Origin of the sequence: Micromonospora sp. A3M-1-15 (assembly GCF_024213425.1) — a bacterium.
In the GTDB taxonomy this organism is placed as follows: domain Bacteria; phylum Actinomycetota; class Actinomycetes; order Mycobacteriales; family Micromonosporaceae; genus Micromonospora; species Micromonospora chersina.
In genome coordinates, this window is sequence record NZ_JANAVK010000003.1 from 1 (window position 1) to 223,902 (window position 223,902).

221 protein-coding genes, 1 tRNA gene and 1 riboswitch (1 of these 223 only partly in view) are annotated in these 223,902 nt (G+C 74.1%); of the genes, 113 read left to right on the forward strand and 109 right to left on the reverse strand.

Features of this window, described 5'->3' with window-relative positions; all coding sequences use genetic code 11:
• Positions 1-239: 239 nt before the first annotated feature.
• The 10 genes from fdh to NLX85_RS15225 all read left to right on the forward strand — a co-directional run bounded on the left by fdh (position 240) and on the right by NLX85_RS15225 (position 12,352).
• Positions 240-3,563 (forward strand): formate dehydrogenase, encoded by a 3,324-nt coding sequence (fdh, locus tag NLX85_RS15180; protein ID WP_254335592.1) that lies wholly within the window; start codon positions 240-242, stop codon positions 3,561-3,563.
• Entirely contained in the window at positions 3,556-4,599 is a 1,044-nt protein-coding gene (locus NLX85_RS15185) for a 4Fe-4S dicluster domain-containing protein (protein ID WP_254335593.1), read from the forward strand. The genes fdh and NLX85_RS15185 overlap by 8 nt, the downstream gene beginning before the upstream one ends.
• Positions 4,596-5,918 carry an NrfD/PsrC family molybdoenzyme membrane anchor subunit gene (gene nrfD, locus NLX85_RS15190; RefSeq protein ID WP_308210733.1) on the forward strand — a complete coding sequence of 441 codons (1,323 nt, stop codon included), beginning with the start codon at positions 4,596-4,598 and terminating at the stop codon, positions 5,916-5,918. Before NLX85_RS15185 ends, nrfD begins: the two co-directional genes overlap by 4 nt.
• Before the next feature lie 120 nt (positions 5,919-6,038).
• Complete coding sequence (locus NLX85_RS15195) at positions 6,039-7,253, forward strand: OFA family MFS transporter (protein ID WP_254335595.1); 1,215 nt, start codon at positions 6,039-6,041, stop codon at positions 7,251-7,253.
• 48 nt (positions 7,254-7,301) lie between these two features.
• Positions 7,302-7,397 (forward strand) — tRNA-Sec (locus tag NLX85_RS15200).
• A 16-nt stretch (positions 7,398-7,413) separates the two neighbouring features.
• Positions 7,414-8,706, forward strand: a complete 1,293-nt coding sequence (gene selA, locus NLX85_RS15205; RefSeq protein ID WP_254335596.1) for an L-seryl-tRNA(Sec) selenium transferase — start codon at positions 7,414-7,416, stop codon at positions 8,704-8,706.
• 2 nt (positions 8,707-8,708) lie between these two features.
• Positions 8,709-10,484, forward strand: a complete 1,776-nt coding sequence (selB, locus tag NLX85_RS15210; protein WP_254335597.1) for a selenocysteine-specific translation elongation factor — start codon at positions 8,709-8,711, stop codon at positions 10,482-10,484.
• A 138-nt stretch (positions 10,485-10,622) separates the two neighbouring features.
• The gene (locus NLX85_RS15215; RefSeq protein WP_091306848.1) at positions 10,623-10,820 is read left to right on the forward strand and encodes a hypothetical protein; all 198 of its coding nucleotides are present in this window, start codon (positions 10,623-10,625) and stop codon (positions 10,818-10,820) included.
• On the forward strand, positions 10,820-12,097 hold the full coding sequence (locus NLX85_RS15220) for a hemolysin family protein (protein WP_254335598.1): 1,278 nt from the start codon (positions 10,820-10,822) through the stop codon (positions 12,095-12,097). Before NLX85_RS15215 ends, NLX85_RS15220 begins: the two co-directional genes overlap by 1 nt.
• Positions 12,098-12,166: 69 nt before the next feature.
• A complete protein-coding gene (locus NLX85_RS15225) occupies positions 12,167-12,352 on the forward strand; it encodes a hypothetical protein (protein ID WP_091306855.1) in 186 nt (61 codons plus the stop codon).
• A gap of 18 nt (positions 12,353-12,370) precedes the next feature.
• Here NLX85_RS15225 and NLX85_RS15230 read toward each other — a convergent pair whose 3' ends face one another.
• Positions 12,371-13,027: a hypothetical protein gene (locus tag NLX85_RS15230; protein WP_254335599.1), complete on the reverse strand. Its 657-nt coding sequence runs from the start codon at positions 13,025-13,027 to the stop codon at positions 12,371-12,373.
• 127 nt (positions 13,028-13,154) lie between these two features.
• On the opposite strand from NLX85_RS15230, the gene NLX85_RS15235 reads away from it, so the two are divergent.
• The gene (locus NLX85_RS15235) at positions 13,155-13,373 is read left to right on the forward strand and encodes a hypothetical protein (RefSeq protein ID WP_254335600.1); all 219 of its coding nucleotides are present in this window, start codon (positions 13,155-13,157) and stop codon (positions 13,371-13,373) included.
• Position 13,374: 1 nt separating this feature from the next.
• On the opposite strand, the gene NLX85_RS15240 is transcribed toward NLX85_RS15235, so the two are convergent.
• The 3 genes from NLX85_RS15240 to NLX85_RS15250 form a co-directional block, all read right to left on the reverse strand.
• On the reverse strand, positions 13,375-13,848 hold the full coding sequence (locus NLX85_RS15240; RefSeq protein WP_254335601.1) for a hypothetical protein: 474 nt from the start codon (positions 13,846-13,848) through the stop codon (positions 13,375-13,377).
• A complete protein-coding gene (locus NLX85_RS15245) occupies positions 13,845-14,054 on the reverse strand; it encodes a phosphatidylethanolamine-binding protein (RefSeq protein ID WP_091306867.1) in 210 nt (69 codons plus the stop codon). Before NLX85_RS15245 ends, NLX85_RS15240 begins: the two co-directional genes overlap by 4 nt.
• A gap of 64 nt (positions 14,055-14,118) precedes the next feature.
• On the reverse strand, positions 14,119-15,000 hold the full coding sequence (locus NLX85_RS15250; RefSeq protein WP_254335603.1) for a universal stress protein: 882 nt from the start codon (positions 14,998-15,000) through the stop codon (positions 14,119-14,121).
• 127 nt (positions 15,001-15,127) lie between these two features.
• Here NLX85_RS15250 and NLX85_RS15255 point away from each other — a divergent pair, with 127 nt between their 5' ends.
• The 15 genes from NLX85_RS15255 to NLX85_RS15325 all read left to right on the forward strand — a co-directional run bounded on the left by NLX85_RS15255 (position 15,128) and on the right by NLX85_RS15325 (position 26,892).
• Entirely contained in the window at positions 15,128-15,874 is a 747-nt protein-coding gene (locus NLX85_RS15255) for an SAM-dependent methyltransferase (RefSeq protein WP_254335605.1), read from the forward strand.
• 121 nt (positions 15,875-15,995) lie between these two features.
• The gene (locus tag NLX85_RS15260) at positions 15,996-17,183 is read left to right on the forward strand and encodes a PP2C family protein-serine/threonine phosphatase (protein WP_254335606.1); all 1,188 of its coding nucleotides are present in this window, start codon (positions 15,996-15,998) and stop codon (positions 17,181-17,183) included.
• Between the two features lie 47 nt (positions 17,184-17,230).
• Positions 17,231-17,701 (forward strand): MarR family transcriptional regulator, encoded by a 471-nt coding sequence (locus NLX85_RS15265; RefSeq protein ID WP_254335607.1) that lies wholly within the window; start codon positions 17,231-17,233, stop codon positions 17,699-17,701.
• 298 nt (positions 17,702-17,999) lie between these two features.
• Positions 18,000-18,638 (forward strand): CDP-alcohol phosphatidyltransferase family protein, encoded by a 639-nt coding sequence (locus tag NLX85_RS15270; RefSeq protein ID WP_374628092.1) that lies wholly within the window; start codon positions 18,000-18,002, stop codon positions 18,636-18,638.
• Positions 18,635-19,585: a DUF881 domain-containing protein gene (locus NLX85_RS15275; RefSeq protein ID WP_254335608.1), complete on the forward strand. Its 951-nt coding sequence runs from the start codon at positions 18,635-18,637 to the stop codon at positions 19,583-19,585. The genes NLX85_RS15270 and NLX85_RS15275 overlap by 4 nt, the downstream gene beginning before the upstream one ends.
• Positions 19,582-19,914 carry a small basic family protein gene (locus tag NLX85_RS15280; RefSeq protein WP_007071104.1) on the forward strand — a complete coding sequence of 111 codons (333 nt, stop codon included), beginning with the start codon at positions 19,582-19,584 and terminating at the stop codon, positions 19,912-19,914. Before NLX85_RS15275 ends, NLX85_RS15280 begins: the two co-directional genes overlap by 4 nt.
• A gap of 10 nt (positions 19,915-19,924) precedes the next feature.
• Positions 19,925-20,851 carry a DUF881 domain-containing protein gene (locus NLX85_RS15285; protein WP_254337446.1) on the forward strand — a complete coding sequence of 309 codons (927 nt, stop codon included), beginning with the start codon at positions 19,925-19,927 and terminating at the stop codon, positions 20,849-20,851.
• A 58-nt stretch (positions 20,852-20,909) separates the two neighbouring features.
• Positions 20,910-21,290 (forward strand): glycine cleavage system protein GcvH, encoded by a 381-nt coding sequence (gene gcvH, locus NLX85_RS15290; protein WP_148425731.1) that lies wholly within the window; start codon positions 20,910-20,912, stop codon positions 21,288-21,290.
• Positions 21,291-21,507: 217 nt separating this feature from the next.
• Positions 21,508-21,960 carry an FHA domain-containing protein gene (locus tag NLX85_RS15295; protein WP_007071101.1) on the forward strand — a complete coding sequence of 151 codons (453 nt, stop codon included), beginning with the start codon at positions 21,508-21,510 and terminating at the stop codon, positions 21,958-21,960.
• 50 nt (positions 21,961-22,010) lie between these two features.
• On the forward strand, positions 22,011-22,715 hold the full coding sequence (locus tag NLX85_RS15300) for a MerR family transcriptional regulator (RefSeq protein WP_254335609.1): 705 nt from the start codon (positions 22,011-22,013) through the stop codon (positions 22,713-22,715).
• A gap of 227 nt (positions 22,716-22,942) precedes the next feature.
• On the forward strand, positions 22,943-23,407 hold the full coding sequence (locus NLX85_RS15305) for a bifunctional nuclease family protein (protein ID WP_073833177.1): 465 nt from the start codon (positions 22,943-22,945) through the stop codon (positions 23,405-23,407).
• A 210-nt stretch (positions 23,408-23,617) separates the two neighbouring features.
• A complete protein-coding gene (locus tag NLX85_RS15310; RefSeq protein ID WP_148425732.1) occupies positions 23,618-24,196 on the forward strand; it encodes a MerR family transcriptional regulator in 579 nt (192 codons plus the stop codon).
• 469 nt (positions 24,197-24,665) lie between these two features.
• Positions 24,666-25,055, forward strand: coding sequence for a group 1 truncated hemoglobin (locus tag NLX85_RS15315; RefSeq protein ID WP_254335610.1), 390 nt, complete (start codon positions 24,666-24,668; stop codon positions 25,053-25,055).
• 2 nt (positions 25,056-25,057) lie between these two features.
• Complete coding sequence (locus NLX85_RS15320; RefSeq protein WP_254335611.1) at positions 25,058-26,209, forward strand: globin domain-containing protein; 1,152 nt, start codon at positions 25,058-25,060, stop codon at positions 26,207-26,209.
• The gene (locus NLX85_RS15325) at positions 26,206-26,892 is read left to right on the forward strand and encodes a DivIVA domain-containing protein (protein ID WP_254335612.1); all 687 of its coding nucleotides are present in this window, start codon (positions 26,206-26,208) and stop codon (positions 26,890-26,892) included. The genes NLX85_RS15320 and NLX85_RS15325 overlap by 4 nt, the downstream gene beginning before the upstream one ends.
• Before the next feature lie 79 nt (positions 26,893-26,971).
• Here NLX85_RS15325 and NLX85_RS15330 read toward each other — a convergent pair whose 3' ends face one another.
• A complete protein-coding gene (locus NLX85_RS15330; protein WP_254335614.1) occupies positions 26,972-27,781 on the reverse strand; it encodes an MBL fold metallo-hydrolase in 810 nt (269 codons plus the stop codon).
• Between the two features lie 77 nt (positions 27,782-27,858).
• Here NLX85_RS15330 and NLX85_RS15335 point away from each other — a divergent pair, with 77 nt between their 5' ends.
• Positions 27,859-28,212: a helix-turn-helix domain-containing protein gene (locus NLX85_RS15335; protein ID WP_254335616.1), complete on the forward strand. Its 354-nt coding sequence runs from the start codon at positions 27,859-27,861 to the stop codon at positions 28,210-28,212.
• Positions 28,213-28,215: 3 nt separating this feature from the next.
• On the opposite strand, the gene NLX85_RS15340 is transcribed toward NLX85_RS15335, so the two are convergent.
• The gene (locus tag NLX85_RS15340) at positions 28,216-28,872 is read right to left on the reverse strand and encodes an NAD(P)H-binding protein (protein ID WP_254335618.1); all 657 of its coding nucleotides are present in this window, start codon (positions 28,870-28,872) and stop codon (positions 28,216-28,218) included.
• A gap of 117 nt (positions 28,873-28,989) precedes the next feature.
• Between NLX85_RS15340 and NLX85_RS15345 the strand changes: the two genes are divergently transcribed.
• The gene (locus tag NLX85_RS15345) at positions 28,990-29,850 is read left to right on the forward strand and encodes an NAD-dependent protein deacetylase (protein WP_254335620.1); all 861 of its coding nucleotides are present in this window, start codon (positions 28,990-28,992) and stop codon (positions 29,848-29,850) included.
• Positions 29,851-29,916: 66 nt separating this feature from the next.
• A riboswitch (glycine riboswitch) is annotated at positions 29,917-30,015 on the forward strand.
• Between the two features lie 73 nt (positions 30,016-30,088).
• Positions 30,089-32,911: an aminomethyl-transferring glycine dehydrogenase gene (gene gcvP / locus NLX85_RS15350; protein WP_254335622.1), complete on the forward strand. Its 2,823-nt coding sequence runs from the start codon at positions 30,089-30,091 to the stop codon at positions 32,909-32,911.
• A gap of 80 nt (positions 32,912-32,991) precedes the next feature.
• On the opposite strand, the gene NLX85_RS15355 is transcribed toward gcvP, so the two are convergent.
• Positions 32,992-33,192 (reverse strand): DUF5999 family protein, encoded by a 201-nt coding sequence (locus NLX85_RS15355; protein WP_091306916.1) that lies wholly within the window; start codon positions 33,190-33,192, stop codon positions 32,992-32,994.
• A gap of 90 nt (positions 33,193-33,282) precedes the next feature.
• On the opposite strand from NLX85_RS15355, the gene NLX85_RS15360 reads away from it, so the two are divergent.
• The gene (locus NLX85_RS15360) at positions 33,283-34,512 is read left to right on the forward strand and encodes a chorismate-binding protein (RefSeq protein WP_374628093.1); all 1,230 of its coding nucleotides are present in this window, start codon (positions 33,283-33,285) and stop codon (positions 34,510-34,512) included.
• Positions 34,513-34,667: 155 nt separating this feature from the next.
• Here the strand turns inward: NLX85_RS15360 and pip are convergent, their stop codons facing one another.
• On the reverse strand, positions 34,668-35,615 hold the full coding sequence (gene pip, locus NLX85_RS15365) for a prolyl aminopeptidase (RefSeq protein WP_254335631.1): 948 nt from the start codon (positions 35,613-35,615) through the stop codon (positions 34,668-34,670).
• A gap of 50 nt (positions 35,616-35,665) precedes the next feature.
• Here pip and NLX85_RS15370 point away from each other — a divergent pair, with 50 nt between their 5' ends.
• Positions 35,666-36,154: a MarR family winged helix-turn-helix transcriptional regulator gene (locus NLX85_RS15370; RefSeq protein ID WP_254335634.1), complete on the forward strand. Its 489-nt coding sequence runs from the start codon at positions 35,666-35,668 to the stop codon at positions 36,152-36,154.
• A 141-nt stretch (positions 36,155-36,295) separates the two neighbouring features.
• Here the strand turns inward: NLX85_RS15370 and NLX85_RS15375 are convergent, their stop codons facing one another.
• Both NLX85_RS15375 and NLX85_RS15380 read right to left on the reverse strand, forming a co-directional pair.
• On the reverse strand, positions 36,296-37,102 hold the full coding sequence (locus NLX85_RS15375; RefSeq protein WP_254335635.1) for an ABC transporter permease: 807 nt from the start codon (positions 37,100-37,102) through the stop codon (positions 36,296-36,298).
• Entirely contained in the window at positions 37,099-38,058 is a 960-nt protein-coding gene (locus NLX85_RS15380; RefSeq protein WP_254335637.1) for an ATP-binding cassette domain-containing protein, read from the reverse strand. Before NLX85_RS15380 ends, NLX85_RS15375 begins: the two co-directional genes overlap by 4 nt.
• Before the next feature lie 72 nt (positions 38,059-38,130).
• On the opposite strand from NLX85_RS15380, the gene NLX85_RS15385 reads away from it, so the two are divergent.
• Together NLX85_RS15385 and def are read left to right on the forward strand one after the other, a co-directional pair.
• Positions 38,131-38,907, forward strand: coding sequence for a TetR/AcrR family transcriptional regulator (locus tag NLX85_RS15385; RefSeq protein ID WP_254335639.1), 777 nt, complete (start codon positions 38,131-38,133; stop codon positions 38,905-38,907).
• A gap of 21 nt (positions 38,908-38,928) precedes the next feature.
• Positions 38,929-39,438, forward strand: coding sequence for a peptide deformylase (def, locus tag NLX85_RS15390; protein ID WP_254335641.1), 510 nt, complete (start codon positions 38,929-38,931; stop codon positions 39,436-39,438).
• Between the two features lie 56 nt (positions 39,439-39,494).
• Here the strand turns inward: def and NLX85_RS15395 are convergent, their stop codons facing one another.
• The 3 genes from NLX85_RS15395 to NLX85_RS15405 form a co-directional block, all read right to left on the reverse strand.
• Positions 39,495-41,069: a VWA domain-containing protein gene (locus NLX85_RS15395; protein ID WP_254335643.1), complete on the reverse strand. Its 1,575-nt coding sequence runs from the start codon at positions 41,067-41,069 to the stop codon at positions 39,495-39,497.
• 159 nt (positions 41,070-41,228) lie between these two features.
• A complete protein-coding gene (locus NLX85_RS15400; protein WP_254335644.1) occupies positions 41,229-42,002 on the reverse strand; it encodes a GNAT family N-acetyltransferase in 774 nt (257 codons plus the stop codon).
• Positions 42,003-42,034: 32 nt separating this feature from the next.
• Positions 42,035-42,808 (reverse strand): TSUP family transporter, encoded by a 774-nt coding sequence (locus NLX85_RS15405; protein ID WP_308210737.1) that lies wholly within the window; start codon positions 42,806-42,808, stop codon positions 42,035-42,037.
• 185 nt (positions 42,809-42,993) lie between these two features.
• On the opposite strand from NLX85_RS15405, the gene NLX85_RS15410 reads away from it, so the two are divergent.
• Positions 42,994-43,773, forward strand: a complete 780-nt coding sequence (locus NLX85_RS15410; protein WP_091321476.1) for an endonuclease/exonuclease/phosphatase family protein — start codon at positions 42,994-42,996, stop codon at positions 43,771-43,773.
• A 13-nt stretch (positions 43,774-43,786) separates the two neighbouring features.
• On the opposite strand, the gene NLX85_RS15415 is transcribed toward NLX85_RS15410, so the two are convergent.
• Positions 43,787-44,668 carry a bifunctional 5,10-methylenetetrahydrofolate dehydrogenase/5,10-methenyltetrahydrofolate cyclohydrolase gene (locus NLX85_RS15415; RefSeq protein WP_189196128.1) on the reverse strand — a complete coding sequence of 294 codons (882 nt, stop codon included), beginning with the start codon at positions 44,666-44,668 and terminating at the stop codon, positions 43,787-43,789.
• Between the two features lie 94 nt (positions 44,669-44,762).
• Entirely contained in the window at positions 44,763-45,788 is a 1,026-nt protein-coding gene (locus NLX85_RS15420) for a hypothetical protein (RefSeq protein WP_254335645.1), read from the reverse strand.
• Between the two features lie 145 nt (positions 45,789-45,933).
• Here NLX85_RS15420 and NLX85_RS15425 point away from each other — a divergent pair, with 145 nt between their 5' ends.
• Positions 45,934-46,965 (forward strand): beta family protein, encoded by a 1,032-nt coding sequence (locus NLX85_RS15425; RefSeq protein ID WP_254335646.1) that lies wholly within the window; start codon positions 45,934-45,936, stop codon positions 46,963-46,965.
• Positions 46,966-47,005: 40 nt separating this feature from the next.
• On the opposite strand, the gene NLX85_RS15430 is transcribed toward NLX85_RS15425, so the two are convergent.
• On the reverse strand, positions 47,006-48,010 hold the full coding sequence (locus NLX85_RS15430; protein WP_254335647.1) for a tyrosine-type recombinase/integrase: 1,005 nt from the start codon (positions 48,008-48,010) through the stop codon (positions 47,006-47,008).
• Between the two features lie 94 nt (positions 48,011-48,104).
• Here NLX85_RS15430 and NLX85_RS15435 point away from each other — a divergent pair, with 94 nt between their 5' ends.
• Complete coding sequence (locus tag NLX85_RS15435) at positions 48,105-48,971, forward strand: phosphotransferase (RefSeq protein ID WP_254335648.1); 867 nt, start codon at positions 48,105-48,107, stop codon at positions 48,969-48,971.
• 70 nt (positions 48,972-49,041) lie between these two features.
• On the opposite strand, the gene NLX85_RS15440 is transcribed toward NLX85_RS15435, so the two are convergent.
• Positions 49,042-49,482, reverse strand: a complete 441-nt coding sequence (locus NLX85_RS15440) for a nuclear transport factor 2 family protein (RefSeq protein WP_254335652.1) — start codon at positions 49,480-49,482, stop codon at positions 49,042-49,044.
• 61 nt (positions 49,483-49,543) lie between these two features.
• Positions 49,544-50,458 (reverse strand): RNA polymerase sigma-70 factor, encoded by a 915-nt coding sequence (locus tag NLX85_RS15445; protein ID WP_254335653.1) that lies wholly within the window; start codon positions 50,456-50,458, stop codon positions 49,544-49,546.
• 179 nt (positions 50,459-50,637) lie between these two features.
• On the opposite strand from NLX85_RS15445, the gene NLX85_RS15450 reads away from it, so the two are divergent.
• A complete protein-coding gene (locus NLX85_RS15450) occupies positions 50,638-51,123 on the forward strand; it encodes a carboxymuconolactone decarboxylase family protein (protein ID WP_254335655.1) in 486 nt (161 codons plus the stop codon).
• An 81-nt stretch (positions 51,124-51,204) separates the two neighbouring features.
• Here the strand turns inward: NLX85_RS15450 and NLX85_RS15455 are convergent, their stop codons facing one another.
• The 5 genes from NLX85_RS15455 to NLX85_RS15475 all read right to left on the reverse strand — a co-directional run bounded on the left by NLX85_RS15455 (position 51,205) and on the right by NLX85_RS15475 (position 56,737).
• Complete coding sequence (locus NLX85_RS15455) at positions 51,205-53,583, reverse strand: excinuclease ABC subunit UvrA (protein ID WP_254337450.1); 2,379 nt, start codon at positions 53,581-53,583, stop codon at positions 51,205-51,207.
• 56 nt (positions 53,584-53,639) lie between these two features.
• Positions 53,640-54,089, reverse strand: coding sequence for a helix-turn-helix transcriptional regulator (locus NLX85_RS15460; RefSeq protein WP_254335657.1), 450 nt, complete (start codon positions 54,087-54,089; stop codon positions 53,640-53,642).
• Between the two features lie 83 nt (positions 54,090-54,172).
• Positions 54,173-55,117 carry a TerC family protein gene (locus NLX85_RS15465; RefSeq protein ID WP_254335658.1) on the reverse strand — a complete coding sequence of 315 codons (945 nt, stop codon included), beginning with the start codon at positions 55,115-55,117 and terminating at the stop codon, positions 54,173-54,175.
• A gap of 161 nt (positions 55,118-55,278) precedes the next feature.
• Complete coding sequence (gene pdxY, locus NLX85_RS15470; RefSeq protein WP_148425757.1) at positions 55,279-56,130, reverse strand: pyridoxal kinase PdxY; 852 nt, start codon at positions 56,128-56,130, stop codon at positions 55,279-55,281.
• Positions 56,131-56,164: 34 nt separating this feature from the next.
• On the reverse strand, positions 56,165-56,737 hold the full coding sequence (locus NLX85_RS15475) for a GNAT family N-acetyltransferase (RefSeq protein ID WP_254335659.1): 573 nt from the start codon (positions 56,735-56,737) through the stop codon (positions 56,165-56,167).
• A gap of 179 nt (positions 56,738-56,916) precedes the next feature.
• Here NLX85_RS15475 and NLX85_RS15480 point away from each other — a divergent pair, with 179 nt between their 5' ends.
• Together NLX85_RS15480 and NLX85_RS33000 are read left to right on the forward strand one after the other, a co-directional pair.
• On the forward strand, positions 56,917-58,335 hold the full coding sequence (locus tag NLX85_RS15480; protein WP_254335660.1) for an OFA family MFS transporter: 1,419 nt from the start codon (positions 56,917-56,919) through the stop codon (positions 58,333-58,335).
• Positions 58,332-58,457, forward strand: a complete 126-nt coding sequence (locus NLX85_RS33000; RefSeq protein WP_255509868.1) for a hypothetical protein — start codon at positions 58,332-58,334, stop codon at positions 58,455-58,457. Before NLX85_RS15480 ends, NLX85_RS33000 begins: the two co-directional genes overlap by 4 nt.
• 42 nt (positions 58,458-58,499) lie before the next feature.
• Here the strand turns inward: NLX85_RS33000 and NLX85_RS15485 are convergent, their stop codons facing one another.
• On the reverse strand, positions 58,500-59,228 hold the full coding sequence (locus NLX85_RS15485; RefSeq protein WP_254335661.1) for an SDR family NAD(P)-dependent oxidoreductase: 729 nt from the start codon (positions 59,226-59,228) through the stop codon (positions 58,500-58,502).
• Between the two features lie 78 nt (positions 59,229-59,306).
• Here NLX85_RS15485 and NLX85_RS15490 point away from each other — a divergent pair, with 78 nt between their 5' ends.
• The 4 genes from NLX85_RS15490 (at position 59,307) to NLX85_RS33420 (ending at position 61,980) form a co-directional block, all read left to right on the forward strand.
• Complete coding sequence (locus NLX85_RS15490) at positions 59,307-60,149, forward strand: patatin-like phospholipase family protein (RefSeq protein ID WP_254335662.1); 843 nt, start codon at positions 59,307-59,309, stop codon at positions 60,147-60,149.
• A 67-nt stretch (positions 60,150-60,216) separates the two neighbouring features.
• Entirely contained in the window at positions 60,217-60,897 is a 681-nt protein-coding gene (locus NLX85_RS15495; RefSeq protein WP_254335663.1) for a hypothetical protein, read from the forward strand.
• Positions 60,898-61,089: 192 nt separating this feature from the next.
• Positions 61,090-61,401 (forward strand): hypothetical protein, encoded by a 312-nt coding sequence (locus NLX85_RS15500; RefSeq protein WP_254335664.1) that lies wholly within the window; start codon positions 61,090-61,092, stop codon positions 61,399-61,401.
• 15 nt (positions 61,402-61,416) lie between these two features.
• Positions 61,417-61,980 (forward strand): GNAT family N-acetyltransferase, encoded by a 564-nt coding sequence (locus NLX85_RS33420; RefSeq protein ID WP_308210738.1) that lies wholly within the window; start codon positions 61,417-61,419, stop codon positions 61,978-61,980.
• A 64-nt stretch (positions 61,981-62,044) separates the two neighbouring features.
• Here the strand turns inward: NLX85_RS33420 and cydB are convergent, their stop codons facing one another.
• Positions 62,045-63,043 carry a cytochrome d ubiquinol oxidase subunit II gene (gene cydB, locus NLX85_RS15510; protein WP_254335665.1) on the reverse strand — a complete coding sequence of 333 codons (999 nt, stop codon included), beginning with the start codon at positions 63,041-63,043 and terminating at the stop codon, positions 62,045-62,047.
• Positions 63,044-63,057: 14 nt separating this feature from the next.
• On the reverse strand, positions 63,058-64,470 hold the full coding sequence (locus NLX85_RS15515) for a cytochrome ubiquinol oxidase subunit I (RefSeq protein WP_254335667.1): 1,413 nt from the start codon (positions 64,468-64,470) through the stop codon (positions 63,058-63,060).
• A 178-nt stretch (positions 64,471-64,648) separates the two neighbouring features.
• On the opposite strand from NLX85_RS15515, the gene NLX85_RS15520 reads away from it, so the two are divergent.
• The 3 genes from NLX85_RS15520 to NLX85_RS15530 all read left to right on the forward strand — a co-directional run bounded on the left by NLX85_RS15520 (position 64,649) and on the right by NLX85_RS15530 (position 67,075).
• The gene (locus NLX85_RS15520; protein WP_254335669.1) at positions 64,649-65,425 is read left to right on the forward strand and encodes a 1-acyl-sn-glycerol-3-phosphate acyltransferase; all 777 of its coding nucleotides are present in this window, start codon (positions 64,649-64,651) and stop codon (positions 65,423-65,425) included.
• A 67-nt stretch (positions 65,426-65,492) separates the two neighbouring features.
• Positions 65,493-66,143, forward strand: coding sequence for an NAD(P)H-dependent oxidoreductase (locus NLX85_RS15525; protein ID WP_254335670.1), 651 nt, complete (start codon positions 65,493-65,495; stop codon positions 66,141-66,143).
• 89 nt (positions 66,144-66,232) lie between these two features.
• Positions 66,233-67,075, forward strand: coding sequence for an SDR family NAD(P)-dependent oxidoreductase (locus tag NLX85_RS15530; protein ID WP_254335671.1), 843 nt, complete (start codon positions 66,233-66,235; stop codon positions 67,073-67,075).
• A 3-nt stretch (positions 67,076-67,078) separates the two neighbouring features.
• On the opposite strand, the gene NLX85_RS15535 is transcribed toward NLX85_RS15530, so the two are convergent.
• Together NLX85_RS15535 and NLX85_RS15540 are read right to left on the reverse strand one after the other, a co-directional pair.
• On the reverse strand, positions 67,079-67,447 hold the full coding sequence (locus NLX85_RS15535) for a DUF4180 domain-containing protein (RefSeq protein WP_254335672.1): 369 nt from the start codon (positions 67,445-67,447) through the stop codon (positions 67,079-67,081).
• A complete protein-coding gene (locus NLX85_RS15540; protein ID WP_254335673.1) occupies positions 67,440-67,892 on the reverse strand; it encodes a helix-turn-helix domain-containing protein in 453 nt (150 codons plus the stop codon). Before NLX85_RS15540 ends, NLX85_RS15535 begins: the two co-directional genes overlap by 8 nt.
• 99 nt (positions 67,893-67,991) lie before the next feature.
• Between NLX85_RS15540 and NLX85_RS15545 the strand changes: the two genes are divergently transcribed.
• The 3 genes from NLX85_RS15545 to NLX85_RS15555 all read left to right on the forward strand — a co-directional run bounded on the left by NLX85_RS15545 (position 67,992) and on the right by NLX85_RS15555 (position 70,946).
• The gene (locus NLX85_RS15545; RefSeq protein WP_254335674.1) at positions 67,992-68,759 is read left to right on the forward strand and encodes a glycerophosphodiester phosphodiesterase family protein; all 768 of its coding nucleotides are present in this window, start codon (positions 67,992-67,994) and stop codon (positions 68,757-68,759) included.
• Between the two features lie 16 nt (positions 68,760-68,775).
• On the forward strand, positions 68,776-70,167 hold the full coding sequence (locus NLX85_RS15550) for an MFS transporter (RefSeq protein WP_254335676.1): 1,392 nt from the start codon (positions 68,776-68,778) through the stop codon (positions 70,165-70,167).
• Positions 70,168-70,232: 65 nt separating this feature from the next.
• Positions 70,233-70,946 carry a thymidine kinase gene (locus NLX85_RS15555; RefSeq protein ID WP_374628094.1) on the forward strand — a complete coding sequence of 238 codons (714 nt, stop codon included), beginning with the start codon at positions 70,233-70,235 and terminating at the stop codon, positions 70,944-70,946.
• Between the two features lie 16 nt (positions 70,947-70,962).
• On the opposite strand, the gene NLX85_RS15560 is transcribed toward NLX85_RS15555, so the two are convergent.
• On the reverse strand, positions 70,963-71,424 hold the full coding sequence (locus NLX85_RS15560; protein WP_254335678.1) for a hypothetical protein: 462 nt from the start codon (positions 71,422-71,424) through the stop codon (positions 70,963-70,965).
• A gap of 108 nt (positions 71,425-71,532) precedes the next feature.
• Between NLX85_RS15560 and NLX85_RS15565 the strand changes: the two genes are divergently transcribed.
• Complete coding sequence (locus tag NLX85_RS15565; protein ID WP_254335680.1) at positions 71,533-71,904, forward strand: VOC family protein; 372 nt, start codon at positions 71,533-71,535, stop codon at positions 71,902-71,904.
• 48 nt (positions 71,905-71,952) lie between these two features.
• Here the strand turns inward: NLX85_RS15565 and NLX85_RS15570 are convergent, their stop codons facing one another.
• Positions 71,953-72,780, reverse strand: a complete 828-nt coding sequence (locus NLX85_RS15570; protein WP_254335681.1) for an SDR family oxidoreductase — start codon at positions 72,778-72,780, stop codon at positions 71,953-71,955.
• 96 nt (positions 72,781-72,876) lie between these two features.
• Between NLX85_RS15570 and NLX85_RS15575 the strand changes: the two genes are divergently transcribed.
• Positions 72,877-73,278, forward strand: a complete 402-nt coding sequence (locus NLX85_RS15575) for a helix-turn-helix domain-containing protein (protein WP_254335682.1) — start codon at positions 72,877-72,879, stop codon at positions 73,276-73,278.
• A 4-nt stretch (positions 73,279-73,282) separates the two neighbouring features.
• Here NLX85_RS15575 and NLX85_RS15580 read toward each other — a convergent pair whose 3' ends face one another.
• Genes NLX85_RS15580 through abc-f form a run of 3 tightly spaced genes read right to left on the reverse strand, consistent with a single transcriptional unit; the run spans position 73,283 to position 76,836 of the window.
• The gene (locus NLX85_RS15580) at positions 73,283-74,128 is read right to left on the reverse strand and encodes an LLM class flavin-dependent oxidoreductase (protein WP_254335683.1); all 846 of its coding nucleotides are present in this window, start codon (positions 74,126-74,128) and stop codon (positions 73,283-73,285) included.
• A 35-nt stretch (positions 74,129-74,163) separates the two neighbouring features.
• Positions 74,164-75,156, reverse strand: coding sequence for a tyrosine-type recombinase/integrase (locus NLX85_RS15585; protein ID WP_254335685.1), 993 nt, complete (start codon positions 75,154-75,156; stop codon positions 74,164-74,166).
• Between the two features lie 57 nt (positions 75,157-75,213).
• Entirely contained in the window at positions 75,214-76,836 is a 1,623-nt protein-coding gene (gene abc-f / locus NLX85_RS15590; RefSeq protein WP_254335687.1) for a ribosomal protection-like ABC-F family protein, read from the reverse strand.
• 212 nt (positions 76,837-77,048) lie between these two features.
• Here abc-f and NLX85_RS15595 point away from each other — a divergent pair, with 212 nt between their 5' ends.
• Entirely contained in the window at positions 77,049-78,083 is a 1,035-nt protein-coding gene (locus NLX85_RS15595) for a YafY family protein (protein WP_254335689.1), read from the forward strand.
• Positions 78,084-78,089: 6 nt separating this feature from the next.
• Here NLX85_RS15595 and NLX85_RS15600 read toward each other — a convergent pair whose 3' ends face one another.
• From NLX85_RS15600 to NLX85_RS15620, 5 genes are all read right to left on the reverse strand, one after another.
• Complete coding sequence (locus NLX85_RS15600) at positions 78,090-78,515, reverse strand: Hsp20/alpha crystallin family protein (RefSeq protein ID WP_254335692.1); 426 nt, start codon at positions 78,513-78,515, stop codon at positions 78,090-78,092.
• 74 nt (positions 78,516-78,589) lie between these two features.
• Positions 78,590-79,099, reverse strand: a complete 510-nt coding sequence (locus NLX85_RS15605; protein ID WP_254335693.1) for a GNAT family N-acetyltransferase — start codon at positions 79,097-79,099, stop codon at positions 78,590-78,592.
• A gap of 40 nt (positions 79,100-79,139) precedes the next feature.
• A complete protein-coding gene (locus NLX85_RS15610) occupies positions 79,140-79,661 on the reverse strand; it encodes a DUF2087 domain-containing protein (protein ID WP_254335695.1) in 522 nt (173 codons plus the stop codon).
• 119 nt (positions 79,662-79,780) lie between these two features.
• On the reverse strand, positions 79,781-80,347 hold the full coding sequence (locus NLX85_RS15615) for an isochorismatase family protein (protein WP_254335697.1): 567 nt from the start codon (positions 80,345-80,347) through the stop codon (positions 79,781-79,783).
• 71 nt (positions 80,348-80,418) lie between these two features.
• A complete protein-coding gene (locus NLX85_RS15620) occupies positions 80,419-80,922 on the reverse strand; it encodes a MarR family winged helix-turn-helix transcriptional regulator (protein WP_254335698.1) in 504 nt (167 codons plus the stop codon).
• A 69-nt stretch (positions 80,923-80,991) separates the two neighbouring features.
• On the opposite strand from NLX85_RS15620, the gene NLX85_RS15625 reads away from it, so the two are divergent.
• Positions 80,992-82,227 (forward strand): MFS transporter, encoded by a 1,236-nt coding sequence (locus NLX85_RS15625; protein WP_254335699.1) that lies wholly within the window; start codon positions 80,992-80,994, stop codon positions 82,225-82,227.
• A gap of 11 nt (positions 82,228-82,238) precedes the next feature.
• Here the strand turns inward: NLX85_RS15625 and NLX85_RS15630 are convergent, their stop codons facing one another.
• Both NLX85_RS15630 and NLX85_RS15635 read right to left on the reverse strand, forming a co-directional pair.
• On the reverse strand, positions 82,239-82,634 hold the full coding sequence (locus NLX85_RS15630) for a cupin domain-containing protein (protein WP_254335700.1): 396 nt from the start codon (positions 82,632-82,634) through the stop codon (positions 82,239-82,241).
• A 27-nt stretch (positions 82,635-82,661) separates the two neighbouring features.
• Positions 82,662-83,147, reverse strand: a complete 486-nt coding sequence (locus NLX85_RS15635; RefSeq protein WP_254335701.1) for a GNAT family N-acetyltransferase — start codon at positions 83,145-83,147, stop codon at positions 82,662-82,664.
• A 97-nt stretch (positions 83,148-83,244) separates the two neighbouring features.
• On the opposite strand from NLX85_RS15635, the gene NLX85_RS15640 reads away from it, so the two are divergent.
• Positions 83,245-84,792, forward strand: a complete 1,548-nt coding sequence (locus NLX85_RS15640) for a glycosyltransferase family 39 protein (RefSeq protein WP_254335702.1) — start codon at positions 83,245-83,247, stop codon at positions 84,790-84,792.
• 54 nt (positions 84,793-84,846) lie between these two features.
• Positions 84,847-85,665 carry a TIGR04222 domain-containing membrane protein gene (locus tag NLX85_RS15645; RefSeq protein ID WP_254335703.1) on the forward strand — a complete coding sequence of 273 codons (819 nt, stop codon included), beginning with the start codon at positions 84,847-84,849 and terminating at the stop codon, positions 85,663-85,665.
• Positions 85,666-85,758: 93 nt separating this feature from the next.
• Here NLX85_RS15645 and NLX85_RS15650 read toward each other — a convergent pair whose 3' ends face one another.
• A complete protein-coding gene (locus NLX85_RS15650; protein ID WP_254335705.1) occupies positions 85,759-87,237 on the reverse strand; it encodes a von Willebrand factor type A domain-containing protein in 1,479 nt (492 codons plus the stop codon).
• A 228-nt stretch (positions 87,238-87,465) separates the two neighbouring features.
• Here NLX85_RS15650 and NLX85_RS15655 point away from each other — a divergent pair, with 228 nt between their 5' ends.
• From NLX85_RS15655 to rox, 6 genes are all read left to right on the forward strand, one after another.
• Positions 87,466-88,932 (forward strand): hypothetical protein, encoded by a 1,467-nt coding sequence (locus NLX85_RS15655; protein WP_254335707.1) that lies wholly within the window; start codon positions 87,466-87,468, stop codon positions 88,930-88,932.
• Positions 88,933-88,972: 40 nt separating this feature from the next.
• Positions 88,973-89,551: a hypothetical protein gene (locus NLX85_RS33670; protein WP_374628123.1), complete on the forward strand. Its 579-nt coding sequence runs from the start codon at positions 88,973-88,975 to the stop codon at positions 89,549-89,551.
• A 205-nt stretch (positions 89,552-89,756) separates the two neighbouring features.
• Positions 89,757-90,326, forward strand: coding sequence for a hypothetical protein (locus NLX85_RS15665; protein WP_254335709.1), 570 nt, complete (start codon positions 89,757-89,759; stop codon positions 90,324-90,326).
• The gene (locus tag NLX85_RS15670; protein WP_308210740.1) at positions 90,323-93,538 is read left to right on the forward strand and encodes a glycosyltransferase; all 3,216 of its coding nucleotides are present in this window, start codon (positions 90,323-90,325) and stop codon (positions 93,536-93,538) included. The genes NLX85_RS15665 and NLX85_RS15670 overlap by 4 nt, the downstream gene beginning before the upstream one ends.
• Before the next feature lie 262 nt (positions 93,539-93,800).
• Positions 93,801-94,286, forward strand: a complete 486-nt coding sequence (locus tag NLX85_RS15680) for a hypothetical protein (RefSeq protein ID WP_254335711.1) — start codon at positions 93,801-93,803, stop codon at positions 94,284-94,286.
• Between the two features lie 391 nt (positions 94,287-94,677).
• Positions 94,678-96,102 (forward strand): rifampin monooxygenase, encoded by a 1,425-nt coding sequence (gene rox, locus NLX85_RS15685; RefSeq protein ID WP_254335713.1) that lies wholly within the window; start codon positions 94,678-94,680, stop codon positions 96,100-96,102.
• A gap of 104 nt (positions 96,103-96,206) precedes the next feature.
• On the opposite strand, the gene NLX85_RS15690 is transcribed toward rox, so the two are convergent.
• Positions 96,207-97,409, reverse strand: coding sequence for an erythromycin esterase family protein (locus NLX85_RS15690; protein ID WP_254335721.1), 1,203 nt, complete (start codon positions 97,407-97,409; stop codon positions 96,207-96,209).
• 59 nt (positions 97,410-97,468) lie between these two features.
• On the opposite strand from NLX85_RS15690, the gene NLX85_RS15695 reads away from it, so the two are divergent.
• From NLX85_RS15695 to NLX85_RS15705, 3 genes are all read left to right on the forward strand, one after another.
• Entirely contained in the window at positions 97,469-98,194 is a 726-nt protein-coding gene (locus NLX85_RS15695) for a TioE family transcriptional regulator (protein WP_254335722.1), read from the forward strand.
• Between the two features lie 54 nt (positions 98,195-98,248).
• On the forward strand, positions 98,249-98,833 hold the full coding sequence (locus NLX85_RS15700; RefSeq protein WP_254335724.1) for a TetR/AcrR family transcriptional regulator: 585 nt from the start codon (positions 98,249-98,251) through the stop codon (positions 98,831-98,833).
• Between the two features lie 75 nt (positions 98,834-98,908).
• Positions 98,909-100,333, forward strand: a complete 1,425-nt coding sequence (locus NLX85_RS15705) for a DHA2 family efflux MFS transporter permease subunit (protein WP_254335726.1) — start codon at positions 98,909-98,911, stop codon at positions 100,331-100,333.
• 57 nt (positions 100,334-100,390) lie between these two features.
• Here NLX85_RS15705 and NLX85_RS15710 read toward each other — a convergent pair whose 3' ends face one another.
• Positions 100,391-100,750 (reverse strand): hypothetical protein, encoded by a 360-nt coding sequence (locus tag NLX85_RS15710; protein ID WP_254335728.1) that lies wholly within the window; start codon positions 100,748-100,750, stop codon positions 100,391-100,393.
• Positions 100,698-100,865, reverse strand: coding sequence for a DUF1992 domain-containing protein (locus tag NLX85_RS33425; RefSeq protein ID WP_254335730.1), 168 nt, complete (start codon positions 100,863-100,865; stop codon positions 100,698-100,700). The genes NLX85_RS15710 and NLX85_RS33425 overlap by 53 nt, the downstream gene beginning before the upstream one ends.
• Before the next feature lie 160 nt (positions 100,866-101,025).
• Between NLX85_RS33425 and NLX85_RS15720 the strand changes: the two genes are divergently transcribed.
• Both NLX85_RS15720 and NLX85_RS15725 read left to right on the forward strand, forming a co-directional pair.
• Positions 101,026-101,451: a YkvA family protein gene (locus NLX85_RS15720; protein WP_148425799.1), complete on the forward strand. Its 426-nt coding sequence runs from the start codon at positions 101,026-101,028 to the stop codon at positions 101,449-101,451.
• 32 nt (positions 101,452-101,483) lie between these two features.
• Positions 101,484-102,164 carry a sulfite exporter TauE/SafE family protein gene (locus NLX85_RS15725; RefSeq protein WP_256567020.1) on the forward strand — a complete coding sequence of 227 codons (681 nt, stop codon included), beginning with the start codon at positions 101,484-101,486 and terminating at the stop codon, positions 102,162-102,164.
• A 62-nt stretch (positions 102,165-102,226) separates the two neighbouring features.
• Here the strand turns inward: NLX85_RS15725 and NLX85_RS15730 are convergent, their stop codons facing one another.
• On the reverse strand, positions 102,227-102,775 hold the full coding sequence (locus NLX85_RS15730; RefSeq protein ID WP_254335734.1) for a GNAT family N-acetyltransferase: 549 nt from the start codon (positions 102,773-102,775) through the stop codon (positions 102,227-102,229).
• Between the two features lie 102 nt (positions 102,776-102,877).
• On the opposite strand from NLX85_RS15730, the gene NLX85_RS15735 reads away from it, so the two are divergent.
• Complete coding sequence (locus tag NLX85_RS15735) at positions 102,878-103,528, forward strand: LysE family translocator (RefSeq protein WP_254335736.1); 651 nt, start codon at positions 102,878-102,880, stop codon at positions 103,526-103,528.
• Between the two features lie 18 nt (positions 103,529-103,546).
• Here the strand turns inward: NLX85_RS15735 and NLX85_RS15740 are convergent, their stop codons facing one another.
• Genes NLX85_RS15740 through NLX85_RS15755 form a run of 4 tightly spaced genes read right to left on the reverse strand, consistent with a single transcriptional unit; the run spans position 103,547 to position 106,898 of the window.
• On the reverse strand, positions 103,547-104,056 hold the full coding sequence (locus NLX85_RS15740) for an NUDIX domain-containing protein (protein ID WP_254335738.1): 510 nt from the start codon (positions 104,054-104,056) through the stop codon (positions 103,547-103,549).
• Positions 104,057-104,065: 9 nt separating this feature from the next.
• Entirely contained in the window at positions 104,066-104,890 is an 825-nt protein-coding gene (locus NLX85_RS15745) for an SDR family oxidoreductase (RefSeq protein ID WP_254335740.1), read from the reverse strand.
• A complete protein-coding gene (locus tag NLX85_RS15750) occupies positions 104,887-106,200 on the reverse strand; it encodes an NAD(P)/FAD-dependent oxidoreductase (protein WP_254335742.1) in 1,314 nt (437 codons plus the stop codon). Before NLX85_RS15750 ends, NLX85_RS15745 begins: the two co-directional genes overlap by 4 nt.
• Before the next feature lie 53 nt (positions 106,201-106,253).
• Positions 106,254-106,898 carry a TetR family transcriptional regulator gene (locus NLX85_RS15755; RefSeq protein WP_308210766.1) on the reverse strand — a complete coding sequence of 215 codons (645 nt, stop codon included), beginning with the start codon at positions 106,896-106,898 and terminating at the stop codon, positions 106,254-106,256.
• Positions 106,899-106,975: 77 nt separating this feature from the next.
• Between NLX85_RS15755 and NLX85_RS15760 the strand changes: the two genes are divergently transcribed.
• On the forward strand, positions 106,976-108,337 hold the full coding sequence (locus tag NLX85_RS15760; RefSeq protein WP_254335746.1) for an MFS transporter: 1,362 nt from the start codon (positions 106,976-106,978) through the stop codon (positions 108,335-108,337).
• Here the strand turns inward: NLX85_RS15760 and NLX85_RS15765 are convergent.
• A complete protein-coding gene (locus NLX85_RS15765; protein ID WP_254335748.1) occupies positions 108,283-109,710 on the reverse strand; it encodes an MFS transporter in 1,428 nt (475 codons plus the stop codon). The genes NLX85_RS15760 and NLX85_RS15765 overlap by 55 nt on opposite strands.
• A 95-nt stretch (positions 109,711-109,805) precedes the next feature.
• Here NLX85_RS15765 and NLX85_RS15770 point away from each other — a divergent pair, with 95 nt between their 5' ends.
• From NLX85_RS15770 to NLX85_RS15780, 3 genes are all read left to right on the forward strand, one after another.
• Positions 109,806-110,384 carry an XRE family transcriptional regulator gene (locus NLX85_RS15770; protein WP_254335750.1) on the forward strand — a complete coding sequence of 193 codons (579 nt, stop codon included), beginning with the start codon at positions 109,806-109,808 and terminating at the stop codon, positions 110,382-110,384.
• A 26-nt stretch (positions 110,385-110,410) separates the two neighbouring features.
• Positions 110,411-111,550 (forward strand): hypothetical protein, encoded by a 1,140-nt coding sequence (locus tag NLX85_RS15775; protein WP_254335753.1) that lies wholly within the window; start codon positions 110,411-110,413, stop codon positions 111,548-111,550.
• A 74-nt stretch (positions 111,551-111,624) separates the two neighbouring features.
• Positions 111,625-112,215 carry a pyridoxamine 5'-phosphate oxidase family protein gene (locus tag NLX85_RS15780; RefSeq protein WP_254335755.1) on the forward strand — a complete coding sequence of 197 codons (591 nt, stop codon included), beginning with the start codon at positions 111,625-111,627 and terminating at the stop codon, positions 112,213-112,215.
• Between the two features lie 11 nt (positions 112,216-112,226).
• Here NLX85_RS15780 and NLX85_RS15785 read toward each other — a convergent pair whose 3' ends face one another.
• Positions 112,227-113,708 carry a peptide MFS transporter gene (locus NLX85_RS15785; RefSeq protein WP_254335757.1) on the reverse strand — a complete coding sequence of 494 codons (1,482 nt, stop codon included), beginning with the start codon at positions 113,706-113,708 and terminating at the stop codon, positions 112,227-112,229.
• A 221-nt stretch (positions 113,709-113,929) separates the two neighbouring features.
• On the opposite strand from NLX85_RS15785, the gene NLX85_RS15790 reads away from it, so the two are divergent.
• Entirely contained in the window at positions 113,930-114,271 is a 342-nt protein-coding gene (locus tag NLX85_RS15790) for an RNA polymerase-binding protein RbpA (RefSeq protein ID WP_046564157.1), read from the forward strand.
• A gap of 64 nt (positions 114,272-114,335) precedes the next feature.
• On the opposite strand, the gene NLX85_RS15795 is transcribed toward NLX85_RS15790, so the two are convergent.
• The 5 genes from NLX85_RS15795 to NLX85_RS15815 all read right to left on the reverse strand — a co-directional run bounded on the left by NLX85_RS15795 (position 114,336) and on the right by NLX85_RS15815 (position 118,100).
• The gene (locus tag NLX85_RS15795) at positions 114,336-114,851 is read right to left on the reverse strand and encodes an FxsA family protein (protein ID WP_254335759.1); all 516 of its coding nucleotides are present in this window, start codon (positions 114,849-114,851) and stop codon (positions 114,336-114,338) included.
• A gap of 56 nt (positions 114,852-114,907) precedes the next feature.
• Positions 114,908-115,696, reverse strand: a complete 789-nt coding sequence (locus tag NLX85_RS15800; RefSeq protein WP_254335760.1) for a polyprenol monophosphomannose synthase — start codon at positions 115,694-115,696, stop codon at positions 114,908-114,910.
• A 26-nt stretch (positions 115,697-115,722) separates the two neighbouring features.
• On the reverse strand, positions 115,723-117,327 hold the full coding sequence (lnt, locus tag NLX85_RS15805; RefSeq protein ID WP_254337458.1) for an apolipoprotein N-acyltransferase: 1,605 nt from the start codon (positions 117,325-117,327) through the stop codon (positions 115,723-115,725).
• 69 nt (positions 117,328-117,396) lie between these two features.
• A complete protein-coding gene (locus tag NLX85_RS15810) occupies positions 117,397-117,795 on the reverse strand; it encodes a hypothetical protein (protein WP_254335762.1) in 399 nt (132 codons plus the stop codon).
• Positions 117,792-118,100, reverse strand: coding sequence for a hypothetical protein (locus tag NLX85_RS15815; RefSeq protein ID WP_254335764.1), 309 nt, complete (start codon positions 118,098-118,100; stop codon positions 117,792-117,794). The genes NLX85_RS15810 and NLX85_RS15815 overlap by 4 nt, the downstream gene beginning before the upstream one ends.
• Positions 118,101-118,234: 134 nt before the next feature.
• On the opposite strand from NLX85_RS15815, the gene NLX85_RS15820 reads away from it, so the two are divergent.
• Positions 118,235-119,002: a hypothetical protein gene (locus NLX85_RS15820; RefSeq protein ID WP_254335765.1), complete on the forward strand. Its 768-nt coding sequence runs from the start codon at positions 118,235-118,237 to the stop codon at positions 119,000-119,002.
• A 435-nt stretch (positions 119,003-119,437) separates the two neighbouring features.
• On the opposite strand, the gene NLX85_RS15825 is transcribed toward NLX85_RS15820, so the two are convergent.
• From NLX85_RS15825 to NLX85_RS15850, 6 genes are read right to left on the reverse strand one after another with little or no spacing between them, the layout of a single operon-like run.
• Positions 119,438-120,772 carry a glutamate mutase L gene (locus tag NLX85_RS15825; protein WP_254335767.1) on the reverse strand — a complete coding sequence of 445 codons (1,335 nt, stop codon included), beginning with the start codon at positions 120,770-120,772 and terminating at the stop codon, positions 119,438-119,440.
• Between the two features lie 34 nt (positions 120,773-120,806).
• Entirely contained in the window at positions 120,807-121,199 is a 393-nt protein-coding gene (locus NLX85_RS15830) for a hotdog domain-containing protein (RefSeq protein WP_091307206.1), read from the reverse strand.
• A 53-nt stretch (positions 121,200-121,252) separates the two neighbouring features.
• Positions 121,253-122,005, reverse strand: a complete 753-nt coding sequence (locus NLX85_RS15835; RefSeq protein WP_254337460.1) for an OAM dimerization domain-containing protein — start codon at positions 122,003-122,005, stop codon at positions 121,253-121,255.
• A gap of 53 nt (positions 122,006-122,058) precedes the next feature.
• Entirely contained in the window at positions 122,059-123,618 is a 1,560-nt protein-coding gene (locus NLX85_RS15840) for a lysine 5,6-aminomutase subunit alpha (RefSeq protein WP_254335769.1), read from the reverse strand.
• Between the two features lie 37 nt (positions 123,619-123,655).
• A complete protein-coding gene (locus tag NLX85_RS15845; RefSeq protein WP_254335770.1) occupies positions 123,656-125,227 on the reverse strand; it encodes an amidohydrolase in 1,572 nt (523 codons plus the stop codon).
• Between the two features lie 5 nt (positions 125,228-125,232).
• Positions 125,233-126,282, reverse strand: a complete 1,050-nt coding sequence (locus NLX85_RS15850; protein WP_254337462.1) for a zinc-binding alcohol dehydrogenase — start codon at positions 126,280-126,282, stop codon at positions 125,233-125,235.
• A 155-nt stretch (positions 126,283-126,437) separates the two neighbouring features.
• Between NLX85_RS15850 and NLX85_RS15855 the strand changes: the two genes are divergently transcribed.
• Positions 126,438-127,844, forward strand: coding sequence for a KamA family radical SAM protein (locus tag NLX85_RS15855; protein ID WP_254335771.1), 1,407 nt, complete (start codon positions 126,438-126,440; stop codon positions 127,842-127,844).
• 147 nt (positions 127,845-127,991) lie between these two features.
• Here NLX85_RS15855 and NLX85_RS15860 read toward each other — a convergent pair whose 3' ends face one another.
• Together NLX85_RS15860 and NLX85_RS15865 are read right to left on the reverse strand one after the other, a co-directional pair.
• The gene (locus NLX85_RS15860) at positions 127,992-128,186 is read right to left on the reverse strand and encodes a CsbD family protein (RefSeq protein WP_107076192.1); all 195 of its coding nucleotides are present in this window, start codon (positions 128,184-128,186) and stop codon (positions 127,992-127,994) included.
• 114 nt (positions 128,187-128,300) lie between these two features.
• Positions 128,301-129,008, reverse strand: coding sequence for an SDR family oxidoreductase (locus NLX85_RS15865; RefSeq protein ID WP_254335772.1), 708 nt, complete (start codon positions 129,006-129,008; stop codon positions 128,301-128,303).
• 102 nt (positions 129,009-129,110) lie between these two features.
• On the opposite strand from NLX85_RS15865, the gene NLX85_RS15870 reads away from it, so the two are divergent.
• Together NLX85_RS15870 and NLX85_RS15875 are read left to right on the forward strand one after the other, a co-directional pair.
• Positions 129,111-129,950, forward strand: a complete 840-nt coding sequence (locus NLX85_RS15870) for a helix-turn-helix transcriptional regulator (RefSeq protein ID WP_254335773.1) — start codon at positions 129,111-129,113, stop codon at positions 129,948-129,950.
• Between the two features lie 48 nt (positions 129,951-129,998).
• On the forward strand, positions 129,999-130,610 hold the full coding sequence (locus NLX85_RS15875; RefSeq protein WP_254335774.1) for a histidine phosphatase family protein: 612 nt from the start codon (positions 129,999-130,001) through the stop codon (positions 130,608-130,610).
• 66 nt (positions 130,611-130,676) lie between these two features.
• Here the strand turns inward: NLX85_RS15875 and NLX85_RS15880 are convergent, their stop codons facing one another.
• The 7 genes from NLX85_RS15880 to NLX85_RS15910 all read right to left on the reverse strand — a co-directional run bounded on the left by NLX85_RS15880 (position 130,677) and on the right by NLX85_RS15910 (position 138,623).
• A complete protein-coding gene (locus NLX85_RS15880) occupies positions 130,677-132,389 on the reverse strand; it encodes a CDP-glycerol glycerophosphotransferase family protein (protein ID WP_254335775.1) in 1,713 nt (570 codons plus the stop codon).
• A gap of 277 nt (positions 132,390-132,666) precedes the next feature.
• Positions 132,667-133,176 carry an Lrp/AsnC family transcriptional regulator gene (locus tag NLX85_RS15885; RefSeq protein ID WP_107076195.1) on the reverse strand — a complete coding sequence of 170 codons (510 nt, stop codon included), beginning with the start codon at positions 133,174-133,176 and terminating at the stop codon, positions 132,667-132,669.
• A 91-nt stretch (positions 133,177-133,267) separates the two neighbouring features.
• Positions 133,268-134,410, reverse strand: coding sequence for an acyl-CoA dehydrogenase family protein (locus tag NLX85_RS15890; protein ID WP_189196047.1), 1,143 nt, complete (start codon positions 134,408-134,410; stop codon positions 133,268-133,270).
• On the reverse strand, positions 134,407-135,522 hold the full coding sequence (locus NLX85_RS15895; RefSeq protein ID WP_254337463.1) for a Xaa-Pro peptidase family protein: 1,116 nt from the start codon (positions 135,520-135,522) through the stop codon (positions 134,407-134,409). Before NLX85_RS15895 ends, NLX85_RS15890 begins: the two co-directional genes overlap by 4 nt.
• Positions 135,523-135,565: 43 nt before the next feature.
• Positions 135,566-136,642: an aromatic acid exporter family protein gene (locus NLX85_RS15900; RefSeq protein WP_254337465.1), complete on the reverse strand. Its 1,077-nt coding sequence runs from the start codon at positions 136,640-136,642 to the stop codon at positions 135,566-135,568.
• Positions 136,643-136,752: 110 nt separating this feature from the next.
• Positions 136,753-137,589: a siderophore-interacting protein gene (locus NLX85_RS15905; protein WP_254335776.1), complete on the reverse strand. Its 837-nt coding sequence runs from the start codon at positions 137,587-137,589 to the stop codon at positions 136,753-136,755.
• On the reverse strand, positions 137,586-138,623 hold the full coding sequence (locus NLX85_RS15910; protein ID WP_254335777.1) for an ABC transporter substrate-binding protein: 1,038 nt from the start codon (positions 138,621-138,623) through the stop codon (positions 137,586-137,588). Before NLX85_RS15910 ends, NLX85_RS15905 begins: the two co-directional genes overlap by 4 nt.
• 70 nt (positions 138,624-138,693) lie before the next feature.
• On the opposite strand from NLX85_RS15910, the gene NLX85_RS15915 reads away from it, so the two are divergent.
• From NLX85_RS15915 to NLX85_RS15925, 3 genes are read left to right on the forward strand one after another with little or no spacing between them, the layout of a single operon-like run.
• Entirely contained in the window at positions 138,694-139,770 is a 1,077-nt protein-coding gene (locus NLX85_RS15915) for a FecCD family ABC transporter permease (RefSeq protein WP_374628114.1), read from the forward strand.
• Positions 139,767-140,792 (forward strand): iron chelate uptake ABC transporter family permease subunit, encoded by a 1,026-nt coding sequence (locus NLX85_RS15920; RefSeq protein ID WP_254335779.1) that lies wholly within the window; start codon positions 139,767-139,769, stop codon positions 140,790-140,792. Before NLX85_RS15915 ends, NLX85_RS15920 begins: the two co-directional genes overlap by 4 nt.
• 26 nt (positions 140,793-140,818) lie before the next feature.
• On the forward strand, positions 140,819-141,685 hold the full coding sequence (locus NLX85_RS15925) for an ABC transporter ATP-binding protein (protein WP_254337467.1): 867 nt from the start codon (positions 140,819-140,821) through the stop codon (positions 141,683-141,685).
• A 9-nt stretch (positions 141,686-141,694) separates the two neighbouring features.
• Here NLX85_RS15925 and NLX85_RS33280 read toward each other — a convergent pair whose 3' ends face one another.
• Genes NLX85_RS33280 through coxB form a run of 9 tightly spaced genes read right to left on the reverse strand, consistent with a single transcriptional unit; the run spans position 141,695 to position 150,369 of the window.
• A complete protein-coding gene (locus NLX85_RS33280) occupies positions 141,695-143,452 on the reverse strand; it encodes a ubiquinol-cytochrome c reductase cytochrome b subunit (protein ID WP_305885044.1) in 1,758 nt (585 codons plus the stop codon).
• Positions 143,449-144,312: a ubiquinol-cytochrome c reductase iron-sulfur subunit gene (locus tag NLX85_RS33430; protein WP_254335780.1), complete on the reverse strand. Its 864-nt coding sequence runs from the start codon at positions 144,310-144,312 to the stop codon at positions 143,449-143,451. The genes NLX85_RS33280 and NLX85_RS33430 overlap by 4 nt, the downstream gene beginning before the upstream one ends.
• Positions 144,309-145,094, reverse strand: a complete 786-nt coding sequence (locus tag NLX85_RS15940; RefSeq protein WP_254335781.1) for a c-type cytochrome — start codon at positions 145,092-145,094, stop codon at positions 144,309-144,311. Before NLX85_RS15940 ends, NLX85_RS33430 begins: the two co-directional genes overlap by 4 nt.
• Before the next feature lie 3 nt (positions 145,095-145,097).
• Positions 145,098-145,484: a cytochrome c family protein gene (locus NLX85_RS15945; protein ID WP_254335783.1), complete on the reverse strand. Its 387-nt coding sequence runs from the start codon at positions 145,482-145,484 to the stop codon at positions 145,098-145,100.
• Complete coding sequence (locus tag NLX85_RS15950; RefSeq protein WP_254335785.1) at positions 145,481-146,389, reverse strand: cytochrome c oxidase assembly protein; 909 nt, start codon at positions 146,387-146,389, stop codon at positions 145,481-145,483. Before NLX85_RS15950 ends, NLX85_RS15945 begins: the two co-directional genes overlap by 4 nt.
• On the reverse strand, positions 146,377-146,778 hold the full coding sequence (locus NLX85_RS15955) for a hypothetical protein (RefSeq protein WP_254335786.1): 402 nt from the start codon (positions 146,776-146,778) through the stop codon (positions 146,377-146,379). The genes NLX85_RS15950 and NLX85_RS15955 overlap by 13 nt, the downstream gene beginning before the upstream one ends.
• The gene (locus NLX85_RS15960; RefSeq protein ID WP_254335788.1) at positions 146,778-147,407 is read right to left on the reverse strand and encodes a heme-copper oxidase subunit III; all 630 of its coding nucleotides are present in this window, start codon (positions 147,405-147,407) and stop codon (positions 146,778-146,780) included. Before NLX85_RS15960 ends, NLX85_RS15955 begins: the two co-directional genes overlap by 1 nt.
• Entirely contained in the window at positions 147,404-149,332 is a 1,929-nt protein-coding gene (gene ctaD, locus NLX85_RS15965; protein ID WP_254335790.1) for a cytochrome c oxidase subunit I, read from the reverse strand. The genes NLX85_RS15960 and ctaD overlap by 4 nt, the downstream gene beginning before the upstream one ends.
• A gap of 8 nt (positions 149,333-149,340) precedes the next feature.
• Positions 149,341-150,369 (reverse strand): cytochrome c oxidase subunit II, encoded by a 1,029-nt coding sequence (gene coxB / locus NLX85_RS15970; RefSeq protein ID WP_254335791.1) that lies wholly within the window; start codon positions 150,367-150,369, stop codon positions 149,341-149,343.
• A gap of 155 nt (positions 150,370-150,524) precedes the next feature.
• Here coxB and ccsA point away from each other — a divergent pair, with 155 nt between their 5' ends.
• From ccsA to NLX85_RS15995, 5 genes are read left to right on the forward strand one after another with little or no spacing between them, the layout of a single operon-like run.
• Entirely contained in the window at positions 150,525-151,268 is a 744-nt protein-coding gene (gene ccsA / locus NLX85_RS15975) for a cytochrome c biogenesis protein CcsA (RefSeq protein ID WP_254335793.1), read from the forward strand.
• Complete coding sequence (locus tag NLX85_RS15980) at positions 151,268-151,675, forward strand: cytochrome c maturation protein CcmE (RefSeq protein ID WP_254335795.1); 408 nt, start codon at positions 151,268-151,270, stop codon at positions 151,673-151,675. Before ccsA ends, NLX85_RS15980 begins: the two co-directional genes overlap by 1 nt.
• Positions 151,665-153,608, forward strand: a complete 1,944-nt coding sequence (locus NLX85_RS15985; RefSeq protein WP_254335797.1) for a heme lyase CcmF/NrfE family subunit — start codon at positions 151,665-151,667, stop codon at positions 153,606-153,608. Before NLX85_RS15980 ends, NLX85_RS15985 begins: the two co-directional genes overlap by 11 nt.
• Complete coding sequence (locus tag NLX85_RS15990; protein ID WP_254335799.1) at positions 153,605-154,156, forward strand: redoxin domain-containing protein; 552 nt, start codon at positions 153,605-153,607, stop codon at positions 154,154-154,156. Before NLX85_RS15985 ends, NLX85_RS15990 begins: the two co-directional genes overlap by 4 nt.
• Positions 154,153-155,055, forward strand: coding sequence for a cytochrome c-type biogenesis protein CcmH (locus NLX85_RS15995; protein WP_254335800.1), 903 nt, complete (start codon positions 154,153-154,155; stop codon positions 155,053-155,055). The genes NLX85_RS15990 and NLX85_RS15995 overlap by 4 nt, the downstream gene beginning before the upstream one ends.
• 43 nt (positions 155,056-155,098) lie before the next feature.
• On the opposite strand, the gene NLX85_RS16000 is transcribed toward NLX85_RS15995, so the two are convergent.
• Entirely contained in the window at positions 155,099-156,757 is a 1,659-nt protein-coding gene (locus tag NLX85_RS16000; RefSeq protein WP_254335801.1) for an FAD-binding dehydrogenase, read from the reverse strand.
• A gap of 96 nt (positions 156,758-156,853) precedes the next feature.
• Here NLX85_RS16000 and NLX85_RS16005 point away from each other — a divergent pair, with 96 nt between their 5' ends.
• A complete protein-coding gene (locus NLX85_RS16005; RefSeq protein ID WP_254335802.1) occupies positions 156,854-158,059 on the forward strand; it encodes a CdaR family transcriptional regulator in 1,206 nt (401 codons plus the stop codon).
• A gap of 28 nt (positions 158,060-158,087) precedes the next feature.
• Complete coding sequence (locus NLX85_RS16010) at positions 158,088-158,468, forward strand: YccF domain-containing protein (RefSeq protein ID WP_254335803.1); 381 nt, start codon at positions 158,088-158,090, stop codon at positions 158,466-158,468.
• Between the two features lie 13 nt (positions 158,469-158,481).
• On the opposite strand, the gene NLX85_RS16015 is transcribed toward NLX85_RS16010, so the two are convergent.
• On the reverse strand, positions 158,482-159,627 hold the full coding sequence (locus NLX85_RS16015; protein WP_254335804.1) for an RNA polymerase sigma factor: 1,146 nt from the start codon (positions 159,625-159,627) through the stop codon (positions 158,482-158,484).
• 6 nt (positions 159,628-159,633) lie between these two features.
• On the reverse strand, positions 159,634-160,041 hold the full coding sequence (locus NLX85_RS16020; protein WP_254337469.1) for a YciI family protein: 408 nt from the start codon (positions 160,039-160,041) through the stop codon (positions 159,634-159,636).
• Between the two features lie 283 nt (positions 160,042-160,324).
• On the opposite strand from NLX85_RS16020, the gene NLX85_RS16025 reads away from it, so the two are divergent.
• Positions 160,325-161,056, forward strand: a complete 732-nt coding sequence (locus NLX85_RS16025) for an FkbM family methyltransferase (protein WP_254337471.1) — start codon at positions 160,325-160,327, stop codon at positions 161,054-161,056.
• A gap of 29 nt (positions 161,057-161,085) precedes the next feature.
• Here the strand turns inward: NLX85_RS16025 and NLX85_RS16030 are convergent, their stop codons facing one another.
• Positions 161,086-161,589 (reverse strand): hypothetical protein, encoded by a 504-nt coding sequence (locus NLX85_RS16030; protein WP_254335805.1) that lies wholly within the window; start codon positions 161,587-161,589, stop codon positions 161,086-161,088.
• A gap of 240 nt (positions 161,590-161,829) precedes the next feature.
• Between NLX85_RS16030 and NLX85_RS16035 the strand changes: the two genes are divergently transcribed.
• The 8 genes from NLX85_RS16035 to NLX85_RS16070 all read left to right on the forward strand — a co-directional run bounded on the left by NLX85_RS16035 (position 161,830) and on the right by NLX85_RS16070 (position 172,439).
• On the forward strand, positions 161,830-162,831 hold the full coding sequence (locus tag NLX85_RS16035; RefSeq protein WP_254335806.1) for a LacI family DNA-binding transcriptional regulator: 1,002 nt from the start codon (positions 161,830-161,832) through the stop codon (positions 162,829-162,831).
• Positions 162,832-162,952: 121 nt separating this feature from the next.
• Positions 162,953-164,629 carry an ABC transporter substrate-binding protein gene (locus NLX85_RS16040; protein WP_254335807.1) on the forward strand — a complete coding sequence of 559 codons (1,677 nt, stop codon included), beginning with the start codon at positions 162,953-162,955 and terminating at the stop codon, positions 164,627-164,629.
• A gap of 74 nt (positions 164,630-164,703) precedes the next feature.
• Positions 164,704-165,870 (forward strand): ABC transporter ATP-binding protein, encoded by a 1,167-nt coding sequence (locus NLX85_RS16045; RefSeq protein ID WP_254335808.1) that lies wholly within the window; start codon positions 164,704-164,706, stop codon positions 165,868-165,870.
• Complete coding sequence (locus NLX85_RS16050) at positions 165,867-166,844, forward strand: ABC transporter permease (protein ID WP_254335809.1); 978 nt, start codon at positions 165,867-165,869, stop codon at positions 166,842-166,844. Before NLX85_RS16045 ends, NLX85_RS16050 begins: the two co-directional genes overlap by 4 nt.
• Positions 166,845-166,847: 3 nt before the next feature.
• On the forward strand, positions 166,848-167,885 hold the full coding sequence (locus tag NLX85_RS16055; RefSeq protein WP_254335810.1) for an ABC transporter permease: 1,038 nt from the start codon (positions 166,848-166,850) through the stop codon (positions 167,883-167,885).
• Positions 167,886-167,940: 55 nt separating this feature from the next.
• Positions 167,941-168,933 (forward strand): ABC transporter ATP-binding protein, encoded by a 993-nt coding sequence (locus NLX85_RS16060; protein ID WP_254335815.1) that lies wholly within the window; start codon positions 167,941-167,943, stop codon positions 168,931-168,933.
• 47 nt (positions 168,934-168,980) lie between these two features.
• Positions 168,981-170,396, forward strand: a complete 1,416-nt coding sequence (locus NLX85_RS16065) for a GH1 family beta-glucosidase (RefSeq protein ID WP_254335817.1) — start codon at positions 168,981-168,983, stop codon at positions 170,394-170,396.
• A 153-nt stretch (positions 170,397-170,549) separates the two neighbouring features.
• Positions 170,550-172,439: a ricin-type beta-trefoil lectin domain protein gene (locus tag NLX85_RS16070; RefSeq protein ID WP_308210741.1), complete on the forward strand. Its 1,890-nt coding sequence runs from the start codon at positions 170,550-170,552 to the stop codon at positions 172,437-172,439.
• 59 nt (positions 172,440-172,498) lie between these two features.
• Here NLX85_RS16070 and NLX85_RS16075 read toward each other — a convergent pair whose 3' ends face one another.
• The gene (locus tag NLX85_RS16075; RefSeq protein ID WP_254335819.1) at positions 172,499-173,731 is read right to left on the reverse strand and encodes an ROK family transcriptional regulator; all 1,233 of its coding nucleotides are present in this window, start codon (positions 173,729-173,731) and stop codon (positions 172,499-172,501) included.
• A 164-nt stretch (positions 173,732-173,895) separates the two neighbouring features.
• Here NLX85_RS16075 and NLX85_RS16080 point away from each other — a divergent pair, with 164 nt between their 5' ends.
• Positions 173,896-175,260, forward strand: a complete 1,365-nt coding sequence (locus tag NLX85_RS16080; RefSeq protein ID WP_254335821.1) for a glycosyl hydrolase family 18 protein — start codon at positions 173,896-173,898, stop codon at positions 175,258-175,260.
• A gap of 37 nt (positions 175,261-175,297) precedes the next feature.
• On the opposite strand, the gene NLX85_RS16085 is transcribed toward NLX85_RS16080, so the two are convergent.
• Both NLX85_RS16085 and NLX85_RS16090 read right to left on the reverse strand, forming a co-directional pair.
• Positions 175,298-175,762, reverse strand: coding sequence for an HAD domain-containing protein (locus NLX85_RS16085; RefSeq protein WP_254335823.1), 465 nt, complete (start codon positions 175,760-175,762; stop codon positions 175,298-175,300).
• A 63-nt stretch (positions 175,763-175,825) separates the two neighbouring features.
• Positions 175,826-176,920 carry a nucleotide disphospho-sugar-binding domain-containing protein gene (locus NLX85_RS16090; protein ID WP_254335825.1) on the reverse strand — a complete coding sequence of 365 codons (1,095 nt, stop codon included), beginning with the start codon at positions 176,918-176,920 and terminating at the stop codon, positions 175,826-175,828.
• A 156-nt stretch (positions 176,921-177,076) separates the two neighbouring features.
• On the opposite strand from NLX85_RS16090, the gene NLX85_RS16095 reads away from it, so the two are divergent.
• Complete coding sequence (locus NLX85_RS16095) at positions 177,077-180,412, forward strand: S8 family serine peptidase (RefSeq protein WP_254335827.1); 3,336 nt, start codon at positions 177,077-177,079, stop codon at positions 180,410-180,412.
• Positions 180,413-180,486: 74 nt separating this feature from the next.
• Here NLX85_RS16095 and NLX85_RS16100 read toward each other — a convergent pair whose 3' ends face one another.
• The 4 genes from NLX85_RS16100 to NLX85_RS16115 all read right to left on the reverse strand — a co-directional run bounded on the left by NLX85_RS16100 (position 180,487) and on the right by NLX85_RS16115 (position 186,818).
• Positions 180,487-182,412, reverse strand: coding sequence for a BTAD domain-containing putative transcriptional regulator (locus NLX85_RS16100; RefSeq protein ID WP_254335829.1), 1,926 nt, complete (start codon positions 182,410-182,412; stop codon positions 180,487-180,489).
• A gap of 122 nt (positions 182,413-182,534) precedes the next feature.
• Entirely contained in the window at positions 182,535-183,059 is a 525-nt protein-coding gene (locus NLX85_RS16105; RefSeq protein ID WP_254335831.1) for a sigma-70 family RNA polymerase sigma factor, read from the reverse strand.
• A gap of 113 nt (positions 183,060-183,172) precedes the next feature.
• Positions 183,173-185,986 (reverse strand): BTAD domain-containing putative transcriptional regulator, encoded by a 2,814-nt coding sequence (locus NLX85_RS16110; protein ID WP_254335833.1) that lies wholly within the window; start codon positions 185,984-185,986, stop codon positions 183,173-183,175.
• 64 nt (positions 185,987-186,050) lie between these two features.
• Positions 186,051-186,818 (reverse strand): trans-aconitate 2-methyltransferase, encoded by a 768-nt coding sequence (locus tag NLX85_RS16115; protein ID WP_254335835.1) that lies wholly within the window; start codon positions 186,816-186,818, stop codon positions 186,051-186,053.
• Between the two features lie 65 nt (positions 186,819-186,883).
• Here NLX85_RS16115 and NLX85_RS16120 point away from each other — a divergent pair, with 65 nt between their 5' ends.
• A complete protein-coding gene (locus NLX85_RS16120) occupies positions 186,884-187,294 on the forward strand; it encodes a hypothetical protein (RefSeq protein ID WP_254335837.1) in 411 nt (136 codons plus the stop codon).
• Between the two features lie 63 nt (positions 187,295-187,357).
• The gene (locus tag NLX85_RS16125) at positions 187,358-188,080 is read left to right on the forward strand and encodes a VOC family protein (RefSeq protein ID WP_254335839.1); all 723 of its coding nucleotides are present in this window, start codon (positions 187,358-187,360) and stop codon (positions 188,078-188,080) included.
• Positions 188,081-188,102: 22 nt separating this feature from the next.
• On the opposite strand, the gene NLX85_RS16130 is transcribed toward NLX85_RS16125, so the two are convergent.
• Complete coding sequence (locus NLX85_RS16130; RefSeq protein ID WP_374628095.1) at positions 188,103-189,437, reverse strand: protein kinase; 1,335 nt, start codon at positions 189,435-189,437, stop codon at positions 188,103-188,105.
• 180 nt (positions 189,438-189,617) lie between these two features.
• Here NLX85_RS16130 and NLX85_RS16135 point away from each other — a divergent pair, with 180 nt between their 5' ends.
• From NLX85_RS16135 to NLX85_RS16145, 3 genes are all read left to right on the forward strand, one after another.
• Positions 189,618-189,935 (forward strand): hypothetical protein, encoded by a 318-nt coding sequence (locus NLX85_RS16135; protein WP_254335843.1) that lies wholly within the window; start codon positions 189,618-189,620, stop codon positions 189,933-189,935.
• On the forward strand, positions 189,935-192,124 hold the full coding sequence (locus NLX85_RS16140) for a bifunctional polysaccharide deacetylase/glycosyltransferase family 2 protein (protein WP_254335845.1): 2,190 nt from the start codon (positions 189,935-189,937) through the stop codon (positions 192,122-192,124). Before NLX85_RS16135 ends, NLX85_RS16140 begins: the two co-directional genes overlap by 1 nt.
• Before the next feature lie 123 nt (positions 192,125-192,247).
• Positions 192,248-193,489: an MFS transporter gene (locus tag NLX85_RS16145; protein WP_254335847.1), complete on the forward strand. Its 1,242-nt coding sequence runs from the start codon at positions 192,248-192,250 to the stop codon at positions 193,487-193,489.
• Between the two features lie 69 nt (positions 193,490-193,558).
• Here NLX85_RS16145 and katG read toward each other — a convergent pair whose 3' ends face one another.
• Together katG and NLX85_RS16155 are read right to left on the reverse strand one after the other, a co-directional pair.
• On the reverse strand, positions 193,559-195,835 hold the full coding sequence (gene katG / locus NLX85_RS16150; protein WP_254335849.1) for a catalase/peroxidase HPI: 2,277 nt from the start codon (positions 195,833-195,835) through the stop codon (positions 193,559-193,561).
• Positions 195,836-195,858: 23 nt separating this feature from the next.
• Positions 195,859-196,287: a Fur family transcriptional regulator gene (locus tag NLX85_RS16155; RefSeq protein WP_254335851.1), complete on the reverse strand. Its 429-nt coding sequence runs from the start codon at positions 196,285-196,287 to the stop codon at positions 195,859-195,861.
• A gap of 179 nt (positions 196,288-196,466) precedes the next feature.
• Between NLX85_RS16155 and NLX85_RS16160 the strand changes: the two genes are divergently transcribed.
• Positions 196,467-196,934 carry a hypothetical protein gene (locus NLX85_RS16160; RefSeq protein ID WP_254335853.1) on the forward strand — a complete coding sequence of 156 codons (468 nt, stop codon included), beginning with the start codon at positions 196,467-196,469 and terminating at the stop codon, positions 196,932-196,934.
• Positions 196,935-196,940: 6 nt separating this feature from the next.
• On the opposite strand, the gene NLX85_RS16165 is transcribed toward NLX85_RS16160, so the two are convergent.
• From NLX85_RS16165 to NLX85_RS16175, 3 genes are read right to left on the reverse strand one after another with little or no spacing between them, the layout of a single operon-like run.
• Positions 196,941-198,683: a multicopper oxidase family protein gene (locus NLX85_RS16165; RefSeq protein WP_254335855.1), complete on the reverse strand. Its 1,743-nt coding sequence runs from the start codon at positions 198,681-198,683 to the stop codon at positions 196,941-196,943.
• The gene (locus NLX85_RS16170) at positions 198,680-199,132 is read right to left on the reverse strand and encodes a DUF6220 domain-containing protein (protein ID WP_254335857.1); all 453 of its coding nucleotides are present in this window, start codon (positions 199,130-199,132) and stop codon (positions 198,680-198,682) included. Before NLX85_RS16170 ends, NLX85_RS16165 begins: the two co-directional genes overlap by 4 nt.
• Before the next feature lie 9 nt (positions 199,133-199,141).
• A complete protein-coding gene (locus NLX85_RS16175) occupies positions 199,142-200,131 on the reverse strand; it encodes a carboxymuconolactone decarboxylase family protein (protein WP_254335858.1) in 990 nt (329 codons plus the stop codon).
• Positions 200,132-200,274: 143 nt separating this feature from the next.
• Between NLX85_RS16175 and NLX85_RS16180 the strand changes: the two genes are divergently transcribed.
• Genes NLX85_RS16180 through NLX85_RS16190 form a run of 3 tightly spaced genes read left to right on the forward strand, consistent with a single transcriptional unit; the run spans position 200,275 to position 202,846 of the window.
• Positions 200,275-201,450: a sensor histidine kinase gene (locus NLX85_RS16180; RefSeq protein ID WP_254335860.1), complete on the forward strand. Its 1,176-nt coding sequence runs from the start codon at positions 200,275-200,277 to the stop codon at positions 201,448-201,450.
• Between the two features lies 1 nt (position 201,451).
• Positions 201,452-202,114, forward strand: coding sequence for a response regulator transcription factor (locus tag NLX85_RS16185; RefSeq protein ID WP_254335862.1), 663 nt, complete (start codon positions 201,452-201,454; stop codon positions 202,112-202,114).
• A 21-nt stretch (positions 202,115-202,135) separates the two neighbouring features.
• The gene (locus tag NLX85_RS16190) at positions 202,136-202,846 is read left to right on the forward strand and encodes a DNA alkylation repair protein (RefSeq protein WP_254335864.1); all 711 of its coding nucleotides are present in this window, start codon (positions 202,136-202,138) and stop codon (positions 202,844-202,846) included.
• Here NLX85_RS16190 and map read toward each other — a convergent pair.
• Positions 202,843-203,607: a type I methionyl aminopeptidase gene (gene map / locus NLX85_RS16195; RefSeq protein WP_254335876.1), complete on the reverse strand. Its 765-nt coding sequence runs from the start codon at positions 203,605-203,607 to the stop codon at positions 202,843-202,845. The genes NLX85_RS16190 and map overlap by 4 nt on opposite strands.
• 66 nt (positions 203,608-203,673) lie before the next feature.
• On the opposite strand from map, the gene NLX85_RS16200 reads away from it, so the two are divergent.
• The 3 genes from NLX85_RS16200 (at position 203,674) to NLX85_RS16210 (ending at position 208,294) form a co-directional block, all read left to right on the forward strand.
• Positions 203,674-203,976: a helix-turn-helix transcriptional regulator gene (locus tag NLX85_RS16200; protein WP_254335884.1), complete on the forward strand. Its 303-nt coding sequence runs from the start codon at positions 203,674-203,676 to the stop codon at positions 203,974-203,976.
• 140 nt (positions 203,977-204,116) lie between these two features.
• Complete coding sequence (locus NLX85_RS16205) at positions 204,117-205,397, forward strand: D-alanyl-D-alanine carboxypeptidase (RefSeq protein ID WP_254335886.1); 1,281 nt, start codon at positions 204,117-204,119, stop codon at positions 205,395-205,397.
• 134 nt (positions 205,398-205,531) lie between these two features.
• Entirely contained in the window at positions 205,532-208,294 is a 2,763-nt protein-coding gene (locus tag NLX85_RS16210; RefSeq protein WP_254335887.1) for a cation-translocating P-type ATPase, read from the forward strand.
• A gap of 12 nt (positions 208,295-208,306) precedes the next feature.
• Here the strand turns inward: NLX85_RS16210 and NLX85_RS33435 are convergent, their stop codons facing one another.
• Together NLX85_RS33435 and NLX85_RS16220 are read right to left on the reverse strand one after the other, a co-directional pair.
• Positions 208,307-209,200: a universal stress protein gene (locus NLX85_RS33435; protein ID WP_254335889.1), complete on the reverse strand. Its 894-nt coding sequence runs from the start codon at positions 209,198-209,200 to the stop codon at positions 208,307-208,309.
• Between the two features lie 192 nt (positions 209,201-209,392).
• Positions 209,393-209,920, reverse strand: a complete 528-nt coding sequence (locus NLX85_RS16220) for a hypothetical protein (RefSeq protein ID WP_254335891.1) — start codon at positions 209,918-209,920, stop codon at positions 209,393-209,395.
• Positions 209,921-210,100: 180 nt separating this feature from the next.
• Between NLX85_RS16220 and NLX85_RS16225 the strand changes: the two genes are divergently transcribed.
• Together NLX85_RS16225 and rph are read left to right on the forward strand one after the other, a co-directional pair.
• Positions 210,101-210,745: a DNA alkylation repair protein gene (locus tag NLX85_RS16225; protein WP_256567044.1), complete on the forward strand. Its 645-nt coding sequence runs from the start codon at positions 210,101-210,103 to the stop codon at positions 210,743-210,745.
• Positions 210,746-210,987: 242 nt separating this feature from the next.
• On the forward strand, positions 210,988-213,582 hold the full coding sequence (rph, locus tag NLX85_RS16230; RefSeq protein WP_254335900.1) for a rifamycin-inactivating phosphotransferase: 2,595 nt from the start codon (positions 210,988-210,990) through the stop codon (positions 213,580-213,582).
• 136 nt (positions 213,583-213,718) lie between these two features.
• Here rph and NLX85_RS16235 read toward each other — a convergent pair whose 3' ends face one another.
• Positions 213,719-214,162, reverse strand: a complete 444-nt coding sequence (locus tag NLX85_RS16235; RefSeq protein ID WP_254335908.1) for an OsmC family protein — start codon at positions 214,160-214,162, stop codon at positions 213,719-213,721.
• An 89-nt stretch (positions 214,163-214,251) separates the two neighbouring features.
• Entirely contained in the window at positions 214,252-214,830 is a 579-nt protein-coding gene (locus tag NLX85_RS16240; protein ID WP_374628115.1) for a TetR/AcrR family transcriptional regulator, read from the reverse strand.
• Positions 214,831-214,987: 157 nt separating this feature from the next.
• Between NLX85_RS16240 and NLX85_RS16245 the strand changes: the two genes are divergently transcribed.
• Positions 214,988-216,007: an aldo/keto reductase gene (locus tag NLX85_RS16245; protein WP_254335912.1), complete on the forward strand. Its 1,020-nt coding sequence runs from the start codon at positions 214,988-214,990 to the stop codon at positions 216,005-216,007.
• A gap of 79 nt (positions 216,008-216,086) precedes the next feature.
• On the opposite strand, the gene NLX85_RS16250 is transcribed toward NLX85_RS16245, so the two are convergent.
• The 5 genes from NLX85_RS16250 to NLX85_RS16270 form a co-directional block, all read right to left on the reverse strand.
• Positions 216,087-218,078, reverse strand: coding sequence for a hypothetical protein (locus tag NLX85_RS16250; protein WP_254335914.1), 1,992 nt, complete (start codon positions 218,076-218,078; stop codon positions 216,087-216,089).
• Complete coding sequence (locus tag NLX85_RS16255) at positions 218,078-219,232, reverse strand: 5'-methylthioadenosine/S-adenosylhomocysteine nucleosidase (protein WP_254335916.1); 1,155 nt, start codon at positions 219,230-219,232, stop codon at positions 218,078-218,080. The genes NLX85_RS16250 and NLX85_RS16255 overlap by 1 nt, the downstream gene beginning before the upstream one ends.
• Positions 219,229-219,957, reverse strand: a complete 729-nt coding sequence (locus tag NLX85_RS16260; protein WP_254335918.1) for an NUDIX domain-containing protein — start codon at positions 219,955-219,957, stop codon at positions 219,229-219,231. Before NLX85_RS16260 ends, NLX85_RS16255 begins: the two co-directional genes overlap by 4 nt.
• 430 nt (positions 219,958-220,387) lie before the next feature.
• Positions 220,388-220,882 carry a hypothetical protein gene (locus tag NLX85_RS16265; protein ID WP_254335920.1) on the reverse strand — a complete coding sequence of 165 codons (495 nt, stop codon included), beginning with the start codon at positions 220,880-220,882 and terminating at the stop codon, positions 220,388-220,390.
• 35 nt (positions 220,883-220,917) lie between these two features.
• Positions 220,918-221,919: a YafY family protein gene (locus NLX85_RS16270; protein ID WP_254335922.1), complete on the reverse strand. Its 1,002-nt coding sequence runs from the start codon at positions 221,917-221,919 to the stop codon at positions 220,918-220,920.
• 91 nt (positions 221,920-222,010) lie between these two features.
• Here NLX85_RS16270 and NLX85_RS16275 point away from each other — a divergent pair, with 91 nt between their 5' ends.
• A complete protein-coding gene (locus tag NLX85_RS16275; protein ID WP_254335924.1) occupies positions 222,011-222,529 on the forward strand; it encodes a VOC family protein in 519 nt (172 codons plus the stop codon).
• A gap of 48 nt (positions 222,530-222,577) precedes the next feature.
• Here the strand turns inward: NLX85_RS16275 and NLX85_RS16280 are convergent, their stop codons facing one another.
• Both NLX85_RS16280 and NLX85_RS16285 read right to left on the reverse strand, forming a co-directional pair.
• Positions 222,578-223,447, reverse strand: a complete 870-nt coding sequence (locus NLX85_RS16280; protein WP_254335926.1) for a hypothetical protein — start codon at positions 223,445-223,447, stop codon at positions 222,578-222,580.
• On the reverse strand, positions 223,440-223,902 hold the 3' portion of the coding sequence (locus tag NLX85_RS16285) for a SigE family RNA polymerase sigma factor (RefSeq protein ID WP_254335929.1). 50 nt of this gene lie beyond the right edge of the window; only the last 463 of its 513 coding nucleotides appear in the window; the start codon falls outside the window, past its right edge; the stop codon is at positions 223,440-223,442. Before NLX85_RS16285 ends, NLX85_RS16280 begins: the two co-directional genes overlap by 8 nt.

The window sequence follows — 223,902 nt, forward strand, 5'->3', positions numbered from 1 at the left end:
CGGCCGGGGCGCCGCTGTTATGCGCCCCGGGCTGTGAGCCCCCGACCGGCCGGGGCGCCGCTGTTATGCGCCCCGGGCTGTGAGCCCCCGACCGGCCGGGGCGCCGCTGTTATGCGCCCCGGGTCATGAGCCCTCACCGGACGGGGCGCCGCTGTTTTGCGGCTCGGGTCGCGGGCGCTCGGCGGCTGGCCTAATGTTCAGAAGGTCAGTCCGCCGCCGGCCGGGAGGGGGTGCCCGCGATGGGTCTCAAGACCTTCATCCAGGGTTGGCCGGTCTACCGGCAGCTCACCGGCACCGACCCGCTGGGCCGGGGCGCCGCCGCGCAGTCGGCCCGCTCGGCCGCGCTGACCGCGCGCACCGAGACCGCCGACAGCATGGCCCGGTCGGTCTGCCCCTACTGCGCGGTGGGCTGCGGGCAGCGGGTGTTCGTGAAGGACGGGCAGGTCACCCAGATCGAGGGCGACCCGGACAGCCCCATCTCCCGCGGCCGGCTCTGCCCGAAGGGCTCGGCCAGCAAGAGCCTGGTGATGAGCCCGCTGCGGCAGACCAAGGTCCGCTACCGCCGGCCGTACGGCACGGAGTGGGAGGACCTGGACCTCGACGTCGCGCTCGACATGATCGCCGACCGGATCCTCGCCGCCCGCGACGAGACCTGGGAGGACGTCGACGACCAGGGCCGCCCGCTCAACCGGACGCTGGGCATCTCCAGCCTGGGCGGGGCGACGCTGGACAACGAGGAGAACTACCTCATCAAGAAGCTGTTCACGGCGATGGGGGCGCTCCAGATCGAGAACCAGGCCCGTATTTGACACTCCGCCACCGTCCCCGGTCTGGGGACCAGCTTCGGTCGCGGCGGCGCGACGGACTTCCAGCAGGACCTGGTCAACGCTGACGTCATCGTCATCCAGGGCTCCAACATGGCCGAGGCCCACCCGGTGGGCTTCCAGTGGGTGATGGAGGCCAAGAAGCGCGGCGCCAAGGTCTTCCACGTGGATCCCCGGTTCACCCGGACCAGCGCGCTCGCCGACACCTACCTGCCGATCCGGGCAGGCACCGACATCGCGCTGCTCGGCGGCGTGGTGCGGTACATCCTGGACAACGAGCTGGACTTCCGGGAGTACGTGCTGGCGTACACCAACGCGGCCACGATCGTCAGCGAGCAGTTCGCCGACACCGAGGACCTCGACGGGCTCTTCTCCGGCTACAACCCGGAGACCGCCTCGTACGACCAGACCACCTGGCAGTACGAGGGGCACGAGGGCGAGTCCGCGGAGCGGGGCACCGGCAAGGAGCGCGACAGCGCGGCCGGCCTGCGGCACGAGTCGCACGGCATGCCCGTGGCGGCGCAGAGCCTGCGGGACGAGACGTTGCAGCACCCGCACTGCGTCTACCAGATCCTCAAGCGGCACTTCGCCCGCTACACCCCGGAGATGGTGGCCCGGGTGTGCGGCATCCCCGAGGAGAGGTTCCTGGAGCTGGCCCGCGCCTGGACGGAGAACTCGGGCCGGGAGCGGACCGGCGCGCTTGTCTACTCGGTGGGCTGGACCCAGCACAGCGTCGGCGTGCAGTACATCCGCACCGGCGCGATCATCCAGACCCTGCTGGGCAACATGGGCCGGCCTGGCGGCGGTGTCCTGGCGCTGCGCGGGCACGCCAGCATCCAGGGCTCGACCGACATTCCGACCCTGTTCAACCTGCTGCCCGGTTACCTGCCGATGCCGCACCACGCCGACCACCCGACCTTCGACGCGTGGGTGGACAGCATCCGGCACCCCGGCCAGAAGGGGTTCTGGGGCAACTCCCGGGCCTTCGCGGCGAGCCTGCTCAAGGCGTACTGGGGGGACGCGGCGACGCCGGAGAACGACTTCTGTTACGGCTACCTGCCCCGGATGACCGGCGACCACGGCACGTACCAGCAGGTGCTGAACATGATCGACGGCAAGGTGAAGGGCTACTTCCTGCTCGGCCAGAACCCGGCCGTCGGCTCGGCGCACGGGCGGGCCCAGCGGCTGGGCATGGCCAACCTGGACTGGCTGGTCGTCCGCGACCTGTTCATGATCGAGAGCGCCACGTTCTGGCGGAACAGCCCGGAGATCGCCACCGGCGAGATCGTGCCGGAGGAGTGCCGCACCGAGGTGTTCTTCCTGCCGGCCGCGTCGCACGTGGAGAAGGAGGGCACCTTCACCCAGACCCAGCGGCTGCTCCAGTGGCGGGAGAAGGCCGTCGATCCGCCGGGCGACTGCCGCTCCGAGCTGTGGTTCTTCTACCACCTCGGCCGGGTGCTGCGGCAGAAGCTGGCCGACTCCACCAAGCCGCGCGACCGGGCGCTGCTCGACCTTGCCTGGGACTACCCGACGCACGGCCCGGACGCCGAGCCGAGCGCCGAGGCGGTGCTCAAGGAGATCAACGGCTACGAGGTGGCCACCGGCCGCCCGCTGTCGGCGTTCGCCGAGGCCAAGCCGGACGGCTCCACGGCGGTCGGCTGCTGGATCTACTCCGGCGTCTACGCCGACGGGGTCAACCAGGCCGCGCGCCGCAAGTCCCGGCACGAGCAGGACTGGGTGGCGGCCGAGTGGGGCTGGGCGTGGCCGGCGAACCGGCGCATCCTCTACAACCGCGCCTCCGCCGACCCGGACGGCCGGCCGTGGAGCGAGCGCAAGAAGTACGTCTGGTGGGACGCGGACCGGGCCGAGTGGACCGGCTACGACGTGCCGGACTTCGAGAAGACCAAACCGCCGACCTACCGGCCGCCCGAGGGCGCCTCGGGTCCGGAGGCCCTCGCCGGCGACGACCCGTTCGTCATGCAGGGCGACGGCAAGGCCTGGCTGTACGCGCCCACCGGGGTGCTCGACGGGCCGCTGCCGACGCACTACGAACCGGCCGAGTCGCCGATGCGCAACCCGCTCTACGGGCAGCAGGCCAACCCGACACGCAAGGTCTACGACCACCCGGTGAACCGGATGAACCCGAGCCCGCCGGAGCCGCACAGCCAGGTCTTCCCGTACGTGTTCACGGTCAGCCGGCTCACCGAGCACCACACGGCCGGCGGGATGAGCCGGACCGTGCCGCGCCTGGCCGAGCTGCAACCGGAGATGTTCGTCGAGGTGTCCCCGGAGCTGGCCGGCGAGGTGGGACTGGTGAACCTCGGCTGGGCGCACCTGGTCAGCGGCCGCGCGGTGATCGAGGCGCGGGTGCTGGTCACCGACCGGCTCACGCCGCTGCGGATCGACGGCCGCGTGATCCACCAGGTCTGGATGCCGTACCACTTCGGCAGCGAGGGACTGGTCACCGGCGACTCGGCCAACGACCTGTTCGGCATCACCCTGGACCCGAACGTGCTCATTCAGGAGAGCAAGGTGGGCACCTGCGACGTGCGGCCGGGCCGGCGGCCCACCGGGCCGGCCCTGCTCGACCTGGTGGGCGACTACCAGCGCCGGGCCGGGATGACGCCGGACCGGCGGGTGCCTCTGGTCACCACGGGGGCGGCCGGTGGGGGCGGCGCCGCCGGCGGCACCGACGAGCGGTCCGCCGACGCGGCGCGGGACGGGGGCGGGGATGCCTGACGCCAACAGCCTCTACGGCCCGCTGGACCCGGCCCCGGACGCCGGCTGGGTCGAGGCCGGCCCGCGGGTGGGCTTCTTCACCGACACCAGCGTCTGCATCGGCTGCAAGGCCTGCGAGGTGGCCTGCAAGGAGTGGAACGGCGTCCCGGACTCGGGCTTCGACCTGCTCGGCATGTCGTACGACAACACCGGCGCGCTGACCGCCAACTCCTGGCGGCACGTCGCCTTCATCGAGCAGCCCCGCCCGGCCGGGCACCGGCCCCCGCCCTTCGCGGACACCCCGACCGGCCCGTCGGCCAGCCCGCAGAGCGCGGCGACCGCCGCCGGCACGGTCACCGACACCGGCACCGACCCGGGAGTGCCCCCGGGCCGGGCGGAGGCGGCGGCGCGGATGGCTGCCGGCCCCGAGTTCCTCGGCATGCCCGGCGCCCAGCCGCCCGGGCGGGCCACCGGCGCCGACACCCGGACCGACTTCCGCTGGCTGATGATGTCGGACGTCTGCAAGCACTGCACCCACGCCGCCTGCCTGGACGTCTGCCCCACCGGGTCGCTGTTCCGCACCGAGTTCGGCACGGTCGTGGTGCAGGAGGACATCTGCAACGGCTGCGGCTACTGCATCTCCGCCTGCCCGTACGGCGTGATCGACCAGCGCAAGGACGACGGGCGGGCGTGGAAGTGCACGCTCTGCTACGACCGGCTGGGCGCCGGGAAGACGCCGGCCTGCGCGCAGGCCTGCCCGACCGAGTCGATCCAGTTCGGGCCCCTGGACGAGCTGCGGGAACGCGCCGCCCAGCGGGTGGCGCAGCTGCACGACCGCGGCGTGCCGGAGGCCCGCCTCTACGGCCACGACCCCACCGACGGCGTCGGCGGCGACGGGGCGTTCTTCCTGCTCCTCGACGAGCCGGAGGTCTACGGCCTGCCGCCGGACCCGGTGGTCACCACCCGGGACCTGCCGAAGATGTGGAAGCGGGCCGGGCTGGCCGCCCTGGCCATGGCGGCGGCTGCCGTCGCCGCGTTCGTCGGAGGTTCATCGTGAGTCCGGAGCGCCCGGTGGGCGACCTGTTCCGCCGCTTCCGCGACCGGCTCGCCGTCGAGGGCCCGCACCGCCTCGGCGGCCCGGGCGGGCACACCGGTCACGGCGCGAAGGTGACGCCCACGCCCGACCCGGCGGGCGGCGCCGGCGGCGCGTGGCCGGGCGCGAACGGCGGCCCGGTGCCGGCCGGCCGGGAGCGCGGCAGCCGGGCCACCGCGGGCGACCCGGGTCCGGCCCGGACCGACGCCGGGGCCCGGGAGGCCGGCCTCGCCCCGTATCCGCCGCGCGACGTCGAGCCCGCCGGGCGACCGCGCCGACGCGGCGGCCGGGGCGGCGAGCAGCTCACCGTGCCGCCGGCGACGTTCACCTCGTACTACGGGCGGCCGATCCTCAAGGCGCCGGTGTGGAAGTGGGACATCGCCGCGTACCTGTTCACCGGCGGGCTCGCGGCCGGCTCGTCGCTGCTGGCCGCCGGCGGGCAGCTCACCGGGCGGCCCGCGCTGCGCCGCGCCGGGCGGGTCACCTCCCTGGCGGCGGTCAGCGCCAGCGCGTACTTCCTCGTCAACGACCTGGGCAAGCCCAGCCGGTTCCACCACATGCTGCGGGTGGCGAAGCTGACCTCGCCGATGTCGATGGGCACCTGGATCCTCACCGCCTTCGGGCCGGCCGCCGGCGTGGCCGCGGTCGCCGAGGCCGCGTCCTGGCTACCGGAGCGGGGGCTGCTCGGGTTCGGCCGGAGGCTGCTGCCGCCGGCCGGCGACGCCGCCGGTCTGGTCGCCGCGGTCACCGCGCCCGCCCTGGCCACGTACACCGGCGTGCTGCTCGCCGACACGGCGGTGCCGGCGTGGCACGAGGCGTACCCGGAACTGCCGACCATCTTCGCGGGCAGCGCGCTGGCCAGCGGCGCCGGCGTCGGGCTGCTCGCCGCGCCGCCGGCCCAGGCCGGCCCGGCGCGACGCTTCGCGGTCGCCGGCGCCGCGCTGGAGCTGTGGGGTTCGCACCGGGTGGAGAACCGGCTCGGCCTGCTCAGCGAGCCCTACGCGACGGGCACCGCCGGCCGGCTGCTGCGCGCCGGCCGCGCGCTGACCGCCGCCGGGGTGGCCGGCGCCCTGGTCGGGCGCCGCAGCCGGGTGCTGTCCGCGCTGTCCGGCGGCGCGCTGCTCGCCGCCTCCGTCTGCACCCGGTTCGGCATCTTCCACGGTGGGGTCGCCTCGGCGAAGGACCCGAAGTACACCGTGGTGCCGCAGCGGGAACGGGCCGGGCGGCGGGAGAGCCGGGGACCAGAAGTCAGCGGGCCGGGCGCCGGCCCGAACGGGGGATAGGCAGGACAGGCGCCGGGCCCATGAGCCGATACGGGGGTACCGCTCATGGCCACATCAACCGCGCAACCGCGGGGGAATCCACCACCGACACGGGGCCGGTGGGGTCTCGTCGTCGCGGCCGTGCTCGTTCAGCTCGCGCTGGGCGCCGTCTACGCGTGGAGCGTGTTCAACAAGCCGCTCCAGGCCGAGTTCGGGTGGAGCAAGGCCGAGGTGGTGCTGCCGTTCGAGGTGGCCATCGGGACCATCTTCATCGGCAGCCTGGTGGGCGGGCGCATCCAGGACCGGCGCGGGCCACGCCCGGTGGCGCTGGGCGGCGGCATCCTCTACGCCGTCGGGACCATGCTCGCGTCGCTGGTGTCGTCGAGCGACCAGCTGTGGCTGCTGCTGCTCACCTACGGCGTGCTGGGCGGCATCGGGCTGGGGGCCGCGTACATCACGCCGATCGCCATGCTCAGCAAGTGGTTCCCGGACAAGCGCGGGCTGATCACCGGCATCGCCGTCGCCGGCTTCGGCTTCGGCGCGGTGGTCACCGCACCGGTGGCGAAGGCGCTGCTGGCCGGCACCGACCACAAGACCAGCGTCTTCCTGCCGCTGGGCATCGCCTACCTGGTCGCGGTGCTGCTGGGGGCGTCCTTCTTCCGCGATCCACCGGCCGGCTACCAGGTGCCGGGCTTCACGCCGGCGGTCGGCGGCCGGGCCGTCGCCGGCACCCGCGTCTACACCCTCGGCGAGGCGCTGCGCACCCGGCAGTGGTACCTGCTCACGCTGATCCTCACGCTCAACGTGACCTGCGGCATCGCGCTGATCTCCCAGGCCGCGGACGCCGCGCAGGCGGTCGCCGGGGTCGGCGCCGCGACCGCCGCCGGCCTGGTCGGCGTCCTCGGCCTGTTCAACGGCGGCGGACGGGTGGCCTGGGCGTGGCTGTCGGACCGGATCGGCCGGATGCCGGCGTTCATCGGCATGCTCGCCCTGCAGGGCGTCTGCTTCCTGATCCTGCCGCACGCCTCCGCGTTCTGGCTCTTCGCGGCCCTCGCCGCCCTGGTCTACCTCGCCTACGGCGGTGGCTTCGGCACCATGCCGGCGACCGCCGCCGACTACTTCGGCACGCCGAACGCCGGCGCCGTCTACGGGGCGATGATCGTGGCGTGGAGCATCGGCGGAGTGGTGGGCCCGCTGCTCACGGCCCTGCTCTACGACGCCAGCGGCAAGAGCTACACCCTGCCCTTCACGGTGATCGGCATCCTCGCCTTCGTCGCGCTGGTGCTCCCGCCGATCACCCGCCTGCCCGCCGCACCCGGCGAGCCACGACCCCACTTCCAGACGCCCGGGCCCTGATCCGGTCCTCCGCGGGCGGCCCGAGATCAGGTGTGGTTAAGTGCTCGTGGAGGCGTTCAGGCGGCTGGTGCCCCTCCCGGTCTTCAAAACCGGTGTGGTCCGGGACCCGGGCCAGGCGGGTTCGATTCCCGTCCGTCTCCGCCAAGCCCTGGGAGACCCGATGCGTGACGTCGACCCGCGGCGGCGGGTGCCGCGCACCGACGCGCTGCTCGCCGACCCGGCGCTGGCCGCCGCGGCCGGCACGCTCGGCCGCGACCGGGTGAAGGCCGCGATCGTGCGGGCCCAGCGGCGGGCCCGCGCCGGCGAGCTCACCCCCGAGCAGGTACGCGACGCCGCGCTGGCCGAGCTGCCCGCGCCGACCCCGCGGGCGGTGCTCAACGCCACCGGCGTCGTGCTGCACACCAACCTGGGCCGGGCCCCGCTCGCGGCCGCCGCGGTCGACGCGCTGGTGGCGGCCGCCGGGCACACCGACGTGGAACTGGACCTGCGCACCGGTCGGCGGGCCCGGCGCGGCCGGGAGGCGCTCGACGCGCTCGCCGCCGCCGTGCCCGACGCGCCGGCTGTGCACGTGGTCAACAACGGCGCCGCCGCCCTGGTGCTCGCCGCCACCGCCCTCGCCGCGGACCGGGAGATCGTGGTGAGCCGCGGCGAACTCGTCGAGATCGGCGACGGGTTCCGCCTGCCCGACCTGCTGGAGAGCACCGGCGCCCGGCTTCGCGAGGTGGGCACCACCAATCGCACCGCCCTCGCCGACTACGCCGCCGCCGTCGGCCCGCGCACCGGGTTCGTGCTCAAGGTGCACCCGTCGAACTTCCGGGTCAGCGGCTTCACCTCGGCCGTGCCCGTCGCCGACCTGGCCACCCTCGGCGTGCCGGTGGTCGCCGACATCGGCTCGGGGCTGCTCGCCCCCGACCCGCTGCTGCCCGACGAGCCGGACGCCGCCACCACGCTGCGCGCCGGCGCGCACCTGGTGACCGCCAGCGGCGACAAGCTGCTCGGCGGGCCGCAGGCCGGCCTGCTGCTCGGCGCGGCCGACCTGGTCGAGCGGCTGCGCCGGCACCCCCTGGCCCGGGCGCTGCGGGTGGACAAGCTGACCCTGGCCGCGCTCGCCGCGACCCTGCACGCGCCGACCACCCCGACCCGGGACGCGCTGCACGCCGAGCCGAGCGCCCTGCGCGCCCGCACCGAACGGCTCCGCGACCGGCTCGGCGAGGACGGCTGCAAGGCCGAGGTGGTGCCCAGCGCCGCGGTGGTCGGCGGCGGTGGCGCCCCCGGGGTCGAACTCGACTCCTGGGCGCTGAGCCTGCCCGAGCGGTACGCCGAGCCCCTGCGCACCGGCGCACCGCCGATCCTCGGGCGGGTGCTGCACGGCCGGCTCCTGCTCGACCTGCGGTGCGTGCCCGCCGACGCGGACCCGGACGTGCGGGCCGCGATCCTGCGGGTCGGGGCCTGACCGTGTGGGTGGTGGCCACCGCCGGGCACGTCGACCACGGCAAGTCCACCCTGGTCCGGGCGCTGACCGGGATGGAACCGGACCGGTGGGCGGAGGAACGCCGCCGGGGCATGACCATCGACCTGGGCTTCGCCTGGACCACCCTGCCCTCCGGCGGCACCGTCGCGTTCGTCGACGTGCCCGGGCACGAGCGGTTCGTGCCGAACATGCTCGCCGGCGTCGGGCCGGTCCCGGCCGCGCTCGTCGTGGTCGGCGCCGACGAGGGCTGGATGCCGCAGTCCGCGGAGCACCTGGCCGCCCTGGACGCGCTGGGTGTGTCGTACGGGCTGCTGGCGGTCACCCGTGCCGACCTGGCCGACCCGGGGCCGGCGCTGGCCCGGGCGCGGGCGGAGCTCGCGGCCACCTCGCTCGGCGCGGTGGAGGCGGTGCCGGTCAGCGCCGTCACCGGTGCCGGCCTGCCCGAGCTGCGGGCCGCGCTCGGCCGGCTGGTCGCCCGGCTGCCCGACCCGGCCCGCGACGCCCCGGTGCGGCTCTGGGTGGACCGCTCGTTCACCATCCGGGGCAGCGGCACGGTGGTCACCGGCACCCTCGGCGGCGGCCGGCTGCGCGTCGGCGACCAGCTCGAACTCGCCGCCACCGGAGAGCCGGTGCGGGTCCGCGGCCTGCACGCGCTGAACGCCGCCCACGACGAGGTCGACGCGGTCGCCCGGGTGGCGGTGAACCTGCGCGGGGTGTCCCGGGACCGGGTGGCCCGCGGCGACGCGCTGCTCAGCCCGGGCCGGTTCCACCGCACCGACCTGCTCGACGTGCGGCTCGCCGGTGACCCGGCCGCCGACCTGCCGGCCGCCCTCACCCTGCACGTCGGCTCGGCCGCGGTGCCGGCCCGGGTCCGCCCGCTGGGCCCGGACACGGTCCGGCTGCGGCTGGCCCGCCCGCTGCCGCTGCTGATCGGCGACCGGGCGTTGCTGCGCGACCCCGGCCGGCACCACGTGGCCGGCGGGGTGACCGTGCTGGACGTGGACCCGCCGCCGCTGCGCCGCCGGGGCGCGGCCGCCGCCCGGGCCGTCGTCCTGGCGGGGTTGGACGGCCGGCCCGACCTGGCCGGGGAGCTGCGCCGGCGGCGCCTGGCCCGGGCCGGCGAGCTGACCCGGATGGGCGTGCCGGTCACCGCCGCCCCGGTCGCGGGGGACTGGCTGGCCGACCCCGACCACTGGGGGGACCTGGGCCGCCGGCTCGCCGAGGAGGTCGCCCGGCACGCCCGCGAGCACCCGCTGGAGGCGGGTGCGCCGGTCGACGTGCTGCGCCACCGCCTCGACCTGCCCGACCGGGCGCTGGTGGAGGCGCTGCTGCGCCCGCCGCTGCGGCTGCGCGCCGGCCGGGTCACCGCCGCGCCGGCCGACACGCTGCCCGAACCGGTGGCCCGGGCGGTGGCCCGGGCGGTGGCCCGGGTCCGCGCCGAGTACGGCGAACGCCCGTTCCAGGCCCCCGAGGCCCACCGTCTCGCCGACCTCGGCCTCGGCCCCCGGGAGATCGGGGCGGCCGTGCGCGCCGGCGCCCTGCTCAAGCTCGCCGACAACGTGGTGCTGCTGCCCGGCGCTCTGGACGACGCGGTGCGGGTCCTCGCCGGGCTGCCCCAGCCGTTCACGCTCAGCGCCGCCCGGCAGGCGCTGGACACCACCCGCCGGGTGGCGGTGCCGCTGCTGGAGCTGCTCGACCGGCGGGGCGCCACCCGGCGGCTGCCCGACGACGCCCGCGAGGTGGTCCTCCCGCCCGGCTGAGCGTCGCGCCGCCGACGAGGCGGAGCGGGAGCGTGACCTCCCGGTGACCGTCCTCGCCGCCGGTTCGGCGGGTACGTGGTCCCCGGCGGCTGGGCCAAGCGGCACCGGGAGCCGCACCCGGTCACCTACGGTGACGCCATGGACCCTTCCGCGGTCTGGCGCGACCGGAACCACCGGTGGCGGATCGAGGCGTACCGGGCACCGGACCTGCGGTTCGCCATCTTCGCGACGAACGGCACCACCGAGTCGGCGCCGCTGTGGCTGTTCGGGATGGCCGCGCTGGCCCGGTGGCTGATGACCCACGCGATCTCCCTCGACGACCTGGAGACCGACTGATGGCCGGCCAGCTCGTCCTGGTGGCGGTGCTGGTGCTGATCAACGCGGCGTTGTCGGGCAGCGAGATGGCCATCGTGACCCTGCGCGAGGGACAGCTGCGGCGGCTGGGCCGGTCGGGGCGGACGGGGGCGCGGCTGATCCGGCTGGCCCGGGAGCCGAACCGCTACCTGGCCACCATCCAGCTCGGCATCACCCTGGCCGGGTTCCTCGCCTCGGCGGCCACCGCCGTGTCGCTGTCCGAACCGCTGGTCGGCCCGCTGGGTTTCCTCGGCCGGGCCGCCCGCCCGGTGGCCGTGGTGCTGGTGACCGTGGTGCTGACCTTCGTGACGCTGGTCGTCGGCGAGCTGGCCCCGAAGCGGCTGGCCATGCAGTCGGCGGAACGCTGGGCGCTGCTCAGCGCCGCGCCGCTGGACCTGCTCGCCCGGGTGTCCCGGCCCGCGGTGTGGCTGCTCGGCCGGGCCACCGACCTGCTGGTCCGGCTGGCCGGCGGCGACCCGCGGGCCAACCGGCAGGAGGTGACCGAGGAGGAGCTGCGCGAGATGCTGGTCAGCCAGCGGGGGCTGTCCGCGCAGCAGCGGGAGATCCTGGCCGGGGCGTTCGACATCGCCGGCCGTACCCTGCGGGAGATCCTGGTGGCCCGCCGGGACGTGACGTTCCTGTCGACGGAGCTGACCGCCGCGGAGGCCATGCGCCGGCTGGCCGCCACGGGCCGCTCCCGGGCGCCGGTGACCGGCCCCGGCGGGCTGGACGACGTGTGCGGGGTGGTGCACATCCGCGACCTGGTCGACGCCGACGGGCAGAGCGTCGGGCAGCGCGCCCGCCCGCCGGTGCTGCTGCCCGGCACGCTGCCGGTCGCCGACGCCATGCGGCAGCTGCGCCAGCGCCACGAGCAGCTCGCCCTCGTGATCGACGAGTACGGCGGCGTGGACGGCCTGGTCACCATGGAGGACCTGCTCGAGGAGGTCGTCGGGGAGCTGTACGACGAGACCGACCGGGACGTGCGGGAGGCGGTCCGGGAGCCGGACGGCGCGCTGCTGCTCCCGGGTGACTTCCCGCTGCACGACCTGCCCGACGCCGGCGTGCAGCTGACCTTCCCGCTGACCCGGGAGTACACCACGGTCGCCGGGCTGGTCCTGGCCGGGCTGGGCCGGCTGCCCACCGGCCCGGGCGAGCGGATCCGGTTGCCCGGGCTCACCGTCGAGGTGGTCGAGGTCGCGGACCGGGCGATCCGCCGGGTACGGCTGCGCGGTCCGGCCGCCGGCTGCCGGGCCGAGTGACCCCCCGTCCGGGGGACAAGCGTGCGGAACGGGCCCTTCGCGGCGCCCGGCGGCCGTACCGTCCGGACTGTGAAGGACCGAGGACTGCGGACGTTCGTCACCGTGCTCGCCGGGCTGGCCGTGATCTACTTCGGCGCAACCGGGCATCGCAGCAGCGGCGGGGAGGGCGAGGGCATCTCCGGCGGCGTGGTGCTGCTGGCCCTGCTCGCCTCCGCGCTGGCCTGGAACCTGACCAAGCCCGGCCCGGCCAAGTGACGCCCCGCCAGGGCCGGTTCAGCGGACCGCCGCGGCGGTGCGGCTGACCTCGCCGGCAGACTCCTCGCCGAGCGCCACCCGCACCAGCGCCGACGCCAGCCGCCCGAAGTCGGCCTCGCCCACCAGCCCGGCCAGGCCGCCCGGGTTCGCGGGCAGGCCCAACCGGCGGGCCCCGGCCAGGGTCCGGCGGTCGGCGTACGGGCGCACGTCCGGCCAGACCGCCTGCACCTCGCGCAGGAAGATGTCCGCCCCGGTCGGGCCGATGCCGGGAAACTCGGTGAGCAGCCGGCGCAGCACGGTGCGGTCGCCGTCGGCCTCCTTGTGCATCCGGCGCAGGTCCCCGTGCCACCGGTCCAGGCAGAGCCGGGCCCCGGTGCCGAGCATGGTGGCGGTCCGCTCGTCGTAGCGCCGGTAGTGGCCCCGGCCGAGCGCGTCGACCCGCTCCTGCCAGCTCGCCGCCTCCATGGCCTGCGGGGTGCGCCAGCCGGCCGTGAAGAGTTCGCGCGCCGCGGCGACCGCCACGCAGGCCCGGATCCGGGTGCTCAGCAGCGTGGTGAGCACCAGCAGCTGGTAGAGCGGCCCCGGCCGGTCGGCGATGGTGATCCCGGCCTCCTCCGCGTACGTGCGGGACTGCCGGTCCAGCAGCGCCCGCGCCACGTTCCGATCGTCTGGCATCCGATGGGGGTACCCGCCCCGCGCCGGACCAGACGCCCGGGGCCGGGCCGGAATGCGCCCGGCGGCGGCGGGTACCCGAACCACGTGCGCGGCCCACGCCGTGCGCCGCCACCGGAAGGAGAGACCTGTGGTCAAGCCGCAGCAGGAGGAACTGCGCCGCAACGACAAGGGCGCGACCAGCCAGGACAGCCGGGAACTCATTCCCCAGGCCGGGAGCAGGGGGCCCCACGGCCAGGGCGGCACCTCGAACGCGGACACCGGGCGGCCGGTCCCGAAGGGGCAGGTCTCGCCGTACGGGCCGGCCGGCGCGCCGGTGAGCGACGACGAGAGCGACCGGCGGGGCTGAGTCAGCCCCGCCGCGACGGCGGCCGCAGCCTCCACCAGGTGGCTGCGGCCGCCGCTCCGTATGCCAGGTGTGGCACCAGGTCCGACGCCCAGTCGGCCTTGCGCCAGGTCCGCGGGTCGCTGATGCCGAGCGCGGCGATCGAGCCGTCGGAGGTGGCCATCACTCCGCCGCCGAGCAGCCCCACGGCCAGCGGCAGCGGGATGCGGCGGCGGGCGGCCAGCAGCCCGAACAGCGCCCCGGCGGCGATGCCCGTGCCGTAACCGATGACGGGCCCGAGGCCGGAACGGCGGTTCGCCGCCTTCTCCTCGGGCCCGAGGTCCACATGCGCCGCGTCGGCGAACTTCCCGGCGGTCTGCTCGGGCGTGCTGCTCGCCGGGCGGCCCCGCAACGCCATGTCCAGGAAGCTGACGACGTTCAACGCGGCGCTGCCGACGGCGCCCGCGATGGCGCCGTCGACCGCGGGAGCCGCCCTCACTTCGGGTCGCCTGGTTCGCGTTCACCCTTGGGGCCGAACGTCCGTTCGCCCCGCACCACGCCCCGCTGGCCGCGGTCGTCCTGGAGAATCCGGTTCGCGACCTGGTTCGCCTCCTGGTCGGCGGCCCGCCCGGACTGTTCGATCAGATCCCGCAGCCGCGCCCGCTCCTTGTCGTACGCGTTGCTGCCCGGCCGTGGTCCTGGCATCGCTGCCTCCTCCGGTCGCTGTGGATGTCCGTACCGTCTACCCGCCCGGGCCGGGGCCAACCGTTCACTCCACGGCGCGGACCACGGCCACCGGGCAGTCGGCGCGGTGCAGCACCCCCTGGCTCACCGAGCCGAGCAGCAACCCGCTCAGCTCCCCCCGGCCCCGCCGGCCGACGACCAGCAGCTGGGCCTCGCGGGACGCCTCGGCGAGCGCCGCGACCGGCCGGCCGTGCACCGCCTGCCGGGTGACCGGCACCTCCGGCCGGCGTTCGGCCAGCCCGCTGAGCGCGTCGGCCAGCACCCGGTCCTCCTCGCCGCGCAGCTGGCTCTCCTCGTACACCAGGGGTTGCATGTCGCCAGGGCCGGCGGAGGCCGGGTGGGTGTAGGCGTGCACGGCGTGCAGCCGGGCGCCCCGGACGGCGGCCTCGTCGGCGGCGAACTCGACCGCGGCGCGGGACAGCCCCGAGCCGTCCACCCCGACCACCACCGGGCCGGCCGGGCGCGGCGTGCCGCGGGCGACCAGCACCGGGCAGTCGGCGTACGAGGCGACCTGGATCGCCACCGAGCCGACCACCAGGGCGGCGAACCCGCCGAGGCCCCGGTCGCCCACCACGATGAGGGCGGCGGTCGGGGACTCGCCGAGCAGCACCGCCGCGGCCTCCCCGTCGATGATCTCGCCGGAGACCCGCAGCCCGGGCGCGGCCGCCTCCGCCTCGGCGACCGCCGTGGCGACCAGCTCCTCGGCCTGGTGTCGCAGGCCCCCGCCTGGTGGCCCCTCGGCGGAGGGCGACAGCGGTACGCGCAGCAGCGGCCAGATGAACCCGTGCACCACCCGCAGCGGCCGCTGCCGGCGGGCCGCCTCCTGCGCCGCCAGGCGCACCGCCGCCAGGGCGGGTTCGGAGCCGTCCACCCCGACCACCACGGCCGCGCCGTTCGCCGAGTTCACGCCGTACCTCCTCGCCGTCGGCCGCCGCGGCCAGTATCGCGGCCGGTGGGTGGCCGCCGGGGCGATACCGCGTGAGCCGACCCCTGGGTACGCTGGCGACCATCGCCTGAGAGAGGGAGCCTCGTCGATGGCCGAGCCCGACCAGCCGAGCACCGCCCGCATGATCGACTACTGGCTCGGCGGCGAGCACCACCACCCGGTCGACGTGGCCGCGGCCGGTGCCTTCGAGGGCGCGTACGGGCCCTGCGCGGCGATCTTCCGCGCGCTGCGCGACTTCCTGGGCCGGGCGGTGCGGTCGATCGCCGACGCCGGGGTGGACGGCTTCCTGGTCTTCGGGGCGGGCGTGCCCACCCGCGGCAACGTGCACGAGGTGGCCCCGGACGCCACCGTGCTCTACACCGACGTCGACCCGGTGACGGTCCGGCTGGGCCAGCGCCTGCTCGCCGACAGCGACCGGGCCGGCTACGGCTACGGCGACGCCACCGACATCGGCACCGTCGACCCGGCCCAGCTGCACCGGTTCGTGCCGGGGTGGGGGAGGAGGCCGGTCGGGGTGGTCTTCCTGGGGCTGGCCGCGTTCCTGGACGACAACACCCTGACGCGCACCCTCGACGAGCTGTACGAGGCGGTCGCGCCGGGCAGCTTCCTGGCCATCGACTTCGACAGCGAGGAGCTGGCCGCGTACCCGGAGGCGCTGGCCATGATGGGGCCGGCGTTCCGGATGCGGGCGCCCGCACGGTTCGCGCCGCTGCTGGGCCGCTGGCAGCCGACGGCGGACGGCATCGTGCCGGTGGCGCGGTGGCGGCCGGCCGGCACCCCGGCGCCCGTGCCGGACGCCTTCTACGGCGCGCTGGCCACCAAGCCGGCCGACTGAGCGGCCCGCGCCGTCCACCCGGGCCCGCGCCGCCGGCGCGGGCGGAGCCGGGGCGCCGGTGTCGGCGGGCCTCCGTATGATGCTTGCTCTACAGCAATAGTCGTCATCGGAGGATGTCAGCATGCCGGACGCGTCCGGAGCGGTGTCGCGCGCCCTGCGCGCCGCGCCCCCCGACCAGTTGGCGGAGGCCGCCGACGCGACGGTCCGCCGGGTGCTCGGCGCGTCGCGGACCGAGGTGTTCGTCGCCGACTACCGGTTCACCGGGCTGTGGCCGGTGCTGGACGCGGACCTGCCTGAGGGCGGGTTCCTCGCCTGCCAGGGCGTCGCGCAGCGCTGCTTCCGCAGTCAGCAGCCGGTGCTGGACGCCGCCGAGGACGGGCGCTGCCGGGCCTACCTGCCGCTGTCGGCGTGGGGCGAGCGGCTCGGCGTGCTGATGGTCGAGCTGCCGGCCGCGCCGGACGCGGCGACCGTGGAGGCGGCCCGGGACGTCGCGGGCGACCTGGCGATGGCGCTGCGGGCGGCGGACCGGGAGACCGACCGCTACCGGCGGGCGCGCCGCCGGGAACGGCTCAGCATGGCCGCCGAGATGCAGTGGGACCTGCTGCCCGGGCGCAGCGTGGTGCACGGCGACTTCGTGCTGGCCGGGCAGCTCGAACCGGCGTACACGGTGGGCGGCGACCACTTCGACTGGTCGGTCGACGGCGACCGGCTCACCGTCACGGTGCTCAACGGCGCCGGCAACGGCCTGGCCGCCTCGCTGCTGACCGCGGTGACCGTCAACGCCATGCGCAACGCGCGGCGCTCCGGCGGCAGCCTGGTGGAGCAGGCCGAGCTGGCCTCGGACACCATCTTCTACCAGCACCGGGGGAGCCGGCACGTGGCCACGCTGCTGCTGGAGCTGGACACCCGTCGGGGCGTGGTGCGGGCCGTGGACGCGGGCTCGCCCCACGTGCTGCGGCTGCGCGGCGGCACGGTCACCCCGATCGCGCTGGAGCAGCAACTGCCGCTGGGCATGTTCGCCGAGACCCGCTACGACGTGCAGGAGTTCACCGTGCGGCCGGGCGACCGGCTCTTCGTGGTCAGCGACGGGGTGTACGCGGCGGAGCCGGCCGGGCAGGAGCCGTACGGGGATCGGGCCATGGCGCGCGCGATGCGGTCCACTCGGCTGCAACCGGCGACCGAGGCAGTTGGTACGGTGATGCGCGAACTGCACGCGTACCACGCCGACGCGGATCTCCGCGACGACGCGGTCGTCGTCTGCCTGGACTGGCGCGGTTCCAGCCCTGCGGACGACGTCGGCGGGCGGTGACGGACCGGCGGAGCGAACACGAGCGGGACGATCGCAGGGGACAGCGGGTGGAGCGACCTCCGAATCTTGCCGCGGCCATCGATGCGGCGGCCGAGGCGCTCATCGGTGTGCTCGACTCCGCCACCTCCCGGCACAACGTCAGCGTCTCGCCGACCCAGCTGCGGGTGCTGTCGCTGATCATGGCCCACCCGCACACCAACGTGAACCGCCTGGCCGAGCTGCTCGACGTGGTCCCCTCGTCGGCGAGCCGGCTCTGCGACCGGCTGGAGGCGGTCGGGCTGCTGCGCCGGGCGGCCGACCCCCGCGACCGGCGCGAGGTGCGGCTGATCCCCACTGCCGCGGCGGAGACCCTGCTGCGTGAGCTGACCGAGCGGCGGCACCGGGCGGTCCAGGCGGTGCTGGACCGGATGCCCAACCGGGTGCAGCACGAACTGCTGCTGGCGCTGCTGGCGTTCGGCCAGGCCGCGTCGGCGAACGCCCCGCAGGCCACCGCCGACTCCACCGCCCGTACCGCCTGACCCGATCGGCGCGATCAACTGCTCAACTAGTGTCCTAGGATGCCTTACGGGTGGTGCCGCTCCGCACAAGAGGCGGAGCTGAGCACCGACGCAGCGCGGGGTCCGGGACAGGCCGGGGGAGCCCGATATAGTGGCAGCGCAACTCACCGGCCCGTGATCGACGCGATCGCGGGCCACAACGGGGAGGTCCCAGCCCGGGATCGCAGAGGGCGCCGGCGTCTGACCGGCCGGCAACGCGCACGTGCCCGCGGGCGGCCGATCACTCGGCCGCCGGACCGTGCTGCGGAGGGAGGGTTCGGTGTCGCGTCGGCCGGCTCCATCGGAGCACCCGGCTCCCGGCGGTGCGGCGGTCGTGGGGGATCGCGTCCTCACCCTGCCGAACATGATCAGCTTCGTCCGGCTCGTCGGTGTGCCGCTCTTCCTCTACCTGTTCCTCGTGGTCAAGGCCGACGTGGCCGCCATCGTGGTGCTGGCCATCGGCGGCACCAGCGACTGGGTGGACGGCTGGATCGCCCGCCGCCTCCAGCAGGTCAGCCGGCTGGGCGAGCTGCTCGACCCGCTGGCCGACCGGCTCTACATCCTGGCCACGCTGCTGGCGTTCACCGCCCGCGAGGTGGTGCCGTGGCAGTTCACCGGGGCGCTGCTGGCCCGCGAGTTGCTGTTGCTCGGGTCGCTCGCGGTGCTGCGCCGCTACGGCTACGGTCCGCCGCCCGTGCACTACGTGGGCAAGACCGCCACGTTCCTGCTGCTGGCCGCGTTCCCGATCCTGCTGCTGGCGGCCGCCGCCCCGGGCGTGGCCACCGCGGCCGGCGCGATCGGCTGGGGCCTGGCCTGGTGGGGTCTGGTGCTCTACTGGGTGGCCGGGGCCATGTACGTGGTGCAGGCCGCCCGCCTGGTCCGCGCGATGCGGGCGCGGCGCGCGGGAGCGGCCGCGTGACCGCGACGCCGCCTCGGGACAAGGACAAGGGCCGCGACCCGTCGGCGCGGGTGTACGCGCCGGACTTTCTGACCGAGCTGTTCCGCAACCCCCTCGATCCGGGATACGCCGACGCGGCGGCCCGGCGGGCGGCGGCGCCGCCGTCGCGGGCACGGCGGGTGCTGGCCCGTCCGGTGGGCCTGGTGGTGCTGCTGGTGATCGGGTTCCTGTTCGCGGTGGCGTACCGGGAGACGGTGGCGGAGGAGCCGGGCCGGGCGAAGGCGCGGGCCGGGCTGGTCGCCGAGATCAAGCAGCGCGAGGCGGAGACCGACCGGTTGACCGCGCGGGCGGATCAGCTGCGCGAGGAGGTCAGCCGGCAGCGGGACGCGGCGTTGAGCGGGTCGCAGGCGTCGCGGCTGCGCAACCTGGAGGCGGGCACGGGCCTGGGCCGGGTGCGCGGTGACGGTGTGGTGGTGCGCCTGGCGGATGCGCCGCGGGATCAGGACGCGGTGACCGGTGCGGACGCGGGGCCGTCGCGGGTGTTGTACTCCGACCTGCAGAAGGTGGCGAACGCGCTGTGGGCGGCGGGCGCGGAGGCGGTGGCCGTCAACGGGCAGCGGTTGACGGCGACGTCGACGATCCGCCAGGCGGGAGAGGCGATCCTGGTGGACTACCGGCCGGTGACGGGTCCGTACGAGGTGGCGGCGATCGGGCCGGGGTCGATGCGGGATCGGTTCGACGACAGTGAGGCGGCGGCCCTGATGCGTTACGTGGCCCGGACGAACGGGTTGGCGTTCGGGGTGAAGGACGCGGACAAGCTCACCCTGCCGGCGGCTCCGGAGCCACGGCTACGCTACGCCGAGCCTTCGGTGAGTCCGAGCCCGTCGGGTTCGGGTGTCGCCGGTTCGACAAGTCCCGGGCCGTCCGGTCCGGGGACCTCTTCCAGCCCCTCGGGAGGTGGCCGATGATCGCGGTGCTGGCGTTGCTCGCCGGTGTGGTGCTCGGGGTGTATCTGGATCCCACGGTGCCCGCGGCGTTGCAGCCGTACCTGCCGATCGCCGTGGTGGCGGCGCTCGACGCCGTGTTCGGCGGGGTGCGGGCGAAGCTGGACCGGATCTTCGACGACAAGCAGTTCGTGGTGTCGTTCATCTCGAACGTGCTGGTGGCGGGTCTGATCGTGTACCTGGGTGACCAGTTGGGTGTGGGCGGTCAGTTGTCCACCGGTGTGGTGGTCGTGCTGGGGGTGCGCATCTTCGGAAACGTGGCGGCGATCCGTCGACACCTGTTCCGGGCGTAGGTTTGTGGCGATGAGCGAGGAGCACAGGGAGACGGGCACGGGGTGGCCGCAGCCGGCGGAGCCGGGGCGGCCGTCGGGTCCGGCCGGTGAGCCGGATCCGCGCCCGGACGCGCCCGATCCGGATGAGTTGAGCCCGTTGGCGCCGGTCGAGCCGGCGGCGCCGGTCGAGCAGGAGGACGTGCCGGAGCCGGCGGAGGAACCGGGGGCGTCCGCGGCCGGGGCGAAGCCTGCGCCGGTGTCGCGGCGGTTGACGTCGGCGGGCGCGATGATCGCGGTGTTGCTGGCGTTGCTGGGGTTCACCCTGGTGGTGCAGTTGAAGACGACGTCGACCGATCCGACCCTCGCGGCGACGCGGGAGGAGGACCTGGTCCGGATCTCGTCGGATCTGGATTCGCGGGAGCGGCGGCTGCGGCAGGACATCGAGGCGCTGGAGGAGAGCCAGCGGCAGCTGCGTTCGGGTGAGCAGGGCCGGCAGGCGGCGCTGGAGGAGGCGACGCGGCGGGCGGACGAGCTGGGCATTCTGGCGGGCACGTTGCCGGCGGTGGGGCCGGGTCTGTCGGTGCGGTTCGAGGGTCCGGACAAGGCTGTCGAGGCGGAGCGGATCCTGGACGCGGTGCAGGAGTTGCGGGGCGCGGGCGCGGAGGCGATGCAGATCGCGGGTGCGGACGGGACGGCGGTGCGGATCATCGCGTCGACGTATTTCGTGGATGCGTCGGGCGGTGGGCTGGTGGTGGACGGGCGGCGGTTGAGCGGCCCGTACGTGATCTCGGTGATCGGTGATCCGGCGACGCTGCGTACGGCGTTGAACATTCCTGGCGGGGTGGTCGCATCGGTGGAGGAGGCCGGCGGTAACGTGACGCCGGTGGACAGTGAGGCTGTGGAGGTTTCGCAGCTCCACGCCCCGATCAAGCTGGAACACGCCCGGCCGGTCTCCTGACCGGTCGCGGCCGGCGCCGGTTTTCCCCCCGGTGCACTGATGACGAAGGACGCAGCTGGTGATTCCTGAGGATCTGCGGTACACCGCCGAGCACGAGTGGGTGGCCGGTGGGGACGGCGGTGCCGTCCGGGTCGGTATCACGCACTTCGCGCAGGATGCCCTGGGTGACATCGTGTTCGTCCAGTTGCCGGACGAGGGCGCGGTGGTGGCGGCGGGTGAGTCGCTGGGTGAGATCGAGTCGACGAAGAGCGTGTCGGAGATCTACGCGCCGTTGAGCGGCACGGTGGCGGCGCGCAACGAGGCGTTGGCCGACACCCCTGAGGTGATCAACACGGATCCGTACGGTGCGGGTTGGTTGGTGGAGATCACTCCGGATGATCCGGCGGCGGTCGAGGGTTTGTTGACCGCTGGTGCGTACCGCGAGCTCACTGAGAGCTGAGTTCGTCCGTTCCGGGCGGCGGGGTTGCCTCCGCGCGTCCGGTTGCCCTGTTTTTCGGCGCTGGCTAGGCTCGCCCAGTTGACCGAGAACCAATAGTTTGAGCGTTGCGGAATGCGCCTTCCCGGCACGGGGAGCCAGCCGCCGGGTGTGTATCTGCCCGGCGGCCATTCCCGCCATTGCCCGACGCCGACCGAAACAGATCCGTGAGGTGGTCCCCATGACGCGCCCAGACGACGAGTTCCCCCCACTCGACGTCACTTCGACGCTCAATCTCGGTTCGCTCGACGAAGTGCTGGAGGGTCCGGACACCGATGTGGTGCCGAGCCGGATGTCCGGTTCGTTGCCGCCGGGGATGGCGCTGCTGGTGGTTCGCCGGGGTCCGAACGCGGGCGCCCGGTTCCTGTTGGACCACGATGTGACGACGAGCGGCCGGCACCCGGACAGTGACATTTTCCTCGACGACGTGACGGTGTCGCGGCGGCACGCCGAGTTCCATCGGGATGGTGGCACGTTCACGGTGCGGGACGTGGGCAGCCTGAACGGCACGTACGTGAACCGGGAGCGGGTCGAGGCGGCGACGCTGAGCAACGGCGACGAGGTGCAGATCGGTAAGTTCCGGGTGGTGTTCATCGCTGGTCCGCGTCCGGAGGAGGAGGCCGGCCGGGGGTGAACGGGCCTGCGGCTTCGACGCCGCCCGGGGAGGCGCGTGGGCCTGCGCTGATGAGCATCGGCGAGGTGTTGGCGCAGCTGCGGGTGGAGTTTCCGGACGTCACGATCTCGAAGTTGCGGTTCCTGGAGGCCGAGGGCCTGGTGGAGCCGGAGCGGACGCCGGCGGGGTACCGGAAGTACAGCTGGGACGATGTGGCGCGGTTGCGGTTCGTGTTGACCGCGCAGCGGGACCAGTACCTGCCGTTGCGGGTGATCCGGGACCAGTTGGCGGAGTGGGACTCCTCGGGTGCGGCGGCGCCGGGGCGGCAGCGGCCGAATCTGGTGGCGGTCGGTCCGGGTGGTGAGGTGCCGGGCCGGGAGGTGGCGGAGCCCGCCGAGTCGTCGGAGGTGCGGCTGGGGCGCGCGGAGCTGATCTCCCGCAGTGGCGTCGACGAGTCGACGTTGGCGGAGTTGGAGCGGCTCGGTGTGCTGGTGCCGGATCCGCCGGGCTGGTACGACGCGGATGCGTTGATCATCGCGCGGGCGGTGGCGGGGCTGGCGGCGTACGGGTTGGAGCCGCGGCACCTGCGGGCGTACCGGACGGCGGCGGACCGGGAGGTTGGTCTGTTCGCGCAGTTGGTGGCGCCGTTGGCGCGGCAGTCGGATCCGGCGGCGCGGGCCCGGGCGGCGGAGACGGCGCGGGAGTTGGTGGCGTTGTCGCAGCAGTTGCACGCGGCGTTGGTGCGGGTGGGGCTGCGGTCGACGTTGGGTCGGTGAGGTTGGTTGGGGCCGGGTGTCGTGGGGGCGCCCGGCCTTCGCCGTGGGTGGGGGTCGTCGGTGGCGCGCGAAAGATCTGCGTCGGGAAGCGTGTCGTAGGCTTGCCGGGGTAACCCTTTCCGGCGAGGCGTGGTGCACGTAGCGCATGGGACTCCCGTGTCGCGGTCCGTGTACCGTGCAGGGAAGGGCGCGGTGCGGGCGTAGGTGACAACGACACGGAGGCGGCGGTGCGCGAGCTGAGCGTGGTCGGAGTTCGGGTGGAGCTGCCCAGCAACCAGCCGATCGTCCTGCTGCGGGAGGTCGAGGGGGACCGCTATCTGCCGATCTGGATCGGTGCGGTCGAGGCGACGGCGATCGCCTATGAGCAGCAGGGTGTCAAGCCGGCGCGGCCGTTGACGCACGATCTGCTGCGGGACGTGCTGGCGGCGTTGCAGGCGCCGTTGCGGGCGGTGGAGATCACCGAGTTGAAGGAGAACGTCTTCTACGCCGATCTGTTGATCGGTGACGGCGTTCGGGTGTCGGCGCGGCCGAGCGATTCGATCGCGTTGGCGTTGCGGGTCGGGGCTCCGATTCGTTGTGCCGAGCAGGTCCTCTCCGAGGCGGGGATCGTGATCCCGGACGAGCAGGAGGACGAGGTCGAGAAGTTCCGGGAGTTCCTGGAGCAGGTGCGTCCGGAGGACTTCGCGGGTTGAGGTGGCCGGCCGGTGGGTCGGTCGGCGGTGCGGCGGCGGTGGTCACGGTGGGTGACGGCTGGCCGCCGTCGGTGATCTTCCGGGTGGCGGTGCGGCGTGTCGTGGTGTCTCCTGCGGGTCGACTCCCGGTGTCGGCGCTAGGGTTGCGGTGTCGAGGGGTGCGCGCACGGGGAGACGGCGTGTCACCGCACGGGCGGGGAGGTTGTCCGGATGCACGAGCCGCGAGATCCTGGTCCGAGTACGGAGCAGCAGCCTGACCCGGTCGTTGACGGCGAGGTGGGCTACCGGGGTGTGACCGCGTGTCCCGCGGTGGGCATCAGCTACCGGCAGTTGGACTACTGGGCCCGGACGGGTCTGGTGGTGCCGAGCGTGCGGGACGCGTCCGGGTCGGGGACGTCGAGGTTGTACTCCTTCCGCGACCTGGTGGTGTTGAAGGTCGTGAAGCGGTTGTTGGACGCCGGGGTGTCGTTGCAGAACATCCGGAAGGCCATCGACGCGCTGCGGTCGCGTGGGGTGGAGGACCTGGCGGGCATCACGTTGATCTCGGACGGGACGACGGTGTACGAGTGCCGGTCCCCGGAGGAGGTCGTCGACCTGTTGCAGGGCGGCCAGGGGGTGTTCGGCATCGCGATCGGCGGCGCGTTCAAGGAGATCCAGGGGTCGCTGTCGCATCTGCCGGCGGAGCCGGTGGGTGGGCAGCCGGAGCCGGCCGCCCCGCCGGTGGAGTCGGAGTCCGAGTCGGTGGGGGACGAGTTGGCGGCGCGGCGGGCGCGCCGGCGGGCGGGCTGACCGCCCGGTCATTGCTTCGGGGGCCGCGCCACGCCCAGAACGGGCATGGCGCGGTCCCCTTTTTTTGTTCACAGCGCGTGTCGGCCGGCCGGTGGGGCGGTGGCCGGCCTGGGGTGGCGGGTGCCGCCGGTCGGGCGGGCGGCCGTGACTTGCGGAAACGTCGGCCCGGTGGGCGGCGGACCGGTCGTGTCCGAAAGGGACCGTCGGCGGTGGGGCGTGGCACGGCTTTCCACCGTGCGTGGCGGTGTGATCGCGGGATGCGAGCGGCGCGGCGGGGTTGTTGACTGTCCGTGATCGACAGTTGTCGGGAATCGGATAGGCCAGGGCTGACCGGTTCCGGCGGGCACGCTATGGTCCGACACGGTCGCTTGCGCGTGGCCGTTCGGTGGAGCGGGTGCGACGCGCGCGGGCTTCCGGTTGCCCCTCCGCGGCGCTGCCCGCGTGACCCCCCTGTTCGGAAGGAACCACCATGACGGTGACCGAAGAGACCACCCCGATCTCCCACTACGAGCGCATCGGCGGCGCCGCCGCGGTGAAGGCCGCGGTGGAGCTGTTCTACGACAAGGTGCTGGCCGACCCGGACCTGGCCGGCTACTTCACCGACGTGAACATGGCGGAGCAGCGGCGGCACCTGGCGCTGATGTTGACGGTGGTGCTGGGTGGCCCGAACGAGTACGCCGGTCGGGGACTGGCCGAGGCGCACCAGCCGCTGAACATCCCGGTGGCGCACTACGTGAAGGTCGGCGAGCACCTGACGGCGACGCTGGTGGAGCTGGGCGTGCCGGCCGACGTGATCGCGGACGTGCACGTGGTGCTGGGCCAGGTGCAGGACCAGGTCGTGTCCGCGGGGAACGCCTGAGCGTGGACGCGGCGCGGCTCAAGCAGAGCTGGTCCCTGGTCGCCGCGCACGGCGACCAGGTGCCGCTCTACTTCTATTCGACGCTGTTCCTGGCGCACCCGGAGACCCGGCAGATGTTCCCCACGAACATGGCGGGGCAGCGGGACCGCCTGGTCAACGCGCTGGGGCACATCGTGTCCCACGTGGATCAGGTGGACCGGCTCGTCGGGTTCCTCCAGGACCTCGGCGCGGATCACCGCAAGTTCGCGGTGCGCGCTGAGCACTACCCGGCGGTCGGTGAGGCCCTGCTGGCGACGCTGCGGCACTTCTGCGGCGAGGCGTGGACCGACGAGCTGGCGGCCGACTGGGCGGCCGCGTACGGGTTGGTCGCGCAGGTGATGATGGACTCGGCGCAGGAGGCCGAGACGAAGTCGCCACCGTGGTGGGTGGCCGAGATCCTCGGGCACGAGCGGCGCACGTTCGACGTGGCGGTGCTGACGGTGCGGCCGCAGTACCTGCTGCCGTTCAACCCGGGTCAGTCGATCGGGGTGTCCCACCCGGCGGTGCGGTCGTGGCGGTACTACTCCCCGGCGAACGCGCCCCGCCCGGACGGCACGCTGGAGCTGCACGTGCGGGCCGCGCCGGGTGGCGCGGTGTCGTCGCGGCTGGTGTACGGGTGCGCGGTCGGTGACCAGCTGCACCTGGCCGCGCCGGTGGGTGACCGGTTGACGTTGTGGCAGGCCGGGTCGTCGGATCTGCTGCTGCTGGCCGGTGGCACCGGCTGGGCGCCGGTGAAGGCCCTGCTGGAGCAGGTCGCGGCGGAGGGCGTGGGCCGTCGGGTGGACCTGTACGTGGGGGCCCGGTCCCGGCTGGAGTTCTACGACAGCGAGGCGATCGACAAGTTCGCCGCCTCGTACCCGTGGCTGCGGGTGACGTACGTGGCCGGGTCGGATCCTCGCCGGCCGGGTGAGTTCATGCAGGTCGCCGACCAGGTCCTCGCCGACGGGGACTGGCGGTCCCGGCACGTGTACGTGTGCGGCTCCGACGAGATGGTGAGCCATTCGGTGGCCGCGCTGGCCGGGGCCGGCTACCAGCCGGGTCAGCTGCACCACGAGGGTTTCGGCAAGCACTGGTACGGGCCGGCGTTCCGGACGATGACGGAGGTGGCTCCATGAGCGCGACCCCGATCAGCAGGTACGAGGCCGGTCAGGTGACCGGCGGTGGGGTGCAGGTGCGCCTCACCGCGGACCGGGTGCGCCGGTGGGAGTTCGGGTCGGCGTCGTTCACCCGCCGCGGCTACGAGCACGCCGACGTGGACCGGTTCCGGCTGCAGGTGGCCGACGAGCTGGATCTGCTGGCCACCCAGCTGGCGAACCTGCGGGCGGAGAACGAGCGGCTCAACGACCACCTGGAGCTGCACCGGCACGGGGTGATCCCGAGCGCCGACAACGCGGCGGCGGTGCCCGCGGCGAAGGAGGTGAACCTGCTGTCGGCGGCGCAGCGGGAGGCCGAGCAGATCATCGCGCAGGCCCACGACTACGCCCGCCGGGTCGCCGAGTACGCCCGGATGCAGTACGAGAGCTACATGCGGGCCGCGGCGGAGGAGGCGAAGCAGGAGGCCGAGCGGGCCGTGACGGAGTACCGCAGCAACGCCGGGGTGAACTTCGACGACTCGGTGGCCACCCGGGAGGCGCTGCGGATCTTCGGCGAGATGATGATCTCGCACATGCAGGCGGCGGCCCGGCACCTCGACGACGGCAGCGAGCAGCTGGCGCGGACGATGGAGCGGATCGCCCGGGAGGCGCCGGGGGTCGGCGGTGGGCAGCCGCCGGTGGCGCTGCCCCGCCACCAGCGTTGATCTGCCCGGTCAGGTGAAGCGGCGGTCCGGCCCGTCGGGGTGACCCGGCGGGCCGGGCCGTCACCCGGGCGGTGGCCGGTCAGCCGGCCGGCGCGACGGTGACCGGTCGGCCGGGCGTCGGGGTGAGCAGCCGGTGCGCCAGGCCGTGGCGGGCGAATGCGGCGGTCACGTCGGCGGGTCCTTCGGTGAAGTGGCTCCACCCGTCGTCGTGGACGACCACGACGGGGCAGTCGCCGAGCAGCCGGGCGGCCCGTACGGCCTGTTCGGCGGTGAAGGAGAGGGTGGCCGGCCCGAACGGGGCGAGCTGGGCGGCGCCGGCGTGCAGCACGGCCAGTCCGACGGGCCCGGCGGCCGCCACCTCGGCGGCGGTGGCCGGGTCGACGGTGTCGCCGCTGACCCAGACCGCCGGTGGCTGCGCGGTGATCGGGCCGGCGGCCGGGGCGGGTGCGCACGGGCGGATCAGGAAGCCGGTCACCTCGCCCAGCGCGGCGCCGAGGGGGCCGGGACCGTGCGCCGCCGGCGTGGCGGTGACCGTGACCCGGCCGGCGACCTCGGCATGGGCGCCGGGCGGCAGGCCGACGGCGGCGCCGCCGAGCCGGCCGGCCGCCGCCGGGGTGGTGAGCACGGCCGGGGCGTCGGCGAGCAGCGCCCGGCCCGCCCGGTCGAGGTTGTCGGGATGCTGGTCGTGGCTGAGCAGCACGGCGTCGACCGCGCCGAGCGCCGTGGCGGGCAGCGCGGGACCGCGCCGCTTGGTGAGCGCGCCGCCGGGCAGCGGGTAGCGGGTGCCGGGCGGGTCGAAGGTGGGGTCGGTGAGCAGCCGGACCCCGGCGAGCTCGAGCAGGACGGTCGGTCCGCCGAGGACGGTGACGGTGACGGCGGGGGTGCGCATGCTTGCCTCCTGAGCGGTCGGGAGGTCAGGCTGGCACCGGCGGGCGGGTTTCCTTCAAGTAACCACGGGGGGCGGGAGTGGACGCCACGGACTGGCGGTCGCCGGAACTGGTCGCGGGTGACTGCCCGCTGTCGCGGACCCTGGACATCGTGGGTGGCCGCTGGAACGCCATGATCATCCGTGAGTTGCTGGACGGCCCGAAACGGTTCACGCAGCTGCGCGCCGGGCTTCCTCCGGTGACCGCGAAGGTCCTCACCGAGCGGCTGCGGCTTCTCGCCGACTACGACATCGTGCGCCGCGACGAGCAGCCGGGCGTGCCGCCACGGGTCGCGTACGCGCTGACGACGCGCGGGGAGTCGCTGCGTCCGGTCCTGGCCGCGTTGTGGCGGTGGGGGGTGCGGGACGAGGCGAGCTGGGCGGCCGCCGGTTGACGGTCAGCCGGCGGCGGCGCGGACCGCCTCGGCGATGGGGGTCTCCCCGCCGACCAGCTCCAGGGTGAGCCCGGCGGTGTCCGGGGCGTACAGCAGGGCCAGCAGGACCCGGGCCACGTCGGCGCGGGTGACCGCGCCCGGGTCGACGTGCCGGGCCAGGGTGATCCGGCCGACCGCCGCGTCGTCGGTGAGCCGGCCGGGGCGCAGCACGGTGACGTCGAGGTCCCGTGCGGCGAGGTCGTCCTCGGCGGCCTTCTTCGCCCGCAGGTACGCCGCCCACACCTCGTCGGTGCCCGCCCTCGGGGGCCGGTCCACGCCCATCGAGGAGACCAGCAGGTAGCGGCGGACCCCGGCGCGTTGCGCGGCGTCGGCGAGCAGCACGGCCGCGGCCCGGTCGACGGTGTCCTTGCGGGCGGCGCCGCTGCCCGGGCCCGCCCCGGCGGCGAAGACCACCGCGTCGGCGCCGGTCAGGTGCCCGGCGAGGGTGTCGGCGTCGGTGTGTTCCAGGTCGCAGACGACCGGTTGCGCGCCGGCGGCGCGCAGCGCGGCCTCGTGGTCGGGGTTGCGGATCAACCCGACGGCGGTGTCGCCGCGGCCGGCGAGTTCCCGCTCCAGCAGTTTGGCGATCTTCCCGTGGCCCCCGGCGATGACGACGCGCATGCCCTCAACCTAGTCGCGGGACGGGCCGCCCGCCGGGGTCCCGCACGTCGCGGGCGGCGCGGTGACGGCGGTCACCGCCGGCGGTGGCGGTCGCCGCGCGGCGGCCGGCGAGGCAGCATGGACACCGTGACCGAGACGTTCGACGCGTTGACCCGGCTGGTGGGCGCCGGGGACGTGGTGGTGCTCAGCGGCGCCGGCCTGTCCACCGAGTCGGGCATCCCGGACTACCGGGGGCCCTCCGGCGCGGCCCGCCGGCACACCCCGATGACCTACCAGGCGTTCACCCGCGACCCGCACGCGCGGCGGCGGTACTGGGCGCGCAGCCACCTGGGCTGGCGGATGATCGCGCGGGCCGCCCCGAACGACGGGCACCGGGCGGTGGCCCGGCTGCAGCGCGCCGGCCTGCTCGGCGGGATCATCACCCAGAACGTCGACGGCCTGCACACCGCCGCCGGCGCCACCGGGGTGATCGAGTTGCACGGCCGTCTCGACGAGGTGACCTGCCTGGACTGCGGCAACCTGACCTCCCGCGACGAGCTGCACCGGCGGCTCACCGAGGCGAATCCGGGTTTCGACGCGCACGTCGCGCACGTGAACCCCGACGGTGACGTGGACCTGCCCGTCGCGGCGGTGGCCCGGTTCCGCACCGTCGACTGCGGCATCTGCGGCGCCGGCATGCTCAAACCCGACGTGGTGTTCTTCGGCGAGACGGTGCCCGCGCCCCGGGTCGCCGACTGTTTCGCCCACGTCGAGCGGGCCCGGGCGCTGCTGGTGCTCGGCTCGTCCCTGACCGTCATGTCGGGGCGCCGGTTCGTGCTGCGCGCCGCGAAGCTGGGCATCCCCGTGGCCATCGTCAACCAGGGCCCCACCCGCGGCGACGGGTACGCCTCGCTCACCCTCGACGAGCCCCTGGGCGCCACGTTGGCCGCCCTGGCCGACCGGGTCGCCGCCGCCGCGGTGCCCGCCGCCGCGGTGTGACCGCCCCCGGAGCGGGGTACGACATGAGCCGGAAACATGGTCGCTGGTAGCGTTGACCATGCCGGTACCACCCACGTGGGAGAGACCGCCCGGGAACCGCCCGGACGGCGCCGAAGGGGCAGATTCTCCCCGGAACCTCTCAGGCAAAAGGACCACGTGGGCAGGCGCTGTGGAGCGCGTCAGCGCGACTCAGGGGGAGGCCGACCCGTCGACCTCGCCCCCACAAGGAGCGCAGCGCATGACCGCAGAGCAGTTCGCCGACCGGCACATCGGCCCCGGCCCGGACGACGAGCGCCGGATGCTGGAGACCGTCGGGCACAGCTCCATCGACGAGCTGATGGACGCCGCGATCCCCGAGGTGATCCGCTGGCACGGCGCCCTGGACCTGCCCGCCCCGGCCAGTGAGCGGGAGGCCATCGCCGAGCTGCGCGCGCTGGCCGCCCGCAACACCGTGGCCGTTTCCATGATCGGGCTGGGCTACCACGGCACGCACACCCCCGCGGTGATCCGCCGCAACGTGCTGGAGAACCCCGCCTGGTACACCGCGTACACGCCGTACCAGCCGGAGATCAGCCAGGGCCGGCTGGAGGCGCTGCTGAACTTCCAGACCATGGTCACCGACCTGACCGGGCTGGCCACCGCCAACGCCTCCATGCTCGACGAGGGCACCGCCGCGGCCGAGGCCATGACCCTCGCCCGCCGCGCGAGCCGGAGCAAGAGCCCGGTGTACGTGGTCGACGCCGACACCCTGCCGCAGACCATCGCGGTGATCGCCAGCCGCGCGGAGCCGCTCGGCATCGACGTGCGGGTGCTCGACGTGGAGCGCGACGAGCTGCCGGGCGAGTTCTTCGGCCTGCACCTGCAGTACCCGGGGGCGTCCGGGGCGGTCCGCGACCACGGCCGGCTCGTGGAGGCCGCGCACGCCGCCGGCGCCCTGGTGACCGTCGCCGCGGACCTGCTGGCGTTGACGCTGCTGCGCCCGCCCGGCGAGATCGGCGCCGACATCGCCGCCGGCACCACCCAGCGCTTCGGTGTGCCCATGGGCTTCGGCGGCCCGCACGCCGGCTACCTGGCCGTCCGCTCCGGCCTGGAGCGGATGCTGCCCGGCCGCCTCGTCGGGGTGTCCAAGGACGCCGACGGCAACCCCGCCTACCGGCTGGCGTTGCAGACCCGCGAGCAGCACATCCGCCGGGAGAAGGCGACCAGCAACATCTGCACCGCGCAGGTGCTGCTGGCCGTGATGGCCGGCATGTACGCCGTCTACCACGGCCCGGACGGGCTGCGGGCCATCGCCCGGCGTACCCATGCGGCGGCGGCGCGGCTCGCGGCCGGGCTGCGCGCCGGGGGCGTGCAGGTCGCGGACGTCGCGTTCTTCGACACCGTCACCGCCACCGTGCCGGGCCGGGCCGCCGAGGTGGTGGCCGCCGCCGCGCAGCGCAACGTGAACCTGCGGCTGGTCGACGCCGACCGGGTCGGTGTCTCCTGCGACGAGACCACCACGGCCGCGCACCTGGCGGCCGTGTGGGCGGCGTTCGGCGTGGCCGGGGTCGACGGCGAGGTGGACGCGGACCTGCCGGCGCAGTTCCGGCGCACGAGCGACTTCCTCACCCACCCGGTGTTCCGCACCCACCACTCGGAGACGGCGATGCTGCGCTACCTGCGCCGGCTGTCCGACTTCGACTACGCCCTGGACCGGGGCATGATCCCGCTGGGGTCGTGCACCATGAAGCTGAACGCCACCACCGAGATGGAGCCGGTCACCTGGCCGGAGTTCGCCCACCTGCACCCGTTCGCCCCGGCCGAGCAGACCGCCGGCTACCGGGAGCTGATCGCCCAGCTGGAGGGCTGGCTGGCCGAGGTCACCGGCTACGACGCGGTAAGCGTGCAGCCCAACGCCGGGTCCCAGGGGGAGCTGGCCGGGCTGCTGGCCATCCGGGCCTACCACCGGCAGCGCGGCGAGGGCCACCGCGACGTGTGCCTGATCCCGTCGTCGGCGCACGGCACCAACGCCGCCTCCGCGGTGATGGCCGGCATGCGGGTCGTGGTGGTCGGCTGCGACGCCGACGGCAACGTCGACCTCGTCGACCTCGACGCGAAGATCGACAAGCACCGGGACGCGCTCGCCGCGATCATGGTGACCTACCCGTCGACCCACGGGGTGTACGAGACGGGCATCGCGCAGCTGTGCGCGAAGGTGCACGACGCCGGCGGGCAGGTGTACGTCGACGGGGCGAACCTCAACGCCCTCGTCGGCTTCGCCAAGCCGGGCCGCTTCGGGGCGGACGTGTCGCACCTGAACCTGCACAAGACGTTCTGCATCCCGCACGGCGGCGGCGGCCCCGGCGTGGGCCCGGTGGCGGTGCGGGCGCACCTGGCGCCGTTCCTGCCCGGCGACCCGCTGGCCGCGCACGTCGACGGGCGGCCGGCGATCTCCGCGGCCAACCACGGGTCGGCGGGGATCCTGCCGATCCCGTGGGCGTACCTGCGGATGATGGGCGCCGAGGGGCTGGCCCGGGCCACCGGCGTGGCGGTCTTCGCGGCCAACTACGTGGCCGCGCGGCTGCGGCACCACTACCCGGTGCTGTACGCCGGCAACAAGGGCCTCGTGGCGCACGAGTGCATCCTGGACCTGCGGCCGCTGACGAAGGCGACCGGCGTGACCGTCGACGACGTGGCGAAGCGGCTGATCGACTACGGCTTCCACGCGCCGACGATGTCGTTCCCCGTGGCGGGGACGCTCATGGTGGAGCCGACCGAGAGCGAGGACCTGGCCGAGCTGGACCGGTTCTGCGACGCGATGATCGCCATCCGCGAGGAGATCGACAAGGTCGGCTCGGGGGAGTGGCCGGCGGGGGACAACCCCCTGGCCAACGCGCCGCACACCGCGGCGATGGTGTCGGGTGACGAGTGGCCGCACCCGTACCCGCGGTCGGTGGGCGCGTACCCGGCCGGAACGGACCGGGCGGGGAAGTACTGGCCGCCGGTGCGGCGGATCGACGGCGCGTACGGAGACCGGAACCTGGTCTGCTCGTGCCCCGCGCCGGAGGCGTTCGAGAACTGATGCGGTACGCCGGGGCGGTGCAGTGCCGCCGCCCCGGCCGGCGGCGCCGGCGCGTACGCTCGGCGACGGAGCGTGATCGTCTAGGCGACGAGAGCGTGCCGGGCGGGGCCGCGGTGCGGGGCGATGGTGCTGCCGTCGGGGAGCAGCTCACCGGTGTCCTCGAAGACGATGACACCGTTGCAGAGCAGGCTCCAGCCCTGCTCAGGGAAGCAGGCGAGGACGCGTGCGGCTTCGCGATCCGTCGCCTCAGCGGAGGGGCAGGTGGGTAGGTGCTGGCACATCGGGTTCTCCGGACTGTGGGGGCACTGTGTCATGGTTCACATGACCAGTGACGCACAGTACCAAGCGCAAGCGCGCGCTATCGAGCAAGGATGCGGCTTGTTCACCCGAAATCGGCTGAACGGATGAGTGTGAACCGACCGGACGGCGTGGAAGCGCTCCCAACGATGGGGGTCGACGCGCCCGGATCGCCACCCGGTTGCCGGGGCCGGCTCGTGGAACGGGCCCGCCTGGAATGGTGGCTCGCCGACGGCGGCGACCCGACCGCGCTCGCCGAGGACTTCCTGGCCACGCACGGCGTCGCCCTGTCCGACCTGGCCCGGCCGGCCGCCCACGACCCGCACGGGACCTGCGGCGCCGCCCTGTTCCTGTCCGCCGCGGCGGGGGCCCGGGCCGCCGGCGGCCCGGCGGGCGCGCCCACCCCGGCGCCGGCGCTGCCGGACCTCGTGGTGGTGGTCTACGGACACGCCGACCGGCCCGCCCCGCCGCCGCCCGCCGCACGGGCCGGCGGCTGGTGGCTCGGGCAGTGGCGCGACAGCTGGACCCCCGCCGCGCACGCCCACGCCGTGACGGCGGTCCGGGCGGCCATCGGGCGCGGGGACGTCTACCAGGTCAACCTGGTCGGCCACGCCGCCGCCGGCTACACCGGGGACCCCCGGCCCGCCCTCGCACGGCTGGCCGCGCTGCCGGGCGCCCGCTACGGCGGCACCCTGTCCGGGCTCGGCTGGGCGATCGGCTGCGCCTCCCCGGAGACGCTGATCGCGCTCGAACACGGCCGCCTGGTCACCCGACCGATCAAGGGAACCCGCCCGGCCACCCCGGCCGGCCGGCGGGAACTGCTCGCCTCCGCCAAGGAACGCGCCGAGCACGTGATGATCGTCGACCTGGAACGCAACGACCTGGCCCGGGTGGCCCGCACCGGGTCCGTGCGGGTGGACGAGCTGTTCGCCGTACGCCGGTGGTGCGACCTGTGGCAGGCCGAGTCGACGGTGTCCGCGGCGCCCGCCGACGGTCTGGGCCTGGCCGACCTGCTGCGCGCGGTCTGCCCCGGCGGCTCGGTGACCGGCGCCCCGAAGCTCGCCGCGCTCGACGAGATCGCCGCCCTGGAGCCGGTGGGCCGCGGCGCCAGCATGGGCGCGCTCGGCTGGGTCGGACCGGGCCGCGTCGACCTGGGGTTGACCATCCGCACCGCCGCCGCGGACGCCGAACGGCTGCACCTGTGGGCCGGCGGCGGCATCACCTGGGGCAGCGACCCGGCCGCCGAGGTCGCCGAGGCCGCCGCGAAGGCCGCCCCGATCCGCGCGCTGCTCGCCGCCACCTGACCCGCCCGCTGCTCGCCGGCCTCGTCCACGCGCTGCCCGTCGCCGCCTGATCCACGCCGGTCTGGCGCGCTGCCTGACCGCCCCGTGCGCGCGCTGCTCGCGTCGGCCGACCCGCGTTGGCCCGGTGCTGCCGGTTCGCGGTGGGTGGCGTGGGCTCAGGCGCGGGCGAAGTCGTCCAGGGCGGCGACCACCCGCTCGCCTACGCCGTGGCCGCTGCCGTGGCCGCCGGACTCGACGATCTCCAGGCGGGCGTCGGGCCACGCCTGGGTGAGCTGCCAGGCGATGTCCGGCGGGCCGCTGACGTCCAGGCGGCCCTGCACCAGCACGCCCGGGATGCCGGCGAGCTTGCCGGCCTCGCGCAGCAGCTGCCCGTCGGGCAGGAATCCCAGGTTGCTGAAGTAGTGGGTGACCAGCCGGGTGAAGCCGGCCCGGAACACCGGGTCGGCGTAGCGGAGGCTGGGCTTGAAGCCGCCGGCCAGGGAGACGTGCACGTCCTCCCAGGCGCACCAGTCCCGGGCGGCCCGGTCGCGCACCTGCGGGTCCGGGTCGTTGACCAGCCGGGCGTACGCGGCGGACAGGTCACCGTCGCGCTCGGCCGCGGGCACGCCGTCGCGGAACCGCGCCCATTCCTGCGGGAAGATCCGGCCCATGTCCCGGGTGACCCAGTCGATCTCCCGGCGGGTGTTGGCGACCACGCTGAACAGCACCAGCGCCGTGACCCGCTCCGGGTGGCGCTGGGCGTACGCGAGGGACAGCGACGAGCCCCAGGACGCGCCGCAGAGCAGCCAACGGTCGACGCCCAGGTGCGCGCGCAGCCGTTCCATGTCGGCCAGCAGGTGGGCGGTCGTGTTGACCGACAGGTCGGTGGCCGGGTCGCTGGCGGGCGGGGTGCTGCGGCCGCAGCCGCGCTGGTCGAACAGGATGATCCGGTAGGCGGCCGGGTCGAACAGCTGCCGCCAGGAGGCGCCGGCGCCGGAGCCGGGGCCGCCGTGCACCACGAGGGCGGGCCGGCCGTCGGGGTTGCCGCAGGTCTCCCAGTGGATCCGCTGGCCGTCGCCGACGTCGAGCTGGCCCTGCGCGTACGGCTCGATCGGTGGATACATCGGGTGCCCTCCCACGGCCCGGATACAACAGCGCTGTTACATTAGCGGACGTGACCGCCACCCCCGACCGCGAGGCCCTCGGCACCCTTCTGCGCCACGTCCTGGAGGTGCTCGACGGCGACGTGGCCGCCGTCTACGCCGACCTCGACCTGGCGGACTACCGGCCCCGCTACTCACCGCTGGTGCGGGTCCTCGTCGCCGACGGGCCCCTCGCGATCCGAGACCTGGCCGCCCGCGTCGGCGTCACCCACTCCGCGGCCAGCCAGACCGTCGCCCAGATGGCCCGTGCCGGACTCGTCGACCTCGCCCCCGGCGCGGACGCCCGGCAGCGCATCGTCACCCTCACCGATGGGGCGCGCGCCCTCCTGCCGGTGATCGAGGCCGAGTGGGCGGCCACCACGACGGCCATGCGCCGGCTCGACGCCGAGCTGCCCGTACCCCTGGCCGACGAGCTGTACGCGGTGCTCGCCGCGCTGCGCCGCCGCCCGCTGCGCGACCGGATCGCCGACACCGGCCTGGCGCCCACCCGGCCGGCCTGACCGCTTCTGCCGCCGATCCATCGCCCGGCCCGGCCTGGCCGGCTCCGGCTCGGGTCGCCTCCCGCCGCCGCTGAGCCGCGCGCGCCGCCGGCGCCCGAGCCGCGCCCGGCCCGTGGGGATTCGGCCGGGCGCGGCCGGGTTTCAGCGCCCGAGGCGCTGCCAGCGGCGCACGGACAGCGGCAGGAACACGGCGACCAGCAGCAGTGGCCAGGCCACCGCCAGGGCCACGGCGTGCTCGGCGGGCCAGGACTCGGCGCCCCAGCCGGGGTTGCCGAACAGCTCCCGGCCGGCGGCGACGGTGGCCGACAGCGGATTCCAGGCGGCGACGGCGGCGAGCCAGTCCGGCATGGTGGCCGGGGCGACGAACGCGTTGGAGGCGAAGCCCAGCGGCCACACGAGGATCTGCAGCGCGGCCACGGTCTCGGGGCGGCGCAGCAGCAGCGCCAGGTAGACCCCGAGCCAGATCATCGCGAAGCGCAGGAGCAGCAGCAGCGCCACGGCGGCCAGGGCGCGCAGCGGGCCGCGGTGCGGCTGCCAGCCGACCAGGACGCCGCAGCCGAGCACCACCGCGAGGGCCGCCGCGGAGTGCAGCAGGTCGGCCAGGGCCCGGCCGGTGACCACCGCGGCGCGGCTCATCGGCAACGACCGGAACCGGTCGGTCACCCCGCGCGCGGTGTCCAGGGCCACCGCCGTGTAGGTGGTCTCCACACCGAAGAGCATGGTCATGGCCACCATGCCGGGCAGCAGGAACTCCCGGTAGCCGGCGCCGTCGGGGACGGCCATGGCGCCGCCGAAGAGGTAGCCGAACATCAGCAGCAGCAGGACGGGGAAGAGCAGCCCCACCAGCACCTCGCCGGGGCGGCGCGCCCAGTGGGCGAGGGTGCGGCCGGTCAGGGTGGCGGTGTCGGCGACAACCCAGCGGGCCCGGGACAGCGGCAGGACGGTCACGCCGGCACCTCCGTGCGGGAGTCGGTGAGGTGCAGGAACACCTCGTCGAGGGTGGGGCGGCGGACCGCCACGTCGCCGGCGCGCAGGCCGGCGGCGTCAACGGCGCGCAGCACCGCGGCCAGGGCGGCGACCCGGTCGGTGACCGGGACGCTGAGCCGCAGCGCGGTGCGGTCGACGGTGGGCGCGACACCGGTGGCGGCGGTGATCGCGGCCGCGGCCGGGGCCAGGTCGTCGGGGTGGTGCAGCACCACGTCGACGCGGTCGCCGCCGAGGGTGGACTTCAGTTCCTCCGGGGTGCCGGCCGCGCTGACCCGGCCGTGGTCGAGCACCCGCACGGTGTCGGCCAGCCGGTCGGCCTCCTCCAGGTACTGGGTGGTCAGCAGCACGGTGGCGCCGGCGTCGACCAGGCCGCGGACGGCGTCCCAGACGTCGCTGCGGGCGCGCGGATCCAGGCCGGTGGTGGGTTCGTCGAGGAACAGCACCGGCGGGTCGACGATCAGCGCGGCGGCCAGGTCCAGCCGCCGGCGCATCCCGCCGGACCAGGTGGCCACCGGCCGGTCGGCGGCCGCGCTCAGGTCGAAGCGGTCGAGCAGCTCGTCGGCGCGGGCCGCCGCCCGGGCCGGGGAGAGGTGGTGCAGCCGGCCGAAGAGCACCAGATTCTGCCGGCCGCCGAGGATCTCGTCGACCGCCGCGTGCTGGCCGACCAGGCCCAGGTGCGCGCGGGCCCGGTCGGCCTGCCGGCGTACGTCGAACCCGGCGACCCGGGCCACCCCGGCGTCGGCGCGCAGCAGGGTGGTCAGGATGCGCACCAGGGTGCTCTTGCCGGCCCCGTTCACCCCGAGCACGGCGCACACCGTGCCGGGCGGCACGACCAGGTCGACCCCGTCGAGGGCGACCAGGTCGCCGTAGCGCTTGCGCAGGCCGTGCGCCTCGATCGCCGGTCCGTCCCGTCCCATGGCCCCTCCGATCATCGTTCCGGTACGGCGTACCGTACACCATACGACAAGGGGGGTCGGTACAGTCGGCGGGTGACCACCGAGTACAGCGGCACCGGGGACCCGGCGCGCAGCCTCGCCCTGCTCTGGCGTACCCGGGAGAAGGTCAGCCGCAAGGGCGGCGACCTGTCCGTGGAGCGGATCGTGCGGGCGGCCATCGAGGTCGCCGACGCCGAAGGGTTGGCCGCGCTGTCCATGCGCCGGGTCGCCGAGCGGCTCGGGGTGGGCACCATGACCCTCTACACCCACGTGCCCGGCAAGGGCGAACTGCTCGACGTCATGCTCGACACCGTCTACGGCGAGACCGCCCGCCCCGACGAGGTGCCGGGCGGCTGGCGGGCCCGGCTGGCGCAGATCGCCCGGGAGAACTTCGCCCTCTACCTGCGCCACCCGTGGCTGTTGCAGGTCGCCACCACCCGGCCGCCGCTGGGCCCGAACGTGATCGCCAAGTACGAGTACGAGCTGCGCGCCGTCGACGGGATCGGCCTGACCGACCTGGAGATGGACGCCGTGGTCACCCTCGTCACCGGCTACGTGCACGGCGCGGCCCGCCCCGCCGTCGAGACGGCCCAGGCCAGCCGGGACACCGGGATGACCGAGCAGCAGTGGTGGCACGCGCACGCCCCGTACCTGGAGAAGGTCCTCGACCCGGGCCGGTTCCCGCTCGCCGCCCGGGTGGGCACCACCGCCGGCCAGGAGTACCAGGCCGCCGGGGACCCGGCCCGCGCCTTCGAGTTCGGGCTGGCCCGCCTCCTCGACGGCATCGAGGTCCTGGTCCGCGACCGGCGGGTGCGGCACCGACCGGCGTAACGGGCGGTTAGCCTTCCGGGCATGACTATGCGCCCGATCCGGATCATCGGCGACCCCGTGCTGCGCACCCCGTGCGAGCCGGTGACCAGTTTCGACGCCGAGCTGCGCGCGCTCGTGCAGGACCTCATGGACACGCTGCTCGGCGCGCCCGGCCGCGCCGGGGTGGCGGCCCCGCAGATCGGGGTGAACGCGCAGGTGTTCGTCTACGACGCCGACGGGCACCGCGGCCACCTCATCAACCCGACGCTGGAGCTGTCCGAGGAGCGCCAGGACGACGACGAGGGCTGCCTGTCCATCCCCGGGCTCTACTTCCCGACGCCGCGGGCCATGCACGCCACGGCGCACGGCGTCGACCAGCACGGCCAGCCGCTGACCATCACCGGCAGCGGGTTCCTGGCCCGCGCGTTGCAGCACGAGACCGACCACCTGCACGGCCGCCTGTACGTGGACACGCTGCGCGGTGACACCCGCCGCCGGGCGCTGCGGGAGATCCGCGCCGGCCGGTTCGACTCGCCCAGCCGGGGCCGCTGACTCCCGCGGTGCGGGGGTGGCGCGACGGCCACCCCCGCACGGTCGGTCGCGACGGGTCACTTCGGCGGCGGAGCCACCAGGCAGGTCGCGGTCGAGGTGTTACCGGAGTCGTCCACGCCGGTGATGATCGCGTCGCCGCGCAGCGTCACCTTGTAGTCGATGTCGCCGGTGCCGTCCTTCACGCGGGACTGCGCGCCCGGCGCCTGCACCAGCTTGATCTTCGTGCCGGCCGGGAACGGGCCGAACCGCACCGACGGGTCGGCGGCGTCGGAGATGTACACCTGGACCGCCGTGTCGACGATGTCGGTCGAGGTCAGCTGGTAGAAGCCGTCCGGGTTGTACGAGCCGGGGGTGTTGTCGCCGCTGGGGTTGTTGGTCGGCACGCACAGCGTGTCCGGCGCGGTGGTGTCGACCACCCGCATCACCGCGGTGTCGCTGCCGGTGTTGCCGGCGGCGTCGGTGGCGGTGCAGGTGACCGTGGTGGCGCCCAGCGGGAAGGTGCTGCCCGGCGGCGGCGCGCAGGTCGGGGTGAGCGGACCGTCGACGTTGTCGGTGGCGCTCGCCGGGTAGTTGATCACCGCGCCGGCGGGGCTGGTGGCCTCCACGGTCCGGTCGTCCACGACCACCGTCGGCGGGGTCACGTCGTTGACCGTCACCGAAATGTGCTCGACGAACGCCGGCCCACCGGAGAGGCCGTTGAGCAGGAAGTCCACCGTGCAGTGCAGGGTGGCGCCCTGCGGGGCGTCGCCGGCGACCGTGATGGTCTCGGCGAACGGCACGTCGGTGCCGCTCTGCTGGGTCTTCGACGGCGCGTCGAAGCTCACCGACAGGCCCGGGTCGCAGACCACCTGCGGGGTGACGGTCACGTCGAGGTCCCGCAGCCCGGACAGGATCGCCGCGGTGACGGTGTCCGGGGCGCTGCCCACCACCTGCCCACCGGTGGCGGCGGCCACGGTGGTGGCCTGGCCGAGCGCGTCGAGGCCGCCGCCCCCGCCGGTGACGTCGACCGCGAGCACGCGGGCGTCGTCGGCCTGCAGCGCGGCGGTGGCCTGCGCCAGGGTGTGCCCGGCGCTCGGGTCGTGGCTGGGCGCGTCACCGACCAGCACCACGATCCGGCTGCTGCCCGAGCGGTAGGCGATGCCCCCGTCGGAGACCTGGAACAGCCCGTTCACCCACGCCTCCGGGACGTCGCCGCCGCCCCCCGCGGCCAGCCCGTCGACCGCGTTCTGCAGCGCGGTGGCGTCGCCGGTCAGGTTCTGCCGGACCCGGAACAGCTCCGCGCCGTCACCCTCGTCGCGGTAGGAGGCCACCGCGAACTGTGCGCTGGGCTGCGCCCCGCGCACGTTGTTGATCACCTGTTGCAGGTTGGTGCGGACGTTCGCGATCGCCGCGCCCATGCTGCCGGTCGTGTCGACCAGCAGCACCACGTCCGGGTTCGGCGGGATCGGCGGCGTCGAGACGACCTTGCTGATCGGAATGGTGGCGCCGGGGTCCGCGGACCGGTCCACGGTGGCCGGGTCGACGCCGGGCGCCGCCCAGGCGGGCGTGGCCACCGCGGTCAGCACCGCGGTCACGGCGGCGGCCACGGTCACCGCCGTTCTTCGCCCGGAGGGCACTGCTGTGAAACCCATCGTGTCTCCTTCAGCTCCGCCGCGCCCGCCCCGGGCACGGCCTCGAAGGCAGACGCTAGGGGCTGGGCCGCCCGGCGCCGGTCAGACACAAGCCCAGGTCAGGGTCGGGTTGTTGACCCGGCGTGGCGGCTGGACACGACAGACTGACCGGTCAGCCGGTCACGGAAGGCGATGCAGCGCGCACTCGGTGAAGTCGGCCACCCGGGTGAACCCCAGCCGCTCGTACAGGCGCACCGCGGGGACGTTGTCGGCCTTCACGTTGAGCGTCACGTGGTCCACGACGCCCCGCATCCCGGCGCACAGCGCCGCCACGGCCGCCCCGGCCAGACCCCGCCCCCGCACGTCCGGGTGGGTGGTCACGTTGCCCAGGGCGGCCACCCGCCACGTCGGCGACCACACGTGCACCCCGGCCACCGCGACCAGCCGGCCGGCCTCCCGCACCCCCACGTACCGGCCGGTGTCCAGCATCCGCGGGTCGAACCAGTTCCCCGGGTACGCGGCCGCGTACAACTCCAGCAGCTCCGGCAGGTCGGCGCGGCCCAGCGGCTCCCCGGCCGGGGACACCGCCGCCAGCCGCGCCGGATCGGTCAACGCCATCCGGTGATGCACGGCGGCGTCGGACACCGCGTACCAGCGGGCCACCGTGGCCTCCAGGCCGGGGGAGAGGTGCGCCCACAGCCGGGCCGGCAACACCGGCGCCGCCTCCGTCAGCAGCGCCGCCAGGTCCCCGGCGCGCTCCGGCGGCGCGAACGCCAACAGCGTGGGCAGCTCGACACCGTGGTAGAGCAGCACCACCTCCTCGCCCCGACGGAACCAGGAGGTGTACGGCCAGAAGAAGTCGTCCAGGTCACCCAGCTGGTACGCGTGCAGCACCGGATCCCGGCCCAGCAACTCGGCGAGGACGGCGCGGTCGTGTTCGGCGCGGACAGCCACCCGCCGATGATCACACGCCGGCGGTCAACGCCTCACGCCGCCATCCACTGGTCGTAACCCAGCTTGCCCACCAACGCCAGCACCACCACCAGCAGCACCACCCGCACGAAACCCGCACCGCGCCGCAACGCCATCCGCGCGCCCACCGCCGCCCCCGCCACGTTGCACACCGCCATGGCCGCGCCCAACAGCCACCACACGTGCCCGGTCGCCGCGAACACCACAAGCGCCCCCAGGTTCGTGCCCGCGTTGACCACCTTCGCCATCGCCGAGGCGTGCACGAAATCCGACCCCAGCAGCGCAGTGAACGCCAACACCAGGAACGTGCCTGTACCCGGGCCGATCAACCCGTCGTACAGGGCGATGCCCAGCCCCGCCACCGCCACGGCCACCACCACCCGCGTCGGCGTACGCCGCTCCGGATGCGACACCACACCCAACCGCGGCCGGGCCAGCACGAACACCGCCACCGACACCAGCACCACCAGCACCACCGGCCGGTACGCACCCCCCGGCACCGCCCCCGCAAGCGCCGCGCCCAACCCGGCCGTCAACACCGCCAGCCCCGCCGCCGGACCCGCCACCGCCCAGTCCAACTTCGTACGCCGCGCGTACGTCACCGCCGCCGTCGACGTACCGAAGATCGCCGCCAGCTTGTTCGTGCCCAACGCCGTCGCCACCGGCACCCCCGGCGCACCCAGCAGCAACGCCGGCAACAGCAACAGGCCCCCGCCGCCCACCACGGCGTCCACCCAGCCCGCCAGGGCGGCCGCGCTCAACAGGGTCGTCAGCGACAGAGGATCCACGGGCCGCATTCTGCCCAGCCCCACCACCCCGGCGAGACCGCCTGTGGCCAGCGTCACCGCAGCTCAGCGCCCCCGGCGCCGCCGCAACCACAACCCCACCGACGCCACCGCCACGAACACCAGCATCGAACACAGCAACGCCCTCAGCACCCGGCAAGCCTGCCACGCGGACGTAGGGTGTGCAGGTGCGCCTGGCCACCTTCAACCTGCTGCACGGGCGGTCCCTCACCGACGGGCTCGTCGACCCCGACCGGCTCGCCGCCGCCGTCACCGCCCTCGACGCCGACGTCCTCGCCCTGCAGGAGGTCGACCGCGACCAGTCCCGCAGCGGCAACCTCGACCTCACCGCCATCGCCGCCCGCGCCCTCGACGCCCCCGAACACCGCTTCGCCGCCGCCGTCGTGGGCACCCCCGGCGAACAGTTCCGCCCCCTCACCCACGACGACGACGGCCACGGCGAACCCCTCTACGGCATCGGCCTGGTCAGCCGTCACCCCGTCCGCTCCTGGCAGGTCACCCGGCTGCGGCCCGCCCCCGTCCGGTCACCCATCTACGTCCCCGGCCCCGGCGGCGGGCTCGTCCTGCTCCGCGACGAACCCCGCGTCGTGCTCGCCGCCGTCCTGGACACCCCGCACGGGCCGCTCACCGTCGCCGCCACCCACCTTTCCTTCGTGCCCGGCTGGAACATCCTGCAACTGCGCCGCGTCGTCCGCGCCCTGCGCACGCTGCCCGCGCCCCGGATCCTCCTCGGCGACCTCAACCTGCCCGCCGGACCCGCCGCGCTGCTGTCCCGCTGGCGACCGCTCGGCCGCCGCCCCACCTACCCGGCCGGGCAACCCCGCGTGCAACTCGACCACATCCTCGCCGACCGGCGCGGCCTGGACCGGCTGCCCCCGGTCACCGCCGTCGACACCCCGCTGTCCACCATCTCCGACCACCGGCCGCTCCTGGTCGACCTCGGCTGACCGCCGGAGCGCCTCAGCCCAGCCCGGACGCCCGCTGCGCCGCGCGCACCGCGTTGCGGAACAGCATCGCCACCGTCGTCGGACCCACCCCGCCGACCCGCGGCGTGATCGCCCCCGCCACCTCGGCACACGACTCGTCCACGTCCGGCAGCAACCGCCGCCCCTCGTACCGCACCCCGCCGCCGACCACCACACCACCCGGACGCACATGCTCCGGCTGGATGATCCCCGGCACCCCGGCCGCCGCCACCAGGATCTCCGCCCGCCGCGTGTACCGCGGCCAGTCCGGCACCCCCGTGTGCACCACCGTCACCGCCGCGTTCGCCGTCGGCCGCTTCTGCGCCAGCAGCATCGCCAACGGCCGGCCCAACGTGGCGCCCCGACCCAGGATCACCACTTCCCGGCCCGCCACCGGCACCCCGTGGAACGCCAGCAACGCCTCGATCCCCGCCGGCGTACACGGCAGCGGACCCGGCAACCCCAACGCCAACCGGCCCATGTTCACCGGGTGCATCCCGTCCACGTCCTTGTCCGGGTCCAGCTCCGCGAGCGCCCGGTCGTAGTCCAGGTGCCCCGGAATCGGATACTGCACCAGCACCCCGTGCACAGCCTTGTCCGCGTTGAAATCCGCCAGCACCGCGTGCAGATCCGCCTGCGACGCCGACGCCGACAGATGCACGTGCGGCGACACGAAACCCAGCTCCGCCGCCTGCCGCTGCTTGATCCGGATGTAACCCGCGCTCGCGTCGTCGTCGCCCACCAGCACCGTCGCCAACGCCGGCGTGACCCCCGCCGCCCGCAACGCCACCACCGACTCGGCGACCTCCGCCAACACCTGCTCCGCCACCGGCGCACCCGGCAGCAACCGCGCCGTCGTCGTACCCGAAGAAGACATGCCGCACCCCGCCCGCGGAGGCCCAGGCGGTCGACCCCCGCGACGAGCTCCCCGATGGTTGCCCATCCTCCGTGCCGCCAGTCGCGTTCACCCCTCAGCCTGCCACAGCGCGCTCCGCGACCGCATCCGCCACCGCCTGCCACCGCGGCAACGACCCCAGCAGCTCCGCGGCCCGCCGCCGCCGGTCCGCCACCGCCGCCACCTGAAGATCCGCCACCGCCGCCTCGAACGCCGGCCGCAACACCCGCTCCCGTGCCGGCGCGTCCACCGCCAGCACCGCGTGACACCGCGCGTACGTCACCACGACCCAGAACATCGCCTCCCGGTGCGCGCCCGCCGCCACCAGCTCCGCGCTCCCGTCCAGCACCACCGGCCGCCCCGCCGCCGACAGGTCCGCCACGAACGGAAACGGGGTACGCGCCATCCGCGCCGCCTCGTCGAACGTCACCGCCAACCCCGCCAGGTGCTCCCGCACCCGATCCGGCCCCACCCCGCCACCGTCCAGCGACGCCAGCAGCTCCGGATACCGGTCACCGAACCCGTACGCGGTCAGCACCTCCCGCGCCCGCACGTACCGCCGCCGCACCGTCGGATCCCGCAACCCCGCCACCGCCGGCCACACCGCCAGCACCGACGTCGGGAACACCCACCCCAGCACCTGCTCCGCCAGCGACGCCCGCTCGTCCAGCCGCGCCAACCCGTCCTCGATCCGCCGCCGCACCCCGGCACACCGCCGCCGCACCCACACCGGATCCGCGAACCCCGCCGCCACCCGCCCGCCGATACCCGACAGCCGACCCGACGGATCCGCGATCACCGCGCCCGTCCGGAACATCGGCGCGAACACCCACGACCCCAACACGTCCTCCGGCGACCCCAGCTCCGCCCAGGTCAGCGCCGAGACCTCCAACAGCACCCCACGGTGGACGAACTTGCCCACCTTCGCCGCCGGACCGTCCCGCACCAGCAGCACGTCCACGTCCGACCACGGCGGCAGCACCGCCTCGTCCGGCAGACCCACCGTCGACCCGCTGAAGAACGCACCCCCGATCGACGGGTCCCGGCGCATCTCCGCGCGCACCCACTCGACCGCCACCGCCCGCGCCACACCCACCCGCATCGCCCCATCCTGCTACCGGCGTCGGCGGTTGCCGATTCTCGCCGTATCAGCGCCGCACACAGGCTGTCGTCAAGAGAGCACGAAGAGTGCAGCATCGATAGCGGCTACTGCTTTATCGACGGGCTGGCGGGGGCGGTGCGCTGTGATGGTCTATTTCCCGATCCTCAAGGGCCGCGACGGCGAAATGAAGGCCATCAGCCAGCTGGAAGCGGCACTGGTTCCACTCATCGTGCCCGTGTTCGAGGTTCCGTCAAGCAGTGGGCGCGGACCGACCCAGGACGCTTACGCCTTCATCCAGAAGGCCCAGGAGGCGATTCCGCCAAACATGACCATCGCCGTCGACGCCCGCCACCTTCCCGAACCACGAGACGGCATTCGGCGCCCCATCCGCGACATCGCGAGCGACCTCCACGACTGGGGCATCCCCACACTGCCGGTCGCGCACCTGGACGACACCGCCGAACAGCTCGCCGACGTCGGAGCAGCAGCAGCGCTTCATGGCGGGCATGCCGTTGTCCTTCTCGGCGATGACCGCTCCGACCCGGACGAGGAGGAGGCCGAAGCGAAGTTGAGCCGAGTGCTGGCAGAGACCGGAGTTCGCGTCGAGGACTCTGTACTCATCCTGGACTTCTTCGAACTTCGGTCCGAACGAGACGTGACCCGCGTCGAGCCCATCGTCCGCAAGTGCATCTCCTGGGCTCGGCAATACCGCTGGAAGTCGATCACCGTCGTCGCTGGTGCCATGCCAGAGACCCTCTCCCACCTACCGACTCATGTCGCGACACCTGTCCGACGATGGGATCTGGAGTTGTGGAGACGGGTCCGGGACCTCGGCGTCGCTTACGGCGATTACGGCATCGCCCATCCGAGGATGGTGCACGGAGGGTGGGCTCCGAAGCCCAGCCTCCGCTACACCGACAGCGAAGTGTGGTGGGCCTACCGCTGGGCCAGGGAAGGCGGCGGCAACGCTTCCATGTACGACCTGTGCAAGGCTCTGACCGCAGCGGACCACTGGCCGCCGGATGGACGCCAGCACTCCTGGGGCGACAGCCAGATCGCGCTCCGGGCGGCCGGCATCGGTGGACCCGGTAATGCCACCAGTTGGCGGGCCTGGGGCACCTCCCATCACCTCGCCCACGTGTCGGCACAGCTGTTCGACGAATTCGGCCGAGACTGACTTCCGTCACTCGCGCGAAGCCCGCACGTCGGCGCATGCCTTAACTGACCCGCTCGCCCAATAGATGGTTCAGGGCCCGGTTCGTGCGGTTCGACGCCACCGCCGCGCGCTGCTGGCCGGCCGTCACCTCGATGTACGTCTGCGACGACGCCAACGACGCGTGCCCCAGCAACCGCATGATCTCCGCCGCGCTCGCCCCGTCCTCGGCCAACCGCGTCGCGAACGTGTGCCGCAACGCGTGCAGCCGCGCCCCCCGCGGCACCCGGTCGTTGATCCCCGCCCGCCGGTAACAGGACTCCACCAGGTACTGCAGGCCGCCCCGCCGCAGCGGCTCACCCCGCCGGTCGAGCAGCAGCGCCGAGTCCGGACGGACACTGCGCGCCCCGAACCGCCGCCGCCGGCTGTCCAGGTAGTCCGCCAGCACCCGGTCCACGCCCGCCTCGATCGGCACCGTCCGCGGCCGCCCACCCTTGCCCGCCACGTCGACCCGGCGCTCGCCGGCCCGGCCGGCCACCGACGCCACCCGCAGCGCCAGCAGCTCCGACAGGCGCAGCCCCGCGCACAGCGCCAACGCCAGCACGGCCAGGTCCCGCTCCGGCCACGGGTCGCGCTGCCGGCCGTCCTCCCGGGCCACCGCGGCCAGCAGTTCCTCCGGGGTGTCCTCGCCGCGCAACGGCTTGGGCTGGGGGAGCGGGGTGCGGGGCCGCCCCACCGCCGGCATCGGATTCCCCGGTACGACGCCCTCGGCGACGAGGAACGTGAAGAAGCTGTTCCACGTCGACCAGGCACGGTGGACCGAGGCGGCGGCGCGGGGCGCGGCGAACCGGGCGAACGCCGCGCGCATGACCCGGGGGGACAGGGCGGAGACGGGAAGCCGGTCGAGGGGGAGGGGAGTGGTGCCGTCGTCGCCCGCCACCAGGCCAGCCACCGTGGTCAGGTCCCGTCGGTAGGCGGCCAGGGTGTGGGGGGAGGGCTTGCGGGTGGCCCGGGCGGTCAGGAACTCCTCGATCAACCGTCCTACCGGTTCGTCCGGTTTGTCATGCATAAGGCATATTATGCATGATTTTCGCGTTCCCGCCAGCGGTCAACGTGGGGGAGCGACCCGGGAAACCACTTGTCGCGGCACCCAGACTGGGTTCGTGGTGGACATCGACGAGGAACTCGTACGCCGGCTCGTCGCCGAACAGTTCCCGCGGTGGGCGTACCTGCCGGTCGCCGCCGTGGCCCGACAGGGGTGGGACAACCGGACCTTCCGCCTCGGTGAGCACCTCGTGGTGCGGCTGCCCAGCGCCGAGGGCTACGTGCCCGGCGTCGCCAAGGAGGACCGCTGCCTGCCCGCGCTGGCCCGCCACCTGCCGCTGCCCGTACCCGAACCGGTGGCCACCGGAGCGCCCGGCGCCGGCTACCCGTACCCCTGGTCGGTGCGACGCTGGCTGCCGGGCGACACCCTCGCGGCCGCCACGGAGGTCGACCGGCCGGCCGTGGCGCGCGACCTCGGCGCGTTCCTGACCGCGCTGCGGCGGGCGCCCACCGCCGCAGGTCCGGTGGCCGGGCGGCATTCCTGCTTCCGGGGCTGCCACCCGAGCGCCTACGGCGACGAGGTCGAGCAGGCCCTCGACGTGCTGGGCGGACGGGTGGACACGGCCGCCTGCCGGGACGTGTGGGCGGAGGCGCTCACCTCGGCCTGGCCGGCGGCGCCGGTCTGGTTCCACGGCGACGTGGCCGCCGGCAACCTGCTCGTGGCGCAGGGGCGGCTGTCGGCGGTCATCGACTTCGGCACCTGCGGCGTCGGAGATCCCGCCTGCGACCTGGTGGCGGCATGGACGTGGTTCGCCGGTCCGGAGCGTCGGCTGTTCCGGGAGTCGGCCGGCCTGCCCGACGATGCCTGGCGGCGCGCCCGCGGCTGGGCGCTGTGGAAGGCCCTCATCAAGCTGGCGGCCGACGACCGGGACGGGGAGCAGTGGCGGAGCCTGGCGGCGGTCCTCACCGACCCCGTCGTGGACTGAGGCCGGGGAGGGCCGGAACCTGCTTACTTGACATAATGTGCATTATCGACGTTACGAGTACGGCGACCGGTCAGGGCTGGAGGTCGACCATTCCCTTGCCGGTCCGGACGTCCAGCGGCACGGAAACCTGGTCGTGCGCGATCAGCCACGTGTCGTTGGTCTTCTCGAAGCCGTAGGTGATCCGCACCCACATGCCGTTCGTGGCCGTGCCGTCCTTCAGGGTGCCGCTGAGCCGGCCGAACGCGTGTCCGAACGCCACGTCCTCGCCCACGGTGAGGGTCAGGTCGCGGACCTCGTACGCCACCGTCTCGAAGACCGCGAACACGTTCGCCCAGTTGCTGAGTTTCGCGTCCACCCCGACGTGCTGCAGTGGTGGCTCGACGTCGAAGGACACCACGTTCGTGGTGTAGCGCTGTCTCAGGCTGTCGAGATCCTTGTCCCGGAGCCCTTCGATGATCTTGTTGATCTGCTGGCGGATCGTGGCTTCGTCCGCATCACGCTGACTGGGCATCGTTCCCCGTACCTCTCCCCCGCGTTGGGATCTTGACGCATCCGACACTATGGCTGATGACTCAGCGGCTCAGACTTATCTCCCGCTCCATGTGCGACAGCTTCTGCGGGTTGCGCACGGCGTAGAGGCCGGTGACGAGTCCGTCGTCGATGCGCACCGCCAGGACGGTGTCGACCTCGTCGCCCTGCTGGAGGATCAGCGCCGGGTAGCCGTTGACCTCGGCCGGACGCAGCGACATGAGGGCGGCGATCCGGCCCAGGCCGGCGGCCAGCAGGCGGCCCACCTTGTCGGCCCCCACGACGGGGCGCGGGACGGCCTGCCGGACTCCCCCGCCGTCGCCCAGGAACACGACGTCCGGTGCGAGGATGTCGAGCAGGCCCTGCAGGTCGCCGGTTTCCGTCGCCTTCCGGAACGCCTCCAGGGCGTCGCGGGTCTCGGCGGCGGACGTGACCCCGCGGGGCCGGCGTGCCGCGACGTGGCCGCGGGCCCGGTGGGCGATCTGGCGGACGGCGGCCTCGTTCTTGTCGACGGCCTCGGCGATCTCGTCGTAGGGCAGGTCGAACACCTCGCGCAGGACGAACACGGCCCGCTCGGTCGGTGTGAGGGTCTCCAGCACGAGCAGCATCGCCATCGAGACGCTGTCGGCCAGCTCGACGTCCTCGGCCACGTCGGGTGCGGTCAGCAGCGGCTCGGGCAGCCAGGGGCCGACGTAGGACTCCTTGCGGCGGCCGAGGGTGCGCAGCCGGGCGAGGGCCTGGCGGGTGGTGATGCGGACCAGGTACGCCCGTTGTTCCCGCACCGTGGCGAGGTCGACGCGTACCCAGCGCAGCCAGGTCTCCTGGAGGACGTCCTCGGCGTCGGCGGCCGAGCCGAGCATCTCGTAGGCGACGGTGAACAGCAGGTTGCGGTGGGCGAGGAACGCCTCGGTGGCGGGGTCCGGGCGGTCGTCGCGTGGGGTCTGCGCCGTGCCGGCCATGGGTGGCTCCTGTTCGGTTCTCGACGGTGTCGTCCATCAGATGCCGCTGCGGGCCGTCGTGTGACACCGACGGGCGTACGGATGGCTGTGGCGGTCGTCACGTGGTCGTTGTGTCACGGGGCTCGGGGTCGGCGGCATCTCGTGGTCGTCCGGTGCGACACCATCAGGAGGGACGAGCCATGGATGCTCGATTCGACATGTTCGCCAACGAGGTCGCCGTCAAGTTCGCCAAGCGGTTCGCCAACGCCGGCCTGGTCATCCACCAGTCGTCGCTGCCGAGGTCCACGCAGGAGCTGGTGTCGCTGCGCGCCAGCCAGATCAACGGGTGCGGCTGGTGCATCGACATGCACACGAAGGAGGCCGCGGCGGCCGGCGAGACGGCGGTGCGGCTCCACCTGGTCGCCGCCTGGCGGGAGTCGACCGTTTTCAGCGAGGCCGAGCAGGCGGCGCTGGCGCTCGCCGAGGAGGGCACCCGCCTCGCCGACGCCCACGAGGGGGTGTCGGACGAGACCTGGGCGGCGGTCCGCAAGCACTACGACGACGACCAGATCGCGGCGTTGGTCGCCCTGGTCGCGCTGATCAACGCGGCGAACCGGATGGCCGTGATCGTGCACCAGCGGGGCGGCTCCTACGAGCCGGGCATGTTCGCTGCCGCGTTGGGCTGACCGGTGGGCGGACCCGGCCCGGACCGAAACGGTCCGGGCCGGGCGCTCGGTGGCGCTCGCCCGCCTCAGGAGGACACCCGGTCAGTCGCCGACGTAGGCGGCGAGGTGTTCGCCGGTGAGGGTGGGGCGGGCGGCGACGAGGTCGGCGGGGGTGCCCTCGAAGACGATCCGGCCGCCGTCGTGGCCGGCGCCGGGGCCGAGGTCGATGATCCAGTCGGCGTGGGCCATGACCGCCTGGTGGTGTTCGATGACGATGACCGACTTGCCGGAGTCGACGAGCCGGTCGAGCAGGGCGAGGAGGTGCTCGACGTCGGCGAGGTGCAGGCCGGTGGTCGGCTCGTCGAGGACGTAGACGCCGCCGGTGGTGGCCATCTGGGTGGCCAGCTTGAGCCGCTGCCGTTCGCCGCCGGACAGCGTGGTGAGGGGCTGGCCGAGGGTGAGGTAGCCGAGCCCGACGTCGGCGAGCCGGTCGAGGATCTTGTGGGCGGCCGGGGTGCGCGCCTCGCCGTCGCCGAAGAACTCCTCGGCCTCGTTGACGGACATGGCGAGCACCTCGCTGATGTCGCGGCCGCCGAGGTGGTATTCCAGGACCGAGGCCTGGAACCGCTTGCCTTCGCATTCCTCGCAGGTGGTGGCGACGCCGGCCATCATGGCCAGGTCGGTGTAGATGACGCCGGCGCCGTTGCAGGCGGGGCAGGCGCCCTCGGAGTTTGCGCTGAACAGGGCGGGCTTCACGCCGTTGACCTTGGCGAAGGCCTTGCGGATGGGGTCGAGCAGTCCGGTGTACGTCGCGGGGTTGCTGCGGCGGGAGCCGCGGATGGCGCCCTGGTCGACGGTCACCACACCGTCGCGTCCGGACACCGAGCCGTGGATCAGTGAGCTCTTGCCGGAGCCGGCCACGCCGGTGACGACGGTGAGCACTCCGAGCGGGATGTCGACGTCGACGTTCTGGAGGTTGTGGGTGTCGGCGCCGCGTACCTCCAGCCGGCCGGAGGGGGTGCGGACCGACGGCTTGAGGTGGGCCCGGTCGTCGAGGTGGCGGCCGGTGCGGGTGCCGCTGGCCCGCAGGCCCTCGACGGTGCCCTCGAAGACGACTTCGCCGCCGGCGGTGCCGGCGCCGGGGCCGAGGTCGACGACGTGGTCGGCGATGGCGATGGTCTCGGGCTTGTGTTCCACGACGAGCACGGTGTTGCCCTTGTTGCGCAGTTGCAGCAGCAGTTCGTTCATCCGCTGGATGTCGTGGGGGTGCAGCCCGATGGTGGGCTCGTCGAAGACGTAGGTCACGTCGGTGAGCGAGGAGCCGAGGTGGCGGATCATCTTGGTGCGCTGTGCCTCCCCGCCGGACAGCGTGCCGGAGGGCCGGTTGAGGGAGAGGTAGCCCAGGCCGATCTTGACGAACGAGTCGAGGGTGGCGCCCAGGGCGGTGAGCAGTGGCGCGACGGAGGGTTCGTCGAGGGCTCGTACCCAGTCGGCGAGGTCGCTGATCTGCATGGCGCAGGCGTCGGCGATGCTGATGCCGGCGATCTTCGAGGAGCGGGCGGTGTCGTTGAGTCGGGTGCCGTCGCAGTCGGGGCAGGTGGTGAAGGTGACGGCGCGTTCCACGAAGGCCCGGATGTGGGGCTGCATGGCGTCGACGTCCTTGGCCAGGAACGACTTCTGGATCTTGGGGATGAGGCCCTCGTACGTCAGGTTGATGCCCTCGACCTTGATCTTGGTCGGCTCCTTGTAGAGAAGGTCGTGCAGTTCCTTCTTCGTGAACTTCCGGATCGGCTTGTCCGGGTCGAAGAAGCCGCAGCCGCTGAAGATGCGGCCGTACCAGCCGTCGACGCTGTAGCCGGGAATGGTCAGGGCGCCCTCGTTGAGCGACTTGCTGTCGTCGTACAGGGCCGACAGGTCGAAGTCGGTCACCGAGCCGATGCCCTCGCAGCGCGGGCACATGCCGCCGGTGATGGTGAAGCTGCGCCGTTCCTTCGTGGTCTGGCCGCCGCGTTCGATGGTGACCGCGCCGGCCCCACTGATCGAGGCGACGTTGAAGGAGAAGGCCTGGGCCGAGCCGATGTGCGGCTGACCGAGGCGGCTGAAGAGGATGCGCAGCATCGCGTTGGCGTCGGTGGCGGTGCCGACGGTGGAGCGGGGGTTGCCGCCCATCCGCTCCTGGTCGACGATGATCGCGGTGGTCAGCCCGTCGAGCACGTCGACCTCGGGGCGTGCCAGCGTCGGCATGAAGCCCTGCACGAAGGTGCTGTAGGTCTCGTTGATCAGGCGCTGCGACTCCGCGGCGATGGTGCCGAAGACCAGGGAGCTCTTGCCGGAGCCGGAGACGCCGGTGAACACCGTCAGGCGGCGCTTCGGGATCTCGATGCTGACGTCCTTGAGGTTGTTCTCGCGGGCGCCCTGCACGCGGATCATGTCGTGGGTGTCGGCGGCGTGCGGCGCGGGCGACGGGGTGTCCGTCCTCATCGTGTCTCCGTCGGTGTGCGGCAGGGAGGCGTGGTGGTGGGTGACGGCCATGGCGGTCACGCTAGTTGCGGCCCCGTGGCCTTCGCTTCTCGATTTCTGACCGGCCTGGTGACCTGCTTCGCGAGGCACGCCGGCAGCTCGGCGCCGCCGCCGGCCGCCTGGGCCCGGTAGGTGCTGGGCGGCACACCGACGAGCTCGGTGAAGCGGGTGCTGAAGGTGCCCAGCGACGAGCAGCCGACCGCGAAACAGACGTCGGTGACGCTGAGGTCGCCGCGGCGCAGCAGGGCCATGGCGCGTTCGATGCGGCGGGTCATCAGGTAGGAGTACGGGGATTCGCCGTAGGCGAGCCGGAACTGGCGGCTGAGGTGCCCGGCCGACATGTTCACCCCGCGGGCGAGCGCCTCGACGTCCAGCGGCTGCGTGTACTCCCGGTCGATCCGGTCCCGGACGCGGCGCAGCCGGGCGAGGTCGCGCAGGTGCTGCGCGGCGGCGGTACTGCTGGTCACCTGCCCGATCGTGCCATGTCGCCGCCGGGGTTGCCCAGCACCGCCGCACCGCGACGGTGTCGCCCCGGCTCGGCGGCGGTCGGTCACCGCGTTGGGGCGTTCCGGCGCGCGGCCACCGCGCTCCAGGTGATGGCGACGGCCAGGGTCAGCACCACCACGGCGAGGGTGAGCCAGACCGGCAGCTTGCCCACCGGGGTCTCGGCCAGGATCAACTTCACCCCGGCGAACGCGAGCAGCACGGCCAGGCCGTAGCGCAGGCGGCCGAAGTGCCTCAGCAGACCAGCCAGGCAGAAGTACAGGCTGCGCAGCCCGAGCACGGCGAAGGCGTTCGCCGTCCAGACCAGGAACGTGTTGGTGGTGACGGCCAGGATCGCCGCGACCGAGTCGATCGCGAAAACGACGTCGGTGGCCTCGATCGCCACCAGCGCGACCAGCAGCACCGTGCCGGCGCGGCGGCCGTCGACCCGGATGGTGAAGCGGCCGTCGTGGTAGCTGGGGTCGGTCGGCACCAGCCGGCGGAAGATCCGGACGGCGATGTTGCGGTCGGGTTCGACGTCCGGCTCGCCACGGACCGCGAGGCGCCAGCCGGTCCAGATCAGGAACGCGCCGAGCACGAGCCCGGCCCAGGTCAGCCGGTCCAGCAGTTGCGCGCCGGCGAAGATGAAGACCAGCCGGAAGCCGAGTGCCCCGAGCACTCCCCAGAAGAGCACCTTGTGCTGGTATTCGGCGGGTACCCGGAAGTATTTGAACAGCAGTGCGAAGACGAAGACGTTGTCGACGGACAGCGCCTTTTCCAGCAGATAGCCGGAGAAGTACGCCACCCCGGGCCCGCTGCCGCGCCACAGCCAGATCACCAGGCCGAAGACGACCCCCGTGGTGATCCACGTCGCGCTCCAGAGCAGCGCCTCGCGGAGTTCGACGACGTGGTGGTCGCGGTGGGAGAACATGTCCACCGCGAGCATGGCGGCGATGACAGCGGCGACCGCCAGCCAGGCCCAGGCCGGTGCCGCGAACGTGGTCTCGTCCATCCGGCGTCCTCCGCATCCGCGCCGGGGCCGGGCCGGGCGCCCGTTCCGGCCGGTGCGTGGCAGCGGCGGAACCGGACTGCGTCGCTGTCGAGCCTAGGCGAGTCGTCGGTGGGCAGGCGGTGGTCCGGTGAAGTTCGCGGCCGGCGGGGTGGAGGTCGTCCTCAGCGCAGCCGGCGGGCGCCGAAGCGGGTGGGCGGGTCGGCGATGGCGTCCTGGGCGGCGACGATCTGCAGCTCCCGGGTGCCCGCGGCGAGGGTCGCCTCGAGGACGGCGAAGATGGAGTTGGTGGTGCGCTCCAGGGCCGTCTCGGGCGACCCGGTCGTGGCGAGGTGGGCCAGGTAGAGCGCGGCGGTGACGTCGCCGCCGCCGTTCGGGCTGATCGGCAGCAGCGGCGTGGTGACCGCCCAGGCGCCGGCGTCGGAGACGGCGACGACCTCCAGCGACCCGGCCGGCACGTCGCCGTGCAGGACGCTGGTGACCAGCACGTGCCGGGGGCCGGTGTCCCGGACGACGTCCACGGCGGCGAGCAGGTCGTCCAGGGTGTCGGTGCGGCGGCCGGCCAGGAACTCCAGCTCGAACTGGTTCGGGGTGACGATGTCCGCGCGCGGCACGACGGTGTCGCGCAGGTACTCGGGGATGCCGGGCCGCACGAACATGCCGCGGCCGACGTCGCCCATCACCGGGTCGCAGCAGTACACCGCGTCCGGGTTGGCGGCCTTCACCCGGGCGACCGCGTCGAGGATGACCGCGCCCATGGCCGGGTCGCCCTGGTAGCCGGAGAGCACGGCGTCGGCGGTGCCGAGCACGCCGCGGTCCTCGATCCCGGCGATCACCTCGGCGACGTCGGCCGGGGGCAGCAGCGGGCCGCGCCAGGCGCCGTAGCCGGTGTGGTTGGAGAAGTGCACGGTCAGTACCGGCCAGACCTCGTGCCGGAGCCGTTGCAGCGGGAACACGGCGGCGGAGTTGCCGACGTGGCCGTAGGCGACCGAGGACTGGATGGACAGGATCTTCACCGGGCCATCGTCGCATCCGCCGGCGCGGCCCTGGTCAGGTGTCGGTGCGCAGGCGGGCGTGCAGGTGCATGTCGTGCCAGCCGTCGGTGTGCCGGGCGGCGCCGCGCTGGGTGCCCTCGGCGGTGAGGCCGGCCCGTTCGGCCACATGGCAGGAGGCCGGGTTGGCGGTGGAGTGGCGCAGCCAGACGCGGTGCAGGCCGAGCCGGTCGAAGCCGAAGGCGGTGAGGGCGGTCAGGGCGCGGGCGGCGACGCGCCGGCCGCGGGCGGCGGGCAGCACCCAGTACGACACCTCGGCCTGGGCCTCGGGCAGGTCGAGGGCGCGCAGGCTGATCTGCCCGAGGACGCCGGCGCCGTCGGTGACGGCCCAGCCGGCGCCGGTCTCCTGCCGCCAGCGGAGCGGCCAGGAGGTGATCCGGTCGCGGGCCTCGTCGTCGGTCATGGCGCGGCAGTGCCAGCGGCGGATGGCGGGGTCGGCGTACGCGGCGAGAACGGCGGGCCGGTCCTCCGGTCGCCAGGGGCGCAGGCGCAGGTCGCCGGCGTCGAGGTCGGGTTGGGGGTGGCGGGCGAGGGCGCCGGGGCGCAGGGCCGGGGTGGTGAGCAGCGGCATGCGCCCATGATCCGCCACCACGGGCGGTGACGGCGCGGCGACGTCGGGTGCGGGGCCATGAGCTGCGCCGACCGCTCAGCTCAGGGTTTCGACCGTCCGGCGCGGGGCGGGTTTCGGCGCAGCGTGCGGCGGGGGCATGAACGGGTGGGTTTTCCGCATTCTCCGGAGAGGAAGCAGGCATGCTTTCCGCACTCGATCGTCGGCACACCGTCGCGCCGCCGGGCTACAGCCGTTGGCTGATCCCGCCGGCGGCGCTGGCCATCCATCTCTGCATCGGGCAGGTCTACGCGACAAGCGTGTACAAGAACTCCCTGATCGCGCACTTCGACACCGGGCAGACGGCGATCGGGGTGATCTTCAGCATCGCCATCGTGATGCTGGGGTTGTCGGCCGCGGTGGCGGGCACGTGGGTGGAGGCGAACGGGCCGCGGAAGGCGATGTTCGTCTCGGCGTGCTTCTGGGCGGCCGGTTTCCTCGTCGGCGCGCTGGGCATCGCCACGAAGCAGCTGTGGCTGCTGTACCTGGGGTACGGGGTGCTGGGCGGGATCGGGCTGGGGATCGGGTACATCTCCCCCGTCTCCACGTTGATCAAGTGGTTCCCGGACCGGCCGGGCCTGGCGACCGGGTTGGCGATCATGGGCTTCGGTGGCGGGGCGATGGTGGCCTCTCCCCTGTCCCGGCAGCTGCTGTCGTTCTACGACTCCGGGTACGACCCGGCGAACGCGGGCTCGACGGCGTCGGGCGGCGCGCTGGTGTGGCTGTTCCTGACGTTGGGCGTCGGCTATTTCGTGATCATGATGTTCGGGGTGTTCAACGTGCGGGTGCCGGCGGCCGACTGGCGGCCGGCGGGCTTCGACCCGGCGCGGGTGGCGGCGAAGCCGCTGGTGACCACGGCGAACGTGTCGGCGGCCAACGCGGTGAAGACCCGCTCGTTCTGGCTGCTGTGGGTGGTGCTGTTCTGCAACGTGACGGCGGGCATCGGGATCCTGGAGCAGGCCAGCCCGATGATCCAGGACTTCTTCCGGGACAACGGCACCTCCGCGGTGTCGGTGGCGGCGGCCGGCGGGTTCGTGGGGCTGTTGTCGCTGTTCAACATGGCGGGCCGGTTCGTGTGGTCGTCGACGTCCGACGTGATCGGCCGCAAGCCCATCTACCTGCTGTACCTGGGTGTCGGGATGGTGCTGTACGTGCTGCTGGCCCTGTTCGGGCAGACCGCGACGGCGCTGTTCGTGCTGCTGGCGTGCGTGATCCTGTCGTTCTACGGCGGCGGGTTCGCCACGGTGCCGGCGTACCTGCGGGACCTGTTCGGCACGTTCGAGGTGGGCGCGATCCACGGCCGGTTGTTGACGGCGTGGTCGGCGGCCGGGGTGGCCGGTCCCCTGATCGTGAACGCGTTCCTGGACGCGCAGGGCAAGCCCGGCACGTTGACGGCGGCGGCGTACCGGCCGGCGCTGTTCACGATGGTCGGGGTGCTGGCGGTCGGCTTCGTGGCGAACCTGCTGATCCGGCCGGTGCCGGAGCGGTTCCACGAGCCGGCGTCGGGCCGGGACGGTGTCGAGGATGCGCAGCCGGTGACGGCGGAGAGGAGCGGGTCGTGAACGAGCGGGTCGGTGGCGGGCAGCGGGTCCGCCTCGTGGTGTCGTGGGTGGTGGTGTCGGCGCTGCTGGGCTACGGGGTGGTGCAGACGCTGATCACGGCGGCGAAGCTGTTCACCCACTGAAGGAGTGCGGCCCGGGGACGGGATCCCCGGGCCGCCGCCGGGTCAGAGGCCGCCGGCGATGCGCAGGACGGCCCCGGTGGTGTACGAGGCGTCGGGCCCGAGGAGGAACGCGATGGCGCCGGCGACCTCGTCGGGTTCGCCGGCGCGGCCCAGCGGGATGCGGCCGGCCGCGGTGTCCGGGCGGTCGGGCGCGCCGGACAGGGCGTGGATGTCGGTGCGGATGATGCCGGGGGCGACGGCGTTGACCCGGATGCCCCGCGGGGCGAGTTCCTTGGCGAGGCCGACGGTGAGGGTGTCGGTGGCGGCCTTCACGGCCGCGTAGTGGATGTACTCGCCGGGGCTGCCGAGGGTGGCGGCCGCCGAGGAGACGTTGACGATGGCGCCGCCGCGGGACATCCGGCGGGCGGCCTGCTGGGCGCACAGGACGTAGCCGACGAGGTTGACGTCGACGACCTGGCGCAGGTCCTCGACGCGAAGGTCGGCGAAGGGCCCGATCGGGCTGGTGACGCCGGCGTTGTTGACCAGGCCGGTCAGCGGGCCCAGCTCGGCGGCCGCGTCGAAGAGCCGCTGGACCTGGTCGGGGTCGCCGGTGTCGGCGGGGACGGCGACACCGCGGCGGCCGGCGGCGCGCACGTCGGCGAGGACGGCCTCGGCGGCGGCGTGGTCGCTGCGGTAGCCGATGACGACGTCGTGGCCGGCGGCGGCGAGCCGGCGGGTGGTGGCCGCGCCGATGCCGCGCCCCCCACCGGTGACGATGGTGACGGAGGTCAATGTGTTCTCCCCTGCCCTGCTGGTGGCGCTGACGTTACCGTGATCGGCGCGGGACCCGGACGGAGAGGACGGTCACACATGACGCGGGCGCTGGTGCTGGGTGGCGGTGGGGTGACCGGGGTGGCCTGGGAGTTGGGGCTGCTGGCCGGGCTGGCCGCGCGGGGGGTGGACCTGTGCGGGGCGGAGCTGGTGGTGGGCACCTCGGCGGGTTCGGTGGTGGGCGCGCAGGTGTGCTCGGGCACGCCGGTCGAGGAGCTGTACGCGGCGCAGTTGCGCCCCGCGGGCACCGAGGTGGCGGCCCGGCTGGGGGTGGGGGTGCTGGCACGCTGGGCGTGGGCGGGCACCCGGGGGCGGGACGCGGTGCGGGCGCGGGCCCGGGTCGGGGCGATGGCCCTGGCGGCGCGGACCCCGTCGGAGCAGTCGCGGCGGGCGGTCATCGCGGCGCGGTTGCCGGTGGACGGGTGGCCGGCGCGGCGGCTGCTGGTGACGGCGGTCGACGCGGCCTCGGGTGAGTTCGTGGTCTTCGACGCCGGCTCGCCGGTGGCGCTGGTGGACGCGGTGGGGGCGAGCTGCGCGGTGCCGGGGGTGTGGCCGCCGGTCACCATCGGCGGCCGGCGGTACGTCGACGGTGGGGTGCGCTCGGCGGTGAACGCGGACCTGGCGCGGGGCGCGCAGCGGGTGGTGGTGCTGGCGCCGACGAGCGCCGGGTTCGGGCCGATGCCGCGGCTGTCGGCGCAGGTGGCGGAGTTGCGGTCGGCGGGCGCGCGGGTGGCGGTGGTGTCGCCGGACCGGGCGGCGCGGGCGGCCATCGGGCGCAACGTGCTGGATCCGGCGCGGCGGGCCGCGTCGGCGCGGGCCGGGTTCGCGCAGGCGGCCGCGGTGGCCGACGAGGTGGCGGCCGTCTGGGTCACCGGGGGTTGATCTTTCGCGTGTCGGTGCCGGCTGGTATCAAGGCAGGCATCAGACACGTGTACGGAAGAGGGCTGTGATGGCGGGCCAGGGTTTGTCCACTGACGAGGTACAGGGCATCCGGGAGGCGTTGGCGGCCGGCCGCAAGCCCAAGGTGGTGTTCACGGCGGCGGCCGGGCAGATGGCGGGCCAGCTCGGGCAGGTGGTGGAGCTGACCGATCCGGAGGTGTCCGAGGAGTTCGTGGTGGTCCGCTTCGGCCGCGACGAGCTGCCCTTCTCCCCCACCGACGTGGCGATCGCCCCGAAGGGGGCCGGGCGGCGGCCGGCGGAGCCGAAGCCGGAGCCCCCGGTCGAGGCCGCGCCGGCGGAGCCGGAGTTCGTGTTGGACACGCCGGCGGTGCCGGCGCCGCGGCGGGAGGAGCCGAGGGTGGAGCAGCAGGCGGAGCCGAAGCCGGCGCGGCGGGCGGTGAAGGCGGTGAAGCCGAAGGGCCCGGCCGGGTTGACGGTGACGCTGGCCTACGCCGACGGCGAGTGGACGGTGGCGGCGCAGCAGGGCGCCAAGGCTCTCGCCAAGCCGTACGTGGTGAAGCCGGCCGAGGCGCTGCGGATGGTGGCTCTGGTCGACGTGCCCGGGGTGCAGGAGGCGGTGGAGCAGATCCTGGCCGCGGAGCGGGCCGAGGCGGAACAGCAGGCGGAGAAGCTGCGCGCCGAGCTGGCCGAGATCGAGGCCCGGCTGGCGGAGCTGCGCGAGGCCCGCTGAGTCGTGCCGCGTGCCCCGGCCGGAAAACGCCTCGGCCGGGGCGCGCGGTGTCTGGTACGGTTCCGCGGCGTCCTCGACGGGACCGGAGGGAGGTGAGTGCCATGGCACGTACGACTGTCATGCGCTCCCACCCGGCCGCGAGGACGCCGGGGTCCTGAACCGGGGAGCGCACCGCTTCCTGGAAGGACCTTCATGACCGATCTGGTCGTTCGCCCGCTCGTCGCGGGCGAGGAACATCTCTTCGACTCCCTGCCCGACCCCGGGCTGGTCGGGCGCGCCGTGCTCGGCGAGACCTACGCCGGCGGCCGCTTCCGCCCCGAGTGGACCTGGGTGGCCCTGCGCGACCAGGTGGTGGTGGCGCGGGCCGCCTGGTGGGCCGGGCCGGACGACCCGGCGCCGCTGGCGCTGGACTGGTTCGACTTCACCGACGCGCAGGCGGCGGTCGAGTTGCTGCGCCGGGCGCCGTTGCGCGCCGAGTACTCGATCCTGCTCCCCCACCGGTGACGGGACGATCCCGCGGTGCGCGCCCAGGCGCAGGCCCGCATCGACGCCGCCACGGCGGCCGGCATGCGGGTGCTGGTGGAGCGGTACCGCTACCGCTGGACGCCCGGGTGCGGCCTGCCGGCCCGGCCGGGACGGCTGGAGTTCCGGCCCGAGCCCGACGACGCGGTGATCCTGGACGCGCTGTGCCGCATCGGCGAGGGCAGCCTGGACGCCCACTTCCGGGCCGCGGCCGCCGCCCACGGCCCGCTCGCGGCGGCGCAGGAGGACCTGGACCTGCTGCGCTGGATGCCCAGCCCGCGGGACTGGTGGCGGATGGCGTTCACCCCCGGCGGCGAGCCGGTCGGCCTGGTCGTGCCGGCCCGCAACCCCACCGCCCACGTCGTGGGGTTCGTCGGCGTGCTGTCCGGACAGCGCGGCCACGGCTACGCCTACGACCTGCTCGTCGAGGGCACCCACCTGCTGGTCGAGGCCGGCGCCGAGGAGATCGTGGCCGCCACCGACCAGGGCAACGCCCCGATGGCGGCCACCTTCGCCCGGGCCGGCTACCCGGTCGAGTGGGAACGGATCGACCTGGTCTGAACGCCCCGCGGGGCCGGTGCGACCCCCTCGCACCGGCCCCGCGTCACCCGCGCCCGCAGGCTCGTCAGTGTTGCGGGATGTTCTGTACCCCGATCCGCTTGCGGAACACCCAGTAGGTCCAACCCTGGTAGGCCAGCACGATCGGGGTGAACACCACCGCCACCCAGGTCATGATCTTCAGGGTGTAGGGGGTGGAGGCGGCGTTGGTCGCGGTCAGCGTGCCGGCGGCGTCGAGGGTCGACGGCAGCACGTTGGGGAACAGCGCGGCGAACAGGGTCGCCACGGCCAGGGCGATGGCCACGGCGGTGCCGGCGAACGCCCAGCCCTCCCGGCGTACCCGGGCGGCGGCGAGACCACCGAGCAGGGCGAGGGCCGCAGCGACGGCGAGCACGACGGCGGCCGCGCTGGAGCGGATGGTCAGCGTCCAGGCCAGGAAGGCCACCGCCACCACGGCGGTGCCGACACCGAGCTTGACGGCCAGCGCGCCGGCCCGCCCCCGGATGTCGCCGCTGGTCTTCAGGGCGATGAACACCGCGCCGTGGGTCAGGAACAGGCCCAGGGTGGTCACCCCGCCGAGCAGGGCGTACGGGTTGAGCAGGTCGACCAGGCCGCCGGCGTACTCGTGGTCGGCCGACAGCGGCACGCCCCGGAGGATGTTGGCGAAGGCGACGCCCCACAGCACCGCCGGCAGGGCCGAACCCCAGAAGATGGCCTGGTCCCAGCGGCGCTTCCAGGTCGCCTCGGGGCGCTTGTGCCGGTACTCGAAGGCCACCCCGCGGGCGATCAGGGCGAGCAGGATCAGCAGCAGCGGCAGGTAGAAGCCGGAGAAGAGGGTGGCGTACCACTCGGGGAAGGCGGCGAACATGGCGCCGCCGGCGGTGATGAGCCAGACCTCGTTGCCGTCCCAGACCGGGCCGATGGTGTTGATGAGGACGCGGCGTTCCCGGTCGTCGCGGCCCAGCACGGGCAGCAGCATGCCGACGCCGAAGTCGAAGCCTTCGAGGATGAAGTAGCCGGTGAAGAGCACGGCGACGAGGAGAAACCAGACGGTCGTCAGTTCCACGGTGGGCTCCGGGGTCAGTAGGCGAACGCCAGCGGGCGGTCGGCGTCGTCGGTGTCGGCGGGTTCGGGGGCCGGAGCCAGGTCGGGCACGCCGGCCTTGGCGTAGCGGACCAGCAGCTTGAACTCGATCACCGCGAGGGTGGCGTAGATCAGGGTGAAGGCGGTGAACGACGTGAGCACCTCGGTCAGCGAGACGCTGCGGGAGACGCCGTCGCGGGTGAGCATCTCGCCGAAGACGATCCACGGCTGGCGGCCCATCTCGGTGAAGATCCAGCCGAAGGAGTTGGCCAGCAGCGGCAGGGCCGGCATGACCAGGCCGGCGCGCAGCAGCCAGCGGCTCGACGGGGTGCGGCCCTTGCGCTGGGTCCAGAGCACGATCAGGGCGATCGCCGCGGCGGCCAGCCCGAGGCCGATCATGAAGCGGAAGCTCCAGTAGGTCACCGGGATGATCGGGGTGTAGCTGCCGGCGCCGTACTGGCTGGCGTACTGGGCCTGGAGGTCGTTGATGCCCTGCACGGTGCCGTTCGGGTCGCCGGTGCCGAGGAACGACAGCAGGTACGGGATCTTGAGCGCGAAGACCTCGCGGCTGCCGTCGAGGCTGCCGACGGTGAGCACGGAGAACGAGGCGGGGCTCTCGGTGGTGTAGAGGCCCTCGGCGGCGGCCATCTTCATCGGCTGCACCTCGGTCATGATCTTGCCCTGGATGTCGCCGGTGAACAGCACCAGCGCCGAGGAGACCAGGACCACCCAGGAGCCGAACTTCGTGGCGAAGCGGTAGGCGTCGGTGTCGGCGCTGCCGCGGTTGCGGATGACGTGCCACAGCCCCACCGCGACGATCAGCGACCCGGCGACCAGGAACGCGCCGGAGAGGGTGTGCGGGAAGGTGATCAGGGCGACCTTGTTGGTGAGCACGGCGACGAAGTCGGTCAGCTCGGCGCGGCCGGTCTCCGGGTTGATCCGGAAGCCGACCGGGTTCTGCATGAACGAGTTCGCGGCGAGGATGAAGTAGGCGGACAGGTTCGTGCCGATCGCCGCGGCCCAGATGGCGGCCAGGTGCAGGCGCTTGGGCAGCTGGTCCCAGCCGAAGATCCACAGGCCGATGAAGGTCGACTCCAGGAAGAACGCGACCAGGGCCTCGATGGCGAGCGGCGCGCCGAAGATGTCGCCGACGAAGCGCGAGTAGTCGCTCCAGTTCATGCCGAACTGGAACTCCTGCACGATGCCGGTGACCACGCCCATCGCGAAGTTGATGAGGAAGAGCTTGCCGTAGAACTTGGTGAGCTTGAGGTACCGCTCCTTGCCGGTGCGGTGCCACATCGTCTGGAGGATGGCCACCAGCACGGACAGGCCGATGGTCAAGGGCACGAAGAGAAAGTGGTAGACGGTGGTGACACCGAACTGCCAGCGGGCGACGTCCAACGCGTCCACCTGAAAACCCCCAGCTGTGCATACTACGAGACGTAGTAAATACTACTCGGCGTCGTAGAAGAATGGGCAGGGCCGCACGGCCCGAAGCGGCCCGGGACCAATGACCCTGATCACCTCTGCCGGTCGGCCCGGGATCGGGTCCCGGGCTCACCCGCGCGCGTGCGACCATCCAGCACTGATGGACACCCCGACCACCCACTGGCGTGCGCCGCTGCTCTGGCGCGCCGCGCAACTGGCCGCCCGCGGCCTCGTCGCCCTGCTCGGCCGGCTCGAGGTCAGCGGCGACGTGCCGGAGGACCTGCGCCGCGGGCCGCTGGTCCTGGCCGCCAACCACATCAGCCCCTTCGACCCCGTGGTGCTGGCCGCCGCCTGCCAGGTCCGCGGCATCCACCCGCGGATCATGGCCACCGGCGGGCTGTTCCGCGCCCCGGTGATCGGCCCGTTGATGCGCCGTGCCGGCCACATCCGCGTCGACCGCGGCACCAGCTCGGTGCGCCACTCCCTGGAGATGGCCGCCGGCGCGGTGGCCGGCGGCTCGGTGGTGCTGGTCTACCCCGAGGGGCGCATCGGGCTGGACCCCGGCATGTGGCCCGAGCGGGGCAAGACCGGCACCGCCCGGCTCGCGTTCGCCAGCGCCGCCCCCGTCCTCCCGGTCGCCCAGTGGGGCTCCCACGAGGTGCTGCCCTACCGGGCGCCCAAGGGCATGCTGCGCGCCCTGGCCCGGGCGGTGTGGCGCCGGCCCGTCATCCGGGTGCGGTTCGGCACCCCGGTGCTGCTGCGCGACCTGCACCCCGGCACTCCCGGCGCGGCCCGGCGGGCCACCGACCGGATCATCGACGCGATCACCGACGACCTGGCGCCGCTGCGCCCCGACGAGCCCGACCGGCCCCGCCACGTCGACCCCGGCCGCCCCACCGAGACCGCCCGGTCGCACCGCCGCCGGCCCGCGCGCTGAGGCATCGCCGGCCACCGGCCCGGGTATCCGACAGCCGTCACCGCCGGCCGGCCGAGAGGAAACGACCGTGGCGTCCATCCGGGCCCTGGTGCTCAACTGCACCCTGAAGCCGTCCCCCGCCCCGTCCAGTTCGGAGGTGCTCGGTCAGGAGGTGCTCGACGCGCTGGGCACCCAGGGGGTGTCCGGGGAGATGATCCGGGTCGTCGACCACTCCGTGCGCTTCGGGGTCTCCACCGACGAAGGCGACGGGGACGGGTGGCCCGCCATCCGCGCGAAGCTCCTCGCCGCGCAGATCCTGGTGATCGCCACCCCGATCTGGCTGGGCCAGCCGTCGGCGGTCTGCAAGATGGTCCTGGAACGCCTGGACGCCGAGCTGTCCGAGACCGACGCCGAGGGTCGGCTCCGCACGTACGGCAAGGTGGCCGGCGTCGCCGTGGTCGGCAACGAGGACGGCGCGCACCACACCATCGGCCAGGTGCAGCAGGCGCTCAACGAGGTCGGCTTCACCTGCCCCGCCGCGGGAGCCACCTACTGGGTCGGTGAGGCGCTGCACAAGACCGACTACATCGACGCCCGCCCCAAACCGGACACCACGGGCCGCACCACCGCGGCGCTGGCACTCAACAGCGCGCACCTGGCGCGGCTGCTGGCCGAGCAGCCGTACCCGCCGCCGCAGACCCGCGACGCCGGGGTGGGCCCGAGCCGGCAGCCGGGCTGACGCGCCCGCGTCGGGCGTTCCGCTGCGCCGACCCGCCGCCCGGTGCGACCCTGCGAGCGGAACGCGGGCAGCCGACGGCGGAGGCGGGGATGAGCGCACCAACGGTCCTGATCACCGGCACGTCCACCGGCATCGGCCTGGAAACCGCCGTGGGCGCGGCCCGCGCCGGCTGGCGCACCGTGGCCACCCTGCGCGACCCCGCCCGCGCCGACCGGCTGCGCGCCGCCGCCGACGCCACCGGGGTCGGCGACCTGCTGGACGTACGCCGGCTCGACGTCGTCGACCAGGCCGAGGTGGCCGCCTGCGTGGCCGACGTCGTCGCCCGCCACGGCCGGCTCGACGCGGTGGTCAACAACGCCGGCGCCGGGCACGTCGGCACCCTCGAACAGGAGACCGTCGAGGACGTCCGGGCCGTCATGGAGGTCAACTTCTTCGGCGTCCTGCACGTCACCCGGGCCGCGCTGCCGCACCTGCGCGCCACCCGGGGCCGGCTGATCACCGTGACCAGCGTCGGCGGGGTGGTCGGGCAGCCGTTCAACGAGGCGTACTGCGCGGCGAAGTTCGCCGTCGAGGGGTTCATGGAGAGCCTCGCCCCGGTCGCCGCCACCGTCGGGGTCAGCGTCACCGTGGTCGAGCCGGGCGCGGTGGCCAGCGAGTTCGTCGCCAACGTCGGCCTCGACCCGGAGGCCGCGATCGCCGCCGCCGGCGTGTACGGGCCGGCGCTGCGCGCGTACCTGGAGCGCAGCGCCGCCGCGTTCGCCGCCGCGCAGTCGCCGGCGGACGCCGCCGCGGCCGTGGTGGCGACGCTCGTCGACCCGGAGCCCGCGCCCCGGGTGCAGACCTCCCCCGCCGCCCGGCAGTTCGTCGGCGTCAAGCTGGCCGACCCCGACGGGCTCGGCGTGACCGCGTTGACCTCCGGCTGGGTGCGCTGAGGCTCAGCCGGTGGCGGCGAGCCGGGCGTCCAGCGCGGCCAGGTCGGGCACGAACCAGATGTGGTCGTGCCGGTTGGACTCGGCCACCAGCGCGCGCAGCGCGCCGCTCTCGGCCAGGTGCGCGGAGATGTCGCCGACGACGACCAGCCGCAGCCGGTAGTTGACGAACTTCTGCATGACCTCGCCGGCGAAGCGGGTGCCCAGGGAGAAGAAGCTCGGGTCGAGCCGGCCGGCGGGCACCGCGACCACCTCGGCGCCGCCGAAGGCCGCGCCGATCAGGTCGAGGGCCGCCTCGGTGGTGGCCACCGGCGGGCCGGCCGGGTCGCAGACCAGCACCGGCACCCCGGCGCGTTCCTCCAGCACGTCAGGCATCGCCGGTCTCCTTCCCGGTGAGCAGGCCGTTGTCGCCGGCCAGCACGGCGTCGACCAGGTGCAGCAGGTCGGCGGTGGCGGCGGCGTCGCCCAGGATCACGATCTTCATGCGGTGGCGTTCCTCGTCGTGGACGGTCTGCACGCGCAGAGGGCGCGCGGGGTCGTGGTGGGTGTTGACGCCGGCCAGCACGAGCGTGGCGATGCGGTCGGCCGCCGCCCGGTCGACGCCGTCGACCTGCACGATGCTCGACACCTCCGCCGCCGGCGTGCCGGCGGCCGGCGCGGGCCGGCCGGTCAGCGCGTCGAGGTCGGCGCGGGCGATCCGGTACTGCTTGCCGATCCGCACGGCGCGCAGCCGGCCCGCGCGGATGTAGCCGCGCACGGTGCGCACGTGCAGCCCGAGCAGCTCCGCCACCTGCTCCACCGAGTACATGTCATTACCCATCACGCCCTATCGTAGCGGCAACAGGGAACGATAGGGAAGTTGGCTGCGGCGACGCCGGCCGGCCACCCGGACGTCACGCAGGCCCGGCATACTTCCGGCGTGCAGCCCCGACACGGCTACCTCGACGCCCCCGCGCCCCTCGCGTTCGCCCACCGCGGCGGCGCGGCCGAGGGCGACGAGAACACCGCCACCGCGTTCGCGCGCGCCGTCGCCCTGGGCTACCGGTACGTGGAGACCGACGTGCACGCCACCGCCGACGGCGTGCCGGTGATCTTCCACGACGCCACCCTGCGCCGGGTCACCGGCGAGCGCGGCCGCATCGCCGACCTGCGCTGGGCCGACCTGGCCTCGGTACGTGTCGGCGGCGCCGCCGTGGTGCCCCGCCTCGACGAGGTCCTCGGCGCCTGGCCGGAGATCCGGTTCAACGTCGACGTCAAGGCCGACGGGGGCGTCGTGCCGACCGTCGACACGGTCACCCGGACCGGCGCCGGCGACCGGGTGCTGCTCGCCTCGTTCAGCGACGCCCGGCTGGCCCGGCTGCGCGCCCTGGCCGGGGCGAAGGTCGCCACCAGCCTCGGCATGCGCGGGGTGGCCCGGCTGCGGATGGCCTCCCTGCACGGGCGGCCGCTGCGGCTGCCCCCGTCCGTGGTCGCCGCCCAGGTTCCCGTCCGGTACGGGCGCGTGCCCGTGGTCGACCGCCGGTTCCTCGACTACTGCCACCGGCTCGGGTTGCAGGTGCACGTCTGGACGATCGACGATCCCGCCGAAATGCACGACTTACTTGATCTTGGTGTGGATGGCATCATGACCGATCACGTCGGCGTGCTGCGCGACGTCTACCGCAGCCGCGGCCACTGGGCCGCCTGAACCTCCGAGGACCCCGATGGCCGATACGGTCGCCCCCGCCGTCGCCGAGCCCGCCCGCCCGGGCAGCACCCGCCGTGAACGCACTGGCTGGTACTTCTACGACTGGGCGAACTCCGCCTTCCAGACCACCGTGATCACGGTCTTCCTCGGCCCGTTCCTCACCACCGTCACCGAGCTGGCCGCCGGCTGCGAGCTGGGCGCCGACAGCTGCGACGGGGCCGTGCACCCGCTGGGCATCCGGGTCGCGGCCGGCTCCTTCTACCCGTACCTGATCTCGCTGTCGGTGTTCCTCACCGTGTTCGTGCTGCCGGTCGTCGGGGCGATCGCCGACCGGTCGGCGCACAAGAAGCGGCTGCTCGCCGCGGCGGCGTTCACCGGCGCCGGCGCGACCATCGCGTTCGCGTTCGTCACCGGCGACCGCTACCTGCTCGGCGGGGCGCTGTTCCTGGTCGCCAACATCTCCTTCGGCGCCGCCGTGGTCGTCTACAACTCGTTCCTGCCGCAGCTCGGCGGCCCCGACGACCGGGACGCCATCTCCAGCCGCGGCTGGGCCATCGGCTACCTCGGCGGCGGGCTGCTGCTCGCGCTGAACCTGGTCGCGGTCACCATGCTCAGCGAGGAGGGCAACCCGCAGCGCACCCTCGACCTGGCCCGCTGGTCGATCGTCTCGGCCGGCGTCTGGTGGGCGGCGTTCACCCTGCCGCCGCTGCGCTGGCTGCGCGAGCACCCCACCGCCGCGGCGCTGCACGGCGGCGGCAACGTGCTCACCGACGGGTTCCGGCAGCTCGGCCACACCCTGCGGGAGATCAAGGCGTACCCGCTGACGCTGTTCTTCCTGCTCGCGTTCCTGGTCTTCAACGACGGCATCCAGACCGTCATCACCCTGGCCAGCCAGTACGGCACCGAGGAGCTGCGGCTGGAGCAGAGCACCCTGATCGTGACGATCCTGCTGGTGCAGTTCCTCGCCTTCGGCGGCGCGCTCGCCCTCGGCGCCCTGGCCCGGCGCATCGGCGCCTGGAAGACCGTGCTGCTGTCCCTGGTGCTCTGGACGGGCGTGATCATCGCCGCGTTCCGGCTGCCCGCCGAGGCGCCGCTGCCGTTCATGGTGCTCGGCGGGTGCATCGGCCTGGTGCTCGGCGGCAGCCAGGCGCTGAGCCGGTCGCTGTTCAGCCAGCTCATCCCCGCCGGCAAGGAGGGCGAGTACTACGGCTTCTACGAGATCAGCGACAAGGGCACCAGCTGGCTCGGGCCGCTCGCCTTCGGCCTGGTGTTCCAGCTCACCTCCTCGTACCGGGTGGGCCTGGTCTCCCTGCTGATCTTCTTCGTGGTCGGGTTCGCGCTGCTGGCGGCGGTGCCGATCCGCCGGGCCATCGTCGCCGCCGGCAACACCCCGCCCCGGATGCTGTGAGGCGGCCCGCGCGGGCCGCCGCGCGGGCAAGATCCTTCCGCGTCGATGAACTAGGCTGCCCCGACGTGACCGACGACGCCGCCCCGATCTGCCTGGCCCGTCCCCTGCCGGGCCCCGGCGACGACCGTGCCGGCGGCTGTGCCGCCGCCCGCGCCGTCGACGGCCGGCCGCTGCACGCCGCCGCGCTGAAGTTCTTCTGGGGGCCGATGGACTGCGGCAAGTCCACGATGGCCCTCCAGATGAACTACAACCACGCCCGGCAGGGCCGGCGCGGCCTCGTGACCACCCGCATCGACCGCTCGCTCGGCCCGCAGGTCACCACCCGCATCGGGCTGGCCCACTCCGCCGTCGAGGTGACCGACGAGCTGGACCTGCGCGACCTGGTGCGCGACGCCTGGGCCGAGGGGGTCCGCGTCGACTACCTGATCTGCGACGAGGCGTCCTTCTACAACCTGGCGCACGTCGAGCAGATGGCCGACCTGGTCGACAACTTCGACGTCGACGTGTACGCCTTCGGCCTGGCCACCGACTTCCGTTCCTGCCTGTTCCCGGCCGCACAGCGGCTGTTCGAACTCGCCGACGAGGTGGCCCGCATCCAGGTCGAGGTGCTCTGCTGGTGCGGCAGGGAGGGGCGGCTCAACGCCCGGGTCGTCGAGGGTCGGGTGGTGCGCGAGGGCGAGCAGGTCGTCATCGGCGACACCGTGGACACCGCCGACGTGCGCTACCAGGTGCTGTGCCGGCGCCACTACCGCTCCGGCGACCTCGGCCCGCGCGCCTGATCCGAACTGCCCGCGGTCAGAAGGGGTCCCCGCAGACCCGCCACTTCCCGTCCTCCTGCACGATCGGCAGTTCCCGCTCCTCGCTGCCGCCGCCGTCGCGGGTGAGCCGCACCGTCACCGTGCCGCGTGGCCGGCCGCCCCGGGTCTGCACCGACACGTCGACGATCTCGTAGCCGCTGACCTGCGGCGGGGTGCGCACCCAGCTGCCGAAGCCGACCTGGCTCCACTTCCCGCGCGCCTCCCGGCACAGCTTGTCGTACGCCTGGTCGGTCTCCCCGGCGGCCACCTGGCGGAAGAACGCGTCGGCGGTGTCGCGGACCGGGCCGTTGGCCTGGAGCACCACCTGCACGTTCCAGACGCCGAGCCCGGCCACGCCGACCAGGCAGGTGCCCAGCCCGAGGACGGCGACCAGCGCGCCGGCGCGTACCGGCCGGCGGCGGCGCCGGGCCGGCCGGCTCCCCGCCCGTTCCCTGCCCATCACCACCGACGGTAGAGACCGGCGGCCCGGCCCGCAGGAACTTGTGCCGCTGAGATCCGCCGACTGATCCTGACAGAAGATGGCAGGTACCTTCGGCAGACTGCCGGCATGACAGTGCACGCCGACCTCGCGATGGTCAACCTCGACAGCTCCGACCCGGTCGCCCACGCCGCGTTCTACTCGCGCGCCCTCGGCTGGGAGGTCACCCACAGCCAGGCCGAATACGCCATGATCAGCAAGGACGGGACGTCGGTCGGCTTCGGCCTGGTGCCCGGATACGCGCCGCCGGCCTGGCCGGACGAGACCGCCGGCAAGCGCTACCACCTCGACCTCTACGTCGACGACGTGACCGTCGCCGAGAAGGAGCTCGTGGCGGCCGGCGCGACGCGGCCGGAGTTCCAGCCGGGCGGCGAGCGGTGGACCGTGCTGATCGACCCGATCGGCCAGCCGTTCTGCCTCTGCCCCCGGCCGCAGGGCTGAGCACCGCCGCCGGCCCGCCGGGGTTGCCCGGCGGGCCGGCGGAACCGGTCAGCGGAAGTCGGCGACGTGCCGCGCCGCCCAGTCGGCGAAGCCGCGCGGCGCCCGGCCGAGCAGCCGCGCGACGTCCGGGCTGACCCGCTGCTCGGCCGGCGACGGCGTACCCAGGATGCTCAGGGTCGCCGCCACCACCGGCTCCGGCATGAACGCCAGCATCTGCTCCCGCGCCTGCTGCGGGGTCTGCTCGACGAACCGGACCGGCTCGCCGAGCGCCGCCGCGAGCGCCGCCGCCTGCTGCCGTGGCGAGACCGCCGCCGGCCCGGTCAGCTCGTACGTGCCGCCGGCGTGGCGGCCGTCGCGCAGCGCGAGCGCCGCCACCTCGGCGATGTCGGCCGGGTCCACGGTCGGCAGCGCCACGTCGCCGAACGGCGCGTGCACGACCCGCCCGGCGCGTACCCCGGGCGCCCAGGCGAGGGCGTTGGAGTGGAAGCCGCCCGGCCGCAGCATCGTCCACTCCAGCCCGGACGCGCGGACCGCCTCCTCCTGCCCCGGCGGATGGCGCCTGGTCGCCACGCCCTGCGAGGAGAGTAGGACCACCCGGCGTACGCCGGCCTGCCGCGCGGTGTCGAGGATGGCGCCCGGGTCCGCGCCGCCGGCCAACTGCTCGCCGGTGAACAGCAGGAACAGCGCCTCGGCCCCGTCGACCGCCGCCTTCAGCCCGGTCGGGTCGGCCAGGTCGGCGCGGACCGCCCGTACGCCCGGTGGCAGGTCGGCCGCCGAGACGCCCCGGGACACGGCCGTCACCGGTTCACCCGCCCCGGCCAGCGCCCGCACCAGCGGTCGTCCCACGTTTCCCGTCGCGCCGGTAACTACGATCATGACGTGCCCCTCTCGGTGTGCGTTGTGGACACCGAGCACGTTAATCGCCTCCGTATAGTAGGTACCTAGAGGAAAGTAACGGCATCGGGAGGCTTTGTGAGCAGCACCACCTGGCGCTCCGGCGTGGCCGGTGACCCGGAGCAGGCCTGCCCCATCGCCCCGGTGGTCGACCTCGTGTTCAGCCGCTGGACCACGCCGATCCTCTGGGCCCTGCACGAATACGGCCGGCAGCGCTTCGTCGAGCTGGAACGGCGGCTCGTCACCATCACCCCGAAGGTGCTCACCCAGCGGCTGCGGCAACTCGAACGCGACGGCCTCGTGCGGCGCACCTACCACGCCGAGGTCCCGCCCCGGGTGGAATACGAGATCACCGAGCTGGGCGGCAGCCTGGCGCCGCTCTTCGCCCACCTGGCGCAGTGGTCCGCCGGCCACCTCGACCGGGTCGAGCAGGCCCGCCAGGACTACGACGCCCGCCCACGGCCGCCGCGCGGGCGCTGAACGGTCAGCGCAGCGGCCCTCGGGCGACCGCGGCCCGCATCCCGGCCGGGTCGCCCGCCGGGACGTACTCCAGCCACCAGGTCGCGCCGGCCGCCGCCAGGTCCGCCAGGTAGGCCCGCTCGACCCGCTCGTCGGGGCGTCGCCGCCGGCCGCCGACCGCCACGTCGAACGGCTGCCCGTCCGCGCGGGTGGCCGGCAACGCGGCGACCAGGTCGTGCACCTCCTCCGGGGTGAAGTCGGACCAGCCGGCGGTGTCGGTCAGCTTGTAGGGCACGATGCCGTCCGCGCGGGCGGCCCGCCGCAGCACCGCCCTGGCCTGCGTGCTGCCGCCGACCCAGACCGGCACCCGGGGCGACTGCACCGGCGCGGGCCGCAGCGCCACCGCGTCGGCCCGGTAGTGGGCGCCCCGGTGCGTGACCCGCTCGCCGGAGAGCAGCCCGACCAGCAGGTCGAGACCCTCGTCGAGCATCGCGGCGCGGGTCTTGAGGTCGGTCGGCTCGCCGAACGCGGCGAGCCCCCGGTCGGCCGGGTCACCGACGCCCACCGCGACCCCGGCCCGGCCTCCGGAGAGGTGGTCGAGGGTGAGCACCTCGCGGGCCAGCTTGGCGGGGCGACGCCGGGGCAGCGCGGTCACCGTGGTGCCCAGCCGGATCCGGTCGGTGCGGCCGGCCACCGCCGCCAGCACCAGCCAGGGGTCCCAGGTCGGCGGGTCGTCCCCGGCGTGGTGGATGAGGTAGTCCTCCAGGAACACGCCGTCCCAGCCGGCCCGCTCGGCCAGTTCGCCGAGCGCGACCAGGTCGGACACCGTCACCGAGGCGCCCCCGCAGCAGATCTCCAGCCCGTGTCGCATTCCGGCACCCTACGGCGGTGGTACGACGGTGGCGGCTATCCGCGGCGGCGCGCCCGGGCGGCCCAGATGGCGTACGCCGGATCGCGGTCCAGGTTGTGCCGGTCCCGGTCGTAGCGGCGGGTGGTCCGCGGGTCGGCGTGCCCCATGGCGTCCTGCACGTCCTCCAGCGGCACCCCCTCGGCGCGGGCGGTGGTGGCGAACGCGTGCCGCAGCGAGTGCGGAGACAGCTTCGCCCACGCGGGGATGCCGGCGGCCTGGGCGAGCCGGCGCACCAGGCGGAACACCGCGTGCCGGTCCAGCCGCCCGCCGGTCGCGGTGACCAGCAGCGGACCGGTCAGCTCCGGCACCGCCACCCCCTGGGCGGCGGCCCGCGCCGCCAGGTAGGCGTCGATGGCGTACGCGGTGCCGGGGGTGAGCGCCCGCCGGCGGACCTTGCCGCCCTTGCCGACGAACCGGATGCTGCGGTGCCCGCGCTCGGCGCCCAGGTCGGCGAGGTCCAGTGAGACCAGCTCGCCGACCCGCAGCCCCAGGTCGGCCAGGAGGGCGATGGCGGCCCGGTTGCGGGCGGCGGTCGCACCCGTGTCCGCGTCGGCGGCGGCGAGCAGCGCGTCGACCTCGTCCGGGGTGAGGCCCATCGTGGCGGAATGGTCCCGGTCGACCCGGGGGCGGTCCGCCGCGGCGACCGGGTTGGCGTCGACCGCGCGCAGCTTGACCAGGAAGTCGTACCAGCTCGACAGGGCGGACAGGCGGCGGGCCACGGTGGCCGGGGTGAGCGGCCGGCCGCCGCGCCCGCCCGGCGTGGATTCCAGCTCCCGGCCGTAGGCGTTGACGTCGAGGAAGCTGGCCCGCAGCGGGTCGAGGTCCCGGGCGGCGCACCAGCTCAGCCAGCCGGTGACGTCCCGCCGGTACGCGTCGCGGGTGTGCTCGGACAGCCGGCGGTTGCGCAGCCACGCCTCGGTGAAGTCGGTCGGCCCGCCGGGCAGGGCGGCGGCGGCCGACCCGCGGGGCAGCACCTCGGGACGCAGCATGTGAGAAAGGCTCTCAGCCGGCCGGGCGATTCGCGACGAGGCGCGCCCGAGGAGATCTCACCCCGCCTCCTCCACCAACCGGCCGTCACCGAGCCGCCACCGCCGGTCGACACCCACCGCCTCGGCGAACCACGTGTCGTGGCTGACCATCACCACCGTGCCGCGGAACTCGCGCAGCGCCGCCTCGACCACCTCCAGGGAGTCGAAGTCCAGGTAGTTCGTCGGCTCGTCGAGCAGCAGCACCCGGGCCGGGCTGTTCACCAGCACGGCCAGCAGCAGCCGGCGCAGCTCGCCGGCCGACAGGGTCCGCAGCCGGGCGCCCCACTGGTCCGGCCCGAACAGGTGCCCGTCGAGCAGCCGTTCGGCGTCGTCGGCGTACACCGGGACGTGGGCGCGGAAGTGGTCGAGGACGGTGACGTCGGTGCGCAGCGCGTCGTGGGTCTGCGGGAGCAGCGCGATGCCCGCGGCGGCCTCGACCCGACCGCCGTCGGGGTCGCGCCGGCCGGCGAGGGCCCGCAGCAGGGTGGTCTTGCCGGCCCCGTTGGGGCCGGTCAACAGGATCCGGTCGCCGCCGCGCACACCCAGGTCGGCCCGGTCCAGCAGCGTGCGGCCGCCGGCGGTCAGGGTCAGGTCGCGGGCCCGCAGCACCTCGCCGTCCGCCGGCGCGGCCTCGGGAAACGCCAGCGTCAGGCCCGGCCGGGTACGCGGCTGCGCCAGCCAGCGGATCGAGTCCATCTGCCGGCGCAGCCGTCGCTCCCGCGCCTTCGCCTTCTTCGCCACCTTCTTGGCGTAGCGGCGCTGCTGGTCGGCGCCCAGGCCGCTGCGCACCGACTCCTCCACCCCGCGGGCCTGCTCCTTGGTGCGGGCGATGTCGGCCAGCCAGCGGCGGTGGTCCTTCTGCTGGGCCTCGTAGTCCAGCAGCAGCCGCTGCCAGCGGCGGACCTTCTCGGCGCGGTAGTCGGTGTAGCCGCCCGGGTAGGTCTGCGGCTCGTCGTGGATGCCGTCCAGCTCCACCACGCGCTGCACCGTGCGGTCCAGGAACGCCCGGTCGTGGCTGACCACCAGCACCCCGCCGGGGAAGGCGGCCAGCCACTCCCCGAGCCAGGCGATGCCCTCGGCGTCGAGGTGGTTCGTCGGCTCGTCCAGCACCAGCAGGTCCGGGGCGTCGAGCAGCACCCGCGCCAGGGTGAGCCGGGCCTGCTCGCCGCCGCTGACCCGGTGCAGCGGGGTGTCGTCGGCCAGGTGGTCGACGTCGAGGCGCTGCCGGACCTCGGTGAGCCGGGCCTGCGCCCGCCACCCGTCCAGCGCCGCCCACCGGTCCTGCGCCTCCCCGTACGCGTCGAGCGCCGCGGTGTCGCCGCCGGCCAGCCGGCGCTCCAGCTCGCGCAGCTCGGCGGCGAGCGGGTGCAGCTCCCCGAGCCCGGCCGCGAGGAACTCGCCGACCGTGGCGTCCGGATCGGGGACCTGCTGGGCGAAGTAACCGACGGTGGTGCCCGGCGCGCGGTCGACGTGGCCCGTCGACGGCGGCTCCTCGCCGATGAGCACCCGCAGCAGGGTGGACTTGCCCACCCCGTTCGGGCCGACCAGGCCGACCCGGTCACCGGCGTTGACGATCAGGTCCAGACCCGCGAAGAGCGGCTCGGTGTCGTAGTGCTTGCTGACGGCGACGGCTTTCAACACGGGCGATCCTCCGCGGGACGACGGGCGGGACCGCGGCCGGCCTTGCGGCGGCGGTCGGGGGCCGTGGCGGCGGGGCGGTGGGCCCGGCCGCGTCCTCGCGGATCACATGTGTCGGTCGGCTCCTGCTCGGTCGGCGACGCTGAACGCCACCGACCCTGCCAGCCGGAGGACCGGGCCGCCACCGGTTTACCGGCACGGGTTACCGTCACGGCGTGCGTGCCAGCCGCCTGGTCTCCCTGCTGCTGCTCCTGCAGACCCGGGGCCGGATGACCGCCCAGGAGCTCGCCGACGCCCTGGAGGTGTCGGTCCGGACCGTCTACCGGGACGTCGAGTCGCTCGGCGCCGCGGGCGTCCCGGTGTACGCCGACCGCGGCCCGGCCGGCGGCTACCGGCTGCTGGAGGGCTACCGGACCCGGCTGACCGGGTTGACCGCGCCGGAGGCCGAGGCGCTGTTCCTGGCCGGCATGCCCGGCCCGGCCGCCGACCTGGGCCTCGGGCCGGTGGTGGCGGCCGCCGAGCTGAAGCTGCTCGCCGCACTCCCCGACGAGCTGGCCGACCGGGGTGGCCGGGCCCGGCAGCGGTTCCACCTGGACGCGCCGGGCTGGTTCCGGCACCCCGAAGCCACCCCGCACCTGGCCGCGCTGGCCCGGGCCGTGTGGGAGGACCGGCTGGTCGAGATGCGCTACCGCCGCTGGCGGGCACCGCGCGAGGTGACCCGGGTGGTCGCCCCGCTGGGCGTCGTGCTCAAGGCCGGCCGGTGGTATCTCGTGGCCCGCTGCGACGGGCAGCTGCGCACGTACCGGGTCGGTGCGGTCCTCGACGTGGTGGTCTCCGACGAGCGCTACGAGCGGTCCGCCGACTTCGACCTGGCCGACTACTGGCGGGAGTGGACCGAGCGCTACGAGCGCGACGTCTACCGCGGCCGGGCCCGGATCCGGCTGACCGTGGCCGCGCTGGAGTTCATGCCGTACGTCTTCCCGCCGGAGATGAGCCGGGCCGCCCGGGCGGCGGCCGGCGAGCCCGGCCCGGACGGTTGGCTGGAGACCACCGTGCCGATCGAGTCGGTGAAGCACGCCCACACCGAGCTGCTCAAGCTGGGCGCGGAGGTGGAGGTGCTGGAGCCGGCCGAGCTGCGGGACCGCCTCACCGTCACGGCGCACGCCCTGGCGCGGCTCTACCCGGTCGCCCCGGACACGCCGGCGGGGGTGGCCGGCACCCCGGCCACCCCCGCCGCCACGTCGCCGTGACCTGGCTCAGGCGCTGATCTCGCGCCGGCCGTTGCCGGTTGCGGTGACCGCGATCCGGCGCGGCTTGGCCCGCTCGGAGATCGGGATGCGCAGGGTCAGCACCCCGTTCTCGTAGCCGGCCTCCAGCTTGTCGGTGTCGAGGGTGTCACCGAGGAAGAGCTGACGGGTGAAGGTGCCCATCGGCCGCTCGGCGGCGACCAGCTCGACGTTGTCTCCGGCCGCCCGGCGCCGCTCCGCGCGGACGGTCAGCACGTTGCGCTGCACCGTGCAGTCGATGCTGTCCGGGTCGACGCCGGGCAGGTCGAAGGCGGCGTAGAAGTAGTCGCCGTCGCGGTAGGCGTCGAGGTGCATGACCGCCGGCCGAGCCGTGGTGCCGAAGAACTGCTCGGCGAGCCGGTCGATCTCGCGGAAGGGGTCGGTACGCATCAACATGGCCGTGCCTCCTCGGTTCTCCTGGCCGAAGGTGTCGAGTTGAGTCGGGTTGACTCAAGTTCTCGATTCCTGTTTTAGCGCGGCACGGCGGCGTCGTCAACTCGGGACGGCAGCGTCTTCTCGAACCAGTGCTGGGCGTAGCGGTCGGCGTTGAAGGCGGGGATCTCCCGGTAGCCGTGGCGGGCGTACAGGGCGCGCGCCTCAACCAGGTCGGTGCGGGTGTCCAGCCGGATCCGGTCCGCCCCGGCGCCGCGCGCGTACCTCTCGGCGGCGGCGAGCAGGGCCGCCCCGCCGCCGGCGCCGCGGTGTGCCGGACGGACGTAGACCCGGGTCAGCTCCGCCCAGCAGGGCCGCCAGCGCAGCCCGGCGCAGCCGGCGAGGCGCCCGTCGCGGCGGGCCAGCAGCAGCAGCCCGGTGGGCGCGGCGAGGTCGTCGCTCGGTGACTCGGCGAGGGCCGCGGTCACCTCGCCCGGCCGCTCGGGCCGGCCGTGCCAGCGGCGGACCATCTCGGCCATGTACTCGTGCAGCACCACCCCGGCGTCGGCGGCGTCCGGGGCGGTGCGGTGGATGCTCCAGGTGGTCACCGCCCGATCCTCACCGGCCGGTCAACGGCTTTTCCCCGGCTCAGGGTCGCCAGTAGACGCCGTGGTCGCGGGCGAGCAGCCGGTCGTCGATCAGGTAGCGGCGCAGCGTGACGTGGTCGGCCTCGCCGCCCTCGCACCAGCGGCGCAGCGCGTCGTCCACGGCCCGTTCCGGATACCGCACGCCGGGGGTGAAGGAGCGCTCGGTGATGTGCTCCAGCAGCACCCGGCGGCGGCCGCGCTGGGCGGGCAGCCGGGTCAGCGCCCCGTCGCGGAGGAAGGTGCGCAGGATCGTCTCGCGGGGGTCCGCCGGCGGGGACGCCGGGGCCGGACCACCGGCACGGGCCAGGTCGCGCAGCCGCTGAGCGTCGACCCGCAGCCCGGTCCCGTCGTCGGTCAGCACGCCGACGTCGGTGAGCCGGCGGACCGCGGTGGCGGCGTCCCGGGCGGACAACCCCGTCCGGGAGACCACGGCGGGGACGTCTCCGGCGCCGAGCACGATCGCGGCGAACACGGCGCGTCGGCGCTCGTCGGCGAGCGCCCCCGCCAGGGCCTGAGAGCTCATGACCGGCAGCCTGCCAGCGCCCACCCCCGGGCGGCCAGGGGTTTTCGACCGGGGTGGGCGACCCGCGCGGGGGCCCGGCGGTCAGCGGTGGGCGCGCCGCGGGCGGCCGGAGGCTCGGCTCAGGCGGGGACCGGGGCGGCGAAGTCGACGTCGGCGGTGTCGACCGTGCCGGCGGTGCGCCCGGGCGCGGAGTGGTAGCGCCAGTAGAGGTTGGTGTGGGCGATCACCTGCTCGGGCGCGGGCGCGCCGTAGGCGGAGAGGTCCTCGGTGGTGTGGGCGTCGGCGACCAGCGTCGCGTCGTAGCCCCGGGTGATCGCGCCGTGCAGCGTCGAGCGGATGCACGCGTCGGTCTGCGCGCCGGTCACGACGAGCCGGCCGACGCCCCGCGTGGCGAGGACGGACTCCAGGTCGGTCTCCTCGAACGAGTCGCCGTAGGCCTTGTGCACCAGCGCCTCGTCGTCGCGGCGCACCAGCTCGGGCACGTACTGCCACTGCTCGCTGCCGGTGGGCAGTTCCTCGCTGCGGTGCTGCACCCAGACCACCTCGACCCCGGCCGCCCGGGCCCGGTCGACGAGGGCGGCAATGTTGCCCACCACCCGGTCCCGGTCGTGCGCGTGCTGCACCACACCGTTCTGCACGTCGATGACGAGCAGGGCGGTGTGCGGTCGGTCGACGAGCGTGCTCATGTGGGCCTCCCTGGAACGGGCGTCGGCTGGTCGAGGGCCAACCTAGCCCCGGCCACCGACATTCCGGCCGGTCAGATCCGGCCCGCCGGCGGCTGCGCCGCCAGGGTGACCCGGCGGAGCAGGTCGGACAGGACCCGCCGTTCGTCCGGCGTCAGCGCGCCGAGGACGCGGTGCTCCTCGTCGCCGACCACACTCATGGCGCGCTGCCACGCGGCCCGCCCGGCGTCGGTGAGGGCCACGTCGATCCGGCGGCGGTCCACCTCGGACGGAATCCGCCGGACGAAGCCCCGCCGGACCAGCGCGTCGACCCGGGCGGTGATCGAGGCGGGCGCCATCCGCAGGTCACCGGCGATCTCCGAGGGCGCGGCCCGGCCGCCCCGGCCGGCGAGGGCGTGCAGCGTGCCGTACTCCTTCTCCTGGAGGTCCAGCTCGCCCAGCGCCCGGTCCTTCACGTCGCGCAGGTGGCGGGTGAGCAGCGACATCCGGACGACGGCGCCCTCCACGTCGGGGTCCAGGTCGGGCACCACGGGCAGCCAGCGTGCGACGTGCTGGTCGACGGGGTCGCGGTCGGTCACCCCGCCAACGGTACGCCGACGCCGAAATATTCGTTGTCTAAATATTCGACGTCGAAGTAGCCTGCCGGGGTGACGCATCCTCTCCGGCTCCGGCCGTTCCGACTGCTGTTCCTCGGCCGCACCGTCTCCGCCGTCGGCGACGCCGTGGTGCCCACCGCCCTGGCCCTGGCCGTGCTCCGGGCGACCGGCTCGACCGCCGCGCTCGCCACGGTGCTCGCCTGCGCCATGGTGCCCCGGCTGCTGCTGCTCCCCCTCGGCGGTGTGGTCGCCGACCGGTTCGCCGCCCGCCGCGTCGCCCTCGGCACCGACCTGGTGCGCTGCGCCGCCCAACTGGCCGTCGGCGTCGAACTGCTCGGCGGCGCCCCCGCGCTGACCCACCTCGCCGTGGCCTCCGCCGTCGGCGGCGCGGCCTCGGCGTTCGCCATCCCCACGGCCTCCCCGCTGATCGCCGGCACCGTCGACGGCGACGGCCGGCAGCGGGCCAACGCCCTCATGGGCGCCACCGCCAACGCCAGCCGCCTGGCCGGCCCCGCCCTGGCCGGGCTGCTGATCTGGACCGTCGGGCCGGGCTGGGCGTTCGTGCTGGACGCGGCCTCGTTCGCGGTCAGCGCCGCGCTGCTGGCCGTCATCCAGGTGCGGCACGTGCCGGTCCCCCACCGCTCGCTCCGCGCCGACCTGGTGCTGGGCTGGCGGGAGGTCCGGGCCCGTGACTGGTACTGGAGCAGCCTGATCGCCCACGGCGTCTGGAACGGCGCCGCCGCCGTGCTGCTCACCCTCGGCCCGGTGATCGCCGTCGACCGGCTCGGCGGCGAGGGTGTCTGGGTGCTGCTCCAGCAGGCCGGCGCGGTCGGCCTGCTGGCCGGGTCGCTGCTCGCGGCGCGGGCCCGCCCCCGCCGGCCGGTGCTGCTGGGCAACCTGGCCCTCGCGGCGTACGCGGCGCCGCTGCTGCTGCTCGCCGCCGCCGCGCCCGCCCCGGTGACCGTCGCCGCCTACTGCCTCGCGCTGGTCGCCCTCGGCTTCCTCAACCCGGTCTGGGAGACCGTGGTGCAGGGCCAGTTCCCGCCCGAGGTGCTCGCCCGGGTCACCTCGTACGACTGGTTGATGTCGCTGGGCGCCATGCCGCTCGGGTACGCCCTCGCCCCGCTCGCCGCCCGGGCCTGGGGCGCGTCGGCCCCGCTCGCGGTGGCCGGGGTGCTGGTCCTGCTCGCCTGCGTCGGGACGGCCGCCGTCCCCGGCGTACGCCGGCTGGGCTGGCCCGTCCCGACCCCGGCGGCCGCCGCGGAGCCGGCGCCGGCCGGGCGCTGAGGCGACCCGGGTCAGAGGCGGTGCCCGGTGGTGGCGTCCACGTGCCCGGGCACCTCGTCGTGCCGCTCCCCGACGCTGGACGTGCCGGACGGCTCGAACATGAGGATCGACGCGCCGTCCGGCGCGGACGGCCGGTGCTCCACACCGCGCGGCACCACGAACACCGCGCCGCGCGGCAGCACCACCTCGCGTTCCACGCCGTCCGCGCCGTCGCGCAGGGCGATCCGCAGCTCGCCGTCGAGCACCAGGAAGAACTCGTCGGTGTGGTCGTGGGCGTGCCAGACGTGCTCGCCGGCCACCTTGGCGATCCGGACGTCGTAGTCGTTGACGGTGGTGACGATGCGCGGGCTCCACAGCTGGTCGAAGCGCGCCAGGGCGGCGGCCAGCTCGATCGGCTCAGGGTTCATCGGCCCATCCTCGCGCAGCCGCGCCGCTCACAGGGGACGGTGCATGACGTGCAGCCCCACCCGCCCGAGCGTGGGGTGCGCGAACGACTCCGGCACGGTGCCGATCACCGTGAAGCCGAGCCGCCGGTACAGCTCCACGGCCGCCGTGTTGGTCTCCACCACGGCGTTGAACTGCATCGCGGCGAAGCCCTGCCGCCGGGCCCAGTCCAGGGCGTCCTCGCAGAGGGCCCGGCCGACGCCGCGACCGCGGGCCGCGGCGGCCACCATGAAGCTGGCGGTGGCCACGTGGGCGCCCGGACCCGGCCGGTTGGCGCCCATCTTGGCGGTGCCGAGCACCGTGCCGTCCTCCTCGGCGACCACGGTGCGGCCCGGCGGCCGTTCGACCCACACCTCGCGGGCCACCTCGGCCGGCCACGTCGGGTCGTAGGGGAAGGTCTCCTGGGCGACGATGACGCCCTCGACGATCGGCCAGACCTGGGCCCAGTCGGCCTGCGTGTAGTCCCGGATGCGCATCCCGGGCAGGCTAGCGGTGCGGTCGCCGGCCGGGTACCGATTTGCGTCCGGCCGCACGGGGCAGCGCGAGGTGGCCCGGCCGGACCATCATGGGCACGTGGCCGAACCCGTCACCGACCTGGACCGCCCCGACGCCGGGGCGCCCACCACGCCGACGACCCCGCCACCCGGGCCGCGCACCGCCGCGCCCTGGCTGGTCGGCGGGGCCGTCACCGCCGTGCTGCTGCTGCTCGCGGGCCGCTACGGCTACCACCGCGACGAGCTCTACTTCCTGCTCTGCGGCCGGCACCTCGACTGGGGCTACGTCGACCAGGGCCCGCTCGTCCCCTCCCTCGCCCGGCTGGCCGACACCGTCGCGCCCGGGAACCTGGTGCTGCTGCGCACCCCGTCGGCGCTGATCGGCGGCGCGTCGGTGGTGCTGGTCGCGGCGCTCGCCCGGGAGTTCGGCGCGGGACGCGCCGCCCAGGTGGCCGCCGCCGTGCTCGCCGCCGCGGCCGGGGTGGTGCTCGCCGCCGGGCACCTGCTCAGCACCACCACCGTCGACATGCTGGTCTGGCTCGCCGCCGCCTGGTGCGCGGTGCGGATGCTGCGCACCGGCGACAGCCGGTGGGCGCTCGGCATCGGGCTGGCGCTCGGCGTGGGCATGCTCAACAAGCTGCTGCCCGCGCTGCTCGGCGCCGGCCTGCTGGCCGGGGTGCTGATCGCCGGCCCACGCCGGCTGCTGCGCGACCGGTGGGTGCTGGCCGGTGCCGGGGTCGCCGCCCTGCTCACGGTGCCGTACGTGGCCTGGCAGGCCGCGCACGGCTTCCCCCAGCTCTCGGTGGCCTCGTCGATCGCCGGGGGCGACAGCTCCTACAGCGGCCGGCTGGACGCGGTCGTGCTGCAACTGATCATCATCAGCCCGTTCGCCACCCCGGTCTGGATCGCCGGCCTCGTCGCGCTGCTGCGCCGGCCCGCCTGGGCGGCGTACCGGGCGATCGGCTGGGCCTGGCTCGTGGTGTTCGCGATCGTCCTGCTCGCCGGCGGCAAGGGCTACTACGACGCCCCGCTGCTGCTGGTGCTCACCGCGGCCGGCGCGGTGGTCACCGTCGAATGGGCCCGGCGTGGCGCGGCCCGGGCCCGGCAGGCGCTGCTCGGCACCGCCGCCGCGTTGATGGTGGCCAGCAGCGCGGTCCTGCTGCTGCCCACCCTGCCGGCCGACCGGCTGCCCGGCTTCGTGGTCGAGGTCAACTACGACGCGGGCGAGACCATCGGCTGGCCCGCGTTCGCCGACTCGGTCGCCGCCGTGCACCGGGGCCTGCCACCGGAGGAGCGCGCCCGGGCGGTCGTGCTCACCGGCAACTACGGCGAGGCCGGCGCGCTGGCCCGCTACGGCCCGGCCCGGGACCTGCCCCGGGCCTACTCGGGGCACAACAGCATGGCCCGATTCGGTCGCCCGCCGGACGACGCCGACGTGGTGATCGCCGTGGGCTGGGAGCGCCCCGACCAGCTGCGTGCCTGGTTCGCCGAGGTCACCGAGGCCGGCCGGGTCGACCAGCGGGTCGACGTGGACAACGACGAGAACGGCGGCCCGATCTTCGTCTGCCGCGGACTGCGCCGCCCCTGGTCGCAGATCTGGGACAGTGAGGTGACTCACGCCTCCTGAGCGGCGGCCACGCGGCGGTCGGGCGACCCGCACGGCCGGGCCATACTTGTCGCCATGCTCTGGGGTGTCAGCGGACCGATCTTCCTCCTCGACTACCTGGGGGCGGTCGCCGTGGCCCTCGCCGTGGCGCTGGCGGCGCGCGAGCTGACCGGCCGGAGAGCCCGGGGCGCGGCCCCGGACCCCGTCGAGCTGGCCTACCTCACCGACCGGGCCCTGCTGGCCTGCCAGGTGGGGATTGCCGCGCTGCAGCGCGCCGGCGTGGTGCGGCGCGGCGAGCTGGCCACCCTGTCGGTGGACGGCCCGCCGCCACCCCGGTCACCCGCGCTGGTCCGCGCCCTGCACGCCGCGCTGCGCCGGCCGCAGACCTGGGCCGCCGTGCTCGCCGACCCCGGCGTCGGCCGGGCGCTGCGCCGGCTGGTCGGCCGGCTCGTCCGGGACGGCTGGCTGCTCACCCCGGCGCAGCGGCGGCGCATCGCGCTGGGCACCCTGCCGCTGTTCGCGGTCGCCGTGGTCGGGGTCACCCGGCTCGTGGAGAGCGCGGTCGAGGGGCGCGACGCCGGCGGTCCGGCCTCCGTGGCGGGCCTGCTGCTGTGCTGCCTGGCCACCGCCCTCGGCGGCTGGTGGCTGTGCGAGGTGCCGGAGACCGGCGCGGCCGCCCGCCGCCTGCTGCGCCGGCAGCGCCGGGAGCACGCCGAGCTGGACCCGCAGCGGCGACCGGCCTGGCGCGAGCGGAGCACCGAGCAGCTGCTCACCGCGATGGCGCTGTTCGGACCGCGCCCCCTGCTCGCCGTCGACCCGGGCCTCGCCGTGCAGGTCGGCGTCGACCCCGAGCGCGGCCGCCCGACGCCGGAGCCGAAGCCGGCCCGCCGCTGACCGACCGCGGGCCGGCGCCGGCCGTGCCGTCCGCTGACCCGCAGCGGGCCGGAGCGGGCCGGCGCCTCCCCTGCCCGGCGCCGGCCCGGCCGGTCACCGCAGCTCGTCGGCGGAGCGGATCACCCGGGCGAGGTCCCGCACCTCGGCGTCCTCGGTGGCGGCGGCCGCCCCGTCGGCGATGGTGGCCAGGTCGGTCAGCCGGACCTGCCCGTCGGGCCGGTCGTCCCGCAGCGTCTGGGCGAACCAGGCCGCCGCGTAGCAGGCCCGCAACCGTGGCGACGCCTCGGTGAAGGCGCCGTCGACGTCGGCGACGGTCACCGACCCGTACGTCTCGGCCGGCGTACGGGCCGCCGGGTCGGTCCAGCGCACCTGCACCTGGGCGATCCGGGCCGACGGGGACGCGCCCTCGGCGAGCCGGACCGCGTACAGCGCCGTGACGCTGTGCCCCGGGCCCACCTCGCCGCCGTCGACCCGGTCGTCGCGGAAGTCCTCGTCGGCCACCGCCCGGTTGTCGTAGCCCACGAGCCGGTAGGAGCGCACCGCCTGCGGCGCGAACGTCACCTGCACCTTGGCGTCCAGCGCGCGCACGCTCAGCGTCGCCGGCAACTGCTGCACGAACACCTTGCGGGCCTGCTCCCGCTCGCTGACGTAGACCGCGAAGCCGTCGCCCCGGTCGGCCAGCTGCTCCATCAGCTCGTCGCCGTAGTCGCTGCCCACGCCCACGCCGAGCAGGGCGATCTGCTTCTCCGCCTCGGCGCGTACCCGGCGGAGGATCGGCTCGGCGTCGGTGCTGCCGACGTTCGCCAGCCCGTCGGAGAGCACGATCACCCGGTTCGTCCGGCCCGGACGGAAGCCGTCCCGGGCCACCCGGTAGCCGAGCACCAGGCCGGCCTCCAGGTTCGTGCTGCTCCGGGTGTGCAGCGAGTCGATCGCCGCGTGCAGCGGCCGGGCGTCGGCCACCGGCGTCATCTCCCGGGCCACCCGGGCCTTGTCGCTGAACTCGACCACGGCGATGGAGTCGGTGGGACGCAGCTGGTCCACCAGCGTGTGCAGGGCGTCGCGCACCAGGTCCAGCCGGCCGGGCTCGCCCATCGACCCGGAGACGTCGATGACGAAGGTGAGTGCCGCGTCCGGGCGGCGCTCCTCGTCCTCGGCCCGGGTCTGCAGGCCGACCCGCAGCAGCCGCTCGTCGCCGCCGGCGTCGTGGGTCCGTGGCAGGCGGGCGCCGTCGACGTGCACGGCGAAGCCGTCGCCGGCCGGCTGCGGGTAGTCCTGGCGGAACGAGTTGACGAACTCCTCGGGCCGTACCCTGCCGGGCTCCGGCAGGCGGCCGTCCATGATGAGCCGGCGGGCGTAGCCGTACGACGCGGTGTCGACGTCCACGGCGAAGGTGGAGCGCGGGTCGTCCGACGTGCGGGTCTCGTCACCGGACCAGGGGATGCCGCCGTTCGGGCGGACCGGCCCGGGGGCTGCGTCGCTGCGCCGCGCCCCGCCGCCGGAGCCGCAGGCGCTGACCGCCATGGCGGTGGCGACCGCCACCAGCAGAAGCGCCGACCGTCTGATGTGAACCATGGCTTCCTCCGAGGGGCTGGGGGCGGGTCATGGTCATTGACGCAGACCGGCGTCGCGGCGGATCCCGCCGTGGCCGGACCGATACGCAAGCGCGACCGTCGTGACCGAACCGTGCGCGGGACGTGACCTGAGCGGGCCGCCGGGCGGCCCCTCGGCGGGCGTCGGCGCGGCCGATGCGGCAGAGTGGGCCCACGGCCGGGGGCGGCCGGGACGAGCAGGAGGTGAGCCGTGGACGGCCCGACCGGGGTGGTGTTCCCCGCGACCGGCGACGGCCGGCGCAGCACGACCGTGCTGGGGCGGGCGGTGGTGGCCGACGCCCTGCGGGCGGTGGACCCGGTCGGCGCCCGCTCGGCCGAGCACGAGACCGACTGGCGGCACGGCTACCTGGGCCACTTCCGCCGGCTCGTCGAGGCCGGCCTGCTCTCCCGGGAGGCCGCGCTCACGATCGCCCGGGACGGGCTCGCCGCCCTGCACGCCCGGATGCGCTACGTCCCGGCCGACGGCGCCGAGGTCACGCTGGACGAGGCGTTCGCCCTGCCGGACGGGGAGCCGCCGCTGGAGACCGCCACGGTGACCGGGGCCGGCGAGGTGGAGCGCGAGCTGTCCCTGCCGTACCGGGGACAGCGCCTGCGCGGCGACGACCTGCGCCGGCGCCTCGACGCCTGGGTGGACGCGGGCGTCGTCGAACCGAGCTGCGCCGAGGCGGTCCGCGCGGTGCAGGCCAACCCGGACTGGCTGGACCTGAGCGACCAGCGGATCGTGGTGCTCGGCGCGGGCGCCGAGATGGGCCCGCTGCCGTCCGTGCTGCGTTGGGGCGGCGCGGTGGTCGCGGTCGACCTGCCCCGCCCGGAGATCTGGCGCCGCCTGCTGCGCACCGCCCACCGGTACGGCGGCCGGCTGGACCTGCCGGTGCGGCCCGGCACCGCCGCCGACGACGGGGCCCTCGCCGCCGGGGCCGGCGCCGACCTGCTGCACCGCCTGCCACAGGCCGCGCGGTGGCTGCGCGGCCTGGACGGCCGCCTGGTGCTCGGCAACTACGTGTACGCCGACGGCGCGACAAACGTCCGGGTCGCCACCGCGGTCGACGCCCTGACCGCCCACCTGGGACGGCACCGCCCGGACGCCGCGCTGGCCTTCCTGGCCACCCCCACCGACGTGTACGCCGTGCCCGCCGAGGCCGTCGCCCACGCCGAACGCGGGTACGCCGGCCGAGGTCCGGCGCGCCGGGCACTGCGGCTGCTCTCCGGCGGCCGGCTGCTGCACCGCAACTACCCGCCCGGGGCGGACCCGGGGATCAACGACAGCCTGGTGCCGCAGCAGGGACCGAACTACGCCCTGGCGAAGCGGCTGCAACGCTGGCGGGCGGCGGTGGCCCGGGACGCCGGCGCCACCGTGTCGTTCACCGTGGCCCCGCCCACCCGGACCCGCTCGGTGCTGCGCAACCGCGCCCTCGCGGCCGCGTACGCCGGGGCGCACCGGTTCGGCATCGAGGTGTTCGAGCCGGCCACCAGCAACACCCTGATGGCCGCGCTGCTCGTGCACGACCTGCGCACCGGCGGCGGTCCGGCGCAGGAACACCCGTGGCGGGACGAGGCGTACGCGGCGGCGCACGGCGGCCTGTGGCGGGTGCCGTACGCCCCGCGCAGCGCGCTCGGCCTCGCCGTGCTGCTGGGACTGGGTGGCGCACGGGCCTGACCGCAGGTTTCCTCCTCTCGGGCGCCGGGAAGGCACCGGCATGGCCGAGACCTTCGCAGACCAGGACCTGACGACCCTGCGGTCCATCGCGCGCGGGGCCGGAATAACGGACACCGAGCGCATGCCGCACGACGAACTCGTCGACATGTTGCGCCGGGCGGGGCTGGCCGACCCGGACGCCCGGCCGGTCGACACCAGCCTGGCCGATCCGGGTGACCCCGGCGTGCCCGGCGCCTACCACGCGCGGGGCGTCGGGCGGCGGGAGTCGGCCGGCGGCGCGGGCGCCGAGACCGCCGACTGGCCGGACCAGCCCACCCAGGACCCGGCGCGGCTGTCCGGGCTGCCCCGCAGCAGCCTGACGCTGGGTGACGAGAGCACCGGCGGGCAGGCCGCCGAGGAGGCGATCGGCGCCCGGCCCGGGGAGACTCAGGTCGACGACCGCGCCCAGGGCAGCCAGGGCGTCCAGGGCGAGATCCGGGATCCGGCCGGGCTGTCCGGGCTGCCTCGCAGCAGCCTGACCCTGGGTGACGAGAGCACCGGCGGGCAGGCCGCCGAGGAGGCGATCGGCGCCCGGCCCGGTGAGTCCGGCACCGAGATCGACGACCGCACCGAATCCTGACCGACCGCCGCCGCGAGCCACCCCGACCCGGGGTGGCTCGCGGAACATTGTGGACGTTAATCCTGTTTGGCCGGTCAAGTCCCCGGCGCTCCGTTTGGGGTGCCCGTGCCTGCTATTCCGGATATGCGAATGGTGAAAACAACCGCCCCTCGCCTCACTTTCGAATCGGGACATACACCCACAAGCTCCCCAATAGCCTCAGCCAGTGGCTTCGCGCATTTCGTTCGACCGGCTCCCCGGCGGCTCGCACCCTCCCCTGACACCGGTCCCGCCCCGGCCCGCCCGACCGGTCTTCGTGGACGCCACCGGCACCCGCCGGCAACGGATCCGGCGCGCCGGCGTCCTCGTGGCGTTGGCCTCGCTGGGCTACCTGCCGATGGCCGGGAGCGCCCTGCTCCCCGGCCCCGCGACGCCGCTGCTGCCCGGCCCGGTCCCGGTCGGCGGCGCCCCGAGCGGCGGAGCCACCCAACCCTCCTTCGCCGCACCCGCGGCCGGGCCGACGGACCGGCGGCCGGCCCCGAAGCCGACCGAAGTCGTGGACGCTCCGGCGCCGGCCGCCGCGCAACGGCCGGCCGGCAACGTGCGACCGGCGCCCCGGCGGATCGAACCGACCCGGGTGGACGCGCGGCCGCAGGACCCGCCCGCGACGCCGGCCCCGAGCGCGCCGCCGATCCCACCACCTGACGGCCCGACACCGACCGCCACGCCGACACCCCCCGCGCAGGACACCACCGTGCCCACCCCGCCCTGGCTCGTTCCGGGGGTCGTGGGATGAGCCCGCCGAGCCGGCGCGCCGCCGGCCGGTTCGTCGTCACGTCCCTGGCCCTGGTGGTCGGGTCCGTGCTGCTGGTCGAGGCGTACGCGAACGCCAGCTTCCGCCCCGACCACGTCCGCGACGCCGAGGACCAGGTCACCGTGCCCACGGAGATCCTGAACGGCGGGCCGGTGCTCGACGCCCGCGGCGACCAGCCCCGCACCTACCGCCTGCCCGCGCGCACCATCGCCCTCACCTTCGACGACGGGCCGGACCCGACCTGGACCCCGCGGGTCCTCGACGTCCTGCGCCGCCACCACACCCCGGCCACCTTCTTCGTCATCGGGTCGGAGGTGGCCCGCCACCCGGACCTGGCCCGGCGCGCCGCGGCCGAGGGGCACGAACTCGGCGTGCACACCTTCACCCACCCCGACGCAAGCCTGCTGCCCGCCTGGCGGCAACGGATGGAGTACGCGCAGACCCAGATGGCGATCGTGCACGCCGCGGGGATCCGCACGAGCCTGCTGCGCTTCCCGTACTCCTCGGTCCCCAGCGCCGTCGACGACGCCAACTGGCCGGTGATCCGCCGGGCCGCCGAGCAGGGCTACCTGACCGTGGTCAACGACCTCGACGGCGAGGACTGGGCGCGGCCCGGGGTGGACACCATCGTGCGGAACCTGACGCCGGTCGGCGACGCGGGCGCCGTGGTGCTGCTGCACGACGCCGGCGGGGACCGGTCGCAGACCCTCGCGGCCCTGGACCGGTTCATCCCGCTGATGCGCGCCCGCGGCTACACCTTCACCACCGTCAGCGCCGGGATCAACCGCGCCCGACCGGACGCGCCCGCGTACGCCGGCAACGTCGCGGCGTCCACGGGCGACCGCTGGCGGGCGGCGCCGGTCTGCTGGGCGATCCGGCTGGCCGACGGCATCCTGCGCGGCCTCGCCCTGATCTTCGTGGTGGTCGGCCTGCTCATGCTGGCCCGCACCGTGATGCTGCTCCTGCTGGCCCGCCGGCTGGCCCGCCGCCGCCGGGCCCAGCGCTGGCCCTGGGGAGTGACGACCGCGCCGGTCTCGGTCATCGTGCCCGCTTACAACGAGCGGGCCGGCATCGTCGCCACCGTCCGGTCCCTGGTCGCCAACGACCACCCCGGGATCGAGGTGATCGTGGTCGACGACGGCTCGACCGACGGCACCGCCGATCTCGTCGACTCGCTCAACCTGCTCGGCGTCCGGGTCATCCGCAAACCCAACGGCGGCAAGGCGACAGCCCTCAACACCGGACTCCTGTACGCCTCGCACGACATCATCGTCACCGTCGACGCGGACACCGTCTTCGAGCCGGACGCGATCCGCCGGCTCGTCGAGCCGTTCACCGATCCGGGGATCGGCGCGGTGGCCGGGAACGTCAAGGTCGCCAACCGGCACCGCCTGCTCGGCCAGTGGCAGCACATCGAGTACGTCATCGGCTTCAGCCTGGACCGCCGGTTCTACGAGAAGCTCGGCTGCATCCCGACGGTGCCCGGCGCGATCGGCGCCTTCCGACGCCGCGCCCTCACCATGGTCGGCGGGATGAGCGGCGACACCCTGGCCGAGGACACCGACGTCACCATGGCGGTGCTGCGGGCCGGCTGGCGGGTGGTGTACCAGGACCGGGCCCGCGCCTGGACGGAGGCCCCCGCCTCGGTGGGCGACCTGTGGCGGCAGCGCTACCGCTGGAGCTACGGCACCCTCCAGTCGATGTGGAAGCACCGCGGCGCCGTCCGCGACCGGGGCCCCGGCGCCCGGTTCGGCCGATTCGGGCTGCCCATGCTCGCCCTGTTCGGCGTGCTGCTCCCCCTGCTCGGGCCGGTGCTGGACCTGCTGGCGGTCTACGGGCTGTTCTTCCTGGACACCACCAAGACGGCGGTGGCCTGGCTGGTCATGCTGGCCGTGCAACTGCTCACCGCGGCGGTGGCCTTCAAACTCGACCGGGAGCCGCTGCGTCCGCTGCTCGCCCTGCCGATCCAGCAGTTCGCCTACCGCCAGCTGATGTATCTGGTGCTGGCCCGCTCCATGGTGACCGCGCTGACCGGCGCCCGGCTGGGCTGGCGCCGGGTGAAACGGGCCGGCGAGCCGGTCGAGGGGACGCCCGTCGCGCCGGGCGCCGGTACGCCGCCGGGTCGTGACCGCTGGTTCGACACGTTGCGGGCGCTCGCGCTGGGCCGGGTCATCGCGTACCACATGTTCGGCGCCGCCTGGCTGAGCCTCGCCTTCCCCGCCATGGGGGTGATGTTCGCCCTCGGTGGCGCGCTGATGGCCCGCTCACTGGACCGTCAACCGGAGCGCGCGGTCAGCGGCCGGCTGCGCCGCCTCCTCCCCGGGCTGTGGGCCCTCGGCCTCGTGCTGGTGCCGCTGATGCTCTGGCACGGCTGGTCCGACCGGCCCGCCTGGCCGGCGCTGCTGAGCTGGGCGGTGCCGCTGGTGCAGCCGCCCGGCAACGCGTGGGCCGCGGACGTGACCGGGGTGCTCTGGTACCTGGTGACGTACCTCTGGCTGGTGCTGCTCTCCCCCGCGATGCTGGCGCTGCACCGGCGGTGGCCGGTGTGGTCGGTGCTCGTGCCGCTGGCCGGCGTGGTGCTGCTGCAGACCGCGGCGCCCGGGTTCGACGGGCCGGTGGAGTCGGTGCTGACCGACCTGGCCATGTTCACCGCCTGCTGGCTGGTGGGCTTCGCGCACCAGGACCGCCGGTTGCGGCGGCTCTCGCTGCCGGCGCTTCTGGGCCTGGCGGCGCTCTGCCTGGGGGTCGCGGTCGGCTGGCTGGTGACCCACCCGGACGCGGGCCGCGACCTCAACGACATCCCGGTGGCGCAGGCGTTCTGGTCGCTCGGGTTCGTGCTGGTGCTGCTGCGCGTCGCGCCGCCGATGGGCTGGCTGGCCCGCATCAGACCGCTGGACCGGCTGGTCACCGCGCTCAACAGCCGCGCGCTGACCATCTACCTCTGGCACAACGCCGCCATCGCGGTCTGCTTCGCCGTGGGCGATCTGATCGGTGTCTGGCGGGTCGGCCAGGTCGGCTACCTGGCGGTGGCCCTCGTACTGATCGTCGGTCTGGTGCTCGCCCTCGGCTGGATCGAGGATCTCAGCGCCCGGCGGCCACCCCGGCTGCTGCCCTGGCCTGGGCGCACCGCCGCTCGGCTTCCCGGGGCACGTCCCGCCACGACGGAACGCCAACCAACCCCGGTGAGGACGTGAACACGTGCGACACGAACGTTCAAATCGTCATAACCAGGTAAATACGTCGCATACTTGACTCACATTGGCGGGCGTACCCGGACCGGGCCGCCCACCTCGGAGACGACGTCACCGTGGGCGGCCGCCCACGGTGACGCGAAGGCGGTGATTGGGGTGATCACCGCGGCCGGCACGGGTCTCGCCCTCCTACGGGCCCGTGCCGGCCACCCCGGACCCGAAACTCTCGATGCCTGATCCCTCGCAGGTCAGAAGCGGAGCGCAGATGGCGATGTGGCACCCGCCGACCCCGGCGGAGCAGGAACTGTGGAACGCGGTCGTGGCCGGGGTGCGGGCGGCCGACGAGTCGGACCTGGCGGGCGTCGACGCCGCGGTCGACCGGCTGTCCCGGCTGCCCCACCCGTGGGCGTATCACGTCCTCGGCGACACCGCCGGGCTGCTCATCGAGGAACTCGACCCGGACGGCCAGGATGTCTGGCCGCTGCTGGCGGCCCAGCTCGACGACGAGGACCCGACCCACCGGACGGCCCGGCGGCGCCGGGCGTCGCTGCATCCCGCCGGCCGGCGGCCCACAGTGCCCGAGGCCGGCGAGCCCGAGGCGCTGCGGCGACGCCTGCTGCTCATCGCCCGGCTGGCCGACGCCACCCAGGCCGGAGTCGGCGCGTTCCTCGACGTCGCGCTGGCCGACAACGACGCCCGGGCCCCTCGGGCACCGTCCAACTCGCTCCCGCACTGCCGCCTGGGCCAGTGAGCCGGACGAACCGCAGGGCGATCAACCGCCGCTCGCGCACATAACTGTCATTATGATGCTTCGGATTTTCGTCCCCTTTGTCCACATCGATTGCCGGATTGCTGTAACCGTTAATCCGTTAATCACGTTGGCCTGCGTGCGGAAAGGGCTGGACGGGATGATGCGCGGCTTGTAGCTTGCAGGTGCCCGTGACACCGCCCGAGGAGGTGAGACCCATGAACGCTGTATCGATGTGGGTGCTCCCCCTACCCGTCACGGCCGGGCGATTGACGTAGGTGTCGCCGGGAGCGCCTCGCCACCAAGGCACTCCCGAAGGGCAACACCTATGAACTCTTTGCACGTCACCGCCGAGCCGCCGTCGGACGACACGGCCGGGCGCGACGTCCCCCTCGTGTTCGACGTGATCATCGCCGGGTGCGGGCCGACCGGCGCCATGCTGGCCGCCGAGCTGCGGCTGCACGACGTGCGGGTACTCGTCCTGGAGAAGGAGACCGAGCCCGCGTCGTTCGTCCGCATAGTCGGCCTGCACATCCGCAGCATCGAGCTGATGGCGATGCGCGGGCTGCTGGAGCGCATTCTCGAACGCGGCAGACGGCGTCCGGCCGGCGCCTACTTCGCCGCCATCGACAAGCCCGCGCCCGAGGGCCTGGATTCCCCGTACGCCTACCTGCTGGGCATCCCGCAGCCGGTCATCGTTCGCCTGCTCGAAGACCATGCGATCGAACTGGGTGCACAGGTCCGTCACGGCTGCGCGGTGGTCGGCGTCGAGCAGGACGACGACGGTGTGACCGTCGAGCTGGCCGACGGGGAACGGCTGCGGTCGCGCTACCTCGTCGGCTGTGACGGAGGGCGCAGCACGGTGCGCAAACTTCTCGGCGTCGCCTTCCCCGGCGAGCCCTCGCGGAACGAGACGCTCATGGGCGAGATGGAAGCGGCCGCGCCGCGGGAGGAGATCGCCGCCAAGGTGGCGGAACTCCGCGAGACCGACAGGCGCTTCAGCCTCACGCCCGCGGGCGTCGGGGTCTATCGCGTGGTGGTCCCCGCCGCGGGAGTCAGCGATCGCGCGGCACCGCCCACCCTCGAGGATTTCCAACAACGGTTGCGCACCGTCGCCGGAACCGATTTCGGCGTGCACTCCCCGCGCTGGTTGTCCCGCTTCGGCGATGCCACCCGGGTCGCCGAACGGTACCGGGTCGGGCGGGTACTGCTGGCCGGCGACGCGGCACACGTCCACCCACCCATCGGCGGGCAGGGCCTCAACCTGGGCGTCCAGGACGCAGTCAACCTCGGCTGGAAGCTGGCCGCACAGGTCCGCGGCTGGGCGCCGGAGACACTGCTGGACACCTACCACGCCGAACGTCGTCCGGTGGCCGAGGACGTGCTGGACAACACCCGCGCCCAGATGGAACTGCTGTCCACCGGAGCGGGCCCGCGGGCCGTGCGCAGGCTGCTCACCGAACTGATGGACTTCGAGGAGGTGAACCGCCATCTGCTCGAGAAGATCAGCGCGATCGGCATCCGCTACGACTTCGGCGACGGCCCCGACCTGCTCGGCCGCCGGCTTCCCGACATCGACCTGAAACAGGGCCACCTCTACGGTCTGCTGCATCGCGGCCGCGGCCTGCTGCTGGACCGCACCGAACGCCTGACCAACGGCGGCTGGTCCGACCGGGTCGATCACCTCGCGGATCCCACCGCGGCACTGGACGCTCCGTGCGTCCTGCTACGCCCCGACGGCCACGTCGCCTGGATCGGCGACGATCAGCGGGACCTGGACGACCAGCTCTCCCGCTGGTTCGGCAAGCCCACCAGCTGATTTCGCCGGCCTGTCGTCCGACGTCCACCGTCCGCTGGCTGACGGGAATGGCCATGCCAGCGGACGGTGGCCGGTCGTGCTGTCCGTGCCTCGTCCCGAGACACCTAGCTGCGCACGGCGTCCTTCACGAACACGAGGCCCTCGATGTCGGCCAGGTGCCCCGGGTCGAGCGGGGCGTAGCCGAACCAGGGGGACACGCGCGGAGCGGGCGCCGCCTCGCCGAGGACCGTGGCCAGTCGGCGGGGGTCGACGACGTAGCGGTCCCGCGGGAGCGCGTACAGGTGCCCTTCGAGGGTGTCCGGGGGTGGGGTCTCCACGCCGTGGTGGCGGATCGTGCCGAGGGCCGTGGCCAGGAAGGCGTACCCCTCGCCCAGGTGAGGGCTGACGAGCGCGCCGGCGCTCCACCACTCCACCGGCAGGTCACCCAACCGCATGGTGCTCTTCGGCCGCTGCAGGTGGCTGTTGTGGGCGTGCACAAGTGTCGGACCCCGTTCGGCGAGGGCGAGCAGGTTGGCGGCCATCATGGAGTCCCGCACGCCGAGCAGCCGCGGGATCCGGCTGGGTGACGTGTCGGCCATCGAATGGTGGTAGCGCAGCAGGCCGGCGGCGGTGCGCCCGTACAGGCGCGCCCGGTCCCACTCCTCGGGTGTGGACGTCGCGATCAGGTGTGGCGTCTGCGCGTCGAGCAGGGCCACCAGGTCGTCGGCGACCAGCCGCAGTTCCCTGGCCTCGGGCGTCCGGCCCACCGACCGGGTCGGGTCCATCATCGCCGCCGGTTCGGTCCACCGGTCGTCGGCGCCGAGCAGGCGGTCGAGTGTCTCCGCGGTGCAGGGAAGCAGGCCGTCGTCGACCCGGGCCGCGAGGTAGCCGTGCAGAGCGGTGAGGGCCTGCCGGGGGCTCGCGGCGGCGGTGATCTCCAGCGGGCCGTCGAAACCGGCGAACCGCACCCGCTCGGACGCGGGCCGGCCCTCGTTGTACGCCCGCATCCAGCGCACCAGTTCGCGGTTGCCCGGGAAGGCGCCCCACTCGTGGCTGAAGCCGCGCTCCATGACCTCGTCGAGGTCGCCCGCGCCCGACGTGACGTGGTCGTCCACCACCAGTCCCATCAGGCAGTCGCTCTCGATGGCGATCGTCCGGTAGCCCTCGCGCTCGACGAGTTGCCGGAAGAGATCGTTGCGCAGGTCGAGGAGAACCTCCTCGCCGTGGGTCGGCTCGCCCAGGGCGAGCAGCCGCGGTCGGGCCGGGAGCAGCCCCATGACGACAGCGGCGTCGACGGCATGGGCGGTGTCGGTGATACCAGCAGTCATGCCCTCAACGCTATCGTTGAACCGTCGGTTGAGACTTCTGCGTGAATCGAGGCAGGGACGTGCGGCAGAACCCTCAACACGATGGTCGGCTGAGGCCGGTCGACCTGGCACGCCGGCACGGTCTGTCCACGCAGGCGATCAGGAACTACGAGGCGGCCGGGGTCCTTCCGGAGGCGGAACGCACCCCCCACGGCTACCGCACCTACACGCCGCTGCACGCGAGCGCGCTGAACGCGTTCCTGGCCCTCGTGCCCGGCCACGGCCACGGGACGGCCACGTCGATCATGCGGGCGGTCAACCGGGACGCGACCGGGGCAGCCCTTCGGCTCATCGACGAGAGCCACGCCCAGCTTCTCGACGACCGCCGCACCCTCCAGGCCGTCGAGGCCGCGCTGCGCGACCTGGAGCCCGTGCCGCCGGAACGCGGTGACACGTTCGTGGGCCCGCTCTCGAGAAGGTTGGGCATCCGCCCGGCCACCCTGCGCAAGTGGGAACGCGCCGGCGTGGTCCAGCCGCGACGCGACCCGCGGACGGGCTACCGGGTCTACAGCGCCGCCGATGTCCGCGACACCCTGCTGGTCCACCAGCTCAGGCGGGGCGGCCACCTGCTGGAGCAGATCGCCCCGCTGATCGCCCAGGTCCGCTCGGCCGGGGGCGTCGCACCCCTCGAATCGACGCTGCGCGACTGGCACGCCCGTCTCGCGGCCCGCAGTCGAGCCATGCTGACCGGCGCCGCGGCGCTGGACGCCTACCTCGACTGCCGGCCCGATCCAGCGGACGAGTGACGCCGGACAGGGCCGGGGTTGCCCGCACGGGCGGACCCGGTAAATACTTACTGCATGAGTGACAGCCGGGCCGCCCTGCTCGACGCCGCGGCGGAGGAGTTCGCCCGCACCGGCCTGCACGGCACCCGCGTGCAGGCGGTGGTCCGGCGCGCCGGAGTCAACGAGCGCATGATCTACCACCACTTCGGCAGCAAGGAAGGGCTCTACGCGGCCGTCATCGACGAGCAGCGGGCGGGGCTGGCCGCCGCCTGGGCGCCGGTGCTCGACCGGGCCGCCACCCTCGACCCGTACGCGGGGATGCGCGCCGCCTTCACCGGCTTCTACGACATCCTGCGGGCCCGCCCCCGACTGCTCGCGCTGATGCTGCACGAGTCGCTGAGCGGGTCCGGCGCGCTGTCCCTGCCCACCGCCGACCAGCTCCCCGGGGCGATCCGCGACCTGTACGAGCGCGGCCAGTCCGAGGGCGCCTTCCGCGCCGACTGCCCGTTCGAGGTGGCGTACGCGACCGCGATGGGAGCGCTCGTGGCGTTGCAGGTCTTCGCTCCCCCGTTCGCCGTCGGGGCCGGCACTCCGCAGCTGCGGGACCGGGTGGTCGGGCAGTTGCTCGACGGGATGACCGGGCCGGTTCCCGGCCGCTGAACCAGCACACCGGTGGCAGCCTGCGGAGCCCGAGTCTCCGCAGTAAGCATTTACCGCAGAATCGAGGAGGCCGGAATGGACCGGACCATCGAGCCGCCCGCGCCGGCACCCGGGGTCTCCCCGGCGCTGCGCCGGCTGGTCAGCGTCATCATGCTCGGCGCGCTCGCCGTGCAGCTCGACGCCACCATGACGAACGTCGCCGTCCACACGCTGCTGCGGGAGTTCGACGCGACCCTGTCCACCGTGCAGTGGGTCGGCACCGGCTACCTGCTGGCGATGACCGCGATGATTCCGCTGACCGGCTGGGCCGCCGACCGGTTCGGCACCCGTACGCTCTGGACGCTGAGCCTCGCCGGGTTCCTGCTGGGCTCCCTGCTGTCCGGGCTGGCCTGGTCCGCCGGCAGCCTGATCGCGTTCCGGGTCGTCCAGGGCGCGGGCGGCGGGATGCTCGTACCTCTGGCGCAGACCATCCTGGCCCGCGCCGCAGGCCCCGACCGGCTCGGCCGGGTGATGGCCGCCATCGGCGTCCCCGCCATACTCGGCCCGGTCCTCGGGCCGGTGCTCGGCGGCCTGATCGTCGACGACGTGGGCTGGCGGTGGATCTTCTTCGTCAACCTGCCGGTCGGCCTGGCCGGGCTGCTCCTGGCCCGCCGGGTGGTGCCCGACGACCGGCCGGCGACCGCCGCCCCGCTGGACCTGACCGGGCTGGCGTTGCTCCCGCCCGGTTCCGCCGCCGTGGTCTACGGCCTGGCCGAGGCCGGCCGGCACGGCCGGTTCGACGCCCCGGGGGTGTTGGTCGCGGTGGGTCTCGGCGGCGCGCTGCTGGCCGGCTTCGCCGGGCACGCGCTGCGGACCCGGCGGGAGCCGCTGATCGACCTGCGGCTGCTGGCCGACCGCACGTTCGCGGCCTGCGCGGCGGTGGTGTTCCTCTCCGGCGTCGCCCTGTTCGGGGCGATCATCCTGCTGCCGCTCTACCAGCAGCAGGTGCGGGGCGCGTCCGCGCTGGCGGCCGGGCTGCTGCTGGCCCCGCAGGGCGTGGGCATGGCGATCGGGCTGGTGGCCGCCGGGCGACTCACCGACCGGATCGGCCCCCGGCCGATCGTGCTGGTCGGCCTCGTGGTGGCCGCTGCCGGCACGCTCACGTACACCCGGGTGGCGGCCGACACCGCGCAGCCACTGCTCGCCGCCGCGCTGCTCGTCACCGGCGCCGGCATGGGTGCCACCGTGGTGCCGGTGCTGGCCAGCCCGTACCGGGGACTGCCGCCGGCGGCGATCCCGCGGGCGACCAGCGCCATCCGGATCTTCCAGCAGCTCGGCGGGGCGTTCGGCGGGGCGGTGCTGGCGGTCGTGCTCCAGCGGCAGCTCGCCGCGCCGGCCGGGCGGGCGGCCGCGTTCGGGGCGACCTTCTGGTGGGTGCTCGGGTTCACGCTGCTGGGGGTGCTCCCGGCCCTGCTGCTGCCGGCCACCCGGGCGCCGCGGCCCGGCGCCGGGCCGGCCTGAGCAGCCGTCGTCGGGGAACCACCGGCTCGGGGGTGGTGGTTCCCCGACGACGGCCGATCAGCGGCGCCGCCAGGGCCACCACCGGCGGCGCGGTCGGGCGGGAATGGAGACGGGCGCGGGCTGGGCCGCCACCCGCTCGGCCGCGGCCCGCCCTCGGGCGGCCCGCCAGTCGCGGACCACGTCGTCGGCGTTGACCGGCCGGACCACCACGCGCGGCCCGGTGGGTGTGCGCAACCAGGCCACCACCTCGCTGTTGAGGGCGGCCACGTACGCCCGTACCGATTCCTCGGTGGGCAGGTCGCGCACCTCGTCGGGGAGCTTCTCGATGCGGCGGCGCAGTTGCAGCGGGGTGGGCAGGAGCAGGTCACCGAATCTGTTCGCGCTCCAGGAAGCTGCGGATCCACCAGCCCTCGTCATACGGCAGGCCCCGCCCGGGGATCGGCTTCCCGGCACCCGGCAGGTTGTCGAACTCGCCGCGCTCCTGGGCCGAGCGGATCTGCGCCTCGACCGCGGCCTCCCAGCCTGTCGTCACCGCCGTCACCTCCCGTCTTCACCGTATCCGCGGGGTCACCGACCCGGTTCAGCGCCGGCCGGGACCGGGCTGTTCCCGTCCGGCGGCCGGCGGCGGCGCGGCGTACATTCCTGGTGGGCCGGCGGGCGGCCCGTACCCCCGGGCGGGAGGGACCACCGGCGTGCGTGACTGGCTCATCGGCCTCGGCGTCGCGGTGGCCTGCCTGCTGGCCAGCTGGGCGCTGCTGGTGCTGCTGGCCCGGCGGCTGCCGCCGGGCATCCTGCGCGATCTGGCCGCCTTCATCCCGGACTGCCTGACCACCGTGCGCCGGCTGCGCCGCGACCCCCGGGTGCCGCGCCGGGCCAAGGTCGCGATCGTGTTCGCCGGGCTCTGGCTGGCCAGCCCCATCGACCTGATCCCGGAGTTCCTGCCGGTCATCGGCCCGCTCGACGACATCGTGGTGGTCGCGCTCGCGCTGCGCTACGCCGGCCGGCAGGTGCCCCGGCAGGTGCTGCTCGACGCCTGGCCGGGCGAGCCGCGGCTGCTGCTGCGCCTGCTCGGCCCGGCGCCGGCGGCCGGGCCGGGCGTCGAGGAGTCCGCGCGCTGAGCACGCTGCTGGCCGCCTCGGCGGCGGCGTTCCTGCTGGCCGCGCTGTCCGCGGTGACCGGTTTCGGCGGGGGCGTGCTGTTGCTGCCGGTCTTCACCGCGCTGTTCGGGCTGCGCGTCGCGGTGCCCGTGCTCACCCTCACCCAGCTCGCCAGCAACGCCGCCCGGGTCTGGCTGAACCGGCGGGAGCTGCACGCCGCCCTCGCCCGCCGGTTCGCGCTCGGCGCGGTGCCGTTCGCCCTGGCCGGGGCCCTGCTGCTGGCGCACGCGCCGCTGGCCGCCCTGAAGCGGCTGCTCGGGGTGTTCCTGCTGGGCGTGGTGGCGTGGCGTCGCCTCGGCCGGCCGCCGGGACGGCCCGGCGCGCGGACGTTCGTGGCGGTCGGCGCGGCCTCCGGGCTCGGGTCGGCGCTGCTCGGCTCGGTCGGCCCGCTCACCGCGCCGTTCTTCCTGGCCTACGGGCTGACCCGGGCCGCGTACGTGGGCACCGAGGCGGCCGCCGCGCTCACCCTGCACCTGGCCAAGACCGCCGGGTACGCCGGGGCCGGGCTGCTCGGCCGGCAGGTGCTGCTGCTCGGGGCGGCGCTCACCCCGGCCACCCTGGCCGGCGCGTGGGTGGGGCGCCGGATCGTCGGCCGGATCAGCGACCGGACCTTCGTCGCCCTCGTGGAGGCGGGACTGGTCGCGGCCGCCCTGCTCTTCCTGGCCGGCCGCTGACGGTGGCCCGGCTCAGGGCCGGTGGCGGTGGCCGGGCTCAGGGCCGGTGGCGGTGGCCGGGCTCAGGGCCGGTGGCGGACGTGCCGGTGACCGTCGCGCGGGAACGGCGGCCGGGCCGGCAGCACCTCCGCGAAGGCGTACCCGCTCTTCTCCGCCACCCGGCAGGAGGCCGGGTTGTCCACCTGGTGCAGCAGCTCCAGGCGGGTCAGGCCACCCGCGGCGAACCGGGCGAACGCCCAGTCGGTGACCGCCGCCACGGCCCGCGGCGCGACCCCGCGCCCCCGGGCCGGCGCGGCCGTCCAGTAGCCCACCTCGGCGGCCGGCCGGCCGGGGGTGACCTCCTTGAGCACCACGTTGGCCACCAGCCGCTCCCCCTCGGCGGTGGGCTCCAGCACGGCGAAGCTGAACCTGCGGTCGGCCGCCCAGCCCTGCCGGCTGCGGCGCAGGAACGCGCGGGCCTCGGCGCGGGTGGTCACCGGGAGCCGGGTCCAGGAGCGCAGGACCGGATCCCGGTACGCGGCCAGCAGCGCCTCGGCGTCGTCGTCGCGCCAGGGGCGCAGCAGCAGGCCGGGTGCGGAGGGGGTGGCGGCGGCGTGGAGCACGATCGACATCCCGGTAGTGTCGCCCGTCACGCCCCCGCCCGGCGAGCCCGCCCCCACGGCGCCGGAGCGCGCGCGTAGGGTCCGGGCAGGACGGACGGGCGGGGAGGCGACATGGTCACGGTCGGCGCGCTGGTGGGGATCGCCCTGGTGGCGTTGGGTCTGGTGCTCACGCCCGGCCCGAACATGGTCTACCTGGTGTCCCGGTCGGTCACCCAGGGCCGGCGGGCCGGGCTGGTGTCGCTGCTCGGCGTGGCCGTCGGCTTCCTGGTCTACCTGGCCGCCGCGGTGGCCGGCATCGCCACGGTCTTCGTGCTGGTCCCGCCGCTGTACACGGCGGTGAAGCTGGGCGGCGCGGCCTACCTGCTGTGGCTGGCCTGGCGGACGCTGCGCCCGGGCGGCCGGTCCGCGTTCACCCCGGCCGCGCTGCCGCCGGACCGGCCGCGGCGGCTGTTCACCATGGGCCTGGTCACCAACCTGCTGAACCCGAAGATCGCCATCCTCTACGTGTCGCTGCTGCCGCAGTTCGTCGACCCGGCGCGCGGGCACGTGGCGGTGCAGAGCCTGCTGCTGGGGCTGACCCAGATCGGCATCGCGCTGACCGTGAACGGGCTCATCGTGCTCACCGCCGGCACTGTGTCGGCGTTCCTCACCCGGCGGCCGGCCTGGGCGCGGGCCCAGCGCTACGTGATGGGCACCGTGCTGGCCGGTCTCGCGGTCCGCATCGCCGCGGACCGCTCGCGGGCCGCCGTGGCCACCCCCTGACCGGTACGCCCGCAGCGCTCAGAGGTTGTCGGGCCGGGTGAGCGCCGGGTGGCGTTCGCCCGGCGCCGCGTACCAGGGGTCGCTGTCCTCGCGCAGCGCGGTGGCGATCCGCAGGTGCGACCAGTCGTCCAGGTCGGGCAGTTCGTCGGGGGCGAACCAGGCGACCGCGAGGGACTCGTCGCCGTCGGCGGTGGCGGTGCCGCCGACGGCCCGGCAGCGGAACCAGACGTTGAGGAACTCGCAGGTGTCCCCGTTGGGGTAGACGACCGGGTGGGTGGCCACCCCGCCGATCCGCTCGATCTCGACCTCGATGCCGGTCTCCTCGCGGACCTCGCGGACCAGCGCGTCGGCGGGCTGCTCGCCCGGGTCGACCGTGCCGGCCGGCACCGACCAGCGGCCGTTGTCGCCGCGGCGGGCCAGCAGCACCCGCCCGGCCTCGTCGGTCACCACGCCGCTGACGCCGTAGAGCATCAGCAGGTCGGATCCGATGTGCCGGCGCATCCGGGCGATGTAGGGGGAGACAGGCATGGCGGCACCCTACCGGCGGCCCTCCCGGTGCCGCCGCACCATGCCGGCGGCCAGCGGCGCGGCGTCCAGGTCCCCGGCGGCCAACCGCCCCGCGACGGTACGGCGCACCAGCCGGTCGGCCAGCGCCGGCGCGTGCCGGGCCAGGAACAGCTCCAGCCGCCCCCGTGCGGTGGTGGCCACGTCCCGGGGCGCCCGGCGGGCGGTGGCGGCACGCAGGATCGCGGCGACGACCCCCTCGACGGATTCCAGCCGGGACACCCCGCTCAGCGACAGCCCGGCCTCGGCGGTGCTGTCGTGGATCGGGGAGGCGACCATGCTCGGGTAGACGACGCTGACCCCGACGTGGGTGCCCACCTCGTGGCGCAGCGCGTCGGCGTACGCGACGACGGCCCGCTTGCTCACCCCGTACGCGGCCGCGAGGGGCAGTGGCAGCACGGCCATCCGGCTGGCCACGAAGACCACCCGGCCGCGCGCCGCCTCCAGGGCGGGCAGCGCCGCCGCCGTGGTCCGCCAGGCGGCGAGCAGGTTGACCTCCAGCTGCCGGCGGACCACCTCGTCGGGAGCCAGCTCGGCGGGGGCGGGCCCGCCGACACCGGCGTTGTTGACCAGCAGGTCCAGCCCGCCGAGCCGGTCCACGGCGGCGGCCACCGCGGCCGGCACGGCGGCCGGGTCGGTCAGGTCGCAGCCGAGCACCGGCACCGGGCCGTCCTCGTCCGGGTGCAGGTCCAGCCCCACGACGCGGGCGCCCGCGCCGGTCAGCGCGGCGCACAGGTGCCGCCCGAAGGTGCCCCGCGCGCCGGTGACCAGCACGCGCCGTCCCGCCAGCCCGCTCACCGCCGCACCTCCGCCCGGCGCCGCCCGGCCGCCAGTTCCCGCTCCAGCTCGGTCAGGTACGCGTCGAAGTCGACCCGCATGTGCGGCCGGCGCTGCCCCCACCGGGTGGTGGCGGCGCGCAGCTCGGCCCGGCAGGCGGCCTCCTGGCGGGCCCGGTCCGGCGGTGACCAGGTGCCGGCGAGCCACCCGGCGACCAGCCGGGCCTGGGCCTCGACCAGCGGGAACGCCGCCCCCGTGGACTGCATCAGCCCGACGAAGGCCAGGCCCGGGGCGTCCAGGTGGAACACGTGCCGGTACAGCGGCAGCCGGTCGGCGCCGTCGCCGAGCAGTTCGGGGTCGAGGAAGGGGATCTCCACCCGGTAGCCGGTGCACCAGATCACCAGGTCCACCTCGTCGGAGCGGCCGTCGGTGAACTCGACCCGGTCGCCGGCGAACCGGGCGATGCCGGGACGGGCCTGGATGTCGCCGTGGGTGAGCCGGGACAGCAGCCCGTCGGAGAGGGTGGGGTGGTCCTGGAGGAAGCCGTGGGCGGGGGTGGGCAGCCCGTACCGGGCGGGTGGGCCGACGGTGGCGGTGAGCATGGTCTGGCTGATCCGCTGCCGCAGCCGCCAGGGCAGCCGGCGGGCGAGCGCCCCGTTGAGGGTGTCGGAGGGGCGGCCGAGCAGGTACTTGGGCACCACCCAGACTCCGCGGCGCAGCGACAGCAGCGTGCGCGTGGCGGCGTACGAGGCGTCGACGGCGATGTCCATGGCGGAGTTGCCGCCCCCGACCACCAGCACCCGCCGGCCGGCGAGCTGCTCCGGGCCCCGGTAGTCGTGGCTGTGCAGCTGCTCGGCGGCGCATTCGCCCGGGTACGGGTCGGGCCACTTCGGCACCCGGTTGTGCCCGTTGGCCACCACCACCGCCTCGACGTCGAGGTGGACCGGCCCGTCGGGTCCGGTGGCGTGCACGGTCCAGCCGCCGTCGGCGGTCCGGGTGACCCGTTCGACGGTGTGCCGCAGCCGCAGGGCCTCGCGCAGGCCGAACCGGTCGGCGTAGTCGGCAAAGTAGCCGGCGATGCGGTCGTGGCCCGGGTAGTCGGGCCAGTGCTCCGGCATGGGGTGGTCGGCGAACTGGGTGCGCCCCTTGCTGGTGTTCAGGTGCAGCGTCCGGTACGCCGGCGAGCCGGGCGACCCGTACACCCAGAGGCCGCCGACGGTGTCGGCGGTCTCGAACGCGACCGCCGGCACGCCGGCGTCGGCGAGCGCCTTGAGTGTGGCCAGTCCGGCCGCGCCCGCGCCGATGACCGCCACCCTGGGTCGTGCCGTCATGCCCGCCTCCTAATCCAACGACTGCTGGATAATCCCCGGCGGGCGGCGGCCCGTCAAGAGGCCGCCGGCGGGTACAGCCCGTCGAGGAAGCGGTGCACGAAGCTGCGGAACTCGCGCCGCTCGCGGGCGCCGGAACCGTCCTGCGCGGCGAGGGCCACCACGTGCCCGTGCACCGCCCAGACCAGGCTGCGCACGGTGACGTGCGGGGCCGGCTCGACCAGCGCCCCGCCCGCGGCCGCGGCGGCGAGCAGCTCCTCGACCAGCGCATAGAGCGGGGCCGCGTACCGCTGGTCCAGGTCGGCGTGCCGGTGCGGCTCCAGCCAGCGGCGCAGCCACAGCGCGGTGGTCTCCGGCCGGTCCTCCAGGAAGTCCACGAACACGTCGACCAGGTCGTGCAGCGCCCGCACCGCCTCGCCGCGACCGGCCGCCAGGGCCGCCCGGGCGCGCTCGCCGGCCGCCACGAGGACCTCCCGCTCGGCCGTGAAGACCCGCGCGAAGCAGGCGTCGTAGAGCTCGGCCTTCGTGCCCGTGTGGTGGGCGACGGTGGCCACGTCGACGCCCGCCGCGGCGGCGACGTCGCGCAGGCCGACCGCGTCGAAGCCGCGCTCGGCGAAGAGCGCGGTGGCGGCGGCGAGCACCAGGTCGCGGGTGGGCCGCTGGTCGTCGCGGCGCGGCCGGCCGGGTCGGCGGCGGGGCATGGTCATCCCGCCATTGTTCCCCCTACAATCCAGCATCCGTTGGATTGGGGGCGGCGTGCCCCGAGAAGGGGGCGACCATGACCGGGCTCGACCAGCGGCGGCAGGCCGCCGCCCTGCCGCGCGGCCCGCTGGCCGGCTTCGCCGCCGGCTCGCTCGGCATGGGCGTCTGGGTGACCGTGCCCGGGCTGCTGCTGCTCTACTTCCTCACCGACGTCCTCGCGGTCGCCCCGTGGCTGGCCGGGCTGACCCTGCTGCTGCCCAAGATCGCCGACGTGCTGCTGCACCCCTGGATCGGGCACCGCTGCGACGTCGAGCAGGCCCGCCGCGGCCACCGGCGGCGGCTGCTGCTGGCCGGCTGCGCCCTGCCGCTGGCCTTCGCCGCGCTGTTCGCGGTGCCCGGCGGGTTGGACGGGGCGTCGGCCGCGGCCTGGGTGGCGGTGTTCTTCGTCGCCGGGAACCTGCTGTTCGCCGCGTACCAGGTGCCCTACCTGGCCACCCCCGCGGACCTGCGGATCGGCTACCACGAGCGCACCCGGCTGATGGCCTTCCGGATGGTGGTGCTGACCCTCGGCATCCTGGTCTCCGGGCTGCTCGCGCCGCTGCTGGCCGGCGGCGACGACGCCACCCGCGCCGGCTACCTGCGGATGGCGGCGCTGCTCGCGGTGGGGATGCTCGCGGCCATGGCGGTCGGGGTCGTCGGGATCGACCGGCTGCGCCGCACCGCCGCCGTGGCGGCGCCGCCGCACCGGGCGGGCGGGTGGTCGACCCTCGTGGCGAGCCTGCGCGACCGGCAGTTCCGCTGGCTGGTCGGGGCGTACCTGGCCATGTCCACCACCACCCACCTGGTGCTGGCCGGGGTGCCCTACTACGCCGAGTACGAGCTGGGCCGCCCGAAGCTCACCACCGTGCTGGTCGCCGCGTTCGTCGCGCCGGCGCTGCTGGTCACCCCGGCCTGGCTGGCGGTGTCCCGGCGGGTCGGCAAGCAGCGGGCGCTGCTCGCCGCGCAGCTCGCGTTCGCCGTCGGCGCGCTGGTGCTGGCCGTCGGCCGGCCGGCCGGCCTGCCGGTGCTGGTCGGCGCGGTGGCGGTGCTCGGGGTGGCGTTCGCCGGGATGCAGCTGCTGCCGTTCTCGATGCTGCCCGACGTGATCCGCGCGGCCGACACCGACCGGGCCGGCACCTACACCGGGGTGTGGACCGCCACCGAGGCCACCGGCGCCGCGCTCGGCCCGTACGCCTACGCGCTCTGCCTGGCCGCCGGCGGCTTCGTGGCCTCCACGGCCGGGCAGGCGGTCACCCAGTCGGCGGGCGCGCTGGCCGCGATCCGGTACGGCTTCGGCCTGCTGCCGGCCGCCGTCATGGTGGTCGCGGTGCTGCTGCAACGCCGCTACACGCTCGACCGGGCCGCGCGCGCGGACGCCGGCCGCGACGGCGCCGCCTGACGGGCGGCGTGCGCGACGACGAAGAGGAACAGGCCACAGGCCGCGACGAGGAACCAACCCGGGCGGGACGCGCGCGCCAGGCCCGCCGGGCCGACCCCGGCGACGAGGCCCCCGGCGACGGCGATGCCGATGGCCGATCCGAGCTGCCGGGCGGTGGAGGTGATCGCCCCGGCGACACCGGCCCGCGCCGGCGGCAGGCCGCTCACCGCCGTGTTGGTGATCGGCGCGTTGGCGAAGCCGAAGCCGATGCCGATGAGCAGGTAGGCCGGCAGGAGCTGCCGGAGATCCGGGTCTGGACGCAGGTCGACCAGGCTGAGCCCGCCAACTGTGAGGAACGCGCCGGCGAGCAGGAGCGGCCGCCGCGCCCCGTACCGCCCGGCGAGCCGGCCGGACAGCGGTGCGCTGACGGTCGCGCCGAGCGCCAGGGGCAGGGTCGCGGTCCCGGCGGCGAGCGGGGTCCAGCCGTGGCCGTGCTGCAGGTACAGCGTGGTGAGCAGCAGGCTGACGGTCAGCGCGACGAACACGGCCACCGCGCCCAGCACCGCCGTGGCGAAGGCCGGCCGCCGGAACAGCCCCAGCTCCATGAGGGGTTCGCGGCGACGCCGCTCGACCGCCACGAACCCCACGGCGGCCGCGGCGGCGACCGCGTACGCGGCCCAGGCCGGCGGCGACGCCCAGCCGATCCGCGGGCCCTCGATGAGCACGGCGACGCAGAGGCTCACCACGACGGTGAGGAGGACCTGGCCGGGCAGGTCGAGCCGCCGGGCCCGCGGCGCGCGGGACTCCGGGATGAACCGGGCGCTCAGCACGAGCGCGGCGACGATGACCGGGGCGTTGACCCAGAACACCGACCGCCAGCCGAACGCCGCGATGAGCGCGCCGCCGGCGACCGGCCCGGCCGCCATGCTGAGCCCGAAGACCGAGGCCCAGATCCCGATGGCCTGGGCCCGTTCCCGCGGGTCGGGCATCGCGTTCACCACGATGGCCAGGGCCACGGGATTGAGCATCGACGCGCCGATGCCCTGGACGGCCCGCGCCGCAACGAGCGCGTCCAGTGACGGCGCCACCGCGCAGGCCACCGACGCGACGCCGAAGACGACAAGCCCCCACCGGAAGACCCGGCGGCGGCCCAGCCGGTCGGCCAGCGCGCCCGCGGAGATCAGGAAGCTGGCCAGGATCACGGTGTAGGCGTCCGGGACCCATTCCAGGCTCCGGGTGCCCACCCCGAGGCCGCGCCCGATGGCGGGCAGGCCCACGTTGACGATGGTGGTGTCCAGCCCGACGAGCAGCATGCTCAGCGCGCAGATCGCCAGCACCGCCCACCGTCGGCGCGTACTCAGGCCGGGTGGCACGGTCAGGGATGTCGCGGCCATGCGCTCACCTCCAGGTCGGGGAACATGCCCCGCCATGCTCGGACCGGGCGACCCCCGGGACCCAGCATTCTTGCGGAAACCGCAAAATGGCCGGTGTGGAAACCGACCTCGCGGAACTCCTCGACGGCATCGGGCCGCGGCTGCGCGCGCTGCGCCGCGACCGTGGCCTGACGCTGGAGACCCTCGCGGCGCAGACCGGCATCTCGGTGAGCAAGCTGTCCCGCCTGGAGTCGGGCAAGCGGCGCCCCACCCTCGAGCTGCTCATCCCGCTGGCCCGCGCCCATCGCGTCGCGCTGGACCAGCTGGTGGCGGCGCCGGCCACCGGCGACCCCCGCGTCCACCTGCGGCCGCACCGGCGACGGCGCGGCGGCGTGGTGGTGCCCCTGACCCAGTACCCGGGGCGGGTCCAGGTCTTCAAGCAGGTCCTCGCGCCGCGGGAGCCGACGCTCGTCACCCACGCCGGCTACGAGTGGCTCTACGTCCTCGCCGGCCGGCTCCGCCTCGTCCTCGGCGACCGTGAGTTCCTCCTCCGCCCCGGCGAGGTGGCCGAGTTCGACACCGGCGAACCGCACTGGTTCGGCCCGGCCGACACGGACACCGTCGAGATCCTGCACCTGTTCGGACCGCACGGCGACCAGGCCGTCGTCCGCACCGGGCCGTCGACACCGCCGTGACCCGCGGCAACTAGACTTCGCCGCCGATGGACGCCGAGCCCGCCCCCGAGACCCGTCCCTGCGCCCACTGTGGACGGGAGGTGCCGCAGCGCGCCGGCGCGGGCCGGCCGTTCCGGTACTGCCGGGACAACGACGGCGCCTGCCAGCGCGCCTCGCGCAACTCCCGGATGCGCCACCGCAACTCCCCCGGCCTGCCCGGGCAGGTGGCCCGCACCTGGGAGGCGGTGGACCGGCTCGACCAGATCGTCGAGACCCTCACCGACGCGCTGCACGCCGAGCTGTCCCCCGCCGGCGTGGAGCGGCAGCTCGCCGAGGTCCGCGCCGAGACGGCCGCTCAGGTGGCGGCGGCGCACACCGAACGCGACGAGGCCCGGCGGGACGCCGAGGACGCCGCCGCAGCCGCCGCCCGGGCCCGCCAGGACGCCCAGGCGGCGCTGGCCGAACGCGACGCCGCCCGGGAGCGGGCCGACCGCGCCGAGGCTGCCTCCACGGCGGCCGCCGGCCGGGCCCGGCACGCGGAGGCGGCCCGGGACGAGGCCCGCGGCGAGGCCGGCGCGGCGCAGGCGCTGCGCGTGCAGGCCGAACGGGACCGCGACGCCGCCCGCCACGAGCTGCGTACCGTGCGGGCCGAACGCGACGCCGAGCGCCGGCGGGTCACCGACCTGACCGCCGAGCGGGACGCCGCCCGGGTCGACGCCGAGCGGGCCACCCGCTCGGCCGGCGAGGCGCTGGAGCGGGCCGAGCGGCTGGGCGCCGAGGCCGAGACGGCCCGCGGCGCGGCCGACCAGGCCCGCGCGGAGACCGCCGAGGCGCGGCGGTCCGAGCAGGCGGCCGCCGAGCAGGCCCGCGCGGAGGCCGGCAGGGCCGCCGAGGCGCGGCGGGCCGCGCAGGAGGCGCAGGTCGCCCGGGACCGGGCCGAGGCCGCGCGGGCGGAGGCCGTCGCGGCAGCCGCGGCTGCCCGGGAGGAGCTGTCGGCCGTCGCCGCCGAGCGGGACGCCCTCGCCGCCGACCTGGCGGCCGCGCGGCAGGCCGCCGCCGCCGTCGAGGCCCGGCTGGCCGCCGCCGAGGCCGACCGCGACGCCGCCCAGCGGCGGGCCGGTCAGCTCGCCGACCAGGTGAGCGACCTGGCCAGCGCCCTGGCCCGGCTCGGCGCCCGGGCCGGCTGACGCCGTCGGCCGCCCGCCGGCCACGGGCTGGGACGGGGCAGCGGGCGGTGGCGGCCGGCGAGGATGATCAGGGCGTGGGAAAGACGTACGAGCGCATCGACGGCCGGCTGCGGACCTTCATCGAGGCGCAGCCGATGTTCTTCACGGCCACCGCCCCCCTCGCGGGCGACGGCACCATCAACCTCTCCCCCAAGGGCCTGCGCGGCTCCTTCGCGGTGCTCGACGAGCTGACCGTCGCCTACCTGGACTTCGCCGGCAGCAACGCCGAGACCGTCGCGCACCTGCGGGAGAACGGCCGGATCACGCTGATGTGGTGCGCGTTCACCGGCCCGCCGAACATCGTCCGGGTGCACGGGCGGGGCGAGCCGGTGTTCCGCGACGATCCCCGCTGGCCGGAGCTGCTGGGCCACTTCCCCGACATCGACCCGGGCCCGCACGGCCTGCGGGCCGTCGTCGTGGTCCACGCCGAGCTGATCCGCGACACCTGCGGCTACGCCGTGCCCCTGATGACCTACGAGGCCGACCGCGACCTGCACGGGCGCCGTTTCGCCCGGGAGGACGACGCGTCGCTGAGCGCGTACTTCGCCGGCAAGGAGCACGTGGCCACCAGCATCGACGGGTTGCCCGGCCTGCCGCTGCCGCTGCCGCCGACCCCGGCGCGCTGACGTGAGGCCGGTCAGTGGATGCCGGCCATCAGTCCCCGGATCTGCCGGGTGAACATCACCGCGGCCAGCCCCAGCACCACCGAGGCCAGGCCGAAGGTCAGAAAGTACGCCGGCTCGGACCAGCTCTCGGCCAGCCGGGCCACCTGGCCACCGATCGCGTCGCCGACGGCGGTGGCGAGGAACCACAGGCCCAGCATCTGGCTGGCGTACTTGACCGGGGCGAGCTTCGTGGTGGCCGACAGGCCCACCGGGCTGAGCGCCAGCTCACCGGCGACCTGGATGGCGTACACGGCGACCAGCCACCACGGCGAGACCAGGTCGCCGCCGACGGCGGCCTGCGCGGCGGCGGCCATCAGCACGAACGACAGGCCGTTGAGCACCAGGCCGACCGCGAACTTCGTCGGCGTGGAGACCCGGTGGCCGAGCTTCAGCCACAGCGCGGCGGCCAGCGGCGCCCCGATGATGATCAGGATCGGGTTCACCGACTGGAGCCAGGACGCCGGGAAGGTGAACCCGGCCACGTTCCGGTCGGTCTGGTCCGCGGCGAAGATGTTCAGCACCGACCCGGCCTGGTCGTAGATCAGCCAGAACGCGGCGGCGAAGACGAACAGCCACACGTACGCCTTCATCCGGCTGCGCTCGGTGGCGCTGATCTCCCGGTCGGTCAGGATCCGCGCGAAGTACGCGATGGTGACCAGCACGGTGACGAGGGTGAGCAGGTTGACCACGGTGTTGACGGTGAACAGCCCGATGACGGCGAGCACGGCCAGCACCACGAGCACCACCACGGTGACCACGGCGATGCGGGTCAGCGCCCGCCGCCGGTCCGCGCCGAGCAGCGGGTCGGCCGGCCGGGCGCCGGCGTCGCCGAGGTTGCGCCGGCCGAGCACGTACTGGATCAGGCCGAAGGTCATGCCGATCGCGGCGGCGCCGAAGCCCAGATGCCAGTTGATCTTCTCGCCGAGGAAGCCGGTGATCAGCGGGGCGATGAACGCGCCCAGGTTGATGCCCATGTAGAAGATCGAGAAGCCGGCGTCGCGGCGCGGGGAGTCCCGGTCGTAGAGGTCGCCGACCATCGTGGAGATGTTGGGCTTGAGCAGGCCGGTGCCGAGCACGATGAGCGTCATGCCGGCGAACACGCTCCACCGGGCCGGCACGGCCATCACGTAGTGCCCGGCGGCGATCACCACGCCGCCCCACAGCACGCTGCGGCGCGCGCCGATCAGCCGGTCGGCCACCCAGCCGCCGGGCAGCGCCATCAGGTACACCATGGCGTTGTAGGTGCCGTAGACGGCGTTGGCGGTGGACTCCCCGATGTCCAGCCCCTCGTCGGCGACCGAGGCGGTCAGGTACAGCACCAGGATGGCCCGCATGCCGTAGAAGCTGAACCGCTCCCACATCTCGGTGAGGAACAGCGTGGACAGCGCCCGGGGGTGACCGAAGAAGGTCTTCCCGCCGGGGGGCCGGGCCTCGACCGGCGCGTCACTGGTCATCGTCACCTCCGCACACCTGGGGGCGGCTAACATCCCCGTTGACAGGCGAAACACTCCACCGATTCGGCCCGGCCGGGGACGACCCCGCCGGGCAGCCGTCATGACCGGCTACCCTTGGGAACCCCGACCCCGCGCCGGGCTTTCGGCGTGGCCGGGAATGGGGCGGCGGTGACGGGCCGTTACACCTGAAGACGAGCACCACGAACGAGGGGAAGTCGATCATGGGCGAGCGTATGCTGCGCGGTAGCCGGCTGGGCGCGGTCAGCTACGAATCCGACCGCAACACGGAGCTCGCGCCGCGTCAGACCCGCGAGTACCTCTGCGCGAAGGGGCACCAGTTCGAGGTGCCGTTCGCCGTCGACGCCGAGGTCCCGACGACCTGGGAGTGCAAGTTCGACGGCAGCGTCGCCCGCCTGGTCGACGGCAGCGAGCCCGAGCAGAAGAAGGCCAAGCCGCCGCGTACCCACTGGGACATGCTGCTGGAGCGGCGCTCGATCGCCGAGCTGGAGGACATCCTCGCCGAGCGGCTCCAGGAGGTTCGCACCCGCCGCGGTCGCGCCTGAGCATCCGTAACGACACGAAACGCCCCCGGGATGATTCCCGGGGGCGTTTCGTCATGTCCGTCCCCTACCGGCCGGGTTCGACGATCTCCCCCTCGATGGCCCGGCCCGGCTCGGTCACGGGCGGCTGCTGCGGGGTCGGCGTGGGCTGCGGCGCGCCCCGGCGCACCCGCACCCGGCGCGGCCCGAACAGGTCACCGGCGACCATCGACGACACCCGGCGTTCGGTGGCCCGGCGCACCCCGGCGCCGGCCAGCCGCCGCAGGGGCGGCACCAGCAACAGCAGCCCCACCACGCCGCTGACCAGGCCCGGCAGCGCGAGCAGCAGCCCACCCAGCAGCCCCACGAGACCGTCGGTGACCTGCCGCCCCGGCGGCTGCCCGGACTCCACGGCGGCCCGGAAACCGCGCCAGGCCCGCATGCCCTCCCGGCGCAGCAGCACCAGGCCCAGCAGCGACGCCGCGAACACCAGCAGCACCGCGAACCCGAACCCGACGCCCCGGCCCACCAGGACGAACACGGTCAGCTCCAGCAGCGCGAGCAGCAGCAGAGCCGGTGGTACGTACTTCAATCCTCGGCGCATCTCACCTCATCCGACCGGCGGCGTCATCACGCCCCTCCAGCATGACACGCCCGCGCTCACGGCCACCGGGCCAACGCGTCCGGTCGGCGGGCCGCCGCCCGCCGGTCCCGCAGCCCCCACGTGGTGATCCGCCACAGCGCCTCGGCCACGATCAGCGGGCTCATCTTGCTGTCGCCGTGCTCCCGTTCGGCGAAGGTGATCGGCACCTCGACCATGCGCACCCCGGCGCGGTGCGCCAGCCGGGACAGCTCCACCTGGAACGCGTACCCCTGGGACCGCACCGAGGCCAGGTCGATGGCGTCCAGCGCGGCCGCCCGGTACACCCGGTAGCCGCCCGTGGCGTCGGAGACCGGCACGCCCAGCGCCAGCCGCGCGTACAGGTTCCCGGCCCGGGACAGCAGCAGCCGCCGCAGCGGCCAGTTCAGCACCCGCGCGCCGCGGGTCCACCGGGAGCCGATCACCATGTCGGCGTCGCGGGCGGCCTCCAGCAGCGCCGGCAGGTCCTCCGGGGCGTGCGAGCCGTCGGCGTCCATCTCCACCACGGCGTCGTAGCCGCGCCGGCGGGCCCAGGCGAAACCGGCCAGGTAGGCCGCGCCGAGCCCTTCCTTGCCGGGACGGTGCAGGACGTGCACCTGCGGGTCGGCGCCGGCCAGCCCGTCGGCGATGGCGCCGGTGCCGTCGGGGCTGTTGTCGTCGGCGACGAGGACGTCCACCGCCGGGGCGGCCTCCCGTACCCGGGCGACGATCCGGTCGACGTTGTCGGCCTCGTTGTAGGTGGGAATGACCACGAGGACCCGGCCCACCCCGGGATGGCCGACCGTGCGCCTGTCGGCTACCACGCCCACCGTGTACCGCCTCCCCGCTCGTCGTCCTAGCCCGGGTCGACCTCCCGCCGGCGGCGCAGCACGGCCGCGCCGGCCAGGGCCGCGACGGCCAGCGCCGCGAGGGCCACCTCGGGCCACACCCCCGCCGTGGTGGCCGGGGTACGTCCGTCGCCGAGCTGCATCTGCCGCACCACCACCTCGGCGGTGTTGAACCCGGTCGCCCCGTCTACCCGCCCGTCGGGGGAAACGAACCCGGACACCCCGACCGTGGAGGCCATCAGCGCCGCGCGACCGTGCTCGACGGCACGCAGCCGCACCATGGCCAGCTGCTGGCGGGCCTCGGCCACGTCGAAGGTGGCGTTGTTGGTCTGCACCACGAGCAGCTGCGCGCCGCCGGTGACGGTGTCCCGGACGATGCCGTCGTAGGCGACCTCGAAGCAGATCACGTCGCCGAGGGTGGCCACGCCGGTGTCCAGCACGCCGGGGGTGCTGCCGGGGACGAAGTCGGAGCGGACCCGGTCGACCTCGGAGCTGACCATCCGGGCGATCTCGCGCAGCGGCACGTACTCGGCGAACGGCACGGGGTGCCGCTTGGTGTAGAGCTGGTCCAGGTCGGCGCCGCTGCCGGGCCGCCACAGCAGGCCCGCGTTGCGGACCTGTCCCTCGCCGGGGCCGAGCAGCACGGCGCCGACCAGGATGGGCGCGCCGATCGCGTCGGCGGCCTGGGAGATCCGCTCGCCGGCGCCGGGGTTGCGCAGCGGGTCGATGTCGCTGGAGTTCTCCGGCCACACCACCAGGTCGGGGCGGCGTTCTGTCCCGGCGGCGACCTGTTCGGCCAGTTTCAGGGTGGCGTCGACGTGGTTGTTCAGCACGGCCTGCCGTTGGGCGTTGAAGTCCAGCCCGAGGCGGGGCACGTTGCCCTGGACGATGGCGACGGTGACGGTGTCGCCGCCGCCGCGTACCCCGGCCGGGACGGCGGGGCCGGCGGCGAGCACCGCGGCGAGCGCGGCGGCCAGCCCGGCCACCGGCCGCCACAGCCCGGCGGGGCGGCGCCAGTCCCGCCACGCCAGGGCGAGCAGGATGCCGCCCGCGAGGGCGACGGCGAACGTGACCAGCGGGGCGCCGCCGAGCGCGGCCAGCCGCAGCAGCGGGGACGTGTCCTGGCTGAACGCCAGCCGCCCCCACGGGAACCCGCCGAACGGGGTGCGGTCGCGCAGCGCCTCCTGCCCCACCCACAGCACCCCGGTGACCAGCGGCCACGCCGCGCGGTGCCGGTCGACAAGCGGGGACACCCAGGCGGTGGCGGCGCCGAGCAGCGCCAGGTAGCCGGCCTGCAGCAGGGACAGCAGCAGCCACGGCAGGTAGCCGGTGTGCAGGTTGGTCCACTCCAGCAGCGGCGCGAACAGCGCCACCCCGGCGAGGAAGCCCAGCCCGGCGCCGGCGCGCAGCCGCCGCCGGTGCGCCGCGGCGGCGAGCAGCGCCACACCGACCGGGGCGAGGGGCCACAGCCCGTACGGGGGGAAGGCGACGAGCAGCGCCAGACCGCCCAGCAGGGCCGCCGGCACGGCCAGTTTCAGCGGCAGGGGACGCCCGCCGTCGCCCGGGCGTGCCCCGTCGGTGGCACGCGCCTCTTCCCGGTCCAGCGTCGTCACCGGCACCTCACCACGATCACGCGCCGAAGGCTACCCGGCGGGGACGCCCGTCGGCCCGTCCGGGCCGGGTCACTGCGGCAGCCGGATGACGGGCAGGTCGTCGTCGCCGTAGCGGGCCTCGCCGGTGAGGATGGGGGCGTCGTGGTCCAGGCACGCCAGCACGGTGGCGGCCAGGTCGACCCGGCCGGTGAAACCCCGCCAGTACGCCAATTCCTGCCACGACCCGCCCGCGGTGCCCAGCACGGCGCAGGCGTCGAGGGCGAGCAGCCGCCGCAGCGCCGCCCGGTCCTTCGGGTCGTCCACGGCCGCGTACGCCTCGGCGGCGGCGACCGCGCTCACCCCGAAGCGCACCCCGTCGGCGATCACCTCGCGCAGGGTCTCCCCCACGTGCACCGACCCGGCCAGGTAGGCGAGCAGCGCCGACCGGTCGAGGATCAGCCGCACGGGCGGGAGGGCGGGGCCGCTCACGCGGCGCTGACCCGCCCGGCGTGGTCCTCGTCGCCGGCCGTGGCGTGCCGCACCCGCTCACGGATCTCCTCGTAGCGCTCGGCCGGCCAGGCGACGTCGACGGCGGCGCGCGCCGCCCGGGCGCGGGCGACGCCCTCCTCGGCGACCGGAATGCCCTGGTGGGCAAGCTCGGCGGCGAGGGCTTCCCGGCGCATCAGCGCCCGTGCGGCGTCGACCAGGAAGGCGCTGGCGTTGGGTTCACGTTCGAGGCGTTCGGCGACGTCCGGGGGAACCGAGATCGAAAGCTTCCGCACTGCTCCGGTCATACCGCGCAGCATAACCGGTAGCACCAGGTGCCAGGGGCCGTCTCTCCTGGGCGCGACGATCGCTCCCATCCAGGGATTTACCTGGTTGAGCGGTGGGTACATCGGCAGGCGGACCGACCCGAGGGAGGTGTCCGGTGAGACTGCGTCTTGCGGTGGCGACCATGCTCGCCCTCCAGCTCACCCTGACCGGTTGCGGCGTGGCGTGGGACCTCGCCGGCGGCGACGCGGACCCGTCACCGACGCCGGACTCCTCGGCGGCGCTGCGGACCGCCGCCGAGGCGCTGGACCGCGGCCCCTACAGCTTCCAGTTCCGCACCCACGACACCATCGGAGTGGGCGCGGTGGACGGCAGCGACGGCTGGCTGCGGTTGCGTGCCGTCGGGGGCGACGCCGGCAAGGCCCGCCTGACGTTCGAGGTGCTGCACCGCGACGGCGAGCACCTCGCGCGCAGCAATCCGCTGACCGGGGACCGGTGGACCCGGATCGACGTGCGCAAGGTCGAGCCGGCGGCCCGCGCCCGCCTGGAGCGGTTCGGCGACCCGGCGCACGCGACCGACCTGTTCGCCGGCATCGTCTCCGCCGAGCCCGGCGGGACCGGCCGCTACCGCGGCACGCTGGACCTCACCCGGGTCCCCGATGTGGACGACAACGGGCTGGTGGACGAGGAGCGCCTCGCCGCGCTCACCGAGCAGCAGCGGACGGCCGTCGCGTTCGAGGCCACGGTGGACGACAAGCAACGGCTGCTCGGCCTGCGGTTCACGCTGCCGCCGGCCGGCGGCGAGCCGGAGCAGCCGTCGGAGATCAGCTACTCGCAGCACGGGTTCAAGCCGGATCTCGGCGCGCCGTTCGAGGGGCGGATCGATCCCGCCCCGGCCGCCGTCTACGAGGTCCTCAACAGCTGATCGCCGGGAGACGAAAATCGGGGCGCGGCTCGCGCCGCGCCCCGATGCTCCCAGGCCCTTCCCGGCCGGTGGGGCGAGGGCGATCGGCGCCGACCTTCGGACCGACCCGACGTGGACTGGCTGCCCCCGCCTGGCCGTTGTCTACTGGCCGTTCCTCTCACCCTGCCCGTACACCGGTAACCGCGGCCGGTTCGCGCCGCCCCGCCGACCCCCGCCCGCTGGACCTGGCCGCCGCAACCTTTTGGTCGCTCGGCCAGCGGACGAAGGGACGAAGCGAACAGCAGCCGCTTCCCGTGGTAGGACTCAAAGACGGTACGGCGTGCACCCCCGCCGCTGTCAACCCACCCGGGCCTGTCGTGTGTTGCGACACGGCGTGTCGCGTCGGCGCGTCTCGATACGCCGTGAGGCGTCGCGCCGGATCGTGCTCGCCGCGGTTCAGCCGGCCAGGTGCCGGCGCAGCAGGGCGGTCGCCGCGTCGGGGTGGTCGGCGGCGAGCAGCCCACCGGCGGCCAGGACGTAGTCGACGTCGACGACGGCGCGGGCGGCGCGGGGCAGCGGCCACCCGCCGGCGTGGTCGCCGAGCACGGCGGTGAGCACCGCGGCGGCGTCGCCGGGGTCGGCGTGCCGCAGCACCCCGCCGGAGCCGACCATGACCTTGACGTCGCGCAGGTCCCGGCCGGCGCGTTCGCCCGTGGCGGCGCCGCGGGCGTGCCGGCGCAGCGCCACCGTCGCGGCGAGCGCGGCGATGCGCCGGTCGGCGGCCCGGTCGGCGTCGTCGGCGGGCAGGAAAGCGGGGTCGGCGGCCCGCACGGCCGCCGCGGCCGCCAGGTCGTCCTCCTCCCCCGCGGCGAGCAGCCGCTCCTCGGCGGCGGCGCGGACCACGCCGGGGGCGCTCCACCGCATGCCGAGGTCCCCCTCGACGGTGCGGGCCCGCCACAGGGTGCCGGCGACCTCCTGGCTGGGGCCGCTGTCCCGCTCGTCGGGGGTGAGCACCGAGTACACGTCGGTGGTGGCGCCGCCGACGTCGACGACGGCCAGGTCCCCGCCGAGGGCGTCGGCGAGGACCTCCACACCGGTGAGCACCGCGTCGGGGGTGGCGGCCCGCACCAGCCGGGCGAACCGGCCGCAGCGGGACAGCTTCTTGCCGCCGATGACGTGCCGCAGGAACACCTCCCGGATCGCGGCGCGGGCCGGCGCGGGGGTGAGCACCCCGATGCGGGGCAGCACGTTGTCGGCGGCGGTGACCGGCACCCCGGCCGCGGCCAGCAGGGCGTGCAGGTCGTCGCGGACCTCGGCGTTGCCGGCGAGCACCACCGGCACCCGCCAGCGCGCCCGCGCCAGCCGGGTGGCGTTGTGGGTGAGGGTGTCCGCGTCGCCGCCGTCGGTGCCGCCGACGAGCAGCACCACGTCGGGGCGGGCGGCGCGCAGCGCCGTCAGGTCGGCCCGACCGAGGCGCCCGGCGGCCACGTGCACCACGTTCGCCCCGGCGGACAGCCCGACCCGCCGGCCGGCCTGCGCGGTGACCAGCGGCTCGTAGCCGATGACGGCCAGCCGCAGGCCACCGCCGGCCGACGAGCAGACGTACCAGGGCAGGTCGCCTGCGGCCAGCCCGGCGGTGGCGGCGCCGACGGCGGCGTCCAGGCCGTGCAGCACGTCGGTGCCCACGGTGGTCGGGGCGGCCGCCGCGCCGACGAGGCGGCCGCCGTCGAGGTCGACCACCGTGGCCTTGGTGTACGTCGACCCGACGTCGGCGCAGACGGCGAGGTTCACGCGGAGCTGCCCTTCGTTCGCGACTGCGGGGCTCTCACGCCGCCGGCGGTACGACCACCGTGCCGGTCGCGGTGACCGCCACGATCGGCTCGGCGAGGACCTCGGCGGCCGACTCGGACTTGTCGGGGCGGCCCCGGCACACGACCCGGGCGGCGAAGTCGATGGTGCGGCTGCGCGTGCCGACCCGGGTGACGGTGGCGACCACCTCCAGCACGTCACCGGCCTTCATGGGCGCCTTGAACTGCACGTCGGAGTACGAGGCGAACAGCCCCTCGTCGCCGTCGGTGCGGATGCACACCTCGGTCGCTACGTCCCCGAACAACCCCAGCGCGTACGCCCCGTCGACCAGGTTGCCCGCGTAGTGGGCGTGGGAGTACGGCACGTACCGGCGGTGGGTGACGGTCAGGCCGACCCGGGAGTCGCTCATGCCGGGCCGGCTGGACATGGGCTCACGGCCCTCGCTGCGCTCGGTGCGTTCGCTCATGCTCTCGCCTTCTTCTCGGTGATCAGGGCGTGCACCAGGTAGCTGGCGACCTCGCCGGGAGTGGTGCCGCGACCGAAGATCCGGTCGACGCCCAGCTCCCCGGTCATGGTCTCGTCGAAGCGGGGCCCGCCGACGATCAGCAGGGGCCGCTTGCCGGCGGGCATGGCCTCGCGGAACGCGGCGGACATCTCCCGGGTGTTGTGCAGGTGCGCGTCGCGTTGCGTGACGACCTGGGAGACCAGCACGGCGTCGGCCTTCTCCTGCCGGGCCGCCTCCACCAGCTCGGGCACGCTGACCTGCGCGCCCAGGTTGGTGACCTTCAGCTCCCGGTAGTACTCCAGGCCCTTCTCCCCGGCGATGCCCTTCACGTTGAGGATCGCGTCGATGCCGACGGTGTGCGCGTCGGTGCCGATGCAGGCGCCCACCACGGACAGCTTGCGCCGCATCTTCTGCTTCACCACCGTGTTGACCTCCTTGGCCGACAGCAGCGGGAAGTCCCGTTCCACCACCTGCACCTTGTCGAGGTCGACGAGGTGGTTCACCCGCCCGTAGACCACGAAGAAGGTGAACCCGTCGCCCATCTGCTTGGCGTGGACCAGCATCGCCGGGTCGATGCCCATCTTGTTCGCCAGCTGCACGGCGGCGCCCTCGGCGCGCTTGTCGTGCGGCACCGGCAGCGTGAACGACACCTGCACCATGCCGTCGCCGGTGGTGTCCCCGTACGGCCGGACGATCTTCTTCTCCGTCATGTTGTGCCGGCCGGGCATGCCCTCACGGCCCTCGCTTCGCTCGGTGCGTTCGCTCATGCCGTCTGCTCCAGGATGTCCGTGGCCGGGTTGTAGTAGTCGGCCTCGTGCTTCGCGACACCGTCGAGGCCCTTGCCCCGGTCCGCGGGCCGCTTCATGATCCCGAAGGTGCCCTCGGCGATCGCCGTCAGCAGCGACTGGTCACCGATGCGGTCCAGCAGGTCCACGGCCTCGCCGAGCACCCGGTGGGCGCGCTGCTGGATGAACCCGCCCGGCGCCGGCACGAAGTCCTCGTGCAGCCCCCCGGCGGCCCCCAGCACGTACCGCACGTTCTGCAGGGCGATGTCCCGGTCCGACAGCCACGGCGTGACCACCGCCTCGGTCATCATGCCGACCAGCAGGATGCCCTGCCCGGTCATGGTGCCCACCAGGTTGAAGAACCCGTCGAGCAGGTTGCCGCGGAACACGTCCCCGGTCATGTGCTTCGTCGGCGGCATCCACTTCAGCGGCGCGTCGGGGAACAGCTCCCGGGCCAGCAGCGCGTGCGCCAACTCCAGGCGGAACGACTCCGGCACGTCCGGGTTGATCTCGAACGCGTGCCCCAGGCCCAACTGCCAGTCGGCCAGCCCCGCCTCGTGCGCGAAGTACTCGTTGAGCAGCTGCGACACCGTCACCGTGTGCGCCTCGTCCACCGCGTCGGCGGTGGTGAGGTAGTTGTCCTCGCCGGTGTTGATGATGATCCCGGCGCGGGCGTGCACCTGCCGGGAGAACCGCTGGTCCACGAACGTGCGGATCGGGTTGATGTCGCGGAACAGGATCCCGTACATCGAGTCGTTCAGCATCATGTCGAGCCGTTCCAGGCCCGCCAGGGTCGCCATCTCCGGCATGCACAGCCCCGACGCGTAGTTCGTCAGCCGCACGTACCGGCCCAGCTCCCGCGACGACTCGTCCAGCGCCGCCCGCATCAGCCGGAAGTTCTCCTGCGTCGCGTACGTGCCCGCGAAGCCCTCCCGGGTGGCGCCCTCGGGCACGTAGTCCAGCAGCGACTGCCCTGTGGACCGGATCACCGCGATGATGTCCGCCCCGGCCCGCGCCGCCGCCTGCGCCTGCGGGATGTCCTCGTAGATGTCACCGGTCGCCACGATCAGGTAGATCCACGGCCGCTGCTTCGGATCCCCGTACCGCTTCACCAGCCGGTCCCGCTCGGCCCGCCGCCGGTCGATCTGCCGCACACCCGCGGCGACCGCCTTCCGGGCCGCCCGCCGGGCGGCCGTGGCGGCCTTGCCGGTCGGCTGCGTGAACCGCACCGACCCGGCGGCGGCCTTCTGCGCCAGCAGCGTCACGTCGCCGATCTGCTCCCGCGCGAGCGCGTCGAACACCGGTGCCGCCACCCCGTGCCCCAGACCCACGTCGGCCACCACCGCGTCCACGAGCCGGTTCACCCACGGGATGCCGTCCGGGTCGGCGCCCGTCACCCCGGCCAGCCGCAGCACCGCCCGCTCCACCGACACCGTGGTGTGGCTGCGCGCCAGATCCACCACCGGCTGCCCGGCCCGGCGCGCCAACTCCCGCGCCCGCGCCACCAGCGCCGGATCCAGCCCAAGCTTGCCTGTCACGCCGTCGCGCCCCTGTCTGTGCCGTTGCTCCGCACGCTCACGAAGCCCCTTCCTGATAGATCACGTCACCGCGCAGCACCGTGGCCCGGCACACCGGCAGCGGCGTCGGGTCCTCCGCGCCGCGCGCCTCCGGGTCCTCGGCCTGCAACACCGGCAGGCCCCGCTCCACCCCGGCCGGGGTGTCCCACACCGCGAACGTCGCCGGCGCACCCAGGGCGAGGACCCCCTCGTTGTCCAGGTGCACCGCCCGCCACCCACCCCGGGTGTGCGCCGCGAACGCCGCCCGCACGCTCATCCGCTGCACCGGGTTGTGGTGCGCCGCCGCCGCCCGCACCGACCCCCACGGGTCCAGCGGCGTCACCGGCGAATCCGACCCGAACGCCAACGCCACACCCACCCCGTGCATGGCGCCCATCGGGTTCGACTCCAACGACCGGGACAGACCCAGCCGCGACTCGTACATCCGGCCCGCGCCACCCCACAACCGGTCGAACGCCGGCTGCATCGACGCCACGATCCCGTACTCCACGAACCCGGCGATCAACCGCTTGCTCATGATCTCCGCGTGCTCGATCCGGTGCCGGGCCGCCCGCAACCGGTCCACGCCCACCTTCCGGGCCGCCTGCGCGAACCCCTCCAGCACCGTGCCGATCGCCGCGTCCCCGATCGCGTGGAAACCGCCCTGCACGCCGTGCGCCGCGCAGTCCAGCAGATGATCACGCACCTGCTCGACGGTCACGTACCCGTGCCCGCACGCCCCCGGCTCCCCGTCCAGGTACGCCGTCGACACGTGCGCCGTCCGCGAGCCCAGCGCCCCGTCGGCGAACAGGTCACCACCGGCGCCCACCGCACCCAGCTCCCGGGCCTTCGCCGCGCCCAGCAACTCACCCCAGTACCCGTACACCTCCGGCACCCCGGCCCCCGAGATGCCCAGCAGCCCCGTGAAGTCCTCCTCGTCGGAGATGCCCGGGCCACCGCACTCGTGCACCGCCGCGATACCCAGCGACGCCGCGTGCTCCAGGGCCCGACGCTGCGCCGCCACCCGCTGCGCCCGCGTCACCGACGCGAACGCCGCCGCCCGCACCACGTGGTGCGCGTCCCGACGCAGCCAACCCGACGGGTCGTACCCCGCCGCGGCCACCGCGTCCGGGCAGGCCGCCAGCAGCGCCGCCGACACCAGCGCCGAGTGGATCGACGCCTGCGACAGGTACACCTTCCGGCCCCCGGCCGCCCGGCCCAGCGCCGCCGCGTCCGGCAGGGCCGGCTCCGCCCAGGACGACTCGTCCCAGCCGTGCCCCAGCACCACCGCGTCGGCCGGCAGCGCGCCCGCGAACGCCGCCACGGCCTCCAGCAGCCCCGACGCCGACCGCACCGCCGACAGGTCCAGCCCCGACAGGGCCAGCCCCGTGTCGGTGGCGTGCACGTGCGCGTCCACGAACGCCGGCGTCACCAGCGCCCCGCCCAGCTCCACCACCCGGTCGGCGGCCGGCGCGTCGACGTCGGCGCCCAACCAGGCGATCCGCCCGTCACGCACCAGCAACGCCGTCGCGCTCGGATCAGCCGGACAGTGCAGCACTCCGCCGCGGTACAAGGTCGAGGGGTTCGTCATGACGTTCAGTCTGCCGCCAGGCGCGCCTCGAACAGACGACGCACCCCCGGCTCGGCGCGCAGCAGCTCCAGCGCCAACTCGGCGTGCCCCGGCACGTACCCGTTGCCCACCAGCATCGTCACGTCCGCCGCCAGGCCCTCCGCGCCCAGCGCCGCCGCCGCGAAGCTCGTCGCCATCGAGAAGAAGATCACCGTGCCGCCGTCCTCGGTGGCCAGGACCGCACCGTGCTCGCAGCCCGGCACGTCCACGCAGACCACCGTCACGTCCGCCGGCGCGCCCAGCGCCATGGTCACCGCCGTGGACAGCCCCACCGGGTCACGGGCGTCGGCCAACGCCACCACGTCCGCCAGGCCGGCCGCCTCCAGGGCGTCCCGCTCCCCCGCCACCGGCACCACCCCGACGGTACGGCCCGCGCCCGCCCGCCGCGCCGCCGCCAGGGACAGCGAGCCGCTCTTCCCGGCGCCACCGATCACCGCCACCGTCACCGGACGCCCGTCGCCCTCGCGGCGGCGCCGCGCCACCTGCTCGGCCACCACCCGCGCGGTCAGCGCCGGCGCCCCGCACACGTCCAGCACCGCCAGCGACAGCTCCGGGTGCAGGTCGCCCGGCAGCACCGCGGCGATCGACCGGGCGAACAGGATCGCGTACCCGTCGCAGGGCACCTGCTCGCTGCGCCCGTCCCAGCGGGCCAGCCCGTCGAGGATCGTCAGCGGCGTCAGCGTCAGCGACACCAGCGTCGCCACCCGGTCGCCCGGCCGCAACCCCAGCGGGGACCGCTTCCCGGCCTCCTCCACCGTGCCGATCAGCATGCCGCCGGAGCCGGTGACCGGGTTCTGCATCTTCCCCCGGGTCGAGATGATCTCCAGCACCTCGGCGCGGACCTTCTCCCCGTCGCCGCCGTGCTTCTCCGACAGCTGCCGGAAGCTCGCCGCGTCCAGGTTCAGCCGCTCGACCCGGATGCGCACCTCGTTCGCCGCGATCCGCGGGTCGGCGTCCAGCCGCCACGCCGCCTGCGGCAGCACCCCCGCCGGTTCCACGACTCGGTGCAGACCCACCGGTGACGTCACGCCGACCCCCTATGTCCAGCCGCCCGAACCCCCGGCCAGGGCTCGCGTCGCGGGAAAACTTCCGGCAGACTAATTTCTTCACCGGATATTTTCCAGTAGCCTTCAGGATCGCTGATCACCCGCACCACATGTCAGGAGGGGCCGTGACCCAGACCCAACCGGTTGAGACCATCCCTCAACCCCGTCACGCCCCGGTCGCCGTACCGACCGCCGGGCAGCCGTACGAATACCGCCGCAGCCCCCTGGTCGAACCCGACTGGACCCGCTTCCCCGGCTGGCGCCACGTCACCCGCGAGCAGTGGGAGAACGCCCAGTGGCAGCGGGTCAACTGCGTCAAGAACATCAAGCAGCTGCGCACCGTCCTCGGCGACCTCGTCGACGAGACCTTCTACGCCGACCTCGAGGCCGACCAGAAGGCCCTCGCGACCATGTCGATGCTGGTGCCGCCGCAGATGGTCAACACCATGGTGCCGTTCGAGCCCATGACCACCGAGGCGTTCCTCGCCGACCCGGTCCGCCGCTACATGATCCCCGTCGCCTCCGACCGGCGCACCGACTGGCCCTCGCACCCCTACGCCAGCCGCGACAGCCTCCACGAGCACGACATGTGGGTCGCCGAAGGCCTCACCCACCGCTACCCCACCAAGGTCCTCGCCGAGCTGCTCTCCACCTGCCCGCAGTACTGCGGGCACTGCACCCGGATGGACCTCGTCGGCAACTCCACCCCCGCCGTCGACAAGCTCAAGCTCACCCTCAAGCCCGTCGACCGCTACGACGCCCACATCGCCTACCTCAAGGCCCACCCTGGGGTCCGCGACGTCGTCGTCTCCGGCGGCGACGTGGCAAACGTGCCGTGGAAGAACCTCGAGTCCTACCTCATGCGGCTGCTCGAGATCGAGACCATCCGCGACATCCGCCTCGCCACCAAGGCCCTCATGGGCCTGCCCCAGCACTGGCTCCAGGGCGACGTGGTCGAGGGCCTCGAACGGGTCGCCCGCACCGCCTCCCGGCGCGGCGTCAACCTCGCCATCCACACCCACGTCAACCACCGGCAGTCGATCACCCCGCTGGTCGCCAAGGCCGCTCAGACCGCCCTCGACGTCGGCGTCCGCGACGTGCGCAACCAGGGCGTGCTCATGCGCGGCGTCAACGCCACAAGCGCCGACCTGCTCGACCTCTGCTTCGCCCTGCAGGGCGAGGCCGGCATCCTGCCGTACTACTTCTACATGTGCGACATGATCCCCAACGCCGAGCACTGGCGGGTCCCCGTCTGGCACGCCCAGCAGCTCCAGCACGACATCATGGGCTACCTGCCCGGCTACGCCACCCCGCGGATCGTCTGCGACGTCCCGTTCGTCGGCAAGCGCTGGGTGCACATGCTCACCGAGTACGACCGCGAGCGCGGCATCTCCTACTGGACCAAGAACTACCGCACCTCGATCGAGTCCGCGGACCTCGAAGCGCTCAATAAGCGCTACGCCTACTACGACCCGATCGACACGCTGCCCGAGGCCGGCCAGTCCTGGTGGGCCGCCCACCGCGACGACTGACCCCGCACCACCCCGTCGCCCCCGCGAGCCACCCGGCCGCGGGGGCGACGGCCGTTCGGGCCCGTGGCATCCGGTCCGGCCGGAACCCGTGACCCGCGCACACGGCGGCGGGCCCCCGGATCGCCCGGGAGCCCGCCGCCGTACGGGTCACTTGTCGAAGGCGTCCCGGACGTTGCGTCCGGCCTCCTTGACGTTCTGCCCGGCCTGCCGTGCCCGGGCGGCGCTCTGCTCGTTGGCGCCCTCGGCCCGCAACCGCTCGTTGTCGGTGGCATCGCCGATCCGCTCCTTGGCCGCGCCGGCCAACTCCTGGGCCCGGCTCTTGGCCTTGTCGGTGAAGCTCATCCCGCCTCCTCGGCTTGTTCGGGCTCTCACGGGTTGCGTCCCCGGCGCCGGTCGTTGCAAACGCCGTGCTCCGGCGCACATCGCGTAGAGCATCCTAGGAAGATAGGGTGAGGGTCACCAGGGCAGCGGCCCGGCGGCGTCGACGTAGCCGCCCGTGGGGCCGTCGGGGCCCACCTGGGCCATCCGGACGATGATCTCGGCGCCCTCCTCGACGGTCTGCGTGCCGGTCCGCCCGTTGAGGTCCGTCGCCGTGAACCCGGGCTCCACCGCGTTGACCCGCATGCCCGGGAACGCCTTGGCGTACTGCACCGTGACCATGTTGAGCGCCGCCTTCGAGGCGGGATATGCCACACCGGGGTAGCCGTACGCCGGGTCGGCCGGATCAGCGAGCCGGGTGAGGGACGCGAGGCCGCTGCTCACGTTCACCACCACCGGGGCGGCCGAGCGCCGCAGCAGCGGCAGGAACGCGTGGGTGACCCGTACCGGACCGAACACGTTCGTCTCGAACAGCGTCCGCATGTCCTCGGCGGTCACCTCCGCGGCGCCCACCACGCCGTTGTCCGCCGTCCGTGCCTCGATGCCGGCGTTGTTGACCAGCACGTCCAGTCCCCCACCCGCCTCGACGGTGCGCGCGGCCGCCGCCACCGAGGCGTCGTCGGTGACGTCCAGAGGGACGAAGCGCGCGCCCAGCCGCTCGGCGGCCCGGCGGCCGCGCTCCGCGTCCCGGCTGCCGATCCATACGGTGTGCCCGGCAGCCACCAGCCGGCGGGCGGTCTCGAAACCGAGCCCCTTGTTGGCTCCCGTGATCAGTGTCGTCGTCATGTCACCAGGCTCTGTCGGCCCCCGGTGACCAGCCAGGCGTCCCGTCTTCCTGGGACTGCCGGGGCCACCCTGGGGCGGCCGGGGCGGGGCAGACTGGTGAGCGTGGCGGAGGCGGAGTTCGGGCAGGCGGTGCGTCGCTGGCGCGACCGGGTGTCGCCCGAGGCCGCCGGGCTGCCCACCGGCCGGTCGCGGCGGGCGGCCGGACTGCGCCGGGAGGAGCTGGCGCTGCTGGCCGGAATCTCCGTCGACTACCTCACCCGGCTGGAGCAGGGCCGCGCGGCACACCCCTCGGCGCAGGTCGTCGCGGCGCTGGCGCGGGCGCTGCGGCTCTCCGACACCGAGCGGGCCCATCTCCACCGGCTGGCCGGCCTCGCGCCGCCCGGCCCGCACACCATCCCCACCGAGGTCACCCCGAGCGTGCAGCGGCTGCTGGACCGGCTGGCCGGCACCCCGGTGGCGGTGTATGACGCCACCTGGACGCTCCTCGTGGCCAACCCGCCGTACGCGGCGCTGATGGGCGACCCGTCCGGATGGCGGGGCGACGAGCGCAACGGCGTGTGGCGGCACTTCCTCGGCCCCGGCTCGCGGGTCCGGCTCGGCCCCGAGGAACGGCGCGGGTTCGAGGCCGCCCTGGTCGGCGACCTCCGCTCCGCCGCCGCCCACTATCCGGCCGACCCGCGGCTGGGCCGGCTCCTCGCCGACCTGCGGGCCCGCAGCCCTCGCTTCGCCGAGCTGTGGGACGCCGGCGCCGTGGGCCGGCACGCCACGGCGCGCAAGACGGTCGACCACCCGCACGTGGGGCCGCTGACCCTCGACTGCGACGTGCTCACCGTCGCCGGCAGCGACCTGCGGATCATGGTCTACACCGCCGAACCGGGCAGCCCGGACGCCGAACGCCTCGCCCTGCTCACCGTGCTCGGCACCCAGTCGCTGCGCGGCTGACCCGTCCGCCGCCCGCCCGGCACCGCCGGTCCGTGGTTGACTGGGTCGGTGAGCGAGATCCTGCTGATCCGGCACGGCGAGACCACCTGGAGCGCCAGCCGCCGGCACACCTCGTACACCGACCTGGAGCTGACCCCCGACGGGGAGCGGCAGTCCCGCGCGCTCGCCGTGGCGCTCGCCGGCCGGCGTTTCGTCCGGGTGCTGTCCAGCCCCCGGCAGCGCGCGACCTGCACCGCGCACCTGGCCGGGCTCACCGTCGACGCCACCGACCCGGACCTGGCCGAGTGGAACTACGGCGCCTACGAGGGACGCACCACCGCCGACATCCACGACGAGAACCCGGCGTGGAACATCTGGACCGACGGCTGCCCCGACGGCGAGTCCCCGGCCGAGGTCGGCGCCCGGCTCGACCGCGTGCTCGACCGGGTGGCCCCGCTGCTGGAGCGGGGCACGGTCGCGCTGGTCGGCCACGCGCACAGCCTGCGGGTGCTGGGCGCGCGCTGGATCGGCCTGCCGCCGTCCGCCGGCGGGCTGCTGCGGCTGGACACCGCCACCGTCAGCGCGCTCGGGCACGAGCACGGCCGGCGGGTCATCCTGCGGTGGAACCAGCCGGTCCCGGCGACGGCCGCCGCGGTCACCGACCGGGCCGCCCGGCACTAGAAAAGAACGGCTCCGGCTCGGCGTCGAAGCCGAACCGGAGCCGATCGTGGGCTGGCCGCCCCGCCGTCAGAGGTAGCGCGAGGCCTCGTCGAGGAAGCGCTGCGCGTACCGGTCCGACGGGATGTCCCCGAGGTAGTACTTCTTGAGGTCGCGGCGTGCGGTGGCGAGCGGATCGCCGCCGAGAAGGTCGTCGAGGGCGGTGTCGAGTCCCTGCAGCCGGCCACCGTGGGCGTCGATCACGTAGGCCGCCCGCGCCAGCGGGAAAGCCTCCGGGAACCGGGCCGCCGGCGTCGAGACGGCGACCATCGCGAAGGGCTTCTCCGAGTACAGGTAGTCCGCCACCACGCTCGACACGTCCGACACCATGGCGTCCGACGCGTTGAAGCAGTCCGCGACCGTCATGGCAACCTCGGCCTCGGCCCCGAAGACGTGCGGCCGTCCGTTCGTCCGGCGGTCGTCGGCCAGCAGCGTCCGGATGCGGTCGCACTCGCGGGCCAGCGCCGCCGACCGCTGGCTGTACGGATGCGGCCGGAAGACGACGCTGCACCCGCGGGCGACGAGCGCCTTGATGATGTCGTAGCCCGCGAGCAGGGACGAGTAGTTGGAGTCGGCGTAGAAGCCGGCCCACGTCGGGGCGTACAGGACCCGGGGGTTGGCGATCGAGGCGATCGGCTCGGTCGCGATGGCGACGTTCTCCACCTGGGGGCGCCCCACGATGGTGAACATCTCCGCCGGCATGCTCACACCGTTGGCCGCGAACCGGTCGATGGCGGCCTGGCCGGCGACGAAGTTCTTGTCGTACAGCCGGAAGACCGGGTTGTGGCTCGGCACCTTGTCGCTGTCGCCGTGGTTGAGCTGGATGTGCTTGAGGTTCGTGTACCGGGCGACGTGGTTGTTCACCGTCGCGGTGTTGACGTAGAAGGCCGCCCGCAGCGACGGGGCGATGACCTCGTCGAGCTGGTTCAGCCCCATCCGCATCACCACCGGGGTCTTGGTGAGGCCCACCACCTCGTTGAAGTTGGTCTGGTTGCGCACCAGCACGAAGAACTTCCGGTTGAGCCGTTCGAGGTAGGGCAGCCACATCGCGAGCTGGTAGGCGGTGCCGGCCGGCGCGTTCCAGTGCACGAGGAAGACGGGCTCGTAGGCGGTGAGGGCCTTCAGCAGTTTGGCCTCACCGTTGCGCCGCGCCCGCACCTGCTTCAAGCCCTGCATGCCGGTGAACAGGGTCAACCCGAGCGCCGCGACCGCCACCGCCAGCGCGATCCATCCGGCGACGCCGGTGAACGCGCAGACCAGCGCCACGAGCACCGCGGCGCCGTTGACCAGCGCCACCCGGCTGCTGCTGTCGGGGCCGCGGCTGAGCCGGGCGCCGATTCCGGGCAGGTTCGCCGCGACGGGGTAGACGGCCTCGAATGCCGACGCCAGCAGCGGTTCGGCGAGCACCGCCAGGCCCGCGACGGCGACACCGGCGGCCAGGGCGGGATCAAGACCGCCGTGCACCGCGCCGAGCAGGTACGCGGTGGCGAGCAGGAGGACGCGCGCCACGACGGAGGTGCCGACGGCCAGTGCTCCGCCGCGCCACGTCCAGGCCAGCAGGCCGAACGCGAGGACGGCCGGGGGAAGCGCCCAGAGGCGGGAGTCGCCCACCGCCGCCAGCAGCAGGGCGGCGAGGGCCGTCACCTCGACCGCCGAGGCCGGCAGTCGGGTCCCGACGGCCGACGTCCGCGCCTCCGCCAGCCATCCGCTCAACCGGGACCGACCCGGCTTGGAAGCCGTCATCGCCCGACCCCCACCGACGACGGGCTGACGAGCGGCAGCCGCCTTGCCCGATTCCGGCATGTCGCCCGGAAGTTCTGTTGCAACGCCCACTCCTTATTCAACTAGCTACCCGTTCCCCGGGCCCCCACGGCCCGGTGAACGGTGGTTCAACGCGCAGGCGGGCCGGATCGCCCTGGGTCCCGGCCGCCGCCGGCGCATGCGCGACACCACCTGCCGTCGCCCGGCGACGCCCGCGCCCCGGCCGGCGGCGGAGGTGATGATCGCTCGTCGGGCGCGGTCAACCCGCCTGCGAACCCGCCGACTCCGCCGAGACGCCGCGTAGCCGCTGCTGATGCACCGGCTCCGGGCCGACCTTCGGCGGGCGGTGCTCGTACGGGGTGGAGAGCACCACTGTCGTCCGGGTGGTGACGTTCGCGGCCGTGCGGATCTCCTGCAGCACCCGCTCCAGGTCCGCCGGGCTGGCCACCCGCACCAGCAGGAGGTAGAAGTCCTCCCCGGCCACCGAGTAGCACGAGTCGATCTCCGGCAGGTGGGCCAGCCGCTCCGGGGCGTCGTCCGGCTGCGAGGGGTCGAACGGCCGGATCGCCACGAACGCGGTCAGTGGCAGGTCCAGCGCCTCGAACGAGACGCGGGCGGCGTACCCCTTGATGACGCCGCGCTGCTCCAGCCGGCGGACCCGCTGGTGCACCGCGGACACCGACAGGCCCACCCGCTCGGCCAGGTCCGTGTACGACAGCCGACCGTCCCCGGTCAGTGCGGCGACGATGGCGCGGTCGATCTCCTCCACGCGCTGCAACCTACCGGTAAAAGCGCTCCCACGCCGCACCCGGCCCGCCGTCATGACGCTGTGCGGGCCGGACGGTCGCGCACCGCGTCGGTCAGCCCTTGGCCAGGGCCCGGGAGATGACCAGCCGCTGGATCTGGTTGGTGCCCTCGACGATCTGGAGCACCTTGGCCTCGCGCATGTACCGCTCGACCGGGTGGTCGGCGACGTAGCCGGCGCCGCCGAGCACCTGCACGGCGTCGGTGGTCACCCGCATGGCCACGTCGGTGGCGAACAGCTTCGCCTTCGCCGCCTCGATCGAGTACGGCCGGCCGGCGTCGCGCAGCCGGGCCGCGGCCAGCAGCAGGGCCCGGGCGGCGGAGATCTGGGTGGCGTGGTCGGCCAGGGTGAAGCCGAGCCCCTGGAAGTCGATGATCGCCCGGCCGAACTGCTGGCGTTCCCGGGCGTAGCCGATGGCGTAGTCCAGGGCGGCCTGGGCCAGGCCGACCGCGCAGGCGGCGATGCCGAGCCGTCCCGAGTCCAGCGCCGACATGGCGATGGTGAAGCCCATGCCCTCGCCGCCGATCAGCCGCTCGGCGGGCACGCGGGCCTCGTCGAAGGCGATCTGGGCGACCGGGGAGGCGTGCAGGCCCATGGTGCGTTCGGCGGCCTGCGGGTGGATGCCCGGGGTGTTCCGGTCGGCCAGCAGGCAGGAGATGCCCTTGGGGCCGGGTCCGCCGGTGCGGCAGAAGATGTTGTAGAAGTCGGCGACCCGGGCGTGGGTGATCCACGCCTTGGTGCCGGAGACCACGTAGGCGTCGCCGTCACGGACCGCCTTGGTGGTGAGGGCCGCGGCGTCGGAGCCGCCCTGCGGCTCGGAGAGGCAGTACGCCCCGAGCAGCTCGCCGCCGATCATGTCGGGCAGCAGCTTGCGCTGCTCGTCGGTGCCGAACTGCGCGACGGGGTAGCAGGACAGGGTGTGCACGCTGACCGCCTCGGCGACGGCGAGCCACCGGCTGGCCAGGATCTCCAGCACCTGGACGTACACCTCGTACGGCTGGGCGGCGCCGCCGTGCTCCTCGGCGTACGGCAGGCCGAGCAGGCCGGCCCGGCCCAGGGTGCGCAGCACCTCGCGGGGGAACTCGGCGCGCTCCTCGAAGCCGGCGGCCTTGGGGGCGAGCTCCCGGTCGGCGAGTTCGGTGGCGAGGTCCAGCAGGTCGTGGGCCTCGTCGGTGGGGAGGATCCGGTCGACAGTCATAGCGCGATGAGCTCCGTGGGGGTGGTGTTGAGCCGTTGCCCGCCGTCCGTCGTGCAGACGACGATGTCCTCGATCCGGGCGCCGTGCCGCCCGGCGAGGTAGATCCCGGGTTCGACCGAGAACGCCATACCGGCCTCCAGGGGCCGGGGGTTGCCGGCCACGACGTACGGCTCCTCGTGGGTGTCGAGGCCGATGCCGTGTCCGGTGCGGTGCAGGAACGCGTCGCCGTGACCGGCGGCGGTGATGATGTCCCGGGCGACCGCGTCGAGGGCCTCGGCGGTCACCCCCGGGCGGACGGCCGCCACGGCGGCGCGCTGCGCCTCGCACAGGACCGTGTAGTAGTCGGTGAATTCGGCCGGGGCGGGGCCGCCGGCGACGTAGGTGCGGGTGCAGTCGGAGCGGTAGCCCGACGGCATGGTGCCGCCGATGTCCACCACGACCGGCTCGCCGGGGCGGATCGGCCGGTCGGCGGTGCCGTGGTGCGGGCTGGCGCCGTGGGGGCCGGCGGCCACGATGACGAAGTCGACGCGGATGTGCCCGGCGGCCCGGATGGCGGCAGCGATGTCGGCGGCCACCTCGATCTCGGTGCGACCGGGGCGCAGCCACTCCCCCATCCGCCGGTGCACGGCATCGATCGCGGCACCGGCCTCGGCCAGGGCGGCGATCTCGGCGGACGACTTGCGGATGCGCAGCTCGCGCAGCACCTCGGAGGCGAGCCGCTGGGCCGCGTCGGGCAGCGTGGCGCGCAGGGCGAGCACCTGCTCGGCCCACATCCGGTCGGCCAGCCCGACGGCGGCGACCGGGCCGGGCAGCGCGGCCCGCACCAGCGGCCAGGGGTCGGTGCCGTCGGCGTGGTCGACGATCCGGTAGCCGCCGCCGGGGGCGGCCTCGGCCCCGGGGCGTTCCAGCACCGGCACGATGAGGGTGGGCTCGCCCTCGGCGGGGAGCACCAGGCAGGTGAGCCGCTCCCCCTCGTGGGCGTCGTAGCCGGTCAGGTAGCGCAGGTCGGAGCCGGGGGTGAGCAGCAGCGCGTCGAGGCCCGCGGCGGCGGTGGCGCGCTGGGCGGCGGCCAGCCGCTCGGCCGGGTAGAGCTCGTCGGTTCCCACCCCCAGAGCTTAACGGTCGTTTGGGTGGTCGCGGGAGCCCGGTGGCCGCTCAGACCCCGGCCATCCGGTCCGCCTCGGCCTTGCTCAGGCCGGACGCCTGGAGCAGCTCGCCGACCGCGATGGAGATCTGCGAGGCGACGATGGTGCCGGAGAAGCCGAGCCCGGCGGACCGGGCCCGCCGGGCCGCCTCGGCGGCGTGCAACGCCTGCGACCGGGCGATCTCGGGGGTCCGGCCGGCCAGGAAGTCGCGGTGCAGCAGCCGCAGCGACTGGCCGAAGGTCTCGACAGCCTTCGGCAGGTCGGCCGGGACCGGCTCCCGGGCGTCGAGGAGCGCGACCACCCGGCGGACCATGTTGCGGCTGTTGGTGAAGGCCAACTCCAGGTGCGTGGCAGCGTGCGCGTAACGGCGCAGCTGGGAGCGGCGCCGCCAGCGCCACGGGGACAGCGACGCCACCTCCGCGGCCGCGGCGACGATCTCGGTGGTCTCCTTCCGCTCGGCCTCGGCGGTCTGGAGGCGCTGCAACGCCGCGTCGGCCCGCCCGGGGTCGCCGGCGGCGAGGGCCTCAGCGGTGACGGTCAGCTGGTGGGCGAAGATGTCGAGGCTGGCACCTGCGGCGCGGTGCACCACCCGGACAGGGTTCAGCGGCAGCAGGAGCAGCGCCACCACCACGGCCACCCCGCCGCCGACCAGCGCGTTGGCCGTCCGCGGCACGGCCAGGTCGGGCGCGCTGGGCTCGACGGTGCCCAGCAGGACGGCGGTGCTGCCGGCCTGCACCATCACCGCCCCGCTGCCGCGGAACACCACCGCCGCCGAGATGGCCAGCGCGACGACCAGCCCGGTCTGCACGGGCCCGTTCCCGATCACCTTGATGATCAGGTCGGCGACGAGCACTCCGACGATCACCCCGCCGAGCAGCTCGGCGGTGCGGCGTACCCGGTTGCCGATGGCCGCGGCGATGGTGCCGACCGCGGCGGCGGGCGCGAACAGCGGCTGCGGGTTGTGCAGCAGGGTGTTGGCGACGTACCAGGACAGCCCGGCCGCCAGGCCGGCCTGGAGGGCGATGATGAAGTACCGGCGCAGCCGCTCGTACGCCTCCTGCGCCTGCCGGCGGGCGGCGGCCACCATCTCGGTCACGGCGCGCCCCGGCGGTCCGGGCGCCACCGGCGGTACGGCCCGGGCGCGGTCACGCACCCCTCTACCCCCGTGACGCTGCGGTAGTCCCGCCGCCGGTCCGGTCAGGCGTTCGCGGCCTCGGCCCGGAGGTCCTCCTCCGACGCGCCGCGCCGCCAGTAGCCGGCGAAGGTGACCCGGCGGCGGTCCAGGCCGCGCTCGCCGACCAGGTGCCGGCGGACCGCCCGGACCATGCCGGCCTCGCCGGCGATCCAGGCGTACGGGGCGGCGCCGGGGAGCCGGGCGCCGCGCAGCGTGTCGGCCAGCAGGCTGCTGCCCGGTCCGGTGGCGCCCCGGACCAGCCAGGTCACCTCGGCGCGGGCGGCGGTGGGCAGCGGCTGGATGTCGCCGGCCGCGGGGACCTCGACGAAGGCCCGGACCGGGGTGCCGGCGGGCAGCCAGTCGAGGATCCCACCGACGGCCGGCAGCGCGGTCTCGTCGGCGACCAGCAGCACGGCGTCGGCGCCGGTGGGCGGTTGGAACCGCACGGTGCGCTCGTCGGGCACAGCCGGCCCGAGCAGCAGCACTTGGTCGCCCGGGCGGGCCCGGCCGGCCCAGCGGGTGGCCGGGCCGGTGTCGCCGTGCCGGACGAAGTCGATGTCCAGCTCGTCCCGCTCGGGCCGCTGCGCCCGGATCGTGTACGAGCGCATCACCGCGCGCACCGCCGGGTCCAGGGCCCGCCACGCGGTGTACCAGTCCTCCCCCGCCTCGACGGGGACGACCGGGGCGTCCTGACCCGGGTGCGGCAGGAAGACCGACACGCTCTGGTCCCGGCCGCCGCCGGCGAACTCGCCGAGGTCGTCGCCGCCGAGGGTGACCCGGACCAGGCAGTCCCCCACCGCCCGGGTGGCGCGCACCCGGGCGGCGTAGAACCGGTACCGCAGGGCGACGGCGGTGGTCACGCGGTGACCTTCCTCGCGCCCCGGATGGCGGTGGCCAGGTTCTCCAGCAGCGGGGCGGCGCCGGCGTAGGAGAAGCGGGGCACGGCGTCCCACGGGGTGACCTGGTCGGCCTTCACCGCCGGCAGCTGCGCCCAGGTGGGCTTGGCGGCGAGGTCCTTCGGCTGCAGGGCGGTGGGCCGGTTGTCGAGCAGGATCAGGTCGGCCGGGAACTTGCCGGTGTTCTCCCAGCTCAGCGCCTCGAAGTAGTCGCCCTGTTCGAGCTTGGTCGGCACCACCAGGTCGACGCCGAGTTCGGCGAAGTACATGAGGTCGGTGCTGACCTTGGGGTTGGAGACGTAGAACAGGTCGGGGCTGCCAGAGGCGGCCATCACCTTGATGCCGGGGTTCGCCTTGACCGCCTGGCGCACCGCCTCGGCGGCCGCGGTGAACCGGGCCTTCGCGTCGGTGACCCTCTTCGCGCCGAGGTCGGCGCCGAGGGAGGCGGCGAGTTCGGCGTACCGCTCGATGGGCCTGGTCATCGGCACCCGGGCCGTGGTGATCGCGACGCTGGGGGCCAGGGGCAGGATCTTCGCCCTGCTCTCGTCCGGCACGTACCAGAGCGCGTCCGGGTCGTACATGTGGGTGACCAGCAGCTCGGGGCGGAGGCCGGCGTACTTCTCCAGGTTGAACTCGCCCCAGGCGTTGCCGAGGATCTCGACCTGCTCGACGTCGAGGTCGCCGGCCTGCGGCTCCTTGCTGCCGTCGGCCTTCTTCGTCTCTCCGAAGACGCCGACGACCTGCTTGTCGAGTCCGAAGTCGACCAGGGCGGCGGCCACCCCGGTGAAGGCGACGATCCGGGTGGGTCGGGCGGCCGCGTCGACCTTCTGCTGCCGGTCGTCGGTGAACGACCAGGGACCGCCGGTGGGACCGGCGCTGGTGGCGGCGTCGTCGCCGTCCTTGCCGCAGCCGGCGAGGAGGGCGCCGAGGCCGGCGGCGCCGGCGGCGGCGAGGAGGCCACGGCGGGAGAGCCGGCGGCGGGACAGGGCATCGGGCATGGCGAAGTCTTTCGGTACGGGTCTGCGAATGACCATGGACAGCGAGGTTAGGCTAACCTAACCTAAGTCGCTGTCAAGGTCCTTCCCGCCCCCGGAGTCCACGCTGTCCGTCATCACCCCACCCCGCAGCGGCGCCGTCGCCGCCCCGGCGACCGGCCGGCGCCCCCGGCTGCGGGCCGGCGGGCTCGCCCTCGTCGTGCTGCTGCTCGCCGCGGTGGCCGTGCTCAGCCTCGTCCTCGGCGCGAAGCCGCTCTCCCTCGCCGAGGTGTGGCACGGCCTCACCGACCCGGCCTCCCCCGAGTACGCCGTGGTGCACCAGGGACGGCTGCCCCGCACGCTGCTCGGCCTCGCCGCCGGCGCGGCGCTCGGTGTCGCCGGGGCGGCCATGCAGACGTTGACCCGCAACCCGCTCGCCGACCCCGGCCTGCTCGGCATCAACGCGGGCGCGTCGGCCGCCGTGGCCACCGCCACCGTGCTGCTCGGCGTCGCCGACCTCGACCACCAGGTCTGGTACGCGCTGCTCGGCGCCGCCACGGTCACCGTCGCCGTGCACACCATCGCCGGCGGCCGGCAGGCCACCCCGGCCCGGCTCGCCCTGGCCGGGGCGGCGCTCAACGCGGCCCTGTTCTCCTACGTCAGCGCGGTCATGCTGGTCGACAGCACCTCGCTGGAGCGGCTGCGGTTCTGGACCGTCGGCTCGCTGGCCGGCGCCCGCACCGACACCCTGCCCAGCCTGCTGCCGTTCGTCCTGACCGGACTGGTGATCGCCCTGCTGGTGACCCGCCCGCTGGGCGCCCTGGCCCTCGGCGACGACTCCGCCCGCGCGCTCGGCGCCCGGCCCGGCCTGGTCCGCGGCGCGGTGGTCGTCGCCGTCACGCTGCTCTGCGGGGCGGCCACCGCCGCCTGCGGGCCGATCGTCTTCGTGGGGCTGCTCGCCCCGCACCTCGTCCGCGCCCTCACCGGGCCGGACCCGCGCCGGCTGCTGCCCTGGTGCGCGGTGTTCGCGCCGGTGCTGCTGCTCACCGCCGACGTGGCCGGCCGGGTGCTGGGCCGCCCCGGCGAACTCCAGGTGGGACTGGTCACCGCCGTGCTTGGCGGGCCGCTCTTCCTGCACCTGGTCCGGCGCGGACGGGTGGGCCGGCTGTGATCGTGCTGCGCCTTCCCGGCGGGCTGTCCTTGCGCCTGCGGCCCCGCGCCCTCGTCGTCGGCCTGGCCGGCACGCTGCTCGCCCTCGCCCTGGCCGTGCTCGCCGTCGGCGCCGGCGACTACCCCATCGCCCCGGCCGACGTGCTGCGCGTCCTCGCGGGCGGGGGCAGCCCCGCCGAGCGGTTCATCGTCACCGAACTGCGCCTGCCCCGCCTCGTCACGGCCCTGGCCGTCGGCGCCGCCCTCGGCCTGGCTGGCGCGGTCTTCCAGTCCCTGACCCGCAACCCGCTGGGCAGCCCCGACGTCCTCGGCGTCACCTCCGGCGCGGCCACCGGCGCGCTGGTCGTGGTGGTGGCCGGCGGCGGCAGCGCCGCACTCGCCGGGGCCGCCGCCGCCGGCGGCCTCGCCACCGGCCTGCTCCTGTACGCCCTGGCCGGCCGCCACGGCGTGGGCGGGCACCGGCTGGTGCTGGTCGGCATCGGGGTCACCGCCATCCTCACCGGCGTCAACGGCTGGCTGCTCACCCGCGCCCCGCTGATGGACGCCGCTCGCGCCGCGCTCTGGCTCACCGGCAGCCTGGACGGGCGGGGCTGGGCCAACGCGCTGCCGGTGCTCGGCGCGCTGGCGGTGCTGCTGCCCGCCGTCCTGCTCACCCGCGCCCCCGCCCTGCGGCTGCTGGAGATGGGCGACGACTCAGCGGCCGCGCTCGGCGTACCGGTGCGCCGGGTCCGGGGCGCCGCGCTCGGCGCGGCCGTGCTGCTGGTCTCGGTCGCCGCGGCGGCCGCCGGGCCGGTGTCGTTCCTGGCGCTGACCGCCCCGCACCTGGCCCGCCGGCTCACCCGTGCGCCCGGCCCGAACCTGCTGCCCTCGGCGGTCGTCGGCGCGGCCCTGCTGCTCGCCGCCGACCAGCTCGCCCAGCACGCGGTCGCCGGCCGGCAACTGCCCGTCGGCGTGGTCACCGGCGTGCTCGGCGGCGGCTACCTGGCCTGGCTGCTCGCCGGCGAACGCAGGGGCCGGCGATGACCGGCCCCGACGAGAAGGGAACCCTGATGCGGCCCCACACCCTCCGCCTGGTCGGCGAGGCGCTGACCCTCGGCTACGACCGGCGCACCGTCGCCGAGGACCTCACGGTGGCCGTCCCGGACGGCTCCTTCACCGTGATCATCGGGCCGAACGCGTGCGGCAAGTCGACGCTGCTGCGCGCCCTGGCCCGGCTGCTGCGGCCGGCCCGGGGCACGGTGCTGCTCGACGGCGCCGACATCCACCGCCGGCCGGCCCGGCAGGTCGCCCGTACCCTCGGGTTGCTGCCGCAGTCGGCGATGGCCCCGGACGGGCTCACCGTGGCCGAGCTGGTGTCCCGGGGCCGCTACCCGCACCAGGGCCTGCTGCGGCAGTGGTCCCGCGAGGATGAGCGGGTGGTCGACCGGGCCATGGCCGACACCGGGATCGCCGAACTGGCCGACCGCCCGGTCGACGAACTGTCCGGCGGGCAGCGGCAGCGCGTCTGGATCGCCATGGCGCTGGCCCAGCAGACGCCGCTGCTGCTGCTCGACGAGCCGACCACCTACCTGGACATCGCCCACCAGGTCGAGGTGCTGGACCTCTGCGCCCGGCTGCACGAGGAGCAGGGCCGCACCCTGGTCGCCGTGCTGCACGACCTGCACCAGGCCGCCCGCTACGCCACCCACCTGGTGGCCATGCGCGACGGGCGGGTGGTCGCCGCCGGGGACCCGCGCCGGATCGTCACCACCGAACTGGTCGAGGAGGTGTTCGGCCTGCCCTGCCGGATCATCGAGGACCCGGAGACGGGCACGCCGCTGGTCCTGCCGGCGGCCCGTCGGTCCGGCGCCCCCGGCGACGGCGCCGGCACACCTCCGCCGGCTACGGACCGGGCGCCGGTTCACCCGGTCCGGTGAGTGCGTTCGTCACCTCGGGCGATCGCGACCCGCGTCCGCCTTCTCCCGCGGGTCGGCTTCGTCGTCGTCCCGCTGCCGACGGCGGTCGCGCCTGCGCTCGACAAGCGCCGCGACGAGCAACGAACCGGCGGCTGCCGCCCGCCCCCACCGACGCAGGGCTGCCCGGACCGGCCCGGGCGGAGATGGTGGGGGCGGCCCCGGCACCACGACCCGGTCCACACCCGGGTACGCCAGCCGGGCGGCCTCGACCGCCGCCTCCTCCGACACCGCGACCCGGTTGGCGGTCAGCACCAGCCGCCGGGCCTCGTCGCGGTAGCGCCACCGCCACACCTCCCCCTCCGGCCACAGCTCGATCCGCTCCCCCGGCCGGTCCGGCGCGGGGATCTCGGGTTCGTCGTCGCGCGGGGCGGGCCGGTGGGAGGGACGGCCGGCACGCCGCAGGTCGGCCCGGGTGAGGTCCCCGAGCGAGGTCGCGTCGCCGCGACGCAGCGCCCGCGCGGTCAGGAACGCGACCGCGCCGGTCAGGATCGGCAGGGCGAGCACCAGGACCCGGAAGAGGTACAGCAGGTCGTAGACCGGCACCCCGAGCAGCCGGGCGAGGACGTCGTCGCCGGCGGCCACCACGAGCACCGCGAAGAAGGTCAGGGCGGCCACGCCGACACCGATCCGCACGGGGTGGTCCCGGGGCCGGTCGAGCAGGTGGTGCTGGCGGCGGTCGCGCGTGCGCAGCCGCTCGGCGAACGGCCAGAGGTAGAGGGCCAGGAAGGCCAACCCGCCGAGCACGACGCCGGGGAAGAACGGCGCCGGCACCAGGTAGCCGCCGATGCGGAACTCCCAGGGCGGGAACAGGCGCAGCGCGCCGTCGCCCCAGGCGACGTACCAGTCCGGCTGCGCCGGCGAGGTGGACTGCGCCGGCTCGAACGGTCCGTAGAGCCACACCGGGTTGATCTGGGCCAGGCCGCCGAGGGCGAACAGCACCGCCAGAACCCAGGCGAAGAGGGCGAGCGAGCGCAGGGTGTAGCTCGGCCACAGCCGTGACCCGACCACGTTGTGCTCCGTCCGGCCCGGTCCCGGGAACTGGGTGTGTTTCTGCCGCACCAGGATGCCGAGGTGCAGGGAGATGAGGGCGACGAGGACGGCCGGCACGAGCAGCACGTGGGTGACGAACATCCGCGGGATCATCGAGTCGGAGGGGAACTCGCCACCCAGGGCCAGGGCGGCCAGCCACGTCCCCACCAGCGGGATCGACTCCACCACCGAGGTGATGATCCGCAGGCCCAGTCCGGAGAGGAGGTCGTCGGGCATGGAGTAGCCGGTGAAGCCGTTGGCCAGGGCGAGGGTCAGCATGGTCACGCCGATCAGCCAGTTGAGTTCGCGCGGCTTCCGGAACGCCCCGGTGAAGAAGATCCGGGCCAGGTGCAGCACGATCGCGGCGAGGAAGACCAGCGAGGCCCAGTGGTGGGTCTGCCGGATCAGCAGACCGGCGCGCACGTCCCAGCTCAGCCGCACCACGGAGGCGTACGCGGCGGAGGTGGTGCTGCCGTCCAGTGGGGCGTACGACCCCTGGTAGACGCGGTCGGCGGAGCTGGCGTCGAAGAAGAAGGTGAGGTAGACGCCGGTGAGGATCAGCGCCACGAACGAGTAGAGCGCGAGTTCGCCGAGCATGAACGCCCAGTGGTCGGGGAAGACCTTCGCCAGCGCCCGGCGGGTGATCGGGGATAGCCGGAGCCGGTCGTCCAGCGCGCGGGCCAGCCGGTTCATGATCATGGTCGGCTCCAGAAGCCGGCGCCGGGCGGCGCGGTGAAGTCGCCGGTGGCCCGGAGGAAGCCGTCCGGGCCGACCTCGATGGGCAGTCCCGGCAGCGGTCGCGCCGCGGGACCGGCGACCGCCCGGGCCCCGGCCAGCAGGTCGAATGACGACTGGTGGCAGGGGCAGAGCACCCGGCCGGTGCCCTTGAGGTAGAGCCGCACCGGGCAGCCGGCGTGGGTGCAGAGCATCGACCAGACGACCAGGCCGCCCACGTGGCCGCCGGCGGGCGGGCGGGAGAAGCGCTCCGGGTCGAGGCGGACCGCGAACGCGGGTGCGTCGCCGGCGTCGGGGTCCCCCTCGGGGAAGACCGCCACCATCGTCTCGGCGGGCACGTCGTCCGGCCGCAGGGGTCGTCCCGTGCCGTCGACCAGCCGTACGCCGGGCCCCCACGGGGTGTCCTTGAGGTCCCGGGGTGGGCGGGCCCGGTCCCAGGGGAGCAGGGAGCGCAACGGGAACAGCGCGGCGACGCCGAGGGCGGTCAGCGCGAACCCGAGTGCCGCGAGCAGGCCGTACCGGCGCGTCGGGCTGTCCGGCGCGGCGAACTCCGCCGCGGTCAGCGCCTGCTCGGCCGGGGGCGGGGTGAAGCCTTCGTGCTCCTCGACGTACCCGCCGACCGGGACCAGCCGCCGGGCCCAGACCGCGAGGCCCACCGCCAGGCCGGCGAAGGCGACCGCCAGGCACACCCCCTCCCACCGGGTGTCGCCGCCCAGCCCGTACGTCACCGCGAAGCCGACCGCCCCGGCGGCGCTCACCAGGAACGCGCCGACGATCCGGCGGCTCGCGGACTCCTCGGCCGGCGACGGGGTCGGGCGTCTCACTCCGCTGCCCTCCGGCCCAGCCAGCGCACGCCGGCCACCAGGAATACGAGCACCACCAGCCAGGCGAGCAGCCCCTCGGCCAGCGGGCCGAGCCGGCCGAGCGGGTTGCCGCCCGGGTCCAGCCGCTCGGTGCGCAGCCGCCGTACGTAGGTGGTCAGGTCGTCGACCTGCTGATCGGTGAGCACCTGGCCGGGAAAGGCCGGCATCAGCCCGGGCCCGACCCGGACCGCCTCGGCGACCTGGGTGGCGGAGGCGTCGTACAGCGGTGGGGCGCTCCAGCCGTTCGTGAGCACGGCCCCCGAACCGGCAGCCCCGTGGCAGGGCGCGCAGTTGGCGGCGAAGAGGTCCCGGCCGGAGACCACGTCGCCGGGGGCGACCCGGGGAATCCGCGGGCCGCCACCGCCGAAGCTGCCGACGTGGTCGACCAGCGCGGAGATGTCGCCGGCGGAGAAGACCGGCTCGCGGCGCCGCGCCTGGGAGACTTCGCGCGACACCGGCATCCGGCCGGTGGACAGCTGGAAGTCCACCGCGGCGGGCCCGACGCCGACCAGGGACGGCCCCTGCTGCGACCCCTGCCCGCGCACGCCGTGACAGCTCGCGCACTGCTCCAGGTAGAGCTGGGTGCCGCGGTCGCCGGCGGGAGTGGTGGCGGCCGGGGCCGGCGTGGCGCGGGGCGCGGGCGCCAGGGCCACCGGGCCCACGGCGAGCGCCAGCACGGACCCGACCACGAGGGCCCGGCGCGGGTACAGGGCGGGCAGCGTCACCGCTCGTGGTCGCCGCATCCGTCAGTCCAACGTGTAGAGGTACGCGGCGATGTCCTGCGCGTCGATCGCGCTGACGCCGAGGTTCGGCATGGCGGTGCCCGGCTCGACGGCCTGCGGGTCGGTGATCCACCGGCGCAGGTTGTCCGCGTTGTTGGGCAGCTCACCGGCGATGTACGACCGGGCGCCGAAGCGGGTCAACGGCGGGCCGACCAGCCCACCGGCCCGGTCGACGCCGGGGACCGTGTGGCAGGAGCCGCACCCGTACTGGGCGATCAGCTCCGCGCCCCGGTCCGGCCGCCCGGCGTGGGACTCGGGCGGCGGTGGTGGCGACGTCGACGCGCAGCCGGTCACGGCGGGGACCGGCAGCGCCGTCAGCACCGTTGCCAGGATCCAGAGTCGACGGCTCATCGCACCATCCCTTCGGTTGCGGCGCCCTTCGCCGGCCGCGCGCCGGTTGGGCGGGCCGTGGCCAGGCGGTCCGGCCGCTCCCGCTCCAGCCGCAGCAGCCAGCCGAGGAAGACCGCCAGCGCCGCGACCAGGATCACCAGGTCCATCGGCGCCCACATCAGCAGTCCGGCGAGCTGCTGGTCGGCGAGCGGGTCGGGGCCGAGGACGCGCAGGGGATAGACCGGCTCGGGGGCGAAGGTGAGGACCGCGCCGAGCGCGGAGGCGGGCAGCATGGTGCCGACCAGCAGCAGCAGCGACACCGGCGCGGGCGTCCGGTGGCGGGCCGGGCCGAGCACCGGCGCCCACAGCAGCCAGGCCGCCGCCACCAGGCTCAGGTGCTCGGCGGCGTGCAGGACCGGGCGGTCGACCGCGGCGACGTACGGGCCGGGCAGGTGCCACAGCCACAGCATCAGGGTCTGAGCCGCCGCGGCCAGCAGGGCGTATTCGGCCGGCCGGCGCAGCCGGCGCACCGGCGGCGCGGCCCGGACGCGGGCCAGCAGCCGGCGCAGCGACCGGGGTGCGGCCATTGTCAGCGGCAGTCCCGCCGCGCCGGCCGCGAGCAGCGGGCCCGCCACCAGCAGGAGCAGCATGTGCTGGGCCATGTGCCCGGCGTAGGAGGATTCGGCCACCCGGTGCACCGGGCCCTGGTCGGCCGCCAGCGCCACCACCAGCCCGGCGCCGAACGCCGTCACCCGCCGGCCCCCCACCACCCGGCCGCGGCCGCGCCGCGCCCACAGTTCCTGCACACCCCGGCCGTAGCCGGCCGCGAGCAGGCAGACCACGGCCACGACCAGCATCGTCAGCAGCCCCTCGGCAACGTCGCCCGAGCCGGACCCGTGGGCCCGGTGGACGGTCAGCCCTGACATGGCGGGAACACCAGCACGGCGACCCCGCCGAGCACGATGATCGTCAGGAACAGGAGGTTCGCCCAGACGCCGACCACGGCGAGCATCCGGGAGCGGTCGACGGCCCGGTCCTCCGCGCCGGCCGACGACGCCCGCGCGGTGCGCCGCCACACCAGCGTGGCCACCAGCAGCGATCCCACGGTGACCACGGCCGGGATCACCACCGCGAGCCACACCGCCAGCCACAGCGGCACGGCGGAGACGCGCTCGCGGCCCGCGGCGCAGGTCAGCTCGTCCAGCGGCCAGGCCACGAGCAGGTGCGCGGCCCAGGCGACGGCCCCGCCGAGGACGCCGTACCAGAGCAGCAGCCCGCCGGCCAGGCGGGTGTGCGGGCCGGGTCCGGTGGTCATCACAGCCGCGGGGAGAGGTAGATGGTGAACAGGATGGCGACCCACACCGTGTCGACGAAGTGCCAGTAGATCGCGGCGTTGCGGACGCGTTCGTGGCGGTGGGACCCGAAGCTGCCACCGCGCAGGGAGGCGGCGAGCAGCCACCCGATCATCGTCAACCCGACCAGCACGTGCAGCCCGTGGAAGCCGGTGATCAGGTAGAACAGCGAGCCGTAGACGTCGGTGGTCATGGTGAAGTGCTTGAGGTCCTCGGCGTACTCGACGGCCAGCAGGGCCAGGAAGGCCAGCCCGAGCACCAGGGTGGCGGCGAGCCCGGCCCGCAGGCGCCCGCGCCGGCCGCGCCGGATGCCGCGCTCGGCCCAGACCACGGGCAGGCTGCTGGGCACCAGCACCGCGGTCATCAGCAGCGGAATGAGCAGCTTCGGCTTGTCGACGCCGCCCGGCGGCCACTGCGGACCGAACTGGAAGCGGAGGTAGAAGTAGCTGCCGAGCAGGCAGGCGAAGAGGGTGGCCTCGGTGGCGACGAACAGCACCATGCCCCACCAGCCGGTCGGCCGGCCGACCGGCTCCTCCGTGGTCAGCGCCGCGACGCCGGTGGCCGCGGCCACGACCCCACCCCGGTCCGTCATGACGCCACCCCGAGTTCCTCGTCGGGACGACGCGGCGGCCAGAGCCAAGCCGCGATCGTCACCGCCACCACCAGCACGGCGACGGCGGCGACCGGGTACGCGGCCAGCAGCATCGCGGTGAAGAAGACCAGCAGCGCGCCGGCGAGGACGAGTGGCTTGAACGACGGCTCGGGCATCGCCACCGCCCGCTCGGTGCGGGCGTCCAGCTCGCTGGTGAACAGGGTGCGCCGGCCTTCGCTGAGGACCCGGTCCGCGGTGGCGCCGGTGGTGGTCGACTCGGCGGTCCGCGCGTCCCAGGTGGGGTGCAGGCTGTGCACCCGGGGAATGACCGGGAAGTTGTACGGCTCGGGCGGTGACGCCGTCGACCATTCCAGGCTGTCGCCCTCCCACGGGTCCGCCGGTGCCGGCCGGCCCCGCCGCAGCGCGTGCACCACGCCGACGAGCACCAGCAGCAGCCCGAGCGCCAGCAGGTACGACCCGACCGTGCTGACCAGGTTCCACCCGTCCCACCCCGGCTCGCTGCGGTAGGTGTAGACGCGCCGGGGCATGCCGAACAGGCCGGTGAGGTGCATGGGGAAGAAGGTGACGTGCATGCCGGCGAAGACCAGCCAGAACGCCCACCGCCCGAGCCCCTCGTGGTACATCCGACCGGTGATCTTGGGGAGCCAGTAGTAGATGCCGGCGAGCATCGGGAAGACCGCCCCGCCGATCAGCACATAGTGGAAGTGCGCCACCACGAAGTAGGAGTCGGTGACCTGCTGGTCGAACGCGGTGACCGCGAACATCGCGCCGGTGAGGCCGCCGAGCACGAAGGTCACGATGAACCCGATCACGAACAGCAGCGGCACCCGCGGCACCAGCCGGCCGAGCAGCATGGTGGCCAGCCAGGCGAAGATCTGGATCCCGGACGGGATGGTGATGACGGTGCTGGCCGCGCTGAAGAAGCTGTACGACAGCTGCGGCAGCCCGGTGGCGAACATGTGGTGCACCCAGACCCCGAACGAGATGATCGCGATCGCCACGATGGAGAGCACGATCAGCGAATAGGCGACCACGCCCCGGCGGGTGAACGCGGGCAGCACCGCGGAGACGATGCCCAGCGCGGGCAACACGATGATGTACACGTCGGGATGCCCGAAGATCCAGAACAGGTGCTGCCAGAGCAGCACGTTCCCGCCGCCGGACGGGTCGAAGAAGTGGGTGCCGAACCGGCGGTCGAAGAAGAGCATCGCGTTGTCCGCGTTCAGCGCCGGCAGGGCGAAGACCACCATGAACGCGGTGGCCACGATCGCCCAGACGAACAGCGGCACCCGGTTGAGCGACATCCCCGGCGCCCGCAGCTTGAGCGCGGTGACGATGAAGTTGATCGCGCCCGAGGTGGTGGAGATGCCGAGGAACAGCAGCCCGAGCGCGTAGACGTCCATGTGCGGACCCGGGTTGTGCTGCACCTGGTTCAGCGGCGCGTATGCGAACCAGCCGTTGTTGGGGGCCGCCCCGAAGGGCAGGCTCGCCCACATGAACAGGCCGGCGAAGAGGAACACCCAGTAGCCGAAGGCGTTCAGCCGGGGAAACGCCATGTCCCGTGATCCGATCATCAACGGCACGAGGAAGTTGCCGAAGCCGAAGAGCATCGGGGTGGCGAACAGGAAGATCATCGCCGTGCCGTGCATGGTGAAGAGCTGGTTGTACTCCTGCGGCGACACCACGCCGGACTCGGGCCGGGCGAGCTGGGTTCGCATCACCAGGGCGCTGAGCCCGGCGAGGACGAAGAAGAACGCGGCGGTGACCAGGTACCGCCGGCCGATCTTCTTGTGGTCCACCGTGGTGAACCAGGCGCGCAGCGAGCGGGGCTCGGCCCAGTGCTCGGCCAGCCGGGCCAGGTCGTCCCGGCCGACGCCGGGCGGTGTGCTGGTGGTGGTGGACATGGTGGCCCCTACTCCAGCGACCGTAGGTAGGCGATGAGGTCGGGCAGCCGGGCGGCGTCGACCGGCTGCGGGGGCATGGCGTTGCCCGGCTTGACGGTCTGCGAGTTGGCGATCCAGCCGCCGAGGTGTCCGGCGTCGTTGGGCACCGCGCCGGCGCCGATGCTCCACCGCGAGCCGACGTTCGACAGGTCGGGCCCCACCTGACCCTGCGCGCCGCCGCCCCGGACCGTGTGGCAGGCGGCGCAGGTGCCCTGGACGAAGGTCTGCTGACCGCGCCGCTCGGCCTCGGTCCGCGGCGCCCGGGCCGGGGCGTCCAGCCGGGCCAGCCAGGCGTCGAAGTCGGCGCGGGGTTCGGCCACCACGAGGAACGCCATGTGGGCGTGCTGGGTGCCGCAGTACTCGGCGCACTGGCCGCGGTAGCTGCCGTCGCGCCGGGCCTCCAGCCAGGTCTCGCGGGTCTCGCCGGCGATCAGGTCCGTCTTCGGCATCAACTGCGGCACCCAGAAGCTGTGCAGCACGTCGTCGGTCCGCAGGCGGACCCGAACCCGCTCCCCCACCGGGATGTGGATCTCGTTGGCGGTGGCGCCGGAGGCGCCCGCGTAGCGCACCTCCCACCACCACTTGTGGCCGGTGACCTCCACGGTGAGCGCGTCCCGGCCGGGGCCGGCGCCGAGGGCGGCGAGGTCCCGCAGACCGACGCCGTAGACCGCCACGAGGATGATGAACGGCAGCCCGGCCCCGGCGATCGTCACGAAGCGCAGCGGTTGGCCGTGACGCACCCGGGCGGCGCCCCGCCGGAACACGAGCGCCCAGGCGAGCAGCGCCATGACCTCGGCGAACACCGCCATGGAGATCCAGAACAACAGCCACCACAGGCCGCTGACCCGCGCCGCTCCGGTCCCCGCCGGATTCAGGGCCGACGGGCTGCCGCCGGAGCAGCCGGCGAGCAGCAGCGGGCCGTACAGCAGCGGCAGCACCGACCGGGGTCGGCGCTGCCGCCACGCCGGGCGCGAGGTGGTCTGCGCTGTCGTCTTCACCGGGAAGGACCTTAGTACCGGTTGGCGTCCTTCATACCTTTTGCGCCGAACGACGGCATACGAGATACCTATCGCCTTATGGTGGGTCTCCAGTCCCCACCTTCTCGGTCAAGCGCCTCAGGGACGCGGACAGGGAGATGATGCAAGCCTCCACCGTGGACCTCCTCACGGACACCGCCGGAGCGGCCGCGGCGCGTCGGACGATGGCCTGGGCGGCCGGCGGGCTCGCCGCCGCGGCGACCGTGGCCGGCGGATGGCTCGCGCCTCCCGACGAGCTCCAGGGCGACGCGCAACGCCTGATGTACCTGCACGTCCCCGCCGCCTGGGTGGCGTACGCCGCGTTCGCGGTCGTGCTCGCCGCCAGCGGGGCGTACCTGATCGGCGGGGACCTGCGCTGGGACCGGTTCGCCCGGGCGGCGGCCGAGCTCGGGGTGGTCCTCACCGCCGCCGCCATCGGCACCGGATCCGTCTGGGGGCACCTGGTCTGGGGCACCTGGTGGGCCTGGGATCCCCGGCTGGTCAGCACCGCGCTGCTGCTGCTCGCCTACGCCGGCTATCTCGCCCTGCGCCGGACGCTGGCCGAGCGTCGGGACGCGCGCGACGGTGGCGATCACCGGGTGGCCCGGCCCGCCGCGGTCGTCGGCGTCGCCGGCTTCCTCCTCGTGCCCGTGGTGCACTTCTCCGTGGTGTGGTGGCGCTCGCTGCACCAGCAGGCGACGGTGCTGGCCCCGCACCGGCCGCCGATCGACCCCCGGATGGCCACCGCGTTGCTCCTCGCCGTGGCCGCCGCGACCCTCGCCGCGTTCTGCCTCCTGCTGCACCGGGTCATGCACCTGGAGCGCGGCCTGGCTCCCGAGCCCTCCCCCGCCGCCGAGCGCACGCCGGCCGGAGTCGGATGATGCGTCGCCGGGCGGGCCGGGTGGCTCTCGTCGTGGTGCTGCTCGCCGCCGGCGGACTGCTGGTCACCAGCGCGCTCCGCGACACCGTGACGTACTACCGGACGCCGGGCGAGCTGCTCGACGATCCGGGCCTCGCGGGCCACCAGGTCCGGCTCGGCGGTGACGTCGTGCCCGGATCGCTGCGCCGCGAGGGCGAGCTCGTCGTGTTCCGCCTCGCCGAGGCGGGCCACGAGATCACCGTCGAGCAGCGCGGCGCGCCCCCGGACACCTTCCGGGAGGGCACCGGGGCGGTCGTCGAGGGCACGCTGTCGTCCGACGGAGTGTTCCGCTCGGACCACGTGGTGGTCCGGCACGGCAACGAGTACCGGCCGTCGTCCTCCCCCGCGGTTCCGGTCGATGCTGGGTGACCTCGGCACCGCCGGCCTCGCCGTCGGTCTCGCCTGCGCGACCCTCACCGCCCTGCTCTGGCTGCGCGTGGCGCTGTTCGGCGCCGACGTCCGCACCGCCCGGCGCGGCACCGCCGCCACCCTGGCCGCCGCCGCCCTGGCCTTCGCCCTGCTGGAGACGGCGCTGCTGCGGCACGACTTCAGCGTCCGGTTCGTGGCCGAGAACGGCGGCCGGCACGTCCCGCTCTACTACACCCTGACCAGTCTCTGGTCGGCCCTGGACGGTTCGCTGCTGCTGTGGTTGCTGATCCTCGGCGGGTACGCCGCGCTGCTGGCCCGGCGCGCGTACCCGGCACGGCTGCACGCGTACGCGATGGTGGTCGTCAGCGTGGTCATGCTGTTCTTCTTCGCCCTGTCCACCTTCGCGGCGAACCCGTTCCGCGCGGTGAGCCCGGTGCCGGCCGACGGCCCCGGACCGAATCCACTGCTCCAGCAGCACCCGGCCATGGGCGTGCACCCGCCGCTGCTCTACGCCGGCTACCTCGGTCTGGTCGTACCGTTCGCGTTCGCGCTGGCGGCGCCGCTGGCGGGACGGGACGGGCCGGGCTGGGTGCGGATGGCGCGCCCGTGGGCACTGGCCGCCTGGGCGGCGCTGACCGGCGGCATCGGGATGGGCGCCTGGTGGTCGTACGCGGTGCTGGGCTGGGGCGGCTACTGGGCGTGGGACCCGGTGGAGAACGCCTCCCTGCTGCCCTGGCTGACCGCCACCGCGTTCCTGCACACCACCCTGGTCCGCGGCCGGGCCGCCTGGCACGGCGCGCTCGCCTGCGCGAGCTTCCTGCTGGTGCTCCTCGGCACCTTCCTCACCCGATCCGGGGCGGTGACCAGCGTGCACGCCTTCACCGACTCGCCGCTGGGCCCGATGCTGCTCGGCTTCGTGCTGCTGGCGGTGGTGGTGTCGGCCGTCCTGACCGGCCGTCGAGCCCCCGAGCCGACCCGCCCCGGTCGCCCCCGGGCGCTGTCCCGAGCGACCCTGGTGCTGGTCCACGGCGTACTCCTCGTGACCATCGCCGCGGTGGTGCTGATCGGCACGATCCTGCCGCTGCTCACCGCCCCGCTGACCGGGACGCGCTCCTCGGTGGGCCCCGCCTACTACCAGCGCACCGCGGTGCCGCTGGCGGTCGTGGTGCTGCTGGTGATGGGCGTGACGCCCGCCCTGCGGGTCCGCGACCGGTCGGCGGCGCTGCGCCGGCTCGTCGTCCCGGCCGCTGCCGGCCTGGGCACCGTGGCCCTCGTCGGCCTGCTCAGCCGGCCCGGCCCGGCCGCGCTCACCGCGTTCGGCGCGGCGGGGTTCGTCCTCACCGGACTGGCCGGGGACCTGGCCCACCGGCTCCGCCGGCCGGGCCCGCACCGGCGGCCCGGCCGGCTCGCCGGTCTGATCGCGCACGCCGGGCTCGCCCTGGTCGCGGTGGGCGTCGCCGGCTCGTCGGCGTACGGCCGGGACGCCGAACGGACGCTGCGGGTCGGCGAGACCCTGCGGGTGAGCGACGTCGCGGTACGACTGGTCGGGGTGGACCGGACCGGCGGCAGCGGAAGCATGGCCGTACAGGCCCGGCTGGCGCTCACCGCGTCCGGCCGCGCCGCGCGGACGATCACGCCGGCGCTGCGCTACCACGCCGCCCGGGACACCGCCGTCACCGTGCCGGCGATCGGCACCGGCCCGCTGCGCGACACGTACGTCACGCTGCTCGCCGTCAGCGAGGACAGCGGCACCGCCACCGTACGGCTCGCGGTGAACCCGCTCGTGGGCCTGATCTGGGTCGGCGGCGCCCTGACCGCCGTCAGCGGGTTGCTCGCGGCTGCCGCCACCGCCCGCCCGCGGACCCGCCCGGCCGCCCGCGCCGACCGGCCGCGGCCCGCCCCGGTGGCCGCCGCACCGGGAGCCGCGACGTGAGGCGGCGCCCCGGATGGCTGCGCGTCGGGCCGGCGACCGTCCTCGCGGTCACCGTCGCCACCGGCGCCCTGATCGCCTTCGGCCTGCGCGCACCCGCCACGCCGAACCCCGACGCTGCCACGGCGGTGACCGGCCGACCCGCCCCGGCGCTGTCCGGCGCCACCCTGGACGGTGGCCGCTTCGCACTGTCCGACGCCCGGGGCCAGGTGGTGCTGGTCAACGTGTTCGCCTCCTGGTGCGGGCCGTGCCGGGACGAGCTGCCGTTGCTGGTGGACGCCGAGCGCAACTGGTCCCCGCGCGGCGTCCGGCTGGTCGGGCTGAACATCCGCGACGGCGCCGACGCGGTCCGGGCGCTGCTCGAAGAGACCGGTGCGACCGGGTTGACCGTGGTGCCCGATCCCGACGGCACGCGGGCGGTCGAGTGGGGCGTGCGGGGCGTGCCGGAGACCTTCGTGGTCGGCCGGGACGGCCGGCTCGTCGACCGGCGGCAGGGGGTCGTCACCCGGCAGTGGCTGGAGCAGCGGATCGCACCGCTGCTGGCCGGATGAGGTGGCGGCGCGCCCTGGTGGCGCTCGTGCTCGCCACGCTCGCCGTAGCGGCCGGCGCGGCGCTGGCCCGGTCGGCGGGCGACCCCGGCCGGCAGGACCCGGTACGCGCGGTGTCCGCCGGGCTGCGCTGCCCGGCCTGTCAGGGCGAGTCGGTGGCGGACTCCCGGTCACCGATCGCGGCGGCGATGCGGCAGGTGGTGGCGGACCAGCTCGCCCAGGGGCGGGACGGGACCCAGATCCGGCGGTGGTTCGTCCAGCGGTACGGCGCCGACGTGCTGACCGATCCACCGGCCCGCGGGGTCCGGCTGCTGCTCTGGGGCGTACCCGTGCTGGCACTGCTGGCCGGCGGCTACGCGGCCCAGCGGACGCTCCGGCCCGGAGCCGCGCGGACCGGTTCCGCCGCACCCTGGACGCCGGACGCCCGGCGCGCACGGCGGGCGTGGCGCGTGGCGTCCGCGGGCGTGGTGGCGCTCGTGGCGTCCGTCGCGATCACCGCCGACCGGCTCGACCCGCCCGCCCGGCCGGCACCGGCCGACCCGGTCGCGGTCGCCCTCCAACTCGCCCACGACCTGGAGACCCAGGACCGCTACGACGCCGCCGCGCAGATGTACCAGGAGGCGCTGCGGGACCGGCCCGACGACGCCGTCCGGCTGCGACTCGCGTTCGCGCTGCTCCGGGCCGGCGACGGCGCCGCCGCGCAACGAACCGCCCGGGACGTCCTTGCCCGCGAGCCGGATTCCCCCGACGGCCTGCTCGTGCTGGGGCTGGCGCAGCGGAACAGCCGGTCCGTCGAGGCGGGAGACACGCTGCGGCATTTCCTCGCCGTCGCACCGGCGCACCCGGCCGCCGCGGAGATCAGGCGGCTGCTCGCGACGGGCCGGGAACCCGCCGGGCCCTGATGCCGAGCCGGCCGGGCCCGCGGGTCCCGGCCGGGCGTGCGGGCTATCCGACCGCGGCCGCGGCGGCCCGGCCGGCGGTGCGGCCGGAGAAGAGACAGCCGCCCAGGAAGGTGCCCTCCAGGGCGTTGTAGCCGTGCATGCCACCGCCGCCGAAGCCGGCGACCTCGCCGGCGGCGTACACCCCGGCGAGGGGCTCGCCGTCGGCGCGCAGCACCCGGCCGGACAGGTCGGTGTGCAGGCCGCCGAGGGTCTTGCGGGTCAGCACGTGCAACTGCACGGCGATCAGCGGGCCGGCCGCCGGGTCCAGCAGCCGGTGCGGGGTGGCGACCCGGATCAGCCGGTCGCCTCGGTAGCGGCGGGCACCGCGGATGGCGTGCAGCTGGGCGTCCTTGCCGAACGGGTGGGCGATCTCCCGGTCCCGGGCCTCGACGACCCGGCGCAACGCCAGGGCGTCGAGCTGCGGCCCGCCGCTCTCGGCGGCCAGCTTGTTCATCCCGTCCACCAGCTCCGACAGGCCGTCCGCCACGACGAAGTCCGCGCCGTGCCGCTTGAACGCCTCCACCGGCCCGGGCGCGCCGGGGCGGACCCGCTGGAGCACCTGCCGCACGCTGCGGTTGGTCAGGTCCGGGTTCTGCTCGGAGCCGGACAGCGCGAACTCCTTCTCCAGGATCTTCTGGGTGAGCACGAACCAGCTGTAGTCGTGGCCGGTGGCCCGCAGGTGGCGCAGCGTGGCGAGGGTGTCGAAGCCGGGGAAGAGCGGGGCGGGCAGCCGCTCGCCGGTCGCGTCGAGCCAGAGCGACGACGGTCCGGGCAGGATCCGGATGCCGTGCCCCGGCCAGACCGGGTCCCAGTTGCGCAGCCCCTCCGTGTAGTGCCACATCCGGTCCGGATTGATCACCTGGCCGCCGGCCGTCTCGGTGACGGCCAGCATGCGCCCGTCGACGTACGCGGGCACCCCGGTGACCATCCGGGCCGGCGGGGTGCCGAGCCGCTCCGGCCAGGCCCGCCGGACGAGGTCGTGGTCGCCGCCGATCCCGCCCGAGGTGACGATCACGGCCTGCGCCTGGTACGCGAAGTCGCCGACCACCGTCCGGGAGGTGGGTCGGCCGCGCGGGGCGTCGTCGGGGGCGAGCACCGCGCCCCGCACGCCGGTGACCACGCCGCCGCTGGTGACCAGCTCGTCGACCCGGTGCCGGAACAGCAGCCGGATCCGGCCCTGCTCGACGGCGGCGCGGACCCGCCGGGCGAACGGCTCGACCACGCCGGGGCCGGTGCCCCAGGTGACGTGGAAGCGCGGCACCGAGTTGCCGTGCCCGTGCGCCGCTCCCCCGCCCCGCTCGGCCCAGCTCACCACCGGGAAGACCCGGTGGCCCATGCCCCGCAGCCAGGACCGCTTCTCGCCGGCGGCGAAGTGCACGTACGCCTCCGCCCACCGGCGCGGCCAGTGGTCCTCGGGACGGTCGAAGGCGGCGCTGCCGGTCCAGTCCTGCCAGGCCAGCTCCACCGAGTCCCGGATGCCCATCCGCCGCTGCTCCGGCGAGTCGACCAGGAACAGCCCGCCGAACGACCACCACGCCTGCCCGCCGAGGTTCTGCTCCGGCTCCTGGTCCAGCAGCAGCACCCGGCGGCCGGCGTCGGCCGCCTCGGCGGCGGCGACCAGCCCGGCCAGGCCCGCCCCGACCACGATCACATCGCTATCCACGGCACCGACCGTACGTAGCCGGATGCCAAAATCCTTGGTCGGGGCGTGCGAGATCCGCCACCTCGTTTGTCACCGCGATGACAAAAGGAGCCGACGATGGCCGACACGCTGCTCGACATCGAGCCCGGCCTGGCCCACCTCGCGCCGGCCGTCGGCGAGCAGCTGCGCGGCCTGCGCGCCCCGCTGCACGGTCGGATCCTGGAGACCGTCCGCGCCGCCATGCGGGCGCAGGGCCGCTCACTCACCGGCGGGCAGGGACGCGGGCTGGCCCTCGGCGTCCGGACCGCCGTGGACGCCTTCGTCGACGCGGTCGCCGAGCCGGCCCGCGACCTGACCGCCACCCGGGCGGTCTTCCACGAGCTGGGCCGCACCGAATACCGCGAGGGGCACCGGGTCGACGCGCTGCGCGCCGTGCTCACCCTCGGCGGCCGGGAGATGTGGGCGTTCCTGGTCGCGCACACCACGGCCGCCGGCCCCGCCCCCACCGACCTGTACGTGGTCGCCGGCGCGCTCTTCGGCTACGTCGACGCCCTCGCCGGCGCCGCCGCCGAGGGATACCTCGACGAGCAGCGCGACGCCGCGCAGGACTGGGCCACCACCCGGCGGCGGCTCATCACCCTGCTCGTCCAGCCGCAACCGCCGGCCGAGGCCGCGCTGCGCGCCGCCGCCGACGCGGCCCGCTGGCCGCTGCCCTGCACGGTCGCCGTGCTCAGCGTCGACGGCGACGACGCCGAACACCTGGGCCGCACCATCGGCGGCGGCGCGATCGCCACGGTCATCGACGACGCGGTACGGATCGTGCTGCCCGACCCGGGCACCCCGGGGCGGCTCGACCGGGCCCGCCAGGCCCTCGCCGGGCGGCGGGCGGCGCTCGGGCCGAACGTGGCACTGGGCGGGGCACGGCTGTCGTACCGGATCTCCGGCCGGGCCCTGGCGCTACGCCGCGAGGGCGTGCTGCCGGGCGACCCGGTGGCCGGGGACGACCACCTGCTCATCCTGCTGCTGCGCTGGGAACCGGGGCTGGCCGACCACCTGGCCGACGCCTGCCTCGCCCCGCTGGCCGGCCTGCGGGCGGCCGCCCGCCGGGCCCTCGCCGAGACGCTGCACGGCTGGCTGCGCCGGCAGGGGCAGGTGGTGGCCGTGGCCGAGGACCTGCACACCCACCCGCAGACCGTGCGCTACCGCATGCGCCAACTCCGGGAGCTGTTCGGGGCGGCCCTCGACGATCCGGACCGGCGGCTGGCGCTCCACCTCGCCCTGCGCCACCGCCTCGGCGGCGGCCAGGCCGGCTGGACGGGGTGACCTTGCGGGCGGCGGCCACCATGGGAGTGTGCTTCGCTTTCTGCTGAACGTGTTGTGGCTCGTCTTCGGCGGTGGTTTCGTCCTGGCCCTGGGCTACGGCGTGGCCGCCCTGATCTGCTTCGCGCTGGTGATCACCATCCCGTTCGGGGTGGCCTCGCTCCGTCTCGCCTCGTACGCGCTCTGGCCGTTCGGCCGCACCGTCGTGCCGAAGCCCGGCGCCGGGGTCGCCTCCGGCCTGGCCAACGTGCTGTGGGTGCTGCTGGCCGGCTGGTGGCTCGCCCTGTCCCACATCCTCGCGGGCGTCGCGCTCTGCGTGACGATCATCGGCATTCCGTTCGGGGTGGCCAACTTCAAGCTCGTCCCCGCCGCGCTCTGGCCGCTCGGCCAGGAGGTCGTCGAAACGCCGTGAGCAGCCCTCGCTGCTAGCCGCGCAGCCGCGCGTTGAGTCGTGCGGCCTGCCGGGTGAGGTGGTCGCGTTCGGCGAGGCTGGGCGCCGACCGGGCAGCTTCGGCGTAGAGCCGTGCCGCGGTCACCAGGTCACCGTCGCGCTCTCTGAGGTAGGCCGCCACGGCGGCGTACCGGGGCAGGCCGGGGTCGAGCCTCGCCAGGGCGGCCAGCCCCGCCCGCGCACCGTCGGCCTCGCCGACCGCGACGGCCCGGTTGAGGCGGGCCACCGGGCTGTCGGTGAGGCGCACCAGCTCGTCGTACCACTCGACGATCTGCACCCAGTCGGTCTCCTCGACCGTCCGGGCGTCGGCGTGCAACGCCGCGATGGCGGCCTGGGCTTGGAACTCGCCCAGGCGGTCGCGGGCCAGGGCCCTCTGGAGCACGTCGACGCCCTCGGCGATCAGGCGGGTGTCCCACCGGCTGCGGTCCTGCTCGGCCAGCGGCACGAGCCGGCCGTCGGGGCCCGTCCGTGCCGCACGCCGGGCATGGTGGAGCAGCATGAGCGCGAGCAGGCCCGCGACCTCCTCGTGGTCGGTCCTGGCCGCCAGTTCGCGGGTGAGCCGGATCGCCTCGGCGGCGAGGTCCACGTCGCCGGAGTAGCCCTCGTTGAAGACCAGGTAGAGCACGCGCAGCACGGTGGCGACGTCACCGGGCTCGTGGAACCGCACCCCCGAGACGGTCCGCTTGGCCCTGCTGATCCGCTGGGCCATGGTCGCCTCCGGCACGAGGTAGGCCTGCGCGATCTGACGGGTGGTCAGGCCGCCCAGCGCCCGCAGCGTCAGCGCGACGGCCGAGGCCGGTGTCAGGGACGGGTGCGCGCACAGGAAGTACAGCTGGAGCGTGTCGTCCACCACCTCGGCCTGGCCGGGCACCGGCTCGGCGTCGACGCGTACCTCGCGGTGCCGCCGGGAGGCCTCGGCGCGGGCCGCGTCGAGGAACTTGCGCCAGGCCACCGCGACCAGCCAGCCCTTCGGGTCCCGCGGCGGGTCGTCCGGCCACCCGCGTACGGCCTCGACCAGGGCGTCCTGGACGGCATCCTCGGCCGCCGCGAAGTCAGCTCCGCGGCGGACGAGGATCCCGATCACGGTGGGGGTGAGGGTCCGCAGCAGGGCCTCGTCCACCGTTCGTCACTCCGTGACGGTCGGGTGCGCCGTCAGGAACGGGCGCACCTCCAGCCACTCGTGGATCGGCTTCCCGCCCGCCCCCGGAGCCGCGGACAACTCGCCGGCCAGCTCGATCGCCCGCTCGTAGGTCTCGACGTCGATCACCATCCAGCCGGCGATCAGGTCCTTGGTCTCCGCGAACGGGCCGTCGGTGACCGGCGGCCGCCCCTCGCCGTCGTAGCGGACGAACGTTCCCTCCGGGGAGAGCGCCTGGCCGTCGACGAACTCGCCGGTGCCCTCCAGCCGGTCGGCGAAGTCCTGCATGTACCGAAGGTGCGCCGACACCTCCTCCGGCGTCCACTTGTCCATCGGCACGTCGTTGACCGCCGCCGGCGCGCCGCGGTAGTGCTTCAGCAGCAGGTACTTGGCCATCATGTTCTCCTCGGTGCGGTACGGCCCGTCGTGGCCGTGTTCACTGCGGGGACGAAGCCGGGTCCGGGTTCTCGACATCCCACCACGAAATTTTCCGAGCGACCTCGGCGGGCGAGGTCGCGCCCCAGTTCCACGCCACTCCCCCTACGGCGTCCTAGGAGGCTGGGTTGAGGGCGCAGGGGCGGCTCACCCGAAAGGGGCTCACGTAGGCGCGGGCGCGGCTACGGTCGGAGTGGTGGGCGGTCATAACGGGGTGATCGAGGCACTCAAGGCGGATCCCACCATGTCGGGCCTGCGCCGCTCGCTGGAGGCGTACTACGGGGACCCCGCCCGTGAGGCGGCGATGGACGCGTTCTACGCCCCGCTGGTGCGCCCGGACGACCTGGTCTTCGACCTGGGCGCGCACGTGGGCGACCGGCTCGGCAGCTTCCGACGGCTGGGCGCCCGGGTGGTGGCCGTCGAGCCCCAGCCGCTCTGCACCCGGGCGCTGCGCGCCCTCTACTCCGGCGACGACCGGGTGACCGTGGTCGAGGCGGCGTGCGGGGCGCGCAGCGCGCCGGTGCGCCTGCACGTGAACTCGGCCAACCCCACGATCTCCACGGCGTCGGCCGGGTTTTTGCGCGCCGCGGACGGAGCCGGCGGCTGGGCACACGAGGTCTGGGACGCCGAGATCGAGGTGGCCGGCACGACGCTCGACACCCTCATCGCTGCGCACGGCGTGCCGGCCTTCGTGAAGATCGACGTGGAGGGCTTCGAGGACGCCGTGCTGGCCGGGCTGAGCCGGCCACTGCCGGCACTGTCGTTCGAGTTCACCACCATCGCCCGGGACCTGGCCGCGCGCTGCCTGGACCGGCTCACCGCGCTGGGCTTCACCGAATTCACCGTCGCGCTCGGCGACGAGATGGCGTTCGCCCTGCCCGGGTGGCGGCCGGCGGGCGCGGTGGCGGCGTACCTGCGAGGGCTGCCGCACGAGGCCAACTCGGGTGACGTCTACGCCCGCACCCGGCCGGCCTGACCACACCAGCAGGATCCCCCGGGCGGACGTCAGCCGGCGGCGAAGGCGGCGATCCGGTCCAGGTCGGCCGGCTGCAGGCCGCACGACGGGCGGGGCGCGATCAGCAGGGCCCGCCCGTCGGCGGTCAGCGCCTCCCGATCCGGGCCGGCGGGCAGCGCCTCGTCGTCGGTCCAGACCAGACGCCGTCCGACGGCGAGCACGGCCCGCGCGGCGGCCAGCTTCAGCGGCCAGCACGCGGACCCGCGCGGCATCGGGTCGGCGTCGAGCGAGCGCGCCAGCGGCGGGAGCCGCCACAGTCGCTCCAGCTGTCCGGCGTCCGGGCACCACGTGGTGCACCAGCGCACCTCCACCACCCCGGCGTCGTGCAGGGCGCGGATCCGGTCCGTCAGCGGCGGCGCCCAGCGCACCTGGTAGCCGACCGCCTCGGAGTCGGCCCACACGAGGCTGCGGCGGGGTGGGCCGCCCCACCCCGGGCGCGCCACGTTGACCACGCCGTCCACGTCGAGCAGCCACACCGGCGGCGGTTCGGTCATCGGGCCACGGTAGGCGCCGCCCGACACCGGCGGCGACCGGGTTTCCACGCATCGACGCTGCTCACAGCGTCTATCGGCCGCGCTGTCCAGAGGCACTTTTTTCAGGTTTCGAACTTAGCCATGTTTCGTTACCTGCCTGTTATTGACGTGACCGTCGCCACTTCGGTTGACTGCGACGGAACCGCTTCCGCAACCGGTTCCGAAACGCCCGCCTCACCCCCTTCGACCCGGGAGCGTCACGTGCCGATCACCATCGCCGACGTCGCCACCCGGGCCGGCGTGAGCAAGACGACGGTCTCCCGGGTGCTCAACGGCAAGGGCGAGGTGCACGTCCGCACCGCCGACCGGGTCCGCGCCGTCATCAACGCCCTCGGCTACGTGCCCAGCGCCCGCGCGGTCGGCCTGGCGCGTGGCCGTACGCGGGTGGTCGGCATGCTGGTGCCCGCCCTGACCTGGCCCTGGATGGGCGAGGTGCTCCAGGGCGCGGCCGACGTGGTCGAGGCCGAGGGCTACGGCATGCTGCTGTTCACCTGCACCCAGGGCGACGAGTCGATGCGGCGGTTCGCCTCCCAGGTCTCCGCGAAGTCCTTCGACGGCCTGCTGGTGGTCGAGCCGGAGGGCACCCTCGACTACATCACCGAGCTGCACGAGCGCGGACTGCCCGTCATCCTCATCGACGACCGCGGCCACCAGCCCGGCTTCCCGTCGGTGCGGACCACCAACGAGGCCGGTGCGCGGGCCGCCGCCGCGCACCTGCTGGCGCACGGCCGGAAGCGCCCGCTGGTCGTCACCGGCCTGCGCCGCTTCGGCTGCACCCGGGAACGGCTCGCCGGTTTCGCGGACGGCTACGCCGACGCGGGCCTGCCCATCGACCCCGCCCTCGTCGTGGAGGGCGACTTCACCTTCGAGTGCGGGCGGGCCGCGGTGGAAGGCCTGCTCGCCGACGGCGTGCCGTTCGACGCCGTCTTCGCCCACAACGACCTCTCCGCCGCCGGGGCGCTCCAGGCGCTGCGGGACGCCGGCCGGCGGGTCCCGGAGGACGTGGCGGTGGTGGGCTTCGACGACCTGCCGCTGGCCGGGCACACCCACCCACCGCTGAGCTCGGTCCGCCAGCCGTTGCGCGAGATGGGAGCGGTCGCCGCCCGTACCCTCATCGCCCACCTCGCCGGCACGCCGCTGCCCCACGCCCCGACCGTCATCCCCACCAGCTTCACCGTCCGTGCCTCGACCGGCATCACCTGACCTCGCCACCGATGTAGCTCCACCCGGACCGGCGGGCGTCCCGTCCGCCGGTGGTAACACCGCACACCCTCCATCCACCACATCCCGCCCCAGGATCGCGGGAGCACCGAGGGAGACCTCCATGAGAAGAAGGCAACTCCTCGCCGTCGCGCTGGCCGGCGCGATGGCCACCGGCGTCGCCGCGTGCGGCGACAGCCCGAACGCCAACAAGAAGAACGGCCAGGCGGCCACGGTGCTCAACGTGGGCATGCCGAACGGGCCGCAGGCCGAGAACAACAACCCGTTCCTCACCACGTCGGCCGCGGCCTCGCTGGGCTACCGCTGGCAGATCTACGAGCCGCTGATGATGTGGAACCCGGTGAAGCCGGCCGACCCGTTCAAGCCGTGGCTGGCCACCAAGGCCGAGTGGTCGCCGGACTACACCTCGGTGAAGGTCACCATCCGGGACAACGCCACCTGGTCCGACGGGCAGAAGGTCACCGCCGAGGACGTCGCCTTCACCTACAACCTCGTGAAGAAGTACCCGGCGCTGAACGACCAGGGCGTGCCCTACACGGACGCGACCGCCAGCGGCAACGACGTCACCATCAAGATGTCCAGCCCGCAGTTCGTCAACCAGCAGAAGGTGCTGTGGCGGGTGCCGATCGTGCCCAAGCACATCTGGGAGAAGATCAGCGACCCGACGACCGACACCGTCAAGCAGCCGGTCGGCAGCGGCCCGTACACCCTGAAGTCCTTCACCCCGGCCAGCATGACGCTGTCGGTGCGCGACAAGGGCTACTGGCAGGACCTGCCGAAGGTCAAGGAACTGCGCTACACCTCCTACACGGACAACAGCGCCCAGACCACCGCGCTGGCCAACGGCGAGTCGGAGTGGAGCTTCGTCTTCATCCCCAACTACCAGGCCGTCTTCGTGGCCAAGGACCAGGAGCACCACAAGGTGTGGGCGCCGGCGATCCTCGGCATCCACGGCCTCTACCTCAACACCACGAAGAAGCCGTTCGACGACCCGGCGCTGCGCCGCGCCATGAACATGGTCATCGACCGCGCCGACATCTTCACCACGGCCGAGGCCGGCTACTTCCACCCGCAGGTGAAGAGCGTGACCGGCCTGCCCAGCCCAGCCGGTGACGCGTTCATCGCGTCGGAGTTCAAGGGCCAGGAGCACAAGGTCGACGTCGAGGGCGCAAAGGCGCTGCTCACCGGCGCCGGCTACAAGCTGGAGGGCACCACTCTCAAGGACAAGACCGGCAAGCCCGTCACGATCAAGCTGACCGACCCGGCCGGCTGGTCCGACTACCAGACCAGCCTGGAGATCGTGAAGGACAACCTGTCGAAGATCGGCATCGCCGCGACGATCGACAAGGCCAACCAGGACGCCTGGTTCCGCAACGTCGAGCAGGGCAACTTCGAGGCGACCTTCCGGTGGACCGAGGGCGGCGCCACGCCGTACGACATCTACCGGACGATCATGGACGGCCGGCAGCTCAAGCCGATCGGCACCGCCTCACCGGCGGGCAACTTCGGCCGCTTCAACAACAAGGAGGCGACCGACGCTCTGGTCGCCTACGCGAGCGCCACCGACGAGGCGGCCCGCACGACCGCGATGAACACGCTCCAGAAGATCTTCGTGGAGCAGATGCCGATGATCCCGGTCGGCGCGGACAACATCGGCGGCGCGTACAGCACGAAGAACTGGACCGGCTGGCCGGACGACTCGAACCCGTACGGCGCCATGCAGCCCACCCAGCCCAACGCGGTGGATGTGGTCCTGCACCTCAAGCCCGCCAACGGCTGACCTGGCCAACCGCCTCCCCGGCCGGCCACCGGCCGGCCGGGGAGGCGCACCCCACGCTCAGACAGGAACTCGGCATGACGTTGAGCGAGAGCGCGGCGGCGCCGGTCGACGAGGTGGTGCTGGAGGCCGTCGGCCTGACCAAGCACTTCCCCGTCCGCAGGCGGCTGCGTGACCTCTTCTCCCGGACGCCGGCCGTCGTGCACGCCGTCGACGACGTGTCGTTCGCGCTGCGCCGCGGCCGGGTGACCGCGCTGGTCGGGGAGTCCGGCTCCGGCAAGTCCACGGTGGCGCGGCTGCTCGCCCAGATCTACTCCCGCACCGCCGGCGACATCCGCCTGCACGGCACCTCGACCCGGGTGCGCGGCGGCCGGCCGTTCCGGTCGTACGTGCGGCGGGTCCAACTGATCCTGCAGGACCCGTTCGCCTCGTTGAACCCGGTGCACACCGTCCGCTACCACCTGACCCGGTCGCTGCGGATCCACGGCAACGCCGGGCGCGGCGCCGAGGACCTGGAGGCTGCCCTCGGCAAGCTGCTCACCCGGGTGAGCCTCACCCCGCCCGAGCGCTACCTGGACGCGTTCCCGCACGAGCTCTCCGGCGGCCAGCGGCAGCGCGTCGCCATCGCCCGGGCGCTCGGCGCCGACCCGGAGGTGCTCCTCGCCGACGAGCCCGTCTCCATGCTCGACGTGTCGATCCGCCTCGGCGTGCTGAACCTGCTGCAGGACCTCAAGGACCGGCTCAACATCGCCATCCTCTACATCACCCACGACATCGCGTCGGCCCGCTACTTCGCCGACGAGACGATCGTGATGTACGCGGGCCGGATGGTCGAGGGCGGCGACAGCGAGACCGTCACCCAGAACCCGGCCCACCCGTACACCCGGCTGCTCACCGATTCGGCGCCCGATCCCGAGCGCATCACCGGCGACGGCGCCGGCGTCGACACGGCCGCCGGGAAGGATCGCGGCCAGGGCGAGCCGCCGAGCCTCATCGCCCCGCCCGCCGGCTGCCGGTTCCACCCCCGGTGCCCGAACGCCATGCCACGCTGCACCACCGACCTGCCGCCGCGACTGGACATCGGCGACCGGCCCGGCCACTGGGCGGCCTGCTGGCTCTACGACCCGGACACCGTCGCCGCCGACGCCCCCGGCTCCGCCGCGCCCGACGCCGACCCGGCCGTGCCACCGCCCCCGGCGGCGGTCGAGCGGGACGGCACCGCCAGCCTCGGGGAGGCACGATGAGATTCCTCCTGCAGCGCACCGCCTTCTACCTGTTCACGGCGTGGGCGGCCATCACGCTCAACTTCTTCATCCCGCGGCTGGTCCCGGGCGACCCGGTGCAGTCGCTCATCTCGCGCAACCAGGGCCGGATCAGCGCCGACGCCATCAACTCGCTGCGCGTGCTGTTCGGGCTGGACGCGAACGAGAACATCTGGCAGCAGTACCTCGACTACTGGGGTCAGCTGCTCCACGGCGACCTGGGGCTGTCGTTCACCTTCTTCCCCACACCGGTGTCGACGGTGATCGGTGACAGCCTGCCGTGGACGGTGGGCCTGGTCGGCATCACCACGATCATCAGCTTCCTCCTCGGCACCGCGCTCGGCGTCGGCGCCGGTTGGCGGCGCGGCTCCTGGGTCGACGGGCTGCTGCCGGCCACCACGTTCCTGTCGTCGATCCCCTACTTCTGGCTGGGTCTCGTCGCCATCGCCGTGTTCACCGGGCCGGGGAGCTTCTTCCCGTCCTCCGGCGGCTACGAGGCGGGCCTCGTGCCGGCCTTCGACGCGTACTTCATCCCGAGCGCGATCAAGCACAGCGTCCTGCCCGCCGCCACCATCCTGGTCTCCTCGATGAGCGGCTGGATCCTCAGCATGCGCAACATGATGGTGACCGTCTCGTCGGAGGACTACATCACCGTCGCCCACGCCAAGGGCCTGTCGGAGCGCCGGGTCGCCCTGAGCTACGCGGCCCGCAACGCGCTGCTGCCGAACGTGTCGGGCTTCGCCCTGTCGCTCGGGTTCATCGTGGGCGGCACGCTGCTCGTGGAGATCGTGTTCTCCTACCCGGGCCTCGGTTACCAGCTCTTCCAGGCGGTCGGCTACAAGGACTACCCGCTCATGCAGGGGATCTTTCTGATCATCACGATCTCAGTGCTGGTGGCGAACCTGCTCGCCGACGTCGCGTACCTGCTTCTCGACCCGCGGACCCGAAAGAGCTGAGCGATGACCATCTCACCGTCGAGCATCGAGCAGGTCATCCCCGGTCAGGGGGCGATGGCCCAGCCGTCGGCCGCGCCGGGCCGGGCGAAGCGGCGCCGGTTCCGGTTCGTCGCCAACGCCAAGGCCGCGACCGGCCTGGTCATCCTGGGCATCTACTGCCTCTTCGCGGTGATCGGGCCGTGGGTGGCGCCGTACGACCCGGACGCGCGCAGCGCCGACGTGCTCCAGGCGCCGTCGCTGCGGCACTGGTTCGGCACCACCCACCTCGGTCAGGACATCTTCAGCCAGATCCTGGTCGGCGCGCGCAGCGTCATGGTGGTGGGCCTGGTCGCCGGCGTGCTGGCGACGATCCTGTCCATCCTCATCGGCGTGACCGCCGGCTACATCGGCGGCGCAGCCGACGAGGGCCTGTCGGCGCTGTCCAACGTGTTCCTCGTGATCCCGGCGCTGCCGCTGATCATCATCGTGACGTCGATCGTCGAGCAGGCCAGCGACATGCTTGTCGCGCTCATCATCGGGCTCACCTCGTGGGCGTGGGGCGCCCGGGTGCTGCGCGCCCAGACGCTGTCTCTGCGGCGCCGCGACTACGTCGAGGCGGCCCGGGCCACCGGTGAGCGGACCTGGCGCATCATCCTCTTCGAGATCCTGCCGAACCTCACCGCGATCATCGCGTCCGGCTTCGTGGGCACGGTCATCTTCGCGGTCATGTCGGAGATCACGCTGGCCTTCATCGGCATCTCGTCGATCTCGTCCTGGAACTGGGGCACCATCCTGTTCTGGGCGCAGGGCCAGCAGGCCCTCGCGCAGGGCGCCTGGTGGTGGTTCGTCCCGGCCGGGCTGGCCATCGCGCTGCTCGGCACCGCCCTCGCCCTGATCAACTTCGGCATCGACGAGTTCGTCAGCCCCCGGCTGCGCAGCGCCGGCAAGACTCGGATCCGCACCGCCGACGGCCGCACCGTACGCATGCGGGTCGGCTTCACCCCCGTGCTGGCCCCGACCTCCCGTGCGGTGCCGGCCCCCCGAGAGGAGGTCGCACCGTGAGCGCGAGGAGTGCAGCGGAGCGGAGCCCCGCAGTCGCGAACGAAGGAGGGCTCAAGTGACCGATCCGGTGCTGGAGATCCGCGGGCTGCGGGTCGACTACGGGCTCGGCGACGCGGCCGTGCACGCCGTCCGCGACGTCGACCTGACCCTGCACCGGGGCGAGGTGCTGGGGCTGGCCGGGGAGAGCGGCAGCGGCAAGTCCACCCTGGCGTACGGGCTGACCCGGCTGCTGCCGCCGCCCGGCGTGGTCAGCGGCGGGCAGGTGGTCTACCACCCGGTCGACGGCCCGCCCGTGGACGTGCTGACGCTGAGCCCGGCGCAGCTGCGCCAGTTCCGCTGGGCGGAGACGTCGATCGTCTTCCAGGGCGCCATGAACTCGCTCAACCCGGTGCACAAGGTCTCCACCCAGCTGCTCGACGTGATCAAGGCGCACGAGCCGAAGAGCACGGCGGCGGGCCGGCTGGCCCGGGCGCGGGACCTGCTGCGCCTGGTCGGCATCGCCGCCGACCGGCTGGACAGCTACCCGCACCAGCTCTCCGGCGGCATGCGGCAGCGCGTGATGATCGCCATGGCGCTGGCGCTGGAGCCGCAGCTGGTCATCATGGACGAGCCGACCACGGCGCTGGACGTGGTGATGCAGCGGCAGATCCTCGGCCAGCTCGCCGAGCTGCGGGAGCGGCTGGGCTTCGCGGTCCTGTTCATCACCCACGACCTGTCGCTGCTCGTCGAGTTCTCCGACCGGATCGCCATCATGTACGGCGGCCGGATCGTCGAGGAGGCGCCCGCCGCGCAGCTCTACCGGCGGGCCCTGCACCCGTACACCGAGGGGTTGCTGCACTCCTTCCCGGCGTTGCGCGGACCCCGCCGCGAGCTGACCGGCATCCCCGGCTCGCCGCCGGACCTGCGGGCCATGCCGGAGGGCTGCGCGTTCCACCCGCGCTGTCCGAAAGCGTTCGACCCGTGCGACACGAAGGTGCCGGCGCTGGGCGCCGCCGAACCGGGCCGGGACGTCGCCTGCTGGCTGCACCCGGTCGCCGCCTCCCGCTGACCCCCACCCTCCGTCCGACCGAACGACCCGCTACCGCGAGGAGAACCATGGACACCGACCTCACCCGCCCGGCTGCCACCACGGGGCAGGCCGACCCGATCGACAGCCTGCCGCCGACCTTCCGGTGGGGCGTAGCGACCTCGTCGTACCAGATCGAGGGCGCGGTGGCCGAGGACGGCCGGACACCGTCGATCTGGGACACCTTCTGCCGCGTCCCGGGCGCGGTGGCCAACGGCGACCACGGCGACGTGGCCTGCGACCACTACCACCGGATGCCGGAGGACGTCGCGCTCATCGCCGACCTGGGGCTGGACACCTACCGGTTCTCGGTGGCGTGGCCGCGGGTGCAGCCGGGCGGGCGCGGGCCGGCGAACCCGGCCGGGCTGGCCTTCTACGACCGCCTGGTGGACGAGCTGCTCGGCCGCGGGCTCGACCCGTGGGTGACGCTCTACCACTGGGACCTGCCGCAGGAGCTGGAGGACGCGGGCGGCTGGCCGCACCGGGACACCGCCTACCGTTTCGCCGACTATGCGGAGCTGGTCTTCGCCGCCCTCGGCGACCGGGTCAAGACCTGGACCACGCTGAACGAGCCGTGGTGCTCGGCGATGCTCGGTTACGCCTACGGCCTGCACGCCCCGGGCCGGCGGAACCTGGGTGACGGGATCGCGGCGGCGCACCACCTGCTGCTCGGTCACGGGCTGGCGGTGCAGCGGCTGCGTGCCGCGGCGGCCACGCCGATCGAGCTGGGCCTGACGGTCAACCTGTCCACCGCCGACCCGGCCACCGACAGCGCGGCCGACCGGGACGCGGCCCGGGCCGCCGACGGGCTGGGCAACCGGCTCTACCTGGACCCGGTGTTCCGCGGCGCGTACCCGGAGGACGTGGTGGCCGACCTGGCCGCCGAGGGGGTGCGCATCCCGGTCGAGGAGGGTGACCTGGAGGTCATCTCGGCGCCGATCGACGTGCTGGGGGTGAACTACTACTTCGGGCAGGTGCACTCCGGGGTGGACGAGCAGGGCCGGGAGCGGGACGACGACGGCCGGCCGGTGCGCCGGGTGATCCGGCGGGACCTGCCGCGTACCGCCATGGACTGGGAGATCGTGCCGGACTCCTTCACCGAGCTGCTGGTCCGGCTGCACCGGGACTACCCGGGCGTGCCCATGGTGATCACGGAGAACGGTGCGGCCTTCGACGACGAGCCGGACGCCGACGGGTTCGTGGCCGACGACGACCGGGTGGCGTACCTGGCCGAGCACCTGCGGGCGGTGGCCCGGGCCCGGCAGGCCGGCGCGGACGTGCGCGGCTACTTCGCGTGGTCGCTGCTGGACAACTTCGAGTGGGCGTACGGCTACGACAAGCGGTTCGGCATCGTCCGGGTGGACTACGACACCCAGCGGCGCACGCCGAAGCGCAGCGCGCACTGGTACCGCGACACCATCCGGCGGGTGCGCGGGGAGCGCTGACCCGCTGCTCAGCGCGGCCGTCCGGGCGGGACCCCGGGCGGCCGCGTCGCCGTGCCCACGGTCGGCCCGTGGGCACTTTTTTCATGCCTTGACATAAGCAGGTGGGGACGCTTTTCTCAGTCAAGAACATCGATTGACTTGGAAGGGAGCACGGTGTCCCCCACCACCACCCCTCGTCTCGCCGGCCGCGCCGTCCTGGCGCTCTGCCTCGCGGCCGGCACCCTCGCCCTCGCCCCGCCGCCGGCCGCGCAGGCCGCCGGCGAGACCGTCAACGTCTGGCTGACCACCACCTCCGACTCCGGCGGGCGGACCGTCACGCGGGGCCTGCAACAGCAGAGCCCGCTGAGCTTCGCCGCCACCAGCCCCGGCGCCACGCACACGATCACCGTCGACGAGAACACCCGCTACCAGCCGTTCGAGGGCGCCGGCGCCTCCATCACCGACACCACCGCGTACCTGCTGCGCGGCGGGCCGGTGAGCGCGGCCACCCGGGACGAGGTGATGCGCCGGCTGTTCAGCCCGACCGACGGCATCGGGCTGTCGTACGTGCGCAACCCGATCGGCGCCTCCGACCTCTCCCGGCCCGGCAACGTCTCCCTCGACGACACCTGCTGCGACCTGAACGACTTCGGCGCCAACGGGTACGACACCGACGTCGAACTGCTCACCGCGCAGGCCCGGCAGCTCAACCCGGCGCTGCGGGTCATGGTGGTGCCGTGGAGCGCGCCCGGCTGGATGAAGGACAACGGCCGGATGGACCAGATGGGCTGGCTCAAGTGGGAGTACTACGCCACCTACGCCCAGTACTTCGTCAAGACCATCCAGGCGTACGGGGCCCGGGGCGTGAAGGTCGACTACCTCTCGGTGCAGAACGAGCCGAACTGCTGCCAGTCGGGCAATCCCACGGCGATGGACTACCCGGGGATGAGCTGGAACTCCTCGGGGCTGGTCGAGCTGACCAAGAACTTCGTCTACCCGGCGTTCCGGGCCGCCGGCATCACCACGAAGGTGCTGGTGCACGACTGGAACTACGGCGACTACGGCACCATCGGCGCGGGGCTGCTCGCCGACAGCGCGGTGCGCACCGACCCGCTCTTCGGCGGCATCGCCTGGCACGGCTACTGGGGTGACCCGGCGGTCGGCACCCAGGTGCACGGCCAGTACCCGGCGGTGCCGCAGTTCAGCACCGAGCACTCCGGCGGCACCTGGATCGGCAACCAGCACAACGAGGACATGGCCGACATCGTGAACTACGCCCGGAACTGGAGCCGGAGCGTGGTGAAGTGGAGCCTCGCGGTCAACCAGTTCATGGGTCCGCACAACGGCGGCTGCGGCACCTGCACCGGCCTGATCACCGTGCAGGAGGGCGGCGCCCGCGCCGGCCAGGTCGACTACACCATCGAGTACTACACCACCGGGCACCTGACCAAGTTCGTCCGGCCCGGGGCGGTGCGGATCGACTCCACCGCCAACGGCACGGTGCAGAACGTCGCGTACCGCAACCCGGACGGGTCCAAGGCGCTGCTCGCGCACAACGGCGGCACCTCCGCGCAGTCGGTGAGGGTGGTCTGGGGCGGGCAGTCCTTCACCTACACCCTGCCGGCCCGCACCACCGCCACGTTCGCCTGGTCCGGCAGCCAGTCCGGCGGGGGCGGCACGCCGACCGGGCCGATCACCGGCATCGCCGGCAAGTGCCTCGACGTCACCGACAACTCCAGCGCCGACGGCACGCCGGCGCAGATCTGGACCTGCACCGGCGGGGCGAACCAGCAGTGGACCCGGGCCGCCGACGGCACCCTCCGCTCGCTGGGCAAGTGCCTCGACGTGGCCGGGGGCGGCACCGCCGACGGCACGAAGGTGCAGTTGTGGACCTGCAACGGCAGCCCCGCCCAGCAGTGGACCTGGACGGCCGCGCGGGACCTTGTGAACCCCCAGGCGAACAAGTGCCTCGACCTCACCGGCAACACCTCCGCCGACGGCACGAAGACGCAGATCTGGAGCTGCACCGGCGGGGCCAACCAGAAGTGGACGCTCCCGTCCTGAGCCGGGCCGGGCCGGTGGCGCTCCCGCCGCCGGCCCGGTGACTCAGCAAGTCCGTGGGCTCAGCGGGTGCGCGACCGGGGCCGCCCCGCCGGCCGCGCCGGCGCCGGGACCACCCGGGCGGCCGGCTCGCGCGGCACACCGCCGTCGCGCAGCAGCCGGGCCATCGGCAGGGTGGCCGCGCCCATCGCGACCGCGTCCGGTCCGAGCCGGCACAGCTCGATCGAGGTCTGGGCGTACGGCTGGCGCAGCGCGTGCCGCGCCGTCACCTCGCGGATCTGCGGCAGGTAGCGCTCGCCCAGGGCCAGACCGGCCCAGCCGCCGAGCACCACCCGCTCCGGATTGAAGAGGTTCACCAGGTTCGCCACCCCGGCGCCGAGGTAGCCGACCGTCTCGTCGAGCACCTTGGCGGCGGTGCGGCTGCTGGCGCGCAGCAGCTCGCCGAAGGCGCTCTCCTCGTCGCCGCCGGCCGCCGGCCGCCCCCGGTTGGCCTGCCGGAACCGGTCCAGCACCCCCTCCGCCCCGACGTACGCCTCCAGGCAGCCGAGATTGCCGCAGCGGCAGCGCCGGCCCCCGTACACGATGGTGGTGTGCCCCCACTCGCCGGCGCTGCTGTGCGCGCCGCGGTAGCCCACGCCGTCGGCCACCACGCAGGCCCCGACGCCGGAGCCGACCAGGGCGACGACCGCGTGCCGGACGCCGCGCCCGGCGCCGAACCACATCTCGGCCTGGCCGAGGGTCTTGGCGCCGTTGTCGATGTGCACCGGGATGTCGGTGCCCGCGCGCAGCATGGCGCCGAGCGGCACGCCGTCCCAGCCGAGGGTCTGCGCGTGCACCACGGCGTCGGCCGTGCGCTCGACGGTGCCGGAGACGGCGACGCCGAAGCCGAGCACCGCCCCCGGGTCGACGCCGGCCTGCTCGACCACCGCGGCGAGGCCGTGCAGCAGGTGGTCGGTGACCTGCCGAGGGTCGGGCTCGGCGGCCGCGATCGGATACTCCGCCTTGGCCAGTGCGGTCATGGCCAGGTCGAAGAGTTCGACCTGCACCCGGGTCTCGCCGACGTCGGCGCCGACCAGGTAGCCGTAGCCGGGTGCGACCCGGAGCAGCACCCGGGGGCGGCCGCCGTCGGACTCGACCGAGCCGGCCTCCTCGACCAGGCCCTCGGCGATCATCTCGCCGACCAGGTTGCTCACGCTGGCCAGGCTGAGCGCGGTGGACTGCCCCAGCTCGTGCCGGCTCAGCGGGCCGTCCAGCCAGATCCGGGTGAGCAGGACCGACCGGTTGGCACGACGCATGTCGCGCACGGTGGTGCGTCTGGCGTCCACGTCCGCCGCCGTCCTCTCCCGGCCGCCCCCGGCGGCCTGCTTCACGCCGTGAACCAAGTGCTGACAGACTACTGCGCATTTACATTTAACAAAGTTAACTGCTAGCCTCCGGCGCATCGATGAGGAGGTATGTCATGCGACTTCGACGACGGCTGACCGCCGTGCTCGGCGGCGCCCTGCTGCTCGCCGTACCCACCGCCCTGCCGGCCGCCACCGGCCTGGCCGCCTCCGCCGCGGAGACCGCGCTGGTCTCCTGCGCGGGCGTGCCGGCCTGGGCCGAGGGGGTGACCTGGACCGCGGGCAGCCGGGCCACCTACGCCAACCGGCTCTACCAGGCGCTGGTCACCCACACGCCGCCGGCCGGCGCGGGCTGGACCCCACCGGCCACACCGGCGCTCTGGAGCGACCTCGGCGCCTGCGGCGCCGGCACCCCGTCACCGACCCCCACCACGAAGCCGCCCTCGCCCACCCCCACGCCCACCACCTCCCCCTCCCCCACGGCGACGCCCACCCCCACCCCGACCACGCCGCCGCCCGGCGGGACCACCTGCGCCCTGAAGTCGCGGCCCGCCGGCAAGGTGCTCCAGGGCTACTGGGAGAACTGGGACGGCGCGGCCAACGGCGTGCACCCCGGCATGGGCTGGATCCCGATCACCGACTCCCGGATCACCGCCCACGGCTACAACGTGGTCACCGCCGCGTTCCCGGTGATCCGCTCCGACGGCACCGTGCTCTGGGAGGACGGCATGGACGCCGGCGTCAAGGTGCCCACCCCGGCCGAGGTGTGCCAGGCCAAGGCCGCCGGCCTGACCGTCCTGCTCTCGATCGGCGGCGCGGCCGCCGGCATCGACCTCGGCTCCAGCGCCGTCGCCGACCGGTTCGTCGCCACCGTCGTGCCGATCCTCAAGCGGTACAACTTCGACGGCATCGACATCGACATCGAGACCGGGCTGACCGGCAGCGGGAACATCACCCAGCTCTCCACCTCCCAGGCCAACCTGGTGCGGATCATCGACGGCGTGCTGGCGCAGATGCCCGCCGGCTTCGGGCTCACCATGGCCCCGGAGACCGCGTACGTCACCGGGGGCAGCGTCACCTACGGCTCGATCTGGGGCGCGTACCTGCCGATCATCAAGAAGTACGCCGACAACGGCCGGCTCTGGTGGCTGAACATGCAGTACTACAACGGCTCCATGTACGGCTGCGCCGGCGACTCTTACCCGGCCGGAACCGTGCAGGGCTTCGTCGTCCAGACCGACTGCCTCAACACCGGCCTGGTCGTGCAGGGCACCACCATCCGCGTCCCGTACGACAAGCAGGTTCCCGGCCTGCCGGCGCAGACCGGGGCCGGCGGCGGCTACATGGGCCCGTCGCTGGTGGCGCAGGCGTGGAACACCTACCGGGGCGGCCTCAAGGGGCTGATGACCTGGTCGGTCAACTGGGACGGCTCGAAGGGCTGGACCTTCGGCGACAACGTCAGGACTCTCCAGGGCCGCTGAGGCCACGCGGGGCCCCGCAGGCGCGCGGGGCCCCGCGTCATCCGGTGAGCCAGTCCCGGATAGCCGCGTAGTCCGCGTCGGTGAGGCCCCGCCGGGGATCCACCCGGTAGGCGAGGACCGGCGCCGGATGGTGTGCCGCCAGCCAGGCGCCGTCGGTCGCGCGGATCTCGTCGTCCACCCAGACGAAGGGTCGCCCCGCCGCCCAGTCGTGCAGGGCCCGGGTCTTCCAATGCAGGCCGTCCGCCGCCCCGTCGGCCTCCGGCCATTCGACCACCGGCAGATCGGGCAGGCCGAGGCGTCGGCCCACGACGTCGTTGGCCTCCGCCAGCCAGGTCGTCGCCCAGACCAGATCGCAGGGCAACGCCCAGAGCCGCGTGCCGTGCCGGGGATCCAGGCGGGCCAGCAGTGGGTTGCCCGTCCCGGCGACCGGGGTGGGCCGGTCCCCGCCGAATGGAATGAGCGGTCCGTCGACGTCGAGGAAGAGCAGGGGGCGGTCGGTCATCGCGCTGACCCTAGCGCTGCGTGGCCCGCCGGAACCCACTCCTGCCAGCGCAGCCTCCGGGAATCACCGGCGGAGGGCGGTCAGTTCGGGCACCACGTCGGAGGGCAGCGGCATGGCGGCCATCTCGTCGCGTACCGCGCGCGCCGCCTCCGCGAGCGACGCGTCGGTGACGAGCCGGTTCAGGACCTCCGGCGTGATGGCCCGGGCCCTCACGGCGAGACCGGCGCCCCGCCGCGCCACCGCCTCGGCGTTGTGCCGCCGGTCGCCCGGCCCCGGCACCACGAGTTGCGGCACGCCCGCCGCCAGACCGCCCAGCACGCTGCCCGCCCCGCCGTGGTGCAGGTACGCCGTCGCGTACGGGAGCACCCGGTCGAGCGGCACGCGGCCGACCGTCCGGACGTTCTCCGGCAGCCGCGGCAGCCGGCCGGGCGGCCGGACGAGCACGATGTCGGCGTCCACGGCGGGCGCGGCCGCGATGATCGCCGCCGTCGGGTCGCCGCCGCCCGGACCCGCGACGGTGCTGCGGCTCACGATGATCCGCGGTCGCTCCCCGGCGCTCCGCAGCCAGTCCGGCACCTCTCCGCCGCCCGAGTAGGGCACCGCCCGCATGGCCAGTCCGGGTCTCGGCCCGGTCAGGCTGGGCGGTGACACGGTGATCGTGGCCGCCGGCGCGCCGATCCGGTGCCGCCTCATCGGTCCGCTCGCCGCCACGGCCGCGACGAGATCGCCGGCGCGGAACAGGTTGTTCTCCTGCACGACGCCGGGGACCCCGACGCGCTCGGCGGCGACTCCCCCGGCCACGCCCAGCGGCTCGTAGACGACCAGGTCGGGCCGCTCCCGCCGGGCCAGCGCGACCACCGCGTCCACGAACGTGGCGTTCGCGGTGCCGAACAGCTCACCGACGACCGCGGTGCCCGCACGCCCGGCCAGTTCCCGTCGGGCCAGCAGCGGATGTCGCAGGAGCACCCGGCCGGCGATCCGCCCGAACGCGAAGCCCGGCGCGACGTCGTACGCCGCCAGGCCGCCGAGGTCGACGGTGAGCGCGTCGCCGCCGCTCGCGACCAGCACCTCGTGGCCGGCGTCCCGCCAGGCGAGGGCGAGCGGGACCAGCGGCAGCATGTGCCCCTGCAACGGCGCGGAGACGACCAGGACGCGCATTTCCCCATTAGACCGAACGACGATCGTCGCCGCCGACCCCCGCCGGCCTTCCCTCGCGGCAACCAGAAGATGTGACCCAGGTCACTCGGATGAACTTTCACCCCGACGTCACGTCCGGAGCACCCGGATACCTCTCGCGTTCATCCAGGGAGAATCATGCGTTCAGTTCGCACATTATCGGCGCTGGCACTGGTGGTGCTGGGCGTCTCGATGGCTGCTCCGGGCGGTACACCCGCGTCGGCGCAGCCCCGGGCCGCGAAGCCGACGACCCCACCCGCGGTCGCGTCCAAGCCCCGGACCGTCACTCTGGTCACCGGCGACGTCGTCCACCTCGGCACCGTGAACGGCCGGACGACGGTCGACGTCGTTCCGGGCAAGGGACGGGAACGGATCCCGTTCATCACCCACAGCGCCGGCGAGGACGTGCGGGTCATCCCCGCCGACGCCGTCGGCCTGCTCAACCGGGGCAAGCTCGACGAGCGGCTCTTCGACGTCTCGACGCTGGTCGGCTTCGGCTACGACGACACCCGGGCCACCCTGCCGCTCATCGTCCAGCACGGTGGCGCGGCCCCCGCCGGCCTCGCCGGCGCCCGGACCACCAGGCAGCTCTCCGGAGCCAGCGCCGTCGCGGAGAGCCGCGCGGAGGCGGTCTCCTTCTGGAACGACCTCACGTCCTCCGCCGGTGGCACCGAGCGGCGGCTGCGGGCCGGGTTCGACAAGATCTGGCTCGACGGGCTGCGCCACCCCACCCTCGACGTCAGCGTCCCGCTGACCGGCGCGCCGCAGGCCTGGCAGGCCGGCTGGACGGGTAAGGGGGTGAAGGTCGGCGTGATCGACACCGGCGTCGACCAGACCCACCCCGACCTGGCCGGCCGCGTCGCCGCCGCGGAGAACTTCACGGCCGACCCGGACACACTCGACCGGGTGGGCCACGGCACCCACGTCGCCTCCACCATCGCCGGCACCGCGGCCGCGTCGCAGGGCCGGTTCAAGGGCATGGCGCCGGACGCGACCCTCTACAGCGCCAAGGTCTGCACCGAGGTGGGCTGCCCGGAGTCGGCGATCCTGGCCGGCATGACCTGGGCGGCGCAGCAGGGCGTCAAGGTCGCCAACATGAGCCTCGGCGGCACGGACAGCCCGGAGACCGACCCCATCGAGGCCGCCCTGGCCGACCTCACCCACCGCTACGGCGTCCTCTTCGTCGTCGCCGCGGGCAACGACGGCGAGGCCGGCGAGTCCACGGTGAACTCGCCCGGCAGCGTGGACGAGGCGCTGACCGTGGGCGCCGTGACCAAGACGGGCGAGCTGGCCGAGTTCTCCAGCCGGGGCCCGCGCAGCGGCGACGCCGGCGTCAAGCCGGACGTCACCGCGCCCGGCGTCGGCATCCTCGCCGCCCGCAGCTCGACCTCCGACCTGTGGCCGAACGACGAGAACCCGCAGTACACCAGCCTCAACGGCACCTCCATGGCGACTCCGCACGTGGCCGGCGCGGCGGCGATCCTGACCCAGCAGCACCCGGACTGGACGCCCGAGCGGATCAAGTCCACGCTGATGGCGGCCGCGCGGCCGAGCGCCACCATCGGTGTCTACGAGCAGGGCGCGGGCTTCCTCGACGTCGCCCGGGCGACCCGGCAGACCGTCACGACCGACCCGGTCAGCGTCGCCTTCGAGCGGACCACGACCGCGCAGCAGCACACGATCACGTACGCGAACAGCGGCTCCTCGGCCCTCACCCTGGCGCTCTCCCTCGACGCCAGGGACGCTGACGGCGCCCCGGCGCCGGCCGGCCTGTTCGGCCTCGACGCCTCCTCGGTGACGGTCCCGGCCGGCGGCACGGCCACCGTGACCGTCACCGTCCAGGCCGGCGCCGGCCTGCCCGACCACTACTTCGGCGGTGAGGTGACCGCCACCGGCGACGGCGTGCAGGTGCAGACCCCGGTCGCGCTCGACGTCGCCCGTCACCGGCTGAGCCTCAAGCTCGTCGGGCCGGACGGCGGCGCGCCCACGGCAGAGCAGGGCTGGGTGACCCTCCTCACCGACCTGGACCGGCAGACCACCATGGTGTTCGACGACCCCACGACCACCACGTACCGGGTACGCGCGGGCCGCTACCTGGTCCAGACCTACCTGCTGACCGGTGACCCGTTCCTCCCGGACGTCACCTCGCTGATGCGCCCGAGCCTCGACCTCACGACGGACCAGTCGCTCACCATGGACGCCCGCCTGGCGAAGCCGGTCACGGTGACGGTGCCGAACCCGAAGGCCACCGCGGTCCACCAGGAGTTCGGCTGGACGATCCGGACCGAGCAGCCGCAGATCTGGGGCAGCAACGACCCGTTCGGCGTGGTGATGGGCCTTCCCCTCGACCACGTGCGGACCGCCCAGATCGGGTCCGGCAGGACGCCCGGCTTCGTTTCCTACGTCAACGGGATCTGGGGTCAGGTGGCCGAGGACGGCAGCCTGCACAACAGCCCGTACGTCTACCGGGTCTACTTCTACGAGCCGGAGAGGATGATGACCGGGCTGACCCGCAGGCTGCGCCCGGACGACTTCGCCACGGTCCGCTCCCGGGTCAGCGCGGACGTGGCCGGCGTGCCGGTCTCGCGGACCGCAGTCGCGCACGCGCCCGGCAACTCCCCCATCTACCGGGACGAGCGCAACATCCCGCCGAGCTTCAGCTACGACGCGCCGGGGACCATCACCGAGTACTACAACCAGGACAAGAAGGCGGTCTGGCAGTCGACCTCGTCGCAGCTGCGGTACACGTACTACGAGTCGCCGTGGACCAGCTTCCGGCCCGGGCGCACGTACGACGTGAAGTGGGCCAACGGGGTGGCCGGGCCGGTCTTCCCGGAGCCGAACTTCGGCCAGCAGTTCGCCACCCGCTACTGGGGTGACGTCCTGGGCGGGCCGGGGCCGCTGCACGGCGACGGCAGCGGGCACATGGGCTTCCGGCATCCCCGCGGCGGCAGCGTGGACGTCAGCCTCTACCGCGACGGGGTCAAGGTCGGCGACGCGAACCAGGTGCCCTGGGTGTGGAACGTGCCCGCGGAGAAGGGTGACTACCGCCTGGCCGCGACCTTCCGCAGCGACCCGGCGTTCACCCTGTCCACCGTGGTCGACGCGGAGTGGACCTTCACGTCGGCGCACGTGGGCGACGGCGATCTGGTGAAGCTGCCGATGACGGCGATCCGGTTCTCCCCGGAACTCGACATCGACAACCGGGCGCCGGCGGACCGGATGTTCGCGATCCCGGTCTCGCTGGACCGTCAGATCGGGGCGGCGCCGGGCCGGACCAGGACCCTGACCGTCGAGGCGTCGTTCGACGACGGTCAGACGTGGCAGCGGCTGACCGTCCAGCGGTCCGGCGAGAAGGCGGTCGCCTGGGTGCGCAACCCGGCCGGCACCGGCTTCGTCTCGCTGCGGGCCGCTGCGGCGGACACCGGGGGCAACACGGTCAAGCAGACCATCATCCGCGCCTACCGGTACTGAGAACGGCCCCGGACGCGCCGCCCACCGGCGCCGCGTCCGGGGTCACCGGCAGCGGGGCGGGGCGGGTGCGCCGCCTACGCGCTGAGCCGGTGCTGGTCGTGGACCCGCTCGACGGCCGCGGCGCGCTCGGCCGGGTCGTCCTGCTCCTCCCCGAGCTCCACGGCGTAGGCGCGCAGCAGACCATGCATCCGCCACCGACCGTCGCCGGGCTGGATGAGCAGCTGCGCCCCGAGCTCGGCGAGCAGGCCCCGGGCGACGCGCGGGGACAGGCCGCCCAGGGCGGCCGCGGCTTCCGTGCTCAGCTCGCCGGTCGGGTGCAGGGGCAGCAGCCGGAAGAGCCGCGCCGCCTCGGGCGTCAGGGCCCGGTAGGACCAGGAGAAGGCCCTCTCCAGATCGGCGTGCGCGTCCCCGAAGCCGGCCAGCCGGCCCTCGGCGCCGGCCAGCTCACCGGCGACCGCGTGCAGGGTGAGCCCGGGCCGGCCCAGGGTGCGGGTGGCGACCAGCGCCAGGGCCAGCGGCAGCCCGCCGCACCGCGCGACGATCTCGTCGACGGCGGCCGGGTCGGCGGCCGCCGCGTCGCCGAGCCAGCGGGTGAGCAGCTCCCGGGCCTCGGCGTCGGTCAGTGGGTCGAGGTGCAGCGGGTGGGCGCCGGCCGGGCCGCCCACGCCGGTGACCCGGCGGCGGCTGGTGGCGATGACGAGACTGCCCCCGGCGCCGGGCAGCAGGTGCCGGACCTGGTCCCAGTCGCGGCAGTTGTCGAGCAGGATCAGCATCCGGCGCTCGGCCAGGAGGCTGCGGTAGAGGCCGGCCTGGGCGTGCGGCTCGGCCGGGATGGCGGCCGGCGCGACCCCGAGGGACCACAGGAAGCCGCGCAGCGCCTCCGTCGGTGGCATCGCCGTGCCGCCGGAGTCGAAACCGCGCAGGTCCGCGTGCAGCTGCCCATCGGGGTAGCGGCCGGCCAGCAGGTGGGCCAGGCGCACCGCGAGGGTGGTCTTCCCGACGCCCGGCATGCCGTCGATCACCAACGCGGTGGGCTTCCGGCCTCCGGCCAGCAGCTCCGCCGCGGCCGCGACGACACCCCGCCGGCCGGCGAAGTAGGGGTGGTCGGCCGGCAACTGCGCCGGCGGCTCGGCCCGGCCCGACTGCGGCAGGTCCGGCCAGAGGTCGGCCTCCGCGCCGCCGGGCGCCGCTGCGGGCCCGAGGACCGCCGGTCCGACGCCGCGCCCCGGCCGGGAGCCGTCGCCCGGCACGTCGTGGTCGAGCAGGCTGTCCCGGGCCGCGCGCAGGTCGGCGCCCGGCCGGATGCCCAGCTCGTCGGCGAGCCGGCGCTCGACGTCGGCGTACGCCGCGAGGGCCTCGGCTCGCCGGCCGTCCGCGGCGAGCGCCAGCAGCAGCCGCGCCCGCAGTGCCTCGTCCAGCGGCTCGTGTTCGGCGGCCAGCCGGATCGCGGGCAGCACCGTGTGGACGCGCCCGGCCCGCAGGGCCGCGTCGGTCGCCGCCCGGACGGCCGCGGCCCGCTCACCGTCGACGGCGACGAACTCCGGGTGAGCCGGACCATCGGCCCGCAGGTCCGAGGCGCACCGGTCCCGCCACAGGGCCAGCGCCTCCCGGTAGAGCTCCACGGCGGGCTCGCCGGAGCCGCCACCGGCCCGGGCGACGAGGTGGCGGAAACGCAGCAGGTCGAGGGACGCCTCGTCGATCCGCAGCCGGTATTCCGCGCCGTCGCGGATCAGCACCGAGCCCGCTGCCCGCGTCGGCAGGCCCGGCTCGAAGCGCCGCCGGAGCATCCCAACGTGCCGGTGCACGACGTTCACCGCGCTGGGCGGGGGTTCGGACGGCCAGAGCAGGTCGACGAGTTCGGTGACGCTGACCGCGCCGCCGGGCCGGGCGAGCAGCAACGCCAGGACGAGCCGCTGCTGCCGGGTGCCCAGGTCGATCTCGGAACGGCCGCGCCAGGCCCGGACCGGGCCGAGCACGGCGAAGGAGAGGGGGCCGGTCATCCCGGTGCGCGCCGGACAGGGCTGGTTGCCACGCCCGTCATAGCAGCGCAGGGCCGGCGCCCCGGGACGGGCGCGCCGCGGGGATGTGACCTCCGACTCACCGTCCGGCGGCGCATTCCCGATCAGGCCGCGTCGAGGCCGGTGCGCAGGGCGCGCAGCGCGTAGTGGGTCCGCGACTTGACCGTGCCGATCGGCACTCCCAGCCGGCCCGCGACCTCCTCCGGTGACCGCCCCACCAGATACACCTCGGAGAGCAGGCTGCGCTGCGCCGGGCTCAGCCGGCCGAGCGCGTGGCGGATGGCGTACGCGGCGAGCGCGGTGCCGGTGGTGTCGTCACCCGCCGGAATCCAGGTCATGTCGACGAGATGGACCTCGGCCGGGCGACCCCGGCGCAAACGGACGCCGTCGATGACGAGGCGCCGGGCGACGGTGAGGAGCCACCGGCGGGCGGCATCGGGCTCGACGGGCACCGAGTCGAGGTGCCGCCACGCGCGCAGCAGCGTCTCCTGGAGCAGGTCCTCGGCGGTCTGCCGCTGGCCTCGGGTCAGCACGAGCAGGAGACGCAGCACCGCGCGGGCGTGGTCCGCGTGCAGCGCGGTCATGCGCTCGGCCCGGCCGGCCGGTGATTCCAGGGGTGCCCGTAGCACGATGTCTCCCCACAGGCAGGAGCAGCGGTGAATGAGGCCCGAGCCTAGGGACGAGCGATGCCGATGGACTGATCCGTGAGTGCGGATCGAGTGCCGTCGCCGACCGCGATCGGTCACGAACCCGGCGTGAGCGCCGCGAGCAGGCCGGCCAGCCGCCGGCCGGTGCGGCTCTGCGCGTACGGGATCAGGGCCAGCGCCTCCTGCCACGCGCGTACCGCGGCGTCCTGGTCTCCGCCGGCGGCGAGGGCGTCGCCGACCAGCGCCAGCACCTCCGCGGCCGGCGCCGCGGCCGAGGCCTCCTGGTAGGCGACGGCCGCCTCGCGCCAGCAGTCGACGGCCTTCCCGGGCTCCCGGCGGGCGGCATGCACCCGGCCGAGCACCTCCCACGCCTCCGCGACGCCCAACCGGTACCGCGCCGCGCGCGACAGCGCCATCGCCTGCTCGGCGCCGCGCAGGGCCTCGTCCTCCCGGCCCAGGTCGACGCAGCTCCCGGCCATGATCACCAGGACGTCGGCGAGCAGCTTGTCGTCTCCGGCCGTCCACGACTCCAGCACGGCGGACAGCGCCCGGACGACCTCCGCGTGCCGCCCCTGCGCGCTGAGGATCATGGCCCGGTTGATCCCGGCCCGGGTCATCTCGCCGTGCAGGCCGAGCCGGGCGAGCAGCTCCAGCGCCCGGTCGAGATGCCCGACGGCGATCTCGTGCTCGTGCCGGAAATAGGCCGCCCCGGCCAGGCTGCGGTGCATCCGGGCCTGGCCGATCAGGTCCCCGCCGGCCCGGGCCGCATCGAGGGCCACCTCGCCGGTCGCCGTCCAGTCGGCCCAGCGGCCGCTGCGGTCGAAGAAGTGCTGCATGCCCAGGGCGAGCTGCCAGGCCTCGGTGTGCCGGCCCTGCCGGGCGGCCCGACGGACCAGCGCGGTCAGGACCTGCCGCTCGGCGGTGAACCAGCGCATGGCGTCGCCGTGCCCGGCGAAGCGCAGCGGTGTCTCGCCAGGCCCCGGCTCGATCAGCGGATGGTGCTCGGAGGTCAGCAGCCACCGGTGCGCCTGGTAGCTGGTGGCCCGGTAGAACTCCAGGCAGCGCAGCTCCGCGGCGGCGCGCTCGGCGGGGCCGTCGTTCTCCTCGCCGAGCTCGGCGGCATAGGCCCGCAGCAGGTCGTGGGTGCGGTAGCGGTCCGGCAGGTCCTCGCTGACCAGGTGCGCGCGGCTCAACTCGCCGAGCAGTGCCCGCGCGGTCCGCAGCGGGACGCCGGCCAGGCCCGCCGCCGCGGCGGTCGAGATGTCGGGGCCGGGATGGACCGGCAGCAGCCGGAAGAGCCGGGCGGCCGGGGCGGAGAGCGCCTCGTAGGACCAGGAGAAGACGGCACGCAGGCCGGTCTGCGGGTCGTCGCCGTCGAACCCGTCCAGGCTCCCGGGCGCGCGGGCCAGCTCCGCGGCGATCTGCGCCGGTGGCGTCCCCGGCCGGGTGGCCGCGCGGGCCGCCACCACGGCCAGCGCGAGCGGAAGCCGCCCGCAGCTGGCGATGATGGCGTCGATCGCGGCCGGGGCCGCCGCGAGGCGGCCGGCGCCGAGCGGCCGTACGAGCGCCGCGCGGGCCTCCTCGACGCTCGGCAGGCCGACCGGCAACGGGTGTGCGCCGGCCGTGGTCAGCAGGATGCTGAGCCGGCTGCGGCTGGTGACGATCACGAGGCAGCCGGGGCCACCCGGCAGCAGGTGCCGGATCTGCTCGGCGTCCCGGCAGTTGTCGAGCACGATCACCATGCGCCGGCCGGCAAGGCTGCTGCGGTACATGCCCGCCTGGGCGTGCAGCTCGGCCGGGATGCCCTCCTGGGGCACCCCGAGGGAGCCGAGGAAGCCGCGCAGCGCCTCCGCGGGGCTCATCGCCGGCTCCCGCCCGTCGTATCCGCGCAGGTCGACATAGAGCTGCCCGTCGGGGTAGGCCGCGGCGAACCCGTGGGCGAGGTGGACCGCGAGGGCCGTCTTGCCGATCCCGGGCATGCCGTCGATCGCGAGCACCGCCGGCCCGCCCGGGCGCGCGACCGCGGCGCGGGCCTCGGCGATGAGGTCGTCCCGGCCGCTGAAGAAGGGCAGGTCCGGCGGCAGCTGCGCGGGCCGGGGAAGGGACGGCGCCGACCCGGTACGCACCGGCCGGATGCGCTGGTGCAGCAGCCGGTCGTACGCCTCCCGCAGCTCCTCGCCCGGATCGATGCCCAGGTCGTCGGCGAGCCGGCGGCGCACCAGCCGGTACGTCTCGACGGCTTCGGCCTGGCGGCCGTCGGCGGCGAGCGCCAGCAGCAACCGGCTGTGCAGCGACTCGTCGAGCGGGTGCTGCTCGGCGGCCCGCCGCAACGGCGCCAGCACCGCGCCCAGCCGGCCGCAGCGCTCGGCGGCGTCGGCGGCCTCGCGCACCGCCTGGACGCGTTCGGCCTCCACGGCGAGGAACGCCGGATGCCGACGGGAGGCAGGTTCCAGGCCGGCGGCGCACCGGCCGCGCCACAGCCGCAGCCCGTCGAGGGAATGCCGCAGCGCCGCCTCCGGGTCGCCGTCCCGCAGGCGGTGGCCCGCGAGTCGGCTCAGCGACCGGAACGCCAGCAGGTCGAGGGACTCCTCGTCGGCGCGCAGCCGATAGCCCGAGAGGTCCCGGAGGATGTGCCGGCCCGCCGACCGGGTGGGCAGGCCGGGCTCGAGCAGCCGCCGGAGCGCCCCGACGTGCCGGTGCACGACGTTCGCGGCGCTGGCCGGCGCCTCCTCGTCCCAGAGCAGGTCGACCAACTCGCTCAGCGAGACCGGGGAACCGGCCCGGGCCAGGAGCAACGCGAGCACGAGGCGTTGCTGGCGGGCGCCCAGGTGCAGCTCGGCGCCGGCGCGGGTGACCCGGACGGAGCCGAGCACCGAGAAGCCGATCGTGTCGCCCTCCGCCGCCCGCACAGCGGCAACGGTAGCGGGCCGACCTGCCACGACCTGCGGTCGGGCGCTCGCCTTGGTCGAGGGACTACGGCTCGCCACGCCGGCGCGCGAGATGAACGGTGATGTCGGCGGCGATCTCGACGGTCCCGGGCAGGACGAGCATGATCCGGCGGTACACCTCCTCCCGGTCCGCAGCCGGCAGGACGAGATAGGCCGAGACGGTGGAGAGGAGGCCCACGTAGTCGCGGGCGGTCATCGTCTCGCGCCGCTCGATCACGCACTGCCGGACGTCGGCGAACCACTCGGACCGTTGAAGCTCCGTGCCCGGCCACTGCATGTCCTGTTCCGGAGGCGTCCCGTCCGGGGACGGCACGTCGTCGCTCGCCAGGAACGGCGCCCGGGCCGCGCGAACCGCCTCCTCCACCGCCGGGTCGGCCAGCCGGACCGGCCCGCCGAACGACGCGAACACCCCGCCGGGCTCCAGCAGCGCGGCCACGCGCGGCCACCGGCCCTCCGGCTTCGTCCAGTGCAGCGCGGCGGCCGCGTAGACCAGGTCGTAGCGCTCGTCCGGTCGCAGGTCCTCGAACGCGGCCCGCACGGTCCGGACGCCCGCCGGCACGTGCCTGCGCAGCTCGGCGAGCATGGCCCCGTCGGGCTCGGTCGCGGTGACCGCCGCTCCGCGTCCAGCGAAGAGGCGGGTCGCCTTGCCCGTCCCGGCGCCGATCTCCAGCGCCGTCCGGATCGGCCGACCCGCGTACGTCAGCACCGTGTCGAAGAGCGCCGCGGGATACCCCGGCCGGAACCGTTCGTACGCTTGCGCGCTCATTCCGAAGCTCAGTGCGCGATCCGACATCCGAGCATGCTGACACGATCCGGACCGTCGACGCGCGGCCTTTCGGCACCGCCTACCCTCGCCCCATGGCCCGGACCCGCAGGCGGAGGATTCGCGTCGACGGTGTCGACTACCGGTGGACGGTCCGTCACGCCGACCCCGGTCAGGTCGTCGTCCGGGTCTGGCACGCCGCGACCGGGCGGGGCACCGGCCTGGAGGTCCTCGTGGCCTTCGACGACCCGTGGCTCAACTTCGGACCGATCGTCACCGCGCCGTCGGACCGGGTGGCCGAGGTCTTCGCGCTGGAGCCGGTCACGCCGCGGCTGGTGGCGGCACTGGTCCAGGCGGCGGTCGCCGCGGGCTGGCCGGCCCACAGGGGCGGCGGGCCGCGGCGTCTCGTGCTGGACCGGAGCCGCGAACGGCTGGAGCCGGCGCCCGGAACGACCACCGACGGCGGCGCCGAAACTCGGGTGCGGGTGACGCCGACCGGCCCCTAGGCTCCCGCTCGACGGGCTCGTGCAGGTCCCGTCGACGGCAGCGGGATCGGAGATGAGCACGGGATGACGTGTCAACTGTTCGCGATCAGCTTCGACGCCACCCAGCCGCTGCGTCTCGCGCGGTTCTGGTCCGGGGTCCTGGGCCGGGAGCTGGTCGACGATCCGCACGACGGTGTCGCGCTCCTGCCCGACGACGACGCCGGGTTCCGGATCCGCTTCCTCCCCAACGGGAGCGAGAAGGTCGGCCAGAACCGGTCCCACTTCGACCTCACGAGCACCTCGCTGGAGGACCAGCGGCAGACGGTGGCCAGGGCGCTGGAACTGGGCGCGCGGCACATCGACGTCGGCCAAGGCCCGGACGCGGATCACGTGGTGCTCGCCGACCCCGAGGGCAACGAGTTCGACGTCATCGAGCCGGGCAACAACTTCCTCGCCGGCTGTGGCTTCATCGGTGCGCTGGCCTGCGACGGCACCCAGAAGGTCGGCTACTTCTGGAGCGAGGCGCTGGGGTGGCCGCTGGTCTGGGACCAGGACGAGGAGACCGCGATCCAGTCACCGCTCGGCGGTCCGAAGATCACCTGGGGCGGCCCGCCGCTGATGCCGAGGACGGGCAAGCAGCGACTGCACTTCGACCTCGTGCCACCTGCCGGCGGTGACCAGCAGGCGGAGGTCGACCGTCTGCTGACCCTCGGCGCGACCCGGATCGACATCGGCCAGGGCGACGTCAGCTGGGTGGTGCTGGCCGACCCCGACGGCAACGAGTTCTGCGTGTTCCCACCGCGGTAGCGCGGGCCCGGCGACGGCACGGTCAGGTGGTCGCCTGCGCCGACGGCGAGGTGGACGGGGAACGTGCCTCACCGGTCGACTCCGCCGTCGGCTCCACCGACGGTGCGCTGGACGGCGCCCGCGACGGCGTGGCGGATGTCGCGGCAGGTCCGCCGTCGCGCGACGGCGCGGAGCCGGCGGGCGCGGGTTCGGACCCTCGGGACGCGGGCGTGGTCGTGGTCACGTCCGGGTCGGCCGGCGCGTTCCGCGCTCGGGTCGACGTACCCGGGGAGTCGCCGCCGCCGGAATTCGGATCCGACCTGACCACGGACGGCGTCGGCACCCCGGACGGGCCGGGCGACCACCCGGCGGGATCAGCGAGCACCACGGCGGCGGCCGTCGCGGCGAGAAGCGCCAGGCCGATTCCGGCGACCGCCCGCCGCCGGCCGGCCGCTCGCCCGGGCGGCGCGGCGACCATCGGTAGCGCGCGGGTCGTGGGGCCGGCGGCTCGGGGCACGGCCGGAGCCGCGAGCACAGGACCGGTCCGCGCACCGGGTGATCCCGCGATCGCGTCGGCGGTGGCGGCCATGGCCCCGGCGGTCGGAATCCGGTCGCCGGCGTTGCGGGCCATGGCCGAGGCGACCAGGTCGCGGACGGCTGCCGGGACATCGTCGGGCAGCGGCGGCGGCTCCTCCTCCAGGCGGCGCAGCGCCACGGCCACAGGATTGTCACCGGCGAAGGGAGGATGGCCGGCGAGGCAGTGGTACGCCACGCACCCGAGCGCGTAGACGTCCACGGCGGGACCGATGGCGCCGCTTCTGGTCAGCTGCTCCGGCGCCATGTAGAGGGCCGTGCCCACGACCTGGTTCGCCGCCGTCAACTCCGCCGCGTCCGGGGACAGCGCGATGCCGAAGTCGACGAGGACGACGTGCCCGTCCGGCTCGATGACGAGGTTGCTCGGCTTGACGTCACGGTGCACCACGTCGACGTCGTGAGCGGCCTGCAGGGCGCGGGCCGTCTGCGCGACGATCGACAGTGTCTCGGCGGCGCTGAGGCGACCGGCCTCCGCGATCCGCTCCGACAGCGACTGGCCCTGCACGTAGGCCATGACGATGTAGGCGGGACCGGACGCGCCGGGCAGGGTGGTCTCGCCGTAGTCGTAGACCTCCGCGACACCGGGATGCCGCAGCGCCGCCATGGCCCGCGCCTCGCGCCGGAAGCGCTCACCGGCGCTCGCGTCGGTCATGACCCGGCGGTGCAGCACCTTGACGGCCACGGTGCGCTTCAGCGTCTCGTCGACGGCACACCACACCTCACCCATGCCGCCGGCGGCGATCCGGTCGACCAGGCGGTAACGGTCGCCGATGAGCTCCCCCACGTCTGGCATCCGGTTCCCGTACCCCGGGTGCTCCTTTTTCAAGCAGGCGGCGGGCGGATCGCCCACCGGGGCTGACCGCCGACTCGGACAACTCGGCCGGAGGAGGTGGTTGTGCTGCCCTGACGGGGTATTGCTCGCCAGGTGAAGAAGATGAACGATCGTTATGTTGCCCGGGTTTCGATGCAATCCGAACCGGTCCGGCGCCGTGCCGTGGCCACGGCTCGGGTCACCCGGGAGCCACCGCCGTCCCGGAAGGACCGTTCCGTCGCCCGGGGCGTCGCCGCCCCGACGGCGGCCAACCGGCACGCGGAGCCGGTGGAGGCGGCGACCGCGATGCTCCAGCCGCCGGACCTCACGCGTGCGATCTTCGTGGACGGTTCGGGGCGCCGGGGGCAGCTGCTGCGCCGCGTCGCCTACGTGCTGGTCGCGGTGCTGCTGGTGCTGCTGGCGGCGTTCTGGCTGCTCCAGGGCCTCGACATCATCCAGGCAGGGACCTGATGGGGCTCTGGCGGGCCGGACAGCCGGTGGGCGGGACCGGGGACGTGGTCGTGCCGGCGGCCACCGACCCGCAGCAACGGCGCCAGCGCCGGACCAACCGCCGGCGCTGGCTGCTCGCGGCCGTGGCCACGTTCGTCCTGCTCAACCTGCTGGCGATCGGCGCGTACGCCAACGCCCGGTTCACCCCGGACCACCGCGCGGGCGGCCCGGCGGGCACGGCGACGGTACCGAAGCCGGTGCGCGACGGTGGGACCGTGGTGGACTTCCCGGACGGCCGGCTGGAGGCCCGGCGGATGCCGCCGAAGACGATCGCGTTGACCTTCGACGACGGCCCGGATCCGCAGTGGACGCCGAAGGTGCTGGACGTGCTCGCCCGGCACCACGCGCCGGCGACGTTCTTCGTGGTGGGCTCGCAGGTCGCGCGGCATCCCGAGCTGGCCGAGCGGATGGCCCGCGAGGGGCACGAGCTGGGCATCCACACCTTCACCCACCCGCAGATGGCGGACCTGCCGGCATGGCGGCGGAAGCTGGAGTACTCGCAGACCCAGGCCGCCATCGCGCACCTCACCGGCGTCAGCACCTCGCTGGCCCGGCTGCCGTACTCCAGCGGGGTCGACTCCCTCGACGACGCGAGCTGGCCGGTGGTGCGGGAGACCGGACGGTGGGGGTACGTGTCGGTCTTCAACGACACCGACAGCCAGGACTGGGCGCGGCCCGGCGTCCCGGCGATCGTCCGCAACGCCACCCCCGACGGCGACCGCGGGGCCGTCGTGCTGATGCACGACAGCGGCGGCGACCGGTCCCAGACCGTCGCGGCGCTGGACCGGTTCATCCCGGAGATGCAGGCCCGCGGCTACCGCTTCACCACGGTCTCCCAGGGCCTCGGCCAACCGGGTGCGGGCACCGCCCGGCTGGACGGGATGGACCGCGCGCGGGGGGCGCTGCTGGTCTGGGGCGTGCGGGCGGCGGACGGGACGATCCACCTGCTGTGGCTGCTGCTGATCGTGGTGGGGCTGCTCACCCTGACCCGCACGCTGCTGCTGTTCGGGTACGCCCTCGCGCACGCCCGCCGGCGCCGGGCGCCCACCTGGTCCTGGGGCGGCGCGGTGACCGACCCCGTGACGATCATCGTGCCCGCGTACAACGAACGGACCACGATCGCGGCGGCCGTGCGGTCGCTGGCCACCGGGACCCACCCCGGCATCGAGGTGCTGGTGGTGGACGACGAGTCCGACGACGGCACCGCCGAGGAGGTCGAGCGGCTGGGGCTGCCGAACGTGCGGGTGGCCCGGGTTCCCGGCGGCGGGAAGGCCGCCGCGCTCAACGCCGGGGTGGCGCTGGCCCGGCACGACCTGCTGGTGATGGTCGACGCCGACACGGTGGTCGACCCCGACGCGATCCACCGCCTGGTGCAGCCGTTCGCCGACCCCCGCGTCGGCGCGGTGGCCGGCAACGTCAAGGTGGGCAACCGGCGGCGGCTGCTGGGCCGCTGGCAGCACATCGAGTACGTCATCGGGTTCAGCCTGGACCGCCGGCTCTACGACACGCTGCACTGCATGCCGACCATCCCCGGCGCGCTCGGCGCGTTCCGCCGGGAGGCCGTGCTCGCCGCCGGCGGCCTCAGCCGGGCCACCCTGGCCGAGGACACCGACCTCACCATGGGCATCCACCGGGCCGGCTGGCGGGTGGTGTACGAGGAGACCGCCGTGGCCCGCACCGAGGCGCCGGTCACCCTGCCCGAGCTGTGGCGACAGCGCTACCGGTGGAGCTACGGCACCATGCAGGCGCTCTGGCGGCACCGGCGCGCCCTGGTGGACCGGGGACCCTCGGGACGGTTCGGCCGCCGCGGGCTGCCGTTCATCGCCCTGTTCTCGGTGCTCCTGCCGCTGCTCGCCCCGGTCGTGGACATCTTCGCCGTCTACGGGCTGTTCTTCCTCGACCGGTACGAGACCCTCGCGGCCTGGCTGGCCGTCCTCGCGGTGCAGATCGTCACCGCCGTCCTGGCCTTCCGGCTGGACCGGGAACCGCTGCGGCCGTTGTGGGCGCTGCCCCTGCAGCAGTTCATCTACCGGCAGGTCATGTACCTCGTCCTGGTCCACTCCGTGATCACCGCGCTCAGCGGCGGCCGCCTCAAATGGCAGAAGCTGCGCCGCACCGGCGAGGTCGCGGCGGCGCAGCCGGTCGGCTGACCGACGCCGTCGACCGTCGCCACGCGGCGTCGCGGGAGTGGGGTGTTTGATCCGCCCGCCCGCGTCCTGCTTTGATCGCAGCGGTCAACGGCAGGGTCATGCGAGCGGGGGGCGCGGAGTTTGGTGGGCAGACGGCCCCTGGGCCGGCAGTTCCGATGGCTGTGGGCGTCCTACGCGGTCAGCGCGTACGGCTCCGCGCTGGGGTTCGGCGCGTTGCCGCTGATCGCCGTGCTGGTGCTGGACGCCGGCCCCGCCCAGGTGTCCGCGCTGTCCGCGGTGGGGCCGGCGGTGGGCGCGCTCATCGCCCTGCCCCTCGGGCCGTGGGTGGAGTTCCGCCGCAAGCGGCCGGTGATGATCGCCATGGACCTGGCCCGGTTCGCGGCCATGGCGACGATCCCGGTCGCCTACGCCCTCGGACGGCTCAGCTTCGTCCAGTTGCTGGCGGTGTCGGCCGTGGTCGCCGCCGCCAAGATCGCCTTCGGCGCGGCCAGCGGCGCCTACCTCAAGGCGCTCGTCCGGCCGGACGACCTGCTCGTGGCCAACGCGCGGTTCGAGTCGACGACGTGGAGCTCGATCGCCGTCGGGCCGCCGCTGGGCGGGGCGGCCATCGGCCTGTTCGGGCCGGTCACCACCGTGGTGGCCGACGCGCTCAGCTACCTGCTGTCCGCGCTGGGCGTCACGGCGATCCGCGACCGGGAGGAGCGCCCGCGGCGGACCGACCGGAGCCGGGTCCGCGCCGGCGAGCTGCTCGACGGCTGGCGGCATCTCCTGGCCCATCCCGGCCTGCGGGCGCTCTACCTCAACCAGCTGCTCGTCAGCGGACTGATCATGGCCACCGAGCCGCTGCTGGCCGTGCTCCTGCTCCGCCAGCTCGGATTCCCACCCTGGCAGTACGGCCTCGCCTTCGCCGTCCCGTGCCTCGGCGGCCTCATCGGCTCCCGCCTCGCCCGCCGCGTCGTGGCGCGGTACGGCCAGCACCGGATCCTCCGTACGGTCGGCACGCTGCGCGCGGTCTGGCTGATCGGCCTCGCCTTCGTCCAGCCCGGCGTCGCCGGCCTCGCGACGGTGATCGCCGTCGAGCTCGCGATCATCATCAGCATGAGCCTGTACAACCCGGTGCTCGCCACCTACCGGCTGGAGCACACCCCCTCCGACCGCGTCGCCCGCACCCTGTCGGCCTGGTCGATCGGCAGCAGCGCCGCCATCGCCGTCCTCAGCGCGCTCGGTGGGCTGCTCGCCGGCGCCACCAGCCCGCGCACCGCCATCGTGGTCGCGGGCCTGCTGATCCTCGCCAGCCCGCTGCTGCTGCCCCGCCGCCCGGATTCCCCGCCCGTACCCGACCGTGAGCTGGCAGCAGCCGGGTGACGAGGCCCCGACGACGGGCGAGCCCGGCCGATCGCTGGTGGATCGGCCGGGCTCGCCCGTCGGTGCCGGTCAGGCGATGTCGAACCGGTCGAGTTCCATGACCTTGGTCCAGGCCGCGACGAAGTCGGTCACGAACTTCTCGCGGGCGTCCTCGCTGGCGTAGACCTCCGAGAGGGCGCGCAGCTGGGAGTTGGAGCCGAAGATGAGGTCGACCGCGGTGGCGGTCCACTTCACCTCGTCGGTGGCCAGGTCGCGGATCTCGTAGACGTGCTCGTCGGACTCCGACGCCTTCCACCGGGTGCCCGGGGAGAGCAGGTTGGCGAAGAAGTCGTTGGTGAGCACGCCGGGCCGGTCGGTGAGGACGCCGTGCGACGTGCCCCCGACGTTGTTCCCGAGCGCGCGGAGGCCGCCCACGAGGACGGTCATCTCCGGTGCGGTCAGGTTCAGCATGTAGGCGCGGTCGACGAGCAGCACCTCCGGCTGGGTCTTCTCGCCGGCACGCAGGTAGTTGCGGAACGCGTCGGCGCGCGGCTCCATGACCCGGAACGACTCGACGTCGGTCTGCTCCTGCGTGGCGTCGGTGCGGCCCGGGTGGAACGGCACGGTCACCTCGACGCCGGCGTCGCGCGCCGCCTTCTCGACGGCGGCCGAGCCGGCCAGCACGATGAGATCCGCGAGCGAGATCTGCGCGCCGCCGGCCGAGTTGAACTCCCGCTGGATGCCCTCGAGGGTCTCCAGGACGGTCGCGAGCTGCTCGGGCTGGTTGACCTCCCAGCTGCGCTGCGGCTCGAGGCGGATGCGCGCGCCGTTGGCGCCGCCGCGCTTGTCGGTGGAGCGGTAGCTCGCCGCGGAGGCCCAGGCGGTGGAGACCAGCTGGGCGGTCGTCAGGCCGGACTCCAGGACCTTCGCCTTGAGGGCGGCGACGTCGGCGTCACCCACGAGGTCGTGGTCGACGGCCGGCACCGGGTCCTGCCACAGCTGGGGCTCCGGGACCCACGGCCCGAGGAAGCGACTGACCGGGCCCATGTCGCGGTGCAGCAGCTTGTACCAGGCCTTGGCGAACGCCAGCGCGAACTCGTCGGGGTTCTCCAGGAACCGGCGGGAGATCTTCTCGTACGCCGGGTCGACGCGCAGCGACAGGTCGGTCGTGAGCATCGTCGGCTTGTGCTTCTTCGACGGGTCGTGCGCGTCCGGGATGATCGCCTCGGCGTCCTTGGCGACCCACTGCTTGGCGCCGCCGGGGCTCGTGGTGAGCTCCCACTCGTAGCCGAAGAGGATCTCGAAGAAGCGGTTGCTCCACTGCGTCGGCCGGTCGGTCCACGTCACCTCGAGACCGCTGGTGATCGTGTCGGCGCCCTTGCCGCTGCCGTGGGTGCTCAGCCAGCCCAGGCCCTGCGCCTCCAGCGGGGCGCCCTCGGGCTCGGGGCCCACGTGGTCGTCGGCGACGCCGGCGCCGTGGGTCTTGCCGAAGGTGTGGCCACCGGCGATGAGGGCGACGGTCTCCTCGTCGTTCATCGCCATCCGGCGGAAGGTCTCGCGGATGAAGTGCGCCGCGGCGGCTGGGTCGGCGTTGCCGCGCGGGCCCTCCGGGTTGACGTAGATGAGACCCATCTCGGTCGCACCGACGCCGGGCGTCACCTCCTTCTCGGAGGCGTAGCGCTCGTCGCCGAGCCAGGTGTCCTCCGGGCCCCAGAAGATCTCCTCGGGCTCCCAGACATCCTCGCGGCCGAAGCCGAAGCCGAAGGTCTTGAAGCCCATCGACTCCAGGGCGACGTTGCCGGCGAGCACGAGCAGGTCGGCCCACGAGACCTTCTGGCCGTACTTCTGCTTGACCGGCCACAGCAGCCGGCGCGCCTTGTCCAGGTTCGCGTTGTCCGGCCAGCTGTTGAGCGGGGCGAACCGCTGGCCGCCGTCGCCGGCGCCACCGCGGCCGTCTTCGATGCGGTAGGTGCCCGCGGCGTGCCAGCTCATCCGGATCATGAGGCCGCCGTAGTGGCCGAAGTCGGCCGGCCACCAGTCCTGCGAGGTGGTGAGGGCGTTGACGATGTCCTGCTTGAGGGCCTCGACGTCGAGCTTGGCGAACTCCTTGGCGTAGCTGAAGTCCGCCCCCAGCGGGTTGCCCTTGGGCGAGTGCGCGTGCAGCACCGACAGGTCGAGCTGGTTGGGCCACCAGTCGCGGTTGGTGCGCGGACGACCCCCGGTCTTCGGGGTCGGCGAGTCGATCGCCGGGTTCTCGCTCTCGCTGCCGTGCGCGGTGACGGAGTCGTGCGCGACCGGGCAGCCGGCCGCCTCCTTCTTGTCCACGCCCTGCGCGCTGGAGGGAGCGTTGTCCTGGATGTCGCTCATCTACTTCCTTCCGAACTGGCGGTTCACTGGGACGTGCCTTCGGTCGCGCAGTCGGGGCAGGTGCCCCAGTAGACGACCTCCGCCTCGTCGACCACGAACCCGCGGTCGTCCGAGGCGGTGAGACAGGGAGCGTGGCCGACGGCGCAGTCGACGTCGGCGATCGCGCCGCAGGAGCGGCACACGACGTGGTGGTGGTTGTCCCCCACCCGCGACTCGTAGCGGGCGGTCGCCCGGGCGGGCTGGATGCGCCGCACCAGACCGGCGTCGGTGAGGGCACGAAGCACGTCATACACCGCTTGGTGGGACACCGTGGGATGATTCGCTCGTACGAGGGCGATCACGGTGTCGGTGTCGGCGTGGGGGTGGTCGCGCAGCGCGCTGAGCACCGCCAACCTGGGCCGCGTCACGCGCAACGAGACCGCCCGCAGCTGGGCCTCGAAGTCGGACGTCATGTCCCGAACATAGCCCACTCTTCTGGAACGGATCAAGTTTTCGCGAGATTGGCGGGCCCGGGTCCGGACCGGCCGCGGCCGCCTCGCCGAACGGGGTTGCGGAGATAAACGATCTTCGACGACACTCCCCCGGACCGCCCCGCCGGACAGCGGCGGGCCCGACCGCGCAGGGGAATGCCATGCAGCCGTTGCATCCGGAGCCGACCGCACGGCGCCCGGTCTGGATGTGGGTTGGCGCCGCCGCGGGGCTCGCCCTGGCCCTCATGATGTTCCTCAACAACAACGGATCGCGCACCCGCGCGGCGGCGAGCCCGCCGCCCACCGGCACGTTCGTGGTCTCCGGCGCGGCGGTGCTCGCCGACGGCGCGTCCTTCAGCAGGGACGACCACGGCGGCTGCGCCGGCACCGGAACCCGGGCCGACGTCGTGGACGGCGCCCCGGTGCTGATCATGACCACCGGCGGGATGGCCGCCGGGAGCCTGACCGACGGGCGGGCGCTCACGGACGGCACCTGCCGATTCTGGTTCTCCGTCCGCGGGGTCCCGACCGGGCAGGACGCCTACCTGGTCATGGTCGCCGACCGGGACACCCGCCAGTACGCCGAACCGGAGCTGACCGGCGTCCTGGTCAGCCTGCGCCTCGACTGAACCCGGTCAGCCCCGGTACATCAGGTGCAGCGTCATCCCGGCGTCGGCGTGCTTCAGGTTGTGGCAGTGGTTGGCCCACATCCCCGGGTTGTCGGCCCGGAACGCCACCTCCCAGACGTCACCGGGGCGTACGTCGAAGGAGTCCAGCCACAGCGGGCTTCCGGTCGCCGGTTCCCCGTTGCGCGTCAGCACCAGGACGTGATGGCCGTGCAGATGCCACGGGTGCACGGTCTGGGACCGGTTCACGATCGTGAACTTCACGATGTCGCCGAGGCGGACGACCTGCGGCGGGATGTCCGGGTCGGCCGCGCCGTTGACGGTGTGGGCGTACCGCGGTAGGAGTCCGTGCAGGTCGAGGCCGCGGTCGAGCACCAGGGTGAACTCCCGGTCGAACCGGGACCACGGCACCGGAGCACCGGCGCCGTAGGTGAGCGGGTCCAGCACGGGCCACCCGCCGGTCGCCGTCGACAACGGTCCGGTCGAGTAGACGGCCCGCCCGTCAACGGACAGCGCCACCGGCGTGGCGGGCGCGGTGAACACCAGGTCGTAGCGTCCCCCGGCGGGGATCAGCACGGCGGTCTCCGCGAGGGAGGTGGGGCCGTGCAGGTCGGATCCGTCGATCGCGGCGACCCGGAACGGGGTGCCGGCCAGGGCGTACCGGTGTGTCGTGCTGTCGGTGTTGATCAGGCGCAGCCGCACGGGCGTGCCCGCCGCCACCGGTTCCACGCGCGGGGCGGGAAGCGGAAGGCCGGCGAGGGTGTGCACCGGCACCGTGACATCGACGCCGGTCGCCGGGCCCGGGCGCACCACGAGGACGCCGTACAGGCCCATCCGTACTCCGACGTCGGACACCGCGTGCGTGTGGTACCAGTACGTGCCGGCCTGATCGGCGCGGAACCGGTAGACGAACTCCTGCCCGGGCAGCACCGCGGCCTGCGTCACGCCGGGCACCCCGTCCTGGCTGTTCGGCACGTCGTAGCCGTGCCAGTGCAGCGTCACACCGCGCGCGATGTCCCGGTTGCGCAGCTTGACCTCCAGGACGTCGCCGACGGTGGCGGTCAGCTCCGGGCCGGGGACCTGCCCGTCGAACGCCCACGCCGCGACGTCGCGGCCGCTCACCCGCACCGTCGCCGTCGCCGCCGTCAGGGTGAACCGCCTGGTCGGTTCGCCGGCGGGCCGCGCGTCCCCAGCTCCGTGATCATGAGGTACGCCGGTAGCGGCGCCCGGGGCGGCGGCCAGCCCGGTCCCGGTCAGCAGCGCCGCGACCGCCACGGCGAGGGCCGCCCGGGAGACGGTCGGGGACGGGGGCGCGCCGAGCAGCCGCCACGACACCGCGGTCGCGCCGCCGACCCCGGCGACCGCGAGCAGCCCCGCGCCGGCCGACGCCGGATAGCCGTGCAGGACCGTCACGAGCAGGGCGGCGCTGTCGGCGTACCCGGCGAAGAGAAGCGGGACCGCGACGGACCGGATGTCGCCCGGGGCCCGCAGCAGCCGCGGCCCGGCGACGACCACCGCCGCGAGCGACAGCGGCGCGGCAATGAGCACCTTCTCCGCCGCGAACCACCAGCCGGCGCGCGCGAGCGCGGCGATCGTGACGGCACGGGCGAGCGTGGCGAGCAGCGCGACGGCGGCCAGCCCCCGTGCGAGCGGACGGCGGCGGGCGGCCGACGCGGCGCCGCCGCCCAGCCACGCGGCGGCCGCGAGGACCGCGATCACCAGGTCCGCCGCGAGCAGCGAGCCGGTGCTCATGCCGGCTCCCCCTCGCGGACGGCCACCGGGGCGGTGACGGCCGGTTCCGGGCGGGCCAGCTGCCGCGCTCCCCTGAGGACGTTGACCACGACGTGCACCGCGACGATGCCGTTGACCGCGTGCAGCCCGGCGATGGTCAGGCCGAACGGGGTGCTGGCGCCCGCGGCGTCGGTGGCCCCGTTCGCGAGCGCGGCCAGGAGCGCCTGCACGACGACCAGGCCGAGTGGCAGGGCCGCCAGGCCGATGAGCCGGCCCGGCGCCCTGGCCAGCGCGGCGAACAGGACGGTGAGCAGGGTGAGCACGGGGATGACGGCCATCCCGTTGACGCTGTGCAGGGCGTAGGCGCCGTCGCCCGCGGGTTTCGTGAAGGCGCCCACGGCTGCGAAGACGAACTGCACGGCGAACGAGACGAGCGACAGGGCGCTGACGACGACGAAGACCTTGCGCATGGTGAGCTCCTAGAGGTGAGCCGCGGACAGTGCCCGGGCGACGTGGTCGGTGGCCGTGATGGCGCCGTACGCGACCAGCCGCACGAGGTCGGCGTCGCCCGGATGGGACAGCCGCCAGAGGGCGACGTCGCCGGCACTGATGGCGCTGGGCGCGAACGCCGCCAGCAGCGCGATGCGTGTCCCGACGCGGTCCGTGCCGGGCACGTCCCGGACCAGGTCGACGGCCCACTCCGCGGGCCGGGCCGGGAACTGCCCGTCCTCCCAGCGCACGGTCGCCTCGACGGTCCGGCGGGCCACGTCCCCCAGGAGGTTCCCGCCGCGCAGGGCGGCCGTCCGCAACGACGCGTACGCGACGCCCACCGGCCTGTCCTCCGCCCAGGCCGGTGGGGCCGTCGTGCCGGCGTCCAGCAGCGGAAGGCTGCGGCCGGGCTCCTTCGGCTCCCGCGCCGTCCGGGCGTAGAGCCGGCCGCCGACCGACCGCACCACGGGTGAGCGTTGCAGCCCGCCGGGCAGCAGATCCGGGTCGAGCAGCGCCGACACGATCCGGTTGATGAAGTGGAAGGCGAGCAGGGTGCCGGTGACCTCGGGGCGGTACCGGCCGGTCCAGGCGGCGGCCGCGGGGCTGCGGCTGGCCTCGGCCCAGGCGACCAGCTCGGCGTGCCTCGGCTCGGGTGGCGTCCCGCCCCGGGCGATGACCTCGGCCAGCGCGTGCTCGCCCAGCGCGTGCAGCAGCATCACGTGGGCGTCGACGCAGAACCGGCAGCGGTTGGCCCGGGACACCGCCGACGCGACGAGCTCGCGGTCGACCCGGGACGCGTCCCCGGCGAGCAGGGCCTCGCGCATCAGCGCCCAGGTCGGGGCCAGCAGCTCCGGCGCGGCCGAGAGCGCCTGGAAGGTGGGCACCGGCCCGAGGAACTCGTCCCGCAGCTGCCGGTAGACGTCGGCGGTGAGGCCGGTCGCGGCCGACGCTCTCGTGGGTGTGAAGAAGCGGTATGTCATGGGCTCGATGCTCGCCGCGGCGGGCCGGGAAAGCGTCGTGCCGCCGCAGGCACCTGACCGGCCGCCGGTACCGCGTCCGCGGTACGCCCACCTACCACGGGCGGGGGATGCTCCACCGGCGACGGCCGTTCTACAGTTCGGCCATGCGCCGTGATCTGCCGTACGCCCTCAGCGGCCTCGCCCTCGGCGTCCTCCTGCTGGGCAACGCCGCGCTCGCGCCGGACGCCGCCCCGGTGCGGGTGGTCGACGTCGCCCTGGTCCTGGTCATGGCGGCCGCCCTGGCGGTGTGCCGGCGGTACCCGGTGGTGGCGCTGGTCGTGGTGACCGCCGCCATGCTGGCCTTCCACGTCCGCGTCCACCCCGGGGTGTCCGCCGCCTTCCCGGTCCTCGGCACGGTCTACCTCGCCGCCTGGCGCGGGCACCGGTCGGCCGCCCTGCTGGCCAGCCTCGTCTTCCTCGGCGGCTTCCTGACCCGCGACGTCTCCGTCGCGCCCGTCGGCCGGCCCGGCCAGCAGATCGCCGAGCGGACCGCCCTGCTGCTGGGCTGGTTCGTGGCGGCCAACGTGGCCGGGCTCGTCGCACGGCAGCACCGGGCGTACCTGGAGCAGGTCGAGCAGCGAGCGATCGAGGCGGAACGCACCCGCGAGGAGATGGCGTTGCGCCGCGCCGGCGAGGAGCGCCTGCGCATCGCCCGTGACCTGCACGACTCGCTGACCCACAACATCTCCGTGATCAAGGTGCAGACCGGGATCGCCGTGCACCTGGCCCGCAAGCACGGCGAGGAACCGTCGGCCACGCTGCTGGCGATCCAGGAGGCCAGCAGCGCCGCGATGCGGGAACTGCGGGCCACGCTGGACGTCCTGCGCGCACCCTCCGACGAGGACCCCGTCGGGCTGGCCCGGGTGGACGAACTCGCCCAGCGGACCCGGGCGGCCGGCGTGCCGGTGCAGGTGACCGTCACCGGTGAGCCCCGGGACCTGCCCGCCGAGGTCGACCAGGCCGGGTACCGCGTCGTCCAGGAGGCCCTGACCAACGTGGCCCGCCACGCCGGCCCCGCCACCGCCCGGATCCACGTCGAGTACGCCCCGGCGCGGCTGACCGTCTCGGTGACCGACGACGGACAGGCGTCGCCGGCCCGGCCGGTGACCCCGGGCGTGGGCCTGCGCGGCATGCGGGAACGGGTCACCGGACTGGACGGCACGCTCCAGGCCGCCGCCCGCGACGGCGGCGGGTTCGCCGTACGGGCCACCTTCCCGCTGGACGGCGCCGGCCCGTCGCGGGCCGTCCTGCCCGCTCAGCCCGCCACGGACCGTGGCTGACGTGATCCGGGTCCTGCTCGCCGACGACCAGGCGCTCATGCGGGCCGGATTCCGGGCCCTGCTCGACGCCGAGGACGGCCTGGAGGTCGTCGGGGAGGCCGCCGACGGCGCCGCGGCCGTCCAGCTGTCGCGACGCCTGCGGCCGGACGTCGTGCTGATGGATGTGCAGATGCCGGGACTCGACGGCATCGAAGCCACCCGGCGACTCGCCGCCGATCCCGACCTCACGGCGGTCCGCGTCCTCATCCTCACCAACTACGGGCTCGACTCCTACGTCTTCGCCGCCCTCCGCGCGGGCGCCAGCGGGTTCCTCCTCAAGGACGCCGACCCCGCCGACCTGTTGCGGGCCATCGCCGTCGTGGCCCGCGGCGACGCGCTGCTCGCCCCCGCGGTCACCCGCACGCTCATCAGCGAGTTCGTCGCCGGTCCCCCGCCGGCCGACCCGGTGGCCGGACGCGACGTGCTGACCGCCCGCGAGCAGGAGATCGTCGAGCTGGTCGCCCGGGGGCTGGGCAACGACGAGATCGCCGAACGCATGGTGATCAGTCCGTTGACCGCCAAGACACACGTCAACCGGGCCATGACGAAGCTGCACTGCCGCGACCGCGCCCAGCTGGTCGTGTGGGCGTACGAGGCGGGGCTGATCACGCCGCGCCGCCGCTGACAGCCGGTAGGTTGCACAGTCATGGCCACCAGCGCCGACGTCCGCCACGAACTCGCCCGCCTCGCCGACCCGCGCCGGGCGGAGGCGTCGAGCCGGTTCCTGCAGATGGTCCCGGGCGGCTACGGCGAGGGCGACACGGCCATCGGCGTCTCCGTGCCGGACCAACGCCGGGTGGCCGCCCGGTACTGGCGCGACCTCTCCCTGGCCGAGACGGCGGAGCTGCTGACCAGCGGCGTGCACGAGGAGCGGCTCACGTCGCTGCTCATCCTGGTGCGCAGGTTCACCAGGGCGGACGAGACGGAACGCGGCCAGATCTTCGACATCGTCCTGGCCAACACCCGCCACATCGACAACTGGGACCTGGTGGACTCCTCCGCCCCGTACATCGTCGGCCCCTGGCTGATCGACAGGGACCGGAGCGTCCTGGACCGGTTGGCCGGGTCGAGCCTGGTGTGGGACCGGCGCATCGCCGTCATGGCGACGTTCGCCTTCATCCGGGCCGGCGACTTCGACTGGACCTTCCGCCTCGCCGACCGGCTCCTGCGCGACCCGCACGACCTTGTCCACAAGGCGGTGGGCTGGATGCTGCGCGAGGTGGGCAACCGCGACCGGGCGGCCGAGGAGGAGTTCCTGGCCTCCCGTTACCGCATGATGCCGCGGGTCATGCTGCGGTACGCGATCGAGAAGTTCGACCCGCAGCGCCGGGGCGAGTACCTGTCCGGCGCGGCCTAGCGGGTGAGCACCTCGGCGCCGTCGTCGGTGATGGCGATCGTGTGCTCGCTGTGCGCCGTCCGGCAGCCCGTCGCGCTCCGGAGCGTCCAGCCGTCGGCGTCGGTGACCAGCTCGGCGGTGTCCGCCATGACCCACGGCTCCAGCGCCAGCAGCAGCCCGGGGCGCAGCCGGTAGCCGCGGCCGGGGCGTCCCGTGTTGGGGACGTGCGGGTCCTGGTGCATCGTCGATCCGACGCCGTGACCGCCGAACTCGGTGTTGACCGAATATCCCGCCGCACGGAGGACCGAGCCGATGGCATGGGAGATGTCGCCGATGCGCGCTCCCGGTCCGGCCGCGGCGATCCCCGCGCTCAGTGCGCGCACGGTCGCGCTGATCAGCGCCACGCTCTCCGCGGGCTTCGCGTCGCCCACGATGAAGCTGACGGCGGAGTCCGCGACGACCCCGCCCTGGGAGACGGCGAGGTCGAGCGACAGCAGGTCGCCGTCGGCGAGCGTGTAGTCGTACGGCCGCCCGTGGAGCACCGCGTCGTTGACCGACGTGCAGATGTAGTGGCCGAACGGCCCGCGTCCGAAGGACGGCTCGTAGTCGACGTAGCAGGACTGCGCTCCGGCCTCGGTGATCATGGCCTGGGCCCACCTGTCGATGTCCCGGAGGTTCGTGCCCACCGCGCAGCGACTCCGCAGCGTGCGCAGGATGTGGGCGACCAGGGCGCCGGCCTCCCTGGCTCGGGGCAGTTCGGTGGGGTCGAGGATCTCGATCATGCGGCGCCTCACTCGTACGACCAATAAGTATCCCGGCCATACTATCCCGGTACTAGAATCGGCGTCATGGTCAGGTTGCCACTCACTCCCGCGGAGGTCGAGCGCGGGCAGCGCCTCGGCGCCCTCCTGCGACGCGCCCGCGGGGAGAGATCGATGCTCCACACCGCGCTGGACGCGGGTGTCTCACCGGAGACCCTCCGGAAGATCGAGTCCGGTCGCGTGGCCACCCCCGCCTTCCCGACCATCGCGGCGATCGCCGACGTTCTCGGCCTCTCCCTCGACGCCGTCTGGGCCGAGATCAACCCGTCGGACGGCCGGATCGGACTCGCCGGGTCAGGTCGCCACGTAGGCGAGCGGTTGGCCTCGTAGGTCTCTCCCCCACGCCCACCGGGCCGCGCGGCACAGCGACGCCGGGCACCGCCTTGACCGGGTGACCACACCGGTGATACCGAGATCACCACGCCGGCGCCTGCCGGTCCGCACGGCGCACCACACGGGGAGACATCAGCATGCTCGACTCTGCGACGACCCAGGTGATCCCGCGGGTCCCGCCACCACGCCGCCGCCGGCGGCGCCTCCCGGCGCTGGTCAGCATCCTGATGACCCTGCTCCTGCTCGCCGCCGCGCTGGTGGCGGTCGAACCGCTGCGCCGCCCGCTGCCCGCGCCGACCGTCACGCGGACGCTGCCCGCGTCGACCGTCATCCCCGGCAGGGCGCCGGCGCTGCCGTGGCCGCAGAACGGGCAGGCCGCCCTGTACGTGGAGGGCGTCGGATCCATCGGCGCCTCGGGCGGCAGCCGGCCGTTGCCCATCGGCAGCGTGGCCAAGGTGATGACGGCGTACGTCATCCTGACCGAGCACCCGCTGGACCGGGGCGAGCACGGGCCGAAGCTGACGGTCAGCGCGGCGCAGGCCGCCGCCTACCCGAGCGAGCTGGCGCGCGGCGAGTCCCTCATCCGCGTCACCGCGGGCGCGGTCTTTACCGAGCGCCAGGCCCTCCAGGCGGTGCTGCTGCCGTCGGCGAACAACATGGCGCGGATCCTCGCCGCCTGGGACGCCGGCAGCATCGACGCGTTCGTCGACAAGATGAACGACACGGCCGCCGAGTTCGGCATGCGGAACACCCGCTACACCGACCCGTCCGGGCTCAGCCCGGCGACCGTCAGCACGGCCGCCGACCAGGTGATCCTCGCCCGCAAGGCGATGGCGCTGCCGGCGTTCGCGGAGATCGTGGCCCAGAAGAAGGCCACCCTGCCCGTCGCCGGCGAGGTCAAGAACTACAACTCGCTCGTCGGCCGCAACGGCGTCGTGGGCATCAAGACCGGGTCCACCGACGAGGCCGGCGGGTGCCTGTCCTTCGCGTTCGTCGTGACCGTCGGCGGCCGGAAGATCACCGTCGTCGGCGCCGTGCTCGGGCAGCCCGGGGCGGACACCCCCGTCCAGTTGGAGCGGGTCTTCCGGGTGACCCGCTCGCTGATCCGCACCGCCACCTCCGCGATCACGCTGCACCCGGTCGTCCGGGCCGGCGACCCGGTCGCCACCGTGCGCGGGCCGCTGGGCGCCGAGACCACGATCCACGCCGCGAACGATCTCTCCGTGGTCGGCTGGCCCGGCCTCCGCGTCAAGCTGGACACCGACATCCCGGCCGTGCCGGCCGAACTGCCCGCCGGCGCCGAACACGGCCGGGTCACCGCCGTCGCCGGCGGCGGCAAACCCGTCACGACCCCGCTCCGATCGGGGGTACGCCTCGAAGCCCCCAGCACCTGGGACCGCATCCGGAGGCACCGCTGAACCGCGGCAACCGTCGGGCGGCGAGATCCGGTACGCGGGCGCTGTCAAACGCCACCCTCGTCGGCCCGGCCGAGCCGGCGCACGCCGGTCTCGTTTCGAGGGCGGCCGCGGACCTGATCGGAAAGGACGGCCGGGTGACCGGTGGTGGTGAGGGCCGCACGGCCGGGACCGGCTCGGGTGATCCGGCCGCCTGGCACGCCGTCGCGGCGGACGACGTCGCCGCGGCGTTCGTGGTCGAGCGGCCGAGCGGGCTGACCGCCCCGGAGGCCGAGCGGCGGCGGAGTGGGTACGGGCCCAACCGCTTGACCGAGGCGCCTCGGGAGCCGCGGTGGAGGGCTCTCCTCCGGCAGTTCCAGGACCTGCTCATCGTGGTCCTGCTGGTGGCGGCCGTGGTGAGCCTGCTCGTCAGCAGGGAGTGGGAGACACCGGCGGCGATCGCCGTCGTGGTGGTGCTCAACGCGACGATCGGATTCGTGCAGGAGTCCCGGGCGGAGGCGTCGCTGGAGGCGCTGCGGCGGATGCTCGTGACGGAGGCGACCGTGCGCCGGGACGGCCGACTGCTCCGGGTCAACGCCGAAGAGCTGGTGCCGGGCGACGTGATCGTGGTCGAAGCCGGCGACCGGGTGCCCGCCGACGCGCGGCTGCTGCAGGCGAGTTCGCTGGAGGTGCAGGAGTCCTCCCTGACCGGCGAGGCGCAGCCCGTGACGAAGCGGGCGGAGGCCGACGTGCGGGCGGACGCCGCGTTGGGTGACCGCGTCACGGCGCTGTTCATGAACACGATGGTGACCCGCGGCCGTGGTGAGGCGGTCGTCACCGCCACGGGGATGGATACGGAGATCGGTCACGTAGCCGGGTTGCTGCACGAGGCCAAGGCCGGTCCGACCCCGCTGCAACGACAGATCAACGCCCTCGGCCGGACGCTGGCGGTCATCGCCGGCGTCGTCATCGCCGTCGTGTTCGGCCTCGGGCTGGCGCGAGGGCAGCAGTTCCACGAGCTGTTCGTCACCGCCGTCTCGCTCGCGGTGGCGACCATTCCCGAGGGACTGCCGGCGGTCGTGGCGTTCACCCTCGCGATGGGAACCGGCCGTCTCGCCCGACGCGGCGCGATCGTCAAGCGGCTGGCGTCGGTGGAGACGTTGGGCAGCACGTCGCAGATCTGCACGGACAAGACCGGCACGTTGACCCTGAACGAGATGACGGCGCGGGAACTGGTGCTCGCGGGACGGCGGTTCACCGTCTCCGGTGAGGGTTACCGCACCGACGGGCGGATCCGCACCACCGACGGCGCCGCCGCGCCGGGGAGCCTGGAGGACGCGCTCACCGCGATGGCGTTGTGCAGTGACGCGGCGCTGCGCGACGGCGCGCTGGTCGGCGACCCCACCGAGGGCGCCCTGGTGGTGCTCGCGGAGAAGGGCGGCGTCGACGTGGCGCGCCTGCGCGGCCAACGTCCCCGGCTGGCCGACGTGCCGTTCGACCCCGAGTACAAGTACATGGTCACCTTCCACCGCTGGACCGGCGAGAACGGAGAGGAGATCGTCCGGGCCTTCATCAAGGGCGCTCCGGACGTCCTCGCCGAACGCGCCGACCGGCACCTCGCGGGCAAGACCGTCGTCGCCTTCGACGACGCCGCGCGGGAACGATACGGCGAGGCCAACGCGGACCTCGCGCGCAACGGGCTGCGGGTGCTCGCGCTCGGCGTGCAGGACCTGCCGGCGGCGGACTTCGAAGCCGCGTCGGACCTGCGAGACCTGCTCGACAGTGTGGTGCTGCTGGCGCTGGTCGGTATCGTCGATCCGCCACGCCCGGAGGCCCGCCACGCCATCGCGGCCTGCCGCGATGCCGGCATCCGGGTCCGGATGATCACCGGAGACCACGCCGTCACGGCGGCGGCCATCGCCGAGGATCTCGGCATCCAGGGCAGAGCCGTCACGGGCAGCGACCTGGACGGCGTCGGCGACGACGAGCTCGCCGACTACCTGGCCGGTGTCGGTGTCATCGCCCGGGTGTCCCCGACCCACAAGATCCGGATCGTCCAGGCGCTGCGCAACAGCGGCAACGTGGTCGCCATGACCGGCGACGGCGTCAACGACGCCCCCGCGTTGCGGGCCGCCGACATCGGCGTGGCGATGGGTGTCACCGGCACGGAGGTGGCCAAGGAAGCCTCCACCATGATCCTCACCGACGACAACTTCGCCACGATCGTCCGCGCCGTCCGCGGCGGGCGGGGCATCTACGACAACATCGTCAACTTCACCCGCTTCCAGGTGTCCACCGCCTTCGCCTTCGTGATCACCTTTCTGGTCGCGTCGGTGACCGGCATCGCCGGCGGGGCGCCCTTCACCGCTCTTCAGATCCTGTTCGTCAACCTCGTCATGGACGGCCCTCCCGCCATGTCGCTCGGCGTCGACCCGGTCAGCCCGGAGGCGATGCGCCGACCACCACGCCCCGCGGGGGAACACATCCTCAACCGGCAGCGGCTGGGCCGGATCGTGCTCGCCGCGGCCGTGATGGCCGCGGGAACGGTCGCGGTGCTGCGATGGGCGCCCGGGCCCGCGCCGGCAGCGTCCCAGGCCACGGTCGCCGGCACGATGGCGTTCGTGACGTTCGTCTTCTTCCAGGTGTTCAACCTGCTCAACGTCCGCAGCTTCACCCGCAGCGTGTTCTCCCGGGAAACGCTGCGCAACCGGTCCGCCTTCGTGGCAACCGGCGTCGTGGTGGCCCTGCTCGTGCTGGTCGTGGAACTCGACGTGCTGAACCGGCTCTTCACCACGACGGGCCTCAGCGCAGGCCAGTGGCTTGCCTGCGCCGCTGTCGGGTCCACCATCCTGATCGCCGGCGAAGCCGTCAAGGCGCTGGCGCGCGGCCGCCGGCGCCGGCGTGCCGCGACGGCGTCGTAGGAGCCGGTGCCCCTACTCCGCTTCGTCGGCGGGGGCCTGGGGCACCACCAGGACGGGCCGGTGGGCGCGGTGCAGGGTGGCCATGGCGACGCTGCCGAGCAGGATCTTGCGTACGGCCGACCGTCCGCGCGAGCCGACCACGATCAGGCCGGCCTTCCGGTCCGCCGCGACCGCTGCCAGCGCGTCGGCCACCGCCCGTCCGGGCGCTCCGATTCCGGCGCGCACGCGGACGGTGGTGACGGGCTGCTGGCCGGTGGCCGCCACCGCCGGGCTCTCCTCGGCGTCGCCGTCGCTGCCGCTGTCGATGGAGACCGGAACGACCTCACGCTCGGGGAACAGCCGTTGGGCGGTGGTGAGCGCGGCCTCGGCGCTGGCCGAGGCGTCCCAGCCGACCACGACCGGCCCGGCGGCGAGCGCGGCGTACTCGTCGGTCAACAGCGGGTGCGGCACCACCAGCACCGGACGGGGGCTGTAGTGCACGGCCATGTCGGACACACTGCCGAGCACCGCCCGCGCACCGCCCAGCCCGCGAGAGCCGATCAGCAGCACATCGGCCTGCTTCTCGTCGGCCACCTCGGCCAGCTGCAGCCCTTCCCCGCCGTAGCTGCGGCACACCAGCGGCTCCGCGTCCCAGCCCGCGGCCCGGGCCAGCATCACACCCATCGACGTCAGTCGGTCCGCCTCACGACCGCCCTCCCTCTCGACGGCCTGCACGAACACGTTGATGTTGCGGGCGCCCGTCCACAGCCGCCGCCGCAACTCGTCGCTGGCGAACGGGGGCGTCCACAGATGCGTGATCCACGTCTGAGCGCCAGGAAACAGCAGCGCCCCGGCCTCGATCGCCGCGCTCGCGGCCGGAGACCCGTCGTAGCCCACCACGACTCGCCTGACGTTCCCAGCGTTCACGGCACTACCTCCCTGACGCGTGACCCCACGACGTCGCGTACCCGACGAGAACGCGCGCCGCCCGGCCGCCGGCGGCGCCTGAGACGGCCGGCCGGCTGGACCAGGGGCGGCAGTGGGTCACAACCTGATCATATCTCCCCACCCTGGGTCAGCAGTGGCGGTCCCGTGTCGCCACCGACCTTCGCGGGCAGGTCAGGGCGTGGTGGGCTCGCACTCCGCCGTGTACGTGTCGAAGGCGACCGTCACGGTGCCGTCGGCGTTGAGGGTGGTGTGGTTCGTGATCCGGAGCGAGGCGTCGTTGCCCGGCCCGGGCCCCACGATCCCGAACACCAGTTGCTGGGTGGAGGTGATCGGGAGCCCGCCGGAGCCCTGGTTGTAGACGAACAGGTTCACCCGGGTGCTGACGTACCTGTCCCCGGTCGTCGCACCGACGCCGTGCACGTTCGACTGCGTCTCGACGATGTGCACGTGGAAGCCACCGGTCTCGTCGACGGTCACGTGGTACACCTCGGAGAACGTGCCGTCGAAGTTCACGACCTCGCCGAGACCGCCGTTGGCGCAGGGCAGGACGACGGAGAGGTCCAGCGGGGCACGGAGGATCCGGGTGGTGGTCTCCGCGGCGTACGCCGGTGTCGGCCCCGCCACGAGCACGAGCGTCGGCGCGAGCAGCGCCACCGCCGAGGCGGTCCGGGCCCGGCCGGTGAACCTGATCTTGTGCATGGCGATCGTCCTTCCGCGTGGACGCCCCGGCCGCGACCGACCGGGTTCACCGGGAATCTGCTCGCGCTGGGTGAGGGTGTCAATACGGCCCCGCGTGTCGGGCGGGTTTCCGTCGTAGGCTGCGTGTCGCACGCGAGGGGCAGGGGGGTCGAGGTGGCCGACACCGGGCTGGCCGAGGTGATGGCCGAGCTGGCCGCGCTGGAGGACCCGAAGGCGCGCGAGGTGAACCAGAGACACGGCGACGACCACGGCGTGAACCTCGGCAAGCTGCGCGCGATCGCGAAGCGGCTGAGGACGCAGCAGGAACTGGCGTGCCAGCTCTGGCAGACGGGCGACACGGCGGCGAGGCTGCTGGCGATCCTGGTCTGCCGCCCCAAGGCGTTCGAGCGGGACGAGCTGGACGGCATGCTGCGCGAGGCGCGCACGCCCAAGGTGCACGACTGGCTCGTGAACAACGTGGTGAAGAAGAACCCGCACGCCGAGGAGCTGCGCCTGGCCTGGTCCGCCGACCCGGATCCGGTGGTCGCGAGCGCCGGTTGGGCGCTGACCACCGAACGCGTGGCGAGGAGGCCCGAGGGCCTCGACCTCGCCGCGCTGCTCGACGTCATCGAGGCGGAGATGAGGGACGCCCCGGATCGCCTGCAGTGGGCGATGAACAACTGCCTGGCGCAGATCGGGATCGAGCACCCGGAACACCGCGCCCGCGCGATCGACATCGGCGAGCGCCTGGCGGTGCTCAAGGACTACCCGACCTCCCCGGGCTGCACCTCTCCGTACGCGCCCACCTGGATCACGGAGATGGTGCGCCGCCGGCAGGACAGCTAGGACGGTCTCGCCGGCCGCGGGACCATCCCCTGCTCCAGGCTCCACCGGAGCGGGATCGCGGAGAAAGCCGAATTCGCCACTTCCGCTTTTTGCGGGAAACGATTTCGACCCGCGGCAGGGAAACAACAACAAGGAATTGCTCCCACTTTAACGTATATCGCACCGGGGGTCTTGCCGCAAGACCCGGGTCGTGACGCAGAATCGTCGGCCGGACCCGGGAACGGGCGAAGAAATGGGGCGGGATGAGCGAGCGGTACGTGTTGGGACTCCGGGAGGTCGACGAGACGCGGGTCGCGGTCGTCGGCGGCAAGGGCGCGCACCTCGGGGCGTTGGCGCGGATCGACGGCGTCCGTGTGCCGGCTGGCTTCTGCGTGACGACGGACGCCTTCCGCCGGGTCCTGGCCGAAGCTCCGTCGATCGACGACCGGCTCGATCAGCTGTCGCGCCTGAACCCGGACGACCGGGAGGCGATCCGTGCGCTCAGTGCGGACATCCGCCGGACCATCGAAGGGGCACCCCTCCCCCACGACGTGGCGGCGGCGATCACCCGGGCTCTCGCGGAACTCGGTGAGGAAGCCGCGTACGCCGTCCGGTCCAGCGCGACGGCCGAGGACCTGCCGACGGCCTCGTTCGCGGGCCAGCAGGACACGTACCTGAACGTCGTCGGGGCGACGGCGATCCTCCGGCACGTCAGCCGCTGCTGGGCCTCGCTGTTCACCGAGCGGGCCGTGACCTACCGCCAGCGGAACGGCATCGACCACCGCGCGGTCCACATGGCCGTCGTCGTGCAGGAGATGGTCTTCCCGCAGGCGGCCGGCGTCCTGTTCACGGCCGACCCCGTCACGTCCAACCGGACGGTCGCCTCCGTGGAGGCCAGCTTCGGGCTCGGCGAGGCTCTGGTCTCCGGGCTGGTGAACGCGGACGCCTACCGGGTGCGGGACGGCGAGATCGTCGACCGGGCGATCGCCACGAAGCGGCTCGCCGTCCACGCCCTGCCGGCCGGCGGGACGCAGGAACAGGCGATCGACCCGGAGCGGCAGGACCAGCCGGCGCTGACGGACGCGCAGGTCGTGCGGCTGGTGCGGCTGGGCCGGCGGATCGAAGCGCACTTCGGCCACCCCCAGGACATCGAATGGTGCCTGGTCGACGACGGCTTCCAGGTCGTCCAGAGCCGGCCGATCACCACGCTGTTCCCGATCCCCGAGACCGGCGACGGAGAGAACCACGTCTACCTCTCCGTCGGTCATCAGCAGATGATGACGGACGCCATGAAGCCTCTGGGGCTGTCCATGTGGCAGCTGACGGCCCTCGCGCCGATGCAGGCCGCCGGTGGTCGACTGTTCGTCGACGCCACCCGGCACCTGGCCTCGCCCGCGAGCCGCGCCGGCTTCCTGGAGATGGCAGGGAGAGGCGATCCGCTGACCAGGGACGCGCTGGAGACCGTCATCGAGCGCGGCTTCATCCCGTCCGGTCCCGATCCGGCTCCCACACGCCCACCCGCCGGCGGCGCGCCCGCCCCGATCGAGACCGATCCGGCCATCGTCACCGACCTGATCGAAAGCAGCCAGGCGTCCGTCGCCGCCTTGCAGCGCGACATCGCGACGACCTCCGGGCCTGCGCTGTTCGACTTCCTCCTGGCTGCCTTCGACGAGCACAAGCGGCTCCTGCGCGACCCACGGAGCATGCAGGTGATCATGGCGGGGATGGAGGCCACCTGGTGGCTCAACGACCAGCTGCAGGCGTGGCTGGGCGAGAAGAACGCCGCCGACACGCTCACGTTGTCCGCGCCCCACAACATCACGTCGGAGATGGGGCTGGCGCTCCTGGACGTCGCCGACGTCATCCGCCCGTACCCGGAGGTGGTGGCCTTGCTCCAGGAGGTCGAGGACGAGAGCTTCCTCGACGAGCTGGCCAAGCTCCCGGGCGGCCCGGAGGCGCGCGACGCCATCGGGGCCTACCTCGACAGGTACGGCATGCGCTGCGTCGGCGAGATCGACATCACGAGGCCCCGCTGGAGCGAACGCCCCAGCACACTCGTGCCCGTCATCCTCGACAACGTCAGGAACTTCGAGCCGGGCGCGAGCAAGCGGCGCTTCGAGCAGGGGCGCCAGGAGGCGGCGAAGAAGGAGAAGGAGGTCCTGGAGCGGCTGCGGGCCCTGCCGGACGGGCAGCGCAAGGCCGAGGAGACCAAGCGGATGATCGACCGGGTCCGCACCTTCATCGGGTACCGGGAGTATCCGAAGTACGCCATCGTCAGCCGCTACTTCGTCTACAAGCGGGCCCTGCTGTCCGAGGCCGAGCGCCTCGTGCGGGCCGGCGTGGTCCGTACGACGGAGGACGTCTTCTACCTCACGTTCGCCGAGCTTCACGACGTCGTCCGCACGCACCAGGCCGATCATCAGCTCATCCAGCGGCGGAAGGACGCGTTCCGGTGGCATCAGACGCTCACACCACCCCGGGTGCTCACCTCCGAGGGTGAGGGCATCGCCGGGGCGTACCGACGCGACGGTGTGCCGGCCGGCGCGCTGGTCGGCCTGCCGGTCTCCGGCGGGATCGTCGAGGGCCGGGCTCGCGTCATCCTGGACCTGGCCGAGGCCGATCTCGCACCAGGTGACATCCTGGTCACCCCCTACACCGACCCGAGCTGGTCACCGCTGTTCGTGGCGGTCGAGGGGCTGGTGACGGAGGTGGGCGGCCTCATGACCCACGGGGCGGTGATCGCCCGGGAGTACGGCCTGCCCGCCGTCGTCGGTGTGGAGGGCGCGACCAAGCTGATCCAGGACGGGCAGCGCATTCGCGTACACGGAACCGACGGGTACGTCGAGATCCTGCGGTGACCGACCATCCACCCCGGTGGACACCGGCGGCCGGCCGCCCCGACCGGCGGTCGGCGGCGGTCGGCCTGCTGGGTGCACCGCTGGACTACGTGCGGGGCCGGCTCGCTGCGAGCGACCGCGCCGCCGCCCGGAAGCCTCAGTCCCCGATGGAACCGGCGGCGTCGACGATCGTGACGGGAGTGCCGAGTTCGACGGTACGGGAGACGGTGCAGAGCCGGTCGTGCGACTGCTGCAGCGATCGGGGCAGGGCCTCGCGTGCCTTGTCGCCGTCGGCGCCCTCCGGGAACGTCACGGTGAACTCGACCTTGAGGTTCCGCATCCGGTTTCCGCCGGCCTCGTCCCGGATCTTGTCGCCGGTGACCTCGACGGCGAACCGGGTGGGCTCGGCGCGGCGGCTGGTGATGTGGTCCACGTCGATGGCGGTGCAGCCGCCGATGGCAGCCAGAAGGAGCTCCACCGGCGTGAAGCTGCCGTCCTCACCCGTGCCCATCGGCAGCGATCCGCCGCGGACGTTCCGTACGACGTAGTTCCCCACACTGGTGCGCTCGATCTCCACCGAGCGGAAGGTGTCCTCACTCATGACAGCGAAGCTACCCAGGCGGCCGGGTCCCCGAGCCACCGGCCCGGCAGGCCGGTCGACCCGGGCTGTCGCGGGAAGAGGGAATGCCCTCAGCTGACACGAAGTCCGGCGACGAGGAGCCGGACCAGGCGGCGCGCGTCGTACCGGGGGTCGTTACCGGCGCCGATGCAGAGATTGCCGACGCCGCGCAGCAGTCCGTAGGCGTCCAGGTCGGGACGGATCTCGCCGGCCGCCACGGCGGCGTCGAGCAGCTGGTCGCACACGGGGACCAGGCGGTCGAGGAAATAGGCGTGCAGGGTCTGGAAGGCCGCGGCGTCGGACTGTAGTGCCTCGGCGAGCCCGTGTTTGGTGATCAGGAAGTCGACGAACAGGTCGATCCACCGCACCAGGGCGGTGTGCGGTGTGCCGCTGTCGGCCAGCAGGGCCGGACCCGCCTCGGCGCACGCCTCGATCTGGTGCCGGTAGACGGCCACGATGAGGGCGGCCCGGGTCGGGAAGTGGCGGTAGATCGTGCCCACCCCGACGCCCGCCCTGGCGGCGATGTCGCGCACGGGCACGTCGACGCCGGAGGCGACGAACGCCGCGGAGGCGGCGTCCAGCAGGGCCTTCTCGTTGCGCCGGGCGTCGGCGCGCTTGCGCGGGGCCGCTCGCTCGGCGCCGCTGTCGATCTCGGCCAAACCCGGTTACCCCCGTCACACCACTTGGCATCCGGAACACTGTTCCGTATGTTGGTTATCGGAACGACGTTCCGCTTCGCCCAGCGTACCGGGGCGGGCGGGTCGGCGCCAAACGGATGCACCGCCGCACGTCCCCAGGAGGACAGTCATGCAGTACCGCAGCTTGGGCCGCACCGGTGTGCAGGTCAGCACCCTCGTGCTCGGCGCCATGAACTTCGGCACGATCGGCAACACCACCCAGGAGGAAGCCACCGCCATCGTCGACGCGGCGCTCGACGCGGGGATCAACCTCATCGACACGGCCGACGTCTACAGCGGCGGCCAGTCCGAGGAGATGGTCGGCAAGGCCATCGCCGGCCGGCGGGACGACGTCGTGCTGGCCACCAAGGCGACCCTGCCGATGGGCGACGAGCGCAACCATCGGGGCGGTTCGCGCCGCTGGCTGGTCACCGCGCTGGACAACAGCCTGCGCCGCCTCGGCGTCGACCACGTCGACCTCTACCAGATGCACCGGTGGGACCCGGCGACCAGCGACGAGGAGACGCTGTCGGCGCTGACGGACCTGCAGCGCGCGGGGAAGGTCCGCTATTTCGGGTCCTCGACCTTTCCGGCCCACCGCATCGTCCAGGCCCAGTGGACGGCCCGGGAGAGGCACCTGAGCCGTTACGTGACCGAGCAGCCGAGCTACTCGATCCTGCAACGCGGCATCGAGACCCACGTGCTGCCGGTGACGCAGGAGTACGGCATGGGCGTGCTCGCCTGGAGCCCGCTGGCCTCGGGCTGGCTGTCCGGCGCGATCCGTGCCGGACAGGAGATCACCACGAACCGTTCGGGCTTCATGCGGCAGCGCTACGACATCAGCGTTCCCGAAAACCGGGCCAAGCTGGAGGCCGTGGAGCGGCTGGCCACGGTGGCCGACGAGGCCGGGCTCACCATGATCCAGCTCGCGCTCGGGTTCGTCACCGCGCACCCGGGTGTCACCAGCGCGATCATCGGCCCCCGCACGACGGAGCACCTCCGCTCTCAGCTCGCCGCCGCGGACACCGTGCTCCCCACCGACGTGCTGGACGCGATCGACGCGATCGTGGCGCCCGGCGTCGACCTCGCCGCCCACGAGAAGAACGACACCCCACCCGCCCTGCTCGACGCGGCGCTGCGCCGCCGCTGATCAGTCGGCACCGTCAAGAGGCACCCTAGGGGGTCGTTTCTTGCCCGCTCCCCTGCAGAGGCGTGAGTGCGACCAGGGCTTAGCCGAGTAGCCCGCGTATGGCGCTTGCGAGGTTGGCGAGTCTCTTGTCGGCACGGCGGCGTCTGTGTTTGACCCATTCCTTGCCCTCGGCAGCGACGCCTTCGAGGACGTGCAGGGTGTGACTGAGTCCGGCGGCGTCCAGCGATAGCTCAGCAATCTTGGCTGCGTTCTCGTCGCCTTGGAGCGTCTCGTCATCGGGTTCGGTCACCCGGATGGATATGGGTTCTCCGTTGAAGAGTGTCAGCTCGAAGGTCTGCTGCCGAGCCGCGATCCCGTCGATCCGGACCGCGGCGACGGCGTCGAAGCGGTAGTTGAGGCGCTGGGTGGTGTGGCTCGTGATGGTCTCGAATTCGAGATCGATGTTGATCTGCCGGACGCCGTCGTCGGTGAGCAGGAACAGCAGCAGACGGTACTGGGAGTACCGCCACGGTCCCTGTGGGTACCGGGCCTTCTTGCAGGAAGGAGCCGGTGCCTCGATGAACGCGTGCGCGATCACCTGGCTAGGAAGGAGTCGGTACTGCTGCATGGCTCGGTCGACCAGCACCTTGCGGTCGCCCTCCAACCAAGCAGCCATCTCGGTGTCCGATGGCTTGTCGGACAGCTTGTGGCACCACCGGTGGTACGCCTCCCAACGGGCGGTGTCCTTGTCGTCTCGTTCCGCCTGGTCGTCAACAACCCTGCGGCGTTCGGCGATGATTCGGAACGACGAGCGCACAGCCGGCACCGCGGATACCGCCGTAAGCAGAAGCCAGAATGTGCCGGACAATGGGGCGGTAGTCACGACGGCGGGAACTGCCCAGAAACTCCCAGCGGCGAGGAGAGCCAGTCCTCCCACCCAAAGGACCCAGGTCCTGACGGGAGTGCGCAACTGCTGGCGGTACGCCGTCAGTGTGTCCCGCTCCCATTGCCCTCGGACGTCTCCGACCAGATGTCGAACGAACCAGGCGACCCGGTCGGCCTCGATGCGTTGTTCCCGGTAGAGCTCGACCACCTCGTCGCGGAGGTGCCGTTGGATGCCCGCCGTCTGCGCGAGCCAATACGCTCGGTCGGTTCCTCGCGGGACGTACAGTCGGAAGTACCGGTCGAAGAGACGGTCCACCCGATGAGCAAAGCCATCCGGTGGCGCCTCCCGTCGCCTTTGCTGGGGTGGACGGATCTGTGCTTCCTTAGTGCGCAGCCGTGTCTCGCGGTAGTGCCGGTCTGCCCCACCCACCCAGAATGCGGCCAGCCCGACCAGGGCGGTGAGCAGGCCGAGGTACGGGTCGAGGGGACCGCGCGCCGCCATCAGCACGCTCGTCTGCACCGTGGCAAGGGTGAACACCGCGACACCGGCGCCGACGCGTAGCCAGTCGCGCAGCGGAACAGCGGCGGGCCGCACCGGCAGGGTCCGAGGCTGAGCGGGCGTGGGGTGGAAGAACTTCCAGACCCTGTTGGCCCGGTCGCCCTTCGTGCGCTGCAACTGCGCCAGCGCGACGGACTTCCGCCACATCTCGTCCTGCATCGCACCCTCGAGCAGCGCCTCCAGGTGGCCGTAGATCGCGTCGCGCTGGCGCTGGTTCAACGCGTCGATCTTCTTGACCAGGAGGTCCGTCTCGGTATCGCGGGCCGGGGTCAGGAGCCCGATGATCACCGTCAACCCCGCGGCCCACTCGTCACGGTCGTCGAGGTGGGGCAGGCTGGTGCAGATGGCAAGGAGGCGATCCAGTTCCTCCGCGGGGAGTTGGCGCAGGGTACGTCCGCTCAACAAGGCGATGAGCCGGAAGAACTGGACTTCAGTGGTGACATAACCGCCGGCCACCGCCTTCTCGATGAGCGTGCGCGCCTCGTCACGAACCCGCCCGTCGAGGTAGTGCAAGGCGGCGGCGAACTGCTCCTGAGGATTGGGGTTTGGCGGTAGCCGGTAGAAGTTGATGTCGCCGTGGACGACGCCTGCCTGTACGTCGACGTGCGCATCTCCTTGGGCGACGTTGGTCGCGGTTGGGGCCGTCATCACATGCCCCGCACCACGGCGATGATCGCCGCAAGTCGCGCCGCCAGCTCAGCCACGTCGGCTACCAGGCCCCGCAACCGCTTGAGCGCGACCATCAGGCCACTCTTCTTCTCAGTTGTGCCCGCCGAGACGCATGCCGTTGCCACTTCCAGTTCCGACTCGGCGGCGGCGTAGGTGTCTTCGTCCAGCTGTCCGTCGAGGTGGGCCTGCTTGAGGTGGGTTCGCAGGTCCGCGATACTCGCTGCCAAGTCGATCGGTTGCTCGGCGTGAGCGCCGACGTTGACGTTGCCGTAGATCTGCCCGGCCTGCACCCCGACCTGGGCGTTCCCGGAGGCGATGTTGCGGTTGCTCATGTGCATCATGGGGCTCCCGTCTCGGTCCGCGCCGCCTCGGCTGGCCGGCCCGTCGATGATCAGTTCTTGCGCCAGTGCGGTGGCGAACGCGGCGGCGTGGCGGGCGGCCTTCGGTTGCCAATCCTGTCCGTCGGTGACTGCCTTGCTGCCGTCGGCGTGGTCGCTGATGCCGCGCACCACCACCACGGGCAGGGCACGATTGAGATGGCCCGCCTGGGCCACACCGGCCGCCTCCATCTCGATCGCCACGGCGTCGTTGTAGTGCTGACGGATCCAGCGGGCCTGGTCGGAAATCCCCGAGTCCTGCACCACCTCCCCTGCGGCGATCGGCCCGAAGTGGACTTGGGGTGTTGCGCCTACGGGAAGACCACGACGCCACGCGGTGGACCTGGCGACGTGGTGGGCGATCTGATCGGCCTCGTGGGGGATCTCCCACGCCTTCGGCCGGGCCTTCAAACCGTCGTCCTCGCTGGTGCCGCCGTGGTAGGCGTAGATCTTGCTGGCGACGATGACGTCGCCGAGCCGGACGTTGGGCCACAGACCACCGGCGACTCCCACGAACAGCACAGCGGCCGGGGAGAACTCGGCCATCGCCCGCTCGGCGAGCACCGCGGCCGGATGATTGCCTTTGCCGACCAGCCCCAGTGCGACCCGGCAATCGCTCTGATCGATCCGGCCGACCTCGAAGCGGGTGCCGGCCGGGTGCCGGCGCACCCGTAGGTCGGTGAGCTGGTCGCGGACCGCTTTGTACTCGAGGTTCAGCGCCGTGAGGATCACGACGAGACCGCTGTTCGCGCTCACGCTGTCTCCTTGTCTGCCTGGCCATGGGGTCGGGTCATCGGAGGGTGAAGTGTCGTGCGGGGTCCCGGGCGAAACAGCCGAGCGGGACGCCCCCCTTCGGTCTTGCGACTCGGGCCGGCGGGGACGATGAAGCCGTCCACGCTCTGTACCTTCCGGTAGAAGTTCCGCGGATCGAGCGTCACGCCCCACACCGCTTCGTAGACGTCCTGAAGCTCCGCAATCGTGAAGGTGGGACCGCAGAAGGCGGTGGCGAGCGCCGACCGCTCCAACTTCTCCCGCGCTCGGTCGACACCGTCGGTCAGGATCTGCTCATGGTCGAAGGCGAGCTGTGCGTCACCGGAGAGCGCCTGCGCCACCGGGGTCCAACACGCCTGGGACGCGTCGGTGCCGGCAACGGGGTCGGGTAGCCGAGGGGCGATGGCCAGGTAGGCCGCGGAGACGACCCGCCCTCGTGGGTCACGATCCGGCGCACCGTAGATGCCAAGTTGTTCGAGATGCAACTGATCCGGCCCCAAGCCAGCCTCCTCGGCAAGCTCTCGATGGGCGGCTGCCACGAGGCCTTCCTTCTCGTGGCTGAGGAAGCCGCCGGGCAGAGCCAAGGCACCCTGATAGGGCTCAATCCCACGCTCGATCAACAGCACATGTAGGCAGGACTCCCGCAAGGTGAGGATGACGAGGTCAACCGCAAGGAGAACGGTCGGCGGAACCCAGCGATCGTCAGACATAAATCGAACATAGACTTACTGTCACTCTGACAGGAAGACGGTTGAGTGTCGGATTTCGGCGCTCGTGCAGGCAGGCCGGCTTCTTTCAGGCAGAGCCGACACCACCGCTGCTCGCGAACCCACTTGGACGGCTCCCAACGAGGACCCACCCGCGCAGCTACCCCACTTGTTGGGGCGCGAGGTGCGATCTCGGCACCTGGCGCCTTCTTAGAGGATCAGCGCCGCAAGATCGAGTTCGACGTTCGAACTACGGAGGGCGAAGCTACCGATTTCTCCGGAGGGCAGGAGGATGATCGCCCACTCACCGGCCGGAAGCGGCACGGATCGACGATCACGCCGACCCAACGGAGCGAGGCCGAGAGCGCGATTATGATCTTCTAGGCTTCTTTCGACGCTTGACTACGTTCAGTGGACAGGCGGCATGCTCCGATCACAGGCAGCACCAGCAGTAGAGGTTCTCGCCCGCGTCCCGGGCACGCCGCGCGAGGGCGGCGATCTGCTCGATGACGGGCAGCAGCTCGTCGTCGGCCGGCGGGCCGCCCCACGCCAACTCCTCGATCCTCCCCCACCGGGCCGACAGCTCACGCATCTGCGCGTCGTCGATCGAGGCGAGCGTGTCCCGCGTGGCGGAGTCGATGGACATCAGCCAGGGTCCTTCCTGCTCGTCCCCGCTCCACAGCAGGCCGGAGACGATCGTGTTCACGTCCCAGTCGACACCGCAGACGAGACTCACGAGCTTGCCGAGAATCACCGTGGGGTCGATGCCCTTGAGGTCGATCGCGTCGACAGCCGCGCCGTCGCCGCTGACGGCGACCGGCCCACCGTCGAGGTCCTCCATCAGCCGGACGGCGGCAGCGTCGTCCGCGGCCCGGAAGTAGTCGTACAGCACGCCCATGGCCGGCACTCCACCACGGACGTACGACATCGCCCGGAGATCCACCGCCGCGGGGGCGTGCACGGTCACGCGGCGCCCGGAGCCACCGCATCGTCTTGACGGAGGCGCTGGCGGTCCGGCCCCGCCGTGGCGGCCTGGAACAGCGCGGCCGTCGACCTGAGGTGGGCGGCCAGCTCGGGCGGGCCGCCGACCTCGAACGGCAGCCCGACCGACGCCAGCCGGAGCGCATGCCATTCGGGGGTGTCCGGCGGCGCGAGCCATCGGCAGGTGCCGTCCGGCTGGTCGGTCAGCGTGCCCGGCGGCGGCCCGCCCAGGCGGTCCAGAACCCGGGCGGCCGGCGCGTGGATCACGACGTCGGCCGCGTACGTCGGGGCCATCTGCATGGTCCGGTCGGCGACGAAGGCGGCGACGTCGCCGCCGGGCACGTCCCTCGTGACCGCCCGAGCCCCGGTGGCGGCGGGCCTGCTCACCCGGTCCAGCCGGAAGGTCCGCCAGTCGTCGCGGTCCAGGTCGAAGGCGAGCAGGTACCAGCGCCGCCCGGCCGTCACCAGAGCACGCGGCTCGACGTGCCGGCCCTCGTCGCGGTACCGGAACCGCAGCCGCTCGTGGTTGGCGATCGTCGCGGCGGTGACGACAAGCGTGTCGGGGTCCACCGGCTCGCCGGCCACGGAGAACGGGTGGGCCACGGTGGAGGACGACAGGGTGTCGACCCGGCGCCGCAGCCGGGCCGGCAGGACCTGAAGCAGCTTGCGCAACGCCCGCACCGCCGCCTCGTCCACCCCGGCCACCGGCGGCGCCGCGGCAGTACGCAGCCCGATGGCCACGGCGACCGCCTCGTCGTCCTCCAGCAGCAGCGGCGGCATGGCCGCGCCGGCGGTCAACTGGTAGCCGCCCAGGCCGCCCTGCTCCGCACGCACCGGATAGCCCAGCTCCCGCAGCCGGTCGATGTCACGCCGCACGGTCCGGCCGGACACCCCGAGCCGCTGCGCCAGTTCGCTTCCCGGCCAGAGCCGAGGGGTCTGCAACAGCGACAGCAGGGACAGCAGTCGGGCACGCGCGTCGGACATGGCCGCCATTCTGCCGCTCGGTTAGGACGGAAACTGACCTATACCCGTCCTACCGTCGGCGCAGTTCGTCACCACACGAGGGAGATTCAACATGAACAGCACCGCGCCCGCCGGGTACACGAGCGTCGCGCCGTGGATCGTCACGCCGGACACCGGACAGCTGCTGGACTTCGTCACCGCGGTGTTCGACGGGATCGAGCTCGCGCGGGTACGGCTGGAGGACGAAACCATCGGCCACGCCGAGATCCGCGTCGGCGACACGATCCTGCTGGCGTTCGACACGCGACCGGACTGGCCGGCCATGCCGTCGCTGCTGCGGGTCTTCGTCCCGGACGCCGATGCGGCGACCGAGCGCGCGGTCGCCGCGGGAGCCCGCGTGGTCACCGCACCGGCCACCCACGCCTTCGGTCAGCGGGGCGGCCGGGTGCGCGACCCGTTCGGCAACATCTGGTGGATCAGCGCGGTGGTCGAGGATGTCGCACCCGAGGTGGGGATGCGGCGGCTCGCCGAACCGCGGTACGCCGAGGCGATGCGCGACGCGCAGGAGACCCTGGACCGGGAGCTGAGCGGCCGCACCGACAGCGTCGTCAGCCGACCCCTGATCGGCTGATCGCGGGTGGAGGCGCCGGGCCGGCGCCTCCACCCGTCGTGCCGAATGTCAATCGGGGTCGACGTGGAACCAGTCGCTGACGGCGAGGTCCGCGAGTTGCTGGGCGGTGAAGGGCAGCTTCTTCAGCTCCGGTGGGGCCTTCCAGTATCGGTCGAGCCCCGAGAACTGGGCGACCTTGACCAGTACCCCGTCCGGGTGCCGGTACGCGGCCCACTGGGCGGACCGCTTCGGGGTCTCGTTGCTCCAGCGGGCTTGGACCACCCCTACCTTCACCTGGCCGACGGTCATCAGCTGGCATTTTCCGCGGGGGTAGGGCCAGATCTCCAGCGCCAGGTCGCAGCCGTCACCCTGCCACTGCCGCTGGTTTCCAATTCTGGACTCCGGGGTGTGCACCTCGACCAGCACCCCCCCGGTCTGCTTCCCTTGCCGTACGGTGAAGTACACCTGGTAGATCCCCGACGACGACACCATCGGATCGAGCGGATTCAGTGGGTCGTCTCTCACCACTGTGTATCCGGCGGGCAGGGCGGCAAGGAGATCGTCGAGCATCTCCCGTGCCCGGTTCCTGCGCGCGTCCCACTCCTCCGGCGACAGGTCCGGCGCTCCCAGGTGCGGGCAGGTTGCCGGTGTGCACAGCACGGCACCGGGCGGCAGGGTCGGCGTCGGATCCGCCGTGCTGCCGGATGACGGCTTCGTACCAGCCTGACGGTAGCTGCCTCCGCTGCCCAGCGCGCCGGTGAACCCGACGGCGGCGACAAGCACGACCGCTGTCGCCGACGCGGCGCAGAACGAGACGACACGGCGACGGAACCGGGCCCGGCGACCGGCGATCAGCGCGTCGGTCGTGCTCATCGGCTGGGGAGGACTGGTGGCCGCCATGGTGCGGCGTAGCGCTCCTCGAAGGTCGTCCTCATTCATCGAATTGCCTCCCTGTAGCGGCCAACGTAGGTGCCAGCAGCCGGCGCAGCGTGTCCAGGCCCCGCGCCGCCTGGCTCTTCACGGTCCCGGTCGTGCACTGGAGCAGCGACGCGGTCTCCTCGACGGACAGGTCCTCCCAGTACCGCAGGACCAGCACGGCCCGCTGGCGCGGCGGAACGTCCGCCAGCGCCCGCAAGAGCACGAGCCGCTCCTCCGGCGACTCCGCCGTCACGGCCCTCTCCGCCGCCTCGGCGTTCACCCGTTCCCGCCGCCACCAGCCGCGGCGCCGCTCGTCGAGAAAGGTCCGCAACAGGATCTGCCGGACGTACGCGTCGAGCACCTCGTGCCGGGATGCCCGGTTCCAGGCCAGGTACAGCTTCGTGAACGTGGACTGGACCAGGTCCTCCGCCCGATGCCAGTCGCCGCACAGCAGGTAGGCGGTCCCGCGCATCGCG

Excerpts from the sequence above, each read along its gene's own strand:
- NLX85_RS15185 (WP_254335593.1), top strand. The coding sequence starts at position 3,556 with ATGCCTGACGCCAACAGCCTCTACGGCCCGCTGGACCCGGCCCCGGAC.
- selA (WP_254335596.1), top strand. The coding sequence starts at position 7,414 with ATGCGTGACGTCGACCCGCGGCGGCGGGTGCCGCGCACCGACGCGCTG.
- NLX85_RS15215 (WP_091306848.1), top strand. The coding sequence starts at position 10,623 with ATGGACCCTTCCGCGGTCTGGCGCGACCGGAACCACCGGTGGCGGATC.
- NLX85_RS15220 (WP_254335598.1), top strand. The coding sequence starts at position 10,820 with ATGGCCGGCCAGCTCGTCCTGGTGGCGGTGCTGGTGCTGATCAACGCG.
- NLX85_RS15230 (WP_254335599.1), bottom strand. The coding sequence starts at position 13,027 with ATGCCAGACGATCGGAACGTGGCGCGGGCGCTGCTGGACCGGCAGTCC.
- NLX85_RS15245 (WP_091306867.1), bottom strand. The coding sequence starts at position 14,054 with ATGCCAGGACCACGGCCGGGCAGCAACGCGTACGACAAGGAGCGGGCG.
- NLX85_RS15255 (WP_254335605.1), top strand. The coding sequence starts at position 15,128 with ATGGCCGAGCCCGACCAGCCGAGCACCGCCCGCATGATCGACTACTGG.
- NLX85_RS15260 (WP_254335606.1), top strand. The coding sequence starts at position 15,996 with ATGCCGGACGCGTCCGGAGCGGTGTCGCGCGCCCTGCGCGCCGCGCCC.
- NLX85_RS15280 (WP_007071104.1), top strand. The coding sequence starts at position 19,582 with ATGATCGCGGTGCTGGCGTTGCTCGCCGGTGTGGTGCTCGGGGTGTAT.
- NLX85_RS15285 (WP_254337446.1), top strand. The coding sequence starts at position 19,925 with ATGAGCGAGGAGCACAGGGAGACGGGCACGGGGTGGCCGCAGCCGGCG.
- NLX85_RS15295 (WP_007071101.1), top strand. The coding sequence starts at position 21,508 with ATGACGCGCCCAGACGACGAGTTCCCCCCACTCGACGTCACTTCGACG.
- NLX85_RS15300 (WP_254335609.1), top strand. The coding sequence starts at position 22,011 with ATGAGCATCGGCGAGGTGTTGGCGCAGCTGCGGGTGGAGTTTCCGGAC.
- NLX85_RS15310 (WP_148425732.1), top strand. The coding sequence starts at position 23,618 with ATGCACGAGCCGCGAGATCCTGGTCCGAGTACGGAGCAGCAGCCTGAC.
- NLX85_RS15315 (WP_254335610.1), top strand. The coding sequence starts at position 24,666 with ATGACGGTGACCGAAGAGACCACCCCGATCTCCCACTACGAGCGCATC.
- NLX85_RS15325 (WP_254335612.1), top strand. The coding sequence starts at position 26,206 with ATGAGCGCGACCCCGATCAGCAGGTACGAGGCCGGTCAGGTGACCGGC.
- NLX85_RS15330 (WP_254335614.1), bottom strand. The coding sequence starts at position 27,781 with ATGCGCACCCCCGCCGTCACCGTCACCGTCCTCGGCGGACCGACCGTC.
- NLX85_RS15340 (WP_254335618.1), bottom strand. The coding sequence starts at position 28,872 with ATGCGCGTCGTCATCGCCGGGGGCCACGGGAAGATCGCCAAACTGCTG.
- NLX85_RS15345 (WP_254335620.1), top strand. The coding sequence starts at position 28,990 with ATGGACACCGTGACCGAGACGTTCGACGCGTTGACCCGGCTGGTGGGC.
- gcvP (WP_254335622.1), top strand. The coding sequence starts at position 30,089 with ATGACCGCAGAGCAGTTCGCCGACCGGCACATCGGCCCCGGCCCGGAC.
- NLX85_RS15355 (WP_091306916.1), bottom strand. The coding sequence starts at position 33,192 with ATGTGCCAGCACCTACCCACCTGCCCCTCCGCTGAGGCGACGGATCGC.
- NLX85_RS15360 (WP_374628093.1), top strand. The coding sequence starts at position 33,283 with ATGCGGCTTGTTCACCCGAAATCGGCTGAACGGATGAGTGTGAACCGA.
- pip (WP_254335631.1), bottom strand. The coding sequence starts at position 35,615 with ATGTATCCACCGATCGAGCCGTACGCGCAGGGCCAGCTCGACGTCGGC.
- NLX85_RS15380 (WP_254335637.1), bottom strand. The coding sequence starts at position 38,058 with ATGGGACGGGACGGACCGGCGATCGAGGCGCACGGCCTGCGCAAGCGC.
- def (WP_254335641.1), top strand. The coding sequence starts at position 38,929 with ATGACTATGCGCCCGATCCGGATCATCGGCGACCCCGTGCTGCGCACC.
- NLX85_RS15395 (WP_254335643.1), bottom strand. The coding sequence starts at position 41,069 with ATGGGTTTCACAGCAGTGCCCTCCGGGCGAAGAACGGCGGTGACCGTG.
- NLX85_RS15415 (WP_189196128.1), bottom strand. The coding sequence starts at position 44,668 with ATGTCTTCTTCGGGTACGACGACGGCGCGGTTGCTGCCGGGTGCGCCG.
- NLX85_RS15420 (WP_254335645.1), bottom strand. The coding sequence starts at position 45,788 with ATGCGGGTGGGTGTGGCGCGGGCGGTGGCGGTCGAGTGGGTGCGCGCG.
- NLX85_RS15425 (WP_254335646.1), top strand. The coding sequence starts at position 45,934 with ATGGTCTATTTCCCGATCCTCAAGGGCCGCGACGGCGAAATGAAGGCC.
- NLX85_RS15430 (WP_254335647.1), bottom strand. The coding sequence starts at position 48,010 with ATGCATGACAAACCGGACGAACCGGTAGGACGGTTGATCGAGGAGTTC.
- NLX85_RS15440 (WP_254335652.1), bottom strand. The coding sequence starts at position 49,482 with ATGCCCAGTCAGCGTGATGCGGACGAAGCCACGATCCGCCAGCAGATC.
- NLX85_RS15445 (WP_254335653.1), bottom strand. The coding sequence starts at position 50,458 with ATGGCCGGCACGGCGCAGACCCCACGCGACGACCGCCCGGACCCCGCC.
- NLX85_RS15450 (WP_254335655.1), top strand. The coding sequence starts at position 50,638 with ATGGATGCTCGATTCGACATGTTCGCCAACGAGGTCGCCGTCAAGTTC.
- NLX85_RS15455 (WP_254337450.1), bottom strand. The coding sequence starts at position 53,583 with ATGAGGACGGACACCCCGTCGCCCGCGCCGCACGCCGCCGACACCCAC.
- NLX85_RS15465 (WP_254335658.1), bottom strand. The coding sequence starts at position 55,117 with ATGGACGAGACCACGTTCGCGGCACCGGCCTGGGCCTGGCTGGCGGTC.
- NLX85_RS15475 (WP_254335659.1), bottom strand. The coding sequence starts at position 56,737 with ATGCCGCTGCTCACCACCCCGGCCCTGCGCCCCGGCGCCCTCGCCCGC.
- NLX85_RS15480 (WP_254335660.1), top strand. The coding sequence starts at position 56,917 with ATGCTTTCCGCACTCGATCGTCGGCACACCGTCGCGCCGCCGGGCTAC.
- NLX85_RS15490 (WP_254335662.1), top strand. The coding sequence starts at position 59,307 with ATGACGCGGGCGCTGGTGCTGGGTGGCGGTGGGGTGACCGGGGTGGCC.
- NLX85_RS15495 (WP_254335663.1), top strand. The coding sequence starts at position 60,217 with ATGGCGGGCCAGGGTTTGTCCACTGACGAGGTACAGGGCATCCGGGAG.
- NLX85_RS15500 (WP_254335664.1), top strand. The coding sequence starts at position 61,090 with ATGACCGATCTGGTCGTTCGCCCGCTCGTCGCGGGCGAGGAACATCTC.
- NLX85_RS15520 (WP_254335669.1), top strand. The coding sequence starts at position 64,649 with ATGGACACCCCGACCACCCACTGGCGTGCGCCGCTGCTCTGGCGCGCC.
- NLX85_RS15530 (WP_254335671.1), top strand. The coding sequence starts at position 66,233 with ATGAGCGCACCAACGGTCCTGATCACCGGCACGTCCACCGGCATCGGC.
- NLX85_RS15535 (WP_254335672.1), bottom strand. The coding sequence starts at position 67,447 with ATGCCTGACGTGCTGGAGGAACGCGCCGGGGTGCCGGTGCTGGTCTGC.
- NLX85_RS15540 (WP_254335673.1), bottom strand. The coding sequence starts at position 67,892 with ATGGGTAATGACATGTACTCGGTGGAGCAGGTGGCGGAGCTGCTCGGG.
- NLX85_RS15550 (WP_254335676.1), top strand. The coding sequence starts at position 68,776 with ATGGCCGATACGGTCGCCCCCGCCGTCGCCGAGCCCGCCCGCCCGGGC.
- NLX85_RS15560 (WP_254335678.1), bottom strand. The coding sequence starts at position 71,424 with ATGGGCAGGGAACGGGCGGGGAGCCGGCCGGCCCGGCGCCGCCGCCGG.
- NLX85_RS15565 (WP_254335680.1), top strand. The coding sequence starts at position 71,533 with ATGACAGTGCACGCCGACCTCGCGATGGTCAACCTCGACAGCTCCGAC.
- NLX85_RS15570 (WP_254335681.1), bottom strand. The coding sequence starts at position 72,780 with ATGATCGTAGTTACCGGCGCGACGGGAAACGTGGGACGACCGCTGGTG.
- NLX85_RS15580 (WP_254335683.1), bottom strand. The coding sequence starts at position 74,128 with ATGCGACACGGGCTGGAGATCTGCTGCGGGGGCGCCTCGGTGACGGTG.
- NLX85_RS15585 (WP_254335685.1), bottom strand. The coding sequence starts at position 75,156 with ATGCTGCGTCCCGAGGTGCTGCCCCGCGGGTCGGCCGCCGCCGCCCTG.
- NLX85_RS15600 (WP_254335692.1), bottom strand. The coding sequence starts at position 78,515 with ATGTTGATGCGTACCGACCCCTTCCGCGAGATCGACCGGCTCGCCGAG.
- NLX85_RS15610 (WP_254335695.1), bottom strand. The coding sequence starts at position 79,661 with ATGAGCTCTCAGGCCCTGGCGGGGGCGCTCGCCGACGAGCGCCGACGC.
- NLX85_RS15615 (WP_254335697.1), bottom strand. The coding sequence starts at position 80,347 with ATGAGCACGCTCGTCGACCGACCGCACACCGCCCTGCTCGTCATCGAC.
- NLX85_RS15630 (WP_254335700.1), bottom strand. The coding sequence starts at position 82,634 with ATGAACCCTGAGCCGATCGAGCTGGCCGCCGCCCTGGCGCGCTTCGAC.
- NLX85_RS15635 (WP_254335701.1), bottom strand. The coding sequence starts at position 83,147 with ATGCGCATCCGGGACTACACGCAGGCCGACTGGGCCCAGGTCTGGCCG.
- NLX85_RS15645 (WP_254335703.1), top strand. The coding sequence starts at position 84,847 with ATGCTCTGGGGTGTCAGCGGACCGATCTTCCTCCTCGACTACCTGGGG.
- NLX85_RS15650 (WP_254335705.1), bottom strand. The coding sequence starts at position 87,237 with ATGGTTCACATCAGACGGTCGGCGCTTCTGCTGGTGGCGGTCGCCACC.
- NLX85_RS33670 (WP_374628123.1), top strand. The coding sequence starts at position 88,973 with ATGGCCGAGACCTTCGCAGACCAGGACCTGACGACCCTGCGGTCCATC.
- NLX85_RS15670 (WP_308210740.1), top strand. The coding sequence starts at position 90,323 with ATGAGCCCGCCGAGCCGGCGCGCCGCCGGCCGGTTCGTCGTCACGTCC.
- NLX85_RS15680 (WP_254335711.1), top strand. The coding sequence starts at position 93,801 with ATGGCGATGTGGCACCCGCCGACCCCGGCGGAGCAGGAACTGTGGAAC.
- NLX85_RS15690 (WP_254335721.1), bottom strand. The coding sequence starts at position 97,409 with ATGACTGCTGGTATCACCGACACCGCCCATGCCGTCGACGCCGCTGTC.
- NLX85_RS15700 (WP_254335724.1), top strand. The coding sequence starts at position 98,249 with ATGAGTGACAGCCGGGCCGCCCTGCTCGACGCCGCGGCGGAGGAGTTC.
- NLX85_RS15705 (WP_254335726.1), top strand. The coding sequence starts at position 98,909 with ATGGACCGGACCATCGAGCCGCCCGCGCCGGCACCCGGGGTCTCCCCG.
- NLX85_RS15710 (WP_254335728.1), bottom strand. The coding sequence starts at position 100,750 with ATGACGAGGGCTGGTGGATCCGCAGCTTCCTGGAGCGCGAACAGATTC.
- NLX85_RS15730 (WP_254335734.1), bottom strand. The coding sequence starts at position 102,775 with ATGTCGATCGTGCTCCACGCCGCCGCCACCCCCTCCGCACCCGGCCTG.
- NLX85_RS15735 (WP_254335736.1), top strand. The coding sequence starts at position 102,878 with ATGGTCACGGTCGGCGCGCTGGTGGGGATCGCCCTGGTGGCGTTGGGT.
- NLX85_RS15740 (WP_254335738.1), bottom strand. The coding sequence starts at position 104,056 with ATGCCTGTCTCCCCCTACATCGCCCGGATGCGCCGGCACATCGGATCC.
- NLX85_RS15750 (WP_254335742.1), bottom strand. The coding sequence starts at position 106,200 with ATGACGGCACGACCCAGGGTGGCGGTCATCGGCGCGGGCGCGGCCGGA.
- NLX85_RS15755 (WP_308210766.1), bottom strand. The coding sequence starts at position 106,898 with ATGCCCCGCCGCCGACCCGGCCGGCCGCGCCGCGACGACCAGCGGCCC.
- NLX85_RS15760 (WP_254335746.1), top strand. The coding sequence starts at position 106,976 with ATGACCGGGCTCGACCAGCGGCGGCAGGCCGCCGCCCTGCCGCGCGGC.
- NLX85_RS15765 (WP_254335748.1), bottom strand. The coding sequence starts at position 109,710 with ATGGCCGCGACATCCCTGACCGTGCCACCCGGCCTGAGTACGCGCCGA.
- NLX85_RS15775 (WP_254335753.1), top strand. The coding sequence starts at position 110,411 with ATGGACGCCGAGCCCGCCCCCGAGACCCGTCCCTGCGCCCACTGTGGA.
- NLX85_RS15785 (WP_254335757.1), bottom strand. The coding sequence starts at position 113,708 with ATGACCAGTGACGCGCCGGTCGAGGCCCGGCCCCCCGGCGGGAAGACC.
- NLX85_RS15790 (WP_046564157.1), top strand. The coding sequence starts at position 113,930 with ATGGGCGAGCGTATGCTGCGCGGTAGCCGGCTGGGCGCGGTCAGCTAC.
- NLX85_RS15795 (WP_254335759.1), bottom strand. The coding sequence starts at position 114,851 with ATGCGCCGAGGATTGAAGTACGTACCACCGGCTCTGCTGCTGCTCGCG.
- NLX85_RS15815 (WP_254335764.1), bottom strand. The coding sequence starts at position 118,100 with ATGACCGGAGCAGTGCGGAAGCTTTCGATCTCGGTTCCCCCGGACGTC.
- NLX85_RS15830 (WP_091307206.1), bottom strand. The coding sequence starts at position 121,199 with ATGAGCGACTCCCGGGTCGGCCTGACCGTCACCCACCGCCGGTACGTG.
- NLX85_RS15835 (WP_254337460.1), bottom strand. The coding sequence starts at position 122,005 with ATGACGGAGAAGAAGATCGTCCGGCCGTACGGGGACACCACCGGCGAC.
- NLX85_RS15845 (WP_254335770.1), bottom strand. The coding sequence starts at position 125,227 with ATGACGAACCCCTCGACCTTGTACCGCGGCGGAGTGCTGCACTGTCCG.
- NLX85_RS15860 (WP_107076192.1), bottom strand. The coding sequence starts at position 128,186 with ATGAGCTTCACCGACAAGGCCAAGAGCCGGGCCCAGGAGTTGGCCGGC.
- NLX85_RS15865 (WP_254335772.1), bottom strand. The coding sequence starts at position 129,008 with ATGACGACGACACTGATCACGGGAGCCAACAAGGGGCTCGGTTTCGAG.
- NLX85_RS15880 (WP_254335775.1), bottom strand. The coding sequence starts at position 132,389 with ATGACGGCTTCCAAGCCGGGTCGGTCCCGGTTGAGCGGATGGCTGGCG.
- NLX85_RS15890 (WP_189196047.1), bottom strand. The coding sequence starts at position 134,410 with ATGACTGTCGACCGGATCCTCCCCACCGACGAGGCCCACGACCTGCTG.
- NLX85_RS15900 (WP_254337465.1), bottom strand. The coding sequence starts at position 136,642 with ATGGTGGCCGCCGCCCGCCGGCAGGCGCAGGAGGCGTACGAGCGGCTG.
- NLX85_RS15910 (WP_254335777.1), bottom strand. The coding sequence starts at position 138,623 with ATGCCCGATGCCCTGTCCCGCCGCCGGCTCTCCCGCCGTGGCCTCCTC.
- NLX85_RS15925 (WP_254337467.1), top strand. The coding sequence starts at position 140,819 with ATGCGGCCCCACACCCTCCGCCTGGTCGGCGAGGCGCTGACCCTCGGC.
- NLX85_RS33280 (WP_305885044.1), bottom strand. The coding sequence starts at position 143,452 with ATGATCATGAACCGGCTGGCCCGCGCGCTGGACGACCGGCTCCGGCTA.
- NLX85_RS15940 (WP_254335781.1), bottom strand. The coding sequence starts at position 145,094 with ATGCGGCGACCACGAGCGGTGACGCTGCCCGCCCTGTACCCGCGCCGG.
- NLX85_RS15945 (WP_254335783.1), bottom strand. The coding sequence starts at position 145,484 with ATGAGCCGTCGACTCTGGATCCTGGCAACGGTGCTGACGGCGCTGCCG.
- NLX85_RS15950 (WP_254335785.1), bottom strand. The coding sequence starts at position 146,389 with ATGTCAGGGCTGACCGTCCACCGGGCCCACGGGTCCGGCTCGGGCGAC.
- NLX85_RS15955 (WP_254335786.1), bottom strand. The coding sequence starts at position 146,778 with ATGACCACCGGACCCGGCCCGCACACCCGCCTGGCCGGCGGGCTGCTG.
- NLX85_RS15960 (WP_254335788.1), bottom strand. The coding sequence starts at position 147,407 with ATGACGGACCGGGGTGGGGTCGTGGCCGCGGCCACCGGCGTCGCGGCG.
- ctaD (WP_254335790.1), bottom strand. The coding sequence starts at position 149,332 with ATGTCCACCACCACCAGCACACCGCCCGGCGTCGGCCGGGACGACCTG.
- NLX85_RS15980 (WP_254335795.1), top strand. The coding sequence starts at position 151,268 with ATGCGTCGCCGGGCGGGCCGGGTGGCTCTCGTCGTGGTGCTGCTCGCC.
- NLX85_RS15985 (WP_254335797.1), top strand. The coding sequence starts at position 151,665 with ATGCTGGGTGACCTCGGCACCGCCGGCCTCGCCGTCGGTCTCGCCTGC.
- NLX85_RS15995 (WP_254335800.1), top strand. The coding sequence starts at position 154,153 with ATGAGGTGGCGGCGCGCCCTGGTGGCGCTCGTGCTCGCCACGCTCGCC.
- NLX85_RS16005 (WP_254335802.1), top strand. The coding sequence starts at position 156,854 with ATGGCCGACACGCTGCTCGACATCGAGCCCGGCCTGGCCCACCTCGCG.
- NLX85_RS16020 (WP_254337469.1), bottom strand. The coding sequence starts at position 160,041 with ATGGCCAAGTACCTGCTGCTGAAGCACTACCGCGGCGCGCCGGCGGCG.
- NLX85_RS16025 (WP_254337471.1), top strand. The coding sequence starts at position 160,325 with ATGTCGGGCCTGCGCCGCTCGCTGGAGGCGTACTACGGGGACCCCGCC.
- NLX85_RS16030 (WP_254335805.1), bottom strand. The coding sequence starts at position 161,589 with ATGACCGAACCGCCGCCGGTGTGGCTGCTCGACGTGGACGGCGTGGTC.
- NLX85_RS16040 (WP_254335807.1), top strand. The coding sequence starts at position 162,953 with ATGAGAAGAAGGCAACTCCTCGCCGTCGCGCTGGCCGGCGCGATGGCC.
- NLX85_RS16045 (WP_254335808.1), top strand. The coding sequence starts at position 164,704 with ATGACGTTGAGCGAGAGCGCGGCGGCGCCGGTCGACGAGGTGGTGCTG.
- NLX85_RS16050 (WP_254335809.1), top strand. The coding sequence starts at position 165,867 with ATGAGATTCCTCCTGCAGCGCACCGCCTTCTACCTGTTCACGGCGTGG.
- NLX85_RS16055 (WP_254335810.1), top strand. The coding sequence starts at position 166,848 with ATGACCATCTCACCGTCGAGCATCGAGCAGGTCATCCCCGGTCAGGGG.
- NLX85_RS16065 (WP_254335817.1), top strand. The coding sequence starts at position 168,981 with ATGGACACCGACCTCACCCGCCCGGCTGCCACCACGGGGCAGGCCGAC.
- NLX85_RS16075 (WP_254335819.1), bottom strand. The coding sequence starts at position 173,731 with ATGCGTCGTGCCAACCGGTCGGTCCTGCTCACCCGGATCTGGCTGGAC.
- NLX85_RS16080 (WP_254335821.1), top strand. The coding sequence starts at position 173,896 with ATGCGACTTCGACGACGGCTGACCGCCGTGCTCGGCGGCGCCCTGCTG.
- NLX85_RS16085 (WP_254335823.1), bottom strand. The coding sequence starts at position 175,762 with ATGACCGACCGCCCCCTGCTCTTCCTCGACGTCGACGGACCGCTCATT.
- NLX85_RS16090 (WP_254335825.1), bottom strand. The coding sequence starts at position 176,920 with ATGCGCGTCCTGGTCGTCTCCGCGCCGTTGCAGGGGCACATGCTGCCG.
- NLX85_RS16095 (WP_254335827.1), top strand. The coding sequence starts at position 177,077 with ATGCGTTCAGTTCGCACATTATCGGCGCTGGCACTGGTGGTGCTGGGC.
- NLX85_RS16100 (WP_254335829.1), bottom strand. The coding sequence starts at position 182,412 with ATGACCGGCCCCCTCTCCTTCGCCGTGCTCGGCCCGGTCCGGGCCTGG.
- NLX85_RS16115 (WP_254335835.1), bottom strand. The coding sequence starts at position 186,818 with ATGTCGGATCGCGCACTGAGCTTCGGAATGAGCGCGCAAGCGTACGAA.
- NLX85_RS16120 (WP_254335837.1), top strand. The coding sequence starts at position 186,884 with ATGGCCCGGACCCGCAGGCGGAGGATTCGCGTCGACGGTGTCGACTAC.
- NLX85_RS16125 (WP_254335839.1), top strand. The coding sequence starts at position 187,358 with ATGACGTGTCAACTGTTCGCGATCAGCTTCGACGCCACCCAGCCGCTG.
- NLX85_RS16135 (WP_254335843.1), top strand. The coding sequence starts at position 189,618 with ATGCAATCCGAACCGGTCCGGCGCCGTGCCGTGGCCACGGCTCGGGTC.
- NLX85_RS16140 (WP_254335845.1), top strand. The coding sequence starts at position 189,935 with ATGGGGCTCTGGCGGGCCGGACAGCCGGTGGGCGGGACCGGGGACGTG.
- katG (WP_254335849.1), bottom strand. The coding sequence starts at position 195,835 with ATGAGCGACATCCAGGACAACGCTCCCTCCAGCGCGCAGGGCGTGGAC.
- NLX85_RS16155 (WP_254335851.1), bottom strand. The coding sequence starts at position 196,287 with ATGACGTCCGACTTCGAGGCCCAGCTGCGGGCGGTCTCGTTGCGCGTG.
- NLX85_RS16160 (WP_254335853.1), top strand. The coding sequence starts at position 196,467 with ATGCAGCCGTTGCATCCGGAGCCGACCGCACGGCGCCCGGTCTGGATG.
- NLX85_RS16165 (WP_254335855.1), bottom strand. The coding sequence starts at position 198,683 with ATGAGCACCGGCTCGCTGCTCGCGGCGGACCTGGTGATCGCGGTCCTC.
- NLX85_RS16170 (WP_254335857.1), bottom strand. The coding sequence starts at position 199,132 with ATGCGCAAGGTCTTCGTCGTCGTCAGCGCCCTGTCGCTCGTCTCGTTC.
- NLX85_RS16175 (WP_254335858.1), bottom strand. The coding sequence starts at position 200,131 with ATGACATACCGCTTCTTCACACCCACGAGAGCGTCGGCCGCGACCGGC.
- NLX85_RS16180 (WP_254335860.1), top strand. The coding sequence starts at position 200,275 with ATGCGCCGTGATCTGCCGTACGCCCTCAGCGGCCTCGCCCTCGGCGTC.
- NLX85_RS16190 (WP_254335864.1), top strand. The coding sequence starts at position 202,136 with ATGGCCACCAGCGCCGACGTCCGCCACGAACTCGCCCGCCTCGCCGAC.
- map (WP_254335876.1), bottom strand. The coding sequence starts at position 203,607 with ATGATCGAGATCCTCGACCCCACCGAACTGCCCCGAGCCAGGGAGGCC.
- NLX85_RS16200 (WP_254335884.1), top strand. The coding sequence starts at position 203,674 with ATGGTCAGGTTGCCACTCACTCCCGCGGAGGTCGAGCGCGGGCAGCGC.
- NLX85_RS16205 (WP_254335886.1), top strand. The coding sequence starts at position 204,117 with ATGCTCGACTCTGCGACGACCCAGGTGATCCCGCGGGTCCCGCCACCA.
- NLX85_RS16220 (WP_254335891.1), bottom strand. The coding sequence starts at position 209,920 with ATGCACAAGATCAGGTTCACCGGCCGGGCCCGGACCGCCTCGGCGGTG.
- NLX85_RS16225 (WP_256567044.1), top strand. The coding sequence starts at position 210,101 with ATGGCCGAGCTGGCCGCGCTGGAGGACCCGAAGGCGCGCGAGGTGAAC.
- rph (WP_254335900.1), top strand. The coding sequence starts at position 210,988 with ATGAGCGAGCGGTACGTGTTGGGACTCCGGGAGGTCGACGAGACGCGG.
- NLX85_RS16235 (WP_254335908.1), bottom strand. The coding sequence starts at position 214,162 with ATGAGTGAGGACACCTTCCGCTCGGTGGAGATCGAGCGCACCAGTGTG.
- NLX85_RS16245 (WP_254335912.1), top strand. The coding sequence starts at position 214,988 with ATGCAGTACCGCAGCTTGGGCCGCACCGGTGTGCAGGTCAGCACCCTC.
- NLX85_RS16250 (WP_254335914.1), bottom strand. The coding sequence starts at position 218,078 with ATGACGGCCCCAACCGCGACCAACGTCGCCCAAGGAGATGCGCACGTC.
- NLX85_RS16260 (WP_254335918.1), bottom strand. The coding sequence starts at position 219,957 with ATGTCTGACGATCGCTGGGTTCCGCCGACCGTTCTCCTTGCGGTTGAC.
- NLX85_RS16265 (WP_254335920.1), bottom strand. The coding sequence starts at position 220,882 with ATGTCGTACGTCCGTGGTGGAGTGCCGGCCATGGGCGTGCTGTACGAC.
- NLX85_RS16270 (WP_254335922.1), bottom strand. The coding sequence starts at position 221,919 with ATGTCCGACGCGCGTGCCCGACTGCTGTCCCTGCTGTCGCTGTTGCAG.
- NLX85_RS16275 (WP_254335924.1), top strand. The coding sequence starts at position 222,011 with ATGAACAGCACCGCGCCCGCCGGGTACACGAGCGTCGCGCCGTGGATC.
- NLX85_RS16280 (WP_254335926.1), bottom strand. The coding sequence starts at position 223,447 with ATGAATGAGGACGACCTTCGAGGAGCGCTACGCCGCACCATGGCGGCC.